The sequence below is a fragment of the Campylobacter sp. P0109 genome (assembly GCF_002138755.1).
Classification (GTDB): Bacteria; Campylobacterota; Campylobacteria; order Campylobacterales; family Campylobacteraceae; genus Campylobacter; species Campylobacter devanensis.
Genome location: NZ_MJKK01000001.1, coordinates 1 through 230,686, shown reverse-complemented (window position 1 = coordinate 230,686; position 230,686 = coordinate 1). Strand labels below are relative to the sequence as shown.

The following is a 230,686-nucleotide window of genomic DNA, read 5'->3' as shown; positions in this document are numbered from 1 at the left end:
ACTAAACCAAATGAAAACTTCACCGCACAAAAAGATGCTATTATAAGCGCATTAAATATGGCTAATTTAAATACTAGCGATATTGATTATATAAACCTTCATGGTACTGGCACTAACGCTAATGATAAGATGGAGGCAAATTTAATCAATGATATATTTCCTAATACTTCATGTAGCAGCACAAAGGGACTAATGGGGCATACGCTTGGTGCTGCTGGTGCATTAGAAGCTCTAATCTGTGCTAATATTATAAATCAAAGCCTACAAAACAATCAAAGCCAGCTACCACCACACTATTATGATGGAATATATGATAAAGAGTTGCCCAAAATTAATCTAACTAGGCTAAATACAAATTCAAAAATCAAAAACTGCCTATCAATCTCATTTGCCTTTGGCGGGGACAATAGTGCTATTATTTTAGGAGTATAAATGTATATTCAAGAGCTAATTCCTCATAGTGGAGCAATGGTATTAGTAGATGATATCGTAGAGAAAAAAGATGATTTTATCAGCGTTAAAACGCTTATTAAGTATGATAATCCATTTTTACAAAATGGCAAATTTCCTACATTTAACACTCTAGAAATTATGGCACAAAGCTTAGTTGTATATCGTGGCTTAAATGATAAAGGCTCAAATACTAGGCTTGGATTTTTGCTTGGGGCTAGGAGATTTGAGATTATAAAGCCAAATTTAAACATAGGTGATGAACTAATTACCAAAACTCATATTTCAGAGGATTTTGATGGGATGGGGGTCTATGAAAGTAGCGTATATGTAGATGACAAATTAGTAGCTAGTGCTAGCATTAGCGTATTTAACCCATCTCAAGAACAACTAGATCAAATTTTAAAGGCAAGTAATGAGTAAAACAGTATTAATAACAGGCTCAAGTCGTGGTATAGGCCTTGGTGTAGCAAGAAGATTAAAACAAAATGGATATGAGATTATTTTACATGGCAAAAGCCAAAGCGATGCACTAAAAAAGGCTCAAGATGAACTTAATGCAAAGGCTTTAATATTTGATGTAGCAAATACAGATGAGTGCAAAGCAGTACTTGAGGATTATACTAATACCAATCCAGCCTTATGGGGTATAGTTTTAAATGCTGGTATCACTTGCGATAATACTTTTGTAGCTCTTGAAGATGATGAATGGAAGAGAGTGATTGATGTAAATTTAAATAGCTTTTATAATGTTTTAAAGCCACTTTTAATGCCAATTATAAGACAAAAAGCTGGTAGAATCATAGTAATGAGTTCGGTCTCAGGTATAATTGGCAATAGAGGCCAAAGCAATTATAGTGCTTCAAAAGCTGGATTAATAGGTGCTTCAAAAGCCCTAGCTGTTGAATTAGCAAGCCGTAATATTACAGTTAATGTAGTAGCCCCAGGGCTTATTGATACTGAACTTACAAATGATAAAAATCTCCCTATTGAAGAGATTTTAAAAGCTATACCAGCTAGACGCAGTGGAAGCATAGATGAAGTTGGCGGGCTAGTAAATTTTTTATTAAGCAATGAGGCTAGTTATATTACAAGACAAGTTATTGGAGTTAATGGAGGTTTGTGTTGAGAGTATTTATAACAGGATATGGAATTGTAAGTGCCTTTGGTAAGAGCTGGGCTGAGTTTAGGTCTGCTTTATTAAAAAAACAAAATGCGGTTAAATATATGAAAGATTGGGAACAATATAAGGAGCTAACTACATATCTTGGTGCACCAATTTTAGACTATCATTATCCAAAAGATTGGAGCAGAAAGCAGCTAAGAAGCCTAGGTAGAGTCTCGCAATATAGTGTTGAAGCAGCTGGGCTGGCTTTACAAATGGCTGGACTTTATAAAGATGAGAGAATTCAAGATGGCAGAATGGGTGTAGCTAGTGGTTCTAGCACTGGAAGCACAGATGCAGTTATGCAACTTGCAAAGCTTTTATTTATGGGAGAGAGTGATTGTAATGCAAACTCATATATAAAATCAATGCCGCACACTACAGCGGCAAATATAGCTATATTTTATGGCTTAAAAGGTAGAATGATTCCTACATCATCAGCTTGTACTTCAGCTTCACACGCTATAGGCTACTCATATGAGGCTATTAAATATGGCCAAATTCCAATGATGCTAGCTGGTGGAGCTGAGGAGTTATGTCCTAGTGAATGCTATGTATTTAATTCTTTATATGCTACTAGCCAAAAAAATAGCACTCCAAATTTAACACCTAGCCCATTTGATGCAAATCGTGATGGTCTTGTTATAGGAGAAGGAGCTTGTATGCTTTTACTTGAATCTGAAGAGAGTATGCTATCAAGAGGCGCAACACCAATTGCTGAGATTGTAGGATTTGGCTCTACTTGTGATGGCGTACATATTACCAAACCAGAGGCCAAAACTATGCAAAGCGCTATGGAGTTAGCCTTAAAAGATGCTCAAATTTTACCTAGCGATATTGGCTACCTAAATGCTCACGCCACAGCAACTAAATGGGGCGATATAGTAGAATCTCACGCTACGCATAAGGTTTTTGGCGAACAAATTGCAATCAGCTCACTAAAAAGCTACATCGGTCATACTCTTGGAGCATGTGGAGCTATAGAGAGTATAGCTAGTATTGAGATGATGAATGAAGGCCTCTTTGCTCCTACAATAAATTTAAAAGATATCGATAAAGAGTGTGCCAAGCTTGATTATTTACAAGATTTTAGAGAGATTAAAACTAATTATGTGATGAATAATAACTTTGCCTTTGGCGGAGTAAATACATCATTAATCTTTAAAAAAGTTTAAAATATAGCTAGTAACATAAGTAAAAAATTAGGTAAATTTAGCTAGAATTGAAACATTTTTAATTTATTTCAAGGGGTTATTTATGAAAAAAATATTAGTTTCTATTAGCTGCATTAGCGCTCTTAGTCTAAGTGCAGTTGCTGCAGATGATATAATATATCTACCTATTAAACCAGCTATTGATGAGGCTATAAAACAAGGCTATATCGATAATAGTGTTAAGTTTAAATTTGGTAGCCAAAGCGGTGCAAAAGATCAAATTTTTATGAAACAACTAACTACAAATAAAAAAGCAAATAAAGTAGGTAAATCTGCTGAAGAATCTTGCACTAGGGCATTTCACTCAGCACTTATTCAATTTTTTCAGCGTGCCAAACAAGAAGGCGGCACTAAAGTTGTAAATCTTACTGGATGGTTTAAAAAGATTCCATATGATTCAAAAACTAATTTTCAATGCGGTGTCGGTACTTTAATGACTGGTGTAACTCTAAAAGGAGATATTGCCAAATAATGCAAATTGGGATTTTAAAAGCAGACGCTATAATATCTTCAAATTTTATACTACCTGATGAATTTAAAAGCTTAAATATATATCAAAAAGATTTTAAGCTTGATTTTTCAGCCTTAGAACAAAGAAGAATGGGTTATGCTTTAAAATCTGCATTAAGTATAGTAAATTCATTTGACCTTAGCCCACAAGAGCTAAAAACAATACCGATAATATTTAGCTCTTTTAGTGGTGAAAGCAAGCAGTGCGTAAATCTGCTTAAAACATTAAAAGATGATTTTGTATCTCCTACTGCATTTTCACTATCTGTATTAAATGCAACCCCAGCCCAAATGGCAATTCTTTACCAAAATCAAAATGAGATATCAAGCATAAGTGCTAAAAATAGTCTTGAATACGGTATTATTGATGCCTTTATAAAGCCCAATCAAAAGGTAATTTTAATCAATTACGAAGAGTTTTCTAGTGATTTATCTGATTTTTCATATTATGCCTTAGGCTTGCTTTTAGATAAAAATGCTGGACGAATTTGCTCACTTGAGTTTAATCAAAATCAACCAAAAAATTTGCAAATTTACACAAGTGCATTTAGCCTATTAAAAGCGTTAAATAATAATTTATGCTCTAATTGGAATATAGATTCTACTCTTAGATGGAGCTGGACTTTAAATGATAGTAATTAGAATTTTGCTTGTTGGATTTTTATTTTCTTGGTTTGGATTTATCTGTTTGATTGGAAATATTATTTTTTTACCATTAATTGCCATTAGGTTAAATAGGATTAAATTCTTTGAAAATATTGCTAGAGATTTAGTCTATTTAGCATGGAAATTTTTTATATTTTGTACAAAAATTTTAGGCTATTTAGATTATGAATTTAAAGACTATAGTCGCCTTGGAAAACCTAGCCAAATAATTATAACCAACCATCCATCTCTTTTAGATGTTGTCTTTATCCTCTCCAAGGTGCGTCGTATAAACTGCGTAGTAAAAAGCGACCTAGCTAAAAATATATTTCTAAGTCCTGCTATTAAAGCTGCTAACTATATCGTAAATAGCGAAGATGAAGAGCTTTTAAACAAAAGCTTAAGCGTACTAAAATCAGGCGATAGCTTGCTTATATTTCCTGAAGGTACACGCACAAAAGATAGTATAAGTTTTCATAAAGCACCATTTTATATAGCAATTCATGGAGCAAAAATACTCACACCAATATTTATTGATATGAATCCACGTTCACTCCAAAAAGGAGTTAAATGGTATAAAACACCAAAAAGTAAGATAAAATATAAAATCAAAATATCAGATGATTTGATACTTGATAAATTCTTAATCGATAAGCCAAATACAATTCGTGTCAAAACACTACATAAGCAAATGAATGAAATTTATCAAAAGGAGATTAAATGTTAGTTGATGAAATCAAACAATTAATTATAACATCGCTAAATTTGCCAGATTTAAAACTTAGCGATATAGATGAAAATGCGCCACTTTTTAATGATGGCTTAGGTCTTGATAGCGTCGATGCTTTAGAACTTAGCTTAGCTATTAAAAAACAATACAATATAGAACTAAACGCTAAGACAATGGATTTAAAATCCATATTTTATAGTGTAAAAAGCTTAAGTGAATTTATTGCACAACAAAAGGAAAACCAATGAATAAAATGAGCAAAGAAGAGATATTTGATATGCTTAGTAAGGCTTTAGTTGAATTATTTGAGATCCCTAAAGAAAAAATCAAACTTGAAGCAAAATTATATGAAGATCTAGAGATTGATAGCATTGATGCGATTGATATGATTGATCATATCAAGAAAAAAACAGGCTATAGAATGGAGGCTGCAGCCTTTAAAGAGGTTCGCACCTTAGGAGATATTGTAAATGTTGTCTTTGAGAGATTATCCCAAATTTCTTAAACTATTTAATATTATCTTAATTTGCATTGGGATTTGTTATCCCTTTGCGCTCTATTTTTTTCCAGAAAGTGAGATATTATTTGCCTCTATGGCTCTTGTTTGTTTATTGCGAATGTTAAGCGTACAAGAGAGTTATCAACAGGCTATTTGGGCAATATTAAGCGCTATTTTTTTGATATATTTTTTTGCAAATATACAAGAGCTTGCATACTTATATCCAATCTTTATAAATGCTTTACTTGGTACTATTTTTGCCATATCCTTAAAAGATGAGGCACTAATTACTAAAATAGCCAAAAAGCAAGCCAGTCTAAAAGGTAAAATATTAGACCAAAAAGCTATTAGCTATACTAGAAATTTAACCAAAATTTGGATTATATTTTTTATTTTAAACGCACTTATATCATTTATTTTGATATTTTTAGATGATAAAATATATTGGACTTTATATTGTGGTGTAGTTAGCTATATTTTAATTGGGATATTATTTGGTGCTGAGATTTTGTATAGAAATTTTATTTTACAGGTAGAGTAATGAGAGAGATTTTTAACCCAAATTCAACTTTTATATCTCAAAATAAGATAAAAAGCTTTGATGAATTTTTAGAAGATGTATCTAAATTTGCAACATATAATAAATTCGATGAGATTGATATATTTATATATGATGGATATCTATTTTTAGTAGCATTTTTTGGCTCTATTTTATCTGGTGGCAAGCCATATCTTTTGCCATATTATTATTCTAATAATTCTAGACCATTTATTGATGATGAGGTAGTTGGTGATATTTTAACTAGAAACATCGAGTCAAAAAGTTCTAAAATTAAACTAAATTTAAATTCAACCTTTTATATTCAAACCTCAGGTAGTAGCGGAGAGCGTAAAAATATAGAAAAATCAATTAATCAAATGGTCAAAGAGGGTGAGTTTTTACGCTCATTTTTTAATATCAGCAATACTCATACATTTCTCTCAAGTGTATCTCATCAGCATCTTTTTGGCCTTACTTTTAAGGTTTTTACAGCTTTAATTAGCGGCTGTAAAGTCTATACACAAAACTTAACATATCCAGAGATTTTAGCTCAAAATATTGACTTTTGTAGTGCTGATGATGAATTAATTTTAATTAGTTCTCCAGTACTTTTAGAATCGCTATCTAAGCAAAAAAATATGAGCCAATTTAATAAAATTAAAATGATATTTACAGCTGGGTCAAAACTCGATCTAGATATATTAAAAAGCCTACAAAGCAAATTAAGCGCTACTATAACTGAAATTTATGGCAGCAGTGAAACTGGTATAATAGCCTATGGTGATGGTGAAAATTTTAAAGCTTTTCCTAGTGTTAATATAAAATGCGATGATAAAAACCGTCTAATCATTCGCTCACCATGGCAAGATTTAGATAATGGATTTATATCTAATGATTGCGCAGAATTTAACAAAGATAGCTTTAAAATTATTGGTAGATATGATAGAATAATCAAACTTCATGACCGCAAAGTAAGCCTAGATGGTATAGAAAATCTCATCAAACAAAGCCCGATTATAAATACTGTAGTCATAGCACAAGATGATAGATACAAGCGTTTAGCAGCTATTTTAGTTTTAAGTGATGAGGGAAAAAAGCTATATAAAACTAAAGGTAAAAAAGCTATAGTAGATGAGATAAGCTCTATAGTTAAAAATAAATACGGCAATAAACTTAGATATTTTTATATACGCTCAAGCCTTCCTATAAATAATCAAGGCAAAATACCTAAAAGCGACTTTCTAGCCTCTATAAATGAGCAGATAAAGCCTAAATTTAACTTAATTTCAAAAGAGTCAGATTCGCTAAAAGCTAGTGCATACATAGATGAAGGGTGTTTTTATTTTAACGGTCACTTTTTAAATTTCCCCCTTGTTCCTGGATTTGTTCAATTAGGATTTGTATTTGATGTTATTAAAGAGCATTTACAAATCCATAACGAATCTATTACACAAATAGAGAGTATTAAATTTACGAATTTTCTACGCCCATGCGATATGGCGCATTTAGAGATTAAAATAACTTCAAATAAACTATATTTCACACTATTTGCTAATGATAAAGAGTGTGCAAATGGTAGGTTAAAGATCGCCCAATGAATATGAAATTTGCATTTTTAATCCCATATTACAATCATCCTGATACAATTGCTAGCTTATGCAATTATTTAAAGCGTTATAATATTGACATTATAATAGTAGATGATGGCTCAGACCAAAATGCTAAAAATGCTCTAAAAAACTTAAATGCTCAGATTTTAACACGGGCGCAAAATGGCGGTAAAGGTGCAGCTATTAAAAGCGGGCTAGCTCTAGCTAATGAACAAAATTACACCCATATATTTCAAATTGATGCTGATATGCAGCACGAACTAAGCAAGATTGATAAAATTTTAGATTTGTCAAAATCAAATCCAAACGCACTAATTTGTACAAATCCAATATATGGAGCAGATGCTCCAAAATCTAGACTATACGGCAGAAAAATAACTAGCTTTTGGGTATATATCAATACCTTAGGTGGCGATATAAAAGATACAATGTGTGGAATGAGGGTCTATCCATTAAAGCTAATATATCCACTGCTTATAAAATGTAAAAGCAATAGAATGGATTTTGATATAGATATCTTACTCTTAGCATATAAGGCTAGAATTTGCTTTAAATGGTGTGATGTATTGGTCAAATATAATGGAGGAATATCACATTTTAAAGCTCTTAGAGATAATTTGTTAATTAGCAAAATGCATGCTAAGCACTTTTTTAGCCTGCCTAAATTCGCATTCGATAAATATTTTAAAAAGGGTAAAAATGGCTAAAAACTGGTGGCAAAGAAAAGAAAAAGCTGGATATTTTTGGCTAAATTTAACTATTAATTTAGTAAATTTACTACCAAGATTTTTACTTAAAATATGTATATTTTTTGTAACTCTTATATACTTTTTAATCTCTAAAGATGAGAGAGTAAATTTAAGAGAGTTTTATGCTCAAATAGCAAAATTTGGCAATAAAAAACGTGATAATTTTATCAAAGAAAACTATAAAATCTATCGTAATTTTTATGAATTTGGTATTGCAATTTGTGATAAAATCGCCGTTTGGAAGGATAAAATCAAATATAGTGACCTTGATATAGCAAATATAGATACGCTAAATAGCGAACTAAGAAGTGGATTAAGAGGTTCAATTTTGCTTGTTAGTCACTATGGAAATATTGAAGTTGCTCGTGCTTTATCAAATTCATTCTCAAAACTAACAATTGTCATTTTAGCTTACAAAAGTAATTCTAGCAATTTTATGGAAATGATAAATAAAATTAGCAAAAATAAGCTAAAAATTTTATTTATTGATACGCTTGACTTTAGCACCATTATTGAACTAGAAAAGATAATAGAAAGTGGTGGACATATAGGAATTATGGGTGATAGAGTGGCTTTAGCAAATGATAAGAATATCAAGCTTGATTTTTTAGGAAAGAGTTGTTGTTTTCCTATGGGGGCATACTTGATAGCTGGAATTTTAAAGACTAGAATTAATCTATTATGGTGTGAGCGTATAGATAATAAATACAAAATTGAGCTAGAGACTATCAGCCGCACCGATGAAAATCCAGATGGAGTAGTAAATTTAGGTAAAGATAAAATATCAAACACAACAAAGCTAATGCAACTATATATAAATTCACTCCAAAAAAGAGTTATAAAAAATCCGCAATTATGGTTTAATTTTTACGATTATTGGAATCAAGATGTTAAAACGAAGATATGAATTTAAAGCTGAATTTTTTGATACTGATCCTATGGGGATAATGTGGCATGGAAACTATGTAAAATATCTAGAGATGGCTAGATGTAAGCTACTTGATGAGATTGGTTATAACTATATTAAAATGCAAGATAATGGCTTTACTCTACCTATTGTAAAAATGGATTTAAAATATATAAATCCTATATACTTTAATGAATACTTTATAGTTGAAATCTCAGTAATAGAGTGCGATATAACTTTAAAATTTAAATATACACTATTATCTAAAGATGAACTCACAATAGCTAAAGCAAACACAACTCAAGTAGCAGTAACGCTAAATAAAGAGACACTATATTCTATTCCAGATGATTTAAAATTTGCATTAAATCAATAAATTTATTAAAAATTAATATATATATAATTGCAGTTTTATTATAATTTTTAAGGAGTTTTGATGTTTAAGAATTTTCTTTTAGGATTAGGTTTATCAGCAATATAAGTAGATATGCTACGATTTTTGGTCAAGGTAGTTATGATCATTTTGATATCACTTCAGACCCAAATGAAGCTAAAATAATCATCACCGATTTAACTACAAATAAAGTAGTGATAGATACCAAAATCCCATTAGAGATAGACCTAAAAAAATATAATGGCTATTTTTCTGGTAAATCTTATAAAGTTTTAGTAAGCAAAGAGGGGTATAAAAATATTGAATTTACTATTGATAGTAGAGCAAATGGAATATACTTAGCTGGTAATTTAGTATTTGGTGGTCTTATAGGTTGGCTAGTTGTAGATCCGCTCACAGGTGCAATGTGGACACTAGATATATCTAAAAATCCAAATATAGAAAATAAAAGCAACAATGTATCTATCAAACTAATTAGCGATTTAACAGATGACCAAAAGCAAAATCTAAAACCGATCGCTCAATAAATCTAAATAAAGCATATCTAAATCAGATATGCTTTAATTTTTATATAAATTCAAATTTAAAAACTAAATCTCTCAATTAGATCGCTATGATACTTTTTAGCTACATCTGGATGAGATCTAATCATTCTTTTAAAATAATTTTCTGCAACATTTCTAAGTAGTGGATTTTTAGGGTCTGTATCTACTCCGGTACTCTCTTTTTTAAGGTGCTCTGGCAGTTCTAAAATCGGTATATCCTTATCAAGCTGCACACCTAAAAAATACGCTATAGAAAATCTCTCATTAGGGGTTAAATTTACTCTATGGATAGTAGCCTTTAAATACCCATTTGTCGCAAGTTCTAAAAACTCACCGATATTTACCACCACAGAGCCTTCCATTGGCGGCACATCAATCCACTCGCCATTTAATAACCCTTGTAATCCCGACTCTTTATCTTGTAAAACAAATGTTATTAAACCGCCATCTTTATGCAATCCAACACCTTGAGTGTTGCCATCAAATGCTGGCGGATAGCGTAATAATTTAGCATGAGCGTATGAGTTTTTTCCATAAAGTTTATCAAAAGAGTCTTGTGGCAACTCAAGAGCTATAGCAAATCCTTTTAGAAGTTTTAAAGTCGCTGTGCTTGTTTGTTCAAACCACTCATTAAAAACAGTTTTAAGCTCTGGAATCTCTTTAGGAAATAAATTTGGGCCTTGAATTCTCATCCAAATAGGCGAGTTTATATCCCAATTTAAAGCCTCTTTATCGCTACCAGCGTCTATTTGTTCTCTATAATCCTTGCTGCCAGCTGTGTATTCTCCACCCTCTTTTGAGTAGCCTCTAAATTGCGGCGATTTAAGCATCGAAATTTGCTCTTTTTGTTCTAAACTTAGAGCAAAAAACTCCTTGCTAAGCCTTTGAAGCTCTTTGCAAAGATCTAAATCGATACCATGATTTATCAAATAACAAGTCCCAAAAGTAGTAAATGCTCCCTTTAAATCTGCTATAAATTTTTCTTGATTACTATCTATCTCACTTAGGTCAAGTACTGGAATATTCATACTTTTCTCCTTAGTTTAAATTTAAAATTCTCATTTTATCATATCTTTTATAATAAAATAGAATATATTAACCAAATTTATGTAAAATTAATTCATAATTTATTAAGAAAAAATATAAAAAGGATAAAAAATGTTCAAATTCTTCACTAAAAAAGCGCTACTACCCCCCCCCATATCTTTAAACGATGAGCTTGAGCAACTACGAATACAAAACCAAGAACTTCTAAAAACCAATAAAGAACTAAAAGAACAGATAAAAGCACTCCAAGAAAACCAAAAATCTAACTACTATGAAGCATTTCATAATATTACAATGAGTATGGCAAATAGCTGTGTATCAAATTTAAATCTACTCCAAAGTGAATTTAGTGACTCTATTACACTGCTAAATGATACTCAAGAACTATCAACTAAAAATCAAAAAAATACTATAAAAATTCAAGATATGCTTCTAGATGAGTTAAGCCATATGGAGGATAGATTGCAAGATTTTCATGAGACAGTAGAGCAAGTACAAAAAGATTTTGTATCTATCTCTGGTGTAATTTCGCTAATCATTGATATATCTGATCAGACAAATTTACTAGCCTTAAATGCTGCTATAGAAGCAGCACGTGCTGGAGAACATGGTAGAGGCTTTGCCGTAGTAGCTGATGAGGTTAGAAACTTAGCTGAGAGAACTCAAAAGGCTACAAAAGAGATTGAGATGAATATGGCAATAGTTCAACAAAATTTTGCTAAAATGCAATCTGCTACTGATGAAGTAGTCGAGCATATGCGCTCTTTAGCTAGTCGTAATGAGACAATGAATGATGTTCATGAACTATCAAATACGATTAATTTCAACTCTCAAAAGGCACTTTCTACTATATTTATCAGCCTTGTTAAATTAGATCACCTATTATTTAAAGTTAAAGGTTATAAGGCGATTTTTGATGAAAACTTAAATGAAAAATTTGCCGATTACCATAGTTGTCGTCTTGGCAAATGGTATGAAACAGGACGCGGCAAAGAGCTATTTAGCAAATATCAACACTATGCTAAATTAGAACCAGTTCATAAAGATGTTCATGAAAATATCGCCAACGCACACAAAATAATGGTAGAACACGGCAAGACAAATGGGTGTTTAGATAAAATTTATAAACAACTAAATGCGGCTGAGAGTGCAAGCAAATCTGTTATAGATATTTTAAATACTCTATTAAATGAGAGAATTATGGAGTTAAAAGTTAAATTTAATAAAAAATAACTATATTAAAATAGTGTTGGCTCATCTATGCTTTGAGCCAATACAGCCTCTACATCTTCATAATTTTCAAAAACTAAAGCATATCTAAACTCATCAAGCTTTTTTATATCTTCTATATCATTATATACAAAATCAGCAATAAACGCTACACTACTACTAGCCCTAGCACAGATAATAATATCACTAAATTTCTGCCTTAAAAGCGTAGCCTCTAGCTTAAAAAGCTCTTCATCGCTTTCGCAAATTATCGCTCTATGACTTTGGCCAAATTCTTTAATCACAAAAAATTTATCAACAAAAATCGCCTTAAAATGGCTAAATTTATCAAAACTATGAACCTTAAATCCCACACCATACTCATCAAAAAACCTCATCACACAAACTAAATCTTTTATAAAAATATTAGGAAATTTAAGCTCACTATAGTAATTATTTTTAAATAAAATCGTAGTGTAAAAAAGCGATCCATTATCCATAAGCTCATAATGTAAATCACTTAGACTATCATCGCTTAAACTTGCATGAGAAAAGCTAAGCCTATCAATCATCGCCTCATCATAGCTTAAAACTACCATATCGTTTTCTGCCTCAAGTATCTGCATAAAAGCTTTACTAATATCACAGCTAAATAGACACATCGATCTAGGTAGATATAAACACTCTAAAATCGAGCTTTGTAACTTTGTAAGATGGATGAAATTTAACTCTTTTTGTGCTGAGAGAAATCTCATCAATCTTATCATCGCCATAACCACACTATCAACTTTAATTATTGCTATTTCATCATCTTTGCTATTTAAGCTCAAATCAGTGATAATAGCATAAGCTCCACTTTTGATAGCAAGCAATGCGTCATCTATAGTCGCATTTAGAGCAAAATAAGCCATACCAACTTTAACCAAATTTGGATCTAGACAAAATCCATTTATCATACTGATTTTTGGGCTATTTTTTAATTCACCATTTAATAGCGTGGTTAGGTTTTCTATTCTCATCTATCCTACAATTGCTCCATTTTTTACACTTGCGTGAGTGCCTAGAAGCGTTAGGCTCCCATCTTCAGCGCTAAGAATCATGCCTTCGCTTAAATGCTTAAATATCTTAGCTGGTTTTAAATTAGCTAAGACGCAAACTTGTTTGCCTATTAGGCTTTTTGGCTCATAATACTTAGCTATACCGCTGATAATCTGTCTTGGCTTCTCTTCTCCTAAATCAATTTTAAATTTAAGCAATTTATCACTACCTTCGATATTATCGCATTCTAAGATAGTTCCTACCTTTATAACACACTTTTTAAAATCATCAATTTTGATCTCTTCATCTTTCAATTTAATCTCATCAATCTTAGCCACCGGTGCTGGTGCCATCAACTCCTGCTCTATCTTGGTAAATAGAGGAGTTGTGGCGTTGGCTTTGAAGTTGATTAAATTTGAGTTTATTATAAGCTCATTATAGCTATTTGTATTAATTTTAAATTCCAAAGTATCAGCTATTTTTTGAGCAGTTTGCGGCATAGCTGGACTTAGTAAAATAGCAACTCTAGCCAAAAGATTTGCCACCAAGGCTACTAAGGCATTGGCTTCATCAAATTTATTATTCTTTACCAAATTCCAAGGCTCATATTTAGCGATAGTGGCATTTGCTATATTTAAAACCTTCCAAAGCTCCTCTAAATATCTATTTGGCGAGATCTCATCTAGGCTAATTAATGCTTGATTTATATGAATTTTAGCACTCTCAAGCTCATTAGAATAAAATTTATTTACATTTGTTGAGTCAATTATATTATCGCAATATTTAGAACTCATACCCACTATTCTACTTAGCAAATTCCCTAAATCATTGCTCAATTCGCTATTTATACGATCTATCAAGGCTCTTTGTGAAAAATCCCCATCTTGACCAAACGGCACCTCTCTTAATAGAAAATATCTAAACGCCTCTAATCCATAAGCATCGGCCACCTCTTTTGGATTTACCACATTGCCAAGGCTCTTACTCATCTTAACCCCATCTCTAGTCCACCATCCATGTGCTGCTACGCTTACAGGTAAAGGCAAGTCAAGACTCATCAAAAATGCCGGCCAATAGACCGCATGAAAACGCAAAATGTCCTTACCAACTATATGTAATGTGTTATTCCAATACTCCATTCTCTCTTCATCTCTGGTGTATCCTAAGGCTGAGAGATAATTAACTAGCGCATCTAGCCATACATACATCACATGTTTTGGCTCATTTAGCTCTTTTGGTAGTTTAATCCCCCACTCAAAGCTGGTTCTAGTGATAGATAGATCTTTTAGACCGCCTTTTACAAAGCTTATAACCTCATTTTTCTTGCCTTTTGGTAGGACGCATTTGTCATTTTCATACCATTTTAACAATCTATCTTGGTATTTTGATAGAGCAAAAAAGTAACTCTCCTCTTTTACCAACCTAGTCTTTTTACCACAATCAGGACAGCACTCATCATCTATTAGCTGATTAGCAGCAAAAAAGCTCTCACAACTCACGCAATAACTACCCTCATACTCGCCCTTATAGATATCTCCATTTTTAAGCATTTTAGTAAAGACATTTTGGCTAGTTACCTTGTGATACTCATCAGTTGTGCGTATGAAGTGATCATAGCTTATACCAAACTCATCCCATAAAGCTCTAAATTTAGCACTTATCTCATCTGCGTACTCTTTTGGGCTTTTGCCTCTAGCCTTAGCGGCCTCTTCTATCTTTTGGCCATGCTCATCAGTCCCTGTCAGAAAAAAGACATCATCGCCCCTTAAGCGATAAAATCTAGCCAAGGTATCGCAGATTATCGTAGTATAAGCGTGTCCGATATGTGGGACATCATTAACATAATATATTGGTGTGGTTATAAATTTTTTCATCATTTTCCTTTAAATTTGTTAAAAATCAAATTGGCCGCCACGGCCTTCATTCATCTTTTCATATGTGGATTTGACATAATTTTCCCTTATATCGCAATCAAAAATTCTATCACAATTCATACAACTACTTAGATTATTGGCCTTTTGACAATCTTTGAGCCTAGCTGTGGCAATATCAAATTGTAAAATTACAAACTCCTTAATCCTATCACAGCCAAAGACTCGTTGGCACTTTGAACAACTATCTCCAGATGAGTTTTGAGCGATACAATTTTTTAGCGCTATCTTTTTGGATTCTAGCTCATCAATAGCGCTAAATTCGGTAATTTCAGCCATTTTTAACCCTATCAATTTCAAATTTAGACCCAAAATAACAAGGCGTAGTTTGGTGAGTCTTTTCAATTTTGATATCTAATAAACTATCATTTACCCCATCAGTTGTGGCACCACCGGCCTTTTCATATATATAGGCAAATGGTAAAACCTCAAAAGCAACCCTAAGCTTGCCATTTGGTGCATCAGGTGTAGCTGGATAGCTAAATAGCCCACCGCCTTTTAGCAAAACTTGATGAAGATCGCTTACCATAGCGCCACTATATCTAAGCCTATAACCATCATCAAATAGCGATTTTATCATAGCTCTATGAGAGTCGCTCCAGCCCTTTTGTGTGCCACCTGTGGCATTTATCTTGCCTCTGTCTTTTAGCTCTAAATTTTTGATAAATTTAAACTCATTATCTCTATTTAACCTAAATAATCTCACGCTATCATCGCACACTACCATCTCAAGCCTTGGGCCATAAACTACATAAATCGCCCCTACTAAACTCCTAGAATCCAAAGAGCCTTTATAAATCCCAAATATCGATCCAACAGCGAAATTCACATCCACCAAGCTACTACCATCAAGTGGATCATAAGCTATGATATAATCTGCATTTGAGTTTATCTCTAAAATAGACTCTTTTTCTTCACTAATTATAGCCTTGATATTGCTAAGTTTTTTCAATCTATTTTCTATTATCTCATCACTTAATATATCGAGCTTTAATTGAGTATCACCTGTGGAATTTGAGCTTTGAGCATAGCTAAAATCACCATATTTTAGTAGTTCGCTAATCTCTATAGCGATATCTTCAACTGCTTTTATAATCTCTTTCATTTTACACCTTTTTTGCGTTTTTATCTATCCATTTTATAATTCCATCTATATCTTCAAGACCAAATTTATCCCCACAAGCATCAAACTCAACATTACTAGCAAAAGCATCACTAAATGGGATAAAATCATCTATAACCTCATCTCTAAATATAGTAATTCTAGGAAGTTTTAAGCTCTTTAAGCCCTCAATTATCAAATAATCAAACTCACCAAAATGAGCCGCTAAAATCTCTAGCTCACTATCAAAATTATCCAAATTTGGCTCAAATTTCTCATTTTTATCTCTGTGTGATTGTGAGTTTATCCTATCTTTACCACCAAATAGCCCACTTTGTAAAAAAATTGATGTTCTATTTGGGCTTACTACTGCGACATCTGCACCGATACTACTATATATATAGCTATCCTTGCCAGGATAATCAAATTTCGCCTTATCACCTGGATCGTGCTTTGTTATCACAACCTTAAATCCACGAGATATAAGCTCTTTTGCTACCTTAGATATGAGCGTTGTCTTGCCACTTCCACTAGCTCCGCTAAAAGCTACAGCCAATCTTTTAATGATATATCCTTTTTGAATTTCTCATAATTTTAGCCAAAAAAATCTTAAAAAATGAAATTATAAATTTATTTAAAATAGCGTATCAAATCGCTAAAAACCTCATAAAGCTTCGCTACTTCATCTATGCTTACTCTCTCATCAACAGCGTGAATTCTATCATTTACCACACCAAATTCCACCACAGGCACCCCAAAAGCCGCAAAATACCTAGCATCACTTGTCCCACCAGTCGTGCTAAGCTCAGGCGCAACACCACAAATTCTATTAATGCTATCTATCAAATTCGTAACAATCTTAGAATTTGCATCTGTTAAAAATGGCTTAGAGCTCTCCTTAAGAGTTAGCTCATAATCAAGCCCATTAAATATATGCTCACAATATTGCTTAACATCTTCATAGCTTGTTAGGTCTGAATTTCTGATATTAAACATTATTTTAAGCTCACTTGGCGTTACATTACAAACTTCCATACCGCCTCTAATATCAGTGATTACTATCTTTGAAGGGTCAAAATATCTACTTCCAGCATCCATATCATATCCAGCAAAATTAGCCAACACAGCACTTGCTTGATGGATTGGATTGATACATTTAGATGGATAAGCCGCATGACCTTGAATGCCCTTAACTTTGATAACACCATTGATAGAGCCACGGCGACCTATCTTTATCATATCACCAATTTTATTAGTAGATGTAGGCTCAGCCACAATAGCAAAATCAGGCAAAGAGTTATTATCTTGTAGATACTTTAACGCCTCTTTGGTTCCATAAATTCCATCACCCTCTTCATCGCTTGTCAAAATAATAGTTAAACTCCCATCAAATTCCCTAGCATCCTTACACGCTTGTAATATCGCTGCTACTCCACTTTTCATATCTTGGGCACCTCTAGCATAGATATATCCATCTTTTTGCTCTGGCTCAAATGGATCACTACTCCATCCATCTCCTGGTGGGACTACATCGATATGCCCAGCAAAGCATAAATTCACCCCATCACCAAATTTTTTACTAAGGATTAAATTCTTAACCCCATTAATATCCAAAAGCTTAGCATCAAACTCGCTCATAAGTAGCGTGATGTAATTCATAGCACCATCATCATCTGGCGTGATACTTCTAAATTTCAATAGCTCTTTTAAAAGCTCTATAACTTCCATTTTAACCCTTTAAAAATGTATTAAATATCAGCATAATAGCAAATCCCGCCATCAAAATCGCCGAGATATATGCAAATGCCATTTGAGTTTTTGCCCATATAAATTTGCGTGAGCGACTAACTATAAAAGACAAAAACACCACCTAACTCACTATACTAACAACCAACCCAGTAAATCCAATAATCACACTATCATCACCACACCGCTAACAGAGAGCCAAAAGCCAATTATATATGGATTTAAAATATTCATTAAAGCCCCCTTAATAAAACAGCTCCAAAATCCCCCAATTCTATCTATTATAATTTCACCACTTTACTACCAAATCCACCCTCGCTTGGCGCCCCATCTTTGAAGGCTTTGACGCTTGGATGGGATTTTAAAAACTCTTTTACGGCATACGCTAGCTTGCCTGTGCCGATACCATGCTTTATTAAAACCTCATCAAATCCCGCTATCAAGGCATCAGAGATAAATTTATCTAATTTTTCAATCGCCTCATCGCTCCTAAGCCCATGAAGATCTATCATCACGCTAGCAGAATTTGGGCGAGATAGGCTTATATTTACGCTTTTTTGGTTATTTAATGGGCTTTGATTAGTAGGCTTTAAAAGCGATATTGGCACTCTTAGATTAACCCCATTGCTATCTATAATCGCATCATTTTTACTAAGGCTTAAGACCACGCCTTTAATCTTATCATATTTAACTCTATCGCCTACTTTTAGCTCTATTGGCTCACTTAAAATCATAGGTTTTTGGATAGATTTTGCTATGGAATTTGCGTTATTTAGGCTTCTTTGTTTCTCTTTTGTATCTTTGAGATTTATCCCTCTTTTGGCCTCATTTATAGCTTTGTAAAATTCAGCTTCTAATGAGTTTAATCTCGCTCTTAGCGTCTCATCGGCTCTGATTTTAGCCTCTTTTAAATCCTTTAATAACTCATCTAATTTTAGCTCTTTTTCCTCTACGCTTTTAAGCTTTAATTTTAGCTCTAATTCTAAATTTAAAGCCTTAGATATCATCTCATTTAAATTCTCTTTATCATCGCCATAAGCGCTCTTAGCACTTGCTACAAGATTAGCTGGAATTCCATATCTACTAGCAGTCTCAAAGGCGTAAGATTTACCTATAATGCCTTTTAAGAACTCATATTTAGGGCGTGAGTTTTGTTCATCATATAGTGCGGCTATCAGCTCAACTTCGCTATTTTTAGCTAGTAGCATAGCAAGTCGTTTGTGGTGAGTGGTTATAACCATTTTGATATCGCTACTCATCATTGAAGTTAGCAATACGCTATATAGACTAGCTGCCTCTTCAAAGTCCGTTCCTAGCTCTATCTCATCTACACCGATTAAAATCTGCTTTTTGCCTAAAATTTTAGAAAATCCTAGCATTCTACCGGCAAAGGTGGATATATCATTTTTGGAATTTTGTGGATCTTCTATTATAGCCTCAAACTCCTTAAAGCTACCAATGCTAGATTTAGCACTATTTATGTTCATAGGAAGTAGATATTTAGCTAGTAATGTCGCACTCAATATACTCTTTAATAGCATACTTTTACCACCGGCATTTACCCCAGTGATTAAGAGAATTTTACCACGAAAATCCACGCTAATACGCTTTGGATTTTTAAGTGCTGGATGGGCAAATTCGCTCAAAATTATATCTTTGCTAGAATTAGCTAAAACAAAGTTATAATCCCTACTCTTAGCAAAGCTCACCCTAGCAATCAAGCTATCTATATAATCAAAAGCTGAATTTATAAATTTCAAAAATAGTAAATTTTTATGAAAAATTGAGCTAATTATCTTAGCATGCTCAAACAAAATCTCCTCTTTTTTATCCATTAGATCGCTCTGTTCGCTCTTTAATTTACTGACAATATCGGGCAAAACATAGAAGTATCCGCCACTACTTCTAGCTATCACTGTGCCTTTTAAAGCGTGATTAAATCCACCACGCACCAAAAGAGCTTCATTTGAGTTGATATAGTGAATTTGAGTATCGACTAGATATGGGCTTAAATGCTTGGTATAAATGAGCTTTTTTAAGCTCTCATCTATCTGCTTTTTTTTGTTTTTATAAGCTTCGTTTATAGATATTAAACGCTCATCAATGCTCTCTTTAAACTCCCCATTTTCATCAAAATACTCACAAATTTTATCAATACTAGATGGAATTTCAATCTTATCTAGATATCCACGCATTTTATCACCGAAATTTTGCGATTTTAGGTAGTTAAAATACTCTATAATCTTGCTAAATTCATATATCTCGCTGATATGTAAAACAGCTTGTTTAGATACTCTCATCAAGGCATCATCTAAATTTGCTATCTCTTTTGGGCTTTTTAAATTTAGAGATGAAATTTCTTCTATTTTTTCATAATTTGCCCTGCTATCCCCACTTATAAAAAGAGGTTTAGGCCTAGCCAAAAATTCATTATACGCACTCAAATACTCGCTTAAATCCAACTTCTCAAATAGCTCTTCCATAAAATCTCACAAAAAATAATTTAAACCTCAATTATACTAATTTTGGCTTAAATCTATCCATTTTATGGGAGTTTGAATTAAATTTAACTTATCAAATTTAAATCTAAATTTAATAAATTTAAAAATATATTAAATTACTTTATATTGACAAATAGCTATCTTATTGATATAATTCTCGTATTAAAAGATTAATATATCTTTTTACTATATTTTAATAAGGAGATAAAAATGGCAAATTGTGCTATAAATTCATGTACTAGACTAGATCCAATTGACAAAGCTGGTCTAGAGGCTCTAATCAAAGCTGGAAAAGAGAATCCAGATGTTATTAAGACACTTAAATGTCGCACAGTCGCAGAGGGCAAGTTTCGCCACGCAAACTACATAAGAAATCTACCTGCATACATAGTAGATGAGCCACCAACACTACTTGGAGAAGATACCGCACCAAATCCTAGCGAAGCGGTTTTAGCTGCTCTTGGAAGTTGTATAGCAGTAGGAATCCACGCAAACGCAATCGCTCAAAATATAGTTATTACTAAACTTGAAGTTGAGCTTGAGGGAGACCTTAATATAACTGCAGTTTGGGGAACTGGCGATCTAAGCCAAAAGCCACTTGGCTTTACAGATGTAAGAGTAAATGTGATATTAGAAAGCAACGCTGATAAGGCTAAACAAGACGCCCTAATAGCTCACGCTTTAAAATACTCACCGGTAGCAAATACTTTGCTTAGAAATGTAAATTTAGAAGTTAAATAAGGATAAAAAAATGGCACTACAAAAATTAGCAGAATTAGCACACTCTATAGATAAAGATGGAATTTACCCAAAAGAGTTATTAAAACAGATAGCTCAAAATGGTGATTTCGCTGTTTTAAAAACTAGAAGCGATATATACAAAGCTATAGAAAATATAGCGAAAATTTCAAATATTTGTGGAACTAGTGGATTTTGCATGTGGTGCCAATTTGCGATTATCTACTACTTGATAAATAGCGATAATCAAAAGCTAAAAAACGAGCTATTACCAAAACTATATAGTGGTGAAATTCTAGGTGGAACAGCACTATCAAATCCTATGAAGGCCTTTGCTGGGATTGAGAAAAATCATCTCAAAGCACAAAAAACCGATGGCGGATATATCATAAATGGCAATCTACCATGGGTATCAAATATCACTGAAGATAGCGTATTTGGCGCTATAGCCTTAGATGAAGATGATAAGCCTGTAATGGGCGTAATAAGAGTTGGCAAAAATGCTACTTTAAAATCAAATATCAAATACGCCGCACTTGAGGGCTCAGCTACTAAAAGCGTGGCTATAAAAGATTATTTTTTAGCTAGTAGCGATATCTTAGCCACTAATATCTATGAGTATCTAATCAAAATAACTCCTGGATTTATACTCTTACAAACAGGTATAGCAGCTGGAATCATAAAAGCAGCCTTAGATGAGATAGAAAAATCAAACAAAACTCACGCTGATATAAACTCATATCTAAATATAAATTTAGATGAGTTAAAAAGCGAATTTAACAATCTTTTAAATGAGATTAAGCTTATATCAGAAAATATCGAAAACATAGAGCCAATTATGGTTTTAAAAGCTAGGTTAAATGGCTCACTACTAACTCAAAAGGTCACGAGTGCTGCGGTGTTGTTTTGTGGTACTAAGGGGTATTTTGAGAAGTCTCATGTAGCAAGATTACAAAGAGAGGGCAATTTCGTCCTTATAGTAACTCCTAGCATAAAGCACCTTTTAAAAGAGATAGCTCAAGTAGAAGCTGGGCGTGGCTGCATAAAATCATGGCGAGAAAAATTATAAAAAGGATGAGATATGAATAGAAGATATGCACTTGGATTTTTAGCTGGTTTTTTAGCTCTTAGTGCGACTAAGAGTGTGGCAAATTCTAAATTTAAAAAAGGTATTAAGATAGGATATCTGCCGATTTGCGATCATTTGATTATAATCGCTAAAGATATCTTTAGTAGTGATGAGTTTGATATTGTTCCTATTAAATTTGCTAATTGGGCGGATTTGAGCGAGGCTCTAAGGGCTAAAGCAGTTGATGGGGCGTTTTTATTAGCTCCGCTTGGGCTTATGCTAAAAGGTAGTGGCGTAGATATCAAAGCCATTATGGCCGCACACAAAAACGGCTCATCTTTGGTGGTAAATAACAGCATTAAGACAATCAATGAATTAGAAGGCAAAAATATAGCAATTCCATCTAGATTTTCTAGCCACTACTATATCTTACACAAGCTTTTAAGCGAGCGTAATATAAAAGTAAATTTAGTAGATATGGCACCTACTGAGATGCCTTTTGCCTTGCTAACAAATAGAATTGATGGATATATCGTTGCTGAGCCTTTTGGACAATTAGCCGTAAAAAGAGGTGCTGTTAATCTAATTTTAAGCAAAGATGTAGTGCCAAATCATATATGCTGCTTACTAAACTACTCTAGCGAGTTAGCAAATTCCAAAATAGCAAATCAGCTAACTAAAGCATTTAAATTAGCAGCAAATTTTATAGAAAAAAACCATAGTGAAGCTGCTATTATAGGATCAAAAATTTTAGCTCAAGATGCAGATATTATAAATAAAATAATCGGTGAAAAAATCGTATCATATAGCGATTTAAAGATAAATAAAGAAGATCTAATAAACCTAAAAGAGTTTTTGATATCTCAAAATTTAGCAAATGATGGGTTGAGAAATTTAGATATAGATAGTTATTTAGTGGAGCAAGTATGAAATATATTTATCAAAGTATAGTTTTAGCTTTTGCTATATTAATATGGCATATATTTAGCTCTGAGCTAATTCCATCGCCTATGCAAGTTTTAAACGCATTTAGACTAATAATAGATAATAATAGCTTACAAATTGGAATTATAGATTCGCTATATAGATATGGTATTGGGCTTATTTTGGGCGTTATTTTTGGGGTTATAATTGGTTTTATATTTGGTTATAATCCCAAATTTGCTAGCGCCTTTGATCCGCTATTTAATATTTTGCGTCCTATCTCGCCAATTGCATGGGTGCCAATTATCTTAATAATATTTGGAATTGGAGATTTACCAACTATATTTATTATAGCATATTCAGTATTTTTCCCTATGGTATTATTATCTACAAAAGCCATAAAAGATCTACCTAGCCAACTAATAGTAGTAGCTAAAAATTTTGGTGCTTCTAAATTGCAAATTTTCACTGGAGTTATCATACCATCTAGTTTTTTATCTCTTATATCTAGCCTTAAATTAGCCGCAGCTCTTGCTTGGATAAATCTAGTCGTAGGAGAAATGTTAGGAGCTCAAACTGGACTTGGATATATGATTATCGATAGTAGAAATCAATTAAGAATAGATATATTAATAGCTACAATTATTACTATAGGTATCATTGGTATGATAATTAATACTATATTTGGATATATAGAAAAAGTAGTATCAAGGAGATATGGCTATGATAGAAATTAAAAATCTTAGAAAATCATTTGGCGATATTTGCGTTTTAGATGATATAAATTTAAAGATTAATAATGGCGAGTTTTGCGTACTTTTAGGCTCTAGCGGAAGCGGCAAAAGCACAATATTGAAAATTTTAAGCTCTCTTGAAAGCTTTGATAGTGGTGAGATTAAATTTGATAACGAGAGCTTTAAATCTCAAATTCCAAACTCCAAAGAGCGTCAGATAATAATGCAACACTACTGCTTAATGCCATGGCTTACTGCGCTTGATAATATCAAATTTGCTCTAAAGTGTTCTGGCTTAAAGAATAAAAAACTAATAGATGATATAGCCAAAAAATATCTAAGCCTAGTAGGATTAAAAGATAAGATGAATTTATATCCAAATAGCCTAAGTGGCGGTCAATGCCAAAGAGTTGCGATTGCTAGGGCTTTAGCTCTTGATCCAAAGGTGCTATTTTTAGATGAGCCTTTTAGTGCTTTAGATCCAGTTGTTAGAGTAAATTTACAAACCGAGCTTAAAGAATTAACTAAAAATAAGCAAGTGATATTTGTAACTCACGATATTGATGAGGCTATACTTTTAGGTGATAAAATTGTGATTTTACATGCTGGAAAGATAATTAAAGAGCTACAAAATCCTAAATTTACCCCAAATACTCCAAAATATTTTGAGCTAAAATCTGTAATATATAAGCTAATTAATGGCGAAATAGAAAATATAGAATATATGATTTAAGATAGCCAAATTTGGCTATCTTTATCTATCTTAGAAGTGTTGATACTTGTTGAGCTAGTAAAGTCATATTGTGAGCAGCAGCTAATGTTGTGCTATTGAGCTGTAAATTTGATCTATTTAGATCGCTTAAATTTTTTACTACATCGTTATTTTGTAGCTGTGATTCACTAGCTTTGGCTGAATTTGATGCTGTGATAGAAGAGTTAATACTGCTTAAAAGCCCTTGTTGAGTGCTACCGATATCAGCTCTCATAGCATTAACGCTATCCTTAAAAGCAGCTATGCTATCTTGAGAGCTAATATCAATTGAGCTAATATTTGGACTATTTAGCGATATTGTAGTTGCAGAACTACCAGTTTGAAAGCTCATAGTCGAACCAAATATATTTTGACCATTAAAGCTAGTTGAATTTAGCGTATCTTGCATAGATGTCTTAAGTGCTTGAGCCTCTTTTGCAATAGCAGCTCTTGAGTTACTATCCATAGCTAGACTATTTGAACGAATTGATAGTTCATTTAATCTATCAGCACTATTTGTTAAATTTTGTAATGCTCCATCAGCAATTTGTAAAACACCAATTGCGTCATTTGCATTGCTAACGCCTTGAGAGATGGCATTCGCATTGCTTAAAAGTGTATTAGCAATAACCATATTAGCACTATCACTACCGCTAATAGCACGATTTGCTGAGATATTATCCAGGGCTTTATTAGCACTATTTTGAGCATTGTTTAAATAGTAATTTTGCATACTATTTGAATAGTCATTTATCTTCATTTGATACTCCTTACTTTATTATCTTAAATTTTAACTAAATTTAGCTTAATTTTCACCTAATTTAGGGGTAAATTTAATAAGTTTAAGATATAATTTCGCCACAAAATTTAAAGGAAATTCATGGATAAAATCCCTGTGGCTTTGCTTATTGGTGCTAGTAGTGAAAGCTTAATTGCTATAGCTTATGCTAAAAAACTTGGACTAAGAGTTGTTGCCTTTGATATTAATCCTACAGCTCCAGGACTTAAAGAAGCTGATATATCATATAACGAGGATATCTCAAATCCAAATAAAATAATAGCAATTTTAGAGCGTGATGGATTAATACCAGCAGTGATTTTACCTGTACCAATTGGCAGATGTCTTAATACTATTGGTGCTTTAAATGACTATTATAATCTAAATGGTTTTAGTTATAAAATGGCAGATATTTGTACTGATAAGCTCAAATTTGCTACTGCTTTAGCAGATAATGGGGGATTAGGCTCTTTAAGAGATATAAAATTTGATATATTTGATCCAAATTCAAATCACAATAAGCTTAAATTTCCACTAATAATCAAGCCAAGATTTGGCAGTGGTAGCAAGGATACGATAGTTATATCTAACCTTGATGAGTTCAAAAATATCACTCAAAATATTAAATTTACTAAAATGGATTTTTTAATCGAAGAGTTTATAGATGGCTTAGAGTATGGGATTGACGCAGCTATTATCAATGGCGAATTTCATCATATTTTATTAAGACAAAAGCTATTAACCCCGCTCCCATATAGACAGGCTATCGGATATATTAGCATAGATGAAATTCCATCTATAAGTAGCTATATCCAAAAGGTTATAACCAAATTAAATATAGATAATTGCCTATTACACGCTGATGTAATAACCAAAGATAATAGAGCATTTATCATAGAGCTATCTACTCGCCCAAGTGGGCATTATCTAAGTAAATTTATAGAGATTACAACTGGGATAAATCCTACAAAAGAGTGGATAAATAAGAGCCTAAATCTACCATATAACTTCAAGCCAAAATTTAGAAAAAATACAATAATACGCTATTTTGATTTTGAAGGCGACTGGATAGCGGCCGATTTTGACTTGCTTAAAGATAGCTTAGGGATTGTAGATTATAGGTGCGAAATTAATTCAACACTACCAAAAGTTATAGATGGCTCTACCATAATGGATAGAGGCTATGCGATAATACAAACCAACTCAAAGGAGCAATCACTTATAAACACACAAAAATTAATATCAAATTTTAAAAGGAAAATAGATGGATGAGATAATAAAAGCTCAAGAGCGCTCATATAAATTATGGGAGCAACATATATCTAACTCAATGCTACTATACCCAAATGAGTATTTGACTCGTTATATCTATGCTAATAGAAGAGATTTTAATAGTATATTGGATTTTGGCTGCGGTGATGGACGGCACTTAGAGATGATAGCTAGGGCTGGACTAGAGCATATAATTGGCGTAGATTATAATCGCTCAGTGCTAGATCTAGCTCAACAAAGATGTCAAAAATATAATATCAAATGCGAGTTATATCAAAATAATCAAAACTCAAATTTAAAAGATCTAATCCAAAGAGATAATTTAGATTGCGTGGTTTGCTGGGGGATAACCCTTACTAATGCCTATTACGCCATAAGTGATATTTTTAAGCAATTTGCTAAAATATTAAAGTCAAATGGCAAGGTTATAGCCAATTGGAGAGCGCAAGATGACTCACTATATGGCGATGGCAAAGAGATAGCTAAAGATACATTTATAATTGAGCGTGATAGCCACAAAGGAATGCTATATTATATCCCAAATTTAGATGATATAAAAGAGATTTATAAGAGTGCGAATTTAGAGATTATAAGCATAGATAGCGAGAGATTTACTACTGATAATGGCAAGATTATAAACTCATGGCATATCATAGAAGCCAAAAAAATTTAAAATAAAATTTAAAAGTAATTTAATGAAAAATAGCGTAAATGATTATAAAGAGCATTTTGATTTTTGGGAGGATTTGATATTAAGCGGAGATAGAATTTATCCTAATGAGTTTGTTGTGCGATTTGCTTTTAAGAATAAATTTAAAAGCGTGCTTGATTTTGGCTGTGCTAATGGTAGGCATTTAGAGTGTTTTAGCAAGGCTGGTGCTACTAGATTAATAGGCATTGACCTAAATCAAAAGCCACTTGATCTAGCCAAAAGTAGATTAGAGCCGATCATAAATAGCCGTGGCGCCACACTAGAGCTATATAGTAACAAAAATAGAGATATTAATGAAATTTTAAAAGATATTAGAGTTGATGCGATACTTCTTTGGGAGATAGCATATTTATATACACCAAATATAGTTTTAAATCTTTTAAACTCACTCAAATCTCATCTAAATCCAAATGGCAAAATGCTTATAAATTTCATTAGCAAAGATGATAGCCTAAAAACTGGCGCAAAGCCTTTAGGCGAGAATATCTATGAGATTACAGAGCCAACTCATAGGGGGTTGATTTTTACATTTTATGATTTAGATATGATTACAGAGCTTATGAGAAAGGCTGGTTTAAAGATAATATCTATAGAAAAAAACCACTATTGGCTAGAAGGTGGGGCTATCAAGCATGACTATATCAATATTCAAGCCACGCATGATAGCTAAAAAATTTAAACCCTAAACTCCACAGAAAGCTTATGAGCCTCTAGTCCCTCAGCATCAGCTAGAGCCATACAAGCCTTACTAAGCTCATCAATTGCTCTTTTATTCATAGAGATTATAGAGCTTTTTTTGATGAAATTACTCACGCTTAAAGGTGAGAAAAATCTAGCGCTACCGCCTGTTGGTAGCGTGTGATTTGGCCCAGCTAGATAGTCCCCTATCGCTTCAGGAGTATAATGGCCTAAAAATATCGCCCCAGCGTGCTTGATGCGTGGTAGATACTCATACGCATTATCACACGCTATCTCTAAATGCTCCACAGCCAACTCATTCATCAATTCCACACACTCATCCATATCACGAGCGACGATTATAGCAGCTTTATTATCTATACTTGCTTTGGCTATCTCATATCTTTTTAAATTTGGCAATAATCTTTGAATTTCACTATTAACCTTAGTAGCAAACTCATCACTAAAAGTAATTAAAAAGCTACTAGCTATCTCATCGTGTTCAGCTTGGCTTAATAGATCGATAGCTATATGAGTAGGATTAGCACTCTCATCAGCTATCACACCTATTTCACTAGGGCCTGCTATCATATCTATATTTACATCACCATAAACCATCTTTTTAGCCGTTGCGACAAAGATATTACCAGGGCCAGTAATTACATCAACTTTTTTAATACTCTTAGTCCCATACGCCATAGCCGCTATAGCACTAGCGCCACCTACTTTATAGGCGTTTTTAATACCTAAAAGATGCATAGCGCCAAGTAATAAAGAATTAACCACACCACCAACAGCAGGAGTACAAACCACTATATCCTTCACCCCTGCTACTATAGCTGGGACTGCATTCATAATCAATGAGCTAGGATATGCGGCTTTGCCACCTGGGATATATAGCCCTGCTCTATCTACTGGCGTTACCTTTTGACCTAAGAGCGCACCGCTAGACTCAAAGTCTATCCATGACTTTTCTACCTGTTTTTCGTGGTAAGATTTTATCCTTTTATATGCTACTTCTAAGGCGTTTTTAAGCTCACTATCTAAAGCTTCATAAGCGCTTTTCATCTCATCAGTGCTTATAGCTAGATTATCTTCTACTTCCCACTTATCAAATTTAGCTATTTGGGCTTTTAACGCCTCATCGCCATGGGCTTTAATCTCATTTATAATACCATTTACAATTGGCATTACGCTTTGTATATCCATATTTGAGCGATTGACTAATGAGTTAAACTCATCTTTAAAATTTGCTTGATTGCTATATAAAATTTTCATAAATATCTCCTTGAATTTACAAAATTATACTCTATTTTAAACAACTTAATCTTAATCACCATTAATTTCAAAAATTAACTCAATTTTTAATTTTGTCTTTATAATATTTGATAAATTTAAATTTGGAAATTTAATCTCCATCAACTCATCAAAACTCTTAGCCCCATTTAATGCCAAATAACGCAAAATAATCCCTCGATAATGCTTAGCAAAGTGGCTGATAGCTCTACCATTTTTTAGGAATTTCATAGTTATATATGGGGATTTAATAGAGTAAAACTTATCATAATATCCAGCCCTAAGATCCAATATCTCATCACCACCTAATAACTCATCTAAAGCGGTATTAAGCCTAGTTTTATAATACTTTACACTATCTATATCGCCTATCATTTGACCTTGTTTAAGCTTATAAAATTTAACATAATCCCCAGCCCTTAACACCCCATAAAGATTAGAAAATATCAATAAATTCTCATCAATATATCTAGCTGATTTTTCATCTAAACTTGGATAATCCAAAGCATCATACGCCACGCCATCATACAAAAGCACAGCCTTGTGATAGAGATTTTGGGCTGATAAATTCGCTATTTTATCAATCTCTTTAGACTCTTTAATCCCAAAAATCTCGCTTAAAGCTCTCTCATCTTTGCTATTTAAAATTTCATAATATCTATTTAAAATTTCATCTCTATCACAATTTATAGCCATCAAAACCGATTTAAGCGGATTTGGCGTCGGTTTTTTGCTCTCACTTGGCGAAAATAGTATTTTCACAACTTAGCCTTTGAAATTCATCTTTTAAGCTCTTAAATTGCTCCATAAATGGAACTCCATGAACTCTAGTATATCCTATAGTTGTAATGAAATTTGTATCTCTTTGCCATCTTGGGACAAGATGATAGTGTATATGCTCAGCTATCCCAGCGCCAGCTGCTGCGCCTAAATTCATACCGATATTGACTCCATTAGCATTTAAAACTCTCTTTAACACATCTACACCGATTTGGACTATTTGACTCATCTCTAACCAAATTTGAGTATCTAAGCTCTCAATATTATCTATATGCTCATATGGAATTACCATAAATTCGCCCAAGGTATATGGATATCTATTCATCAAACCAAAGCAATTTTTAGCCCTAAATAGCATAAAATTCTCACTATCTCTATTCTCATTAGCAATCTTACAAAAGACACATTCACAATCCTTTGGCCTAGAAAAATACTCCGCTCTCCACGGCGCAAACTCATCTATCATTTAACACCCCTTATATCCATTACCGCTTGGTATATATCATCTTGACGCATAAAATGCTCACCTATCAAAAATCCCCTAATGCCATTTTGATTTAAGCTCAAAATCTGATTATATGAGTATAATCCACTCTCAGCCACCACCACTCTATCTGATGGTATGAGCTCTTTTAGCTTTAAGCTAAGCTCCATATCCATATCAAAGGTTTTTAAATTTCTATGATTTATCCCTATAAGTTTAGCATTAGTTTGTAAAGCTTTTTCTAAATCTTCTTCATCGTGAATTTCCATTAATACGGTTAAATTTAACTCATTAGCATAATTTGATAACTCTATTAAGCTCTTTGTATCTAAGGCCTTCGCAATCAACAAAATCATATCCGCACCATAAATTCTAGCTTGAGCAATCTGATATCTATCTATGATAAAATCCTTTCTAAGCAAAGGCAAATTTACAAATCTACGCACCAATCCCAAATACTCAATACTACCTAAAAAATAGTGTGGCTCACATAAAACGCTTATCGCCCACGCTCCAGCTCTTTCATACTCCAAAGCTATTTGCAGTGGATCAAAATCACCCCTTATAACTCCCTTACTAGGGCTTGCCTTTTTAACTTCAGCTATGATATTTATCCCATCTTTAAGGCTTTTAAGCGGATCAAGTGGGCTGCGTGAGTGGCTTAGGGCTTTTTGTAATATATTAAATGGTAGCTTCTGTTTTTGCTTCTCAAGATCAAATTTGGTTCTATCTATAATCTGATTTAATATCATTTTTTGCCTTTTATACACTTTGTAATCTTATTGTAATGAGATTTGAATTCATCTTGCTTCAAATACTCAGCGCCGATTTTTTCGATCCAATCAATAGCCATATCACACTTTTTAAGCTTATAATACCCCCAAGCTATTGAGTCTATTATATATGGCGACTTAGGATTTAGCTCATAAGCCTTTAATGCTAGTTCCAGACCTTTAGAGATGTTAATATTATGGTCGATTAATATATATCCATAATAATTATAATATACTGAATTATCTAGTTCATAAACAGACTCTTCAAAAAGCTTTATAATCTGTTCTATATTTTTAGTTTTGCTAAATTCATACTTATATATCGCCATTTTGGCTTTATAATCTTTGTTATCAGTTAACTCATAGAGTTGCTCTGCTAAGGCATAGGCCTCTTTATATTCTCCTAGCTGAGCATAAATTTGCGAAAGCAAATCATCGTTAAATTCATACTTTTTAAGCACTCTTTTGGCCTCTTTAAAATCCTCTTTATATAGCAAAATCTCAAGCGCATTAACAAGATACTGACTAGCTTCATTTTCTAAATATAACTTTTCATAAATTTTTACCATATTATCAAAATCGGCTAAATTTGAGTATAAATCTAGCAAGACATAGCAAGTTCTTTGACCACAACCATTTTGATTTATCCACTCATTTGCAATCTTAGTAGCCCCAACACTATCGCCTAAGAAATCGTTAAAAATGCTAACTATACGTATCATATTATCTTCGCTTTGGTCTATCTCATAGGCTTTTTTATATAGCTCCATAGCACGCTTTTTATCATCTTCAAAAGCATAGATATTAGCTAATAAAATATAATTTTGGCTACTTTTATCTTTTTTGATTAACTTTTTAGCAAGCTGCTTAGCCTCTTTGAGTTCATAAATTGACAAAGCATAACCGATTTTTAGCCTTAGCGTTTGAGCATCATCGCCCTTTAGCTCATCCATTAATTTATATAACGAATTTGATTTTGCACTTAAAGCTAGTTTAGCAGACTCTTTTAAAAAGACCTCATTTTGACTCTTTTGATATAATTGATAGAATAAATCACTAGCCTTAGCTACCTCGCCATCTTCTACCATCAAATAGGCGTTGATAATCTCTAAATCGCTATTATCTTCTACATCATAAATAGTGCTAAAATGTGGCTGACCTACTCCACAACCACACAAGAAAAAAGCTAAAGCTATAACTGCCTTACGCCAATACATTCCATCTCCAACTCTTTATAATTTTTTTTAAAATGCTCCCAAAATGGGAAGGTTCTACACTGCTTAGGTCTATACTCATATATAGAGCAATTGTTATTTTTCTCATCAAAGAATATACACGCCCAGCCATTTTGATATGGTTTTTCTTTAATACTATACTTATTATAAAATTTTTCTAAAAATATCTCTTTAATAAGCTCTGGCTTATAGCCTAAATACTCACCCAAAGCTCCAATCTCATCTTCATTAATCCATATATACCCACTCTCGCCAGTGCAGCATTTACCACCGCACTCATCGCATTTGCTAGAGTTAAACTCATAATTAAACCCATCTTGCCTTAACACTTATAAACCTTACTTATAGTATTTGCTTTTTTAAAAATCTCTTTTGTCTCTATGCTAAATTCATCCCCATCAAAAACCACCAAAGGTGGCAAAATCTCACACATAGATTTACTGCTTTTTTTAGTCTCAAATAGTGCTAGTTTAGCGTTTTGACCTCTTTTAGAATGGACAAATCTAAGCTTTGTTAAATTTAGTTTAAATTTAACCAATAATGCTAAAATCCATCCAATTTGCTTTGCATCATAGCAAAAATATAGCACACCTTTTGGTTTTAGATTTCTATTAGCCCCAGCTAAAAATTGCTCAAGACTTAAAGAGTCATTATATCTTGAGTTTGCTATATGTTTATTTTGGCTTTTTGTTACTCCAAAGTGATAAAATGGCGGATTAGAGATGATAAAATCAAATTTAATCTCACTTTTAAACTCGCTAAAATCTCCTGTGATAAACTCTGCAGTAATACCATTTACACTAGCATTATACTGGCTAATTTGTACATTTATAGGGTTTATATCTATACCTTTTAAGATTACGCTGCTATCACGAGCAACCAAAAGCCCTAAAATCCCACATCCGCATCCAACATCTAAAATATCACCCCTAAGCTTGCTAGCGCTGATAAAATCATATAAAAATAGAGTATCGCTATTATATCTATACCCATTTTCAAGCTGATAAAGCTCAAGCTGACTCATTATTATCTCTATTTATCTCTTGGGTTTTGATATTTTTTATTAACTCTTCATAATATTTTTTTTGATTTTCTATCTCTTTACTATGCTCTTTTTTATTCATTTCAATAGTATCTTTAGCTTTTTTTATAATAGTTGCAATTTGTGAGTTTAACTCACTATTTTTAATCTCTAAGTCTGTAATTTTTGAGTTTAATAGCTCATAATTTGCCAGCTTTTTAGTGTTATTCATATCGCTTTTTAGGCTTAAAATTTGCGATTTTAAGCGTTCTATCTCTTTATCCTTACTGGCTGTTTTTTTCTCTAGTTCATCTATTTTTTGTGCGCTTTTATTGGCGTCTCTTATATTAAATTCAATCTTTTTTCTTAAATCAATTATTGAATCTTTATACTCTTTTTCTTTATTTTTTAACTCTTTTTTATAATTAATCTCTTGATTTACTAGTTTTGCATTTAAGCTAGCAATTGTCATATTTTGATCTTTTAGACTCTTTTCATACTGCTCTTTTATCTTTTTATCGCTTGCAGTTTGAGTCGTTTTATAGCTATTTTGTAGATCTTTTTTGAGCTCTTTTAGCTCTTTTTCTTTATTATCATTTATATTTTTTATAGTTAAATTTAGTTTTTTTATCTCTGAGTTTTTACTATTTAATTCATTAAAATATTCACTCCTTTGCCTATCGATTTGCGCTTGGAGTTCGCTTACATTTTTGGCATTTTGGTTTTGAAGATCAATAAGTGCTAGAGTTTGAGAATGCATAAGTTGATTTATCTCCTCATTTTTGCTAGTTATCTCTTTTTTTAGCGTATTTATCTCCTTTTCTTTTGCACTTAAATTACTATTAGCCTCACTATTGGCTTTTAAATTTTGTGCCTTAAGTGCTGCTATTTCATCACTTAATTTTTGATTACTATTTTGAAGATTTTGATTTTCTAGCTTCTCTTTCATAGCGCTATTTTTTACCATCTCATCAGCTACGATTTTAGACTTTTGAAGTTTAGAGTTTAACTCATCAACATTACTTTCTAAATTTACAATTTTCTCTTCATATTTTTTGATACTCTCTATACTTTGAGCCTGTAATTCATTTATTCTTTTTGTTAATTCGTTGATATTTTCTTGGTGCTGAGCTTGCACAGATTGCAAGGCTTCATTATAGTTATTTTGAGCATTTTTATCAGCATTTATTAGAGCTATTTTTTGGCTTTCAACCTCTTTTGCTAGCTCTAAATTTTGCCGCATCAACTGAGTATTATCACTTAATAAAACCCTATTATCACGAATTGCAATCTCTAGGTTATGTTTGAGCAAATTTGGCTCATTTGGTATCTCTAGGACATCACTTTGGATATTATTACCACGCACCTCAAGCCACGAAAAATAATCCCCAAGTGCCTCATATTCAGATTTTAAGACATATCTATTTTGTTCGCTAGGGCTTAAATCATCAAAGCTAACTTGCTTATCATCTCCGCAGCCAACTAGCAATGCGCCAACTAGAAAATACCAAATTTTACTCACTATTACGCCTTATTTATTATATAATTAATAATTTTATGTGCATCATTTAGTGCTGATACAATGCTAGCTCCATTTTTACTAGCGATATCACCACCTACATATAGGCCTTTTACATTAGTTTGTAAATTTTCATCTACGATTGGCTTAGTATCGCTATCAAGCTCTATACCACATTTTTGTAAAAAATCAACCGGAGTTGAACCGCCAATTGCATATATAATTCTATCATATATAACTACACTTCCATCGCTATAGCTTACTGATACTTTACCATTATCATTTTCTATACCTGTAATATCTACACCTAATTTTAAAGTTAGCTTGCCATCTCTTGCGCTATCTTCTACAGCAGCTAGATTTATATCATTTAATCTAGTAAATGTAGATCTTCTGTAATTTAGCGTTACATCATTGCAACCGCTTAAATCTACAGCATATTCAGCTGCTGAGTTTCCGCCACCTACTACAATGATTTTTTCACCGCAATTACAATTATTTAAATTATAATTTACAACTTGGATTAATGAAGGTGGAATTTTATATTCTGGCTTATTTGGTTTACCCATTCTACCTATACCAACCATTACATTTTTAGCTTTAAATACGCCTTTTGCTGTAGTTACAATTAGCAGATCGCCATCTTTTTTTACACTTTCAACCTCAGCATTAAAAACTGCTTCAATATCGCCATCATCAAGCAATTTATCAAAATAATTTAATGTGCTTTCTTTTGTTCCATCAAAGAACTCTACGCAGCCTCTTGTCTCGCTCTCTAAACCTTTATAAACCTTATCTACACGCTTACCATCTTTGTAGAATTTGCGAATTGTTTGAGAGTGATTATCGCCTTTTTCTAAAAGAAGAACATTTTTAAATCCTGCTTTTTTAGCCTCAACTACTGAAGCAATACCAAAAGGACCGCCACCAATGACTACCACATCATATAAATTTTCCATATTTTTCTCCATTTATTATATTTTTAAAACATAAAATATTAAATATATCTAAATTCAACTTAAATTACTATTGATTTTTAAAAGTAAATTACTAGATAAATTCAAAATATATTTTAATTAAATAAATACAATACAATTTAAAGATTAAACATATAAATGGTATAATTTAGCAAAAAAGGAAAAAAATGTTAAAAAACCTCACCTTTCTTATCATTTCATTAATGTTGGCTGGTTGCTGGGGAAAAAGCTCACTTCACTCAGATGCTAATCTTAAAAACGAATTATTAGCCTATACGCAAAAACACAACTCTGCTGAAATATTACTAGTTGCTACCTACCTAAATCCAATATATCAAGGAGAATTTACTACTGATATGCAAGATTTTGATACCTTTATAGTATCAATCTATCCACAAAATTTAACTCCAAAATCTGTAACTATAAATTCAATTGATACTACACTAACTAAACTAGAAAAAGATGATAAACTCTCTACTTTAGTTTCGATGACCATACCTTGGAGTAATTATTATAAAGCCACTATTCCAACTCAAAAATCAAATATCCTAAGCGTAAATATCACTCTAGATAACAACACTACAGCTACGCTAAATTTCCAAAAAGTCGCCCGCTCACTCTACTGGCATACTAGATAAATTTACAAATTTAAAACTAAAAACCAAACAAAGGCAAGCCTAAAAGCTTACCTTTGGCCTAAATCCATCGCTTAACTCAGGGATTAAAACATTGTCAAAAAAGTGCGATATTTTAGTACTTTTACCAAGAGCAGCAAGATATATTATATAATTAGCCAAAACCTTTTTACCATAAATCCTACTCTCAGCATACGGCACTAAATCCATAGACAAAAATGGCTCATATCTGCTATATTCACCCTTACGCTCAAATAGATCCCCACGCAGTAGCATTCGCTTAGTAAAGCCGATTCCACCATTATAAGCATATGCTATAAATAGCGGATTATATAGATAATTTTCTAAATAATCTAAGTGGAAATTTGCAAATTTATAAGCAATTTGCGGCTTAAACATATCATCAATATCAAATTTATTCATTTCAAGTTTAGCAGCTATATCTTTAGCCAAAAACGGCATAAATTGCATCATCCCAAGAGCGTATGAAGTAGATATCGCACTAGGTACAAATCTACTCTCTTGTCTAGCAAGGGCTAAAATCAGTGCTTGCCGCCTGATATCTTTTGTACCAATGTATTCCATAAATGGCATCGGATAGAAGTGAATTTTATGATTATGCGCTCTTTCCATTATATAGCTATACTCTCCAAGGGTGCTTTGAGTATAAAATCTAGAAGCATATGAGATTAGCTCAGAGCTTGGCATTTTAGCTACTTTCTCTCTTGTGCGTTGCCATGTAAATGGGTCGGTATAATCATATTTTAATAACTCTTTTGTAGCTGGCCTTGGTACTGCTATTTTAATCTTTTCACCACTAGTAAATTCCCTAGCGTAAAGGCTATAGATATTGATATCAGCACTTTTAGCAATCTGTTCTAAAATATTCTCATCTTTAGTAATTAGATATATCCAAAAATTAGCATTATCTTTATTGCTAGCAAATTTGGATTTTGTAGCAGCTACTTTAAAAAACTCCACTGCCCTACTCTCATTATGCAATAAAATCGCATTTAACCCAAATATAAATGCCATATCGCTATTGAGTAGCTCAGCACTAACTCCTAATAAACTACTACGAAATTTGGCATTTTTTTTGTTAATTACGGAGTCTTGAACAATTGATTTAAATTGCCAATGATTTAGGCTATTTGTGATTAATTTTACACTTGGAATGTAGGTATTTAAAAACTCTTCTTTATTTTTAGCGGCTGCGTAGTGTCTAAAATATCCAACCGGATCACCAACTGCTATATAATAAGCTAGTGGGTCTGCTGTATTAAATCCTTGAATATAATTTACAAATTTAGAACCACTAGTTTTTAAGCGTGTTACTAAATCTGCCCTTTGGCTAGGCATTAAAGAGTTTATAAATCTAGCGCTTATAACCATATTTTGACATGTCCAATTAGCAGTATGAATATTGTTAAAATTATATTTAGAACAATCAGCTACTTTCTCTTTTATAGGGCCAATTTTTTTATCAAAAAGCGCTTTAATGCTACCTTGATAGCGAAAAATCTGCCCTTGTAATTTCTTTAGTTGAGCCTTGCTAGCTTTTTTTTCATTAGCAAATCTATATATATAATAATCCTTGACTAGTCCTTTTGGTGCTGTTTTTAAATTCTCATAGCTTGGCACACTAGCCCAAAGCGGTATAACCAAAAAAGTTAAAAATAGACTAAATTTGATAAGCCAACGCACGGATATATCCTAATACAAATCTACTTATAAACTCCAAAGCAAGAAGTATTATAATAGGCGCTATATCGATCCCACCAAAAACTGTTGGAATTCTAAGCTTTCTTATGAGATTATACGCTGGGGCGCTAAGGCGATAAAGTAACTGGACAATAGGATTAAATGGATCTGGTCTTACCCAGCTCACAAGCGCTGCAGCTATGATTATAAATGTATAAGCTCTTATTACTATTTCTAAAATATCAACCACTGATATTATAAAATGGGATAAAATCGTCATTTGGCTACAATCTCCTTAATATCAGATCTTATCAATGGATATAGATCTTTAAGCTCTGGGCCATGCTCAGCGCCCGTTAAAAGCAATCTAAGTGGCATAAATAGCGATTTACCTTTTAAATTTGTCTCATCAGATATCACAATTTTAAGTTCATCAAAGCTATGTGGAATTTGCATATTTAAGATAACTTTTCTTATCTCATCTGCTTCTTTTTGCCATTGTGGTGGGATAATTTTGGCTGAGTTAATAGCGTCAATTTTGGCTATTATTTCAGGGATTAAGCTACTTTCTTGAGTATAGAATCTAGCTAAATCTGGCGAGCTAAATCCAAGCTCAACTAGCCTATCATCACTAGCGAGTTTGATATGCTCTCTATTGATTTGAGCGAGCTTTTCTTCGCTAAATTTAGCTGGTGAGCGTGAAATATTGCTTATATCAAACCAACTAGCAGCCTCTTGAATAGTAAAGATTTCACACGGCGTTTTATTGCCTATTAATATTAGATAATTTGCTATCGCCTCAGGCATATAACCCTTATCCAAAAGATAACTAACAGAAGAGCTATTATCCCTTTTGCTCATCTTTTTACCATCCATATTTAGGATTATAGGCAAGTGAGCGTAGCTTATCTCTTGAGTATATCCTAGGGCTTCTCTAATCAAATTTTGCTTTGGAGTATTGCTTACATGATCTTCGCCCCTAATTATCATAGTTACACCCTCAAGCATATCATCAATCGCACAAGCGAAGTTATATGTAGGAGTTTTATCAGCTCTTAATAGCACAAAGCTATCGATATTTTCAGGCTCAAACACTATCTCGCCTTTAATCTTATCAACAAATTTTTGTGTTGTTTTAGGTGCTTTTAGCCTCAAAGCCGCTGGGCGTGGATTGTTTAAAATCTCTTCATCGCTTAAGTTTTCACAACTCCCATCATATCTATATGCTATGCCATTTCTAGCGGCTTCTTCTCTCTTTTTCTCTAGTGTCTCATCATCACAAAAACACAAAAAAGCTTTCTTATCTATTAAAAGCTTCGCCCCAAACTCTTGATGAAATTTAAGATTTTGGCTTTGATAATAAAGGGTATCCCATTTAATCCCAAATTTCTTTAAAATCTCCATTATCTCTTTATCTTTGCCCTCTATATTTCTCTCTTTATCAGTATCTTCTATACGAAGTATAAAGCCACTCTTATCTTGAAGTGAAGATATATAATTTAATATAGCAACTCTTAAATTCCCAATATGCATATCACCTGTTGGCGATGGCGCAAAACGATACATATCTTAATCCTTAAATTTAATTTTTTTATACTCTATAGGGTCGATTTTTCCACTATCTCTAAACCCTTTTAGTCTTAATAGACAGCTATCACACTCCCCACAAGCAGCGTCCCCGCTCTCATAGCAACTCCAAGTATTAGCTAGATTCACACCAAGCTCATAAGCCTTAGAGACTATTTGCGATTTTGATAACCCAATTAAAGGTGCTTTAAAGACAAACTCACATCCAGTACCTAAATTCACCGCTCTATTCATCGCTTTTAAAAACTCAAGCCGACAATCTGGATAGCCACTACTATCAGCCTCTACTAGTCCCATATATATAGCCTCGCAATTTCTCACCTGAGCCACACTCGCACCAATAGAGATAAAAATCCCATTTCTAAAGGCAACATAGGTATTTGGCAACTCCTTATCATTTAGTGAGTTTTTTGGAATTTCAATGCTTTTATCAGTGAGAGAATTCCCACCAACACTAGCTATAAAATCCGCATTAATCACAAATCTATCAATAATCCCTAAATCATCGCAAATTTTATCAAAGCACTCACGCTCTTTTAGCATTGTTCTTTGAGAGTAATCAAAATGTAACCCCACAATCTCATAGCCCTCACTCTTAGCGATGCTAGCTGCTACTGCGCTATCCATACCGCCACTTATAATACACAAAGCCCTACGCATTGATATTAGCCATAATTTTATCTACCAAAGCTATAACGCCATTTTGAATTTCTAGCATATTTTGCTCTGAATTTGCTTCAAATCTAGTTACTATCACAGGAGTTGTATTAGACGCTCTTACTAATCCCCAGCCATTTTCAAATTTAATTCTTACCCCATCAATATCGATAATATCAACTATCTTTGGTAGCCCATTATCAGCTCTATTTAACTCAATTTTTAACGCCTCTATAATCTTAAATTTACTCTCATCATCGGCTTTTATCTTCATCTCATCAGTTGAATATAGCTTAGGTAATTTATCTAACTCCCCGTCCAAATCAAATCCATTTGCTATTAGCTCAAGCACCCTTATCATCGCATATACCCCATCATCAAAACCAAAAAATCTCTCTTTGAAAAATATATGCCCACTCACTTCAGCCGCCATATCGATATTTAACTCTTTCATAGCTTTTTTGATATTGCTATGACCGGTTTTGCCCATGAAGCTTTTACCGATTTTATCTATCTCATCATACATATTTTGACTACATTTGACCTCGCCTAAAACTCTAGGATTTTTCATATTTTTAGCATACAAATAGGCTAAATCATCCCCTTTTATCGTGCGTTTTGGCGTTAAAACCGCTATCCTATCAGCATCCCCATCAAATCCAAACCCAATATCATAGCCATTTTTCAAAGCCTCTTTTAGCTCTTTTATATTCTTCTCTTCACTAGGATCTGGATGGTGATTTGGAAACTCTCCATCAGGCTCTGGATATAGCACATTAAACTCCAGCCCAAGCGCCTTAGCTATAGGCATTAGAGTTATACCCGCTACGCCATTTCCCGCATCGCAAATAATCTTTGTCTTTAGCCCTTTAAGATGCGAAAATTCCTTAGCATAAAAATCCACATATGAGCTTAAAATATCAAATTTAATAGCACTAAAATTATCTTTAACCACTCCACCACTAGCTATAAATTTATTAACGGCATCTTTTAAAGCTTGTAAATCATCACCAAAATAGCTATCTTTTTTAATCGTAATCTTAAATCCATTATACTCCTTTGGATTATGGCTACCAGTTATCATCACATTAGCATCAAATTTATCCGTAAAAACGCTAAAATACCCAACCGGCGTAGGCAACATCCCAATATCATAAATCTCAAGCCCAGCCGCATTAAATCCACTCACTAAATACCCAAATAAATCCATAGCCGAAACCCTAGCATCATATCCTACGCTTACACTCTTTACTCCACGGCTTTTCATCACATTGCCAAGGCATATTCCTATTGCTTTGACGCTTTGCTCATTTAAATCTTTTTGGTAAATTCCTCTTATATCATACTCTCTAAATATAGAATCAAACATATTTTAGCCTTAAATCAATAATAAGGCGAGAATTCTAGCCAAATTTTTATAATCATTAGTTTAAATTTTATAAATTTTAATACGCATTTAATAGCTATTTTGTCTTTTTTGGTTATAATCACACCTATGAAACAGATAATAGTAAATTCAATCACAAAAAATGTAAATTCCAACACACTTTCTCAGTTGCGAGCTGAGCTTGGCTTTGATGATAGCGTGATTACCATATATAAAGGCTTTGCTACTAATGATGATTTAGAGCTAAGCGATGGTGATAGCGTAGTTTTTATAAACAAAGGCGAGCTTCCGCCAAAAGAGTGCTTAAAAGAGATGATGAGAGCTAGAAATAGCCCTGAGGTAAATATCGCTCTTGATAGCGCTAAAGTCGGTATAGCTGGGCTTGGTGGCCTTGGTAGTAGCGTGGCTATAGCCTTAGCTAGAGTTGGGGTAAGCTCTTTAAAATTAGTCGATTTCGATACCGTAGATCCATCAAATTTAAATCGCCAACAATACTTCATAGATGACCTTGGCAAATACAAAACCCAAGCTCTAGCAGATATAATCGCCAAAATTAATCCATTTGTAAGCGTAGAGATAGAGACCATAAAACTAGATGAAAACAATATAAATTTAGTATTTCAAAACTATGATATAGTCGCTGAATGCTTTGATAATCCTAAAGCCAAAGCTATGCTTATAAACAATCTCAAAAACAAAATTATAGTCGCCGCAAGCGGCATGGCAGGATATGGTAGAAGCGATGATATCAAAACAATCCAAATGGCTAAAAACCTCTATATCTGCGGAGATTTAAAAAGTGCTGCTAGCATAGGAAATGGCCTTATGGCTCCAAGGGTCGGTATCTGTGCTATGAAACAAGCAAATCAAATTTTAGATATTTTAATAAAGCGAGTAAAAGATAATGGATAAACTAAATTTAGGCGGAAGGCTATTTGATTCTAGATTTATTATGGGAAGTGGCAAATTTGACCCCGAGCTAATCACCGCTTGTATAGAAGAAGCAAACGCTCAAATCATCACCCTAGCAATCCGCAGAGTAAATAAAGATAGCGATATAAGCATAACCAAATTTATCCCCCAAAATATCACCCTACTACCAAACACAAGTGGTGCTAGAGACGCTAGTGAAGCCCTTAGAATCGCCCGTTTAGGCAGAGAGCTTGGCTGTGGCGATATGATAAAAATAGAAGTAATTAGAGATAGCAAATTCCTACTACCTGATAACTATCAAACATTAAAAGCCGTTGAGCTTTTAGCTAGTGATGGCTTTATCCCACTTGCTTATATGATGCCAGACCTAGTCGCTGCTAGAGATATGGCAAATGCCGGCGCAGCAGCCATCATGCCCTTAGCCGCACCAATCGGATCAAATAAAGGCCTAAGCAATAAAGATATAATCCAAATTTTAATAGATGAAATAGACCTACCAATCATCGTAGATGCCGGTATCGGCCGCCCTAGCCAAGCGTGCGAGGCTATGGAGATGGGTTGCGCTGCTGTGATGGTAAATACCGCTATTGCCACAGCTGGTGATATAAGAGCCATGGCAAGAGCCTTTAAAAACGCCGTTATAGCCGGTAGAGACGCCTATCTAGCTAAATTTGGTAGAGTTATAAATACCGCTCAAGCTAGCTCGCCACTAACTGGATTTTTAGGACAATAGATGAAATTCATACAAAAAACAGACCCAATGGATTATCTACCATCGCAAGAGCAGATCAAAAGCGATATAATGCTAAGGGTTTTAAATGAACGCCAAAATGTGGATTTTGATAAATTCAGTGCCTTTGATGTCCAAAAAGCCTTAGATAAAGATAATCTAAATTTAACAGACCTACAAGCCCTTTTAAGCCCAGTAGCTGCTAATTTCCTTGAAGAGATGGTAGCCAAAGCCAAAGCCACCAAAGAGCGATATTTCGGTAAAAATATCTATCTTTTTACCCCGCAATACATAGCAAATCACTGCGATAATAACTGCGTTTATTGCGGATTTAAAGTGGGTAATGATATCAAAAGAGCGCAATTAGACGAAAATGATATCATCAAAGAACTAGAAAATATCGCTAAAACCGGATTAAAAGAGATACTCATCCTAACAGGCGAATCCCAAACCAAAACACCGCTAAATTATATCGCAAACGCTTGTAGATTAGCTAAAAAATATTTTGATATAGTTGGTGTTGAAATTTATCCATTAAATAGCGATGAATACGCTATTTTACACGATAACGGCGTGGATTTTGTAACCGTTTTTCAAGAGACTTATAACCCTATAAAATATGGCAAAATTCATCTATACGGCAACAAAAGAGTCTTTCCATATAGATTTAACGCTCAAGAAAGAGCATTAATAGGCGGTATGCGTGGCGTGGCATTTGCGGCACTTCTTGGGATCGATGACTGGCGCAAAGATGCTATGGCAACCGCTCTTCACGCATCCTTAATCCAAGCCAAATACCCTCACGCAGAAATTTCCATCTCCGTTCCACGCCTAAGACCGATTATCAATAACAATAAGATAAACCCACGAGATGTAACCGAACGAGCCTTATTACAAGTGATCGCTGCTTATAGACTGTTTTTACCATACGCCAATATAACGCTTAGTAGCCGTGAGAGTGCGTATTTTAGAGATCATGCCATAGCTCTTGGCGTCACTAAAGTCTCAGCCGGAGTAAGCGTAGCTATCGGCGAACACGGTGGCAAAGATGATGAAAGCAAGGGTGATGGACAATTTGAAATAAGCGATAATAGAGATGTCAATCAAATGAAAATCGCTATCAAAAATGCTGGTTTAACACCAGTAATGAGTGATTATATATACACAGGAGAATAAAATGAATAACGACCCAATTTTAGATGGTAGTCAATGCCCTTTTAGCGCAATGACAGCTAAAATTAAAGCAATTTTTAGAAAAATATTTAAACAAGGCTAAATATTTTAGCTTAAACTTTTAACCAATCATTACTAGCTAACCTACTAGTTAGTAATATTTTAAATAATATCAAGATTGATTTAAATTTTGATAATCTATTAAAATTTATTACAACTTATAAAATATCTTTTATTATAAACTTCTACCAAAACTTTGGAACACCATTTGCTTAGGGCTTTTATAACTTAATAATATTTCTATAAAAGGACTTATAATGGGTTTTAGAATCAACACAAATGTAGCAGCCTTAAATGCGCATGCTAACTCTGTAGTAAATGATAGAGCACTTACTGGCTCTCTTGGTCGCCTTAGCTCAGGGCTTAGAATTCAAACAGCAGCTGATGATGCTTCTGGTATGGCGATAGCTGATAGTCTTCGCTCTCAAGCTAACTCCCTAGGTCAAGCCATATCTAATGGTAATGATGCTGTAGGTATCATCCAAACTGCTGATAAAGCTATGGATGAACAGATTAAAATACTTGATACTATTAAAACCAAAGCTATCCAAGCAGCTCAAGATGGTCAAAATGCTGATTCTAGAAGAGCACTTCAAAATGATATTAGCAGACTTCTTGAAGAACTAGATATGATAGCTACTACTACAAGCTTTAATGGCCAACAACTACTAAATGGAAATTTTTCAAATAAAAACTTCCAAATAGGTGCTTATAGTAATGAAACTGCAAAAGTAAGCATAGGTGCTACAAACTCAAATACNCTAAAAAATGTGGTAGCTTCTAATATTTCTCAAATGGCAGATGCAGTTGTAAAACTTAGCGGAATCGATGGATATCCGGGTGGTTATGTATTTCAAACTATTAGCGCAAAAACATTACAAACAGATGGTTTAAAAGCTGTAGCTGAAATGATGAATGGCGTAAGCGATAAAACTGGTATAAGAGCTGAAGTTAATAATACGCAAATATTTGGCCAAGCAATTGTTGCTGGTACAATTAAAGATTTTATGATTAATGGTGTAAAAATCGGTAATATTACCGTAAAAGCTAATGATAGCGACAATGCTCTAATCGGTGCAATCAACGCTAAAAAAGATGAAACCGGAGTAGAAGCAAGCCTAGAAAATGGTAGACTAGTTTTAGCTGCTAAAGATGGTAGAGCTATTAGGCTTGGTTCAACATCTACTGGTGCTAATACTGTATTTGGTGCTAAAACGGGTGCTTCATTAGCTGGAGATGCGCATTCGGCTGGTACGGTTTATTTAGGTCAAATCACATTTATTCGCCAAGATGCTAGAGATATTAAAGTTGGTTTAGGTGGTATATCCTTAGTATCTGGTTTTACTGCTGGTGACGCTATGATAACCGCTGCTAATGCATCAACTGGTTATGCTCAAGCTTCAGTAAATTTAAAATATATGAACGCAGGAACAATTGTTTCAGATACGGCTAACGCAATGGGCTTTTTTAGAGGTGGCGAAGCATCTACTGGAACAGCTCAAGCTGGAGGAGTTAACACATATGCAGGTGCTCAAGCTATGATAGATGTAGCTGAAGCAGCTAGAAAAACTCTAGACAGGCTAAGAGCTGACCTAGGTTCAGTACAAAACCAATTAATAGCTACGCTAAATAACATCACAGTTACTCAAGTAAATGTAAAATCAGCTGAAAGCCAAATTCGTGATGTAGACTTTGCTAGTGAGAGTGCAAACTTCTCTAAATATAACATTCTAGCCCAAAGCGGAAGCTACGCTATGAGTCAGGCAAATGCTGTACAGCAAAATGTCTTAAAGCTGCTACAATAAGTTAGTTTTAGTACTACGCCTAAACACAAGGCGTAGTAATCTTTTATATAAATTTAATTAATCACACTACTAGGGATATTTGCAATCCTATCAGCTTTGTGCTATCTCATCAATCTCACAGACCATTCCAATTCACCTATGCTCGATACATATCCAGTATCAATACACTGCCATAGATACTCCATCTCTACCTAGAAGCCTTGGAGAGTGTAGAAGAATTTTTTACTATTGTATTCATTTTTGATAAATCTTACTATCTCTTCGCATAGTAGTTTGCTATATTTACATTTTTGCATCTAGATATCTCCCTTTTTCTATGTGATTAAACTCAGGTAAAACTTGCATAAATTCCGCCATTATCGCATCTTTATCAAATTTTCCATCTGCTATCATTGATTTTATATTTGCCTCAAATGTATTTAGACCTGCCCCATTTATCACCGGCTCATTCTCTATCACGCCAATACTAGCAAACCGCTCCATATCTAACTGCTCATTATCTGTGTAAAACTCCTCATAATCTTTCTCGCCAGTTGTATCGCTACTACCAAATAGGCACGCCCATTGTCCATTTTGCGCTAGTTGAGCAGCCTTTGCTCTAGCCTCATCTTCATTTTTGCATATATATGGCTCATAGCCTTTAGAATGTAGATAACGCACCGCTATATCACTGAATTTTATCAAATTTAGCTTCTCATCTAGCTTTGGAAAGAAAATCTCTCTATTTTCTCCAAATATCGCACTTAATAAACATAATTCGCCAGATTCCTTAGGTGTTATAAAATATCTACGAACATCATTTGGTGCTACAATTGGCTGGAGCTTTTTGATTCGTTGTTCAAATCCGTGTAATAAGCTTCCATCGCTAAAGGCGACATTTGCAAATCTAGCCATACTTACTGGTGTTAAATTTGATCTGTAAAATGCAAACATCTCCATAATTCGTTTACTAGCCCCCATCATATTAGCAGGATTGGCCGCTTTATCGCTACTAACAGTGAAATATCTTTTTGAGCGTTTCATCAATTCATCACTATTGAATATATTTGTTTGAATTAGTCGCATTAATGTATATGGATCCTTTTCGCTTCTTACATGCTTTAAAGCGCTTAAATTTAGCACATAATCATACTCTTTAGAATCCATAAAATCAGCAAATATCTGCGATCCAGCATCTATAGCATAGGTAGCAAACTCACCTTGTATATAACCATAACTACTTCTAATATCACGCACTAACTCTACTAAGTTATTTTCACTAATATCAACTACATCAAGACGCATTGGCTCTCTAGCAAATATCTCTTTTACTACCGCTGAGCCGATACTACCAGCGCCACCAACTACTAAAAATTTAGAACTAGAAATACGCTCATTTAATTCATCTTTAAGTCTAGCCATATCACTATCAAATAGCGACTCACTCCTACCTATAAGATTTAAAACATCAATCATTTTATACTCTTTTTTTGATTATATTTTACCAACTTATAGCTGAATTTAGTAAATTTAATACTCTTTTACCTCTGGTTTCCCAGAGGTAAAAAGGACTTGTAAAGTTTAATGAGTTTTAAAAGTGCGAGTTGATTAAATCACTCTACGAACGACCGCACACCGTGAGTAGAGTTAAGAGACTTTTATCATTGCATAGCAATGAAATGTATATTACTAAAACTAACTTATTGTAGTAGTTTTAAGACATTTTGCTGTACAGCATTTGCCTGACTCATAGCGTAGCTTCCGCTTTGGGCTAGAATGTTATATTTAGAGAAGTTTGCACTCTCACTAGCAAAGTCTACATCACGAATTTGGCTTTCGGCTGATTTTACATTTACTTGAGTAACTGTGATGTTATTTAGTGTAGCTATTAATTGGTTTTGTACTGAACCTAGGTCAGCTCTGATCCTATCTAGAGTTTTTCTAGCTGATTCAGCTACATCAACCATAGCCTGAGCACCACCATAAGTATTTACACCGCCATTTTGGTCTGTCAACTGACCAGCATTAGAGGCTCCGCCATCAAAATACCCCATTGCTTTAGCAATAGCTGCACTAATTGTTCCTGAGTTCATATATTTTAAATTTACGCTAGCAGCATTATATGTAGCCGAAGCAGATACTGCCTCACTAATAGGAGCTGCAGACATACCGCTAATAGCAGATAGACCACCTTGCAAGCCAATTTTAATATCTCTAGCATCTTGGCGGATAAATGTTATTTGGCCCAATAATAACGCACCACCAGATGTAGAATAAAGAGCGCTTGTACCAGCAGTATATCCACCCATAAAGCTTGCACCAGATAAAATATTTAATCTAATAGCCCTACCATCTTTACTAGCTAAAACTAGTTTTCCATTTTGCAAACTAGCCTCTACTCCGGTTTCATCTTTTTTAGCGTTGATTGCACCAATTAAAACATTATCGCTATCATTTGTTTTTGTAGTGATATTTCCAATAGTTATACCATTAATAATTAAGCCTTTAATAGAACCAGCTGATATGGTATTGCTAAAGATTTGAGTATTATTAACTTTTGCTCTTACGCCAGTTTTATCACTTACACCATTCATCATCTCAGCTATTGCTTTATAGCCTTCAGTTCTAAAAATCTTATAATCAAGTTTTTCAAATTCATAGCCATTAGGATATCCATCAATTCCGCTAAGTTTTACACTAGCACTCACATTGGAAATTGTACTAAATGATGAATATCTTGCATTATTTGTAGTCTCAAACCTAGTATGCCCAATAGTATTTGAGTTTGTAGCACCTATGCTTACTTTAGCTGTTTCATTGCTATAAGCACCAATTTGGAAGTTTTTGTTTGAAAAATTTCCATTTAGTAGTTGTTGGCCATTAAAGCTTGTAGTAGTAGCTATCATATCTAGTTCTTCAAGAAGTCTGCTAATATCATTTTGAAGTGCTCTTCTAGAATCAGCATTTTGACCATCTTGTGCTGCTTGAATAGCTTTGGTTTTAATGGTATCAAGTATTTTAATCTGTTCATCCATAGCTTTATCTGCAGTTTGAATGATACCTACAGCATCATTAGCGTTAGCAACGGCTTGACCTAGGGAGTTAGCTTGAGAGCGAAGACTATCAGCAATAGCCATACCAGAAGCATCATCAGCTGCTGTTTGAATTCTAAGGCCTGAGCTAAGGCGACCAAGAGAGCCAGTAAGTGCTCTATCATTTACTACAGAGTTAGCATGCGCATTTAAGGCTGCTACGTTTGTGTTAATTCTAAAACTCATCTTTAAGTCCTTTTCTTAAAAAATTAAAAGTTCGATGGGGTATAAGCAATGTGTGTTCCAAAATTTGAAATTTGTCAAAAATTTAAATTTTTATACCCAAATATATGAAAATCAAAATTGAATTTAGAGTAAATTTTAAATTATCTCATAAAATTTATATTAAAAATTTCTTAATTAAGTAAATTTTTATAGAGTTTTTGATATTATGCCAAATATTTTTTAAAAAAGGAGTATAAATGGATGCGATAAACACCCTATTTATAATGCTTTGTTCGCTATTGGTTTTGCTAATGACTCCATCACTAGCAATGTTTTATTCTGGACTAGTTCAAGCTAAAAATGCATTAAATACTATAATGAATTGTTTCATAGTCTTTGGATTAGTATCATTTACTTGGATATTTGTTGGCTTTTCATTAGCTTATGAGGGTGACTACCTTGGTATTATAGGTGATCTTTCGGCTGCTTTTTTAAATGGCGTTAATGGTGTAAATGCTAATGGAGTCCCGCAACTTCTAAATGTGATATACCAAATGATGTTTGCCCTAATAGCAAGTGCCGTTATCACAGGATCGCTTGTTGGGCGTGTAAAGCTTAGTGTTTTAGCGATATTTTTGATCTTTTGGAGTATTTTGGTCTATGCTATTTTGGCTCATATGATCTGGGATGAGCAAGGATTTTTACTAACTCGTGGTGGGCTAGATTTCGCTGGTGGCGGTGTCGTTCATATCAGTGCGGGGACAGCTGGGTTAATCGGCGTTTTGATGGTTGGTGCTAGAAAAGAGATAGCACATATCAGTGAGCAAGCTCACTCTATACCTTATGCCTTTTTAGGTGGTATTTTGCTATTTATAGGTTGGTTAGGATTTAACTCAGGTAGCGCTGGAAAGGTAGATGAAATCGCCGTAAATGCCTTTATAGTTACTATTATTTCAGCTTCTAGCGGATATATAGCTTGGATATGTATGGAAATTCTAAATAGACAAAAACCTAGTATATTAGGCTCTTTAAGTGGCTTAGTAGCTGGACTTGTAGGTATCACACCAGGTTGCGGATATGTAGGCATAGCAGCTAGTATAATAATCGGCGCTAGCACAGCTATTGTCTGTTTTTGGGGGTTGATAGTTATCAAATACAAACTCAAACTAGATGACTCATTAGACGCCTTTTCATTACATGGATTTGGCGGTATATGGGGCGCTTTGTGTGTGGGGCTATTTGCTACTAAAGAGATAAATCCTAGTATTGAATTTGAAGGATTATTTGTAAGCTTTAATCCGCATTTGCTTTTAGAGCAGATTATGGGGGTTGTGGTTTGCTTTGGGATTTCGGCTATTATTAGCTTTGTGATATTTAAGGTTATATCATATTTTACCCCGCTTCGTGTAGATAGTGAGCATGAGAGCCTGGGTCTAGATGCTAGCCTACACGGCGAGAGCGCTTATAAAAGATAAAGTTTAAACTATCTTCATACTATGAAATTCGCAGATTAATGGTATTTGAGCCCACTAAATCTGCGAAATTAAATTCCAAAATTCTTAAATCAAATTATATCGATTTTATAATACCAGTAAATTATCATTATTTGAGCTATTTTACAATTCTTGTTAATAATATATTAATTTATGCTATAATATTTGACAATAATCAAAAATTCAAAGGGCAAAATATGGATATTAGCAAAGAGGTAAATTTTATTTGGAATATAGCTGATAAGCTCCGTGGAGCCTACACCAGTGATAAATATAAAGATGTGATTATCCCAATGGTTATTTTACGCAGATTTGAGTGCGCCTTAGCTGATACCAAAAACAAAGTGCTAGAAAAGTATAATAGCGAAAAAAACTGCCCAGCACAAGTGCTAAAAAACTTAAGCGGATATAAATTTTATAACACAAGCAAATTTGATCTAAAAGAGCTTAGAAATGACCAAAACAACATAAAAGCAAATTTGAAAAATTATATAGATGGTTTTAGCGACAATATCAAAGAGATATTTGAAAATCTAGAATTCCAAAAACAGATAGACAAAATGAGTAAAGAAAACTGCCTTTTTAGCATCATCAAAGCTTTTAGCGAACTTGACTTAGATCCCAAAATCGTCCCAAATCACACAATGGGCTATATATTTGAAGAGCTAATCCGCAAATTTAGCGAAAATGCAGAAGCCGGAGATCACTATACAGGTCGTGATATCATCGCTTTAATGGTAGATATTTTGCTTTTTGGTGTCGATATACAAGGCGATAATAAAGTAATTTCAGTCCTAGATCAAGCTTGTGGAACAGGCGGAATGCTAAGCATAGCAAATGAAAAGCTAAAAGCGCAAAACAATAAAGCACAAATTTATCTATACGGCCAAGAGATCAACGGCGAGAGCTACGCTATCTGTAAAGCCGATATACTCATAAAAGGGCAAAATGAAAAAAATATTTTAAAAACAGATACTCTAAAAAACAATGAATTCCCAAATGAAAAATTTGATTTTATTATCGAAAATCCACCATTTGGCACTTCATGGGGTGGAGAAAAAGCAAAAGATGGTGTAGAAGACGCTGTAAAACTAGCCTATGAGAGCAAATCTCGCTTTTTGGCAGGACTACCAGCCAAAAGCGATGCGCAACTTCTCTTTTTACAATCAGCCCTAGAAAAGGTCAAAGATAATGGCAAAATCGCCATCATCCAAAATGGCTCTCCGCTATTTAGCGGCGATACCACCTCAGGCGAGAGTCAAATTCGCCGCTATCTACTAGAAAATGACTATATAGATAGCATTATCGCCTTGCCAACAGAACTTTTTTATAACACTGGAATCGCTACTTATATATGGATACTACGCAAATCCAAGCCAAATGAAAGAAAAGGCAAACTAGCACTAATCGACGCTAGTAGCTTCTATATAAAGCTTAGAAAATCAATGGGCAATAAAAGAAACGAGCTAAACGAGCAAAATATAGCACAAATTACCCAAATTTACAAAGATTTTAAAGAGAGTGAGCATTGTAAAATCTATAATAATAGCGAATTTATCTATAAAGAATACACCATAATGACCCCACTTCAAAAGAGCTATACCATCACAGATGAGAGCCTAGAAAGCTTGAAATCTGCCTTTTATAATGACACCAAAATAACAGAATTAGAAAACAAAGATGAACTAACCCAAAAAGAGCAAAAAGAGCTAAGCAAACAAAAAGAGGCCAAAGAGCTTGCTAGTGTGATAATAAGCAAATTAAATAACCATAAAGATGGTAAAAAATATCTAAACAAAGATGAATTTATCAGCTTTTTAAAGCAAATTTTAGATATCAAAGATACCAAAACACTAGACAAAATAGCCAAAATATTTAGCCGTGATGACGATGAAGCACAAATTCAAAGAGATAAAAAAGGCGAGATTATCTACGATAAAGATAACCGTGATAGCGAGATAATCAACATTAACGCTAACATCGATGAATACATGAAAAACGAAGTCTTGCCACATTTGCCACTAGCAAAAGCCTTTGATGAGGGCAAAATCGGTGCCGAAATTCCATTTACTCGCTATTTCTACAAATACCAAAGCCCTAAAAGCACTGATGAGATAAAACTAGAATTCAAAAACCTAGAAAAAGAAGCAATTGAGCTTGAAAGTGGTATTTTTGATGAGTGATAAAAGAAATAATATAAAAGAGTTTAGGGTACCATCTCTTGCGAGTATTCACCTAAGTCATGGTGATTTGATCCCTAAACTGAGTGAACTATATAGTATTTTTTCTTATAAGTTTATAAAAAGGATAAAAATTGTATTTAAAAACACAAACATATAAAAAACTATGTGAAAATATTGGCTTTGATGAAAGCTCAAATTTAGAAGGCTTTAACAAGTTAGAAAAATCAATTTTTTTATTACATAATGAATATTTACTAGGTAGTGCTAAAGAAGCTGGAATTTTCATAAAAAACCATGGAAATAGTAAAAATATTTTTGATTTGGTTATTGATATTTATAATAAACGCATTAAAGCTCATCACGCATTATTTTTGATTATTCATATTTTTGAAACAGCACTTCGCTCAAAAATGGCTTTTATTTTATCGCAAAATTACAGCTCAAACCCTAATTTAAAAGATGATTGGTTTATAAATTGCTCAAATTTATGGCTTATTAAAAAAGTAAATCATATAGTAAAAATAAATAAGTTAAATGAAGATTTTTTAAAAACAGCAAATAGTTTTGAAGTGCTTGATTTATTTACATTAGGCGATTTAGAAAATGTTATATATAATAACTGGGCAATTTTTCAGCCTATTTTCGCTGGTGAAAAACAATACAAAAATCAAATTTTACCAAGATTTGGCACAAAAGACCACCTTTTAAGTACATTTTCTCGCATTAGAAAAGAAAGAAATAATATATTTCACAACAGACCGCCAAAAGGAAAAGCAAAGTCAATTATGACAAATATAGAAATTTTGCTTTTAAGGCTTGATTTTAATCTTAAAGATGCTTTTAATGGAATATCAAATTTAGAATATGGGATAAAATTAAAATATGAATACTAATTTTAAAGACAGCGGGATTGCTTGGATAGGTCAAATTCCAAAACATTGGGAAGTAATACGCAATAAATATGTTTTTACGCATAAAAAAGAAATTGTAGGCAGTAAATTTAAAAATTTTGATATTTTATCACTTACAAAAAATGGTATTAAAATAATTGTAGAAAGTGATCAAAAAGGCAAAGTGCCTGATAGCTTTGAAACTTATCAAATTGTAAAAAAAGATGATATTGTAATGTGTCTTTTTGATCTTGATGTTTCAGCTGTTTTTTCTGGTATTTCAAAATATAGTGGAATTATTTCACCAGCTTATAAAATTTTTAATCCAAAAGAGAATTTAAATTTTAAATACGCAGGATATTTTTTTGATTTTGTTTTTGTCAATAGAAAATTTAAACAATATTCTAAAAATATTCGTTTTACGCTTGGAACCGATGAATTTATGAATTTAAAAATTCCTTTACCCCCACTCAATGAGCAAAAAGAAATAGCTGAATTTTTGGATAAAAAGTGCGAGATAATTGACAAAAGATTAAGCAATTTAGAGAGAAAAATTAAGAGCTTAAAAGAGTATAAAAAATCACTCATAAGCGAGTGTGTAACCAAAGGGCTAAATCCTAAAAATATAGAATTCAAAGATAGCGGGATCCCTTGGATAGGTCAAATCCCAAAACATTGGGAGATTTCAAAAATAAAGTATCACGGCACAGCTAGAAATGGTTTGACTTATTCGCCAAGTGATTTGACAGATGAAAGTGGAATTCTAGTTTTGCGTTCATCGAATGTCCAAAATAGCAAACTTGTATTTCATGATAATGTTTATGTATCTTGTAGCGTAAAAAATAATTTAATGGTTAAAAATAATGATATTTTAATTTGTTCTAGAAATGGTAGTAGAAATTTAATAGGCAAAAATGCACTTATTGATATAGATATTAAAGCTACTTTTGGTGCTTTTATGCTGATTTATCGTTCTAAAATCTCAAAATTTATGTTTTATGTTTTAAACTCAAATATTTTTTCATATCATTTAAGTAATTTTGTAACTTCTACAATAAATCAATTAACAAATTCAAATTTTGAAAATATAAAATTTCCCCTACCCCCACTCAATGAGCAAAAAGAAATAGCTGAATTTTTAGATAAAAAGTGCGAAAAAATAGATAGATTAAATGAGAATTACACCAAGCAGATTACCGCACTAAAAGAGTATAAAAAATCTCTAATCTACGAGTGTGTAACGGGCAAAAAAGAGATTTAAATTTGCTATAATTTCAAAAATCAAAAGGAGTTAGAATGAATAATGAAGTAGGTAATAAAAATGAAGAATTTGAAGGCTTTGAAGGCGAAGAAAGCTTAAATACACTAGCAGAGAATTTAAAAAAGGATTATAAAGAAACTTTGCGTATTAGCAAAGAAAGAATAAGTATTTTTGAGATTAATAGAAAACTTGATAACCCTAAGCGTGGACTAATAGAGCTAGACCCAAAGTTTCAAAGAGATGATGATAGATGGGATGACAAACAAAAATCAGAGCTGATAGAAAGTATTTTGATAGGAATTCCATTGCCTGTGTTTTATCTATTTCAGACAAGTAGCGGTATGAGACAAGTAGTAGATGGCAGACAAAGACTGCATGCTATTAGGCAATTTTACAAAGATGAATTAAAACTTTCAAAACTAACAATTTTAAGCGAATTAAATGGTAAAAAATTTAGCGAATTAGAACCATTGCTTCAAAATAGCTTTGAGGATTATCAACTAGAAATTTACGCCCTATTACCGCCCACAAATGAAGATATTAAATTTAATCTTTTTGATAGATTAAATCGTGGCGGAACACAGCTAAATCACCAAGAGATGAGAAATGCACTCTATCAAGGTGCTAGCACTAAGCTTATTAATGAATTAAGCCGTGATGAAAACTTCAAAAAAGCAACTAATCTTAAAGAAAATGCTATAAAGACAATGAAAGATAGATATTTGATATTAAGATTTATAGTATTTTATCTAATTAGGCAAGAAAAAATAGAAACCAAAATTGAAGGCAGCATTGATGAAATCCTTGCTAATGCGATGAAGGAGATAAATAATAAAGAAAAAGAGCTAAATTTAGATGATTTAAAAAATAAATTTAAAAAAGCCATGGAAAATATAGCAAAAAATGGCTCAGATGAGCTATTTAGGTTTGAAAATAAAAACAATAAAAAACGACCTTTAAATATGCTTCTATTTGAAAGTGTTGTTTATCTTTTTGTTTTAGCGCTTGAAAAAGGCGTGGCGGTAGATATCCAAAGGCTAGAAAAGTTTAAAAAAGATGAATTTGATAAGCCAGAGAGAATTACTTATGGTATTGATTCTGTAGATAATATAAAATTTAGATTTGACTCTATGGAAAGGTTGCTTAATGATTAAAGAATTAAAAATTTCAAATTTTAAAAGCATAAAAGAGCAAAGTTTTGAGTTTAAGCCTTTGGTGATTTTGACAGGGACTAACTCATCTGGCAAATCATCTATTTTACACGCTATATTGCTTACATTAGACAATAAAACCAGCCGTTCGCTTCAAGAATTGACAAGAAACTTTGATAAATTTAGCATTGTTAGAAATATCTTTATCAAAAAAGATAGCATTGATATAGAGCTAAATGGGGAAGTTTATAAAATAAATGAAGGCGATGAAAACAATAAAATTTATTGCTCAAAAGAGTTAAAATTTGAAGAAAATTTATTTTTTATTAGTGCAAATCGCACAGGAGCAGAAGATTTATCGAGTTATCATTATTACGAAAAGTTTGGCGTAAAAGGTGAATATGCTTTTGGATATTTCGATAAACATTGGCAAGAAAAAGCAGGGATTATCAGATTTAAAGATGATGAGAGCTTAAAAGGTCAGCTTTGGCGTTGGTGTAAAGAAATTTTTGAACTTGATTTTGATGTACAAACAAATAAAATAAATGAAAATTTTGTTGAGATAAAATATTATTTTAGAAATATTGATAAAGAGCTTTCACCTTTTAATGTAGGAACTGGAATTAGCTATGCTTTGAGAATTTTAATAATGGGGCTTAATTGTAAAAAGGGCGATATTTTTATCGTAGAAAATCCAGAGATTCACTTACACCCAAAAGCTATTTCAAATATGGCTAAATTTTTTATATTTTTGGCTAAAAATGGTGTTCAAGTTATCTTAGAAACCCATTCAGAACATATAATAAATAGCGCTTGCTATGAAGTGTGTAAGAAAAATTTTGATTCTAGTGATATAGTAATTTATTATAAAGCGAATCAAAATAGTGATTTTGAAAAGATAAATGTAGAAAATAGTGGTAAATTTGTAGATGATAATGGTAATTTAAGGAAGTATCCAAGTGGATTTTTTGATGCTAATTCTGCTGAATTATGGGAGCTTTTGTAATGCGTTTGAGCGATAAATTAGCATTAGAATATCTTAAATTTAGAAATCAATGCGAATTTGATTTGCGATGTATTGAAGCTCTTTTGTGTTATTTTAAAGGTGAGTTTATTTTTACAAAAGAACAGCTTAATAATGCTAGCAAAGAAATTGCTTCATTTGATATGAGTAGGTTTTTACCACTTCTTAATAAAATACCGAAATTCCGATTAATTCTCTGTGATGATAATGATCAATTTCCAAATGTGAATATTTTTAGGGATAGAATAGAAAATAATCTAAGCGCAACTTTTAAGGCAGGTGAGCAAAGAAATAAAGCTATAGAGCATTTTAAAGCACTGTTTAAAGATGCGAAATCTATTTTTATTTATGATAAATTTTTGACAAAACCGAATTTAAAACCAAATTTAACTAAACTTCAAAAAGAATGCTGTATATCTTGCGATATTTTTTTACCTGAAGACCAACAAAGAGAGCTTAAAATAGGCAAAGTAGATAAAACACATAAAAATTACACAAATAATCATGATAGATATATAATAGTAGAAGATAAATTGGAGATTATTTTAACAAGCGGAATTGATTATCTTTTTGATACAAGTAAAGATTTTACTTATATAATTAGGGAAATTTAAAGGACAAAAATGGCTAAAACTATATATGATGAAAAAAGACAATATCAAGCTGATATAATAAAAGAATTTGCTAAAAATGGAGTTGTAGAGCGAAGCGCAAAGTACTATGATAAAAATTTAGCAATGGATAAAGAGATACTGCTAGAGTTTTTAAAATCCACTCAAGAAAAGGAGCTTAACTCGCTTGGGCTAAAGGATGATGAGATAATCTCTAAAATCAATGACTATATAATCAAAAATGGAATTCTAGAGTGCTTAAAAAATGGCGTAATGATAAATAATACAAACTTAGAGCTAGTTTATAATAAAGAAAGCTCTGGTTTTAATGCTGATTTAGCCCAGAAATATGAAAAAAATAAAATCACAATAATGCAAGAAGTAAATGCCGATAATGAGAATAAAGAGCGTGTGGATTTAGTGGTTTTTGTCAATGGTGTGGCGTTTGCTTGTATGGAGCTTAAAAGCAATTATTCAGGGCAGGATTATAAAGATGCTATAAAGCAGTATAAAGAGGATAGAAACCCGCAAAATAGGCTATTTGATAATAGGCTTGGTGCGATTGTGTTTTTTGCTTTGGATCTGTATGAGTGCTATATGACTACAAAGCTAGAAAAATCCAAAACTAAATTTCTAGCCTTTAATAAAGGCAAAGGAAGTGGCAGTGAGACAGGGGCTGGAAATGATGAGGCAGTGGACAAAATAAGCAATGTATGGTATCTATGGGAAGAGGTATTGGTAAAAGATAATATAATTGATTTGATTAAAAATTTTATATTTGATGATAAGGGAGTTATGATTTTCCCACGCTATCACCAGATGGATCTAGTACATAAAGTAAAAAGCGATATTTTGAAAAATTCAGAGTATAAAAACTACTTAATCCAGCATAGCGCAGGATCTGGCAAGACTAAAAGCATAGCTTGGCTAGCATATATGCTAGCATCTTTGTATAAAGATGGCTCTGTAAGATATGAAAGCGTGATAATCGTAACTGATAGAATAGTAGTAGATAGACAACTGCAAAATGAGATAAACAAGATCGAGCATCAAGAAGGATTTATAAAAGCTCTTGGCGATGAAAATAGTTCAAAAGATCTAAAAGATGCTATAAAAAATAGTGTAAAAATCATAATTTCTACAATCCAAAAATTCTCTTATATCAAAGATGAATTAAAAAATTTTGACACCAAATGCGCCGTGATAATAGATGAAGCGCACTCTAGCACCAGCGGGTATAATATGGAGGCTTTGATAGATACTCTTAGTGCTGAATTTGGCGCAAAGAATAAACCAAAGAATATAAGCCTTTTTGGCTTTACAGCTACACCAAAGAAAAGTACTTTACAAATATTTGGTAGAGAGGTTACAAAAGGCCTTTTTGTACCTTTTCATCTATACTCTATGAAACAAGCGATAGAAGAAGGATATATACTAAATGTACTTGATAACTATACAACATATAACACTCTTTATAATATAGTATTAAAAAGCAGCGATAAAGAGGTGGAACAAAACCAAGCAAAACGCAAAATAAGAGATATAATCAAACATAATACCGATATCATAAAAAGCCGTGTAGCTGTGATAGCTGAGCATTTTGCTAATATCGGTAGCGATATGCTAAACAGCAAGGCTAAAGCTATGGTAGTGTGCGAGGATATAGAAAGCGTGATAAGATATTATCAAGCTTTTTGTGAGTATTGCGTGGGGAGATATGATTTTAAACCTTTAATAGCTTTTAGCGGTCAAAAAGAAGTTGGCGGAGTGGAGTATAGCGAAAGTGGGATAAATGGCATAAGCGAAGCATCTTTGCCTAGTGAATTTAATAAAGATGAGCGAAGGGTGCTTTTTGTCGCAAATAAATACCAAACAGGATTTGACCAAAATAAGCTTTGTATAATGTATGTTATCAAAGCCCTTAGCGGAATAACCGCCGTCCAAACACTATCAAGACTAAATAGAATTTGCCCAGAATTTCCGCATAAAACTACTTTTGTGCTTGATTTTGTAAATAAATTTGATGATATCATTAGTAGTTTTGCGCCCTATTATACGCAAACTATGCTAAAAGATGGCATTGATATGGCTGATTTACTTGATATCAACGCAAAAATAGATGGATATAATATCTTAATGCCACTTGAAGAAAAGATAGTAGCAGATGCTACTTCTAATATAGATGATAATACTCAAAAGATGATAAGGCCATATTTCACAAAAGCAATAACACAGATAAATAATTTAGATGATAAGCATAAAATAGAGTTTAAAGGGTTGCTTACAAACTACAAAAAGATCTTTTTACATTTGAAAATCATTTTTGGTGATATTTCTAGCGATAAGCTAAAAAATAGATATATTTTTATAGAAATTTTGCTCAAACAGCTTACAAATGAAAATAGAAGTAGCGAAAATATAGATATAGATATAGGCGTGATAAATGTTCAAGTACTAAAAAACCAAACACACACAAAAGAGAGTATAAAACCAGATCCAGTGATGGAGATAAGCCCCTTTGGCTCAATTACAATTGATTCTAGCAAGCTAGAAATGCTCTCAATAATTGTAAAAAAAATTAATGATAATCTTAGTCTAAATATGGAAGAAAACTCGCAAATTCAAGCTATTATAAATATCTCTGAGAAACTACTAAATAGCGCCAAGCTACAAAGCGGAGCAAAAAATAATAATAAAGATGATTTTACAAAACTTTATAATGATGAATTAAATGATATTTTAACAGATAATTATAATGATACGCAATTTGGTGCTTTATACGGCCAACTATTAAATAATCAAACCTATATAAATGAAATTTTCATACCATTTAGAGATAATATTTATGATATTTTAGAAAAAAGATAGGTGAAAATTTGGCATAAATAGCCGACTTTCATCGGCTCTTAGCCTTGCTTTGCGGTTATGAAATTTGGGTTAAATAGCATTAGAAAAGCTATTTGAATTTGATTTTAAGAGAGAAACGACCTTAAAATCAGCGTTTAAAGTATTTAAAGCATTATAAAAAGAGATTTTAAAAATTAAAGAAAATTTAAAAAAATTAAAAAGATATTAAAAATTTAAAAAAGAAATTTAAGTGGTGGGTTTACCAGGACTCGAACCTGGGACCATCCGGTTATGAGCCGGATGCTCTAACCAACTGAGCTATAAACCCACTTGAAATAAGAGTTGAAATTATACAGAATAATTCCTTAAATCTATATAAAACAACTCTAAAAATTAAAATTAAACTAGATAAATTTATCTTTAAAGCTGACTTTGTTTATCTCTCATTTTATTAAATTCATCATTAATAACAGATGAATTTGGCTCTTGCGACATTCTTTCTAACATATTGTTATAGCGATTTACCAGCCAGATTACAAGAGATGATAGCAAGAATGCAGGCAATAATTCATAAACTATACTTGAAAGACCAAATAATATCCATAAAAGTACCGTTACACCACCGGTTATAATTCCAGCAAGCGCAGATAAGGCACTCATATGACGTGAATATAGACTAAATAATAAAACAGGTCCGAAGCTCGCACCAAATCCAGCCCATGCATTACCCACAACTCCAAGTACTGTATCGCTGGAATTAAATCCAATAATTGTAGCAATCACAGCTACAATTATAACCGAAATTCGCCCCGTCAATACCTGAGTTCTATCGCTTACATCGTGTTTATAAAAAGCAAAGATAAAATCCCTAGTAACAGAACTAGCGCTAACTAAAAGCTGAGATGATATAGTACTCATAATGGCTGCTAAAACTGCTGAAATAATCACACCTACAATAAATGGGTGAAATAAAGTGTCACCAAGCTTTAAAAATACAGTCTCTGGATCAGATAAAGGATTGCCATTTTGCGAAAAATATACAAAACCAATAAGCCCACTAGCCATCGCACCAACTAAGCCAATAACCATCCATGAAATTCCAATGCGTCTAGCCGAGCTAAGCTCTTTAGCATCTCTAATAGCCATAAACCGCACAATAATATGCGGCTGACCAAAATAACCAAATCCCCAAGCCAAAAGCCCCAAAATACCTAAAAATGTCTGTCCGGCAAAGATATTTAAATGGTCATAATTTGCTGCGTGACTATACTCATTTAAAAGCGCAAAAAAGCTTGAGCCTTCTGGAATATCAATACTAAAATATGCTACTAATGGGATACAGACCAACACTAAAAACATTAAAATACCTTGGAATGCATCAGTTAGACACACAGCCTTAAATCCGCCAAAAAATGTATAAAATACCACTATAAATAGAGTTACTGCAGCACCAAGAACAAAATCTAAACCAAAAAAGCTCTCAAATGTCTTGCCTCCTGCGATGATACCACTACTTACATAAAGTGTGTAGAATACCAAAATAAAAATTCCTGAAATTATGCGTAAGACTTTTGTTTTATCCTTAAATCTATTTTCTAAATAATCAGGAATAGTAATGCTATCGCCAGAAATTTCAGTATATACCCTAAGCCTACTGGCTAAATACTTATAATTCGCCCACGCACCAATGCTAAGTCCTATAGCAATCCATGCATTACAAATTCCACTTAGATATAACGCTCCAGGCAATCCAAGAAGCATCCAACCACTCATATCGCTAGCACCAGCACTTAATGCGGTCATAAATGGCCCTAAAGAGCGATTATCTAGCAAGTACTCATTTAAATTTGACTTTTTATTATAAGCTAGGCGACCAATCACCAAAAGCACCGCAAAATATAACCCAATAGCTAAATAGGTAGTAAAATCCAAATTCTCTCCTTATTTACTGTTTTTTTTCTTTAAATATTTTTCATCTATATAACCCATATCTGCAAGCTTGTCAAAAATTCTAGCAAGTATCGGTCCAGCCGCACCTCCACCGCTTGCACCATGTTCTACTAATACAGTTACTATATATCTAGGATTCTCGTATGGAGCATATCCTGTCATCCATGCATGTGAGCGTTCATAATATTCCATATCAACCTCTTTTATGCGCACCTTATCTTCTTGACTAATTCCTACTACTTGAGCAGTACCTGATTTAGCCGCTATGGTAACCTTTGATGGGCTTAATACTCTAAATCCTGTACCACCTGGAATATTAGCTACTGCATGCATTCCTTCTCTTATATATTTTAGAGCTGATTTTTCTTTTTGGCTTAAAATATCTCTAGCATGCCACTCTTGAGGCACTCCATTTATACTACCAATAAAATGCGGTGTAACATCATGCCCCATTGCAAAAATTGCCGTATCTCTAGCTACTTGCATAGGAGTTGCTAAGAAGCTACCTTGACCTATACTAGTATTAATAGTATCACCTTGATACCATGGCTGATTTAATCTCATCTTTTTCCACTGAGCATCTGGAACAATTCCTATATACTCATTTGGCAAATCAACTCCAGTTTTAACTCCAAAGCCATAGCGTCTAAGAACTGGCGCCATAATATCAATTCCTACATTATATGCTCCACGATAAAAATATGTATCACAGCTATCACGCAAAGCCTCTACTATAGTCATCATCTCAGAGCCGTAATTTTTCCAATTTCTAAATTTTCTATCACCTAGCTCAAGATATGGATCACAAAGTATCCGTGATGTTGGCGCATATTTTCCACTCTCAAAAAATGCCATACCCATCGCCATCTTTACAACACTTCCAGGTGGATATAGTGCATTTATTAATTTATTAGTAAATGGATGATCCGGATTATTCATCATCTCATTCCAATCGCTTTGACTAATACCAGTTACAAATTGATTCAAATCATACTCTGGCAGGCTTGCTGCCGCTAAAATAGATCCATCAATTCCATCCATAACTACTACCGCACCAGCTGGACGATCAAAAGCTTGATATAAGTACTTTTGTAATTCCAAATCAATAGTTAAAGATATATCAGTACTGCTTGGCTTAATATAACCAATCTCTTCTACAACCTTATTTAGTGCAGTAACCTTGGTAGTTCTTTGACCTTCTACTCCTTGTAAAATTTCATTATAATAGCGCTCAATTCCACTACGACCTGTATAGTTCGTCAGTTTTGAAAGCGGATTTGCCTCTATATCTTTTAAATTTGCCCTACCAACATATCCAATAACATGGCTAGCTAACTCACCTAATGGATAATGACGGATAGAAACTGGATTTACCGAGGTATTTTCACGCAAATTTAGCCTAGCAAAATGTGGTAAAACTCTATCATAATCTAAAAAATTTACAACATTTACAAAATCTTGTGAATAAGGAGAGTCGTTTTTTATATACTCCCTTTTTAGCTTTGTAGCGTTTAAATCTGGAAACACTGAGATTATAAAGTTTATCTCATCATCTAATACTTTTAAATTTCGTCTTAAATGTGGCTTAATAGAGATCTCAAATCCTAATTTATTTACTGCTAAAGGCTGGCCATTTTTATCTAAAATTTGACCACGAACCGGAGCAATATCTTCAGTTTTTATTGCATTTTTTTCGGCAATCTGCTCATAATACTCATTTGATTTAATACTTAAATAATAGATACGAGTAAGCAAAATAATCCATACAAGAACGATAATTCCATATACAATAGTTAGCCTCATAGCACCCGCCCTCTAAATATTACAAGTGCTATTAGTGATTCTATCGCAGCATATAGCAAATACTCATAGCTTAGCTCAAGGCGAGGCTGATTAAGTATATAAAGTGCAATATTACTCATAACCAAAGTAAGAATATAGCCTGAAAATACATATATAGTTATTAATAGCTTTCTCCATTTGATATTTGTCTTTAGCCAATCATCAAGAAGATAGTAAAATAACAACCATGCTAAAAGCACCGAGCAAAACTCAAATCCATTTAATTGTTCAGCAAAAAATAAAAAGGCTACAGTTAGATACCATCTTTTATCTTTTACTCCAAGCGTTCGCTCAATCTCATCACTAAGTATTATTAAATAAGCAAAAAATATCCCTATAAGAGATGGTAAAAATAGCGATGTTAAACTAAATATCTCATAGCCTATAACAGATATACAAAAAAGGCTAAATCTTAGAGATTGTGAATTAGTGCTATTTCGTTGCATACTGGAAAGTGTTTGCATTTTATGCAATCGGCCCAAATTTTTTGCGCTGGAAGCTTCTCTTTAGAAATTTCTTCAAACCCTAAGTTTTTAAAAAATTCACTTCTATAAGTAAGAGTAAAAACTTGAGCAATCTCAAGCTCTCTAGCCTGAGCTAATAAGGCATTTACTAGTCCACTACCTACGCCTTTGCCTCTATAGGCTCCATCAACTATCAAGCTTCTAACCTCAGCTAAATTTGCTGCGTGAATATGAAGAGCGCTATATCCAATGAGCCTATCATCATCAAAAGCCAATGTATATGAGCGAATATTAGTAGCTATCTCATCATCACTTCTAGGCAAAATCACCCCATTTTCAATCTCAGGGCGAACCAAAATCTGCATACTAGCTATATCTTTTAATCTTGCTTTTTTATACTCTATCATTTTACACCAAATACTGCATTATATATCGCTTTTGTCGCTTTATCTATACCGGTTTTTTTACTACTTGAGACCAAAATCGCAGCTGGATCAATCTTTAAAATAGCTGACTTTTGACTCTGATTTAGTTTATCTGATTTTGTGTAAATATTTAATACATTCTGGTCAGGTCGGACAAATTCATTTAGATACAAACCAAGATTTTCATCTTTTTGCAGCCCCGCATGTCTAGAATCTATCAAATGGATAAAAGCCTTTATACTAATGCGTTCACGCAAATATTTATCTAGATTTTTTTGCCATGCATTATGCATACTTTTACTAACTTTAGCGTAACCAAACCCAGGTAAATCCACAAAAATCAATGGAACCTTATCCTCGCCATTATCGACTATAACCTCAAAATAGTTAATTAGCTGAGTTTTACCTGGTGTAGAGCTAGATTTAGCCAAGCCATGGTGATTAGTTAGTGCATTAATAATAGAGCTTTTACCAACATTACTACGCCCTAAAAACGCCACTTCGCTTATACCAAACTCAGGAGAATCATCAACTCCTTGAGCTGAGAGTAAAAACTTAGCACTTACGATTCTCATTTATCCTCTACCTGAAATATAAATTTAACTGGCTTTTTATCCTTGCTTTTGACACTATAAACACCTTTTAACTGATCTACTATAATTTCATCACCAAAAATTTTCTTATCGCTATCAACTTCATGCAAAAATGCACTACCTTTTAAGGTGTAAATTTGCCCTTTTGGCTCATAGGTTAGTAAATCGCCACTACCATTATACTTTTTACCATCTAGTAAGATACTAAATTTGGCATCACTTATTGCCTCATATTTTTGCGGTTTTCGATTTTTATCAAAGTAAATTTTAACACGATTTGCCGTTAATGTATCGCTTTTACCTTTTTTAATTAATACATTACCTACAAGTTCTCCAAGTCCTACTTTCTCATCAGCATAGAAGCTATCAGCACTTACTTCGACCTGATTTGCACTTACTACACCATAAAAGAATGCAACAACTATAAAAGATTTAACTATTTGTAAAACCAACCCTTAACTCCTTTTGCAACTATATGATTACTATCAAGTGCATATATCACGCTTTTTCCTACTATTTTATCGCTATTTTGCAATAATTCAAATGGGACACTGCTTAATAATGTTTTTTCCATCATTAGATACTGAATTTCACTAGAGTTGTAGCGCAAATTGGTATCTAAATTTAGATATCTCACATCGCCAAAAAATGTTATATTATTATCTTTATAAATAGCCTCATTTGAGGTGATGTTGTGTCTATCTTTTTGGATAAAGGTAACATTTGGCTGAATAAATTCATTATAATCATCATAGGCTATAACACTTTTAGATGTAAATTTAGCATATGTATTTGTAGCATTTATCTCATAGCTTATTACTCCATCTGCTTGCATATTTGCTACCTTTATACTGTTACTTTGCAGGCTAGTTTCATATGGGTTTTGTAACATTAACGCCACTACGCTCATACTAAAAAGAGCCACAACAAAATAAAAAATTTTTATAGCCAACGCCCAATCCACTCATCACGTAAATTTTCTCTATCAATGATAATTTCTATCATCTCTCTAACTGCACCATAACCGCCATTTTTACTTAATTTTATATCTGGAGTAAGCGCTTCAAAAGCATCATTTGGTGCAAAACTAATAGCTACATTTTTTAACAATTTCATATCATTTAAATCATCACCAATAGCAGCTGCATTTTCTAAGCTTAGTCCTTCTAATTCTAAAATCTCTTTAGCCTTAGCAAGTTTATCACTTACACCTTGAAAACAATACTTAACCTCTAGCTCTTTGGCTCTATCAGCTACGATTTGAGAGCTTTTACCTGTAATTATGGCCGAAATTTTACCCATACGATTCCACTGTTGTATGGCAAATCCATCTTTTACATCAAATCTTTTAAATTCATCAGATAAATTAGTCTTATAAAGACCACCATCACTCATACATCCATCAACATCTAAAAATATTATCTCTATCATAATACGCCTTTGGTGCTTGGAATTCCTATCTTATCATTTTTAGCCACAGCCCTACGAAATGCCACAGCAAAAGCCTTAAATGTAGCTTCTGCTATATGGTGAGAGTTTGTGCCTCTTTGCTTGATTATGTGCAAGGTAATGCTTGAATTCATTGCAAGTGCTCTAAAAAACTCCTCTACAAGCTCGCTATCAAAGTTTCCAATCTTTGGATTCATCTGCGATTCATAGACCAAAAAAGGTCTATTAGATAGATCCAAAGCACACTCCACAGCAGCTTCATCCATAACTACAACTGCATTGCCGTATCTCTCCACGCTACCAAGCGGATATAGAGCTTCCTTAATAGCTTGACCTAGTACGATACCGCAATCTTCTACGCTATGGTGATCATCTATATGTAAATCTCCTTTGCAATAAAGCTTAATATCCATTAAAGAGTGCTTTGCAAATGCAGTTAACATATGATCAAAAAATCCAATACCAGTATCTATATCGCTATTACCGCTTCCATAAATTTCAAGCTCTAAACTAATATCAGTCTCTTTTGTTTTTCTTTGTTTTTTTATCATTATATTTCCTAATCTCTAGCTATAAACGCACCTTTAAACTGACCACTAGATATGAAATCACGAGCTTCAGCTTCGCTTCTAAATCCTGTTAAAAATACCCTATAAATTGGCTCACCATTTAAACTATACTCACGAACTGTTGTTTTATAAATTCCGTTTGTATTATTATATTGAGTTTTATAGGTATTTGCTCCAGCAAGGCGTCTAAATGCACCAATTTGCACCATAAAATTACCGCCTGTATATGTGTGAGTTTTAGCCGTTTTATTAGCCGGTGTCTCAACCTGTCCGTAAAATCCTATAACTTCAAGCTTTACTGGAACTGTTCCATCAGCAATCATAGCAATTTCTAAAGCTGCGGCTTTAGATAAATCAATAACCCTACCAGCTACAAATGGTCCTCTGTCATTTATTCTTACTGTGGTTGTTTTGCCATTTTTTAAACTTGTAACTTTAACCATTGTATTCATTGGCAAGGTTTTATGAGCTGCAGTTAGAGCATGCATATTATATGTTTCGCCATTGCTTGTTTTTTTGCCATGAAAATTTGGTCCATACCAGCTAGCAATACCTGTAGCTGTATCACCTACTTCTACTACTGTTGGGTAATATGTTTTACCATTTATTGTATATGGTCTCATTGTAGATTCTTGATTGCTAGCACCACCATTTTGTATAGTTTCAAAATCTGAACCTGAGTAGTTTGAACCATATCCTGAGCCTAAATAGCCACCTGAATACCCCGAACCTGAGTAGTGTGGGATACTCTTTGTAGAACATCCGCTAAATAATGCACCTGCTAGCACTATGACTGATAATTTAGTGAGGTATGACAAGATTTTCTCCTATTGCTAATTTCATATTTGTTTTGCTATTTGCCTTTATAATTTCATCTACTTCTACGCCAAATTTACGCGAAATCATTCCAAGTGTATCACCCTTTTTAACCTGATACTCATAGATTGTTTTAGCATTTGCTGGGACGGCAAGTTTATAGTTTGATTTTATCTTACTTACATTATTATACTCTTTAATATCGCTTGCTTTAATATTTAACTTTTTAGCAATAATTTCAAAAGTATCACCTTTTTTAGTATTATAAATTTTACTCTTTGACCCCTCTTTATAATTAGCGGCAAACTCCTCTTTTTTAATTGTTGGGATATAAATATAATAAGTCTCCCTATTTGGCGGAGTAAAGCTGTATCTTAAATGAGTATTATATTTGCTAAGATTTTCTAAACTAAATCCGATAGATACAGCCACATCTCTTAAGCTAGTTCCACCTGGAATTTCAACTCTTTTAATACCTATATATGTAGCTGAATTTAGCATTGAACTATCTTTTGAGATTAGAAAATCACTATCATTTGCCACATATGCCATCATTATAATTTTACGTAGATAATCTCTGCTTTCTAACGAAAGGTACTTTTTCTTTGGGTTTAAAAGCACCATTATATCATCACTTCCAGCTAATTTTATAGCTTTGCTTAATTTTCCTTCTCCTGCATTGTAAGCTAAAATAGCTAGATACCACTTGCCAAACCTATCTTTTAATCTTTCTAAATAATCAATAGCAGCATGTGTAGCTTGCAATGGATCTCGTCTTTCATCTACATACTTATCAACTTCTAAATTATGCAGCTTTGCAGTACTAGGGATAAACTGCCAAATTCCAGCTGCTTTAGCTCCAGAGGTTGCTCTATTTGATAACTTAGATTCTACAATAGCTAAATATAATAAAAAATTTGGAGCATTTCGCTCTTTTAAGACATCTTTTATTATAGCAGCATGCTTATACTCTTTAGTTATTGTATTTATAAATTCTTTCTTTGTCATATCCATTCGAACATTTTTAAGTAGTAAAAAATGCTCATCGTTTATATATTTTGGGTCAATATCAAGCTCTTTTAATACCCTAATTTCTTTTTGAAAATTATCATCTGAAACCATAAACCCAAATGAGCAACTACAGCTTAAAAGTATAAATAAAACTATGGCAAATATTCTCATCTCTCTCCTTAAATTCCAAATAATCTATTTGCATTTTGCGTTGTAATACTCTCAACATCGCTCCTGCTAAGTCCTAAAATATCAGCCATTTTATCAGCTACATATGTCGTAAATGCTGGCTCATTTCTCTTACCCCTGTGAGGTTCAGGAGTAAGATATGGAGCGTCAGTTTCAAGCACAAGTCTATCAAGTGGAATCTTAGGTAAAATTTCAACTAATTTTTTTCCATTTTTAAAAGTTAAAACGCCACCTATTCCATAATAAAATTTACTGCTTAATTCAAGCAAGATAGGACTAGCATTAAAACAATGCAAAACTCCGCCAACTAGCCTACTTTCGTACTCTTTTAAAATTTTTAGACTATCCTCGTTTGCATCTCTAATATGCACAATAAGCGGCAAACCAATCTCCACGGCTAATTCGATTTGACTGATAAAAGCCTCTTTTTGTTTGGCTTTATAACTATCTATATCTGTTGTTGGTAGTCTAAAATAGTCTAGTCCACACTCGCCTATAGCTATACATTTTGACTCTTTAGCGAATTTACGCAAAATATCTATATCATGCCCATCGATTTCATATGGATGTACTCCAGCAGCAAAGTATATATTTTCATTTGAATTTGCTATTTCTAACGCTTTTGGCAGATCATTTATATCTGCTCCTGGAATTATAATCTTTTGCACTCCGCTATCAAATGCACTTTTTATTACGCTACTAATATCATCAAATCTAGCATCATCTAGATGACAATGTGTATCTATAATCATAAAATTTCTACCCTATTTTTACCATTTAATTTTGCTTTTGTTAAAGCTTTATATCCTATATTTATTGCTTGATCAATTTTGAGCGAATTATCAAAAAGACAAACTCCTACTGAAATAGTTGGGCGAATAGCTGAGGCGACTACTAAATTTGCAACCTTTGATCTAATTTGCGCCATAATTCTTACACTCTCATCAAAGCTAACTTTATCTAAAATCACACCAAATTCACCACCGCTAAGGCGTGCTACAATCATTCCCTTTAGCTCATTTCTAAGCATAGATGCCACATGCGCTATAACTCTATCGCATAGATCAAAGCCAAATTTAGCATTTATATCTCTTAATCCATCAATATCAATAATTGCGATGCTAAATTCTGCTTTTCGCTCTGCTAAATTTTTTACATAATTAAAAAAATAACGCCTATTAAATAACTTTGTTAATGGGTCATATTTTTTATATAGTTCGATATTAATCTCATCTTGCATAGCTTTTAGATTGCTATCTACTCTATATATAATCTCCTCTTTACTAAAAGGCACAGAGATAAAATCATTTGCACCATTTTTTAGAAATTTTGCCGCCACATCATTATCGCTAGCTGCTACTACGATTAAGCCTAGATGATTTTTATCCTTTGTTTGGCGAATTTGACGCATTAAGTCAAATCCATTGATAACTGGCATATTATAGGCTGTTAAAATTAGTTTAATATCTGGATTATCCTCTAAATAATTTAACGCCTCCTCGCCATGTGCTGCAGTAAAAACTTTATAAAGTTGCGAATTTAAAATCTCTTTTAGCTGATTTCTCACGCTCATAGACGGCTCGACTATCATAACCTTATAACTACGATTTCTACATAGTCTATTAATTGTTTCGAAGATATAATTAATCGCATCAAGATTATCTTTTACTACATAATCAACAATATTTTTTTGCATAAAGAGCTTTTTTAAATTCTCATCTACACTACCAGTTAAAATAATAGCTAAGATATTTTTAGATAGTACATAATCAACCACTTCACCATCTGGTGCATCAGGTAAATTAATATCAAGTAAAGCAATAAAAAAGTCATCATTTTCCTCAATAGCCTCAATCGCCTCTGCGTAACTATGTGTTACTACGATATCCATATCAACATGTGCGTTCATCTTTTTAGCTATTAGCTTAGCTAAGGCTTTATTATCCTCGACTATAAGGACTCTCTCACGCATGATAACCCCATCTTAATTTAATATTCAAAGCCTTGATTATACTCAAATTAGACTTTAACACTCATTAAAGCAATAACTTCTTAGCAAATTCAGTCGCCTCTTGCGTTATACTTTCACCACTTATCATACGCGATAACTCCATTACTCTTTCATCCATATTTAACTCTTTTGCAGTAGAGCCTTTTATATCTTTTTGTACTAAAAAGTGATGATGGGCTTTTGAGCTAAGTTGAGGCTGATGTGAAATAGCAAAAATTTGATATAAGCTTGATAGTTCTATCAATACATTTGCTATACTCATAGCCTCTTTGCCACTTAGATTAGCGTCTATTTCATCAAGAATTAACACTCCACCGCCAAGACCGCTAATCTTAGCTTCACTAGCGATAAAAGCTAATCTTAAACGATTTATCTCTCCACTACTTAGAGTTTTTAAATTTGAACTATTTAAATTTATATCTACTAAATCAGCACCATTTATATCTAAATTTTTACTATTTAAACATATATCAACCCTATCCATATATAGATCTTTTAAATAGCTATTTATCATAGTTTCTAACTCTTTTATAGCTTTAAAACGCTCTTTTGTTATAGCTTCTGAAGAGCTTTTAAGCTCATTTGATAATTTTGTAAATTTAGATACTAAATCAGATTTTTGAAACTCTATATTTTCATAATGAGCTAATTCACTCTTTCTTCTTTTTAATATCTCTAGACACTCTTCTATACTTCCATATCGTTTTATTAGAGCATTTAGACTCTCTATGCGATCTAAAATCTCCTCAATGTCCAATCCTTCAAACTCATCAAAATCCACGCTACTTCTAGCAATTTTAAGCTCATTTAAAGCATCGCTAAAAAATCCACCATCAATCTCGCTAATATGCAAAGCATCCATTACTGCCTTCTCATAGGCAAATATCGCTTCAGCTTTATTCCAAGCCTCTTCTATTTTATCTTTTTTACTAAGGCGTTTTTTGATCGAATTTAACTCTTCAAATTCGCCAACTTTTGGGCTTACTTGCTCTATCTTTTCTATCTCAAATTTAGCAAAATCTCTAAGCTCATCGATCTTTTTTTCCTCTTCATTGATCTTATCAAGCTCTTTTTTAATGCTCAAAAATTCACCAAATTTCTCTTTAAATTTGATTAAATTCTGATTATAATTTTTAGATTTTTTACTAGCTAAAATATCTAAAAGATTAAGCAATCTAGCATTTTCAAACTCGCTAATCTCTTTAGCGCTTAGATATTTTAAATGGCGACTAGCAACTAAATTTAAATTTTTTTTAGATATTGATTGATTGTTTATAAAATATCTTGTACTCTTATCTTTTAAGAGTTTAAAGCAGTTTATGCTCTCTTCTTCAATCCCAAACTCATCAAGCCCAAGCCTACACTCCACATCGGCTTCAATAAGCCTAGCATCACTATCTTTGTAGCCAAAAACGCTTAATATCGCCCCCATCAAAACGCTCTTTCCAGCACCACTCACACCAGTAAATACACTAAGCCCAGAGCCAAATTTAAGCTCTAATTCATTAAAACTTAAATAATCTTTAAGATAAATTCTCTCTATCACTGGTGCCCCCATCTTAATTTCTCTTTTAACACACCAAAGTAATCCCTTCCTTGATGTCTAAGTAGATTAACTCTAATATCACTAACGCTAATATCTACACTATCAAATTCAATCAAATCAAATCTATCTTGCCCATCTATTAGCACCACTACATCATCATTACTTCTAAACTCCAGCCTAAACTCCCTAGGCAAGACAAGCGGCCTTTGAGTAAGGCTATGAGAGCATATCGGCGTAACGCTATAAGCATCACACAAAGGATGGATAATAGGCCCTCCAGCACTCATATTATACGCAGTTGAACCCATCGCAGAGCTAATTATCACTCCATCACCAAAATATGAATTAAAATGCTTTGAATTTAAAAACGCATCAATATGCGAAGTGGTATCGATCTTTTTACGCATTAAAACAATATCATTAAAGGCTAATTTTGTAGTTATTTTGCCATTTTTATTGAAATTTGCCCTAAGCATATATGGGCGTTCAATATCATAAATTCCAGCCAAAAATTGATCTAAAAATCCACCAAATCCATCCAAGGTAGAATCAGTCAAAAATCCCAAATGCCCAGTATGAACCCCATATATATAAGCCTCGCTTTGTGCTGCTCTCCTACAAGTAGCTATAAAATTACCATCACCACCTAAAGAGATAATAACTCTAGCTCTTTTAGTTAGCTCATCAAACTCATATCCTTGCATGCCAAGACTACTAGCCACATGAGACTCAAATATCACATCAATTGAGCGACTTTTTATAATCTTTATAATCTTTAATAACGCATCTTTTTGCTCTATTGGATCTCTAGTTGTAATTGCTATAGTATTTAAATTTTTATGAATTTTAGACATAACTCTCCCCTAAAAGCCAAATTCTACACAAAAAAATATAATATAAAGTATCTCAAAATATAAATTATATCTACTTATCAAAGCGAGTGCTTCTGAGTTTTAGAGTTGAGATTTTCTTGCATTACTCCACTTTAAAGCTTGCTAGACTACAAAGTATCAGCTTTAACTCATTATAGAGAAAAACACAACAAACAAATCAAAAAGTAAAAATAAACTTACAACATTAAAACAGCATTAAAACTTTTAGGTATATTTCGAGCATATATTAAGCAAATTTAAAGGCATAAAAAGAGATAATTTTCTTTATTTTAATAAATATTTAGTGCAACTATCTAAATTAAGGTTTTATTATGCTATCAGATAACTTATCTAGATTCTTTTTTGAGAGATATGAACTTACAAATTCACAAAAATGATATCCAACAAAAGGTCTTTAAACTTCTTAAAATAGATGAAAACGAACAAAGAGAGAAATTTGGATTTTTACTTGATGCGCTGATATTTAAAAAAAGGAGAAAAATGGGTTTCGTTCCGCATTCTCAAAAATACAAATGTCTAAAATATGGCATGAGAAAAATACAGCTAGCGGGCTGCACTGACTTGCTTCGCAGCTGCCCAAAGTGCGGCTCAGTAATGCCGCCAATCAAAATGAGCTGGATAGATAAGGTGCTAAGATTTTAGAATTCCCTAGGGAATTCTAGAGAATTCTAGAATTTGTTACTTTAAAATAAAAATTAACTTAAATTTTACATTTAGTTAAAAAATTTATTGACTTTTATGGGGGGGGGTGATAGTAGAATATGGCGTTTTTTGTAAATAACATAAAAAATACTAATAAGGAGAAAAAAATGGCAAAAATTTGTCCAAAATGTAAAGCTAGCTGCAAAAATGCAACAGCTGTTTTTTGTGAGTATTGCGGTGGCGTATTAAATGACGCTGATTTTCAAAACAAAGACATTTTAGGCGAATACTCTAAAAAAATAAAGGTACTTGTAGATAGCTTTGAGGTAGATAGAAAAAAATATCATAGCCCTATACCAGAATTAAACGAAGTTTATGAAAAGGCAAATAAACTACATAGCTTTTTGCTAGCGTATAAAGAGAGCTTTGATAGCGAAAATAAGCAAATAGATAATTTTATCAAAAAAACAGCTAATTATCTAAAACAAGATTCTAACTTTGAAGTAGCGTTCGTAGGCACAGTAAAAGCTGGCAAATCTACTCTAATAAATGCTATGCTAAAACACGAATACGCCTCATCGTCAGTTACGCCAGAGACTAGTGTGCTTACAAAGTTTAAATATGGCGAAGTAAATAGTCTAAAAATCACTTTTTACAGTAAAGATGAGTGGGATGAGCTATGGCAAAGTGCGAACAAAAATAAGCAAAAATCAGGTGCTTTTTTAAATGAATTTGCTGAACTTGGGGCTGAGGGACAAATATCAAAATATGTAGGCAAAGAGCCTATAATTGAAGATCTCTCAAAAGAAAATCTTAAAAAATATACAGGTTCAACTGATGCTGTGCATTATTTTGTAAAAGAAGCAGAGGTTAGTTTTAGCGGGTTTCCATTTAAAAATCTAGTTTTTGTAGATACTCCAGGGCTAGATGATGCGGTGGATTTTCGCTCGAATGTAACAAGAGAGTATATAAGTAGAGCAAATGTAGTTTTGATGTGTATAAAAGTAGATCCTATACACAACTCAGAGCTAACTACTATTTATCAAGCATTTGATAACACTGGTGGTCGCCCAGAAAAAGTATTTTTGATAGGCACGCAGCTAGATATAAGAAACGAACCACTAAAAGCATGGGAGGAGCTAAAAAATGACTGGAAGAAAAATATAGTATCAAAAGAAGAAGTAGATACTACAAAATTCACACGCAAACAAGGTGAATCAAACATCATCGGTGTAGCTGCGTATGTATCGCTACTATGTGATATGAAAAAGCGTGGGGAAGAGTTGAGTAGACCGCAAATCAAAGTTTTAGAAAAGATTTGTTATGAGCTATTTGATACTCATGCTATAGATGAAAAATTTGATGAAATCTATAAATTTGCTAATGTAGATGGCGTGTATAAAAGCATAGAGAAATTTACAGCTACTGCAAAGCAAGAAATAATAAACGATGCTAAGTTGAAATTCCAAGGTCTTTTTACTGAAGTGAAAAAATATTTTCAGGATTTAAACAAAGATGCCAAAGATACTTATCAAAAGGGTCAAGGTAGCGTAGATGAGATAATAAGCAAAATAAAAGAAGAAGAAAAAGCCCTAGGAAAACTAGAACAAACAAGACAAGAGCTAAAAGCGAAAATAGATGAATTTCAAGGGCAAGTAAATAACGCTGTCAAAGAAATAAATGACGCTATTGACGGTGTTATAAACTCTATTAAGGAGTAGGCTATGGGATTTTGGGACTTTTGTGGTGCATTATTGGATATAGGCAAAACAGTTGTTGAAGGTGTTGTTGAAGTTGGTAAAACCATATATAATGAAGGTAAAAAATTACTTGGTTTTGGCGACGAAGTAGCCCAGAGCGTAAGCGAAAAAGGCTCATATAAAAAAGAGGAAGCCCATGTAGAAGAAACAGTAGATATCAATGATGAGCTAGGTAAGTTTAAAAAGAAAGCTTCTAAGCAAAGCAGAGAAATCGAAGGCGAAATAACTGAAATTTGTCAAAGTGCTTTTGACAATCTAGCTAGTGGGCTTTATGAGCTAAATCAAATGAAAATAGGTGGTAGACAATTATCTATAAATGCTGATCTTTTAAGGTCTGAGAGCAGAAGGCTTATAAGCGATATAAAAGGCAGTATAGAATCAGAAATCATGCCAAGCATAAGCATAGATAATGATGATTGCCTTGAAATCCTAGAAATGGATAAGGGTAAAAAGAAGAAAAACCTCATGAAAGCTTTCATAAATAAAAATCTTCTAAAAGCACTTACTAAGCTACAAACTAATCTAAAAAATGGTTTAGATAATGCTCATAGTAATATTTCTGAAACGCTTGATAATAAATTTGAGCAAATAGAAATAATGACTAAGCAAAAAATAGAAACTTTAGAAATTCTAAAATCAAATGATGATGTGCTAAAAAGACAAGAAACACAAGCGGGCATAGCACAACAAATCTGTGTTAGCAATATGATGCTAGAAAAACTAAAAACACTATAAAAGGAAAATAAAATGGCTTTTATAACAGCAGCTGCAGCAAAAACTTTGGCTCAGGTAATACCATTTGTAGTTGAAGGAATAGCGGCTTTGGCTACACTTTTTAAAAGTTCTAAAAAAGAAGAGCAAGCTATTGCAAACGAGAAGTCTTTTGACAAAAGCCAAGCAAATGTTGAAGATATAGAAAAGATAAACACGCTTTTAGGCACTCTAAAAAATGCTATCACAGCTGATGCAAATAGGCTAGAAGACCAATTAAGATTGCTTAACGGTGATTTTAATAATAAAATTGCCGACATGCTACACGATATGGATGTGAATTCTAGAAACTTTGAGCAAATAAACTTCAAAAATGAAAGAAGAATAAAAAATATTTTTGCTAGTGAAATCAGCTCAAAATTATCCCTTGGGAATTCTAGATGCTTAGAAATACTTCATATGAGTGCTGGAGAGTCAAAAGAAAATGCTATAACTGAATTTAAAAATAAAATTCTAACAAACGCACTTTCTACTATAAAAGACGAAGTATGCGAAAATCTACAAGGTGGTCTTGATATGATGAATAGTACTCTAAAAAATAAGCTAGAACTAGAAGATATGCGCATAAGCTCTAATGTCAAAAATCTAAAACTACTAGCAAATAGCACAGATATAGCACAAAAAGAAGAGGTAAACGCAAAATTACAAAGCTCAATTTGTGCTACTGATATAATGCTAGATAAGCTAGATGAGATTAAATAAATCAGAGGTAAGAAATGGGTTGGTTTTCAGAAGTGTCAACAAAAAAGTCAGTAGAAATGTCAGTAGCAGTAACAATAGCAATAGAATCATCAAGAAGGACTTTAAGGGCTGTAAGAACTTTCTTTGGTTATAGAATTCCTATTAAATTTGACTTAGCGAACAAACAATTTGATAACTATATAAGAATAAGCGATATAACTAACACTAAGCCAGGCAAAAAAATACACAAACGAAAGCCAGTAGTAAGCCAAAACGGCGTGTGGTTTTTTAGAAGCAGTGGGCATTTTAACTACTATACTGGGAGCTTTAATGAGGCATGCGATAAGCTCTCAGTATGCGTGCTAAAAGATGAAGTGCTAAGAGAAATAGCTTTTAGAGACTTGGATGTTTTTATAGAAAAAGACTTTGCAGAGGCTTATCTAAACAAAAGAACATCCGAGTGTCCTTTTAATATGCAAGATTTAGAAATTGCTTTGATAAAGGAATTTTTAAATTATTTAAAAACTGAGTATGAAAAAATAGTTTTTGAGCCAGTAGCAAGCGAGAAAATCATGCTAGAAAACGTAGAAAAAGAGATAGAGGGTAAAATTCAAAATATAAAAGAAATGATTAAAAAATTGCAAAATAGTGATTTTTTTTATAAAAGAGTAAGTAAAATTCTAGATTAAAGGTAAAAGATGTACTCATTTTTTGAAGTTTTAGAGTTGTATTTGAGTGGTGCTGATGTGCGTTTATCCAAAAATAATAGATATTCTAATGAATTCATGCAAAAAAGCAATGTGCTTTTTGATTGTATAAAGAAAAATAAAATGTTTAGAGAAGCAGCGCATACAATCATTAAAAATTTTAAAAACGAAATCGGATGGCAATTTTTTGATAGTGTCAAAAGCAATCTTTCAGACCCAAATCACAAAAAAATGTTTCGAGATATAGAGAAAATCTTAATAAAATACGCTTTAACATTAATAAAAAAAGAGCGTGCTAATTACTACTTTAATCAAACAGAAAAGAAACTATATAAAGAAAAAAATAAACTAGAAAAAATAGAAACACAAATGAAAAGAAAAATAAATCATATAGAAAAACTAAAATCAAATTTATGTGATAGTGATTTTTGCAGAAAAAAAATAGATAAAATTTTAGGCTAAGAATATGTGATTTTTTTAGTTTTAAACTTTTTGAGTTTTGTATGCTTGTGACATTATCTGTCGCAAAGCTTTATTGGAATTCTGTCAAAAAGGAGCAAAGATGTTAGCTGTTTTTGGTGGGATTTTGTTTATTGCTCTTGGGGTTTTAGAGCTTGGTTGGATCTTACTAGGTTTGCTATTTTATTTGGCTTTTTTGTTGCGCTCGGAGTTGCTAGTTTTGCACTTTTGATTAACTCACTAAATTCATACCCTTCTAATGATATACTTTGAGCCACATGAGACTCAAATATCACATCAATTGAGCGACTTTTTATAATCTTTATAATCTTTAATAACGCATTTTTTTGCTCTATTGGATCTCTAGTTGTAATTGCTATAGTATTTAAATTTTTATGAATTTTAGACATAACTCTCCCCCAAAATTCAAATTCTACACAAAAAAATATAATATAAAGTATAATAATAAAATGAAATTTAACTTTACCCGCTCACTAGTCAAAATTTCTAATAAAAGTTTTATAAAATTTAATGTATAATTGCCACTTTTTACAAACGAAAGGATTAATATGCGGAGTCATTACTGCACCGACTTAGACGCACAAGATATCGGTAAAAGCGTCAGTCTATGTGGTTGGGCAAATTCATACCGAGACCACGGCGGCGTTATATTTATAGATCTTCGTGATAGAAGTGGAATTATCCAGCTTGTATGCGATCCAGCAGACAGCAAATCAGCACACGAAATAGCATCAAAAGTTAGAGATGAATATGTCCTAAGAGCCAAAGGTAAGATAAGAGCTAGAGGTGAGGGACTAGTAAATCCAAAGCTAAAAACCGGCGAGATTGAAGTCATAATAGATGAGCTAATCATTGAAAATGAGAGCGCTCCACTACCTTTTGTAATCGGCGATAATAGCGTTGGTGAAGATATCAGGCTTAAATATCGCTTTTTAGATTTAAGAAATGAAGATAGCCTAAGCAAATTTCAACTTCGCTCAAAAGCTAGCATAGCGTGTAGAAATGCCCTTGATAGACTAGGATTTTTAGAGGTTGAAACCCCTATGCTAACTCGTGCTACACCTGAGGGCGCAAGGGATTATCTAGTGCCTAGCCGTGTTCATCCTGGCGAATTCTACGCCCTACCACAAAGCCCACAGCTCTTTAAACAGCTATTAATGTGTGCTGGATTTGATAAATATTTTCAAATCGCAAGGTGCTTTAGAGATGAAGATTTAAGAGCTGATCGCCAACCTGAATTCACTCAAATCGATGTTGAAATGAGCTTTTGTGATCAAGAAGATGTGATAAAAGTTGGCGAAGAGGTGTTAAAAGATATATTTGCAGCTTGCGGGCATAATATCCAAATTCCATTTAAAAGAATGAGTTATAAAGATGCTATGGAGCTTTATGGTAGTGATAAACCTGATCTTAGATTTGATCTAGCTATGGTCGATGTAATCGATATCTTCGCTAAATCAAATAATCAAATTTTTAGCACTCCAGCACAAGATCCAAAGAAAAATAGAGCCAAAGCTATAAAAGTCCCAAATGGAGATAATATATTTAGCAAACGCCAAATGCAAAGATTTGAAGAATTTGTCCGTAAATTTGGCGCTAAAGGCTTAGCATTTATCCAAATAAAAGATCCAAAAGATACAGCCGGACAAGATAACTGCGTAAATTTTGATGGACTTAGCCTAAAAGGGCCACTAGTTAAGTTTTTTGATCCAAGCGATCTAAAAGAGCTAGTTTCTAGAATAGAACTTAAAATCGGTGATGTCGTATTTTTCGGTATTGGAGAGAAAAAAACTGTGCTTGATTATATGGGGCGATTTAGAATTTTCTTAGCTAATGAGCTTGGTATAATAGATCAAAAATCATTAGAGTTTTTATGGGTTGTAGATTTCCCTATGTTTGAGCAAAATGATGATGGTAGCTACTCAGCTATGCACCATCCATTCACAATGCCTAATAACCCAGATGAGCCAAATTTAGAAGATATCACAAGTATCGCTTATGATGTTGTCTTAAATGGTGTTGAGCTTGGCGGTGGAAGCATTAGAATTCACAAAAATGATATCCAACAAAAGGTCTTTAAACTTCTTAAAATAGATGAAAACGAACAAAGAGAGAAATTTGGATTTTTACTTGATGCGCTTAGTTTTGGTGCGCCTCCGCATGGTGGATTTGCTATAGGCTTAGATAGGCTTATTATGCTAGTTACAAACTCATCAAGCATAAGAGATGTTATAGCATTCCCTAAAACTCAAAAAGCCTCATGTCTAATGACTCAAGCCCCAAGTAGCGTAGATACTCATCAGTTAAGAGATTTAGGATTAAGATTAAGAGAAAAGGAAAAATAATGAAAAAGCTATTTTTAATAATAGGCGCCCCAGGCAGCGGAAAGACTACAGACGCTAGCATAATAGCTAAAAACGACTCTAAATTTAGCCACTACTCAACAGGCGATCTATTAAGAGCTGAAGTAGCTAGTGGTAGCGATCTTGGTCGCTTGATAGATAGCTTCATCTCTAAAGGCAATCTAGTTCCATTAGATGTAGTTGTAAATACCATAGTTAGTGCTATCAAATCCAGCCCTACAGAGTATATTTTAATAGATGGCTATCCACGAAGTGTAGAGCAAATGTTAGAGCTTGATAAGGTCTTATCAAATACAAATGATGTTAAACTAAGCGGCGTTATAGAAGTAGATGTAAGCGAACAAGTCGCAAGAGAGAGAGTATTAGGCAGAGCTAGGGGCGCTGATGATAATGATGAAGTCTTTAATAATAGAATGAAAGTCTATCTAGCCCCACTTAAAGAGATTAGAGATTTTTATAGTAGCAAATCACTACTTCGCAATATCAATGGCGAACGAACCATCGAAGAGATCGTAAGCGATATGGCAAATTTATTAAATACTATGATAAAGGAGTAAATTATGGATATAAGCAAAATCAAAGCTGGCAGTAATCCAGATAAACTAAACGCAGTAATCGAGATCCCATATGGATCAAATATCAAATACGAAATAGACAAAGATAGCGGTGCTGTCGTAGTAGATCGCGTGCTATACTCAGCTATGTTTTATCCAGCTAATTATGGATTTATCCCATCAACTCTAGCTGATGATGGCGATCCAGCTGATGTTTTAGTCTTAAACGAATACCCACTTCAAGCCGGTAGCGTGATACCTTGTCGCTTAATAGGCGTTTTGGTAATGGAAGATGAGAGCGGTATGGATGAAAAGCTCTTAGCAGTCCCAGTAACCAAAATCGACCCTAGATATGATGGTATCAAAAGTATAGATGACCTACCAAAAGCCACACTTGATAAGATCAAAAATTTCTTTGAAACATATAAAATGCTTGAACCAAATAAATGGGTAAAAGTCAAAGGTTTTGAAGACGCTAAAAAAGCTCAAGATATCTTAGACAAAGCTATCAAAGCTTACAAATAACCTTAATGTGGCAAAATCTTGCCACATTAATTAAATTAAATTATCAACTAAAGGATTAAAATGATAATCTGCGAAGAGTCCTATCCAGAGATTTTAGATATTATCGCCTCCAAGCTCACAACTGCTGATATAGAGCTTTTATTAGTTGATAGCGATGCTATGCATCAAATAAATTTAAAAGAGCGCAAAATAGATAAAACAACAGATGTTTTAAGCTTTCCGCTCCACTATATCCCACACTTTCCAATCGGCTCAATAGTTATAAATACAGACCTAGCAATGACTAAAGCCAATGAACTAGGACACACAATAGATGAAGAGATAGCTCTACTTTTTACTCATGGATTACTTCATATTCTTGGATATGACCATGAAAACGATGATGGACAGATGAGAAGAAAAGAAATTGAAATCTTAAATGAGCTAAATTTACCAGATAGCCTAATAGTAAGAACATTAGATGAGTAGTAGGGACTAGCCCTACTATCTTTTAGAATCTACCATTTAGTGATAGATAGTATCTTCTACCTTCATCTACTCTATCATATGTATTTACATATGCATCTTTACCTTTGTTTTTATAAGTTTCAAATCCATCTGTAAAATCTTTATCAAATAGATTATATACTCCAGCATTTAGACTCCAATTTTTATTTATCTCATATGAAGCACCTAAAGAGGCTAAAAATACATTTTGATAATACTCTCTATTTATATTATCATTCCCCATATATCTATCTATCTGCCACTCACCTTTTATCCATGGAGTAATTTTTTTAGTTATTGAGTAGTCAGCTTTAGCTACTATATTATGTTTTAGGGTTCCCTCTTCTGGTTTGCCTATGCTATCTTTAGTAGCGCTATCTTTAATCTCAGTATCTAAATATGTATAGGATAAATTTAAATTCATATCACTAATAGGTCTAAGTCCGGCGCTAACTTCTACACCCATATACTGCACTTCACCATGATTTATAGCTTGAGAGCATGAGCTACCTCCAGTAGCACTTGCGTTACAATTTCCTATATTAGGTATAGCTTCGCCTTGATTGTATGATGTGCTTGAAATTTTATCTTTAAAATCAGTGATAAATCCAGTTACAGCCATATCAAATATATCATCACTATAGCCCATGCCTAGCTCATAGTTTATCGATGTCTCCTCTTTTAGATCTGGATTACCGTATGTTGGGGTTTTGCCTTGACCGCTATAGTTATACTCTCCAGCTATTAGCTTATTTGCTGTAGGAGCTTTAAAGCCTGTTGATACACCACCTTTAAATGTGAAGTTATCATTTAGATTATAGACTAGATACACTCTTGGAGAGATATTATTACCAAATGTCTCATGGTAGTTATATCTAGCACCTAGTGTTAATCTTAAATTTTCTAATATCGAATACTCATCTTCAGCAAATGCCGCTATAGCATACTGGCTAAATCTGCTTGGACTAGCTATCTTATCTTGCATTTTTTCTAGTTTATACTCAGCCCCAACGCTTAATATATTACTTTGACCAATTGGAATCACAGCCTTAGTATCAGCTATATAATCTTGAGCTAAGATATCTCTATTTTGTCCTTTATATGGATTTTGTGCTACAACTAATCTACTATCATTAGTTACGCGGTTATACTGAATACCTGAATTTATAGTAAATCCATCATACACACCCTCATGCGTTAGATAGGTTACTAACTTTTCTACATCCATAGTTGGTTCATAGCCGCCTTTTGCTCCTACTGTACCAAGCTGCCCCTCTCTATTATCATAGTGATTTCTAGCATAATCTATATCAAATGTAAATGTATTTGCATCATCATGCATATAGTTTAATCTTGTGCCTATATTATAGTTATTAGCCTTTGTTGGGCTTTCACCTTGACTTCTATCTAATTCTTTACCATGTTCATTTCTATATATTACATTTGATTGCTCTCTATAGCTTTGTGCATATCTAAATGTAGCGCCTAGTTTATTCTCTATTAATGGACCATCAGCATAGATATTAAATCCATATAAATTTCCCCACTGATTATCCTCATTTATTAAGGTATTTAATCCAAATGAAGCGCCCCACTCATCGCTAACCTTTTTAGTGATGATATTTACCACGCCACCTAATGCCTCTGAGCCATATAGGGTACTCATAGGACCTTTTATAACCTCTATTCTTTCAATACTAGAAAGTGGCGGCAAAAATGCGTTCATCACCTCACCAAATCCATTTGGTCCTATATCTCCACTAATACCTTGACGTCTTCCATCGACTAAGATTAGTACATATCCATTACCTAAACCGCGTATAGATATATTATTCGCACCAGTTTTGCCAGGTGCTGATATATCAACTCCTGGTATATCAGATATAGCCTCAGCTACATCTCTATATGGCTTTCTTTCTAAATCCTTTTTGGTAATGACATTCATTGTTGCTGGAGCTTCTTTAATCTCTTGAGAGAATCCCGAAGCCGTAACAACCACCTCATCTAATGCATATTTATCGCTGGCTAGAGCGCAATTTGATATATATGCGATTGCAGCTACAGAAAGTAAATATTTTTTATTCATAAATTCACCTTTAAAAAATTAATAGTGAAATTATATGATAATAATTATTAAAATAGATTTAAAAGCAAGCCAAATTTAACTAAATTTAAATATCAAATAAATCAAAATATTATCTAAGTTATTATTTAAAATTCGATTCAAAAGCCTAAAAATAGATACTTTTGATTATAATTTAATAGATGAATTTAATAATATATCAAGTTTAGCTAATGTATAATTACAAATTATCCGTCTAAATTTCAAATTATAAGGGGAGCTTATGAGTAAGCAAATCGAAGGGTTTCTTGGTATAAGCGAGGATCGCAAGAAGAGTAGAATTCCTGCAAAACTCGATCTTATTCAAAGTGGAACTGGGCTATTCCTAGGACTATTTATGTGGGCACATATGCTGTTTGTATCTACCATACTATTTGGTGAAGATGTCTATAACCAAGTTGTGCATATTTTAGAGCTTAGATTTATGTATGATAGCCCAAATATGAGCTATGTTACTAGCTTTTTGGCAGCCTGTGTGCTTGTAATCTTTTTTGTCCATGCTGCGCTTGGTATGAGAAAAATGCCTATCAATTTTAGACAATGGCAAATTTATCGTGCTCACGCCACTCGTATGAAACACGAAGATACAACACTTTGGTGGATTCAGGCTTGTACTGGGTTTATTATGTTTTTCCTTGGGTCAGCACACCTAATCATCATCATCACAAATTCAGATCAAATCGCCCTACTAGCTGATGGCACACTTGGTTCAGCTGAGCGTGTTTATAGCCATTTTATGTGGTTATTTTATCTAGTATTGCTTTTTGCTGTTGAACTTCACGGAAGTATCGGTCTATACAGACTATGCGTGAAATGGGGATGGTTTGAGGGCAAAGATGCCAAAGCAACTCGTAAAAATCTAAAAAAAGCTAAATGGATTTTAAGCGTATTCTTTATAGCTCTTGGACTATTAAGCCTTGGGGCATTTCTTAAAATCGCTATGAACTAGGAGTATAGTATGAATGTAAAATATTATGATGCATTAGTAATCGGCGGTGGTCTAGCTGGTTTAAGAGCTGCTGTAGCCGCTGCTGATAAGGGTCTTAGCACCGTAGTTTTAAGCCTATGTCCTGTCAAAAGAAGCCACTCTGCTGCCGCTCAAGGCGGTATGCAAGCAAGCCTTGGTAACTCAAAAATGAGTGAAGGCGATAATGAAGATGTGCATTTTGCTGATACTGTCAAAGGTAGCGACTGGGGATGCGATCAAGAAGTTGCTAGAATGTTTGTCCAAACCGCACCTAAAGCAATTCGTGAGCTTGCTAGTTGGGGCGTACCTTGGACTAGAATCACAAAAGGCAAAAGAAGTGCTATCATAAACGCACAAAAAACTACAATTGATGAAAAAGAGAGCGTACATGGTCTAATCCATAGCCGTGACTTTGGCGGTACTAAAAAATGGAGAACTTGCTTTACTGCTGATGCTACTGGCCATACAATGCTATTTGGTGTAGCAAATGAAGCTTTAAAACGCAATGTAGAAATTCATGACCGCAAAGAAGCTATCGCTCTAATCCATGAAAATAATCGCTGCTATGGTGCGATTGTTAGGGATTTAGTAACTGGTGAGATCACAGCTTATGTAGCCAAAGGCACCCTAATCGCAACTGGTGGTTATGGTAGAATTTACAAACACACTACAAATGCCGTAATCTGCGAAGGCACAGGCGCTGCTATCGCTCTTGAGACTGGTATTGCTAGACTTGGCAATATGGAAGCCGTCCAATTCCACCCAACTCCAATTGTCCCAAGCGGTATATTACTAACTGAAGGCTGCCGTGGTGATGGTGGGATATTAAGAGATGTTGATGGATACCGCTTTATGCCTGATTATGAACCAGAGAAAAAAGAGCTAGCTAGCCGTGATGTCGTTAGTCGCCGTATAATGGAGCATATCAGAAATGGTAAAGGGGTTAAAAGCCCTTATGGCGAGCATGTCTGGCTAGATATTAGCATTCTTGGTAGAGAACATATAGAAAAAAACTTGCGTGATGTCCAAGAAATTTGCCAAATTTTCAATGGTATAGATCCCGCTGATGAAGGTCCAAAAGGTTGGGCGCCTATTCTACCAATGCAACACTACTCAATGGGAGGAATTCGTGTCAAACCAACTGGTGAGAGCCAAACTTTAAAAGGGTTATTTAGTTGCGGTGAAGCAGCTTGTTGGGATATGCATGGATTTAACCGCCTTGGTGGAAATAGCGTTGCTGAAACCGTAGTAAGTGGTATGATTATCGGGGATTATTTCGCTGAGTATTGTGATAAAAATGAAGTAGATATCCAAACCAAAACAATAGAGAGCTTTATCAATAAAAGCAAAGAATATCTAAATGAACTCATCAACAAAGATGGCAAATACAATGTATTTGAGATCAAAAATAAGATGAAAGATATAATGTGGGAACATGTGGCTATCTTTAGAACTGGCGATGGTCTAGCCAAAGCTGTAAAAGAGCTAGAAGAGCTATACAAAGAGAGCACAAATGTCAAATTAGAAAATAAAGAGCTATATGGTAATCCTGAGCTTGAAGAGGCTTATCGTGTGCCTAAAATGCTTAAACTAGCTCTATGTGTGGCTTATGGCGCACTTCAAAGAACTGAAAGTCGTGGCGCACACTATAGAGAGGACTATCCAAAAAGAGATGACGCTAACTGGTGTAAGAGAACTTTGGCATACTGGAAAGAAGGCGATACACTCCCAACACTAGAATACGAAGAGCTAGATATTATGAAAATGGAGATGCCACCAGCATTCCGTGGATATGGCGCTAAAGGCAATATCATAGAAAATCCACTATCAGCTAAACGCCAAGAAGAGGTTGATGCTATTAGAGCTAAACTTGAAGCTGAAGGTAAAAATAGACATGAAATTCAAGATGCATTAATGCACTATGAACTTCAACCAAAATACAAAGCATTAAACGAAAGAGCAGGTATAGGCTATGAGTAGAAAAATAAAAATTAGAGCATTTAAATACAATCCTCAAAGTAAAGTTAGCAAACCGCACTTTGCTGAGTATGAACTAGAAGAAACCGATGGTATGACACTTTTCATCGCATTAAATCAAATTCGTGAAAAATTTGATCCGGGTCTTAGCTTTGACTTTGTCTGTCGTGCTGGGATCTGCGGAAGTTGCGGTATGGTCGTAAATGGTCGCCCGCAACTAGCTTGTAGAACTCTTACAAAAGATTATCCAAGTGGCGTTATCGAGCTTATGCCACTACCTGCATTTAAACTACTTAAAGACTTAAGCGTTGATACAGGTAACTGGATGAATAATATGAGTAAAAGAGTTGAAAGCTGGATTCACTCAAATCACACTACTGATATTAGCAAAATGGAAGAAAAAGTCGATCCAGACGCAGCTCAAGAGACCTTTGAGCTTGATCGTTGTATCGAGTGCGGTATCTGCGTAGCAAGTTGTGGAACGGCTCTTATGAGACCTGACTTTATCGGTGCTGTAGGTCTAAACCGTGTGGCTAGATTTAAAGTTGATCCACTAGATAATAGAAGCGATGAAGATTTCTATGAGCTAGTAGGTGATGATAATGGCGTCTTTGGTTGTATGAGCTTGCTTGGTTGTGAAGACAACTGCCCTAAACACTTGCCACTTCAAAGCAAAATCGCATATATGAGACGCAAATTAGCTACTGTAAAATAATCGAATTTAGCTTTCGCTCTCGTTGATAGCGTGGCTTTAAAACCCCAAATTTATTAGAATTTGGGGTTTTTTATTATTTTTTTATTCTCCATTTTTTATTCTTTGTTTTTTATTTTTATTCTTTTATTCATCAGCAAAATTCCAATTTCATCTACCTTTATAAAATCAAATTTTAATAACTTTATAATTTTAACAATATATTATTTTAGTTTAATACTATTTAAATTTTTATTTAATTATTATCCAAATTTAAGTTAATATTAATTAGGGGGGGGGTATAATTGAGCTTTAATTTTTATTTTCTTAAAAAGGATATAAAATGGAATTTAAAGATAATCACGCAGATGAGTTTTTAAAGGATCTTTGGGAAAGAATAAACGAATACAGCTTGCTAAATGCTAGCAAAAACGATATAGGTGATTATATAATTTATCTTTTAAACAAGCATTGCGTGTATGATAAAGAAGAGAGATTTTTTGATAAATTGCCACACGCAAAGATAGAAAAACTTCTAAAAATAAACTCAGCAAGAATAAAAAGTGCTGAGAATAATATAAAAATAAAATATAGAGATGATAGCGATATATTATTTAATGATTTTATGAATGATTTGAAAGAAGATAAAATAACGCTTAGAAAGGTAAGTGATGATAAAATAAAATTTACGATAGAGAATATAGCAAAAAGAAGTGCTATTGAGATAAAATTAAAAGAAATGAGCGGTGTTACACTTGATTATTCGTTAAACAGCGAAATTGTGGTTATTGAAATAAAAGATTTTATAAAAATTTTACCTAAAAATCTATTAGATAAAATAAAAGAATATGATGAAGATAAAATAGCACGAGCTTTTAAGAAATTAAATTTTGGTAATGGTTTTACTTTTGGAATGTTTTTTGAAAAAATGAAAGATGCAATAAACGAAATTACACAAAATTTAGCTAGTTAAAAGGTAAAAAATAAAAACATTTTTAACGATTTTAATTGTCTTAGCAGTGTTGGGTATAATATCTAGGTATTTTTTGAAAATAAAGATATAGATGAATATAACGACGCCTTGGACAACTATAACAAAGGACTTTATAAAAAATCTTTGCCAGTAGTACAAAGACTTTGCGTCTACTTGTAATCTTTTGGCTATTTACTATGAAAACGGACATGCAATAGTAAAAAATGAAACAAAAGCCTTTGAACTTTACAAAAAGCCTGCGATGGTGGAGATGCTGAGGGTTGCAGTATGCTTGGAGCTTTATATGAAAAAGGTTACGGGGTAAAACAGAATAATATTACGGCTAAAGAGCTTTATGGCAAAGCTTGTGATATGGGTTTACAAAAGGGTTGCGATTATTACGCAAGATTAAACCAATAAAGATATGTAAATGGGTATCGGTGCTATATTGACACTATTTAGTTTTGTGCTAGTTTATCTAGTGCAAAAGTTTAAAATAGGAGTTGCTAGGATTTATATCTATATTGGGTATTATTTTGTAATGAGCTTAGTTCTACCGTGGAGTGTTGCTAAAGAGTTAGGCGTAGAAAGTGAGTATATCATCAATCTAAGCCAAGGACAGGGATTTTCTATGCTGGTAATAGGATTGACTTTGGGGTTTAGCTTGGTTGCTAGTGGTATTTTAATGCTAATATTTAGGCTTTTTAAGCGTAATATGGAAATGAATTTTGGCAGTTTGTTTAGTTATGTTTTTTGGTATTTGAGTTCTATAATACATAATATTTTTGCATTTGTTATATGTATAATAATTTATGCGATTAGCCAAATGCGAAAAAATGAACCTAAATTTAAAACTTACTTAACTGAGTATGTACCAAATGTGGCATTTATTATATTAGTATTGAGCTTTTATGGTAATTTTGCAAATATAGTTAGATAAATTTAAATTATAAAAGATTGTCAAGGCGCTACAAATAATACCTTGACAATGACAAACACCTACGGCCAATTAAATTAACACAACACTACTTAAAATGCCCTTTGGTATGAGAAGTCTATAAGCTCATTTTTCCCTTCACTTGCAGCTGCGTATAGAGCGAAATTTGGATTGCGTAAAAGCTCCCTACCATAGGCTACTATATCGCAGTATCCGCCCTCTATCATCTGCTCGCCCTGCTCTTTTGTAGTGATTAATCCTACTCCAATAACTGGTATATTTACAATCTCTTTAATAGCTTTTGCATAACCTGCTTGATACATAGGCTTAAGTTCTGGAACTAGGCTTGGCTTAGATACCACGCCGCCGGCCGATACACTAATATAGCAAGCACCTAGCTCAGCGCATTTTTTGGCTATGATTTTGCTATCTTCTATGGTATTTCCACCCACTTCCCAATCATCAGCGCTAATGCGAACACCAAATGGGATAATAGGTGAAATCTCTTGAGCAATCAAGCTTAGAAGTCGCATTCTATTATCTATACTTCCGCCAAATTCATCATCTCGCTTATTGGTTAATGGGCTTAAAAACTCGCTAATCAAATACCCATGCGCTGCGTGTATCTCTACAATATCATAATTAGCGGCCTTGGCTCTTATAGCGGCATCTTTAAATTTAGTTACAATCTCATAAATTTCTTGAGTGTTTAGCGCCTTTGGGTGCTGGTATTCGGGGCTAAAGCATATACCGCTAGGGCTTAATATATTATCGCAAGTCCCCTTGGCTCCGGCGTGTCCTAGCTGGATGGCTGTAGTTTTGCAAGTATATTTTTTAATCTCATAATTTAGCTTAGTGTGTGCTTCTACTTGATTATCACTCCATAATCCTAAATCATTTTTAGATATACAACCCTCTGGTGATACCGCTGTGGCTTCAACTATGATAAATCCAACTCCACCAAGCGATCTAGCCGGATAGTGTAATCTATGAAAACATCGTGGCAATCCGCTATAATCCCTAGCCTTATAAACACACATTGGCGGCATAGCTATGCGGTTTGGAAGTGTAAAATTACCAACTTTAATAGATTCAAATAATATAGACATTAGTTCTCCTTTAAACATTTTTCTATCGGTATTATTATACCGTTTTGGTCTTTAGAGACAAAGCTACTGGTGCCAAATTCATAATTAAATTTCGCACTCGTAACATTATAATCTCCGCATTTTATAATCTCTTTTGAGTTAAATTTATACAAAAGCTCATTTATATCAATGCTTCTTTGATTATCCATCTCATTGTATAAAAACCCAATAAAAAATATAGCACTACAAAGCGCTAAAATAGATATCTTGGATTTTAAATTTAATTTATCATTAAACACAGCAAGAAAGATCAAAATAGCAAAGATAAAAACTAAAAAAAGCAAAATTCTCATCTCTCGCCTCTTAGCTGATAGCTGATATCTCCGGCACCAAAGCCGATCACAAGGCCACTAGCTAAGCTATGTTTAACGCCAAAATTATCAAAAAATTCAATACTATTGCCGTTGCGTTTAATGCTATCAGCAAATAAAGCACCCTTAAATTCGCTCTTTAAATCTATATTATTAGGCTCTTCACCAGCGGCATAAACAGGCAATACCACAAGCTCATCAACATCGCTAAAACACGCTTTAAATCCATCTAAATTTGCCATTAATCTTGAGTATCTATGTGGTTGGAATATCGCTGTAATGCTCTCAAGCCCAAGCAGCTTTGCATACTCTTTAGCACTTTTTAGAGTCGCTTTAATCTCAGTAGGATGATGACCATAATCATCGATTAAAGCAAATTTCTCATTAGCAACTAAGATATCAAATCGCTTTTTTATCCCTTTAAATTTCTTAAGATTTTCCCTAACTTCTTCAAGTCCCATCATAGAATTAGCCGCCAAAATAGCAAGACTCGCATCAATAGCAATATGCTCACCCATACCCCAAGCCTCAAATTTACCAAGTCCTTTAAGATGAAAACTTGTATATGGCTCATAATTTCTAAGAACCATTTGAAGATTGGTTATATCGCCCTTTTCTAATCTAATAGCGTCCATTTTAATAGTGCTTAAAAACTCATCTTCAGCATTAATAATACGAATCTTAGCTCTTTCTAAAAAGCCCTTATAAGCAGCATGAAATTTCTCAATATCATTATCATAATGCTCCATATGTTCAGGTTCAGCATTTGTAACAATAGCTAAAAATGGATTGGAATTTAAAAAGCTACTATCACTCTCATCAGCTTCAAATATCAAATTATCACTAGCTTCATACTTCATATTTGAGCCAAATTCTTTACTTATAGCACCAATTATAGCGCTACCTTCCATAAGGGCTGCGAGCATAGCTGAAGTTGTGCTTTTGCCGTGTGCTCCAGCTACAGCAAAGACTCTTTTGCCCTCTAAAATAAACGGCAAAGCCTCCTTCCTTGATAGGCACTCAATGCCACGCTTTCTAGCCTCTATAAGTTCTACATTATCACCTTTAATTGCAGCACTATATACGACAAAATCAGGATCTTCAATAGCAGTTTTGCAGTGTGGTACGGTGATTTTCATACCGCTAGCTCTAAGCTCTTTAGTAATAGCACTATCAGCAATATCAGAGCCACTGATTATAAAATCACGCTCTTTTAAAAATCTAGCAATCGCTGAAATTCCAATCCCGCCAATACCGATGAAATGAACTTTTTTCATATATTTAATCCTAATAACGCTTCAGCTTTTTGACGGAATTTCCATATTGAACGAGCTTGTGTAATTAGCTTTTTATCTATATCACACATTAGCATTCCTTCATTTGCATCTAGACTACTCTCGATCTCCCCATGTGGATTTATAAGCATAGTTTGCCCATAAAACTCACTCTCAACCTCGCCAAATTTAGTTTTGCCAAGACGATTTACACGAACGATATATATATTATTTGTAAGCGCTCTCATCTTTAAAAGTTCATTCCATCGCTCATTAGAATTTAGCGTACAAGCGCTTGGCAATAGCACGCAATCGACCTTTTTAGCTACAATCTCAGCCCAAATTCGATCAAAATGCGCCTCAAATCCAAAAACAACCCCAAATTTAATCTTATCAACACTAAAACTCATTATCCCAAAGCTCTCTTTTTTAGAGTAGAATTTCGCTTCATTCCAGTGCGGATAGTCTATTAAGATATTTTGCTCTTCATATTTTGTGCTTTGTGGACTGAATTTAGCTACGACTTTTTTACACTCTTTGCCTTTGATTTGTAAAAGTGGCGCTATTATCGTTAGATTATATCTATTTGCCATGGCTGAAAGACTAGTCTTTTTGTGTTCGCTTTGCTCTTTTATCATAGATTTTGGCATTTTAATAATCTCATTAAAAAACGAATTTATCACATACTCGCCAAGCACTACTACGCTAGCGCCACCTTTAGCTGCTAAATTTAAATAATGATCAATTCTTGAATCGCTCATAGCCAAAGTATACAACTGTAAAGCTGCTACCTTACTCACTCTCTTCTCCTATTTGAGTAATCTCTAGCTTAGCATTTTCTAGCATATCTCTAGCTTCATTTACTAGCTTTAATCCATCTTTATATAGTTTTATGCTATCACTAAGCGCTAAATTCTCATTATTTAAACTCTCTAAAAGCTTCTCAATTTTATCTATTTTATTTTCAAAACTCTCACTCATCTAATGCCTTTTTAATATGTTCTTCTATCTTATCTATCTCGACTAAAAATGCGTCATGCCCATAATCACTATCAACACATATATATCTTCCTCTATGCCCTTGACCTATCTTAACTAGCGCTTCATACATCTCAAGCATCAAATTTGGCGGAAACAAAATATCCCCACTAAATGAAATAAATGTTAGCCTAGCACGAGTAAGCATCAAAGCTTCATTAAGTGAGCCATAGTGCCTAGTACAATCAAAATTATTCATCATCTTAACAACATATAGATATGATAATGGATCAAATCTTTTAGGGAAGTTATTGCCATTATACTCCATATACCTATCTACTTCAAATCTACCTAAAAGCTCGTATAAACCATCAGTTTCTACATATTTTCTACCAAATTTTTTATCCATTGTAGTAGGACTTAAAAAGCTAATATGCCCAGCCATTCTACCAAGTGCCATGCCTGTTAAGCCATTTGCCTCTATATCATCTTTATTATAGTAGCCACCTTTGAAATTTGGATCATTTACTATCCCTTCAATAGCTATTTTATTAAATGCAATTGCCCAAGCTTTAGTAGCATATGTAGTAGCTAACATTATAACTCTTTTGGCGAAATTTGGAAACTCTATAGCAAAGCAAAGAGCTTGCATTCCACCAAGGCTACCACCTACTACTGCATATGCTTCTTTAATTCCGAGCCTATCAAATAGTCTCATTTGCGCCCTAACAACATCGCTAATTACAAGAACAGGGAATCGAAGTCTATACTCTTTTTTAGTGCTTGGCTCTATACTTAAAGGATTTGTAGAGCCAAATGAACTTCCTAAAATATTTACACAGATAACAAAATATTTAGTAGTATCAATAATCTTTCCATCACCTATTACACCATCCCACCAGCCAGCTTTTCTATCGCCTTCATAAATTCCAGCAGCATGAGCTGAACCAGTGAGTGCATGGCATACGACTATAGTATTGCTTTTATTCTCATTTAGTTTGCCATAGCACTCATAAGCTAAATCAAATTCGCTTAAAATTCGCCCGCTCTCTAAATGCAATGGCTCATCAAAATGCTCTACAGCTCTATATATTTCCACTAATTTACTCTATAATTTGGTGCTTCTTGAGTTATGATAACATCGTGAGCATGGCTCTCTTTTAACCCTGCGCTTGTGATCTCTACAAACTCAGCCTTATCTTGAAATGTTTTAATATCCTTGCTACCACAATATCCCATTGAACTTCTCAATCCACCTACTAGCTGATGAATCACATCACGGATTGTCCCAGCGTATGGCACACGGCCTTCGATCCCTTCGGGAACTAGCTTATCTTGAGCGGTGCCTTCTTGGAAATACCTATCACTGCTACCTCTTGTCATAGCACCTATACTTCCCATACCTCTATAACTTTTATATTGACGCCCTTGGAAGGTTACTAACTCACCTGGACTCTCATCACACCCAGCAAGTAAGCTACCTACCATAATGCAGCTAGCGCCGGCCGCTAAAGCCTTAGCAAAATCGCCACTATATTTAATACCGCCATCAGCTATAATAGGCACATTAAATTCCTTAGCCGCCTCAGCACAATCGCTAATAGCTGTAATTTGTGGCACTCCAACTCCTGCTACAATTCTAGTAGTACAAATCGAGCCTGGCCCAATACCTACTTTCACTCCATCAGCTCCGGCTTTGATTAGATCTATTACAGCTTTAGGATTTGCTACATTACCTACTACGATATCTACGCCGCTTATTTGAGATTTAATCTCTTTTAAGGTATCTATAATCCCTTTGCTATGGCCATGAGCAGAATCCATCACCAAAGCATCAACCCCAGCTTCGGCTAAAGCTTTAGCTCTATCTATTTGACCAACGCCAATTGCTGCAGCAACTCTAAGGCGACCAAATTTATCTTTATTAGCGTTTGGATACTCTTTGCGTTTTTTAAGATCTTTAATGGTTATTAAACCTTCTAATTTACCATTTTTATCTACTATAGGTAGCTTTTCAACTTTATTTGTAGAAAATATCTTTTGTGCATCATCTAAAGTACATCCCGATGGAGCAGTAATGAGTGGGGTTTTTGTCATCACTTCGCCTACTTTTTTACTATAATTATGCTCAAATCTCAAATCACGATTTGTTAAAATCCCTATTAATACACTATTTTCATCAATTACTGGCACACCTGAAATTCTATAATCACTCATTAACTCCAAAGCATCTTTGATACTAGCATCAGCGGTGATTGATATAGGATCCATTATTACGCCACTTTCGCTTTTTTTGACCTTTTTTACCTCTTTTACTTGTGATTCTAGATCCATATTTTTATGTATAACCCCAATTCCACCAAGTCTAGCCATCATAATAGCCGTTCTATGCTCTGTAACTGTATCCATCGCTGCTGATACTACAGGTATATTTAACTCAATATTTTTACTAAATTTAGATCTAATATCAACTTGTTTTGGTAAGATATCAGAGTATTGTGGAACTAATAAAACATCTTCAAATGTTAAGGCTCGTTTTATGATTTTCATACTATTTTCCTTTTATTATATTCTCTAAGCTTAAAGCTGCGTCTAAAACTGTCTGTTCTTGCCACGCACCACCAATTAATTGAGCTGAGATATTTAGTCCATTCTCATCATTTGCTACTGGCACAGTGATAGCTGGCAAACCTGCTAAATTCACCCCAATTGTATAAATATCACTCAAATACGCACTCAAAGGATCTTTTAATTCACCAAATTTATATGCCACAGATGGCGCAACTGGCATTAAAATTATATCTACTTCATTTAAAATCTCATCATATTCACGCTTGATAAATGCTCTTGCCTTTTGTGCTTTGATATAATAAGCATCATAGTAGCCGCTACTTAAAACAAATGTCCCAAGAAGCATTCTACGCTGAACTTCAGCTCCAAAGCCCTCACCCCTAGTATTCGCATACATCTGCCCTAAGCTATCAGCCTTGGCTCTATTGCCATATCTTACGCCATCATAACGACTCAAATTTGCACTAGCCTCAGCTGTAGCAATGATATAATATGCGGCAATATCATATTTAGAATTAGCTAACTCTTTATAGCAAATTTCATGACCGGCATTTTTTAACTTCTCTATGGTTAAATTTAATGCATCTTTAACTGGAGCGCTTGCTTCATTAACATAGTTTTTAATTACAGCTATTTTTAATTTTCTATTTGGATTTAAATTTGGAGCCACTGGAGTAAAATCTACATTTGCACTAGTGCTATCTAGTTTATCATGTCCAGCAATAACATCATATAATATTGCAGCATCTTCTACATTTTGCGTAATTGGCCCAATCTGATCTAAGCTACTAGAATAGGCACTAAGTCCATATCGACTGACCCTACCATATGTAGGTTTAAAGCCCACACAACCGCAAAACGCCGCTGGTTGGCGTATGCTACCACCCGTATCACTACCAAGAGCCGCTATAGCTATACCAGCTGCTACGGCCGCTGCGCTTCCGCCACTACTTCCGCCTGGAACTCTAGAGTGATCAAGCGGATTTAGCGTTCTACCATAATATGAACTCTCAGTAGTGCTTCCCATAGCAAACTCATCCATATTTGTTCTACCAAATGGAGCTAAACCAGCTAAGATTAGCTTCTCAATTACAGTTGCGTTATATGGTGCTTTGTAGCCTTGTAAAATTTTTGAACAGCTTGTAATTGCCCAATTTTTTACTTGAATATTATCTTTTATAGCAATTGGCACACCAGCAAAACTCTCATCAATTGGACTATTTGTCAATTGCTCAACATATGCACCTATCTCTTTAGTTTTTTCTATTTTATTAATCAGCTCTTTACGAAGTAGCTCTAGATCGCTAGAACTTAACTTCATAGCCTCTTTTAGACTTATCACTCTTTCTCCTTATATATATTAACCAAAATTATTCCTACAGCAGTAACGGCTAGTAAAACTGCAATTGTAACAACTATAGTTATAACCCCAACTGGTTCAGTTAGCACTCATCACCTCAGCACATCTAGGACATAGACACTCATCACTTTGAGCGCTAAATTTCCAGCATCTTGGGCATTTAAATTTAGCCGAACGAGCAACAACGAATCTATGATCATCTACTACAAACTCTGCTAAAATATCACTATCAACTCTAAATACTCCAAAATTACTTACCATATACCAATCAGCTACTTCATCTTTATCAAGAGCCAATATAGAATCACTGCTAGTTTGAATTTCTAATTCTAAAGTAGCTTTAATTAGCTTATCTTTTTTTAGATTGTCAATAATTTCATTAAATTTCTCTTTACTCTCTCTAAGCAATGTATCATCAATTGCACTATCAAATTTAATTGGTTCATAAACTAGATCAAAAACATCGCTTTTACCATCTTTGATTATACTAGGTGCATACTCCATAACCTCATCTACTGTATATGTAAGGGTTGGGGCAATAAGCGGTAAAAGCGCCTTAGTTATTAAAGCCATAGCAGTTTGCGAACTTGCTCTTTTAGTGCTATTTGCAGCATCGCAGTATAATCTATCCTTGCATATATCTAGATAAATACCACTTAAATCGCCGCTTAAGAAATTTAATAAAATATTAAATCCTTTTGAATACTCATAATTTTTAAAACAGCTACTAACTTCATTAAAGCACGCACTTGCCTTGCCTAAAATCCATCTATCTAGCAAGCCAAATTCATAATTAAATTCTTTTAAATCGCTAATATTGGCTAGTAAAAATCTTATAGTATTTCTAATCTTTCTATACTGTTCGGCTACTTGTTTTAAGATATCATTGCCTATTTTTAAATCACTTGAATAATCGCTTAAACTAACCCATAGACGCAAGATCTCAACACCAAATTCCTTAGCAACTGCATCTGGAGCTATTACATTGCCTTTGGATTTACTCATCTTTTCGCCATTTTTATCTACGGTAAATCCATGAGTTAATACGCTTTTATATGGTGCTTTTTCATTTACAGCACAGCTTAATAGTAGAGAACTTTGGAACCACCCACGATGCTGGTCGCTTCCTTCAAGATACATACTAGCACTATATTCACCAGCATCATAATCACTGCTATTTAACACAGCATTCCAAGTTGAGCCACTATCAAACCAAACATCTAAAATATCGCTAATTTTTTCTAATTCATCAGCCTTAAATTTAGACCCATTAGGCAATAGCTCTTCAATGCTCATACTCCACCACGCATCAGCACCCTTCTCATCAAAAATCTTAGCTATATGATCTAAAATTTCACTATCAAAAATAACTTCTTTAGTAGATTTAATTCTAAAAAATGCAATTGGCACACCCCAATCACGCTGACGACTAATACACCAATCTGGACGATTTTCTATCATTGATGATATTCTTTTAATCCCAGCTTCTGGATAAAATTTCACACTATTTAACGCCTCAAGAGCGGTCTGACGCAGAGTTTTGCCGCTTAATTTTGGCTCATCCATAGCAATAAACCACTGCTTTGTTGCTCTATAAATTACAGGTTTATGCGTTCTCCAGCAAAATGGATAGCTGTGAGTAAATTTACTTACTTTAACTACTGCATCGCCTAAAAGCTCTATAATTTTCTCATTAGCTTTAAATATATGCATACCTATAAACTCATCTACAACATCTACTGGCAATAAACCATTATGTTTTAGCGTCTCATCATATAGCCCAGCCTCATCAACTGGCATTATAACCTCTATACCATATCTAAGACTAGCAAAATAATCATCTTCTCCATGACCAGGTGCAGTATGAACTAATCCTGTACCGCCATCCATTAAAACATGCTCGCCAAGAATAAATTTAGACTCTCTGCCATTAAGTGGATTTATAGCGTGTAAATTTTCTAATTTTTGCGAATTAAACTCACTGATAATCTCTCCACTTGTAATGCCTTGAGCTACTAAAACCTCAAGTAAAGGCTTAGCAAAAATTAATTTCTCTTTTGTAATGCAGTAAATTTCATTTGGATTTAAACTAATTGCTTGATTAGCTACTAATGTCCATGGAGTAGTAGTCCATATTACTGCTTTAGCATCTTCAACTCCTATTGCTTTAGATGCTGATTTTGATAATTCAAAAGCTACATATAGACTATAATCTTCTTTATCAGCATACTCTACTTCAGCCTCAGCAAGCGCGCTTTTAGCAGCCCAGCTCCAAAATACAGGCTTACTTCTTTCTATTAAAAGACCCTTTTTAGCCACTTCGCATAGGGTTCTATATATATTTGCTTCAAATTTAAATTTCATCGTCATATATGGTTCTTCCCAATCCCCTATGACGCCAAGAGATTTAAACTCAGCTTTTTGAATCTCTATAAATTCACTAGCCCAGTCTCTACACTCACTTCTAATAGCTACGGTACTCATACTCTTTTTTTTATCACCAAGTTTCATCTCTACTTGTTGTTCAATTGGTAATCCATGACAATCCCATCCTGGAGTAAATCTAACACTCTCTCCAAAAAAGTAGTGAGTTTTAACTATTATATCTTTTAAAATTTTATTTAATGCGTGACCTATGTGAAGGTGACCATTTGCATATGGTGGGCCATCATGAATATTAAAACTCGCAGATGCATTTTGACGAGCTTTTTTCATCTTATCATAGACTCTATTTTTATCCCATTTTGCGTATCTTGCTGGTTCATTTTGTGGCAAATTGCCTCTCATTGCAAAATCAGTAACCGGCAACAAAAGAGTATCTTTATAATCCATATAACACCTTTAATAGTAAAAAATTTTTTGATTTTAGCAAAAAGTATATAAAACTTAAGTAAAAATTGCCAAATTTAATCTATATAAATTTTTATAATTCAAATTTAACCTATCAAATACTATTTTTAAGCAAACTTTTTGATTATTATGATATAATCACCGCTCAATTTTATATACCGCTCAGGAGGTCAAATATGGCTTTAGATACGGCTAAAAAAGCTCAAATAGTTGCAAAATTTGCTAGAAAAAGTGGAGACACAGGCTCTTCAGAAGTTCAAATTGCACTGCTAAGCACAAGAATAGCAGAACTAACAGAACACCTAAAAGTAAATAAAAAAGACTTTAGCTCAAGATTAGGTCTATTAAAACTAGTTGGTCGTCGCAAAAGACTATTAAAATACCTAAAAGCTACTAAATATGAAACTTATACTAAATTAATAGCTGAACTAGGTCTAAGAGATAAATAATTCATAAGCCCTTTTTAGGGCTTTTTACTTCTATACACTATAAAATCAATATCTATTAAGCAAAAAAATTGTAGAATACTAGCTTAAATTTAAATTTAGGAATTTTTATGCTAGGAATGGGAATCGGTGAAATATTAATAGTCGCCATTGTTGCTGTAATAGTCTTAGGTCCTGATAAACTACCAAGTGCGATGGTTAATATAGCAAAGTTTTTTAAAATATTTAAACAAACTATAAATGGAGCTAAAAGCACATTTGAACAAGAGATAAAAATAGCCGAATTAAAAGAGGATGCTAAAAAGTATAAAGATAGCTTAACTAGCGGCATAGATGGAGTAAGAAAAAAGCTAACATTTGAAGAGCTTGATGAGTTAAAAAGCAATGTAACTAATATAGCAGGTTCAACACAAAAATCACTAGCTGATATCCAAAATGAGATATCAAATTTAAATCCTATAAATAAATTAAATGCTGGTTTTGACTTTAATGATGAAGAAGATCAATCACAACAACCTAAAAATACAATAACTGATAATCCAGCAAATATAAGCAATCCTCCAAAACCAAATTTAAGCTCATTAAATAGCATAAATAGCAACCTAAATTCCAACCAAAAAGAGCTAAAAAATGAAATTCAAAACACAAAAGAGGCATAATGTTTGAAGATTTAAGACCGCATTTAATCGAGCTTAGAAAGCGTTTGTTAATTAGTGCATTATCGGTTATAGTATGTTTTATTATATGTTTTAATTTTTGGGCGCCTTTGCTTGATTTTATGACTGCGCCACTTAAGGCTGTATTGCCAGATAATAGCAACATCATATTTACTCAAGTAGCTGAACCATTTTTTACAGCGATGAAAGTAGCATTTTTTGCTGGACTTTTGCTTGCATTGCCTATAATCTTTTGGCAATTTTGGCTATTTGTAGCTCCAGGACTATATGAAAATGAGAAAAAATATGTAATTCCATTTGTGTTAAGCGCTACAATTATGTTTATTGTAGGGGCTGCGTTTTGTTACTATTTTGTAGTGCCTGTTGGCTTTGCTTTTCTTATAAATTTTGGTGGGACACTATTTCAAGCGCTCCCTAGCATTGGGGATTATGTAGGGTTTTTTACTAAGATTGTAGTAGCTTTTGGAATTAGCTTTGAGCTACCAGTTGTTACATTTTTTTTAGCTAAGATTGGTATGATTACTGATGAGAGTTTAAAGGGATTTTTTAGATATGCGATTGTTGGGATATTTATTTTTGCAGCGATTATGACTCCACCAGATGTGCTTAGTCAATTTATGCTAGCTATTCCATTAATTGGATTATATTCTTTATCAATTTTAATAGCTAAAATGGTAAATCCAGCACCAAAAGATGAAGAAGAAGAAATTGATGATGAAAAATAATATATTTGATCTAGATAGTTATGATTATGAGCTTCCCTCTAGTTTAATTGCATCATCTCCAGCTAATCCAAAAGAGAGTGCTAATCTATTAGTATATCAACGCTCTAATAATAAAATAACGCATACAAAATTTGGTAATTTGATGGAATTTTTACCAGATTGTGATATTATTTTTAATGATACTAAAGTTATCAAAGCTAGAATCTATGGCAAAAAATCAAGTGGCGGAGCTGTAGAGTTATTATTAAATCAACCTTTAGGCCAAGGTAAATTTAGCACTTTAATTAAAGGTCGAGTAAAAGCTGGGACAATTTTAGAATTTGATAATGGGCTAAGTTGTGAAGTTATAGAGCTTTTAGATGAGTATCGAATTGTTAAATTTAATCAAAATGGTAATGAAATTAAAACAGAAAATTTATACCAAATTCTAAATCAAATAGGACATATCCCACTCCCTCCATATATCAAAAGAGCTGATCAAAAAAGCGATGAGATATGGTATCAAAGTATATTTGCTAAAAATGATGGAGCAGTAGCTGCGCCAACTGCTAGTTTGCATTTTAGCCAACAAATGATACAAGATATAAAAAACAAACACAACATCTCATATATTACTCTACACGTAGGAGCTGGAACATTTAAAGGTGTTGAAGTTAGCGATATTAGAGAGCATAAAATGCATAGCGAGATCTATACTATAAGCGATGAGGCAATAAATACTATAAATAGCAATAAGCCTATTCTTGGCGTAGGAACGACAGTTACAAGATGTATTGAATACTTTTATAGAACTGGAGTAAAAGATGGACTATGTGATCTATTTTTACATCCAGCTAATCCACCACAAAGACAAAACTATCTATTAACTAATTTCCACTTACCAAAATCTACATTAATTATGTTAGTAGCAAGCTTTGTGGGCTTAGAAAATGTCAAACAAATTTACAAACAAGCTATAGAAAAAGAGTATAAATTTTACTCCTATGGTGATGCGATGTTGGTGATATGATGAGAATTTTATTTTTACTTTTAATGGCTGAATTTGCAATGGCAAATAGTGTAGATATTAAGGAATATGTCGCTTTTAGCGTACTATTTTTCTTTGTAATGCTACTAATCGTAATTAGCAGGAAACCAGTACAAAATAGAAATCAAAAACTAATCCGTACATCAGATAAAAGATTAGCTAAACTAAATTTAAGATTTTTCCATAATAGGCTTGAAAATGGTGATATTATCGAGCGCTTGGGGTTATTTTTTAGAGTACTTCATGATAAAGCTGCGCAAAACCAAAATATCATAATCTTTAACTACCCTCCAAGACAAGCTAGGTATTTTAGTGCAAATTTTAAAGCTATCACAAATGCAACTCATAATATTCTTTGCTTTGTAAATAAAAGCATAAAAAATAGCTCAATTTTATTTACTATAAAACCAACCAAAAATCCAGATGAATATCAAATTTCAATTAAAACTTCAGCTCAAATGAATACTAGTGAGATTATAAGCGCATTAGAATATAAAAATAGAAATATAAATTATAAATTTCTCTCTATCGCTTCAAGCTATGCTGAACAAATCGGTTCAAAGATTGAATTTAGCGTAAAATCCAATAGCTCAATCTTTTCATTTAACGCTACAATGCATCAGCTAAAAGAGCCACAAATCAGCGAACCAAATGAGCAAAAAAGTGCCTTAGTAGCCTATGAGAGTCAGACTGGATTTTTTGCTCTTGTGGCTGGACTTAGTATTTTTGGGATATATATCCAACCAGAATCAAGCTGGGAGAGTGTTAAAAACCATATAACAGATATGCTATATAAACCTGATTTTTTATTTATTCAAGCAAAAATTGTTAAAAAACTTCCATATAATGAGTTGAATTTAATCAAAGAGTGGCAAAAGATTAAGGGTTTTAAGATTATTATAATAAGTGATAATTCTCATTTTGATGATGTCGCAAGCAGCTTTGGTGATACAAAACTATACCAACCATATACTATAGATGAGTTAGCTAGCGTAATTTGCTAGCTATTCCATCTCTAGACGCATTAGATACATATCTTCACCGCTAATAACATCTAGCGAATTTGAACCACATTTTGGACAAAGAAACTCATTTTCTAAAAGCACACTTTGAGCACCGCACTCGTTACATTTAATCGTAATATCTTTTGGATGAATTATAAGCTTAGCATCTGAACAGATTGTATCTGCTTTAAAAGCATCAAAAGCACTTTGTAAATAGTGCGCTTCTACTCCGCTTAATCTTCCTATCTCAATCTCTACTTTATTTATCTTTGTAGCATTATGCTTCATAGCATTTGTCTCGCACAATTTAAATAGATCTTGGACTATAGCTAGTTCATGCATTGATTCTCCTTTTAGCAAATTCTAGGTAGCAACTCGCCCTTTGGTGGCTCCATAAATCTAGAAGCACCATAGCTATTTTGTATAATTACATTACCTTTATTACTATCTAAAATCTCGCCAATAGTATTTGCACTTGAGTCAAATTCTCTTAAAATCTCAAGCGCTTTAATCTCATCTTTAGGATCAATAGCTAAAACAAAAGTTCCCTCATTAGCAAGCTCATATGGCTCAAACCCAAGCATCTCGCAAATTCCTATAACCTCATCACTTACAGCGATATTTTCCTCATTGATTTTAATATCATATCCACAAGCTTTTGCCCACTCATTTAACACAGCTGAGAGTCCACCACGAGTCGCATCTCTCATAGCAAGAGGAGCGATATTAGCATTTAAAAGCGCTTCAACTACATTATTTAAAGGCTTACAATCGCTTTGCAAATCCAAATTTAGCTCATTTCTATTTGCTAAAATCACAGCACCATGCCTACCTACATCACCGCTTAAAAGGATTTTCGCACCACTTTTTAAATTCCCCACTCTAGACTCTTTGATAATCTCTCCAATACCTGAAGTATTGATAAAAATCTTATCACAACTCCCCTTACTAACCACCTTAGTATCACCGCAAACTATGCTAACTCCAGCCTCATCAGCCGTGCTTTTCATGCTATTTAAGATTTCTTTAAGCTCATCAATACCAAGCCCCTCTTCTATAATCAAAGCGCAACTAATATACCTAGGCTTTGCCCCTACCATTGCTAGGTCATTTATCGTCCCACAAACTGCGATTTTACCGATATCACCACCTGGAAATTTAGTAGGGCTTACTACGAAGCTATCGGTGCTAAATGCGAGTTTTCCACTTAAATTTAAAATCGCACTATCATTGCTTTGGGCTAAAATTTCATTATCAAAAATCCTAAAAATCAACCCATTTATGAGTTCATTCATCTCTTGCCCACCACCACCATGAGCTAATAATATCTTTTTCATCTATCCTCTTTTGCTATATTTATAATACGCCGCACAAGCACCCTCGCCACTTACCATACAGCTACCAATAGGATTTTGCGGATTACACACCTTGCCAAAGACTTTACAATCATACGGCTTAGCCTTACCACGCAAAATCTCACCGCAGATACAGGCCTTAGACTCCTTAGATTCGCCAACTTCTACATTAAAATATTTTTTAGCATCCAAGTAGCTAAACTCATCTCTTAGTCTTAATCCGCTATCTTTGATAACGCCTAGCCCTCTCCACTCAAAATCACACGGCTGAAAATATCTATCTATTAGCTCTTTGGCCTTTAAATTACCATCTTTGCTAACCACTCTAGCATACTCATTATATACCTTATGGGTGCCGTTTTCATGCTGATTGACTAAATTTAATATACTATCCATAAGATCCAAAGGCTCAAATCCGCTCACCGCAATAGGCGTTTTAAACTCATTTGCTAGCTCTTCATAAATTTTACTACCAGTAATCACACTCACATGCGATGGACCCAAAAACGCATCTATTTTCACATCTTTATCACTCATTATAGCCCTTACAGGTGCTGGGACTGTGACATGATTTATATGTATAAATAGATTTTGTAAATTCAACTCAACAGCTTGTTTTACCACCACTGCGCTCATAGGCGTGGTGGTCTCAAATCCAATAGCGAAAAATACAACCTTTTTATCTGGATTTTCTTTGGCTATTGTGATTGTATCAAGTGGCGAGTATAAAGCCCTAATATCAGCCCCATCAGCCCTAAGCATAGCCAAAGAGCCTTTACTCCCTGGCACCCTTAACATATCAGCTAAGGTACAAAATATCACCCCATCTATACTAGCAATCGCTATAGCCTCATCAATGCGACTTCTAGGCATTATGCACACAGGACAGCCTGGGCCGTGGATGAAATTGATATTCTCTCCTACTAATTGTGGTAAGCCAAATTTCATTATACTATGAGTATGACCGCCGCAAATCTCCATAATATTTAATGGCTTTTTGCTTCTTTGCTTGATTATCTGGCTTAAGGCTAAAATCTTGTCCTTATCCCTAAAACTATTTATCAAATCCATTAAAATCCTTCGTATGTTAAAAATGCTAACTTATAAAGAGCTGTTAAAATATCTTTATCAATCTTTTTAAGTTCTTCATAAACGCTATCTTTTTGTAGTTGCAAATGTAGGTTTTGCTTTAGTAGTTTTTCTATAGTTTTTGGCAGTTGTTCGCAAAGTTTTTTGAAAGCCAATTTATCACCTGTTATAATTTCGTAAAATTTATCAATAGAAATTCTGCGCAGTCTTTCATTGCTAGTTTGCCTTTTCCCATCAAGACTGATAACCCAAGGCTCATTTGCTGATTTTTTAGCTATTACTTCTACAAGAGCGCAAATATCTTTGGAATTTTTAGAATTTAAAAGATGATTTTGCATTTTCATAAATGTCTTTTGACTTGATGAGCTATTCATGGTATTGTGTTTATTTTTCAGCTCGACAAAATATGAGTTTTTTTCGCCTTTAAATACTATATCCCAGCCACTTTTTGGAACTTCGCAACCTTTAATATACTGAAAAATATTTTGATGAAAATATCCAATAGAGTTATTATTTGATTTATCTCTTTGTCTTTGTAGCTCCAAGGCTATAATTTCTTCATAACTTTTAACATAAATATGTTTATCAAAAAGCAATTTTATAGGGTCGATTATATTTGAGTTAAATTTGCTTAAATCAATACTTTTTAACACTTCTTGATACTCGTTTAAAGTCTGCAAAACATGTTTTTCAAAGTCTGTTTTTGATATAAAGTCTAAAATAAACTCTCGCCCCACTTCGTTTCTCCATTTAATGATTTAATTATCTCTTTACCAATTTCATAAGCCAAATTCACAGGCACAGCATTACCTATTTGCTTGTATTGTTCTGCCATAGAGCCACAAAACTTCCATTCATCTGGAAAGGATTGAATTCTAGCATTTTCTCTTACGCTAAATGGCCTAATCTCACTTGGGTGGCACCTATCAGTTTGCTTCATTTGCGGTGTTGTAAGCACAGTTAGGCTTGGCTCATCAAAGCTAAGTCGCCTTAAAATTCCAGTTCTACCACCAGCCATATTCCAGCAAGTTTTCATATAAGCTTTAGCAATATTTGGATCTATATCACGCCAATACCCACCAGCAGGCACGAGAGCAAAAACACTAGCTTTTTGCTCTGAGTATTTAGCGCACTGACTTTTTGGGACATTTTGTAAAATATCTCTCAAAACCAGCTTTTTATCGTGCTTTTTAGGAAAAGCAAAAAACACCTTATCTTGCAAATCTTTTCTAATTCCAACTACAATCAATCGCTCTCTTTTTTGCGCCACACCATAATCAAGCGCATTTAGCACTTTATATTCTATATTATAGCCTTGCTCGCAAAAAATATCACAAATTATTTTAAAAGTATTGCCTTTATCATGCGTTAAAAGTCCCTTGACATTTTCAAATAAAAACATCTTAGGTTGTAATTTTTTTAAAAACAAAGCATAATGATAAAATAGAGTCCCCCTAGTATCTTCAAGCCCAAGCCTCTTGCCTGCATAACTAAAGCTCTGACAAGGCGATCCACCAGATAATAGATCTAACTCTTTGATTTTTATATTAAATTTGCTCTTTAAATCACAAGATGAAATTTCAGCAATATCATCACAAATAACATTCCAATTGGGTCTATTTGCCAATAAAGTTTTAACAGATGATTTATCTATTTCTATCAAACCTATATGGGCAAAACCGGCTCTTTCTAATCCAAGAGCCATACCTCCGCCACCAGCAAATAACTCAATACTTTTAAACATCAATCTCTACTTCAACGCTGCTAAGCCCATATCGCCTTCATCGGCTGATATTTTGCCACTATTCATATCATCTGCGATCTGCTTATAAATCTCTAAGCTCTCTAAAGCGTATTTGGTATCTATCTTCTCCATCGCAAATCCCACATGTATCAGCACATAATCCCCCACCGATACAGGCTCAGCTATCAAATCCAAGCTCACCCCACGCTTAACACCGAGAGTTTCAACAATGGCAAAATTATTCTCATCTATTGATATCACTTTTGAAGGTATTGAAAGACACATTTTTATCCTTATTTTTACGCATTAAAAGCACTAATTCTAGCAAATATTTTTTTAATTTTCAATACGCTTTATTTGACAAAAACTACGCAAAAATAGTAAATTTGGAATTCCAAACTAGAATTCCTTAAATTTTAGAATTCCAAAATAAACAAAAACTTATATAATATTTTTAAAATTATGCTAGAATTGATCTCTCAAAACTTCATAACAAAGGCAAAAAAAATGGCCGGTGGTAGCTTAGATGATGCAAAGAAAAATAAAAATGATGAGTTTTATACTCAGCTTAGCGATATAGAAAACGAGCTTAAAAATTACAAAGAACATTTTAAAGATAAAGTGGTTTATTGTAACTGCGATGACCCAAGAGAAAGTAACTTTTTTAAATATTTTATAAGAAATTTTAATCGTTTAGGACTTAAAAAGCTAATTACTACTACTTATATAAACTCGCCAATTGCTAACACTGAGGACCTTTTTGGCGAAAGAAATGTAGTATATAAAGTCTCTATAAATAAGCTTGAAGATATAAATGACTATGATTTAATCACAAATGAGCTTATAAATAAAATTGTAAAAAAGCGTGCTAAAAAACTTTTTGGCGATAAAAAATATGAAGCTGGTGATTTTCGCTCTGCTGAATGCGTGGAGCTACTAAAACAAGCCGATATCGTAGTAACAAATCCGCCTTTTTCACTATTTAGAGAGTATGTAGCTCAGCTTATAGAGTATGATAAAAATTTTTTAATTATCGGTAGTTTAAATGCTATTTCTTATAAAGAAATTTTTCCACTTATAAAAGATAATAAATTGTGGTTGGGTCACGGATTTAAAGGTGGCAATGCTTATTTTAAAAGTGTTAATTTAAGAGAATTTGCTAGTGGTGTATATAATGAAAATACTGGCTTAGTAAAATTTAGAAATTGCGCTTGGTTTACAAACCTTGATATCAAAAAACGCCACGAATTTTTAGATTTATATAAAAAATACAATCCGCAAGAATTCCCAAAATACGATAATTACGATGCTATAAATGTAGATAAAACCGCTGATATTCCGTGTGATTACTACGAGCCTATGGGTGTGCCTATTACTTTTTTGGATAAATATAGCCCTGAGCAATTTGAAATTTTAGATGGCATAGGTAGATATAGTATGCTTACTGGACCAACAGATGAAACAAGAGGGACATATCTAACAGAAGTTAATGGTAAGCCAAAGTATGCTCGTATCATAATAAAAAGGATAAAAAATGAAAATTGAGTTAAAAGAATTTACAATTAGAGATATAGTAAATGGCTATGAAAATAGTGATGAAGAAGGCGTGGTAGCCTTTGGTGGCAGACTAGATATCCGCCCAAAGTATCAAAGGGAGTTTGTCTATAAAGACAAACAAAGAGATGATGTAATAAGGACTATTCGCAAAGGCTTTCCACTAAATGTAATGTACTGGGTAAAAAACGGCGATAATTACGAAGTGCTAGATGGTCAGCAAAGGACTATTAGCTTTTGTGAGTATGTGGTGGGGAATTTCAGCGTAGATGAAATGTATTTTCACAATCTCACAAACGACCAAAAAGAGCAAATTTTAGATTATAAATTATTTATTTATATTTGCGATGGGGCAGATAGCGAGAAATTAGAGTGGTTTAAAACCATAAATATAGCTGGTGAAAAGCTAAGCAATCAAGAGCTAAGAAATGCTGTTTATACTGGACCTTGGCTAAGCTCGGCAAAGCAAAAATTTAGCAAAACTGGCTGCGTGGCGTATAAAATAGGCGAAAAATATATGAGTGGCTCGCCTATAAGACAAGAATACCTAGAAACTGCTATAAGCTGGATAAATAATGGCAAAATAGAAGAATATATGAGCATACATCAGCAAGATGATAATGCTGATGAGCTGTGGCAGTATTTTAGAGCTGTGATAGAGTGGGTGGAGCTGAAATTTCCAAAATACCGCAAAGAGATGAAAGGTATAGCGTGGGGCGAACTATATAATAAATATAAAGATAAAAGCCTTGATGCTAAAAAGCTTGAAGCTGAGCTAGAAAAACTAATGATGGATGATGAAGTAACAAATAAAAAAGGCGTTTATCCTTATGTTTTAAGCCATGATGAAAGGCATTTAAATTTAAGAGCTTTTAGCGATAGCCAAAAACGCAAAACCTATGAAAAACAAAAAGGAATTTGTCCTATGTGTAAAGAACATTTTGAAATAGAACAAATGGAGGCTGACCATATAACGCCGTGGAGCCAAGGCGGTAAAACAAATGATGAAAACTGCCAAATGCTGTGTAAAGAGTGTAATAGGCGTAAAAGTGATAAATAAAAGATTTTTGGAATTCCAAACTAGAATTCCTTAAATTCTAGAATTCCTAAAAAATATAAAAAAGAAAACCCCCCGCACCCCCAAGAAAAAAAGATACTAGGGAATTCTAGAATTCCCTAGAAATTTACTTTTTTAGCAAGGCTTTTTGCTCCAGCGATAAACTCTATCCACGCTTAACACCGAGAGTTTCAACAATGGCAAAATTATTCTCATCTATTGATATTACTTTTGAAGGTATGCTAAGGCACATTATTTTAATTCCTTTTTCATTTTTAGATAATTTATCCACTTATCTATGCCAAGGCCTGTTTTGCTATCGACTTCTATTATATCAACTTTTGGATTTAGCTTTTTGGCCTCTTTTTTTACCTCATTGATATCAAAATCAAAATGCTCTAATAGCGAAGTTTTCGTTATCACCACTATATCAGCCGCCCTAAACATAACAGGATATTTAGCCACCTTATCGCTCCCTTCTGGCACACTGATTAAGACAGCATTAAGGTGAGCACCCACATCATAACTAGCTGGGCAAACTAAATTTCCAACATTTTCTATAAATACCAAATCAAGCTCTTTAAGCGGCAAGTGGTGTAAGCCATTATGCACCATAAAAGCATCTAAATGGCAAGTTTGGCCGGTGCTAATCTGATGAGCCTTGCCGCCTGCGTTTATAATGCGATTAGCATCCAAGTTAGTCTCTAAATCCCCCTCAACTACCCCAACTCTTAGGCCACTTGATTTTATAGTAGCTTCTAAAAGCGTGGTTTTCCCAGCTCCCGGACTACTCATCAAATTCACACACAATAGCCCATATTCGTCTAAATGCGTTCTATTGTGAGCAGCTTCGTGATCGTTATCTTTTAATATTTTCTCTACTACTTCAATAGTCTTTTTTTCATTTAACACCGGATGGTCATGATGACCGTGATGGTGATGATTATGATGATCATCGTGACTATGATGATGCGATCCACCCATACTGCAACCACAATCTTTACACATAATATCTCCTTAATTTTAAAACAATTAATAATCTTATATATTAAATCTTAGTATTATATCTAAGCAGATTTAAGCCAAAGTAAATCTGCCCCATAGCAATACCAGAATCATTCATAGGCTCATTAATTGGCAAATAATATTTAATATCATGGCGTCTAAACTCAGATATAGTTCTTTTTAACAAAGCTCTATTTTGCCATACTCCACCGCATAAAACAACTGGAAGGCTATGCATTTTAGCAATCTTTAGAGCTAAATTTGAAATTCCATTTATAAAAGCAGTAGCTGCTACTTTCATAGGATCATTTAAAGCGCCTATAAATGCATTTTTATAATTAATTATATCTCCATCTATTTTAAATTCATAGGCCGCATTTATATTTTCATCATATAAAGCCTCAAGCATCATAGGGGCTTGCGCATCATAGGTAATAACTGGCAAATTTAGCACAATTGCAGCAAATGCATCAAAAATTCTACCAAGCGAACTAGTATCTACTATATTTAATCTATTTTGTAAGATTTTATCTAGATTAGATCTTTGAATTTGAGGTACTATGGTATCTATTTTTGGTGAGTTTAGATTGTATTTTTTTGCTATTGCGTAAGCTAGATAGTAGATATTTTTTATCCCTTTATCTGCTCCAATAAGCTCAAAATTATCAAAATGCATAACTCTTTTAAACTCATTATCTTTGCATCTTAGCACTTCGCCACCCCATATAGTAGCGTCCTGGCCATATCCAGTTCCATCAAAGCTAAGAGCTAAAACTTCACAATCTAAGCCGTTTTCTAACATTACACTAAGAGCATGAGCATGATGATGATAGACCTTATAAATCTCTTTATCTTTAAAATTATTTACAAATCCAAAATGCGGATGAGCATCACCAATGACAAAATCAAACTCAAACCCATAAATACTCTTAAAACTCTCTAGCAGCTCATCAAATCTTTTAATCACTGCTAAAGAGCCCATATCGCCAATATATGGAGAGCTAAAGATAAGGCCATCTTTATAGATAGCAAATTGATTTTTCATCAAACTCCCAAGCGCTAAAAAACACCCTTTTGGCACATCTTTTAATCCTAAATTTAAAGGTATAATATTAGGCTTTAATCCACGAGAAGTTCGAAGATAAATTGGCTTTGAAAATAGCTCAAAACAGATGCTATCATCGCTTGGATTTACAATATCTCTATCATTATCAAGAGCATAATCACACACACTACCAAGTCTGCTAGCAAGCTCATCAAAGTTTGTTAAAATAGGCTCTTTGCTTGGGTTTGCGCTAGTGGCTATAATTGGAGAATTTAATCTATCTAATAGCATTATATGTAGTGGAGTTGGCGGTAAAAATATACCAACACTTCCTATGCCACTAGATATTGACTTAGGTAGATTATTTTTGGATTTTAATAAAACAATAGGTTTTAAATTCGAGTTTAAAATCTTAGCTTCACTATCATTAATATAAGCATAATCACAAGCCATATCAAGATCTTTACACATTATGGCTAAAGGTTTATGCGGACGCCTTTTACGCTCTTTTAGAGATGATACAGCCTCACTATTTAGAGCATCGCAAACAAGATGAAATCCACCAACTCCTTTAATAGCTATGATTTTACCATCTTTTAAATCATCTATACATCTTTTAAGAGCCTCTTGATCATTTGCAAGAATTTTGCCATTTAAACTCTTATAGCTTAACTTTGGACCGCAGTTTTTACATGCTACTGGTTGAGCATGATAACGGCGATTAGTTGGGTCTTTATACTCATCTTGGCACTGTTTGCACATATTAAATTTGCCCATTGTAGTATTTATTCTATCATATGGCAAGCTTTTAATTAAAGAAAATCTAGGGCCGCAGTTTGTACAGTTAATAAATGGATGATTATATCGTCTATTTGTAGGATCTTTTAATTCAGATTTACACTCATTACATATAGCAAAATCAGGTAAAATAGGTGCAAATTTATAACTTTCTTGCGAGCTAATTATATTAAAATCATCATATTTTTTATCGCTATTGCTAATAATAATATTATCTATTCTAGCTAGTGGAGGCAAATTTATTTTAAGCTTAGATATAAACTCATCAATATTTTTCCCATCGCCACAAAGCTCAATTTTCACACCGCTAGAATCATTTAATACAGTTCCATTTAGCTCAAGATTTTTAGCTAATGAATAGACAAAAGGGCGAAATCCAACACCTTGAACCAGCCCAAAAACTTCAATCTTAATTGATCTCAAGTGGATAGTGTCCGCTAAATTTACTTTTATAATTTGAATTACAAAACTTTAAAGCCAAATTTGCAATTACAGGATTAGCAAAGAGATTTCCGCTAAATATCATACCTTCGCACTCTAGCTCATCTTTTAAAATATCACCAAAATCACTTAAAAAAAATGCCAAACTCTCCAAACAGCCAAAGCTAATATTCTTCGCATCAGCCCCAGCTAGCCTAAAACTCATCGTGCTTCTAATAGCTCTTACCCAATCAAATTCGCTCTTGCTACTCATCTTATAATCAATTCTTACCCCTTTTAAACCGCTATAATCCCTAGCGTAGTTTAAAATTTGGCCATTGTATCCTAGAATTTGATCAATTATCATAAATAGCGAATAAAAATTATTAGGTAAATCTATAGTACCATTTGGTAGCTTGTACTCTTTTTGATAGTTTGCAAGCAACCTATCGCCACCATCGAATTCAGAAATTTTTTGCCAAATTTCTTCAAAGCTCTTTGGCAAATTAATTCTAAGCATATCAAATACATCTTCACCCTTATAAACTTTGATAAAATCGCTATATTTTTGACTTAAAAATACTCTAGCGATTGTAGAATTTGCTACACCTAACTCACTTACACAAAGACCAAAAAGAGCATAATTTTTATCATCAAATGAGTTTATAAACTCCATCTCTTTAGTTTTTATAAACTCTCCAGCTCTAATAATTAAAATTCTCTCGTCTAAGATTGATACTTTCATATCATTTTTTAAACTTTTAATAGATAAAAAATGTATCCCATTTTCACTTAGGGCTTGAGTAATCTTATAAACATTGATATCCCAAGCGCTTCTAACATCAAAATATAGCGGTGCATCTTTGTGATTACTGCGATATATCGCATTAGTACGCAAATTTATAACCGGCTTTTCAAAACTAGCAAGAGCGATTAGAGATTTTTCATCGCATACAAAAATTTTAGCTATATTTTTAAGATTTGTTGGTAGTATATAATCACAATCAAAACTACTAAATTTAGATATCTCATAACCATCATAATTTACAGTTTTACCAGCCATTATATCTTTTATAGCATTAGCTATAAATATATTATCACTTTTAAAGCCAAATTCATTTTCATCTGATTTTAAAGCATTTGGAGTAATATTTTTAAAACTAAAATCAAACTCGAATTTGCTATTTTTTGGTAATTCATCAGCTAAACTAACCTTGGACTCTTCAATAAAAACTGAGTGCGGAACTAAATTTATATACTCATCGCTAAATTTAGCTAGCTCGTTTTCATTGCCTTCTACATATAATTTTATAGATCTATTTTGAGCTGTAATGGAGTATTTTAAAGCACTTTTTTTAGCCCAAAAATCTAAAAAAAACGCTAAAACCGAACCATCATTTGCACAACTAAATTCAAAGCAAAGTATCAAAATTGCTCCTTTTTCCACTCATCAGCCATATCTTGCACACCTTTATCATCTATCCTTTCATAGCTAAAACCTAAATTCGAAAGCTCTTTTAAGATTATTTTTTCCATTAAATTCGTAGATTTTTTAATCTCATCGCTAAGCTCAAAACTCATTGGAACAATTCTTCTAGGTATTACACCTATTATTTTAGTTTGCGGTCTATCGCCTACTAAATCCATCATTTCAATAGTTTGAAGCATCTCTACTTCGTGTGCTGAACCAGACCAATTAATGCTCTTTGGCATATCTTCAAAATCAAAGAAATATACATCTCCTATCTGCCCACCATCAGCATCGATACAATCAACGACTATTAAATAATCGCTATCAGCCATTATCGGAGTTAAATGATTTGCTAAAGTACCGCCATCTACAAATTTTAAATTATGTTCTTTGGAGTTAAATTTAAAGTTATTCTCAATCATCTTAACAAAATGAACGCCGACTCCTTCATCGGCGAACATTACATTTCCTACTCCTAGGATTAAAACACGCATCTACTTCTCTTTTGGGAATTTGTAGCCGCTGATTATCGCATCCATAGCGCCATCTTTGCCTTTTATAGCGTTAAATACAGCCATATAGATATGAACTACCATAAAAATAAAGATAATCCACATAGCAATATGGTGAATTTGGCGTACATTAGCAAGTCCTCCCATCCAAGCCTCAATAACTTTCATAGGCGTATAAAGCAACCCGCCAAGTCCTTCATGATATACATTGACATATAAAATCAAGCCAGTCAAGCAGATCACAAAAAGCACAATATAAAAAAGTATATAAGAGGCAAATTGTAGTGGATTATAGGTTCCTTGAATATGAGGATGCTTGCCTAAGAATAGATAATATTTAATTTGGGCAATCCAAACTTTAATATCTAAAAAATTCTTTACACTCACTCTTTCAATATGGCTTTGTTTATCAAAGAAAAATAGATATATCTTAAAGATAAAACAACCTATTAGTATAAATCCAGCTATTTGATGAACAGCACGCCATTTAGCATTCATAAAATTTATAGGCTCACCTGTTATAGCAGGACTTACAAAGACATAAGCAAGATAAAATCCGCTCACACTCAAAACTACAATAGATATAGCTCTAATCCAGTGCGTAAGGCGTAATCCTATGCTAAATTCATAATCAGCGATATGTTTTTTACTATTTTTCATATCTGCTCCTTAGATTAAATTCGGATTAACTTTATAGCTACTTAATTCATTGCCTTTTGTATCCATCACATGGACAGCACACGCTATACAAGGATCATAAGAGTGAATTTTGCGTATTATCTCTAAAGGCTGTTTTAAATCAGCGATTTTAAGCCCAATCAAACAAGCCTCATAGCTACCCATTTGACCTTTAGCATCTTTTGGGCTAGCATTCCAAGTAGATGGAACGACAGCTTGCCAATTCTCAATCACTCCATTTTTAATCCTACACCAGTGGCTTAACATACCACGAGGCACATTACCTATAAATCTACCTTTATACTCTTTTTTGCTATCTATTTGATATTTAGCGCAAGTGCTATCATCGATTTTTAAATTCTCAATTAGATTATTTAGTGCTTTTAAAGCATTATCAGCAATGATTTTTGCCTCAATCATTCTGCATGCAGTTCTACCTAAAGTAGATAAAACAGCACTTACTGGCAAGCCAGTTTCAGCTAGGAATTTATCCACCACTGGCACTACATTTTTATTGCCTTTTACATAATTTACAACTATATTCGCTAGTGGGCCAACTTGCATAGGCAAACTATCATATCTTGGGGCTTTAATCCAGCTATATTTACCATCTAAATCAAAGACTTTAGAATCTTCCATTTCGCCCTTAGCATTTAGAGTTTTAGCATCTTTAAATCCTGTGTAATTTGGCGTAGTATCACCATCATAAGGGTGAAGTGGTGCATCATTTTTATACCATGAGCGAGTCGCTTCTTCGGTGATTTTGCTCTCATCTACTTCAAATACCTTAGATATATCACCATTTAAGATATAACCACCATCAAATAGATACTCATTAGCACCAATTTGGAAATCTTGATATGTTAATAAATTTGGAGTTCCTACATCATTTACCACACTTGGTTCATTAGCATAAGCCTTAGCCGCCATTACAAGATCTGGCCAATAAGCACGATTAATAAAGTCAGCCATCTCTTGGAATTTAACCATATACTCACCTAATCTTGCTGGGCTTTGAAGATCCATAACGCATGTTACGCCGCCTACAGTTAGACTTTGTGGATGAGGCTGTTTAGCACCAAATACAGCCATAGCTTGAGCTATTGTTCTTTGAAGTCTTAAGCACTCAAGATAGTGACTTAGAGCAATTAGGTTTTGCTCTGGAGTAAACTTATATGTAGAGTGACCCCAATAAGCATTAGCAAATGGCCCAAGATTGCCTTTTTCTACAAATTTTTTAACCTTATCTTGAACTAATTTTAACTGATCTGCGCCACATGCATATGGAGTATCGCAATATTTAAATGCTTCTTGGCTAGCTTTTAGTGGATCTGCACTTAATGCACTTACCACATCAACAAAATCAAGCGCATGAAGTTGATAAAAATGCACCGGATGATCATGTAAAAATAGAGCCGCATTCATAAGTGTTCTAGTTAGTTTTGCATTTAGCGGAGGGACTATTCCTAGAGCATCTTCTACAGCCTCTATACCTGCTCTATAGTGTGAAAATGTACAAACACCACAAATTCTTTGTGTCATAAATCCAGCATCTCTAGGATCTCTACCTTTTACAATTACCTCAATACCACGCCAAAGAGTTGAGCCACTATAAGCCTCTTTAACTACATTATTTTCATCTACGATTACTTCTACACGAAGATGGCCTTCAATTCTTGTAATAGGATCTACTACTATTCTTTGTTCGCTCATATTTTACTCCTTCTCTTTTGTTGCAGTAGCGATAAGTGCGTGAGCTGCGACAGCTACACCTGTGATTGCTAATACACCTATACCAATTTTATCACTTATTGCATCAGCACCAAGCCCATCAAATACAGTATGATATAATCTATCGCCTAGTGGCACCTCAAATGGCCCCATCTGATCCCAAAAATCTGGCTCAGAACAGCCGATACAGCCGTGACCTGCTTGGATTGGCCAGCTTGTGTGTTGGTTAAATCTCTCACGAGAGCAGTTATTAAATGTATATGGACCTTTACAACCTACTTTATATAGACAATATCCATTTTTTGCACCTTGATCACCAAATTCTTGTACAAATTCACCAGCATCAAATCTACCGCGTCTTTCGCATAGATCGTGAATTCTAAGACCATAAGCCCATTTTGGTCTATTATAGACATCAAGTGCTGGAAGTGTACCAAATAGTAAGAAATTTAAGACATTACCAACGATATTTTTCTCACTTGGCGGACAGCCTGGGACATTGATTACTGGTTTATTGGTGATTTTGTGAAGTGGTTTTGCGTTTGTAGGGTTTGGGGCTGCAGCTTGAATACCACCAAAGCTAGAGCAAGTCCCGATAGCAAAGATAGCAAGAGCATTATCACTAGCGTGGATAGCGTGTTCTCTACCTGTTGTTCCTTTTGGGCCTACTGTTAAATAAAAGGCGCTATCACCATCTGGAATTCCGCCTTCTACCATTAAGACATATTTACCTTTATACTTTTGTATAGCTTGTTCTAAATTCTCTTCAGCTTGCCAACCAGAAGCTGCCATAACTGTTTCATGATACTCTAAGCTAATATAATCAAAAATTAAACTATCAATGGTTGGAGCATCACTTCTTAAAAGACTCTCGCTACAGCCGGTACATTCAGCCATATGGAGCCAAATCACAGGCAATCTATCGCTAAGCTCAGCTGCTTGAGCTACCATAGGTGCAAAACTAGCCGGCAAGGCCATAAGAGCAGTCATCGCTCCAGCCCATTTCATAAAATCTCTACGAGTAAAGCCGTGTTCGTTTAAAACATCCATAATAGAGCTATTTGCTTTCATTTTTGGAAGTTTGGCTAACTCTGATAGCCTATTTTGTATGGTGGTTATATTATGATTATCTACCATAAATTTCCCCTTTAATTGAGATTAAATTTATCTTAAAAATAAATTCTTTACCTGTTATTTTACTATCATTTAACTTAATAAATTTGATAAATCAAAATTAAATTTTAATTTTAAAGTTAAATTAATACAAATGGGCTAAAATCGGCTATTTTGCTACAAATTTAGGACTAAATAGGCAGTTTTTATTGCAAATTTAAAAAACAAAAAGTTAATAATACAAACTTTATCCCAGTTAAATTAAAGTATTAAATTCACTATTTAAATTTTATATATTAATAAAATTAACAATACATATGCATAAGATTATTAACACTGTTATAATTATTAGGCTATTTTTCATCACATTTGTAAGACTGCATAAAACAAAAAATAAATCACTGTAAATATCTAAAGCCAAATATTATTAATTTCATACTTACTAAACATAGGTCATCAAAATTATTATTATAATTAGCACACATAAATCTAAAAAATAATATAAAAGAAAGTTATTTAAAAATTAAAGAGAGCATAACCCTCTTTAATTTGGATAAATTTAAGCATAAATATCTAGCTTGCCAAGCTTTAAAGCCTCATTTTGAATAAATTGTGTAGGATTAGTTATTCTTGCAGATGCTTCTATGTTTGGAGTTTGCATATTATCTGCTGTTTGACCAAACAATTTTGCCATCATATTTTGTTCGACATCGATTGACTTTTTTAGCACCATTGTGCTAGCTACTAAACTAGCCTCTGCACTTCCACTCATACCTGCTAACATTTTTAACTCCTTAAAATTTAGTCATAAGTATAATCGACTAAAATATAAATTTTATTATTTTTTGGTGATTTTATATAAAAAATTTCCGCTACTTTGGATTATTTGAACCATTACTATCAAGATAATTACCGTATATGCCATAATATCTGGGCGAAATCTTTGAAATCCATATCTCATAGCTACATCGCCAAGGCCGCCACCGCCTACAGCACCAGCCATGGCTGTAAAGCCAATTACTACTATTAATGTAAGAGTTATGGCATTTATAATGCTTGGTAAGGCCTCTATAAATATAACCTTAAATATTATCTGCGTTTTGGTGGCTCCATAGCTTAATGCTGCTTCTATAATGCTATTATCTACTTCATTCATCGCATTTTCGATTAATCTAGCGATAAATGGCGCCGAGCCGATAGTGAGCGGGACTATGGCTGCTGTCGTGCCAATACTGGTGCCAACTATAAATTTAGTTAATGGAAACAAGACAATTATAAGAATTATAAATGGAAAGCTTCTAAGTGTATTGACTGCGATATCTAGAGTATTATAAATAGCTCTATTTGGTTTTAAGCCGTTTTTAGAGGTTATAACTAAGATTATAGCCAGTCCAAGCCCTATAATAAAAGCTAAAAGCGTAGATACAAAAGCCATATATAAGGTATCAATCGTGGCTTCAAAAAGCAATTTTGATATCATTTACTCCCCCTTTATAATCTCATATAGAGCGCCTGAATTTTTGATGAATTCTTCTACTTTAAGCTCATATTTTGGTTCTACATTTATAACTAAACTACCAAGAACGCTACCACCTAGCTTTTCTAATTTTCCCCAAACTATGTTAAAATCAATATCAAGCTCTCTAGCCATATTGGTTATAATACTATGCATCGCTACATTTGGCGGGAAAAATATCTTAATATTTACGCCTGTATCTGGCAAAATCTCCTCTTCGCCTAGGAAGTTTTTCATATTTTTATTAGGATTTAAAAATAGCTCTACAATTGAGCCTGAATTTGTGATTATGCCTTGTTCGAGTAAAATAGCTCTATTGGCTATGCTTTTTACAACCTCCATTTCGTGAGTAACAATAACTATAGTAATACCTAAAGTTTGATTGATTTTAGCAAGCAAAGATAGAATTTGCTTTGTAGTATTTGGGTCTAGCGCACTTGTGGCTTCATCGCTTAATAATATTTTTGGGCTAAGTGCTAAAGCCCTAGCTATAGCAACTCTTTGCTTTTGGCCGCCACTTAGCTGACTTGGATAGCTTCTAGACTTATCTTTTAATCCTATTAGCTCCAAAAGCTCATCAACACGGATTTTTATAGCTTTTTCATCATAGCCCCACACACGCAGCGGCATAGCGATATTGTCAAAAACCGTTTTTCTACTCATTAAAGCAAAGTGTTGAAATATCATACCGATATCTTTTCTAAGCTCTCTAAGAGCGTTTTCATTTAATGAATTTATCTCACGCCCTAGCACCTTCAAGCTACCACTTTGATAACTCTCAAGCCCATTTATACAGCGCAAAAGTGTGCTTTTGCCAGCACCGCTATGACCGACGATAGCGAAGATTTCACCTTTATTTATCTCGCAACTAACATCATTTATGATGAGATTTTTGCCATAATATTTTTTTAAGTTTGAGATTTTTATCATATTTTAACCTATTTTTTGAAAAAAATCGAGATCCAACTCAATATAGCCATTGTTATTACATTCTACAGCTTTTGGTATTAATGGAAAATTTTTATTCATATTCGTTGATTTTTTTTCTTCGATTGCTTTTCCTGGATATAGATAAATGAATTGTTTATTTTCGAAATTTAAATTTACTGATTTTTGTAAATTATAAGCGCTACATAAATAATCGAATAGAAGTTGGCTACTTTTGCATTGTTCTAAAGCTTTATCAAGTGGATTTGTATCATTATTATATTTTGTATTGTCGGAGACGAATTTTAGCTCTACAAAATATACTTTATCATAACTAACTACTATAAAATCGCAAGAGGAAATAGCTTCTTTAAATAATCCAGTTTTAAATCCATCTTCTTGTTTTAAAACAAAAAAATTGCCATATTTTTTTATGGTTATATGTCTAATTGTACTATCTTTTTTTTCTTTAATTACATAAAAGCCGTTATTTTCACATTTTAATTCTTCGCTTAAGAAACTATAAAAATCTTGTAAATCTTTTCTCATAATTGACTCTTTAAGATTTGTTCGTAAATTTTATCTTGATTTCTATTTTGTTCCCTTATAATGTCGTTGAAAGTATCCATAAAAATGCCATCTTCTTGAGTTATTTTAACACTTTCAGTAGTTATTTCATCTTTAATTTTTATAGTTTGATAAGCTCTTACTTTATTAGCGTCTAATTGCATTTGTTTTGAATACTCTTCTAAATTTTTCAAATTTTCATCGCTAATATTTTTTAGGCAAATACATGAACTAAACTCACGCAAAATATAATCACTATGAGTGCTGATAAACACCTTTATGCCGATATTTACCAACATAACTAAAAGCCTAGCTAGTAGAATTTGATTTTTTGGATGCAGGTTTAATTCTGGTTCATCTATAATTAAAATATCATTTTTTTGTGCTTGAAATCTAATATATAAATCTAATAAAAATAAAGATTTAACAGAGCTAGAAGTTTGCTGGATATTTATAGTTTTGTGTTTTTGGAGTATTTTTTGTTTTGCACCAGTCGCAAATTGTAATCCATAATCATTTATTATATATTTTCCGCCAACTATCTGCCAAAGCAAATCTAAAATTTCATTATTTTTACTTTCAGCGATAAAGCTTTTTTGATTAGTAACATTTGATATATCATTTATAAGAGATATATTGTCAGTAATTGGCAAAGGATAGCGAGAAGTAGCTTTTTGTATATAGTTATTTATATTATCGATGATATCTCCTTGATTATTTTGGGTTAGACCTGCTAGGATGTTATTTCTGCTTATATTTAACTCACTATAAAACATAGCAATACCTGTGCGTTCTACACTAATAATATTTATTTGATGTCTATAAAATAATCTGCTTATTATAAGATAAACTAAAAATAAATGTATATTTTGAGATGATAAATCATCTCTATCAAAAAATTCAAATATTATATTTTCATCTGCTTTATAAACATTAAAGAAAGAATTTTGCTGTTTAAAAATCTTTTCGTAATTTAAAATTTCAAAACTTAATTCAAATTTAGCATCTTTGTAAATATCTGCATTACCTCCTAAAACTTTTACAAGTTTATTTTTGTATAGCTTATTCATTTCGTTTTTTAGATTTGCGTGAATTTGGATAAATTTTGTTTCTTCAATAGCGATAATATTTTTTTCTTTTTGTATAAAACTATCTTTATGCCTTAAAATAAGCTCATTAATATTTTCAGGCAATAATCTCCAAAAACCATAAAAAGCATAAACAGCATAGGTTTTACCACTATTATTTTCACCGCAAAGAATAGTTAAGTCGCCAATTTCTATCTCCGCTTGATTTAAAAGTCCTAGATTTTTAACCTTAAAATTCATTATTTATCCTTATATTTCTCCTAAATTTCTCAGCTCACTACACACTTTTTCAAATTTAGCTTTTGCTGTGGCTAGGCCTTCTTTATTGGTTTTAAGCACACTTTGTGGGGCGTTGGCTACGAATTTTTCATTATTTAGCATATTTTCAAGCTTAGCTATCTCTTTTTCAAGCTTTGATTTTTGTGAGTTTAGTCGTGCTATAATGGCCGTTGTATCCACGCCAGCAAGCGGTATAAAGCTCTCTAAATTCTCGCTCACATCTCTAGCGGAATTAGGGATAATATCTTTTGTTATCTCTACATTTTCACATTTAGCAAGTAGTTTGATAAAGTTTAGGTAGCTAGCGATATCAAGATTGCTATTTAACTTTATAAAGGCTTTTGAGATTTTGGCGTTGCCTTGGTCTATCGTTGCTTTAGCACGGCGAATGCTTATTATGGCTTCGATTATTAGCTCAAATTTAGATATGATAGCTTCATCTATTTTGCTAGCTTTTGGGTATTTAGAGATCATTATGGAGGTAGAATTTTCTAAATTTGTGCCACTTAATTCATGATATAGATACTCGCTGATAAAAGGCATAAATGGGCTTAGTAATTTCATACTCTCTTTGAAAATAGAGCCAAGCTCGCTAATTGCGCTCTTATCGGCTTTTGATAGCTCAATCCCCCAATCACAAAATTCATCCCATAGGAATTTATACACCCTATCTGCTGCGTCATTAAATCTATAGCTATCAAGTGCTTTTCTTGTTTCGTTTATAGCGATTTTAAAGCGATTTAGTATATATTTGCCAAGTTCTGTATGCACGGCATTTTCATCAAGATCGCTGAATTTATCTACATTCATACGCAAGAATTTAGTAGCGTTATATAATTTGTTGGTGAAATTTCGGCTTAAAACCATCTGCTCATCGCTCATTCTGACATCACGACCTTGAGCGCATAAGATAGTTAGCGTAAAACGAAGTATATCGGCTGAATACTCATCGATCATATCTAGTGGGTCTATTATATTTCCACTTGACTTGCTCATTTTTTTACCATCTTTGTCTTTGACAAGAGCGTGTAGATATATATCTTTAAAAGGTAGCTCTCCTAAGGCGTTGTTGCTTTGAAACATCATTCTAGCTACCCAGAAAAATAGTATATCAAATCCGGTAATTAGCATGGAATTTGGATAAAATTCGCTTAAATCACTCTCAAGCCACTTCTCATTTTTCAGCGCATTACCATTTCCCCAGCCAAGTGTGCTAAAAGGCCAAAGCCCACTAGAAAACCAAGTATCAAGCACATCAGGGTCTTGGGTGAATTTATCTCCACCACATTTTGGGCATTTGAGTGGTTTTTCATTCTCATCAGCCCACTCATGGCCACATTCGCAGTAAAATACCGGAATTCGATGCCCCCACCATAATTGACGGCTTATACACCAATCTTTTAACTCTCTCATCCAAGCATTAAAGCTATTTATCCAATGTGATGGGTAGAATTTTGCTCCGCCTTCATTTACACTTTTGATAGCTTCATCGGCGATTTCAGATTTTACAAACCATTGCTTGCTGATATAAGGCTCAACTACATTTTTACAGCGGTAGCAGTAGCCTACTTGATTTTCATAGTCTTCGATTTTTTCTACAAAGCCCTTGCTCTCTAGCTCGGCTACTACCATATCTCTAGCTTCAAGTCTTTCTAAGCCTTTGAATTTAGCACAATGTTCATTTAAAATTCCCTTTTCATCAAAAATTGTGATAAACTCTAAATTATGCCTATTTCCTACTTCATAGTCGTTTGTATCGTGCGCCGGAGTTACTTTGACTACGCCAGTACCAAAGCTCATATCTACATGATTATCGGCTATAATTTTGATTTTACGCTCAATTAGTGGTAAAATCAGCTCTTTGCCTATTAAATTTCTATATCTTTCATCATTTGGATTTACCATTACAGCAGTATCACCAAAGTATGTCTCAGGTCTAGTAGTAGCCACCACTACAAATTTAGATGGATCATCAGCTAAGAAATATTTAAGATAGTATAATTTGCCCTTATTTGCTTTATGCTCGACCTCTACATCGCTTAAAGCGCCATCGTGCGTACACCAATTTACCATATAATTTCCACGGATTATAAGCCCTTTATTATACAAGCTTACAAAGGCTTTTCTCACAGCATTTTTAAGCCCTTCATCCATAGTGAATCTCTCTCTACTCCAAGCAGGCGTTATCCCAAGGCGACGCATTTGATAGACGATTTGACCGCCACTTTTTTCTTTCCATTCCCAGGTTTTTTTAAGGAATTCTTCTCTACCGATTTGCTCTTTTGTAATCCCACTAGCTAGAAGTTGTTTTTCAACTACATTTTGAGTAGCTATCCCAGCGTGGTCAAGTCCTGGCTGCCAAAGGGTTTTATAGCCATCCATCCTTTTGTATCTTGTAATTATATCTTGTAAAGTAAAGGTAAGCGCATGCCCTATATGTAGGACTCCTGTGACATTTGGCGGTGGCATCATGATACAAAAAGTTTTATTATCTTCTTGAATATTTTTATTCCCATTAATCTCGAAATACCCACGCTCTTCGCAGATTTTATAAAATTTCTCTTCTATTGTTTTTGGATCATAAAATTCAGCCATTTTTTGCCTTTAGTGAAAGATAAAAATATGCGATTTTAGCTAAATTTATATAAATAAATAATAAAATTTATGAAGCTATAAGCCATTTTAATGGATAATAGCAACTTTGAAATTTTAAATTATGAAAGGATTAATATGGATTTTCGCATTGAAAAAGACACAATGGGTGAGATCAAGGTGCCTAATGACAAGTATTGGGGAGCTCAAACTGAGAGAAGTTTAGAAAATTTCAAAATTGGCAAAGGCACAATGCCAAGTGAGGTTATAGAGGGTTTTGCTTATCTTAAAAAGGCTTGCGCTATCGTAAATAACAAACTTGGCCGCTTAGATGATGCTAAAACAAAGGCTATTTCTCAAGCTTGCGATGAGGTACTAGCCGGTAAATTAGATGGCAATTTCCCGCTTGTAGTATGGCAAACAGGTAGCGGAACTCAATCAAATATGAATTTAAACGAAGTTATCGCTAACCGCTCTACTGAGATTTTGGGTGAGGATTTTAGAAGTAAAAAGCTAATTCATCCAAATGATGATGTAAATAAAGGTCAAAGCTCAAATGATACTTATCCTACAGCTATGAGAATTGCTTTTGTTTTAGAGCTTCAAAAACAGCTTTTCCCAGCTATTGATAAGCTTTTAGCTACACTTGAAGCAAAGAGCAAAGAGTTTGCTAATATCGTTAAAATCGGTAGAACTCACCTACAAGATGCCACACCTTTAACCTTAGGTCAAGAGTTTAGTGGATATGTTCACATGCTAAAAGCTAGTAAAGATCAAATTCTAGCTACTATTCCATTTTTAGAAGAGCTTGCTATTGGTGGAACAGCGGTGGGAACAGGGCTAAATAGCCATCCAGACTTTAGCCCTATGGTGAGTGAAGTTTTAAATGAGATAACTAAAACTGAGTTTAAATTTAAATCTCATCCAAATAAATTTCACGGCCTTACAAGCCACGATGCTGAAGTATTTTTAAGTGGTGCTTTAAATGGTCTTGGGGCAAATTTAATGAAAATCGCAAATGATATCAGATGGTTAGCAAGTGGCCCAAGATGCGGTATCGGCGAAATAAATATCCCTGAAAACGAGCCAGGAAGCTCTATTATGCCAGGTAAAGTCAATCCTACTCAATGTGAGGCTGTGACCATGGTAGCAGTCCAAGTAGCAGGCAATCATGTAAGCGTAGCAATGGGCGCATCTCAAGGTAATTTTGAGTTAAATGTATTTAAGCCTGTAATTGCTCACAATATTTTAGAGAGCATCAGATTGTTAAGCGATTCTATGGTTAGCTTTAATGACCATTGCGCTATTGGAATCACCGCAAATGAAGCGAAAATCGATAAACTTCTTCACGAAAGCCTTATGCTTGTAACTGCTCTAAATCCACATATCGGATATGAAAATGCTGCTAAAATAGCTAAAACAGCTCACAAAAATGGCACAACCTTAAAAGAAGAAGCTATAAATTTAGGCCTTTTGACAGCTGCTCAGTTTGATGAGTGGGTAAAACCTGAGGATATGACCGCTCCTAAGAAATAGAGGTGAATTTAATTTTGCAATGACATAAAATTAGTTATGAATTTACTACCATATATGTCATTGCAAGGAAGTTGCTTGCAACTTCCAAACAGATCTTTTAAATTTATTTTAATTCATAAAGCAGCAATCAATACAAAGTAATCCTAAGTAAAAATACCATCTATTAAAATTAACTCTAAAAGATTTAAAGAAGATGTAAAATCTATATTTAAATTTACTACAAGTTCCAACAATGATTAATTGGCCCATTTCCATGACCAATAACCAGACCGCTTTTGAGTGCGTTTGTTACATACTCTTTAGCATTTTTTACTGATTGATTAATACTTAACCCACTAGCGATATTACACGCAATAGCAGAAGATAGAGTGCAACCTGTACCATGAGTATTATTAGTATCTACTTTAGGAACACAAAATTGGCTAAATTCACCATTTTCATAGAGCAAATCAACTGCGGCATCTTCTCTTAAATGACCACCCTTTATTAATACGCTTTTGCAGCCATAATTACTAATTTTAATAGCTGCAGCTTTCATATCATCCATATTATTTATCTCCATACCGCTTAATGCACTTGCTTCAGGTAAATTTGGCGTTACTACACTTGCAAGATTAAAAAGCTCTTTAGTATAAACTTCTAGAGCACTCTCATCCATTAATCTTCCTCCAGTTGTTGCCACCATCACAGGGTCTAAAATTATATTTGTACAGTTATATTTTTTAAGCATTTTAGCAACTGAACGCATAATATCTGCATTTGAGAGCATTCCTAATTTTATTGCATCTGGAGTTATATCACTTAAAACTGAATCTATTTGTGCCTCTACAAACTCAGGCGAACAGTTTAAAACTCCACTAACTGCTGTAGTATTTTGTGCAGTTAGCGAGACTATTACTGCCATTGCGTAGTGCTTATGAGCTGTAATTGTTTTTATATCAGCTTGAATCCCTGCCCCACCTGATGGATCTGAACCTGCTATAGATAGTACTTTTTTCATATTTTTCCTTTATATTAACTGAAATTTATAATCAGTTTTGTATAATAGCAAGTCAAATTTAACATTTAAGGATAAAACAATGAAAAAACTACTAGCTTTAAGCCTTGTTGCTGCAAGCCTTGTTGGTTGTGCTTTTGCTCAAACACTAAAAGTTGGCGCCACTCCGGTTCCTCACGCTGAAATACTTGAATTTATAGCTCCAGAGTTAAAAAAATCAGGTATAAATTTAGAGATAAAAGTATTTAACGACTATGTAATCCCAAATATTGCAGTTGAAGATGGTGATTTAGATGCTAATTTTTTCCAGCATATACCATATTTAGACGAATTTAATAAAAATAAAGGCACTCACCTAGTTAAAACTATAGGCGTTCATTTAGAACCAATGGGTGTTTATAGTAAAAAAATTAAATCTTTAAGCGAGTTAAAAAATGGTGCAATAGTAAGCATTCCAAATGACCCTACAAATGAAAGCCGTGCGCTTGATGTGCTAGTATCTGCTAAATTAATAGAAGTTGATACAAATGTAAAGCTACGCACTCCTTTAGATATTACTAAAAACCCTAAAAATCTCAAATTTAAAGAGATAGAAGCAGCTACTTTGCCACGTACTTTAGATGATGTAGATATCGCCGTGATAAATACAAATTTCGCTATGAATGCAAACCTAAACCCTACAAAAGATGCTCTAGTAATCGAATCTAAAGATAGTCCATATGTAAATATTGTAGTTGTAAAAGATGGAAATCAAAATAAAGATAGTATAAAAGCTCTTAATAAAGCATTGCAAACTCAAGCTCTTAAGGATTTCATAACTGAAAAATATAAAGGCTCTATAGTTCCAGCTTTCTAATTTAAATTCATTTTTAAGCTAATTTTGGGGTTATTTTAGATATAATTAACCCCAAATTTTTATAAATTAAGGATATAAAATGTCAAAAAGATGTGCAATTACAGGCAAAGGCCCTATGGTTGGAAACAATGTAAGCCACGCTAACAACAGAACAAAAAGAAGATTTATGCCAAACCTTCGCACAGTGCGTGTAACATTAGAAGATGGAACAACTAGAAAAATAAGAGTTGCAGCTTCTACATTAAGAACAATGAAAAAACAATCAAAATAACCATTTAAAAAGAGGAATTTATGTCTTTGATTAAAAAGATTAAAAAGTTCCTCCACTGGACCGATGAGTCCAAACCCGAATATGATCTAAATACTGAACTTTATCAACAGTTAAAAGCCTTCCGACTTCCATTAATATTTGTCGTACTAATGATGTTATTTGGTACATTAGGATATATGATTACTAGCGGTTTTACACTAATAGATGCGATATATCAAGCCGGAATGACATTTACAACTGTTGGATTTACCGAAGTCTCACAAATCACTACCACTGGACGTCTTTTTACCATCGTTTTTATACTTATAGGATTTTGTTTGTTTACATTTTCTATGGGTCTTGTTATCGAGATTATTAAAAAAGGTGTCTTAACTAGGATTTTAAAGGAAAGAAGCATGATATATAAGATCGCAAGACTTAAAAATCACTTCGTAATCTGCTATCATAATCTCTATACTATCGAGCTTTCAAGGCAATTTAGAGAAAATCACATTCCATTTGTAGTTATTGATAGCAGAGAAGATTTAGCTCAAATAGCTGAAACATATAAATATCCATACTATATAATAGATGAACCCCATACCCAATCAGCTATCTTAAAATCACACCTCTCTAGCGCTAAAGGCCTAATCACTCTAAGCCCGCACATAGCCGATAATATCGCCCTTATTGCTACAGTTAGATTATACGAAAAAGAGCTTGGTAGGATTAAACCATATTTTATTATGACTAACTCAGATAATGATAATGACACCCAAAAGCTAATAAAACTAGGCGCAGACTCAGTAGTAAGCCCATCAAAGCTAGTCGCTCAAAGAATCTCAGCTATGAGCGTACGACCTGATATGGAAAACATCCTAGAGCAATTTTTATACAAAAAAGATTCTCCTATAGATATGGAGGAGATTAGAGTCCCAGAGGCTTCATGGATGAGATTTAAAAGAATAAAAGAGACTCATTTAAGAAAACTTACAAATGCTGATATCGTCGGTATCACAGACCAAAATGGTAAGTTCAATCCAATGCCAAATGGCGATACTTTAATTGGCACTAGCTCAAAGCTATTAGTAATTGGAACTGCTGAGAGCATCAGAGCAACAAAACGGCTAATTTTTAGCAAATACAAACCAGAGGAGCTAAAATATGTTTAACCTAATCAGTCTTAAAAACGGCCTTGAAAATGTAGATGGATTTTTCTTTGGTGGCGTTAGCACTGGGCTTAAACCAAATGGTGATAACGACCTTGGATTTATCAGAGCCGATAAGCCATTTATGCTTTCAGCTAAATTTACATCAAATAAATTTCAAGCTGCACCTATTGTCCATTTTAAACGTTATGAAAAAGGATTTAAATCAAATTTCTTACTACTAAATTCAAAAAATGCCAATGCAATGACAGGGCAAAGCGGCGTAGATGATATTGATGAACTTTTTAAGATTTTAAATCAAAAAACCCCGCTAATAAATCCAATTATGAGCTCTACTGGAGTGATTGGATATAGATTAAATCAAGAAAAAATCAGATCTGGATTTGATAAATTTGATCTTAATCAAAAAAGCAGTGATTTAGTAGCAAGGGCAATTATGACTACTGATAGCTTTAAAAAAGAGATAGCTTTTAGAGTTGAGCTTGAAAATAGCAAAAGCTTTAATATTGCAGCCATTTGCAAAGGTGCAGGCATGATAAATCCAGCATTTGCCACTATGCTTTGCTTTATTCTTACTGATGCAGCTATACCGCAAAGCGATATGGATGAACTGCTAAAAGAGACGACAAAATATAGCTTTGATGCTGTAAGCGTAGATGGAGATACTAGTACTAATGATACACTAATGCTACTTAGTTCAGGCAAAAGTGGCGTATATGATAAAGAAGCGTTTAAATTTGCCTTAGATAAAATCACATTAGAAATGGCTCTAAATTTAGTCAAAGATGGTGAAGGAAGCACCAAAGTTGTCGCCTTTGAAGTAAAAGGTGCTGCTAGCGATGATGAAGCTAGCAAAGCAGCTAAGGCACTCTCAAATTCGCTTTTAGTCAAAACAGCTATTTTTGGAGAGGATCCAAACTGGGGTAGGATAGCCTCCACAATCGGCGCTAGCGGCATAGAATGCGATAGCACTAAATTAGCTATATACTATGATGATGTACTAGTATATGATAAAGATCACCCTGAGCTAGATGAAGCAAGAGAGCAAAAAGCGCACACAGTAATGAAAAAGGATAGTTATCGTATCATTTGTGATTTAGGTATTGCAAATGGTAAATTTACTGCATATGGATGCGATCTAGGGCATACTTATGTTAAAATCAATGCCGATTATAGATCATAATTGGCTTGGTTTAAGTATCTTTTTTGTATAATGTCGAGATTTTAAATTTAAAAGGAGTATAAATGCTACACGAATATAGAGATTTAATCACAGAATTAAAAGGCAAAAATGCACATTTTGATGCTGTATTTAACAAACACAATGAACTAGACCAAAGAATTCTAGATGCAGAAGAAGGTCGTGAACATATGGATCAATTTGAGTTAGAAACTCTTAAAAAAGAGAAATTAAGACTAAAAGATGAAGCTTACCATATCTTAATGGAATATAAAAAATCTAAAGCAAATAGCTAAGTAAATTTGGGCTTTTTGCCCAAATTTACTTCGATTGACAATCATTAATAAAAAATATACTTTATCAATTTATTATAATAATAATTCTTTTTTATATTTTATCGAAATTTAAACGTTTTTGTTATACAATACACTATAACCCTAATAGCTCTATAATTAAATAGCTTGTGGCTTTAACAGGTTTAAAGAGTTAAAAAATTAAAAGGAAAAATATGTTTGGTTCAAAAAAAATCGCTCAATATGAAGAACAAATCGTCGCTCTAAAAAAAGAGCTAGAAGCAAAAAATGCTGAAAATAGCAAGCTTCGAGCTGAGTTACAAAAGCTTATGGCTTCTCAAACCAATCTAAAACAGTGCGAAATAATAACCGAAATAGCTCAAAATATGATTGAAGGCGTAAAAACAAATTCAAGAAATATCCAATCAGGTATAGAGAAAAATCTGGAGCTATCTCGTGCATCTATAGATAAAATTGATTTCAATCTAAATAACATTGCCGAATTAAGCCATTCTAGCAACAAATTGATAGATTCTCTAAATGAGATCACAAGCTCAAGCAACAAAACTCGCACAGCAGCTGAAAACCTACACAAAAGCGTTGATGAGATTACTAATGTAATAAATCTAATCAAAGATATCTCAGATCAAACAAACCTTCTAGCGCTAAATGCCGCTATTGAGGCGGCTCGTGCTGGTGAGCATGGTAGAGGATTTGCCGTTGTTGCTGATGAGGTTAGGAAACTAGCTGAAAGAACTCAAAAAGCAACTGCAGAAGTAGAGATGAATATCAATCTATTAAAACAAAATGCTAGCGATATGTTTGCTCAAAGTGAAGAAGTTGAGACTATCTCAATTGAATCAAATAAACATATTGAAGGCTTTATCGCTAAATTTGATCTATTAGTAAACAATACTAAAGATATAGAACATAACGCAAAACTTATCTCTTATGATATCTTTACAAGCCTTGTTAAGATCGATCATATGCTATTTAAAACAAATGGCTATAATCAAATTTACACTAAAAACTTCGAACAGATGCCAGACCATACAATGTGCCGTCTTGGTAAATGGTGTGAAGATAGTGGTAAAGCTATATTTGGTGATACTGCTGAGTTTAATCAAATTCTTGAACCGCATAGTATGGTGCATAAATATGTCAATTCTGCAATCGACCTTGCAAGTAAAGATTTCTTAAACAACTCTCCAGTAATCATTAAAGAATTTAAAACTTCTGAAGAATATTCTGTTAGATTGTTTGAAATATTTGATTCGATGGTGCTTGCTAAAGCAAAATCGATGCAATAAACCTGAGAGCTTTGGCTCTCACTCTACTCTTTTAATCAAAATCAAATTTAAAACTTGGTAAAATTACAAAAATTAAGGATCAAATTTGAGGCTAATTATTTTAGTTTCTTTGCTTTGCTTGATGCTAAATGGTTTTGAGGCTGCACAGAAGAATACTCCAGTCAATCTAGCATCAAAGCTATCAAAAGGCTCATTTGATATTCAAACTTGTAAGCTACTAACATCACATTATAAAGAGCTTCATGGTAATACCCAGATTTTAAATAGTATTGATTTAATCAATATAGAAGCGATTAAATTTGACCACTGGACAACTAGGGATTTTAGTATAAATATATTTCAAGCTGTAAATACTCATACAAAAAATTATAACTTTTATGGTATTTATACTGCATCACATGATTTAAATTTAGATATTTTTAAACTAACAAACTCCCTAAATACCACCTATGATGACTCGCTTGATATTCCAACAGCCTATATGCACTCTACAAACCTTAGTGCTAAGCTGCTTAAAAACACAAAAATCGGAGCTATGCTTTATCAAGATGAGACCAAGCAGTATAATACAAACTACTATATAAATACTAAAATTTATAAGAATTTATATCTAGATTTGTCATTTTATAATACTCAAAGTACAAATAGTTTTTATACTAAATTTACACTTAATTACTAAAGGCTTAAATATGAAAAATTTAATCATAATCCTGGGCGAGGATTTGCAGATAAATCGCCCATTTTTAGACTATTTTTTTACATCTTATAAAGAAAAATTTGGTGCTCTTGCTTCAGTTTATTACATTCAAAACAATGATAAGGAACTACCATTTTATATAGAAAATTTTACCAAAGAGTATGATAATATTACTATTTGTGCTAATGAAAATGGATTTAATACGCTTAGTAAGATTTTAGCTACACTTACAACTGATACGATTGAGCTTAAATTTGAAACACTTATGCCATCTCAAGTGATTAAATTTAGTAAAAATAGTTTTTTAATATCCCTAAATAACTCTCAAATAAATTTAATCAAAGCCGAACCAATCAAAGAGCTACCTGAGATTTTAACTCAAGATGACCAACAATCTAAAATCTTTCATATTATCGATATTGACAAAGAGAGCGCACAAATTTTACTTGAGCCACTCACTGCTAGCTATAATGTAAATATTACTCTAACTACAATAATTGATGGCCTAACCAAGGTCAAAGTTAGCACTAGTAGATATGGACATATCGATAGCTTCATTGATAGCGTTGCTAATTTATTTATTGGTAAAATAATTCCAGCTGATGATATTATCAAATTTACAGCTAAAAAGCTCATTCAAAATGATAAAAAGATAACCTTTGCAGAATCTTGTACCGCAGGAATGTGTGCTGCAGCACTTGGCAATATACCAGGCGTGAGCGTAGCCTTTAGTGGTTCGCTAGTAACATACTCTAATGAGATTAAAAATAGCTGGATAGGTGTTGATAAAGATATTTTAGATAGTTTTGGCGCTGTTAGCGCACAGTGTGCTGAGGCTATGGCTAGCGGAGCGCTAGGATTAGGAGTGGCTGATTATGCTATAGCTATTAGCGGAATAGCTGGCCCAGATGGCGGAAGCACGCAAAAGCCAGTAGGTACAGTATTTATAGCAGTTGCATCTGCAAATAATGTAGCCTCACTAAGACTGCTTTTAAGTGGCGATCGCAACTATATAAGAACACAAAGCGTTCTACACGCCTTTACTTTACTACTTCGCCAATATCCTGAACTTTGCAAATAGTGCTAAATGACGCTTTTGGCGATGAATTGAGCAAATTCATCGCTATCATTTGGAGCCTTTACAACCTTATAAAACTCAAATTTACTCTCATTAGCAATATGCTTATATTCTACTGCTAATTCAAAATCTGTCTCGGAATTATCAATACAAAAGCTAATTGGATATATTAATGCTTTTTTACTTGGTAAATTTGGAAGTACTTCGCTTAAATTTGGTCCTAGCCACTTTACTGGCCCAAGACGAGATTGATAGGCTAAACTTATGCTATTAAACTCTAATTTAGCAATACTTAATTTGGATTTTAAAATCTCTAAATGATCTTTTAGATGACGCTCATATAAATCGCCTTTATCAATTACTTTTTGCGGAAGAGAGTGAGCTGAAAATATCAAATCAATCTGCCTAGCATTAGTATCTCCAAGGCTTTTAATAATATCAGCAATAATAATATCATTAAATTTATCATTATTATAAAAATAATCTATAATACTTATTTTAGCGCCAATTTCGAGCTCATCTATAGCCTTTTTAGCAGAATCTAAGCTTGATGTAATTGTAGTAACTGAATGATGAGGATATAGTGGAAAAAGTATTATTTCATCAGCGTCTTTATATTTTGCAAGAGTATCAGACGCAAATGGCGGTGTATAGTTCATAGCATAATCAAAGATTAGATTATCAAAGCCAAATTTGGTATTTAGTTTAGCTACCAAAGAGCGTGTTATATCGCCTAAAGCGGACTTGCCTCCTAGTTGAATATAGTTTTGAGTGGCTGGCTTTAATCTCATCATTGTTATAATCCACGCTACAAAAGCTCTTAAATATCTATTTTTAATTCCTAAAATATATGGATCATTAAACATATTAGTTAAAAATACCCTAACTTGACTTAGATTATCGACTCCGCCCATATTTAGCAGTATAACGACTCTTTTCATTTTTTACCTCTTGGCTAAATTTGACTAATTGTATTTAAAAAAACTTAATATTTTCTACCACTCAATAGTATGATTATAGCGGATATTTTGACCATTTTGTATCCCCATCACCTCGCCAAAATCCCCCACGCCTACCCAAGAGCTATCCTTAAACAATCTCACCCAAACAAAATCACTCCCATAAAAATGAGTATTATTAATCTCAAATTCGCTCTTTTGCTCGCTATTAATCTCAATTTCCATCACGCCATCAATCACATCGCTAGAATTTAAAGTAGAATTAAATTTCACAATATCTTTTGAAATATTAAAATTTTTAAAGACAAAATAATCCCTTAACTCAGATACCCCGCTCATATTTTCATCTAAAACTGGACTATACTCACTACTATTTTTAGCTATATTTTGACACTCATTATCACAAAAAATAGCGAAATATATCTTAGCAATATATGGATAATTCACCGCTTGACTAAGCTTATCCCCATAAGCCTTAGCATAGTATAAATAGCTATAATCTTGCGATAAATTTGGCTTTTGAGTTAAATTCAAATCAATATCGCTTGATATAATTTTGTATGGATTTTGCGGTTTTTCTCGTGGCAAAGATACCTTCAACCAAGCTTTAGCAATACCATTTTTAAAGCTATTTTTGCTAACTATATAGCTATTTTCACTACTTTTATATATGTGATCATCATTTGGCTCACTTAAAGCGTGTAAAGATAGCCTACTAGAATTACCAAAACTCACATCATCGCCATAACATCCAGCGCTAAAAAGCTTAGCTACACTATTATCGCTTAGGCGAACCTGAAATTCCAAATTCGCACTAACACCCATAAAATCACTATATTGACTAAGGCTTAAATTCTCATCCATAACCCCAAATAATCCAAATTTGGAGCCAAAAATAGTATTTGTATGAACGATTTTATCATAGTCAAAATATGCGATATCCTTAGAAATTCCAGCATCGCAACCTATTAAACCAAGCTCATTTGGAACATTGGTAAAGCTATTTATCAAGCAACCTTGATGAATTTTATCGCTATTTTGCCTATCTATAAACTCAATCCTAGCCACACCAATATCAGGATAGACAAATCCATCTTTATCCGTGCTAATCACCCCTACTCCATCTCTAAACTCGATAGTCTCAGATGAGAGATTTGCCACGCAATTTTCCAAGGTATGGCCTATAAAATCACCGCTATAATGGCCATTATACCCAGTTACTACATTACCATTATAGTCCAAGGCTATAAGCTTAAAATCTCTATATTTCACTCCCCCTTTTGGATTTTGTGGGATATTTTCTAGCTTAAATTTAGCCACTCGGGCGTTAAATTTAGATGATTGAATCTGCTTTGAGTTGGCTTTTTGGTCTTTGAATTTGGCTATGAGATATAAATTTTTATAATCTATCGTTGGTAAATTTGGAATCATAAGTGGGATTTTACCACCGCTAAAAGTGCTAGATTGATAAATTTTATATCTGTTATTAAGCCAAATTTCAAAATCACTAATAACGCTAGTAGTCTGAAATTCCACTTCAAATTCTCGCCCGATAATCTGTGTATAAATTTCACCGAAACTCTCATAACTCTTTGAGTTTTGACTTGGGCTTAGCATATTTAGTACTATTTCAGACTCAAAATAATAATCACTTAGCCCCATATCAGCCACACCAAAGGTTATTAAGAGATTTTCTCCACTTTTTAATATAATATCTTGAGATTTATGGCCATCATTTTGATAAGTATTATTACAAATAAGATGGCTATTTTGGATAGAATTTGAGATTTTATAATCAAATTTCGCCATTGTAGCACTAGTGAAACTCACGCTAACTAAGGTATCAAATTGCGCCGTTATCGATATTACAACTTGCTTATTTGATTCGATTTTGCTAGTTTTGATTTTATAGTGCTCTTGTATATTTTGATTTACAATGCTCTTATCTCTAAGGCTTATCCCATCACGCTCTAAACTCACAACACTAGATATATCGCAATCTGCCACCAAAGAAACTACCAAAAATATAAGTAAAAATAGAGCTCTCATAACCATCCTAAAATCCAAAATTATATCCATAAAATACTAAATTTAGCTTATAATAATTAATTTTTAAGCTTTTCAATAATTATGAGAATTTAAGTAGCGTTATTTATAAATATTATTTAAAAATTTTTTAAGATTTATCTAAACTTAATAAAAATGGTGCGATCAGCGAGACTTGAACTCGCACACCGTAGCGGCACTACCCCCTCAAGATAGCGTGTCTACCATTCCACCATGATCGCAAAAGTGAGAATTTAAAAAGCCCCAAAACGGGGCTAAAAATTAACCTAAAAATGGGTTAGCATAAAGTGCGATAAGAGCGATAACAAGTGCGTAAATAACTTGTGCTTCGATCATCGCAAGAGCGATAAACATTGTAGTAAGTAGTTTGCCGCCAAGACCTGGGTTTCTAGCTGTACCTAAGATAGTAGCAGCAGCAGTATGACCCATACCGATAGCACCACCAAGAGCAGCCACACCAAGACCGATACCAGCAGCTACAACTGAAAATGCTTTAATCTGTTCGCCATCAGCACCAAATGCTAAGCCTGTTAAAGCCACAAGAAGAAAAAGAATCTTTTTCATAATAGTTCCTTAAAAAATATTGTTTGAATTAGTTCGGATAAATTCCCTACTTAGAATTCAAAACGCAAAATTATACATAATTTTCTTTTAATTTTTCATTAATTTTGCCACTTTTGCCACTCGCCACTCTCATCAATTTCATTGCCGATCATCTCATATCTATTATAATAATATTTCACAAAATTCGCTACTTCAGCATCATTTGGCAGGTAAATTTTTCCATCAAAATATGCGAATTTAGCTAAAAATTCACTAGCATTGATCTTTTTGGTATAGTAACTAGCTAGATCGATATAATTTTCCAAAGTTAAGCTTTTGAATTTTTCATAACTTTGCTTATTAAAGCTTAATCTTAATCTCTTTTTATCAAACCCAAGCACCCCAGCCCTAAATAGCAGCGTCAAATGTATCAAACCCTCACAATAATACGCCCTAGTCTCAACCACCTTTTGCCACGCTATTAACCCTACACTTCGCTTAATAAGCTCAGCAAAAACAGGCAAAATTAGCTCATTTTTTTCATGTAAAAAGAAATTAACTATCCCACCAGTTGTAGCCTTATACTCTTCTATAAATTTAAATTCCCCGCCAATATTCATCAAATTTTCGCTATCACTATCCATAAATAATATATGCCCAAACTCATGCCCAATTGTGGAAATTTCATAAACTTGCTTCCAAATTTTCTCATTATTAAACAAAATTTCACGACCATAATCTAAAAATTCTTTATCAAAAATCTCACTTGCTAACTTCATAAAAGGCTTAGCCTTAGAGCTTTGATAGACAAAATCCACAAAAGCAAAAATCTTCTTACCACACTCGCCACTTACTATCTCATCATTTGGAACCACTTGAGCCGAAAAAAGCCCATTAAATTCCGCCCCATAATAGAGCATAGGAATACTGATATAAAGCTGAGTTTTATCTATATTAGAATGGACTAAACTAGCCATATTTGAGTTTTTAGGCTCTATTTGAGAGTAAATTTGATCAAAGCTATCCTTTATCTGATTTTTCAATTCACCCTCATCAATCCCGCTTTGATCGCTCAATCTCACATCCCACTCTAAGGCCACAGCGTGAGTATAAGCATCTTCATAATACTCCAAAGGATGGCCGATCTGTATAGCCGAGCGGGTTTTCATCCAGGCTCTCTCAGCATCTTGCCATTTTGATATTACTCTATCATTTTCGCACTCACTAAAAGCAAGTTTCAAAGCCTTAAAATACTCTATATATGCCATATCTTGATCGCTTTTGGTTAGAGATTTTAGCGAATTTATAGAGTTTTGCAATTCACTCACCACCGCTGCGCACTCACTAGGAAATGCTAGGATATAAGGGGTCATTTTGTATCCATCTATATCTTTTATTACAGCGCCATAAACTCTATCGCATTTTAGACCATCACTAAGCTGATACAATCCATTATCATTGATAAATTTCATAGCTTGAGCGATATTATCAAATTTAGTTTCAAACTCATCATTTATCCCATCAATTATATGGCGTTGCCAGACTTTATGCATATTTGTAATCACGATCCCAACTCTATGCACACTCCATAAAAGCTCCATTTCAAATTCGCTCAAAAGCCCTTCTTGGCTCACAAGATTAAGCATTTTAGAAAATCTATCTATATAAAATTTGCTGACAAAATCATATAAATTCGCATTAACTTCTCTAATTTGGCCTTTATCTAAGCCCAATCTCTTTAACTCATTTTCTACACTTGTGGTTCTAAGCGAGACTATTCTATCTGTTATAGCTATTTTAGTTTGGCTATTATTTGCTAAATTTGCTATCTTTAATCCTTGTAAAATTATAGGATTATCCATATCTTTATACAATTGATTTAACTCATTTTTAAAGGATTTTGATATCTCATTTAATCTTTTGTAACTCATATTTGACCTTATATTGTATTTAAAAAAGCAAATTATATCTATTTTAAAAAAACAAAATATCTACAAAGTATAAATCCGCTAATAGTATATATCGCACCAGCTAGACATTGAGCTAGATAGACATCTATACCATATACCCTATAACTCATATATAAAAATAGCAAATTTAAACAATACGCAAATCTAATAGATATGGCAAATTTAATCGCTTTAAGTGGCGAATTTTTGGTTTTGAAAGTAAATTTGCTATTTAAAATGTATGATAAGCAAACCCCAATCACATAACCCAAAAAATTTGCCATCTCAGCAACAAAACCAAAATATGTTAAGACAAGGACGTTCCCAAGTCCAACAAAAGTATTTACCACTCCAACTAAACCATAAATGATAATATCTCTCATTTTATAGATATACTTTGTATATTATGATGATTGGCTACTGCTTGATTTATCCAGTGGTTTGAATCCTCTTGCAAATTGCCAAAATCTATAAATTTTTTCGATTTATAAATTAATTTTTTAGGTATTACAATATCGCTTTTATCAGCTATTTTTTGAGCGATAATCTATTGATTTATCGCCTTTTGGCTATAATTACAAAATTTGGCTATAATTACAAAAACTTAAAAAGGGGAGAAAATGAGTGGAGTTTATACAGAGCTTTTAACAGCATTAGAGAGTGTTGGTGAATTAAGTGGTAAGAGCCATGAAGAAATAGAAAAAAAATTTGATGAAATTGCCAAAATTCTACTAACAAAAACAAAAATAGTAAAAGGCACAAGAGAATACTATATTACGGATATAGAATTCTACCTTTATTGTGATGGACACGAGGATATTATTACTTATCCACGAAGTTGTAAGGCAGGCGATTGGTTTTTTCACGATAGTGGTGTAGATATCAGTTTTGGTAGTAATTCAAGCTTTAAAGACGGTAAGGCAAAAATTCCTGATAATAATAGTTTTTTTGGTGGAATTTTATTGCGTGGCATCAGCTTAATAGAAAATAAAGATTCTAGCAATAAAGGTGTAAATGGCACTGACTTAAAAGATAGACCTAGTAATGTATTTTACGAGCTTTTTAGAAATTTTTGTGCTTTTAGTGGAGTAGTAGAATTCCCAAAACTTGTAAAGTGTGAATTGGAAAGAGACAGTATAGAATTCGAAAAACATAAAAGAAAAAATCTTTTAAGCTCATACGATACTGATACTAAAATAGAAGCTATCATAAATGACACCGAGCTTTTTTCGGAGTTAGTAGAGAAAAAAGTAAAGGATATATTGTCTTATAGATACGAAAATATAAGCAATAAGGAAGATTTTTTTAAATATTTTAAAAAATATTTTGACAGTTGTTACCGCTACATGGTAAAATAATCTAAATAGCTTGCTTTAGAATTCTGGAATTCCCTTTAAGAATTCTAGAATTTTCCCCTAAGAAATTCCTAAGAAATTTTTTAGTTTTACTACATTTTTGCGCTGTTATAATCTCCTAAAAAATTTAGGAGCAACAAATGCATACCACAACACACACTTCACACTCTACTTTTGCCCCAGCCTCAAAGGCTAAGCTAAAAGCTCTTGTAAATGACCTTAGCATAGCTCTTGGCAACATTGATACTAGCAATATTACCGATATGAGCTATCTTTTTGAGGGCTCAGAGCGCAAAGATTTTACTGGTATTTCTAGCTGGGATACTAGCAAGGTAGTAAATATGAGCTCTATGTTTGTGCTTTGCGAGAGCTTTAACGAGGACATAGGATGCTGGGATGTGAGCAAAGCAACCGATATGAGCGGAATGTTTGCTGGCTGTAAGAGCTTTAATCAAAGCCTTAATTCTTGGGACACTAGTAGCCTTAGAAATGCTAGCGGCATGTTTAGTGGCTGTAAGAGCTTTAATCAGCTCTTAGATGCGTGGGATACAAGCAAAGTCGCTGATATGAGTCTTATGTTTAGTTTTGCTACAAGCTTTAATCAGCCACTTGGTAGCTGGGATATAAGTAGCGTAAATGACTTTATGGGTATGTTTAAAGGTGCTAGTAGCTTTAATGGCGATATTAGCTCTTGGCATATAAGCAAAAGTGCTAGCATAGAAAATATGCTTGAAAATTACGCTATAAAAGAAAAGCATAGACCAAAAATAGAGAATTACTACAAACCAGCAAATCAAAAAGAGCTAGTAAATCTAGTTAGCATGCACAGAAAAGATAGCTTTGGCAAGGCTTTGCCACCACTTTATCTTTGGGAGATTGATACTAGCTTGGTTACTAGTATGAGAGAGCTTTTTTGGGGTGGGGAGCGTAAGGATTTTAGCGGTATTGAGGACTGGGATACTAGCAAGGTAACTGACATGTGCGGAATGTTTTTTAACTGCAAGGAGTTTAATGCTGATATTTCACGCTGGGATACAAGCAATGTAAAAAATATGCTGTTTTTGTTCAATGGAGCGCATAGTTTTAATGCTGATATTGGCGCTTGGAATGTAAGAAATGTAGAAAACATTACTATGTTGTTTTTTAACGCTAGAAGCTTTGATAGGGATTTATCTAACTGGGAGCTTGATAGCTTGATATATAAGCTAGATGCTTTTAGGGGTTGTCCTATAAGAAAAGAGCATTTGCCAAAGGCTCTAAGATGAGAGATTTTGATACAAACTTTGTGTATATCTCAAAGCTCTTGCGAAGTGATTTTAAGCCCTTTTGCGATGAGCTAACTGGGCTTTTTGGCAAGCTTGGCATTGCGTGGGATTTTTTAGATGGCACGAGAGATATTTGGGTGCGTGATTTCATGCCAGTTCAGCTGAGCAAAGATAGCTTTTGGGGCTACAAATATAGTCCTGATTATCTGCTGGGCAAAGAGCAGTATATCAGCGACCAAGCCAAAATCGCTAAGAGTATAAATCTAGAATTCCGCCCTAGCGATATAGTCTTTGATGGTGGAAATATCGTGCTTGCTGGTGAGTATGCGCTGATTTGTGATAAGATTTTTAGCGAAAATCATGTAAGCAAAAATGATAAGGACTTTGTGGTGCGCTTAGAAAAAGAGCTTGGCAAAAAGCTGATTTTCTTGCCTTGGAGAGCGCATCCTAGCGATAAAAATGGCGATATTTACGGACATAGTGATGGTTTTGTCAAATACTGCGCAGAGAATAAAATTCTAATGTCTAGTCACGCTGATAGCTACCCTAGCGAAGCGCAAGATATAAAGCTAATTCTAGAATTCCATGGATTTAGCGTGGAGCAGATGAGCTTTGCTAAGCCTTGCTATGAATACGACTGGGCGTATATAAACTTCTTACAAGTGGGGGCAAATATTATTATGCCCAGCTTTGATAATGCTAATGATGAAATAGCAAAGGAATTTATAACTAGGGCTTTTGCTGGAATGAGAATATCTAGCATAAACTGCCAAAAAATAGCTAGTTTGGGTGGTGCTTTGCACTGTATAGCGTGGAATATACATAAAGGATAGCTAGTTAAAAATTGGTAAGTAGTGGAATTAACAAAATTTCGTTTCATTTGTGCTATAACGCCGAATACCAAAATATTTTAAATGCAAAAAATGTATCGGCAGAAAGGATAATACAATGAAACTTCCACATACTACTTAGAATTCTCTAAGAAATTCTTAAACTTTTTTAATTATGGTGGCAATAGCTAGTGATGCTTGCTAGTTAAGCTTGGTTGAATTATAGCTAGATTGATGCTAACTCATCTTTTATGCTCTAATTCTACACTATATTAAACGCAAAAAATGTATCGGCAAAAAGGATCAAAATAGTAGCCTTAGCACTGCTATTTTGAAGTCCAGCTAAAATAGCAGCCTCTTTGCCAAAATTTCTTGAAAAATTTAAAATTTTAATTCTATTATCTTTTAAAGCTAAATTTCTTAAAATTTTTAAAGTATTATCGGTGCTACCATCATTGATAAATATAAATTCGCAACTAATTTGTTTGGAATTTTGCTTATTAATAATAGCAATTTGATTTAAAATTTGAAGTAAAAATCATCTAAATTTAAACTCTCATTGTAGCAAGGCACTACAAAAGATAGATCTAGTAATACCCCCCCCCAAGCAATTATTTTTCACTATTTTCTCCTAAATTTCAAATTCTCATTTAATCTAAATTTAAAAATCAAAAAGCTCTGATAAAAAGCTCTCTCTTTTCTTTTTGCGATATCCATTGTGATAGCCATCGTCATAATATCTCTTATCATCATATCTTCTATCATCTTTGCGTGGTTCATACTCTCTTTTGCTACCAAAATACTCATTTTGTCTTGAATTTGATGCTGATCTTTCTATAATCTTATCTAACTCTCCACGATCTAGCCAAACACCACGACAACTTGGACAGTAATCTATCTCAACTCCGCTTCTTTCACTCATTACCAAATCTACATCTTTACACACTGGACATCTCATATTGCACCTCTTTTTAATTAAATTTGACAAAATTCTAACCAAAAAAAATTAATACTAAATTTCAAAAAGTTACACAAACTAAAAAAAATCTAAGTTATTAAAAAAAATTATAAAATAAAAGTATAGAAAAAGAAAAAATTTGATAAACTTAGCGTATTTTGTATTTAGGTGGAATATGGTAGAAAAATTTTCAAAAATTGGATTTATTCTAGCAATGGCTGGATGTGCTGTAGGTCTAGGCAATGCATGGAAATTTCCTACAATGGTCGGCAATAACGGCGGTTCAGCCTTTATCTTATTATATATTATACTTACTCTTGGAGTAGCTGTAGTGGTCTTTTTAGCAGAGCTTGCAATTGGTAGGCTTGGCGGAACTGACATTGTAAATTCACTCAAAAATCTAGCACCAAAAAATAAACGCGCTTGGGGATTTGCTGGATTTTTTATGCTTACAGCAATTTTAATAGCCTCATTTTATATGATTGTTATTGGTTGGATTTTAAAATATATATTCCTATCATTTGGCACCCTGCCAAGCACGGCACAAGAAGCTGGAGCTATGTTTGGCGGTCTTGTTGAAGGGGATTTTTCAAGTGTATTTATCTGTTTTAGTATAGTCTTTTTAACTGTGTTTTATGTAGTTTCTAAAGGGATTAAAAGTGGAATTGAAAGACTAAATATATGGATGATGCCATCGCTTTTTATCTTGCTTATAGGGCTTTTAGTATATGCCATTTTGGCTAGTGGTAACTTTACTCAAGCTTTAAGCTTTATATTTATCCCTGATTTTAGCAAACTTTTAAATGCTGAGCTAATATTACAAGCCCTAGGCTTGGCATTTTTCTCTATGTCAATGGGTGTTGGGAATGTAGCTACTTATGCTGCTAGTTTATCAGATGATACAAATTTGGTTAAATCTACACTATCAATTGTCTTTATCAATGTATTAATAGGCATTATGATGGGACTTGTGGTATTCTCATTTATACCTATAATTGATAATCAACCCGTTAGTGATGGGCCTGGGCTTATATTTGTATCACTTACATCTTTATTTGCTCAAATGGGAGCAGCTGGAAATATTCTTGCAATTGCATTTTTTACTTCACTGCTTTTTGCGGGGATTACCTCAGCTGTTTCAATGATAGAACCTTTTACTTTATATTTGATAAATAAATTTAAATTAAGTAGAAATAAAGCTATATTTATAATTGGAATATTTGTATATATTTTAGGTATATTTTGTATTTTATCACACTATGAGGTTACAAGTAGCTATTTTAGCATTCCAGCATTAGCTATAAGCAATGAAAAGCCAATAGCGTTTTTTGATATATTAGACTTGCTAACTTCAAATATCTTAATGCCACTTGGTGCTTTGACATTTAGCATTTTTGCTGGATATATTATTAAAAAGGAAGGATTATTCACTATATTTTCAAGTTTTATGTCTAGGAGATGGTTTGAAATTTGGTATTTTACACTCCGCTATGTTGCCCCGCTCGCAATTTTGTCTACTGGGGCTTATAAAATTATAAGTAAAATTTAATAAAAGGAAAAATATGGCAAAGAAATTTATAGATATAATGGATACCACTTTTAGAGATGGTTTCCAGTCTGTATTTGGTGCAAGAGTATTAATGAATGATTTTTTACCTGCTGTAAGTGCAGCTAAAGAAGCTGGAATTAATCACTTTGAATTTGGCGGTGGGGCAAGATTTCAAAGCTTATACTTCTACTTAAACGAAGATGCATTTACAATGATGGATAAATTCAGAGAAGCTGCTGGTAAAGATGCAAACTTACAAACTCTATCTCGTGGCGTAAATACTGTAACTTTAGATACTGGTAGTAGAGAATTAATAGATATGCACGCAAAGTTATTTGCAAAACATGGAACTACAACAATTCGCAACTTTGATGCCCTAAATGATGTTAAAAATTTAGAATATAGCGCCCAAAGAATCAAACATCACGGATTAAAACATGAAGTAGTAGTAACTATGATGGATTTACCTCCAAACTGCGTTGGCGCTCACGATGCTGAATTTTATGAAAAATGTTTAAGAGAAATTCTAGATAGTGGAATTGAATTTGATAGCGTTTGTTTTAAAGATGCAAGCGGTACAAGTAGCCCAGAAAAAGTCTATCAAACAATCAAAATGGCAAGACGCTTACTAGGTGATAATGTGCATCTAAGACTACATACTCACGAAACAGCTGGTGTTAGCATAGCTTGTTATTTAGCGGCTCTTGAGGCTGGTGCAGACGGTATAGATCTAGCTGCTAGTCCAGTAAGTGGTGGAACTAGTCAGCCAGATATTCTTACAATGCTTCACGCTGTAAAAGGTAAAGATTATGATCTAGGTGGATTAGAAGTTGATAAAATTTTAAAATATGAAGATGTATTGCACGATTGCTTAAAAGACTATTTTATGCCACCTGAAGCTACTCAAGTAAGCCCATTAATTCCATTTTCACCAATGCCAGGTGGTGCATTAACAGCTAATACACAAATGATGAGAGATAATAATATCTTAGATAAATTCCCAGCCGTTATCAAAGCTATGAGAGAAGTAGTAGAAAAAGGTGGATATGGAACAAGTGTAACCCCTGTTAGTCAATTCTACTTCCAACAAGCATTTAATAATGTAATGTTTGGCCCATGGAAAAAGATAGCTGAAGGCTATGGTAAAATGGTTTTAGGCTACTTTGGCAAAACTCCTGTAACTCCAAGTGCTGATATTGTAGAACTTGCTGCTAAACAGCTAAATTTAGAGCCTACTACTGCACCAGCTATAGATATTGCAGACCAAGATGAGACAAAATCAATCGCCTATACTAAAGCTATATTAGAAAAAGAAGGTATTGAAGCAACAGAAGAAAATATCTTTATTGCAGCAGCTTGTAAAGAAAAAGGTATCGCATATCTAAAAGGCGAAGGCAAAGTAATGGTACGCAAAAATAGCGATATTATAAAACCAGCTACAAAATCTGGTTCAAATCAATTTAGTGTTACAGTAAATGGCCATAATTATAATGTTGAAGTTGCAGATGGATTTGATAATTTTACTTTAAAATCTATTACTCCTGCTAAAGAATCTAATCAACCAAAAGATGAGCCAAAAGCAGTAAGCTCTACTGGAGCATCAAATGAAATTACAGCTACAATGTCAGCTGGAGTATTTAAAATCCTAGTAAATATTGGCGATAGCGTAAAAGCAGGTCAAACAGTTGTAATTTTAGAAGCAATGAAAATGGAAATTCCAATTGAGGCTGGATGCGATGGAGAGGTTGAGGAAATTCTAATTTCACAAGGCCAAACCGTAGAAGATGGCCAGCTATTAGTCAAGCTAAAATAATCCAAAAGTCGCCAAAATTTGGCGACTTTTACTAAATTATAAAATTTATTATTAAAATTTACAAATCTTTTACAAAATCAAACCAAAGATTAAGCTAAAAAATACTAAAATTGAACATCAAATTTAATTCTATAAAAAGGTAAAAATATGATAAAGGATTTAGATAAGCTAGGCTTAAGTGATATCAAAGAGATTTATCATAATCTAAGCTATGATGAGCTTTTTGCTCATGAGAAAGCAAACAATGAAGGTTATGTCACGGATAATGGAACCTTTAGTGTGGATACTGGAATTTTCACAGGTCGCAGTCCTAAAGATAAGTATTTTGTAAATCAAGATCCAAGTAATAAATATCTAGCATGGGGTAAAGTTAATCAACCTATGACAAAAGAGACATTTGATAAACTCCTTGCTAAAGCAAAATCCCAACTAAGTGGTAAAAATATCTATATCCAAGATGCATATTGTGGCTCTAGCCTAGCAAGTCGCAAAAGCGTAAGATTTGTAACTGAAGTTGCGTGGCAGGCGCACTTTGTCAAAAATATGTTTATCCGCCCAAGCGAGTCTGAACTTGCTAATTTCACTCCTGATTTTGTGGTATATAACGCTTGCAAATGCGTAAATGATGAGTATAAAAAAGATGGATTAAACTCAGAAGTATTCGTAATATTTAATATAGAAGATAATATCGCAGTTATCGGCGGTACATGGTATGGTGGCGAGATGAAAAAAGGAATATTTTCTATGATGAACTACTGGCTACCACTAGAAAACAAACTCTCCATGCACTGCTCGGCAAATGTCGGCAAAGATGGCGATACTGCTCTATTTTTTGGATTAAGCGGAACAGGTAAAACAACTCTATCAACTGACCCAAATAGAGCCCTAATCGGTGATGATGAGCATGGCTGGGATGATGAAGGGGTATTTAACTTTGAAGGTGGATGCTATGCAAAATGTATCAACCTAGATCCTAAAAGCGAACCTGAAATTTACGCCGCTATCAAACGCAATGCACTATTAGAAAATGTATGTATAGATGAAAATGGTATAGTAGATTATAGTGATGACTCAAAAACAGAAAATACTCGTGTAAGCTATCCAATAGAACACATTCCAAATCACGAACCAAGCCTAAAAGCTGGACACCCAAGAAATATTATATTCCTTACAGCTGATGCATTTGGCATACTTCCTCCAGTATCAAAACTTACAAAAGAACAAGCAATGTATTATTTCTTAAGTGGTTACACAGCAAAAGTTGCTGGCACCGAGCGTGGAATTACTGAACCTCAAGCAACATTTTCAGCATGCTTTGGAGAACCATTTATGCCTCTTCATCCAACCGTTTATGCAAGACTATTGGGCGAAAAAATAGACAAACATCAAGTAAATGTCTATCTAGTAAATACCGGCTGGAGCGGTGGTGCGTATGGCGTAGGCAAAAGAATGAGTATCAAAGCTACCCGCGCTTGTATCAACGCTATTTTGGATGGCAGCATACAAAAATGCGAATTTGAAAACTTTGAAAAATTTAATCTAGCTATACCAAAATCACTTGATGGCGTTGAAACTAATCTGCTAAATCCTATCAACACATGGGCTGATAAAAATGAATATATCGCTGCAAGGGATAATCTAGCTAATATGTTTATTAGTAACTTTAAACGTTATGAGGATGTAGCTGAAGGCGTACAATTTGCTAAGGCTGGCCCTATAAACTAACCTACTCCGCCCTATTTTGGGCGGATTCTTCTACTATTTTTATTATTTTATTAAGGATTCTTTTCATGCAAAAAATGTGGCAAGGTAGATTTAGCGAGGCTAGTAGTGAGCTATTAGAAGCTTTTAACGCATCGATTGAATTTGATAAAGAGCTATATGCTCAAGATATTGCTGGTTCAAAAGCTCACGCAAAGATGCTAGGTAAATGCAAAATCATTGAAGATGAGGCTGTAAATAAAATCTTAGAAGGATTAGATCAAGTAAAATCTGAGATAGAAAATGGAGAATTTAAATTCAACATAGCCGATGAAGATATACATATGGCAGTTGAAAAAAGACTTAGCCAAATTATTGGAGCTGAATTTGGCGGTAAATTACATACTGCAAGAAGTAGAAACGATCAAGTAGCTCTTGATTTTAGACTCTTTGTTTTAGAAGCAAATTTAGATCTAGCTAAACTACTTTTAAATCTTATTAAAACTATAAATAGTATCGCTAAAGAACACAAATCTACCCTAATGCCAGGCTTTACGCATCTCCAACACGCTCAACCCGTTAGTCTAGCATATCATTTACTAGCCTATGCGTTTATGTTTAGTAGGGATTATGATAGGCTTATTAGTAGCCACAAACGTAACAATCTAAGCCCACTTGGATCATGTGCAATGGCTGGAACACCACACCCAATTGACCGTGAGATGGTTGCTAATGAATTAGGCTTTAATGGTATTACGCCAAATGCGATGGATAGTGTAAGTGATAGAGATTTTGCATTAGAGTTATTATTTAATCTTAGCGTAGTATTTACTCACACCTCTAGATTGTGCGAAGAATTAATCTTATGGAGTAGCAGTGAGTTTGGATATATTACAATTAGCGATAAATTTAGCACTGGATCAAGCATAATGCCACAGAAAAAAAACCCAGATGTGGCTGAGTTAATTAGAGGTAAGACTGGTAGAATTTATGGTAATTTAATATCTTTACTAACTACTATGAAATCTCTACCACTAGCTTATAATAAAGATATGCAAGAGGATAAAGAGTGTGTATTTGATAGCGTAAAAAATGCCAAGAACTCACTAATTATACTAAATGCGATGATAGAAGAAATTAAATTTAATAAAGAAAATATGTTAAAAGCAACTAAAATTGGACACCTAAGCGCTACTGATTTAGCTGATTATTTGGTCAAGAAAAAGTTTATTCCATTCCGTCAAGCACACTTTATAACTGGTAAATGTGTTGCCTTAGCTGAAAGTCTTGGCAAAGATTTAAGCGAGTTAAGTCTAAATGAGTTACAAAGTGTAGAGCCTAATATTAGTACCGATGTTTTAGAACTTTTAACGCTAGAAAGTTCTAAAGAGGCTAGAAAAAGCCTTGGAGGAACAAGTGATTATAGTGTAGATATCCAGCTTGAGCTAATTGATAAATTTATAAAATCACAAGAATTATAACAACTTTGCTACGCCCTATTTTGCTACAAAATATCTTTTTATCAAATTTTATCATCATGGGCGTAGTATAATAATCTTTTAATTTGCAATATTATGACGTTAAATTATAATTTCAACTAAAGCTTTTTATTAAAAATTTAATAATTTAAAATATAAACTTAAACCAAAAAAAAATAAATATGGTAAAAAATTAGTTAAATTTTATATAATTTTAATTAATTTTTTCACAAAAATACTAAAAATTTGATATAATAAAGTTATTTTACTTTAAGGAGAGTTAATGAAAGCGTTAGCTATAATTGCAATTAGTGCAAGTATGATGTGGGCAGCCATAAATATTAATACAGCTAGTAAAAATGAGCTAATGGAGCTTCCAGGTATTGGCGAAAGCAAGGCCGAAGCAATTATATCATACAGACAAAAAAGCAAATTTAATAGTATTGATGAGATTAAAAATGTCTCTGGAATAGGTGATAAAATTTACGAAAATATCAAAATAGATCTAATTACAAGTGGTGCAACTGATACAACAAATCTAAAAAGTCTAAACAAAGAAAATAAAAAACCAACTAAAAAAGACAACAACAAAGTCAACAAAGATAATAATTTAACAAAAAAATAGTTAAATTTAACATAGTTGTAGTGATTTTGACTACTTTTGTATCCAAATTTTAGCTAAAATAAAAAAATTAACAAATTTTAGCTAAAATTTGCTTTTATGCCTTGACAAATAGAAATATTTTTTGTATAATTCAACTTCATTTTTTAAGTGTCTTGTTAGCTCAGCCGGTAGAGCATCTCCCTTTTAAGGAGGTGGCCGTTGGTTCGAATCCAACACAGGACACCACTTTGGTCGCTTAGCTCAGTTGGTAGAGCGCCACCCTTACAAGGTGGATGTCATAAGTTCGAGTCTTATAGCGACCACCATTTATTCTTAAATTTAGGTGCGGCGGTAGTTCAGCTGGTTAGAATATCGGCCTGTCACGCCGGAGGTCGCGGGTTCGAGCCCCGTCCGCCGCGCCATTCGTGTCTTGTTAGCTCAGCCGGTAGAGCATCTCCCTTTTAAGGAGGTGGCCGTTGGTTCGAATCCAACACAGGACACCACTTTTTATTAGACCCTTTCGTCTAGTCGGCCCAGGACATTGCATTCTCTGTGCAAAAACGCCAGTTCAAATCTTGCAAGGGTCGCCATTGCAAGGTCGCTTAGCTCAGTTGGTAGAGCGCCACCCTTACAAGGTGGATGTCATAAGTTCGAGTCTTATAGCGACCACCATTTATTCTTAAATTTAGGTGCGGCGGTAGTTCAGCTGGTTAGAATATCGGCCTGTCACGCCGGAGGTCGCGGGTTCGAGCCCCGTCCGCCGCGCCATCTTTTTCATTCAAAATTTAAAATGTCTTGGTTATTTTAATAAGTTATTTGTTATATAAATTTTAAATGATAATCTTTTTACTCTAACCTATCAAATTAATCATTACTACAAAAATATTATTGATTTAACAATTATAGTGATCTTTAATAAATATTAATTTACAAAATTTAAGCTCTATTTATTTAATTAGTATTTTATAGTATTAAATTTGCAATTACTGTTGATTTAAAAAGTAAATTAATATAAATTGCCATACTTATTACAGTTGCTAATAATACTTATATAAAGCCTATTTTTAACAACTAAATTTGTTATAATGTACAATATTTTAAAATCTATTATATGAAATTTATAAAAATCATTTTAATTTTCTGCATAAATGTCTAAAAATTGCATTCTCAAATTCCAATTTTATAAATGCTTAATACGCTTTTAGATATAATCTATCCCAATAATTTTCAAGGAAACTCATGAAGGAAGTGATACTAGTAGGCCGTCCAAATGTCGGCAAAAGCTCGCTTTTTAATCGTCTAGCAAAGCAAAGAATTGCCATAACTAGCGATGTTAGCGGCACTACCAGAGATACAAATAAAACTCAAATTCAAATCGATGATAAAAGCTGTATACTCATAGATAGCGGTGGAATAGATGATAGTAATGAGCTTTTTATCAATGTCAAAAACAATACTCTAAATGCTGCAAAATGTGCTGATATAATAATATTTATGGTAGATGGAAAGATGCTACCAGATGATGCAGATAAAAAATTATTTTATAGTTTATTAAAGCTAAATAAGCCAATAGCGCTAGTAATAAATAAAGTAGATAGCAAAAAAGATGAAGAGCGTAGTTGGGAATTTAATGAATTTGGTGCTAGTGTAGTATTTAATATCTCTGTAAGCCACGCTAGTGGAGTTGATGAGCTGTGCGAGTGGATTTACAAGCAGCTACCACAAGCAAATTTAAAATCCGATACTGATGATTTTGATGAGTTTTTAGAAGATTTTAATGAACAAGGTGAACTAGACCTTGATAATAAAGCCATAGATTATGAAAATAAAAACATCAAAGTCGGTATCGTAGGTCGTGTAAATGTAGGCAAATCAAGCCTATTAAACGCACTTGTCAAAGATGATCGCTCAGTAGTTAGTAGTATTGCTGGCACAACAATTGATCCAGTAAATGAGAGCTTTGTGTATAATGATAGAGTTTTTGAGTTTGTCGATACTGCTGGCGTTAGAAAGCGTGGCAAGATAGAAGGTATAGAAAAATACGCTCTAAATCGCACTCAAAAGATTTTAGAAGTAGCAGATATAGCGCTATTAGTTTTAGATGCTAGTGAGCCATTTACTGAGCTTGATGAGAGAATAGCTGGATTAGTTGGCAAATTTGAGCTTGGCGTAATCATTGTACTAAATAAATGGGATAAGGATCATGATGAGTTTGATAAGGTAGCCTTTGAGATTAGAGATAGATTTAAATTCCTAGCCTACGCTCCAATTATAAGCGTTTCAGCCCTTGGTGGCAAAAGAATCCACAAGCTCTACCCTTTAATCCAAGAGATATATCAAAACTACACACAAAGGATTAAAACCTCTGAACTAAACGCATTAATAGAAGAGGCTGTGCGAACTCACCCGATTCCTAGAGATCATGGTAAGATTGTCAAGATTTTTTATGCGGCTCAATTTGGGTTTGCGCCTCCTAAAATTGCATTGGTAATGAATAAACCAAGATCTTTACACTTTAGTTATAAGCGATACTTGTTAAATAAGCTTAGAGAGAGATTTAATCTAAATGGGACTCCAGTAGTTCTAATACCAAAAAATAAGGGTAAAAGTGAGACAGACATATAAAAATATAATATTAATAGGATTTATGGGTGTTGGCAAAGGTAGCGTAGCTAGAGTTTTAGCACGCAAAATGGGAGTTTTTGCTATTGATGGAGATGATTTAATAGAGAGCTTTGCTAATAAAAAAATTAAAAAAATTTTTGAAGAAGATGGTGAGGCTGAGTTTAGAAAGATAGAGAAAAATTTAGCTAAATTTCTAGAAAAATCGGTAAATGGAGTAGTAATTTCTACTGGTGGTGGATTTTATAAGGTTAAAAATTTAAATAAAATAGGCACGGTAATCTACCTAAAATCAAGTTTTGATAAGATAATGGAGCGTATTTTAAATGCTCCAAATGCAGATAAAAAACTAGCCAAAAGACCACTTCTAAGCGACTTAAATAGAGCCAAAGCCTTGCATAAAGAGCGCGATGAAGCATATGCTAAAAAAGCTGATCTTATCATAAATGTAGAGGATAAAACTCCACAGCAAGTAGCTGCTAAAATCGTTAAACTACTAAATCGCAAACATCTAAAAGGATAAAATTTGAGAATTCTAACAGGACTTCAGCCCTCTGGCAAACTTCATCTAGGCAACTACTTTGCTAGCATTAAACCTATGATTGAAAAACAAAATAATAGCGATGATGAGATGTTTATATTTGTAGCTAATTACCACGCAATGACATCTCTAAGCGATGCAAAAAGCCTAAAAGCCAATACATTAGAAGCTGCGGCTGCCTTTTTATCTTTAGGGATAGATCCGCAGCGTTCTACATTTTGGGTGCAAAGTGATATCAAAGATGTATTAGAGCTTTACTGGATACTATCTCAGCTTACTCCAATGGGATTGGTAGAGAGAGCACACGCATATAAAGATAAGGTTGCCAAAGGATTAGAGGCTCATCACGGGCTGTTTAGTTATCCAGTGTTAATGGCTGCTGATATATTATTATTTAATGCTCAAAAAGTTCCAGTAGGTAAAGATCAAATTCAGCATGTAGAGATAGCTAGAGATTTAGCGCTTAAATTCAATAACGCTTATGGGGAAATTTTTACTCTACCTGAAGCACAAGTTGCTCAAAATGTAGCTACCGTACCAGGTACAGATGGAGCTAAAATGAGTAAAAGCTATAAAAATACAATTGATATATTCAGCGATGCTAAAACACTAAAAAAACAGTGTAGCTCAATTGTAACTGATAGTACTCCTTTAGAAGAGCCAAAAGATTGGCAAAACTGCAATATTTACGCAATTGCCAAACTATTTTTAAATGAACAAGAACAAGCAAATTTACAAGATAGATATAGTAAAGGCGGTGAAGGTTATGGCCATTTTAAAATGTATTTAAATGAGCTTACATGGAACTATTTTGCCCCTGCTAGAGAGAAATTTCAATACTATATGAATAATCAAAATGAGATTATAGATATACTACATCACGGTGCTAAAAAGGCCAAAAAAACATCTAATGAGATTATGGCAAAAGTTAGAGATGCTGTGGGAATTTACTAAGGAAAAAATATGATAAATTTAAGATTAATCGAGACAAATTATGATGAATTAAATGCCAAATTAAAAGCCAAAAAAGTAGATGATGGGGTGCTAGCTAAACTTTTAGAAGCTTACAATAACCTTAAATCCAAAAGGCTTGAGCTAGAAAATATCCAAGCCATACAAAATGCAAAAAGCAAGGAATTAGGCATAAAAGCTAAAAATAAAGAGGATATAAGCGAGTTAAAATCAGAGCTAGATGCTAACAAAAAAGAGCTTCAATCACTCTTAGGTATAGTAGGTGAGCTAGAATTAAATTTAGAAAAAATAGCCAAAAGTGTGCCAAATATCATTGATGATGATGTCCCATTAGGTAAGGATGAAGATGATAATGTCTGTATATTGAGCGTTTTGAGTCCTAGGGAATTTGACTTTAAGCCAAAAGAGCATCATGAGCTAGGCGAAGCGCTTGGTTGGCTAGATTTTGCTACTGGGGCTAAGATATCAGGGAGTAGATTTACAATTCTTAGGGGTGATGGGGCTAGGTTATCAAGGGCTCTTGTGAATTTCATGATTGATTTTAATATGAGCCGTGGATTTGAGCTTGTTAATGTGCCGTTTTTGGTAAGTTCTAATACCCTTTATGGCACAGGCCAACTACCTAAATTTGCCGATGATTTATATAAGGTAGATGGAGAGGATCTATATCTTATCCCTACTAGTGAGGTACCAGTAACTAATATCTATAATGATGAGATTATCCCTGCTGAAAAATTGCCTATTAAGATGACTTGCTACTCATCTTGCTTTAGGCAAGAGGCCGGAAGTGCAGGTCGTGATACTAGGGGAATGATAAGACAGCATCAATTTGAAAAAGTAGAGCTAGTAGCAATCACCAAAGCTGATCAAAGCGAAGCTATGCTAGATGAGATGGTAAGCTGTGCTAGTGATATGCTAAGCGCTCTTGGTTTGCCACACCGCCATATGATGTTGTGTAGTGGGGATTTGGGTTTTAGTGCGGCTAAGACAATTGATTTAGAAGTTTGGCTACCAGGTCAGGGTAAATATAGAGAGATTAGCTCTATTTCAAATACTCGTGATTTTCAAGCTAGACGAGCCAAAATCAGATATAAAGATGATAAGAAAAATATCTTAGCACATACGCTAAATGGCTCTAGCTTAGCAGTTGGTAGGACGCTAATTGCTATAATGGAGAATTATCAAAATAGCGATGGTAGCATAACAATTCCAGAAGTGCTCAAAAAATATTTCTAATAGGAATTTAAATGGCAGATGAGTTAAAAGAACAACAAGAAGTAGTAATCCAAGAAAAAGACCCAAATGAAGATATAATTCCAATAGAGTCTTCTGATGAGAGAGTCAAGGAGCAAAAGCAAGAGACAAAGGAGGAGACACCTCAAGAGTCTGAGGGGGCTAAATCTAAATTTAAACTAACCAAAAAGCTTTTAATGCTAATTGGCGCTAGCATTTTAATTTTTATTTTACTCATTACTGCTTTAATTGTGGCATTTTCTGGCTCAGATGAACCAGAATCACAAGTTATAGAGTTAGAAGAGCCAAAACTTATCACACCGCCAACCATAACTCAAAAATTCCAAAGCTCAAAAATAGATAGTATGTTAATTAAAGCTAACAAACTCTACGAGAGCGGGAACAAAGCCGAAGCTCTAAAAATATATGAAAATATTGCTGTTTATAACGAATCTCTATCAAACTACAACTTAGGCGTATCAAAGATGAATCAAGGGCTATTTAAAGATGCGATTAATTCATTTAAAGATGCTATTGCTAATAATGAAAATATAGCCGTAAGTGCTATAAATTTAGCCGTTTGCGCACTAGAAATTAATGATGAAAGGCTTTTTGAATACTATATTGATTTAGCTAATGCCTTTATAAATAGAGATAGTGATGTCAATTTATATGAGTTTTATAATGCCCTTGTAAACTACTATAGAGGCTACTATATAGAAGCTTTACATGCTTTAGATTTATCAAATTCAAAATACTATACCAGCCAAAAAGAGTATCTTAGATCAAAAATCCTAAGCTACCTTCACGAAGATCAAGAGGCTATTCAAGCTATTAAAGCAGTTGAAGATTATGATATTAGCCTGCCTCTTGGACTTCTTCATGCACGACTTGGAGAGTATAAAGAGGCTAAAAAGTATCTAAATAAAGCGCTAGTTGATGAAAAAAATGCTCCATCAACATATCTAGCCATATCGCTAATTGATTTAAAAACAGGAGAATTTGGCTCAGCAGCTAAAACTTTAAAAATGTTAAATGATTTTAACTCCACTTTTGTACGTGATACATATCCTATTAAGACAGTTTTAAATCCAGAGCTTTTTGATATAAATTTAGCCCAAAATAACTATGATTTAACTAAATTTTTTGACCAAAATAGCCTTTATCAAATTCTATTTTATTTCACTCCATACAAGGCCTTTAATCCTAAGCAAACAATCGAATATATAAGAAAAGGTGGCCTGAGCCTATTTGTTGATGAAAGTAGTATAGCTGATGAGTATCTAGAGACTAGTGGTATAGTATCTAAAGCTAATGTAATGCTATCTCAAGCAATTTTTAAAGCGCTAAATAATAAACTAAGAGAAGCTAATAGCGACTTTTTAGAGATTACAAAACTATATCCAAACCACTCAATTGTTCAGTTTAACCTAGCTCTTACATTTGCTCAGTTAGGTGATTTTGCCCAAGCATATAAGCACTTTGTAACTAGCTATCACCTAGATCCATCTAACTACATAGCTGGCGCATACGCTATAATGGCTGCTAAAATGATAGGCAGAGATGCTAAGCGCCTTACAAAAGAAGTAATGGATACAATGGATACAGATACAAATCTAGACCAAGATAATATCTATAAAGCAATGATTCAGCTAACCCAAGGAAATCAAGGCGCACTAAATGATTGGCTAGATAAAAACTATAATGAAAGCGTGTTAAATATCGTATTTAACATTATATGTGCCTATATTACAGATAGAAATGATATCGTAATCTTAGCTACTGATAAGCTAAACCAAAAGCTACCAAACGATGTACTAACTAACATAATCTACTCAGTTACTCGTTTTGATGTAAAAAATATCAAAAACTACGCTAAAGATATCCAGGTTAAATTCCTAACAACCAAACTAGATAAAGGTACTCTCTATGGCGGTGCAACCATTATCAAAACTGAATATATTAAACTTTTACAAATCGCAGGATTGCTAAATATAGAGCGTGAAAGTATTATTAAAGACTTAAAAATCTCATCTGATAATACTAAGGATATTTTACACACATTAGCATATTTAAGTCTATTTACAGGACACTATGAAGAGGCCTATACTATCTATAATGAGCTAGTAAATACTGAAAAAGAAGAGGATGCAAACACGCTATTTTTAGCCAGCGTTGCAAGTATTGGGGCAAATCATCCTGATAGTGCCATCGCTTATCTTGAACTTGCTAAACTTACTAACCCAACCTATAGCGAGGCTAGGCTAGCACTTGGATTTTTATATCAAGAAGTTGGAAATATTGACGCAGCCATCACACAGTATAGTGGATTAGGTGATAGCAAATATCAAAGCCAATTTTTCACCTTTAGGCTAGAGTAGTTATCTAATCTGGCCTTGACCTCTAATAATATATTTGTAAGTCGTTAGTTCATCTACGCCTACAGGACCACGAGCATGCATTTTACAAGTGCTAATACCAACCTCTGCGCCAAAGCCAAACTCTCCCCCATCGCTAAATCTAGTTGAGGCATTTGCATAGACGCACGCACTATCAACACGACTTAAAAATTCCTCACAAGCAGCATAATCATCGCTTATAATCGCTTCACTATGTCCGCTACTATATTCATCAATATGATCTAGCGCCTCATACAAACTACCTACAATTTTTAAATTCAGCTCAAAATCTAAATACTCATTATAATAGCTTTTGTCTGTAGCTTCAAAGCAATTTATTATATTAACACTCTTTTGACAGCCGTGAATTTTTACACTAAATTTATCAAGTCTAGCTTTTAATAGTGGCAAGAAATCAGCAGCAATACTCTCATCAACTAGCACACACTCAGCAGCATTGCAAACACCTGGACGAGAGCATTTGGCATTTACGCAGATATCTAATGCTTTTTGAATATTTGCAGCCTTATGAACATAGATATGACAGACTCCCTTATCATGCTTTAATACAGGTATAGAGGAGTTAGCACTTACAAATTTTACCAGCCCCTCCCCTCCTCTAGGAACTACTAAATCTATATATCTATCCATTCTAATAAACTCTAGTACCTCATCTCTGCTAATATCAAAATACTCTATACAGCCACCATACTCACCTAGGCTATTTTTGATTATACTTGCAAGGGCTAAATTTGAGTTTATAGCCTCTTTGCCACCCTTTAATGCACAGCCATTAGCACTTTTAATAGCAAGAGCAGCTACTTCGGCTGTGACATTTGGTCTAGATTCGTATATCATAGCAATCACGCCAAGTGGAACGCTAATCTTTTCTATCTTTAATCCGCTTTTAGCACTCCAGCCATCGTGAATTTTACCAATTGGATCTTTTAACATTGCTATATCTCTAATCCCATCTGCAAGAGACTTTATACGCACTTCATCTAGTTTTAATCTATCTTGCAAAGCTGGACTTAAATCCTTAGCATTTTGTAAATCTATTGCGTTAGCCTCTATAATTTTAGCTATATTATTCTCTATTGCATCAGCTATTTTTTGTATTAAATTTGCTCTTTGGTTTTGATTTAAAATTTGTAATTTTTTAGTAGCTTTTTTTAACTCTTTTAGTCTATTTTCCATATTTTACTCGCTTAATTTTTAGCTATTATATTAGCAAGTTTTTATTAAATTTACCCTTTTATGCGTTCTAAAAATTTTTGTAAATTACCGCTTTGACCTATGCGATATAAAGCAAAATCATATTTAATTGGATCATTTGGATCAAATAGAGTTAAATTATCAGTAATCTGCTTAGCTGCTTTATAATCATAGCTTTTGCGGCTACATAGACCAATTGCTTGAGCTACTTTGTGAGTGTGTGTATCAAGCGGTAAGATTAAATTTGATTTACTAATATTTTTAAATAATCCAAGATCAATATCACTATCTCTTACCATCCATCTAAGCCACATATTATAGCGTTTATATGGGCTTTTAGGTTCAGTTTTAAACTCTTTACCAAAGAAAAACTCATACCCACTTGAGCGGTACTCATTAAGCTTATAAATTTCATTAATAAGCATATTTATACCATAAATAATAGCACTATCTTGAGAACCTTTTTGTATTATATTTTCTAAATCTAACTCCCTTTTAGCTCTTGCCATCGTTACAAAAATTTGCGCCACATCTAAGCTATTTTGAAATCTATAGATATATTTTTTCTCCAAAGTAATATCTAAAATATCCTTATCGCTTAAACTTAAAATATTAAAATCCAATCCACTTAAAAACTTCACAATTGCCCTAGCATTACCATAAGCAAAAAGCGCACAAATAAGCGTTATTACTGGATCGGTTTTAAATTTAGTAGCGATTTGAAGTGGATCAGCAGCACTATAAAGGCCATTTGTAGTATTTGCCCTAGAGAGTTCATCATCTAGGGCGAGTTTTAGTCTATTCATTATTGTTTTGTAGATAGGAGCGTATTTAACATCTGATCGACTGTAGTTATAATCTTTGCTGCTGCGCCATAGCTACTTTGAAAACGAATTAAATTTGATAACTCTTCATCAATATTTACCCCGCTAATGCTTTGATGCTCAGCATATACACTAGCATATAGAGATTGATTAGTTGAGTTTAGTGCTATTACTGATTCAGTTCTACCAGCGATATCTGATGTTAAGTAACGATAATATCCGCTGATTGTTTCATTTTTTATACTGCCATCTTTATTGATAAAATCTACTTGTTTAGTTTGTAGCAATACCATCTCATTTGCCATAGTATTATCGCCATCTATTGGAGCTTTGCTACCTTGTATTTTAGAACTATCAGCTCTTAGACTTTGTTCAACTTGCATATTTGATGCTTTAGTTCCTTCAAAGAACTGACTCATACCAAAAACACCAGCAAAATTTGTCCCATTATCTTCAATTGAGATTGTATATTCGCCCTCAGCACCTTTTGGAATAAAGCCTAGTTTTCCCATTCCTATTTTTGGATCAAATGTATAAATCGCCTCAAAATAATCATCTAAATCATCATTTGTATTATTATTGCCATTACCATCGACATTTGAATTAAACTGCGAAACGATTGATGTTCCTTGTGTTGTATCATTCATAGTAGTTGATGCATCGATATTTATAGATTTTCTAGCGACCTCTTTGCCTGAAGCATTATAGACAACTACATCAAAGCTCCCACTTTGTATATATGAGCTATAGTTTTGTAGCGTCATATCCTTATCCATATTTTTTAAATCTATACTATGCATCTTATCTTGAGCTGATAACGCATAGATATTATTAGTATGAACAATCATAGTTTGAGCAAATGTATCAAGGTTATTTCTAAAATCAGTAATAGTTCCATCCATAAATTCACCATGCTCATCTACATTTCTACCACGCAAATCAAGCATAGCACCTAGTTTGCCATTAGTGATTTTATTACTCATTTCTACTCTAGTTTCATCATTTAACTCATAGTATATAGTAGCAAATCCATCTTTAGAAGCCTGCGTATCTAGCTTTAATGGGTGAAAATTTACCCCTTCAACAAGCGTTATACCATCAATTGCTAGAGTATAATCTTTGCCTTGGTCAGTCATTGCACCACCATATCTACTATCAGACATAATATCATTTTTAAATGTTGAGATATTAACTAAATTTGCCATTGTAGATTCTAGCTGGTCTCTTTTATCTCTTAGATCATTAGCATTAACTGAGCCACTTTTACCCTCAACTGATTGAATTTGCCTATTTATATCTGCTATTTGCTGACCTAAGCGATTTATCTCCTCTACTGCTATTACGATATCATCATTTATACTTTTATGTATAGTCTGTAGCTGAAGCGCAGTATCATTTACTCTATGAGTTAGCGTATTTGTAATATTTAGCAAATTTTCTTTTTGACTAGATTCATATGAGTGAGAAGCAAAATTATTCCACGCTTGATAGTAGTTTTGGATATCATTTAGTAACCCTGTATCTTGCAAATCTGGAAATCTTTGAGTAATCTCTTTTAAAATATCCTCTTTATAAGATGTACACTCTTTATTTGATGATGCAGTTTTTAGTTTAGTAAAGGTAAATTCATCATGAATCCTTACAATCGTATCAACTCTAGTTCCAAGCCCAATATCGCCAGGAGTTGCATGAAGCGGATTAGCAGCTGATTGAACCACCCTTTGGCGAGTATAGTAATCACTATTTACATTGGTGATATTTTGCCCTGTTACTTGAATTTGAATTTGAGCTGCATTTAGACCGCTCACGCCTGTGTATAAAGAATCAAAAATTCCCATATCAAATCCTTAATTTTAGTAGTTTTTCAGCATCTGCTAGGCTAGATTTTGTCCCATCTCCATATGAGCTTGGATTTTGTGCGCCTAGCATCGTCTTTAGTAGTGAGTCATAGAATTCTTTGACCACAACTACTGATTTAGCATACTCTTTATTAAATTTTTGGAGAGTTTCTAATGAGTCTCTTAATTGAGCTAATCTATCTTTTATCTCATCAGATAATATACTAGCTAAATCTGTGCCAGCATTAGCTTGAGCTAGTTTGACTAATTCATTATCAAGCTGAGATTTAGTTTTTTCAAATTTTCGGACTAATTCGGTTTTTTTCTTGCTGTGGTCATCTACATGTGAGTGGTCAGCTTTTTGAATATTTTCTATATCTTGCTTAGTGATTGCTATTAATTCACCAAGCTCCGATATAGCCTCGTCTAGATAGTGTTTTACCATATTTTGCTCCTTTGATTACTCAAAGAAGCAGTTAAATTTAGACCAAAGAATCTGCGATTTTTTTAGAAAGGGCGTCTATATCTACTTTATACTCGCCTTTTTGTATCATCGCAGTTAGCTCTTTTATCTTAGAGTTACCACTACTTTGAGTTTGTGTTAATTGTTCGTTTTTTTTCTCTTCGTTTTTTGGTGTTACAATGCTATTATAGATAGCACCTGCTTTTATAGAACCTATCATTGTAAATCCTTTTTAGCTAATTATTTTATTTAAGCTAAATCGGAAAAATTCAACTTTTATTTAGGCTCTCTCTTTTAAAAAATTATATAACAACTCAGAAAATCCAAATCCACCACTTAGCGCCTTACTCATTGCATCATTATACATAGAGTTATAAATCTTATCGCCTGGATCTTCTGGAAATAGCGGATTTTCATTTTTTAATGCAATATCTAAAACCTCCTTAACCAAAAATGCCTCAAAAGCATCAGTTTGCTCTCTAAGCGCTACATCATCAACAGGTTTTGTATTGCCTATATTTTGCGTACTTGCAGCATTATACGCACTAAGTGCTGCGCTAGTATCTACTCTCATCATATCACCTCCACGCCAGCTTGGATCGCTCCAGCTCGTTTTAAATTCTCAATAATTGCTATAATCTCTTTTGGTGTTGCACCTAGCTTATTTAAAGCCCTTGTGATATTAGCTACTGTGACATTTCCTTGATTCATTTTAATTGTGTTTGTATTAGTATTAATCGCTACATTACCGATATCTACATCACCAGCAGCAGGTGCAGCCGGATCAAATCCGCTTCCATCAATCTGAATTGTAATAGCGCCATGGGAGATTATAACAGGCTCAACCTTGATATTTATGCCGCTTATTACCGTACCTGTACGCTCATCGATTATAATCTTATCTTCAGCCTTATAGTTCATATCAGTCTCTAGCACACTAGCTAAAAACTCCACCATACTAATACCAGATGGCTTAGTTAAAGTAATGGTTCTAGGATCAAGCGCCATTGCCGAACCAGCACCAAATTTAGATATGATAGTATTTTGCATATCTATTGCAGTTTGAAAGCTTGAATTTTTTAGACTTAAATTTGCATTTGGTTTATTATAGATATCATATACTACCTCTTTTTCAACCAAAGCACCATCCATTATAGTTGCAACCGTTGGATGATTTCCGCCTTTTGCAGTTGAACCACCAAGCGTTAAAGCGCCTTGAGCTAGAGCGTAAATATCACCATCAACACCCTTAAGTGCTGTAAGCAAAAGCGTTCCGCCAATTAAATTTTTAGCATCACCAATGGAACTAACTGTAACATCTAGATTATCACCTTGACGAGCAAAAGGAGGAAGCTTTGCTGTAACCATAACAGCAGCTGTATTTTTAGATTTGATATCATTTGGATCGACTTTGACATTGACCGTTTGAAGCATATTTGATAGCGATTGAATGGTAAATTCGCTACTACTACCATCGCCTGTGCCATTTAAACCAACAACCAATCCATAACCGATTAGTTGGTTATCACGAACACCTACAACACTAGCTAACTCTTTAATCATAGCAGCCTGTGCGCTAAGTGCCATAAATAATGCTAGAAGCAATATTTTAATCGCTTTCATACAAGTCCTTTACTTTATTTGTAAATTCAAATAATTTCTTGTATGTAAAGCAATTTTTATTCCAAATTTAATAAGGTTGATTATCTTATATAAAATTTATTTTAATGTTCTTTTAGCGTGGCAACAAAGTCGCCACTAAAGAACCCGAGCAACATAAAGGCACAGCGATACTAACTATCGCTGGCTTTGTTGCGAGAATAAAGGCTTTAGCCCCACCAAAAGCCCCACTGGCGTGGGGTAACATTTTTTAATGTTCTTTTAGCGTGGCAACAAAGTCGCCACTAAAGAACCAAACACTAAAGCCCCACTGGCGTGGGGTACCCCTGTTATGTAAAAGTTCAAAGTATTACTTAGGATTTACAGTATCTTTATACATCGCTTTACCGCCAGCAATCTCTTTGATTACTATTGAGCGTTCTGCGTTGCCTTTTTTATCTATATTGATTATACCTGATACGCCTTCAAAGTTTTTGCTATTTTTGATCTCTTTATTTACGCACTCTCTATCAGCCCCATCAGCACATCTATTCATCGCATCTATCATTAAATAGTATGAGTCAGCACCAAGTGCTGTAAATCCAGGGACATTATTATCTCCATTTTCTTTTGCATATGCTTCTACAAAGGCTTTTGATTTAGCTGTTGGTGGGTTTGAGCTATCAAATGCATCTGTATATAGATATCCATTTGATGCATCACTAGCAAGCTCGATAAATGTGTCATTTGATACACCATCACCACTAGCAAATTGCGATTTTACCCCTATTTGTCTAGCTTGGCGTACTAGCAGTGCAGCTTCTGGATGATAAAATGGCATATACACTAGATCAGGATTTAAGCTATTTATCTGTGATACTATCGCTTTAAAATCCTTATCGCCGCTACTGATTTTTAGCTCTTTTAGTAGCTTGCCACCTTGTTTTTCAAACTCTTTTTTAAAGGCTCTTGCTAGACCGATTGAATATGATGTAGATTGATCTACTACTAACACAGCTGTTTTCATATTTTGACTTACTGCCCATGAAGCAAAGCTAGTCCCTTGGAATGAATCCATAAATGTAACTCTAGCACCGTATTTAGCACGATCTAGTAGCTTATCAGCTGTGGCAGCTGGAGCTATCATAGGCACCTTTTTTTCATCTGCGATTTGTAATACTTGTTGAGTGTTACCAGTAACCATTGCACCGATTAGACCGCTTACTTTATCTTCGCTTACTAATCTTGTAGTAGCTGTAGCTGTCTCTACTTTATCGCCTTTATTATCTACTAATACTAGAGTGATAGTATCTCCATTTTTTAGTGTTGGTTCTAGCTTGTTAGCTAATTTAATACCAGCCCATGCTGTTTGACCATATGCTGCTACAGCACCAGTAATAGGTAAAACTACACCGATTTTAATCTCTTTAGCAGCAGCTGAGCTAATAGCCACCGCAGCAGCCAAAGCAATTAATGAAAGCTTTTTCATTTGTATCCTTTATATATTTTACTACAAAATTTCGATTGATAAAGCAAGATTTTATCTAAATTTGACTTTAATAAATTTGAATTTATGATTAGGTTTATCCGTATCTTCAAAAGATGCTAGTTTTGCATTTTGACTATCAAATCTATATCTTGCATAACACGATACATCTATATTTTTAATAGCTTCTTCAAGTGATGTAGCGTTTGCTACGCTTGTTAAAGCACCTGCAGCTACGATTGCAGCTAAGCTTAGTTTAACTAATTTTATTACCTTTGTATTGATTTACTCTAAATAACTACCTTGAGTAGTTGGGGTAGTTTTGATATCATCATTTTCATCCTCATCTACGGCAAAGGCATTATCACCTTTTAAATATGCTATTATATGGCCTAAATCTTTTAGACTCATCCTAATTGCAATAGGTCTCATTATATACTTTAATCTACCGCCATACTGAGCATCACCTCTATATCCAGCCATTGAGTCAGCTATATCATCTCCGCTCATATCGCTTAATCTTTCTGAAACTGACATAGCCCTTTTAGTGCCTTTTTCGCCGTGGCAGGATTTGCAGTTTTTCTCATATAGCTCTTTACCTTTATCGCTGTTATAATTAGCATTTTTATTTATACCGATATTTATAAATCTATCATCTTCATCATCATCAAATTTAGATGATTGCTTATTGCTATTTTCATATACTTTTACGCTTAGATTATTATCTTTGGCGTGTTTTTCTACTAGGGCTTTTAACTCCTTGCCAAACTCTCCATCAGCTTCTATTATATAGCTATCATTTGCAGCTATTAGATTTGAGGCTATTAGTAATGGTATCGCCCATTTTGTTATTTTCATTTTTTTCCTTTTGTTTTAATATGCTATTATCAATTTACTATTACTACAATTATAAGACATTGCAAAATTTTAATTAGCAACTATAAGGTATGATTTTATCTAAATTTGACTTTAAGAAATTTGAATTTGTGATTGAACTTAATGGATAAAAAGTATAAAAAAGGGAGTCTAGCTATCTAGGCTCCCCAAGAGATTTAAACCCTAATTATATTAGAAGTTATATCTAGCTTCAAATCTTAGGTGTTTAGCATCATCTTCTTTGTTGTCTCTATCAATGTATGAGTACCAAGTTTTGAAGTTAAGTTTTTTGCTGTATTTATAATCTACTCTAGCTACTGCTTCGTATGCATCTACATAATTACCTCTTTCCTCAGCTCTAGAACCTACATAGTCAGCACCTACTCTTACTTTATCAGCAAATGTATAGCCAGCTGTTACGAAGTAGATACTTTGATCAGCAGAGAACAAAGTATAATCTAGTAGGTCTTCACCAGCTGTGATAAAGCTTCCTTGGTCTTCGAATGAAATTAGAGAAGCGCCATCGCCTTGAGTATTGATATTTACATACCCTACGCTACCATCGAAGCCAAATGCTTTAGCACCTAGCTCAACAGCTAAGAATGTAGCATCATCTAGGTTATTATCACTAAAATTAGTAAATGTGTAATTTCCATTGTTGTCTTTTTCTACTGTTCTATAGTTATGAGCCCATACACTTGAACCAGCAGCTTGAGCTTGTAGGCTTAGATCTACACCACCTAGATTAGCTCCTACTGTTACATCTAATGCATATAGTTGAGCTACACTATCAAGAGCTGCATACCATACTTGGAAGCTTACTGGATCATATGAGCCGATAGCAGCTACACCATATAGGTTTCTATCATATACATATTCTCCGTCTGCAACTACGCCAGTAACCTGATTCACGGCTGCTTTTTTACCAAAAATTGCAGCTTTTGTACCCATATCACCATCATTGCCTTGTAGGTTATCAAATGCTATAGCAGCTAGAGTCAGACCGCTGATATCGCTATTAAGAACTTTGATACCAGTACCTATCATATCATCAGTGAAGAATGTACCTAGAACTTGGCGACCAGCTTGGACAGTTGTGTTACCTGCTGTATATCCTAGGTAGAATTGGCGAACATTGAATGTTTGACCATATTCACCAAAGCCATTATCATTAACGCCTACATTGGTTTGAGCTTTAGCTCTCTCACCAGACACATCAACGCTATCATATCTAAATCCGATAACACCAAAGAAGTTATCATCTAGTGCAGCTTTGAAATCTATATCAGATGTAAATCTGTGAGCGTTTGCAGTATTTTGTCCTGCAACAGTTGTAGTTTTTTTGCTATCAAATCTATATCTTGCATAGCCTGATACATCTACATTTTTAATAGCTTCTTCAAGTGATGCAGCACTCGCTACGCTTGTTAAAGCACCTGCAGCTACAATAGCAGCTAAGCTTAGTTTAACTAATTTCATTTTATCTCCTTATTAAAATATTGGATTGAGAATTGTAATGATTTTTTACTTAATGTTTACTGAATTTTTGCCAAATTATTACCGACTATTTACCAAATTTTACTCTTTTATAGCGATTTAAGCAGTAAGTAGGCTAATTATAAAATATAGGTGTTAGCATATCCCCATAACGCAATTATACTATATACAATCTACTAATTTTTAAACTTTTCTACTAATTGCCTTTTTAAAAATCGCTCCATAAGGGCTAAATTTATCTATCTTATCGCAGGTTTGTTCTAAACTCTCATCATCTTTTAAAGAATTTAAAATCAACTCCATAATCATAACTGCATCTTTTGGATCGATATGAGTGGGGCATTTTTTAGCGTGAGTGTAGTGAGTGTGTATTTTAGTAACAAGATCGCTATTTTTAATCTCAACAATTGCAGTCTCAAGAGGAAGCTTTAAAAACATTCGTTTTTCTTTAGGATTTACCGATAGATAAAACATATCAAGGCCATAAATTTTCTTATCATATGAATCAAAAAAATATATAGATTTATTAAGATTGTCACGAAAAGTAACAATCATCAACTCTAGAATTTGAATTTTCTGCTCTTTTGTATAGAAATTTCCAATATTTGCAAAGCAAAACTCCAACAAAGACTTAATACTATACCACTCAGCCGCCCCAAAACTATATGCACGCATCTTTAGGCCACGCTTTTTGCGATATTGTGCAGCTTCATCGCTATCAAAATCTTTATAAACGCTACTAGTTACAAAATCTCTATATGCTGGATTTGGAAATGTAGGGTGTAAAATCAACGAACCTTCATTTTCATTTTCATAAATATACTTTAGTAAATTCTCATAACCATCATCAATAAGGCGTAAATCTCCATCATCAAGCCCATCAATATAGCGATAAAATTCGCTCTCATCGCACTCCCAAATATCTTTACTATAACGAAAATGGCTGCAAATAAGCGACTTTACCTCATCGCTTGGGGATTTTTTATCGCTATTTTCTATCCATGAGAGTAAAGTTCGGCGATCTTTCCCTAAAATTGTTGCAAATTTACTCATTGATAGCTTAGATTTTTCAAATATTATTATAAATCTCTCCATCGCATTTAGCATTTTAACCTCCATATTTATTAAATGTTACTAATCGTAACATACTAAAAAATTTAATCAAATTTTACGCAAATTTTATCTCAAAATTCTTGCTAAATTATGCAACATTTTAACTAAATTTTGTATAAATTTTGTGCAATTTTCAAATTTTATGAGCATAAATTTACAAATTGTAACAAAATTTAACATTTTAATTTATTTGTTAAACCCTTATAATTGCACTAACAAAACAAGAAAGGATTACTATGAGTTCTAGCCCTTATCAAGAGTCTTATGATCTCTCCATTAATGAGCCAGAAAATTTCTGGGCATTAGCTGCTCAAAAAGTTCATTGGTATAATGAATGGGATAAAGTTTTAGATGATAGTGGGGATCACTATAAATGGTTTGTTGGCGGGTGTATGAATACATGCTATAACGCCCTAGATTTGCATATACACAATAACAGAGGGGATCAACTCGCTTTGATATATGACTCCCCTGTTACTGATACTAAGAAGAAATATACATATAGACAACTTCGAGATAGAGTCGCCAAAGTCGCTGGAATCTTGACAAATAAAGGCGTTGTCAAAGGCGATAGAGTTGTGATATATATGCCGATGATGGCTGAAGCTGTAATTGCGATGCTAGCGTGTGCTAGGATAGGCGCTATCCATAGCGTGGTATTTGGTGGGTTTGCTGCTCATGAGCTTGCTACTAGAATCGAAGATGCTAAGCCTAGAGTTGTGATAAGTGCTAGTTGCGGTATCGAAGTAAGCAACATAATACCATATAAACCAATCTTAGATGAAGCCATCAAGCAATCATCGCATAAGCCTACAACTTGTCTGATTTGGCAAAGACCACAATATAGAGCAAATATGCTCCCATGGCGTGATATCGATTGGGAGAGCGAAGAAGAGAAAACCAAAGGCGTGGATTGTGTGCCAGTGTTAGCTACTGATCCGCTATATATTTTATACACTTCAGGCACCACAGGCTCACCAAAAGGAGTTATAAGATCAAATGGCGGTCATAGCGTAGCTATGAAGTGGTCAATGGATAATATCTATAATGCCAAACCTGGCGATGTATTCTTCGCTGCTAGTGATGTGGGTTGGGTTGTTGGCCACTCATATATAGTTTATGGGCCACTTATGAATGGTTGTACCACTATAGTATATGAGGGCAAACCAGTTCGCACGCCTAATCCGGCTGCGTTTTGGCGAATTGTAGATGAGTATAAGGTAAATGTATTGTTCTCAGCGCCTACTGCATTTCGTGCTATTAGGCGAGAAGATTCTAAGGGCGAACTTATTAAAAAATATAATTTAGATAGCCTTAAAGCAATCTTCGTAGCCGGTGAGAGATGTGATAGTGATACGCTAAAGTGGATAATGAAAGTTACCAAAAAGATAGTAGTAGATAACTGGTGGCAAACCGAAACCGGCTGGGCTATTGTCGCTAATCCATTAGGATTAGAAGAGATGCCTATAAAGCCAGGTAGCCCTACAAAACCAATGCCGGGATTTAATCTAAAAGTCCTTGATGAAAATGGCAAAGAGTTAGGAGCTGGTAAAAAAGGAGCCTTATGCCTTAAATTACCACTTCCGCCGGCTTGTTTAATGGGAATTTGGGAAAATGATGAGAGATATAGAAAAGGATATTTAGATCACTTCAAAGGCTACTATCTCACAGGCGATACAGGCTATATAGATAAAGATGGTTATGTATATGTATTAGGTAGGATGGATGGAATTATCAATGTAGCAGGTCATAGGCTATCTACTGGCGAGATGGAGGAGATCATATCTAAGCATCCTGATATCGCAGAGTGCGCCGTAATTGGTGTAAATGATGATTTAAAGGGTGAAGTTCCTATGGGATTTATAGTCTTAAAACAAGGAATCGAAAGAGATCATAGAGGGATCGTAGATGGAGCCATAGCTCTAATCCGCCAAGAGATCGGTGCGGTTGCTAGTTTTAAATTAGCTTGCGTGGTTAATGCCTTGCCAAAAACTAGAAGCGGTAAGATTTTGCGCAAAAGCTTAAAAGAGTTAGCAGATGGCGTTGAATGCAAAATTCCAGCAACAATAGAAGATCCTAGCGTCTTAGATCATTGTAAAGAGGTGATTGCGACATTAGGTTACCCAATAATAAAGGAGAAAAAATGAGTATAAAAAGTCCAGGAAAAAGCTTTAGAGAAGCTGTAAATTCAAATAACCCACTTGCGGTATTAGGTGTTATAAACGCATATAGCGCCCTTCAAGCTACAAAGCTTGGAGCAAAAGCTATATATCTATCAGGTAGTGGCGTAGCTAGTGCTAGCTATGGTCTGCCTGATCTTGGGATTGTAGGCCTTGAAGATGTCTTAATCGATGTAAGACGCATAACTTCAAGAGTAGATACTCCGCTTTTGGTGGATGTTGATACTGGATTTGGTGGTGCTTTTAATATAGCTAGAACAATAAAAGAGCTTATAAAAGCCGAAGCGGCCGCTTGCCATATAGAAGATCAAGTAGCTCAAAAGCGTTGTGGGCACAGACCAAATAAAGAGCTTGTAAGCATATCTGAAATGACAGATAGATTAAAAGCTGCCCTAGATGCTAGAACTGATGAGAATTTCGTAATCATGGCTAGAACAGACGCACACGCTATGGAGGGTCAGCAAAAAGCTCTAGAGAGAGCCTTAGCATATGAAGCTACTGGGGCTGATATGATATTTGCTGAGGCTGTCCATACCTTAGAAGAGTATAAAGAGTATACAAAGGCTCTTAAAGTGCCTGTTTTAGCTAATATAACTGAATTTGGCAAAACTCCATATTTTACCCAAAGTGAGCTAGCAAGTGTAGGTATAAAACTGGTGTTATATCCACTTTCAGCTAATAGAGCGATGAATAAAGCCGCCGTTGAAGTCTTTAATAGCATTATCAAAAACGGCCATCAAAAAGATGTCTTAGATATCATGCAAACTCGTGAAGAGCTATATCAAATGTTAGATTATTATGAATTTGAAAATAAATTAGACCAACTATTTGCAAAGGATAAAAAATGAGTATCAGCGAAGCATCAAAAAAACAAGGCGGATTAGCTGGAGTTATAGCCGGTGAGAGTGCGATATGTACTTGCGGAACTGGCAATGGGTTGAATTATTATGGTTATGCTATTGAGGATTTAGCAGAACATTGTGAATTTGAAGAGGTTGCATATTTATTACAATATGCTAAACTTCCAAACGCAAATGAGTTAAAAGATTATAAAAGCAAAATTATAGCATCTCGCCCTCTTAGCGTTGAGCTTAAAGCTATGCTAAAGCTCATACCAAAAGGCGTTCATCCGATGAATGTATGCCAAAGTGCTGTTGCTTTGCTTGGAACTTTAGAGGCTGAAAAAGATGATTTTAGCGATCAAGATGATAAGATTATCCGCCTTCTTGGTGTCCTTCCTAGCGTTATTTGCTTTTGGCATAACTATATAAATGGCGGTAAAGAGATAGATTTTGAGAGTAAAGAAGATAGCATAGCTGGGTATTTCTTGGAAAAATTACACCAAAAAACGCCACCGGCTGAATTTGTAAAAGCTATGCATTGCTCACTAATTTTATATGCTGAGCATGAATTTAACGCATCTACATTTACGGCTAGGATTTGTGCCTCTACAAAAAGCGATATTTTTTCGGCCGTTGCTGGTGCTATAGGCGCTCTTCGTGGGCCACTTCATGGTGGGGCTAATGAGGCGGCATTTGGGCTAATTTCTAGCTTTGATAATGTAGAAGATGCTATAAATGGAGTAAATCAAAAACTAGCTAATAAAGAGCTATTAATGGGATTTGGGCATAGGGTTTATGGAGTTGGCGGTGATCCTAGAAACGCCGTTATCAAAAAATGGTCAAAAGCCCTAAGCAATAATCACAAGCTATTTGCTATTAGTGAAGCCATTGAGGGTGTAATGAAAGAAAAACGCCCTAGTTTGCCGCCAAATGCGGATTTTTATAGTGCGTCAGCATATCACTTTATGGGGATACCAACTGAGTATTTCACCCCTATATTTATAATGAGTAGAGTAAGTGGCTGGTGCGCTCACATAAAAGAACAAAGAGCTAATAACAAGCTCATTCGCCCAAGTAGCAACTACATAGGACCTGAGCCAATGAAATTTATACAAATACACCAAAGATAAGGAGAGAAAATGAGTAATATGGGAATATTAGAGGCTAAACGCCCTGAATTTGATGAGTTGCTAAGTAAAATCGCAAAATATGCTGATAGCTTTGAGATTACTAGCGAGTTAGCGTATGAAACGGCTAAATATACTATGATTGATGCCTTAGGATGCGGGATTTTGGCCCTTAAATATCCAGCTTGCGCTAAACTGCTTGGGCCAAGTGTTGAAGGGGCGGAATTTCGCCCATTAGGTAGCAAAGTTCCAGGCACTTCATATCAACTTGAGCCGATTCGTGCGGCCTTTAATGTAGGAGCTATGGTAAGATGGCTCGACTATAATGATACTTGGCTAGCGGCTGAATGGGGACATCCAAGCGATAATCTAGGTGCTATTTGGGCGGTGGCTGATTATGTAAGTCGCAAAAATTTATCTCAAGGCAAAGCCCCATTAAAGGTCAAAAGCGTCTTAGAAGCTATGATAAAAGCACACGAAATTCAAGGTATCTTAGCACTTGAAAACTGCTTTAATAAAGTTGGACTAGATCATGTTTTATTAGTTCGTATCGCCTCTACTGCGGTTGCGGCTAAGCTTTTAGGATGTAACTATGATGAAATTCGCAATGCAGTATCAAATGCCTTCATAGATGGTGGAGCCTTAAGAACATATCGCCACGCACCAAATACAGGTAGTCGCAAGAGCTGGGCTGCTGGCGATGCATCTAGTCGTGGGGTGGATCTAGCATTAAAAGCCAAAACAGGTGAAATGGGCTATCCATCAGCTTTGAGTGCGAAATTCTGGGGATTTGAAGATGTCAAAATGAGAGGCCAAAAGCTAGTAATTCCACAAGAATTTGGCTCGTATGTAATGGAAAATGTGCTATTTAAAATTAGCTTCCCAGCTGAATTCCACGCTCAAACAGCAGTTGAGTGTGCTATGGCACTTCATAATGAGGTCAAAGATCGCCTAGATGAGATAGAAAAAATAGTAATCACCACTCAAGAATCAGGCCATAGAATCATAAATAAAACCGGCGAATTAGCTAATCCTGCCGATCGTGACCATTGTATCCAATATATGGTGGCTGTGCCTTTGATATTTGGCAGATTAGTGGCTGATGATTATGAAGATAGCGTAGCCAAAGATCCACGCATCGATGCCCTAAGAGATAAAATGGTAGTAGAAGTAGATCCAAGATACACAAAAGAGTATCTAGATAGCGATAAAAGAAGTATCGCAAACGCAGTTGAAATCTACTACAAAGATGGCACAAAATCCAAAAAAGTAGAAGTAGAATACCCTATCGGACACAAAAGAAGAAGAGATGAGGGAATTCCACTATTAAAAGCTAAATTTAAAGCCAATCTAGCTACAAAATTTAGCCCAAAAACTTGCCAAATAATAGAAGATTTAGTAAATAATCAAAAGCTTTTAGAGAGCTATAATTTCAATGAATTTAGCGATCTATTTTGGCTAGGATAATCTAAAAGCCTAGGATTGCTCCTAGGCTAAATTTAAGCCAAATTCGCAAAATCCACTCTATAATCTTATTTATATTTTATTTTATTAATTTCAAATTTATTTAATCAATTTTTGGGTATAATTCTTAATTTTATTTTGCCTATACAAAGGATATTTTGATGAGTGCAGCCAAAGAGATGTTTGCGCAAATTGAAGAGCTATTTCGTGAAAATGCAAAAAGCTATGTAACATTTGAGCAGTTAGTAAGACTATTTGACAAAGCCCCAACCGCAGGACTGATCAAAAAGATAGAATCCCTAGCTGAATTACACAAAATTCAGCTTATAAGCGCTGTAGAAGCTGCTAAGCAAAAGACCATTCAAGAAGCAAAAAAATCCGCTATAACCGACCCGCAAAAAGCTAGCGAAGCTAATTTAGAGGATGAATTTGACCTAAGTAGCGAGAGCGATCTACTTGAGTGGAGTCGCTCAGATAGCCCTGTTCGTATGTATCTGCGTGAGATGGGACAGATCCCACTTCTTAGCAAAGAAGAGGAAATTGAAATTAGTAAAAAAATCGAACTAGGCGAAGATATTATCATTGATGCATTTTGCTCTGTTCCATATCTAATTGATTTTATCTTAGACTATAAAGAGCCATTAATCAATAGAGAGCGCCGAGTTAAAGAGCTATTTAGAAGCTTTGATGAGGAAGAAGCCGATGAAGAAAATGACGATGATATCGAAGAGGATTACATAGAAGATGATGAGTCAAATGAGACACAAAAACAGCCTAAAAAGCTTGATAAAAGAGCTGAAAAGGTAATAGAGAGCTTTAAAGCACTTGAAAAAGCTAAAAAAGATTGGCTAAAAATCGCTTCAAAACAAAATATCTCTATAGAAAATGAAGTTGATCTAAGTGCAAAACTAAATTTAACATTCAAAAAAAAGGTCTTAAAAGATAAATTAATGGATTTAGGTCCAACTAGCAAATTAATCAATGAGATTGTAAAATCTATTGAAACTGCTTTAAAAAGCGATACTGACTTTGATAAAGAGCTTAAAAGGCTTGAGTATAGACTTCCGATGTTTAGCGCTGAATTAAGAAAAAATCACCAACAAATCTTAAAAGATATCACTAAACTAAGCAAAGAAGATATAATAACTAGAGTCCCAGAAGCTACAATGGTATCTACATATATGGAGATCAAAAAGCTATTTCAAACCAAAGAAGCGAGCAAAACCGGCTTTAACCTAGATCCAAAAGATTTAAAAAATATCTTAAATCAGATCAAAAAAGGCAAAAATATCAGCGATGACGCTAAAGCCAAAATGGCAAAATCAAATTTACGCCTAGTTGTCAGCATAGCCAAAAAATATACTAATCGTGGGTTGCCGTTTTTAGACCTTATCCAAGAGGGCAATATAGGCCTTATGAAAGCTGTGGATAAATTCGAGTATAAAAAGGGATTTAAATTCTCCACATACGCCACATGGTGGATAAGACAAGCTATTAGCAGAGCTATCGCTGATCAAGCTAGAACTATTAGAATTCCAATCCATATGATTGAAACTATTAACCGAATTAATAAGATAAATAGAAAATATGTCCAAGAAGAAGGCAAAGAACCAGATGTTTCAATTATTGCTAAAGAGGTTGGCCTAAGTGTAGATAAGGTTAAGCAAGTTATCAAAATCACCAAAGAGCCAATAAGCCTAGAAGCTCCAATAGGTAGCGAAGATGATGGTAAATATGGTGACTTTGTAGAGGATAGAAGCGCATTAAGCCCGATGGAAGCAATATTAAAAGCTGATTTAAAAGAGCAAATTGATGAAGTTTTAGACCAGTTAAATGATAGAGAAAAAGCTGTAATTAGAATGAGATTTGGTCTATTAGATGATGAGAGCGATAGAACTCTTGAAGAGATTGGCAAGGAATTAAATGTAACTAGAGAGCGTGTCAGACAGATTGAAAGCTCAGCAATCAAAAAGCTAAAACACCCAAAAGTTGGTCGCAAACTAAAAAACTATATTGAGGGGTAAATTTGCAAGGGTTATGTGCTTTGAAATTTAAATCACTATGCCAAAAAATTAAATTTAAAGGCTCTACCCCCCCCTATTTTCTAAATTTTAAGGGGAAAATATGCTAAACTCAGCTCACAAAATACTAAGCCAAAGCGCTAAGGCCATGCCGCAAAAACTAGCATTTATCACCCCTAGTAACTCTATAACTTATATTAGCCTAGATGAGAAAAGTAGCGCCCTAGCTACACAAATTTTAAATTTAAATATCAATAAATCACCAATTTTAATAATTCTACCAAAGGGAATTGAGGCTATTATTAGCTTTTTTGGAGTGTTAAAAAGTGGTAATTTTTATACTATAATAGATGAAAATATGCCACTTAAGAGAATTGATAAAATAATTCGCACACTCTGCCCTGCTTTGCTTATTACTAGCAAGGATTTAGCGCTAAATTTGGATTTATTAACCATTTTTATTGATGACTTACCAGGTTTTAAACCTGATCAAACCATTCTAAATAGTGTTAAAATTATTGATACAGATTTAGCCTATACGCTATTTACTAGCGGAAGCACTGGCGAGCCAAAGGGCGTTAGTATCAGCCATAAAAGCCTAATAGATTTTACCATTGCTTGTGTGAATGATTTAGCAATCGATGATAGTCATGTAATCGCCAATCAAGCGCCATTTTATTTTGATTTAAGCGTTTTTGATATCTATGTTAATACATTTGTTGGTGCTACTACTCATATTTTACCAAGCTCTATTTTTGCTTTTCCGCTTAAAGTAGTTGAGTATCTAATCACAAATAGTGTTACTACCATTCTTTGGCTACCAAGTGTGTTAATATATTTTGCTAATTCTAATGCCCTAAATGGAGCAAATTTATCCCTTAAAATGATAATATCTTGCGGCGAGATGATGCCTACAAAACAGCTAAATTACTGGATAAAATCCATTAAAAATGCTAAATTTTATAATATATATGGCCCTACTGAAACAACTCTAGCAAGCTCATACTATATGGTTAATAGAGAGCTTAGAGATGATGAAATTTTACCAATCGGCAAGGCTTTTAGTAATACTGAACTTTTAGTCTTTGATGAAGATATGAAACTTATTACTAAACCAAATATAAAAGGTGAGCTATACATTAGAGGTTCAGGGCTAAGCTATGGCTACTATAACGACCCAGTTAAGACAGCTAAGGCTTTTATCCAAAATCCTTTACAAAGTAGCTACGCTGAGCCAATCTATAAAACTGGCGATATCGTAGCATATGATGAACATGGTGATTTGATATATTATGGTAGAAAAGATTCGCAAATTAAACTTAACGGCTTTAGAATTGAACTTGGCGAGATTGAGACAGTGCTTGGAACACATCCTGATATTTATAGAGTTGCGTGCATTTTTAAAGATTATCAAATCATTGCATTTTATGAGAGTGCTAATGTGATTACAAATTTAAAAGAATTTTTAAAATCAAAACTCCAAGAGTATATGATTCCACGCAAATTTATCTATAAAAATAAATTCAAACTAAATCAAAATGGAAAAATTGATAAGGAAGCGCTAAAAAATGAGTGAAGCTAAAATTTTATTAAATGAGATTGGTAGAGATGATATTAATGATGATAGCTCAAATTTATTAGATTGTGGGCTAATTGATAGCATTGATATCATATCCTTAGTTGCTGCTATGGCGACACGATATGGGAAGGATTTAGATGCAAAGTTTTTAAGTGCAGAGAATTTCCAAAGTATCGCTGCATTAGATAAGATGATAAAAGAGGCATATGGAGTATAAAATGGATTATGAAAAAGAGTATATTTACGCCCCAAAGTGCTATGAGAGTTGTGCTGGGTATTGCTGTGCTGGATTTACTAATCCAAATTTTAAGCTAATTCGCTCAAATTTCATCGCTTTACCACTTTTTGACATAGAGTATCAAGAGTATCTAAAAGCAGGTGCTATAAATGGCATGGAAGTAGCCAAAAAGAGTGAAAAATTTAAATTAAAAGGCGGACAAACAATAATCCTACACTGGCTTCACTGCGATAAAAAGGGGCTTTGTAATCCTCACGCCAATCGTCCATTAGTTTGCAAGTTATACCCGATCTTACCTAAAGTTAGCCCAAATGGTGAGATTTTAGGATTTTTTAATGGTACGATTTTTGATCTATTCTTTAGTGATAAATCTCATCCTTGTACTCTTATAAGAGAAAATAGACAAGAAACTCAAGATATGATAAAAGCCAATTTAAAAGATCTTTTAAAAGATCCAAATTATATATTTATATTTATGGTAGCAAATATCGCAGTAGAGCATTTGCAAAACTATATAAAAGCTAAATTTGGCACATATATCATTGATGATATAGCGCCTAATAAGTTAGCTGAGTTTTGGAATGAAGTAGAGATGGCAATGGTGCTTAGACGTGCGTGGAATACGCATGAATTTGCCTTTGATATAGAAAAAACATATAAAAGCGTAGCCCAAATTTGGGGTGAGTTTTTACCAATTGAACCATGAATTTAGATGAAAAACTAAAAAAATCTGAGCGCCTAGAGAGTCGTCCGACTTACTATATAACTGAGTATATTTGGCGAGTTTTGATAATCCAAAGATTTATCTTGCCTTCACTCTTGCATACAGCTATTACGCCAAATTTAATTACAATCTTTGGTATGGCTTGTACTTTGCTAAGCTTTGCTTTGCTTTATAATGGATATAATGTTCTTAGTGGAATTTTTTATATTATTTATAGCTTAGCTGATCATACAGATGGAATGCTTGCTAGGCTTAGGGGACAAAGTAGCACTTTGGGTCATTATATGGACTATGCTAGTGATTATATAGCGTGGTTTGGTTTAATAGTTTTGGCTGGATATTTATATGATATTAATGCTTTTTTAGTGAGTTTTATATGTGTTATTTTACTTTTTCATCAGCAATTTTGTAAGCATTTTATCCATCCTCGTCTAAAAAAGCTTAAAAATATCCACCGATTTGGGTTAAAAAAGTGGCTTTTAGAGCGTGGGTTTTTACTTGGGATTGATGCGAGTTTATTAGCGTGGATTTTAGCCTTTGGGATATTTAGTGGTGAGTTTGAAATTTGCTTTTATATCCTTGGGATGATATATATTTCAGATATCATTTATAGACTTTTTGAGTTAAATTTGAATTTCAAAATACAAAAAAAATTAGGGGGGGGGGTAGATGGGCTTTAAAGACAAAACCTATATCATAACTGGTGCCACATCAGGTATAGGTAGATGTATAGCTCGTACTCTAGCTAAAAAGGGCGCTAGACTCTTATTGCTTGGTAGGGATATTAAAAGATTAAATTCGCTCAAAAATGAACTAAGCTTAACAAGTCAAACCAGTCATAGTGTAGCAGTCTTTGACTCTAATAATTTAGATAGTATTGAGAGCGCCGTGGCTGAATTTGCTAGCAAATTTAAACTAAATGGCTTTATTCATAGTGCTGGAGCTCTCAATCCAATGCTACTGCGTGATCTAAATTTAGCCAAAATGCATGAGTTAATAAATATAAATCTATTAACATTTTTTGCGCTTGCAAAATCTGCACTAAAGCATGGTAGATAAGCCAAGAGCGACACTAGTATAGTAGCTATTAGCTCTATGGCTGCATTTGGTGCTGAGCCTGGTCTAAGCGTATATAGTGCTAGTAAGGCTGCACTAAATTCAGCCGTACGAAGTCTAGCTAAAGAGTATTCTAAAAAAGGAGTTCGCATAAATGCTGTAGCACCATTATTTGTCAATACACCGATGTATGAGAGCTTTACTAGTGAATTTATATTTCAAGAAACTCAAAATGAACGATTAAAAGAGATAATGCCACTTGGATTGATTGAACCTAAAGAGGTGGCTGATTCGGTTTTGTTTTTGCTTAGTTCTAAAGCTAGTAGAATTACTGGAGAGTGTCTTAAAATCAGCTCAGGGGGGGGGGATTTAGGCTTTGGTAATTCTAAATTCGAGTGTTAAAATGGAAAGCAATATATGAAGATTGCATACTACCTACCAAATGAGCGTGTAGATAATGAATATTTTGCAACCTTAGCTAATAGCGATGAGTGGAGCTGCGAACAAATTTATAAAAAATCTGGTATCTTAAGCCGCCAAAAATCTGCTGATGATGAGCTAACTAGCGACCTAGCTGCTAAAGCTGCGTTAAATCTAGCCAAAAAATATGATATAGAACTTACTAGCGTTGATACCTTGCTGCTTTGTACTCAATCGCCCCAGTTTCTACAACCAGCAACTGTCTATCTGCTTCATCATAAGCTAAATTTACCTAAAACAACAAACGCTATGGAGATAAATATAGCGTGTAGTGGCTACATTCATGGTCTATTAGTGGCTAAATCATTAATACTATCTAATAGCGCTAAAAAAGTACTACTATGTACAGCTGATATGTGTTTTAAAATGTTTGAGCATAGCGATATGGCTCAAAGGATACTCTTTGGTGATGGAGCTAGTGCTACGATAATTGATGAGAGTAACGCTCATAAAATTGCTCAGGTGATTAGCGGTACAGATGGGAGTGGATTTTTTAGTATGTATAAACACCATGGAGGTTATGCTAGTCCATTTAATGGGCAAGATCCAAAAGATATAGCCCTAACTATGAATGGCCCTGAGGTTTTTTTATTCACTATTAGAGAGGTACCAAATTTAGTTAGGCAAACTCTAAAAGCAAATAATTTAAACAGTGATGATATTGACTTTTTTGTCTTTCATCAAGCAAATTTATTAATTTTAGAAGCCATTACTAAATCGCTTAAACTTGAGCGCTCAAAGGTAATTTTTGATATAGAAAATATAGGTAACACATCATCATCAAGTGTGCCAATTGCCCTAAAAAGAGCCATAGAAAATGGCACTATAAAACCAGGTTTTAAGGTATTAATAGCTGGTTTTGGCATTGGGCTTGCATGGAGTGCTACAGTAATAGAGATCTAAAAGGATAAAAATGGATACAAAAATAGCAAAATTTAAAGATGTAATAGAATGTGATGAGACTCTAACACCGCAAACCCCGCTAGACTCCATAGCCGAGTGGGACTCAATGGGCAAGATTAGTACAATTGTAATGTTGGCTGATGATTATGGTTATACACTTACATACGATGAGTTAAAAGAGCTTAAAATCGTTGGTGATATATTGGATTTGATGAATGAGTGAATTTAATAGATATGGTGTCAAAATCGAAAAATTAGAGCTAAAAGATATAGAGATTTTGCGTAATTGGAGAAATGACCCCAAAATAGCCAAAGTTATGCTAAGCCAAAATGGCACACACATAACCAAAGAAGAGCAATTAAAATGGTTTAACTCTATCCAAAATCAGCCAAATTCGCTATATTACATGGCTTTTGTGGGTGGCGTAGTTATTGGGTATTTTTGTTTTCAGCAAATTGATTGGCAAGCCCGCACTGCTATACCAGGCGAAATCATCTCCATACCACAGTACCTAGACGAAGCTAGAATCACGCTTGGGGCATACTGTGCTATTTATGATATGGGCTTTGAAAATTTAGGTCTTAAAAAGCTAAAAGCATATTGCAAACTAGAAAACAAACGAGCCATCCGTATGGCAAGATTGCTAAATTTCCAAACCACTCACACAGATAATCAATGCATATATTTTGAGCTTGACAAAGATGATTACTACCAAATGCGAGATAGCCTGATAGCTAAACTTGGCTTATCATGATTGGGAATGGCGTGGGATTAATATTATAATTTTTACGCTTTTAAATACCATTTAATCACAATTAAAAGCAAATTTAGAAGTAGCTAAATGCTATATATTTTGATTAAAAATCTTATGATATTTATCCATATATCCAAAAATCTAAAAAGACGAAGTTTTGTATAAAGCCATAGGGGGGATTGCATCCCCACTTTCGTGGGGCAAGGCTAATGAGCCTTGACAACAATTATACAAAGTAGTATAATTATCGTAAATACAAAATGCAACATAACTGTTCTCCTTTCTATGGAGACAGAATTTGCCATAGGGGAGCCAACCCTATGGCATATCCCCATAACAAAATTATAGCATTACAATCTTCTAATTTATCTTAAATTTAGCGTTGTCTGTGCTTATCTCTTTTCCTATTAGAGCTATCAGATATAATCAAAGTTTCGATTTGATTTAAAATATCTTGTGCGTATCCATCTGTGATATTAATCTTATACTTGCTTATTAGCTTATGATTTAATATCTCATCTTTTAGTAGCAAATTTAACTCATCTTCTCCAGAGTAAATAATCTTTTCTCTTATACTAAAAAGAGTATTTTCTTTAAAATAATGCGGATATTCTTTTAATAAATATCCTAAATCAAAAAAATCTCTAATCTTATCTCTACCGCTAAACGCAGTTGCTTTCATCTCTATAAGATCTTCTATACAATATACATTTACATTATCAAATTTATTATATTTTAATCTATTTGAATTTAATAGTGATTTATTTCTACTGCTAATTTCAATTTTTAAAGGATATTTGCCTAGATGCGAAACAGAGCCATAATCAATCATAAATCTAAAAACCATATCAGTATCTTTTTTGATGCTAATGTTCCACTTATTAAAGTCTTTACATTGTTTTAGCCTATTAATACAATTCATATTGCTAGTCAAACAATCAAAATCCAAATCCTCAGAATATCTATTTAAGCCATAATACAAGCTTAAAGCAGTTCCGCTTTTTAGAATAAATTCACCTCCAAAATATGGAAGTATATTTTTAATGAAATCTATTCTTTCTTGTTGATACTCTTCTAGCATTATTGTTCTTTGTCAGCAAAATAAAGCTTTGTAAGCTCATATTTCATAAAATAATCGACTTCTTTATCAAAATTTATAGATTTTAAATAACCAAAAAGCTCTTTTTCATCTTCGTCATCCAAGTAGTCTCTAACGCAGTTTTTCAAGCCAGTGAATTCTTTCATATAGACCAAATCAGCAATAGCTCTTGCGAAACTAGCTACATATTCATCTCTATTAAGCATAGGTATGAAGTGTTTTTTTATACCTTTATTTCCTAGAATTTCATTATATTTATATTTTTTTATATCATCTTTATTGCTTAAAAAGCAAAGTGGATGCCAATCTGCCACCAAGCCTTTTTCATTTGGAATATTCAAAGCTTCCCAACCAGATATATACTCTTTCATTTTAATTTCTTACTAAAATATATCTTCCGCAAATAAGCTTTCGCTTCGCCATTAGGGCGTAAGTTTTTAGTGTTGTGATTTTCGTTTTTTGCTTTGTTTATATGCTTTATAGCTAACAAACGCAAATAATACGATAGTTATGGCTAAAATAAGATTTTGACCAGCCATTGCTACTCCTTTTTTTCTAATTTTATACAAATCCACATAATCCCAACACTTAATGTTGTGATTAAAAAAGATTGTATCGTAAAAACGCCATTTAGTAAGGCGAAACTTCCATTAACAAATAAGCCTAAGCCTATGTTTTTAATTAGCTCATTCATTTTTGTATTTTAGCATAAATCCATCGCACACATTATATATGGCTAACTTTTCTCCATTCAAGCCATCATAAAATTTGGTATGCTTTACTTTGCAATTTGTAAAATCAATCATTCTAAAATATACCTTTTCCAAGTTTAATTAAACTAATACAAATAGAAGTTATCCAAAGAGACAAAACAAAAAACCCCAAAAATTTTGCGTATCCATAAATATAATCAACAAGGTCGTCTCCAAGCCATTTCTTTACTTTACTAGTAATGCCAATCTTATGAAATATCCAAAGCGGAAGAAGAAAAAATAGTGGAACGATAAGTGTAGGTATTATCAATATATAACCTATAATGTTTTTATGGACAACTCCATATTCGACAAGAATTGTTAATAGTATAAAAATCGCAAATGGAGCAATCATCCAAAATATTTTAGGTTTAAAGCCACTTTTCCAAAATTCTTTTCTAGTCTCTCTTTCAAATTCGCTACGCTGATGCCCAAGTTTAAATATCTCCGCAAGTTCTCTCTGTCTATCGTGCATATTTCCCATTCCAATACTCCTTTAATTTATTAACATAATTATAACTAAAATGATAGCAAAACAGACTAAAAATCAGAATAAAATTATTAAATTAATGATTTTATTAATCTAATAATCATTGATTAATGAACATTTTTTAAATTTGATAAAACCTTAAAAACAAATAACCAAGAAAATATATTAACAACCCCTATAAACGCACAAAACACCCCCCCCCTAAAATCAAAAAAGAGAGAAAAACAATATAATCTATCACGAAAAAATCAAAAGCTCTTAAAACTAAATTTTGTGATAAATAAAGATATTGATATATATAAATTGAATTTTTAGAAGAAAAAAAGCTTAAACAAAATTCTTATGAAAAATAAGAGTTGTAATACATTAAAGATAATATATTTTTATATATGAATTAAAAAACAAAAGATTAAAGTCATATTTATGAATTTCAATACTTTGCTAAATCTGTTATCTAAAGACAAGATATAAATTATAAATATAGCCATAAATAGCGACAAGAGTATAAAATACAACTATATAATATGTAATTTCTACAATCTTATTTTTCATTTTAAGAAATTTACCATAATTATAATCAGTATTTTTTATAGTTTCAGAACTCTCATATTCCAAAACAAAAAATGTATTATATATATAATAAATAGCAAGAGGAGAGACCAAAATACCCAAAATACTAAAAATAAGAAAAAATAAGAAAAAAGCTGCCATATCCCAATCCTCCTTTAATTTATTAGAATAATTATAACCAAAAAATCCTTAGCTTGGAAATTAAAATTCCCAAGCTTTGAGATTAGAATTATAAAATTCTAGATTTTAAGGGCTTACATCATACCGCCCATTCCACCCATACCGCCCATATCAGGCATTGCTGGCATAGCTGGTTTATCCTCTTTGATTTCGCTTACTGTAGCTTCTGTCGTAAGTAGCAAGCTAGCTACGCTAACAGCATTTTGAAGTGCTATGCGCTCTACTTTAACAGGGTCTATAATACCAGCTTCAAACATATCTACATACTCTCCGCTAGCAGCGTTAAATCCGTAATTTGCCTTATCAGCACTGCTTACTGCGTGAGCTACCACACCAGCATCAAATCCAGCATTTTCAGCTATTTGGCGAAGTGGAGCAAATAAAGCACGCTTGACGATATCAGCACCGATTAACTCATCGCCTTTTAAATTCAAATCTACTTTATTTCCAGCCTTAATCAAAGCAGCACCGCCGCCTATCACGATGCCCTCCTCTACTGCTGCTTTAGTAGCGTTTAGAGCATCATCTACTCTATCTTTTTTCTCTTTCATTTCAGTTTCAGTAGCGGCTCCGACTTTGATAACTGCTACACCACCACTTAATTTAGCCAATCTTTCTTGAAGTTTTTCTTTGTCATAGTCGCTTGTAGTTTCAGCTATTTGAGCTTTGATTTGGCTGATTCTAGCATCTATCGCCTCTTTTGAGCCAGCGCCATTTACGATTGTAGTGTTATCTTTGTCGATTACTACTCTATCAGCTTGACCTAGATCATTTATACTAGCACTCTCCAAAGTTCTACCTAGCTCTTCGCTAATTACTTCGCCACCGGTTAAAATAGCGATATCTTCTAGCATAGCTTTTCTTCTATCACCAAAGCCAGGGGCTTTAACTGCTGAGATATTTAGCACGCCACGAAGTTTATTGACAACTAAAGTTGCTAAAGCTTCGCCCTCTATATCTTCGGCGATAATTAGTAGAGGTTTGCCTGTTTTTTGGATTTGTTCTAAAACTGGTAAAAGATCTTTTAAATTTGATATTTTTTTATCAAATAATAGTATAAATGGGCTGCTTAGCTCAACTTGCATTTTCTCTGCATTTGTGATGAAATATGGGCTTAGATAGCCTCTATCAAACTGCATACCCTCAACTACATTTAACTCATCATTGATTGATTTAGCCTCTTCAACTGTGATAACTCCATCTTTACCTACTTTTTCCATAGCTTCAGCTATTAGATCACCAACGCTTGTGTCGCTATTAGCTGAGATTGTAGCTACTTGGGCGATCTCTTTTTTGCCTTCTACTTTTTTAGATGCGTTTTTAAGCTCGTTTATCACCGCAGTAGCGAATTTATCCATACCTCTTTTTACTTCGATTGGATTTGCTCCAGCTGTGATATTTCTTAAACCTTCTTTAAATATAGCGTGAGCCAAAACAGTAGCTGTAGTAGTGCCATCGCCGGCTTCATCATTGGTTTTGCTAGCTACTTCTCTTACTAGGCCTGCGCCCATATTTTCTATAGTATCAGCTAGTTCAATCTCTTTAGCCACGCTAACGCCATCTTTTGTTATTGTTGGCGCACCAAAACTTTTTTGTAAAAGCACATTGCGACCTCTTGGACCCATTGTCACTTTAACCGCATCGCTTAATTTTTTAACACCATTATATAATCTATTTCTAGCATCATCTGCAAATATAATCTCTTTTGCCATTTTCTATCCTTTTTATTATTTTATGATACCTAAGATATCATCTGTATTTAATACTAAATATTTTTTGTTATCAAGCGTAATTTCGCTACCGCTATATTTCGCAAATACAACTCTATCGCCTTCGCTAATGCCTTCTACTTCTTTGCTGACAGCGATAACTTTGCCTTCGCTTGGTTTTTCTTTGGACGCATTATCTGGGATGATAATACCTGAAGCTGTAGTTTTAAGCTCCTCCTCTCTTTCTATAAGCACACGCTTACCTAATGGTAAAAAATTCATTTTGATCCTTTCATGTAATCTGATTTAAAAATTAGCACTCTATATATTTGAGTGATGAAAATATATCATAATTTTATATATATGTCAATAAATTTTGAGCAAATTTAAATAGAATTTATCAAAAACATTTAGTCTAAGCCACTAAAGTTTAAATTAATTTCGCATAAAAATAGATTTGTGATTTTGATTTTATTAAATTAAATTTTAGTATAATAAACAAAAAATTTATAAGGAATTTAAATGAGAGTTGTATATTGGATTTTAGGTATTTTGGTGGTGGTTTTAGCTACTATTTATACCCTGCTTTTTAGCAGTGTTGGAAATAGCATTATAAAGCCATATATAGAAAAAATCGCTTCTGAAAAAAGTGGAATGGATATTAGACTTGACGAATTTAAGCTTGGTATTAGCAATCTTGATATAACTGCTAGTGTCAATAACGCCTTAAAAGCTAGAGTTTATGGGAATTATAGCCTATTTAGTCAAGCACTTGACCTTAATTATACCACAGCTACAAGCGATTTGAGCAACCTTGGAATAGCTATAAAAGATGATATCAACCTAAAAGGTAAGGTCATTGGTAAACTTAGCAACTTCATCGCCGATGGTAGCGGCAAGATTGTTGGGTCAAATTTACGTTTCGCAGCTAGAATCAAGGACTTTGCTCCACTTGAGATAAAGCTAGATGCTAAATCATTAAATTTAGCTCAAATCACAGCTATTGCTCTAGGCAAACCATACATAACAGGCAATATGAATATCCAAGCTGATATCACTAGCAAGGACACACTATATAGTGGAACAGCTAGCCTAAATATACCAAAAGCTATAACAAATAATGAGTTAATTGCAACTGATTATGGAATTAATTTACCAAATAATTTTACTATAAAGGCTGATTCAAATCTAAATCTAGAAGGTCGCACAGCTAAAGCTAAAAGTATAATTACCACACCAATTGCCGTTGCAGCAGCTCTAAATTCTATATACAATATAGATGAAAATGTATTAAATAGTGATCTGAATTTAAATATCCCAAACTTAGCCAAGCTAGAACCAATAATTGGCCAAAAACTAAGCGGAGAAATTACAGCCAAAGCCAATACAAAAATATCTAATGGAAATTTAGAGTTTTTAGATGCTGATATAAGCGGATTAGGTGGGGTTATAACTGCTAAAATGGTAGATAATAAAATAAACGCTGATATCAAAAAAATAAAACTAAACGAGCTTTTAAAGCTAGTTTCAATGCCGGCAATTTTAAATGGCAATATTAATGGGGCTGCTTTAATTACCGCACTAAATGATCCAAATAAAAGAGCTGGAAATGTAAGTATAAATATAAATGGTGGAATAATTAATGCTAATGAATTAAATAAAATGATAGGTGCAAGCCTACCTAAAAATGTAAGCTTTAATTCAGATATTCAAGCCGCACTAAAAGGTGATAATGCAGAACTTAAAGCAAATTTAATATCTGAGATTTTAAACCTAAACAATCTAGATGCTAGCTACAATCTAGCCCAAAATACTGCCAAAGCAAATGCCCAAGCACTAGTACCAGATTTAGCTAAGTTTGGCAATATCTCAGGCGCAAAACTATCTGGCCAAATCGCTCTAAATGCCGATATAGATACCAATTTAAATAATCAAAAATCACCACTAAAAAGCGCCAATATAGATATTAAAGCAATGGATGGCATAATCACAGCAAATCTTGATAATGGAAAACTAAAGGCTAAAATTCAAAATATCCTAGTTCAAAATATATTCTTGATGATTGGACAAAAACCACTTTTAAATGGTGAACTAAATGGTGAACTAAATTTAGATAGCATTGATATAGCAAATCTAAATGGAAAAGGCGATATAAAACTTGAAAATGGTGTATTAAATGCAGCTAATTTAAAAGAACTAACTAATAAAGAATTTCCACAAAATATAACACTAAACGCACATATCAAACCAACATTTACCAACTCAACCGTGCATTTTGCCTCCATAATTAATTCAAATTTAGCTACAATAAATAAATTTGATGGAAGCTATGATATTAATAAAAATAGCCTAGAAGCACTATATAGCGCAGATATACCAAGCCTTGCAAAACTTGAGTTTTTAACTGGAATGAAGTTAAATGGCGCACTAAATCCAAGCGGAAAAATATCAATCAATGAGAGTGTAAACGCCACATTAAATAGCGATTTTATAGGCTCAAAACTAAAAATTGATATCAAAGATAATAAAGCAAATTTAAATCTATCAACATTTGAGATTGCAAAATTGCTTGAATTTTTAGATTTTATGCCATTTTACGAGGGTCAAGCTACGCTAAATGCTAACTATAATCTAGATAGCGCCAAAGGAGATTTTAATGCCGATATAGCCAAAGGTCAATTAGCAAGAAGTGGGTTAACTACGCTAATAAGCACAGCAATTCAAAAAGATATCACAAAAGAAGTATTTAAAGATGGCTATTTAAAAGGAACAATTGATCTAAATTTAATAAATTTTATAACTCAGCTTAACTCGCAAAAGGCAAATATCAGTATAGCTAATGGTAGTTTAGATACTGCTACAAAAGCTATCAATATTCCAATAACAGCCAATATAGAAAAAACAGATATCGATATAAAGATAACTGGCACAAGCGATGAACCAAAATATTCTATCAGCTCAAACTATATCAAAGAGAAAATAAATGAAGAAATTAGCAAAGGGATAGATAAACTTTTTGACAACGATAAGGAAAAAAGTCAAGGCGCTAAAGAGCTGATAAATGGCTTGCAAAATCTATTTAATTAAAATCATTAATTTGAGACTTAAATACAAGTCTCAAATTAATACTAAATTTTAAATCAAATCCTTTCTAGCTTGCCCAATAGCATTAAGCAAATAATCCACATCATCTAAACTATGAGACCAATGCAAACTCACACGCAACCAGCCTGGCTTAAAGCTTAAAGGTTCATCATCTTTTAATCCCAATAAATCATGACCATATGGCCCAGCACATGAACATCCAGCACGACTTTGAATTCCAAATTTTTTACTTAAAACCTGAGCTAAATCAAAAGGTGAAATACCTTTAATATTAAAAGCAAAAATAGCTAGCCTTTCTAAATTTTTAGGCACATAATCTATCACACCTTTTATATTAGAAAGCCCTAGCTCAAATTTATCCATAAGCAAAGTCTTTTGCTCATTTATAAACTCTAAACCAACCCTATTTCTAAGCTCAAATGCTAAATATGCTCTAACTAACTGAGTGATCGCTGGGGTTCCAGCATCTTCAATTTTCTCTATATCTTCTAGATAATGAATACTTTTTTTACTGACATAGCCCACTGTTCCACCAGCTGAAAATGTCGGTAAATTTGAGCTAAATAGCGACTTTCTAATTGCTAAAATACCACAACTCCCAACACCACCAAGCAGCTTATGTGGCGAGATAAATATCGCATCGCAAAGCGAGCTATCTACATTTTCATAAGCAATAAGACTTGAGGCATCTACAGCAATTATAGCGCCATATCGCTTAGCAGCTGCATTTAGCATAACCAAATTTGTCTTTATACCAGTTACATTTGAAGCAGCACTTATGCTAATTATGATTTTTCTATTAGCATTGATTTTTAAAATTTTATCAAGCTCACCCCAGTGAAGCCCGCCATCTCTAGCCAATGGAATACGAACTACCTCACACATCCCAGTTCTATAACTAATCTCATTACTATGATGTTCATAAGGTCCTACAATTACAAGTGGCAAAGATTTTTTAATAGTATCAAAATCAATATTTAAAGCCATTTTAGTTGCTGGTGGGATATAAATTCCCATTATCTCTTGAAATTTTTTAATCGCAGCACTACTACCTTGCCCGCATGGTAAAAGCAAAAAATCACTTTGTAATTTTAGTAATCTTTTTATTCCAGTACGTGCATTTTCATAGTAGTTTGTAGTAATATTAGAACATTCGCTGCACTCGCTATGTGTATTAGCATAGGTTTGAAGCATTCGCCTAATTTCATCTTCAATTGGTATATACCCAAGCCCACTAGCTGTCCAGTCAAAATAATAAATCCCATCTTTTAATATGATATTTTGGCGAATTTTATCGATATTCAATGGCTTTTTCCTAGATTTTTTATCTTATTATACTAAATTTTTACCAAATATAAATTTATACTACATTTTTAGCTTTAAAATCTGCTAGTCGTTTTTTAGCTCGTTGAGTTATTAACTCGTCCATATCATAGTATTCAAATGTAGCTCCATGCTGCATTGTTCCATCTAAAATATCACCAGCTTGACGGTTTTTTAAATCAATTTTAGCTACAACAAATCCATCAAGCGTCTGAGCAAATTCATTTAATCTACTTGGAATACTTGCGAGCTTAGTATATAAATAACACCAACCTCGCCCACCATTTCTACCAACCCTACCACGCAGCTGATGAAGTGAAGCAAGTCCTAGCTTTTCAGGACCTACAATTACGATAGTTGAAAGCCGTGGAAGAGAGATCCCAACCTCAACAATAGTCGTAGCTAATAAAATATTTCCATCATTTGCAAACTGTTCTAAGATATCATCTTTTTGCTTATCTTTACCATGTGTTACATAGACTTTTTGAAATTTATTTAACCAAAATGGCGCAGCTACACTTAGACTTTGATAATTGCTTACCTCGCTCTCTTCTACTAGCGGATAAACAATGATCGTCTGTTTATTTTGTGAAATTTGCTCTTTGATATGTTCTAAAAGTGCGCCAAATCCACTATTTTGAATAATATGTGTGCTAATTTGCTTAGCAAATGGAATCTCTTTTAAAAAGCTAAAGCTTACTAATTCAGACTCAATGAGTGAAAGCGTTCTAGGAATTGGTGTGGCGCTAAACTGTAAAAAATGCGCCCTTAAGCTCTCATCGCGCGTTAATTCATCTATTTTTTGTCTTTGAATAGAACCAAATCTATGCTGCTCATCAATCATTATAAGAGTACTTTTTGGAAGCTCTTGATATAGTAAAGCATGAGTACCAATGATCAAATCTGCGTCATTTAAATTTACATTTTTTGCCCCTTTTTGTAGATATTTTACTCTCACAAAATCAGGCAAAAGCCTCATAGCCTCGCTATAAAGCTGTGTAGCTAAAATAGTTGTAGGTGCCATCAAAATCGAGCGGTTTGGATAATTAAGTAGTGCTGCGCCCAAGATTACCAAAGTCTTACCGCTTCCTACATCACCCATTACTACACGCTTTGCTGCTATACTTTTAGCTAAATCTTCCTTAATATCTTCTAATGCTTTTATCTGATCGCTTGTAGGAATAAAAGGCAATGAGCTAAGCCAATGCGTGATATCATAGGGCTTAATAGCAGTGGCCTTAAAAAGTACCTTTTTAGCACTAAGCTTTTTTAGATAATTATAAATTTCAATAAATTTAAGTGTATCTAGCTGTTTATTATTTAAATTCATAACCGAATTTAAAGCCTCATCGCTAAGTTCATGTAAGGCTAAAATTTGCCTAGCCTCATCATCATTTAATCCTTGAGATTTTAAGGATTCTAAATTTATATATTTTTTGATTAAATTTTGAATTTGGTTGTCTTTTAATGCTCTTTTATAATGTGGAATAATCTGGCCAACTTTTGTAATAATTTTAGGATTACTAAACTGCCAAAGCCCATTATATAATACGGATTTACCATGGATATAGAGTCTTTTGCCACGCTTAAAAGAGGCGTAATGCCATGGCCTAGCATTAAATATCACAATAGAAACATCACACTCCCATGAGATACAATAGGCCAAAATACTAAGCATCGTAGGACGAGTTATAGATGATTTAATCTCAATTTCTACACTATTTTCACCGATACTTGGCTCATTTTTAACACGCAAATCATCAAAGCTTTTAGGCAAAATCAAAGCTAGATCAAGTAAACTTGCGATACCTAGCTCTTTTAACTCCTTGTACTCCACTATTTTGGCTCGCTATATAGACAACTATACAAGCACGCAATACTAAGCCAATTAAGCTCTTCAAGGCTAGCTATAAACTCATTTAGCTCCTTTTGCTTTAGTGATTTAATACGCTCTAAATTTAGATCAAATTCGCCCAAATCATAGCCTTGATAATACTCTTTTTGAGCTATTGCAAGACGCTTAAACATCGTCTCTTTTCTAAGTGGCTCACTACCAAGCAAGAAATTTCTAGCTGCATTTAACTCTTTTTGAGTTACACCCTTTTTGACAAATTTGGCAATCTGACTTTTTATTAGATGTATAGCTTTATCTTTATTCTCATTTTTAGTCTGCAAATATCCACTCATTGAATTATAGCTAAGATTTAAATTAGCCGAACAATATACGCTATATGCTAGTCCTCGCTTTACACGAATCTCCTCCATAAGCCTAGATCCAAATCCACTACTACCTAGAATAAACATTGCTACACTCAGCTTATATCTATCTTCTAAAGCAAATTTAAGCGGTGAGCCAAAATATATATAAGCCTGCTGGCTTGGTCTAGAAATTATCTCTTCTCTTTGTTCAATGCTAACTTCTACAGGACTTAACTCTCTAACCTCTCCAACTTTTAATACATCAGCTAATCTATCAAATTTAACTCTCTCAAGCGCTATATCACCGCCTAAAACTATAAACATATTTTCTAAATTTAAACTATTTTCTATAAACTCTTTAATATCGCCAAGCTCAATTTGAGCGATACTTTCAGGTGTGCCGATACTAGGCGCAGCTAAGCGTGAGTTTGGATATAAAATTGCTTTTAATGCATTGCTTGCTTGATAATCAAAATCACTGTTATTTGAAGCAATTATGCCAAGTGTCTGGGTTTTTAGTTTTTTTAGGATATTTTTATCATAATTTGGCTGAGCTAGTAATTCTAACAGCATATCAAAACCATATTCAAAATGTTCACTTAAACACTCTAAGCTAATTTCAAAAGTCTCATATCCAGCGCTAGCACTAAGTAAAATCGCACGCATATCAAGCGCCCTATTAAACTCATTACTACCTAGTCGTTTACTACCTTCACTTAGCAATTCAGCAGCCATTGTAGCTATGCCATGTTTTTTTTCATTGCAACTTCCAGCCGCCTTAAAGACAAGCTTAATTCCAACAAGTGGCAATTCGCTACTATGTTCATAGATTAGAGCAATATCACTATTAGCAATTTTTAAATTTAATCTTTCCACTATTTTACCTCGTTTAGATAGTATTTTATTTGCTCTTTTCTTAAAATTCTTATATAATTTGTACTACCAATTTTGCCAGCTGGATAGCCTGCTGTAAGCGTATAGGTGGCTTCATCGCTTATTAAATTTGCATCTTTTAATCCTTTTATGGTATTGGCTAAAAGCAGATTTAACTGATTTTGTGGCACAACTAAACTTGGAGTTACACCCCAAACAATAGTCAAACTTCTAGCCACGCTCTCATCATGAGTTACAGCAATTATTGGCATAGTTGGACGATTACGAGCCATCTTAATAGCGCTTGAACCACTACTAGTAATTGAAATAATAGCATTTGCGCCTATTCTTTGAGCCAAATGCGAACTAGCACTTGCTACCATATCAGTTTCATCAGCAAATTTAAACTCATCAAATTTGCCATATGGATATATAAGCTCACTTTGGACTATTGTTGCACTCATAGCTTTTACTACTGCGGCTGGATTTATTCCTACAGCGCTCTCCTCGCTTAGCATAACAGCATCAGTCCCATCTAATACAGCGTTTGCTACATCGCTTATTTCAGCTCTTGTTGCACTTTGACTCTTTGCCATTGAGAGCATCATTTGTGTAGCAGTAATTACTGGGCGGTTTGCGGCATTAGCCTTTTTAATAATTAGCTTTTGAATGGTTGGAACTTTATAGTATGGCACCTCAATACCAAGATCTCCACGAGCAACCATAATTCCATCACTAGCTTCTATTATGCTATCAATATTTTCTACTGCATCGAATTTCTCTATTTTAGCAAATACCTTAGCACTTGAGCCAAACTCTTTTAATATAGCTTTAGCATTTATAATATCATTTGCATTTTGCACAAAACTTATAGCAACAAAATCTACTCCATTTTGTGCTCCAAATAACATATCAGCTCTATCTTTTTGAGTAATAACATCGATATTTAGTTTAGTATTTGGGAAATTTACCCCTTTATTTGAGCTTAGTATGCCATCATTTTCTATTACAGTTTCAATCATATCTGGCAGACATTTTACTACCTTAGCCTTTATCATTCCATCATATAAATATATATATTCACCCTCTTTTAACAAGGATAAAATTTGAGGCTGATTTATGCTAAGTTCATAAATTTCTCCATTTTTGCGGCCAATTATACTCTCTTTTAATACATTTAATCTATCACCTGCTTTTAACTCAAATGGTTCATTTAATGTACCAATTCTAATTTTTGGTCCGCAGATATCTTGAAGTATTCCAACCCTGATTCCTAAGGCATTTGAAGCCTCTTTTATCTTAGTAATTGTAGATTGATGATATTCATGTGTTCCATGTGAGAAGTTTAGTCTAAATACATTTACTCCCTCTATAATTAAAGATTTAATAACCTCAATAGAATCACTAGATGGGCCAATTGTTGCTACGATTTTTGTTTTTTTCATATTTACTCCTAAGTTTTGGTAATTATACCAAATTTAAGGATAAATGATGAGAATTTTGGCAGAATTTAGGCGGATTTCTCCGCCTGATATTAGTCAAATAGCTCTTCGTTTAGCTTAGCTTCGTTGAAGTTCCTACCTAGATATTCACAAACTTCACGAACATCCCTTAATGCATTGCCAAGACAGCTAGTAGCCCCTGGACTTGGTGTCATATTAAAAATTATACCAGTTTTTGGATTAATACTTGCCTCACCTAGCATTAGCTTTTTCTCAGTTTTATTTAAAACTTGTGGGCGAACGCCGCCAAAACCTTTAGCATAATAGATATCATTTGTAGTTAGGCTTGGGACGATTTTTCTAGCATCTTTTACAAATAGTTTTTTATTAAGATATGGTACTTCAAATAAGAAATTACGTAAGACATAGTTACGAATTTCACTATCTTTAAATAGATCAAACAAGATACCGGCAATAGCTGTGTCAAAATTTAAAGTCTTACAAAAGTCAAGGAAGCTACCCCAATTCTCATGATATCTCTCAAGTTTAGGCAATGCAAGTGCTGTTGGTCCAAATCTTGTACAACCATCAGCTAAGATATCAGGGTCACCATGAAGTGCAGCAAATGGAAGTTTTGGATTTTGTACCATATAAACTTTACCATTTAGAAGTTTTTGCTTAGTTAAATAAAAGCTACCAGCTACTGGCAAGCAACCAAAGTCTAGACCGTAGCCCATTTTATGTGCTAAATATAATGAATGAGCACCTGCATTTACTACAACAAAATCAGCACTAATTGATAAGCCATTTGCGGTTTGGATATAGTATTTATCACCATTGCGGTAAATTTCATCTACTCTTGAATTTAAATATACATCGCATTCGCTTTTATCTTTTTTAGCATTTTCTATAAATGTAGTTGTAAATGCACCATAATCAACTGTAGTATATTCTCCACTTTTTACACCCATACCAACTACATTTTCAGCTCTATGAGTACCATCACTATTTAAAATAATTTTTGGCTCAATTTTAGCTAATTCAGCCTTATCATAAAACTCTAAATATGGATAAAGCTCTTTAAATTCCTCATATCTATTTTTAATATAATCTACCTCGACATCGCCTACGCCAATTGCCATTTTTTGACCATCAAACATATATTTACCTTGATAGCCGTGCTGCAAACCGTATTTTACTACCATTCTAGCAGTTTTGCTTACCTTTTGAGCTTTTTCAAATGTATAGTTTGTCTCTATATCACCACAATGTACAGTCTGAGAATTAGCTGTTCCTTTTGAATTTAACGTAGCAAGACCGCCGTACTTTTCTACCAATGCAATATTTTTAACATCTGTATATCTTGCTAATTCATATAGTAGCGCACCACCACTGATACCACCACCGACTATCACCACCTCGTAGTGTTTTTCTTTCATCCTTAACTCCTAAGACAATTTTTGAATTCTGTAGTATATATTAATAAAACTTAAAGATAACAAAATAAAAATAGTAAATTACAATATTTATAAATTTATCAGTTTATATGTTACAAATTTACTCTAATAAATATTAAATTTTTCTTTTATTGTCTCTTGATCAAATCCGCTAGCAATACAAAGCATTAAAAGCACCCTAGCCTTTTGTGCATTAAGCGAATCACTAAGGATAAAATTTAACTTATTAAAATCTAACTCATCTCCACTAATTATGCCACTATTTGTACGGCTTGAGATTACTACTATCGCTCCTTTAGAATTTGCAAATTTCAGCGCATGGAGCATATTTGGACTTAGGTTGCCATTGCCAAGAGCTGCGCAGATTATACCCTTTGCACCTAAATTTAAAGCGCTATAGACAGCCTCACCGCTAGCCCCTGCGTAATCATAGACTATCTCTACGCATGGCAAATTTTGTAAGCTTGATAGATCTTCACAAAATTTAGCACTAAACTCGCTTTGCATCGTATGGCGTCTAAGACTTTTGGTATAAAATACCGCCTTGCCATAATGTACAATTCCGCATTTACCACAATTTGGTGAAGCAAAGGCATTTAATGCTGTTGTATTTGTCTTTATAATCTCACGAGCTAGGTGAATCTCATCATTTATCACCACCAGCACACCCATATTAGCACTATTTTTACAAGCTGCGACACTTATAGCATTATATAAATTTATCGCTCCATCGCTACTTAAGGAGTTTGCACTTCGCATAGCTGCAGTTATTACTACTGGTTTTTGGCTTTTTATGGTTAAAGTTAAAAAATACCCGCTCTCTTCAAGCGTATCAGTTCCATGAGTTATAACTAACGCATCTATTTTATCATTAGCCAATAACTCATTTGCCCTATGTGAGAGTTTAAGCCAAATTTTTTCATTCATATCTTGAGAACCGATATTACAAATCTGCTCTGCACTAATATCGGCTATACTTTTTAACTCATTAAATTCGCTTAAAATCTCATTAATACCAAATTTGGCACTCTCATATACTGAATTTATCGGCCCAGTACTAGCACCAGCGATTGTTCCACCAGTAGCTAAGATTGCTATCTTTTTCACTGCGTATCTATCTCATCGTAGCTTTGAGTATATGGTAAGGTTTTTGAAGTTTTTGCCCCAAGCTTTTTGAGCATTTCAAATTTACTTATTAAATTTCCACGCCCTTGATAAAGCGTAATTTTACCATCTTCAATAACCTTACTCATAGCAATTATTTGATTTTCTAATCTCTCATAATTTTTAATAAATACATCAAATTTATCATATATTTTTCCAGCTTCAGCAAAGATTTTCATTGCATTTTCATCACTTTTTAAATTGCGCCAACATATATAGACGGTTTTTAGCGCCATAAGAAGTGTAAGTGGAGTAGTTATAAATACACCTTTTTCATAGGCATATTCATATAAGCTACTATCAGCACCAAGTCCTACAAACAGCATATTATCATTAGGAATAAACATAAATACATACTCATAATTTTTACTATCTAAAAATGTGTAATTTTTAGAACTTAAATTATCAATATGATTTTTTATATCCTTTGCTAATGCTTTAGCATAAGCCTCCTTGGTGCTATCATCTGTAGCATTATGGTATTCATTATAATTAACCAATGAGCATTTAGCGTCTATTATCGCATGCTTACTTTCATCAAATTTCACTACCACATCTAGATATTTTTGATTTCCATTTTCATCTTTGCAAGCTACTTGCCTATCATAGTTTTGACCCAAAATTAACCCACTACTTTGCAATACACTATCAAGCTGAATTTCTCCCCAGTTACCAAGTAGTTTTTTATTACTCTTTAATGCATCGGCTAAATTTTGCGCTTGCGTCATCACCCCTTTTGTTTCACTTTTTAAATTTTCAAAATTTACTTTGAAGGCGCTATTTATCTCTATATTTGACTTTTGATATTTACTTATCTCATCTTTTAAAGGAGTGATTAAACTCTCTAAAATCTTAGCTGAACTCTCAGTCATCTCTTTGCTACTTAAATTTAGCAAATTCTCGCTCATCTGTTTAGTTTTTAGATCAAAATACTCCCTAGTTTTATTATCTAACTCATCTTGACGAGCCTTTAGTTGAGCATTTGTCTCATTTGCATTTTCTAATTTTGTTGTTAATTCTGCAATCTTTTGTATATTTTGTATATTTTTCTCTTGAAGCTCTTTATTTTCATCTTTTGCGCTATTTAACTCTTGCTCTTTTATATTTAAATTTGCATTTAAATCATTCAATCTTTGACCTAAAGCACTTAATTGACCGCTCTTTTTAAATAGCATAAATCCTAACCAAAAGCTTGCGCTAGCAATTACTGCAATCACTCCACTTAAAATCTCAATCATCGCATTCTCCATATAAGAAAAAACCTAAGCCTTTTCTTATTAAATTTAGATTTTTTTAAGGAATTCGCATTTTAGAACTACTGTCCCAACGCCATTTATTTTGCACTCTACCTCACCATCCTTGCTAGTTAGCTTGATATTTTTAATTGTTGTGCCACGTTTAATAGTACTGCTTGCGCCTTTGACTTTTAAATCTTTAATAACTGTAACGCTATCGCCTGCGTTTAACTCTGTACCATTTGAATCTTTTGCCATATTCTCTCCCTTAGTTGAATTAAGAACAAATTATAGCTAGTTAATGCTTAAATTTCGCAACCTAAAAATGATAAATTTGGATATAAAATTTATCTTAAATTTAATAAATTTAGTAAATTTATGATACAATCTAGCCATTTTTTTAAATAGGATAGAATCTATGGATATTAGAAAAGAGTATTTAGAGTTTTTTAAAAGCAAAGGACACGAAGTAGTTGCTTCTTCAGCCTTGGTTCCTGATGATGCAACCTTGCTTTTTACAAACGCTGGAATGGTTCCATTTAAGAGTATATTTACTGGGGATGTACCACGCCCTAATCCGCCAATTCGTACTAGTTGTCAAACATGCATTAGAGCTGGAGGCAAACACAACGATTTAGATAATGTAGGCTATACAGCCAGACATCATACATTTTTTGAAATGTTAGGAAATTTTAGCTTTGGTGAATATTTTAAAACTGAAGCAATTGCCTATGCTTGGGAGTTTGTAACTGAAATTTTAAAACTACCAAAAGATAGATTATATGTAACTGTACATGAAAACGATGATGAGGCTTATGAAATTTGGCAAAAACATATAGAGAAAGAGAGAATTTATAAATTTGGTGATAAGGATAACTTCTGGGCAATGGGAGATACGGGACCTTGTGGGCCATGTAGCGAAATATTTTATGATCAAGGCGCTGAACACTTTAATAGTGATGAAGATTATATGGGTGGCGATGGTGATAGATTTTTAGAAATTTGGAATCTTGTATTTATGCAGTTTGAAAGAAGTAGCGATGGAACTATGACGCCACTACCAAAACCTAGCATCGATACTGGAATGGGGCTTGAGAGAGTTACAGCTATTAAAGAGGGCAAATTTAGCAACTATGATAGTTCACTATTTATGCCACTTATCAACGAAGTAGCCAAAATTGCAAATGTAGCTTATGAATATGAAAGTGGTGCAAGCTTTAGAGTTATTAGCGATCATATCAGATCGGTTGTATTTTTGCTAGCTCAAGGCGTAAATTTTGATAAAGAAGGTCGTGGATATGTCTTAAGAAGAATTCTAAGACGAGCCCTAAGGCATGGATATCTTCTTGGCATAAAAGAGCCATTTATGTATAGACTTGTAGATAAAGTAGTAGAATTAATGGGTGGTCACTATGAATATCTAAACGAGAAAAAAGAGTATGTAAAAGAGCTAATCAAGCTTGAAGAAGAGAGATTTTTAGCTACTATTGCTGCTGGATTAGATATATTTAATGAAGAACTTGCTAAAACTAAAGATATTTTTAGTGGCGAAGTAGCGTTTAAGCTTTATGATACTTATGGTTTTCCGCTAGATCTAACTGCAGATATGTTAAGAGAAAAAGGCTTAAGTGTAGATGCTGCCAAATTTGATACTTTAATGAGTGAACAAAAAGCAAGAGCAAAAGCTAGCTGGAAAGGGAGTGGCGATGCGGCTAAGGAGAGTGGGGATTTTAAAGAACTACTTGAAAAATTTGGCAAAAATGAATTTATCGGATATGACAGCTTAAGCTCAACTAGCCGTGTTCTAGCTCTGCTTGATAACGAATTTAAAATCACCAATAAATTAAACACTGGCGAGAGCGGATATATAATGCTTGATAAAACTCCATTTTATGCTCAAAGCGGTGGACAATGTGGAGATAGTGGTAAAATAAATGATAACAAAGTTTTAGATACTAAAAAATATTTTGAACTAAATTTAAGCCAAATTCAAGTAAGTTCTACTATTAGCGTAGGTGATGAAGTAGAGTGCAAAGTAAGCCCAAATAGATTAGAAATCCGCCGTCACCACTCAGCCACACACCTACTTCACGCAGCACTTAGAAGTGTTTTAGGCTCACATATATCTCAAGCTGGAAGTAGCGTAGAGGCTGATAAATTAAGATTTGACTTTAGTCATCCAAAACCTGTAAGTAGTGATGAGTTAGCCCAAATTGAAAAATTTGTAAATGACCAAATCCAAGCAGGCGCTAAAGCAAAAGTAGAAATAATGGATATAAACTCAGCTAAAAATAGTGGAGCTATAGCACTCTTTGGTGAAAAATATAGCGATGAAGTGCGTGTTTTAACTTTGGGCTGTTCTAAGGAGCTATGTGGTGGCACTCATGTTGAAAATATCAATGAAATAGGTAGTTTTTTTATTACCAAAGAGAGCGGTGTAAGTGCTGGAGTTAGGCGTATTGAGGCGGTTTGTTCTCGTGCTGCACTAAACTACGCAAATGAGCTAAGAAACGAGCTTGAAGAGATTAAAGCTAGTTTAAAAGGCGCTAGTCCAATTGCTGCTATTGCTAAGTTAAAAGATGAGATAAAATCTCTTCAAAATGAGATAAAAAATGCCACTTCATCAGTAGAGCTAAGCTCTAAGCTTATAAATGGCATTAATGTAGTTGTTGATGAATTTAATGGTGATATCAAGGCAAAAATTGATGAAATAAAAAATAAATTTGATAGTGTTGTAATATTTTTAGCTAGTGCCAAAGATGGCAAGGTAATGCTAGCAGCTGGATCTAAAAATTGCAATATAAAAGCTGGAGAATTAGTAAAAGCAATTGCCCCAATTGTAGGTGGAGGTGGAGGTGGAAGAGATGACTTTGCCACTGCTGGAGGCAAAGATATAAACAAAATATCAAATGCCTTAGAAGAAGCTAACAAATTAATTAAGAGTAAACTTTGAACGCTTTAAATAGTTCATTTGCTAGACTTGACCAGATTGCGCCATTTATGCATATTAGTGTTGCAGCGCTTTTTATTGCTTTACAAATTACGGTAGTAGTTTGCGGTCATTACTGCTTTAAGGATATTGAGCAAAATCCACATCGCTATAAGCTAATTTTAAAGGAATTTAATAAATTTCTTTTTAGCGCCTTAGCGATAGTGGCATTTTTAGGCTTTGGCGGAATGTTTATGTCTTATGGAGAGCGATTTCCAATTGGCGATCCAATGGTCGAAGCAATTGTTAAAACTAAGCTAGCAATTTTAGCATTTATTGGGGCAAATTTAGCGTATATTTGGTATAAATTTCGTCAAGCCAAAGAGGCGTTTTTAAAAGATGATATGCTTATGAGTCATGAAAATTTAGTTTTGATAATATATTATTTTACCCCTTTAAATATCGTTTTATCATTTATTAATATCTATCTTGGTGTTACTTTTAGAGGATTTTTATGATAGTTTTAGCATCTAGCTCAGCCAGTAGAGCGATGATTTTGCGTGAATATGGTGTTGAGTTTATTCAAGTTAGCCTAGATTATAATGAAGAATTTGACACAAATTTACCACCAGCAAAATATGCTATGAGTATCGTAAATAACAAAGCCAAGCAATTTTTTGATAAATTTAAAAACCGGTATGAGCGTGTTCTATTTGCTGATAGTAGCGTAGCAGCTTGCGGAAAAATTCTTGGTAAGGCAACAGATGAAGCACACGCTAGATATATGCTAGAGTTGCAAAGCGGAAATTTGACTAGCGTCTATACTGCTATGAAGTTTATTAGCCCAAATATCTCTATTGATATGCTAAGTATTGCAAGCTATAAATTTGCTAAATTTAATTCATCTCATTTAGATGAATACATAGCTAGCGGATTATGGAAAGATAAAGCTGGAGCGATGATGATAGAAGGATTTAATAAAATATATATAGAACAAGAAAGCGGCAACAAACCCACAGCCATGGGGCTAGATATTATAAATTTAAAGGCATTTTTATGAAATATATTTTCAACCTAATTATAATTTTAGCATTAGCTAGCGTGGCTGGAATTATATATTTTTACTCTCAAATTAAGATTGATATATCTAAAATTGTAGATTACAATCCAAAATTAACTACTCATATTTATGATAAAAATGGTGATTTAGTAGCCTATATTTTTGATGAAGAAAATAGACAATACGCTAAATTTAGCGAAATTTCGCCACGCATTATAGAAGCACTCATTGCTATAGAAGATACAGCATTTTTTGAACATGGCGGGATAAATTATGAAGCGATTTTTAGAGCAGCAATTAAAGATATTCAAGCAATGTCTTTAGTTGAAGGAGCCTCAACCCTAACTCAACAACTAGTCAAAAATATGCTCTTAACACGTGAGAAAAAATTTACTCGTAAACTAAAAGAGCTAATAATCTCTTACGAAGTTGAGTACACTCTAACTAAAGAACAGATAATTGAGCGATATTTAAACCAGGTATATTTTGGTCACGGATATTATGGGATTAAGACTGCTGCGCTTGGATATTTTAAAAAAAATCTTGATGAACTAAGCTTAAAAGAGATATCTATGCTAGTGGGCCTACCAAAAGCACCTAGCAGCTATGATCCTACAAGACATTTAGATCTATCTCTCTCAAGAGCAAATAATGTACTGCTAAGAATGCACAATATCGGCTGGATAACCACCAAAGAATATCAAGACGCTATAAAAGAGACGCCAAAAATCTATGATCAAACCCTAACCCAAAACAAAGCTCCATATCTAGTAGATGAGACTATAAAGCAATTAGCCCCTCTATATCCTGATATACGATATGGTGGATATAAAATCACTTTAAATGCTGATTTGAAAGTACAAGAGATAGCACAAAATGCACTTAAATTTGGCTATAACGAAATCCTAAAACGCAATAAAGACGCAAATACCACAGTATTAAATGGCGCAATGATCGTCACCAATCCTACTAATGGAGATATACTAGCTTTAGTAGGCGGTGTAGATTATGCCAAAAGCAACTTTAACCGTGCTACACAAAGCTCTCGCCAGCCTGGTTCTAGTTTTAAACCATTTATATATCAAATTGCTTTAAACCAAGGATTATCCCCACAAAGCAAAATAGCTGATATATCTAGAATTTATGAAGGGGTAAATAAAAATAATAAAGAAGATCAAGACTGGAAGCCTAAAAACTTTAGTGGCAATTTTAAAGGCTTAATCACTTTAAATGATGCATTAAAACAATCGCGTAATCTTGCTACAATAAATCTTTTAAATTCTATTGGCCTTGATGTAGTTCAAAGAGATTTAGAGGATTTTGGTTTTAAAGATATTCCTAATAATCTATCAATTGCACTTGGAAGCTTTGGAGTTAGTCTTATGGATTATAGCGAACAATACTCGATATTCCCAGGACTTGGTACTAGACATGAGACCAGACTAATTAATTTTGTAGAGAACAAAAATGGTGAGATATTTAAATTTGAGCCAAAAAGCAGCGAGATTATTAAACCAGAACAAGCATATCTAATGATTAAAATGCTTCAAGATGTTGTAAATAATGGAACTGGTCGCTCAGCAAAAGTTGATGGAATTGAACTAGCAGGAAAAACCGGAACTACAAATGAGAGCGTAGATGCATGGTTTTGCGGTTTTGGCCCTGAGATTCAAGTATTAATATGGTATGGAAATGACAATAACACTCCGATGCGCTATGTAGAGGGTGGCTCTAGAACAGCCGCACCAGTATTTAAGCAGTTTATGCAAGACTTTATCGCTGAATATCCACAAACTAAACGCAAATTTGATATGCCTCCTGGTGTGTATCGTAGAGTTTATAACGGAGTAGATGCACTATATACAACTACTTCTCCGCTACCAAAAGAACAAAATAATATCCTAGAAAAACAAGATAAAGAAGGGATAATTTTTTAGTTTTTTAGAGTATAAATTTGATAACTTCAAATTTATACTCTAATTATTTATAGCATAAATAATTAAAGCTAATTTTTATAAAAATTTAAATGATAGTAGTATATTAAGGCAAATTTAAAAATTACTTTTTACTATTTGCTACTTTAAATACTCTTGTATGACTATCTGATTTTGATAAACTTAGTCTTATTATAGAATTTTCTAATGCCTTTAACGAATGAGGTATAAATGCAGGCAATGTAATCATATCAAATTCATTCATAACTAAAATCTTGCCACTCATTTCAAATTCAATACCACCACGAAGCACTTGAACTATAATTGCATTTGGAGCCATATGTTCTTTCATAACCGCATCTTTAGCCATAGTTATGCGAATTTCCTTGCTAAATTCACTCTCACAAAGCATAGCAGTCTTAACACCATCAAAAATATTAAAATTAAAAATAATTTTTTCCACAGTAAGTCCAAAATAATGATTAAAAATCGAGATAAAGAAGAAGCCCCAAAAAAAGGGGCGAAATTGCAATAGAAATTACTTTTTAAGCTCTTTAATTCTAGCAGCTTTACCACGTCTATCACGTAGATAGAATAGTTTAGAACGTCTTACACGACCTCTACGTAGTACTGTAATACTCTCTAAGCTATCGCTATAAATAGGGAAAATTCTCTCTACACCAACGCTATTAGCACCGATTTTGCGAATGATGAAAGTCTCACCAGTACCACTACCACGGCGAGCTATACAAACACCTTCAAAGTTTTGAATTCTGCTTTTGTCGCCTTCTTTGATGTGGATAGCAATTCTCAAAGTATCACCAGCACGAAAGTCAGGCACAGACTTAGTCGCGATTTGAGCATTTTCAAATGCTTCAACATATTTATTTCTCATCTTTTTTCCTTAAAGTTTGGCGATTTAAGAGTTTGATACAAATCAGGGCGAAAAAACCGAGTTTTGCAAAGCGCCATATGATTTTTTAAAGCGTTGATTATACTATGATTACCCTTTAAAAAAGCTGAAGGCACAGGTGAACCATTAAAAATATTTGGCTTTGTAAAGCTTGGAGCCTCTAAAATTCCATCTTCAAAACTCTCAATATCTAATGAATTTGCATTACCTAAAACCCCGGCAATATTGCGGCTAATAGCATCACAAAGACTCATAGCGGCAATCTCACCACCAGTTAAAATAAAATCCCCTATGCAAAAAACCTCATTTACTCTACTCTCGATAACACGTTCATCTATACCCTCGTATCTACCACAAATAAAACTAATATTTTCTAGCTTCGCAAGTCTCTTAGCGTCATTTTGATTAAATTTTTTACCGGCTGGAGTGAGATAAATTACATGCGTCTGCCCTATACTATCAATCGCATCACAAAGTGGTTGCGCACTCATCAAAAGCCCAGCCCCACCACCAACCATATACTCATCAACTTTTTTATGTTTATTTTGAGTAAAATCTCGTGGGTTTATACAATTGATCTCTATTAGTCCACTTGTCTGAGCTCTGCCAAGTATAGAATCGCTAAAATATGGCGTAACTAAATTTGGAAATAAGGTTATAAAGTTAAATTTCATAAACTAAGAATTAAGCAATATATCCATAGAGTTTTTTACATCTACTCTTTTGCTGTTAATATCAATCTTAATAATAAAATTATCTTGATATGGTATATAAAACTGCTTTGCAAGTCCTTTGTTAATAAGTTCTGTGCTAGTCTTAATATCAAATAAAAATCCAGCCCCAACTTCTAAAATATCGTCAATTTTACCAAGCAAAATCTCGCCCTCATAAACCATAGAATCTATGATATCAAAATAAAAATACTCATCTTTTTTAAGCTTACAACTCTTTTTAGTATCTTCTACAGTACGGTATAAAACTCGATTTACAAGCTCTTTTGCTGCTTCAATACTCTCAAATCCATCAAATATTACAAGCGAATTAGAAGGTTCATAGCTCTTAATGGATAAAAGATTACCAAACTTATCATAAAATTTAGCGCCTTTTTTATACTGCTCTATGAAATCACTACGGTTATGAAGCTTTAAAGCTCCCTTTAATCCTACGGTTTTACCAAGTATGCAAACCTCTACTAAATCACTCTTCAATAGCTTTTACCGTAATTCTATATGAAGTTGGATCTTTGGCTTTATAGCCTATAACTACGGTTTTGATAGCATTTATCATTTTGCCATCTTTACCGATTAATTTTCCAGTATCGACCCTACTAGCATAGATAATAATCTCATCGAAGTTCTCACCTAAATTTATCCGCTCTGTGCGGATAATATCAGGTGAATCACTTATAAGTTTAGCATACTCTTTTAAAAAATCTTCAACCATTATTTTGTAATTTGAGCGACTCTATCGCTTAGTTTAGCGCCAACACTTTTCCAATATGCAAGTCTCTGGGCATCAAATTTAATTACTTCTGGCTCTACCATTGGATTGTAATAACCAATACTTTCAATCCAACCACTATCACGTCTTTTTCTACTATCAGTTACTACGATACGATAAAATGGTCTTTTTTTACGTCCCATTCTTGTTAATCTAACTACTGTTGCCATCTTTTTCTCCTAAAATATTTTTTATAAGGCTTAGTTATAGCTAAATTCATAGCCATAAATAAACCCTAACTTATTTAGGGCGGTTAGCGTTTGCCAACATATTTGCAAAGCCTTTCATACTATCTTTATTAGAGAATTTTTTAGCCAACTTTGCAGCACTACTAAACTGCTTTAAAAATCTATTTACAGTCATTTGGTCAAGTCCAGCACCAGCAGCAATTCTACGCTTTCTAGCATTATTTAATAGATCTGGATTCTCTCTTTCTTTTGGAGTCATTGAGCTTATCATCGCTTTTATATGTTTAATCTGCTCTGAATTATCTAAATCAATATCTTTTAACTGATTTGCCATAGAACTCATACCAGGAATCATTCCTAAGATTCCTTTCATGCTTCCAAGCTTTTTAACACTCTCAAGCTGAGCTATAAAATCATTAAAATTAAACTCACCTTTTTTAATCTTTTTATTGAGCTTTTTGGCCTCTTTTTCATCTATGATTGTAGAAGCTTTCTCAGCTAAAGTCGCCAAATCGCCCTCGCCTAAAATTCTGCCAACAATTCTATCAGGGATAAAACTCTCGAGATCGGCCACTTTTTCACCCACACCGACAAATCTCAGCGGAATTCCTACTTGATGTGCTATACCTATAGCTACACCGCCTTTTGTATCGGCATCAAATTTACTTAAAATAACCCCAGTAATGCCAAGAGCCTCATTAAAACTAGTAGCAGTGCGTACGCCATCTTGCCCACTCATCGCATCCGCAACATAAAAAATTTCATCTGGATTTAATACAGATTTTACCTCTTTTAATTCACTCATTAATGCTTCATCTATTGCCAAGCGACCAGCAGTATCAACTAAAAGTACATCATAAAGACCATCTTTTGCTTTTTTTAATGCTTCCTTAGCTACATTTACTGGATTATTTTCACCATCGATACTAAAAAGCTCGATCTCATTTGCGCTACAAAGCTGTCTAAGCTGTTCTACTGCTGCTAAACGCTGCAAGTCGGCTGCAGCTACTAAAACACGTTTTTTACGTGCTTTTAGGTAGCTTGCTAATTTTATAGTTGTTGTGGTTTTACCACCACCTTGTAAGCCGGCCATTAACACAACTGTTGGAGGGTTTGAAGCAAACACAAATCCGCTACCTTTATTACCATCATTTGGAGCGGTTAAAATATTTGTTAAATTAGTTTTTATACTATCTAAAAACTGCTTTTGGCCTATAGTGCCCTTTTTCATATCAGCTTCTACAAGACTTACAAGTTCTTTTGTCACCTTGTGATAAACGTCAGCCTTTAACAGCGACTTTTTCAGCGTCTCAAGCGCATTTTTTAATGCCTTTTCATCATCGACAAATTTAAGTTTATTTACAGCTGATTTTAGCGATTCGCCAATAAGTTCAAACACTATATACCTTTTAATTTGATTAAAATTGCTAATTATACACTAAATTTCTTTAACTTTCTTTAATTGCTTAACTATACTTATACCTTTATAACAGATATTTTATGTAATACATAGATGCAAACTACTACTAAAACAAATATGTAAAGCATAAAATTGGCTATAAAATATTAAATTAATTTTTTAAAAGCACTTCATTATAGACTACTTTATAAACTTAGCGGTTCTTTAACAGTTACCGCCAAGCAAAAAATAATTAATAATTATATCTCTTGCTAAGTTTAAAACCTAGATAGACATTTAATAAAACATACTTTCAAAATAACAATTATTTTACATAGACTTTATATTCAGAATATCCTCTAATATCCATCTGATCATATGGGATAAACTCTAATGAAGCACCATTAATACAATATCTAAGCCCTCCTTTATCAATTGGCCCATCATCAAATACATGACCTAAATGGCTGCCGCTCTGTCTTGATGTGACCTCTATTCGTTCCATTCCATGACTTAAATCCCTATGATAACTAGCCGCATCAGTTGTAATTGGCTTTGTAAAGCTAGGCCACCCACATCCAGCATCATATTTATCGCTAGAGCTAAAAAGCGGTTTTTTACTTACAATATCTACATATATACCACGCTCATCAAATTTATCATACTGACTACTATATGGTCGCTCAGTGGCCTTTTCTTGTGTTACTTTAAATGCTAAATCACTTAACTTTTCTTTTAATTCAGATAGGCTTGGAATTGTAAATTTGCTTTCATCATATAGTGGTTTGCTAGCCAAATTTAAATCAATATGGCAATAACCATTTGGATTTTTATCTAAATATTTTTGGTGATATTCTTCTGCTTTTATATAATTCTTAAGTGGCTCTATCTCAACTGCAATTGGTTTAGTAAATTTAGCCTGTTTGCGACTGATAAAATTCTCTATAACACTCTTTAGCTTATCATCACTATAATATATACCAGTGCGATACTGTCTGCCTATATCATTGCCTTGTTTATTGATAGAAAATGGATCAATAATACGAAAATAATGCTCTAAAATTTCATTAATATCAACCCTATTAGCATCAAATTTAAGCCTAACAACTTCTGCGTGATCTGTACGAGCAATCTGATTATAGCTAGTTTGGACACTTATGCCATTAGCATAACCTACTTCGCTATATACCACTCCATTAATAAGATCAAAATATCCCTGAGTCCCCCAAAAGCACCCACCACCTAGATATATCTCTGTTAAATTTTCCATACTATTGCCTTTTGGATTAGCCATTAAAGCAGTAATGGCAAGAATTATTGTAGTTATGTATTTTATCATTATACAACCTTGAAGTCTAAATTTAGACAATTTTAGCAAAACCAAAAAAATAAAATCTAAATATATTATTAAGGTTTAAATTTAATCAAAAGTCCATTTAAAGGGGCAAAACTCTCAAAAGAGCTTTGCTATATGTAACCCTATAAACGAAACCAAATAAGCAACAAATGTAGTAAAAATGAATAGATAAGCTATATATTTATATCCGCCAGCCTCTTTGCCAAAGACAATTGTAGCAGCCAAACAAGGATTATATAACATCACAAATAGCACATACGCCACAGCCACCTCAATCGGTATAGCTTCTTGAATTTTTTGTATTAATCCATCGTTATTTTCATCTACTTCGCCACCTAACGAATACAATACACCCATTGTAGATATCGCAACCTCCTTAGCTGCTAAACCACTAACAATAGAAACACTCAATCTCCAATCAAACTCCAACGGAGCAAAAAATGGCTCAATAAATTTGCCCACCTTTCCTAAATAGCTATTTTCTATTAAGATATTTTCTAATTCATTAGATAATCTCTCTTTGTCTTCATCAGTTGCGGCTATCTCTATTTTTTGTTCATAAATCTCTTTAGTAGAGTCTTGAAACGGAAAACTACTAGCAAACCATATAAGCACAGCTGCAGCTAGAATGAAGGTACCGGCCTTTTTGATATACATTTTAGCTTTGTTATAGACCATAAACCAAATGAGCTTCCAATTTGGCATTCTATATTTTGGCATCTCAACAACAAAAGGCTCATCAGGGCCTTTAAATGCCGTCATACGCAAAACCTTAGCCGCTATAAGCCCTAAAATAGCACCAAAAATATATATACCAAATAGCCAATTTCCAGCTTGAGCTTTTGGGGCAAAAGCACCTATAAATAGCACATACACAGGCAACCTAGCACCACAACTCATAAAATTAATTATGAAAAGAGTAAGCAAGCGGTCTTTTTCGTTTTTGAGAGTTCTTGTAGCCATAAATGCCGGGACAGAACACCCAAATCCAGTCACCAATGGGATAAAGCTTTTACCATGCAAGCCAAATTTATGAAAAAATCCATCTAACAAAAATGAAACCCTAGACATATATCCAGTAGTCTCCAAAAGTGCAATTCCAAAAAATAGTATCATAATATTTGGCAAAAATAGTATCACAGACCCAACCCCACCTATGATACCATCAGCCAATAGCGATGCCAAAAGCTCACTACTCACACTCTCTTTAACCATATCACCCAACGCCACATATCCAGCCTCAATATAGTCCATAGGCACCGCACCAAGAGTAAATGTAAGCTGAAATATCAACCACATAAAAAACAAAAATATCGGAATCCCAATATATTTGTTTATCAAAATTTTATCAATCATCCTAGTATAATTAATCTCTTTAGGCTTATGATATTTCACGCTCTCAGCGATCGCACCATTGACAAAATTACTACACTCTTGCATAAATATCTCACTTACAGATTGAGTTTTGTAGTGGATATATAGATTATTGTGAGCTGTCTGGATCACCTTTGATAGCTCTATCCAAATGGGCTTATCATGTAAATACTTATAAATTTGATTATCTTGCTTTAACAAAGCTATCGCTATATCTTTATTGCTTAATTTTAACTCTTTTATATTTGTATCATTTTTAGATTCTAAAAATTGCGAAATATCATCTATCTCTTTTTCAATCGCATCACTATAAATTCGCTTATTTGGGATATATGGTGATTTGTAAATTTCTATTATCCGTTCTATCAACTCATTTAAATTTGATTTTAAACTAGCAGATACTGATACGCAAGGCACTCCAAGGAGATTTTCAAATTTCTTAGCATCTATATTTATCCCCTCTTTTGATGCTTCATCGCTCATATTGAGAGCTAAAATCATCTTTTTATTTCTCTCCATAATTTGGGTAGTCAAGATCAAATTGCGCTCTAAATTTGTAGAATCTACCACATTTATGATGATATCATAATCATTTTTATTGATAAAATCTTTAGTTATCCTCTCTTCAAGCGAGTAATCATTAATAGAGTAAGTTCCAGGAAGATCTATAATCTTAATATCATAATCTTTATACTTAAAATTTGCTTCAGATTTTTCAACTGTCACACCGGGGAAATTCCCAACCTTCAAATGCGATCCACTAAGTGAATTTATAAGTAGAGTTTTACCTACATTTGGTTGACCTACAAGTGCGATTTTAATAATCTTTTTCATCTAAATTCTCTCCACCTCAATACTCTTTGCCTCATCATATCTTAGCATCAAGCACATTCTATTACACTCAATCAAGATAGTCGAACTCCCCAATGAACTCTCTATCTTTTTAATAATTTTGAATTTAGATAGCCCTAAACTAAAAAACCTCTCAAGCAATCTCTCAGTTACATTAAAATTTAAAATTTTAGCCATTTGACCATTTTCTAAAAGATCCAAAGTCATTAAAATCTCCAATAATGAAATTTATTATCAATTATAGTGAAATATACATTAAAGTTTTATTAAAAATAGTGGTTGTGTTGCAGAATTAAATTTTTGAATTACTAATACATATGCACAACTACAAGATAGCTTAATACTAATATAAATAAGATTTTAAACTAAAAATATTTAACAATATTTATTAAATAAAATTAATCTATTATTGTCTAGAACAGCTTAAATTTTATTCCTATAATAATTGTATTTGTTGTGTTATCTGGCGTATAATAGAATATTTTGTAATACTACAATTTAGGTATTATAAATAAAATATAATTAAAAGAAAAATTTATTTAATTTTTACAAAAGGATAATTTTACTAATTAAGCTTAAAAGGTTAAATTTGGTTTCTAACAGCTATGATTTTTTAAAATCTAAGAAAAAAACTTGGATAAAAGTAAATAAAGAGTATTAATCCTATTTAATTACAAAATGGTCTCCCCAATAGGATTTGAACCTATGGCCTCAGAATTAGGAATTCTGCGCTCTATCCTGCTGAGCTATGAGGAGCAAACTCCGCCGAAGCGGAGAAAATCAAAATGTATTAACCATTTCTCTTTTTGATAATTTCATCAGATACATTTTTAGGAACTTCTTCATAGTGATCAAATTCCATTGAGTATGAGGCACGACCTTGAGTTTGACTTCTTAAATCTGTAGAGTAGCCAAACATCTCAGCAAGTGGACAGAATGCAGTAACGATTTTATTACCACCTCTTTCATCCATTGAGCTAATTTGACCACGGCGTCTATTTAAGTCACCAATTACATCACCCATATACTCTTCTGGAGTCTCTACTTCGACTTTCATCATAGGTTCTAGAATTACAGCACCGGCCTTTCTAGCACCTTCTTTAAAGCCCATAGAAGCAGCAAGTTTAAACGCCATTTCAGAAGAGTCAACTTCATGGTAGCTACCATCAAATAGCGTAACCTTAACATCCTCAACAGGATATCCTGCTAATACACCGCTTTGAAGTGCTTCATTACAACCTTTTTCAACAGCTGGGATATACTCTTTTGGCACAACCCCGCCTTTAATATCATTAACAAATTCAAATCCGCTACCTGGTTCAAGTGGCTCAAGGCGTAAAAATACATGACCATATTGACCACGACCACCTGATTGTTTAGCGTATTTATACTCTTGTTCAACTGTCTTTTTGATAGTTTCGCGATAAGCAACTTGAGGTTGACCAACTTCAGCTTCAACCTTAAATTCTCTTAACATCCTATCAACAATAATTTCAAGGTGTAATTCACCCATACCAGCGATGATTGTTTGGCCGCTTTCTTCATCAGTGCTAACTCTAAAGCTTGGATCTTCTTGAGCTAATTTGCCTAGAGCTATACCCATTTTTTCTTGGTCTGCTTTTGTTTTTGGCTCTACTGCAACGCTAATAACTGGCTCTGGAAAATCCATTCTCTCAAGGATAACTTTATCTTTTTCACTAGCTAAAGTATCACCTGTTAAAGTATCTTTAAGACCAACTACAGCACCAATTTCACCAGCGTAAAGAACTTTAATCTCTTCACGTTTATTTGAATGCATTTTTAGTAAGCGGCCGATTCTTTCTTTTTTATCTTTTGTTGAGTTGTAAGCATAGCTACCGCTCTCTAGTTGGCCTCTATAAACCCTTACGAATGTAAGTTGTCCAACAAATGGGTCAGTCATAATCTTAAATGCAAGACCAGCAAATTCGCCATCATCTGTGCTATCTACAACTACTTCAGTACCATCTTCAAGCTCACCTCTAATAGCTTCAACTTCATCTGGAGCTGGTAAGTAATCAACAACTGCATCTAGAAGTGGTTGAACACCTTTATTTTTAAATGAAGTACCACAAACCATAGGAATCATGCTCATAGATAGACAACCAGCTTTGATACCTTTTTTAATCTCTTCAATAGTTAGCTCTTCGCCACCAAAGAATTTTTCCATTAGAGCATCATCAGTCTCAGCTACAGCTTCAATCATTTTATTGCGATACTCTTCAGCTTTTTCTACAAGATCAGCTGGAATATCTTTAACTACAAAATCAGTTGGTTTTGTATCATCTTCCCAAACAAGTGCTTTCATAGTAATTAGATCTACAACACCCTTAAACTCATCTTCAGCGCCAATTGGAATTTGGATAGGCACTGGATTTGCTTTTAAGCGGTTTTTGATCTGCTCTTCAACATTATAGAAGTTAGCACCGATTCTATCCATTTTATTTACATAAACCATTCTTGGAACACGGTATTTATTAGCTTGTCTCCATACTGTTTCACTTTGAGGTTGGACGCCACCAACAGCACAAAATACAGCTACAGCACCATCTAAAACACGCATAGATCTTTCAACCTCAATAGTAAAATCAACGTGTCCTGGAGTGTCTATAAGGTTGATTTGATGGTTTTTCCAAAAACAAGTAGTCGCAGCAGAGGTAATAGTAATACCGCGCTCTTTTTCTTGTTCCATCCAGTCCATAGTAGCAGCACCATCATGAACCTCGCCAATCTTATGGCTCATACCTGTAAAAAATAGAATTCTCTCACTAGTCGTAGTTTTACCAGCATCGATATGCGCAGCGATACCGATATTTCTAACCATATTTAATGGAGTTTTTCTTGACATAGATACTCCTTATTACCAACGATAGTGAGCAAATGCTTTATTAGCTTCTGCCATTTTATAGGTATCTTCTTTTTTCTTAAATGAAGCACCTTTTGAATTTGATGCATCTAGCAACTCAGCGGCTAATTTTTCTATCATTGTTCTCTCACTTCTTTTGCGAGCAAAACTGATAATCCAACGGATTGCTAGGGCTTGTTGGCGAGCTGGACGGACTTCTACTGGCACTTGATATGTAGCACCACCTACACGGCGAGATTTAACCTCCATAATAGGTTTTACATTATCGATAGCACTGTTAAATACTTCGATACCTTTTAACTCTCCACCTTTAGAATCAATAGCTTTTAAAGCGCCATACATAATCTGCGTAGCTACACTTTTTTTGCCATCATACATAAGTGAATTAATAAATTTAGTTATAACTTTATTGCCATAAATTGGATCAGGCATTACTTCCCTAACAGGGGCTTTTCTTCTTCTCATAACTTTCCTTCAAATTTAAATTTTACTCAAACTAAGCCATATCTAAGGGCTAGTCTGCGTCCTAAAAGATTACTTTTTAGCTTCTTTTGGGCGTTTAGCACCATATTTAGATCTAGATACAGTTCTTTTAGCCACGCCAGCTGTATCAAGTGCACCACGGACAATATGATATTTAACACCTGGTAAGTCTTTTACCCTACCGCCACGCACTAGCACGATGCTGTGCTCTTGTAGATTGTGACCTTCACCGCCTATATAGCTGATAACTTCAAATCCACTTGTTAGCCTTACTTTGGCAACTTTTCTCAAAGCTGAGTTTGGTTTTTTAGGAGTTGTTGTATAAACTCTGGTGCAAACTCCTCTTCTTTGAGGACACTCTTTTAACGCTGGTGATTTAGATTTTACAATCACTTTTTTGCGTTCTTTTCTGACCAATTGATTAATGGTTGGCACAATTTTTCCTTTCAACTAAATTTATTAAAAAGTCGCTATTTTACTCAAATTTTACTTAATTTAAGATGAAATTTGGTATAGATCTGCTTTTTTATACCAAATCCCGTATTTCGCTATTATCTATAAATGGAGCAAATGCTAAAATTTTCTTCTCGCCATTAATTTTTATATACAAATCGTCTTTTCCTAATAAATTTTGAGCGCCAACTTCATCCATAATAACCTTAGATTGAGGCGATGATATCGTTTTTAGAGCGATTCTAGTTGGAATATTAGCTCTTAAATTTTGGCTTAATATCTCAGAATTTGGAGTTTGAGTTGCTAGTATTAAAAAATTCCGCTAGCCCTGCCTTTTTGTGCGATTCTAATTATTAAATCTTCTATATTTTTATTGCTAGCAAATAGATCTGCCACCTCATCAATAACTACGACAACATTTGACAACGGCTCTTTTAGTTGATTATTTTTTGCTACTTTATTACTATCTAATATCTTATATCTTCTCTCCATTTCATCTACGAGCTTTTTCATTAAATCATATACTTCATCGCTATTTTTAATAACTTTTTTACCGCAAATAACGCTTATATTGACTTTATTTTCATAAATTCCAAATTCCGCCCCATTTTTTGGGTCTATTAGTATAAATTCTACATTTGAATTTAATTTTGCAATTGATATAATCAAATTTCTCATCAATACCGACTTACCGCTTCCTGTAGTTCCAGCAATAAAAATATGCGGACACTGCTCCAAATCAAAAAATATCGGATCATTTTTCATATCTCTACCGCAATATGCCCCAATCTCAAATTTTTGATTATATTTCATCAAATCAGCCTTAAAGGACTCTCCATTTAATATTTGCCAATCTTTTTGTAATTTTGGCAAATATATATAAAATGTCATCGCTTCGCCAATCACTTCATCAAATAACGCTGGCCCAGCAAGGCCAAATCGCATTTGAAAAGAGTCGATATCTTTTGAGAGCTTTTTATAATCATCAGTATTTTTTAGCCGAATTTTATAGGCTATATGGCGAATAGAATCTTCTTTATCAATAATCTCAATATAGATGCTATTTTCCTTGCAATATTTTAAAATATCCTCTTCATCAACTCGGTCATCAGACTTGGCTGAAATATCGTAGTTAGTAGCGCTATTTAGATTAAATTCATCTATTAGGTACTGATAAAAATTATCTGTAGTTTTGTAGGTATTATAAATTTCTAATAATCCCCTATGAATATATTTATGTAAAGCCATATCAAAATTTGAATCATCTGAAAAATCAATATTTTCATCCTTATGTCTAAAAGCAAACATAGCCCTTAACATAGTCTCATAATTTTTATTTCCCTTACCTAAAATCTGTTCATAATTATACTCCTTTTCATTTCTTGCATCACCATCATATGTAATAGTATTGCTCCAGATATTATGATCGAGCAGATAGTAAGACAATCTAAAGCTTTTATTAATCGCTAAACGTAAAATATAATACTTTGGTAAATTTGGTATTTTTAAACCATTTTTTATCACAGTATTGATAAAATTCTCTTCGCCTGTTTTTGTAAAAAATTTACTCGCCATCACTATCTCCTATTATATTTTCAATACTGCTTTTTACTATCCTTGCACTTTTTCTACTTGTATCATTTTCTATTTTATAAAATTGTGCTATTTTGTCTTTGGCAATCTCATATTCATTAGCGCCAAATTCGCTATCTGTAGGCAATACTATAACCTGATTTGAAGCATTAAAATAATAATTTTGGATAATACTTTTTCTATTTAAATTATCGATTCTTGCTAATGGAGTATCAATAATAAGTGGCAAATTTCTATCGCTTAGTTCTGATAAAGCCCAAAATATGCTAATTGCTGCTATTTGTTTTTGGCCGGCACTTTGATTTGCTACTGGAATAATTTCATTTTTAATATCTTTTAGATATATATTAAAATCTTTAATTTCAACGCTAGCAACATTATCATCTGGAAGAAGTTTTTGATAATTCTCATAAACTTTATCTTTTAAACAACTTGCCACTCTCTCAATTCTCTTATCTTTATATTGTAAAATAATTCTCTCTAATTCTTGTGCCATCTTAAATTGATCGCTAATTCTATGGTCTTGGCCGATTTTTTCATCTAGATATTTAATTTTCATCTCAAGATTATTTTGCAATACTTGTTTTTCTCTTAGCTCATTTTTATTATCTTCAATCTCTTTAGTTTTTTTAGAGAGTTCGGCTTGGAGTTTCTCTATCTCATCTGCAACCTTATCAATTATTTTTTTAGCTTCATTATCTACTAAATATTGATTAAGCAACTCATTATACTCTTTGAATTTTTGCTCGGAATTTTTATGTTTTACAATCGCATTGCTTAGCAAATTTAACTCTGAATTTAGGCCATTATAAAGAGTTTTTAGTATATTTAAATTTCTAATTTCTCTATAAGTTTTATTTTCATCGCTATTTTGTGTAAATTTCTTAAATGCCTCATTTAGCTTAAGCGCCAAAGATGAAGTATCTCTGTCAATTTGATACTCTTTAAATAGATATTCAGCACTAAAAGCACAAAGCTCCTTTAACATTTCTGGATCTAAATTTGAGCCAATCTGTGAATTTTCCAAATCAGAAAAAAAATCAGAAAAAAAATCATCTAATTTTAAAAATAAAATCTCTCCACCGTAATTTTTAATAGAATCTTTAAAGCTATTAATATTCTCTTCTTCTGTGTTTTTTAAATTCAAATATCTCTCTTGTTCTCTTCCGCTACTTATGATATGATTATCTCTAACATCATTCTTGTTTCGTAGTTCATTTTCTATCCACTCTTTATCTGTACTCAAATTTTTAATTTGATCGTCTAAATATTTGATATGCTCATTGCACGCCAATCGAGCGTCTCTGCTGGCGAAAAGTTCAGCTTGTTCGTTTGAGTATTCTTTAAGTCCATTTTGCAACTGTTCTTTAGTGGTTTTAATCTGCTTAATTAACTTATCTAAAATCGTGATATTTAGCATATCTTGTATCTTTTCTTTTAGCTCTCTTTCCATATCTTCAGCTAACTCACCAATCATTTCACCATTAAATATAAAAAACTCAATAAACTTAGTAGGAAAAATAGATTCTAACTTATCAGTAGCCTCACAATCTTCAAATTCATTGCCATCAAATTTAACTATTAATCTCTCCTCTAAATTTGGAAATCTTTTCCAATACCTTTTGATAGTTATCTCTTTATTATCTTTTTGCAATACCAATTCTACATAGAATTCATTTTTACCCTCTTCTACCGCCGTTTTATTTAACACTCCACCCCATTTAGTCTCCAAATTATCTACAGATGTACCAAGTAGTAATTGTTTACTATGAAATTTACCTCTTCCTTTTTCTATACCATTTAAAATAGGTGCTGGAACTTTACTAGAATCATTTAATAATCCTGAACCTAAAAATAACAACTTTAAGCTTGAGATAAAGCTGGTTTTACCAAAACCATTTCTACCATAGATTAAATATAACGGCTTTAAATCATTCTTTTGAAATTCGATAGTTTGTTCTCCATAATATGCAAACATATTGCAAATTGTAATCTTTTTATAAAAAATCATCTATTTTCCTTTAGCTTTTCTGTTGCATTATCTAAATGTTTTTTGATAATATTTAATAAATCATTATCTCTAGCACCCATATTTTGCAAACTAGTAGCCTCTTTAATTATTGATTTTGTCATATTGGCCAAATTTGTATCTATAGCATCTATTAAATCCTCATCTGGCAACTTGCTATCTTCTAAATCAATATCTACGTTCTGCATCCTACCATACTCCTTTGCGATTTTAATTAATGAATTTTGTGAATCAAACTCTTTATTCCACTCTTTTGCTATTAACAATAATTGCTCATCGCTAATTAATTCACTTCCACCTTGTGCTTTAAACTCCATTTCGGTTTTTAAAAGTAAATTTAATATCTTTTTTCTAGCCATACTTGTAAATGGTCCTCTTTGATATCTACCATCTCTTTTAAAATCACTTCTTAAATTATGATTATCTCTTGCATCTTTGATAAAATTTCTAAAGTCATTAAGTCCTTGCATAGCTATCTGTCCGTTTTTTATAAAACCTTGCATAGATTTATCTTTATTTACCAAAGTACATATCCAGCATCCAAAACGACTACCGCCGCAACTATTTTGATTTTTATCGATTATAAATTGACACTCATCCCCGCTAGCTTGCATATAAAGCTCAAATAATCTATTATGACTTTTATTCCAAGGAGCTGGATTATTTATAGCTAGATAATTCCAAACCATATCAGTATCCCACTCTACTATAGGCGAAAATATCAAAACATTTGGATAATCATCATGTTTGCTTAAGCCATCTTCGCTTAGATTTCGCTTTTCAATACTTCTTTTTCGATTTATACTTTCGCTTTTTCGCACACCCAAAGTCATTATTGCACTACCATGTTTATCAGTAATTTGCCTTACTATATCTTTCATTGGCTTGATTTTTAGGCGTTCAGTACACCATCTAAAAGTTCTAGTTGGACTTGGATAACCCTTGCCAATAAGATTAATCCAAAACTCATCACTAGCTTTAGGCTTAGCAATAATTATTTCAAATGGCAAATTTCGATTCTTAGCATCTTTATTAATTATTTCTACGATTTCATATAGATACTCCTTTATATTCTTCAACCATTGTATCAGATAATATTGCATATGTGGGATTTAATCTATCTTTTGGTAATTTTATCATCATCTCATATATGAGTTGTAAAACACACGTAGAATCCTTGCCGCCACTAAATGTTATAATCCATGCTCTTTTATAACGAGAATAAATATCTAAAATTTTATCTCTAGTTTGATTTAAATGTACGATAAATTTATCACTACTACTAACAAATGAAACCCCGCTATCTTTAGCATTTAATAAATTTCCATCGTAATATTTTACATTTGATAAATTTATCTCATTAGCTAATTTTTTAGCATTATTAGAGCTGGTGCAACATAAAATATATTCATTATAATGATTATTGGATATAAAATTTAGAATTTGACTTTTAGTAGTTAGATTAATTGAATTTGCAATATGAGAAGCTAAATATGTTTGTCTTGGTCTAATATCTATAATAATAGAGTTATTGCCATCGCATAATAACTTTGAAGTAGCCCTGCTACCCCCCCCCACTACTGTTAGACCGGTAGTTGAATTTAATAGATTATTTTTTTCCCATATTAATCCAAATTTATTTATATTAGGACTGGTAATTATATAACAAACAAACTTATAAGAAAATTTAGATTTAAAATATTTAGATATATTTAACTCAAACAGTAAAAACAAACTGTTTGAGTTAATTTTAGGTTAATTTAATTAATTATTATATTTAATTTTAACCTTTTTATCTTGATAAAGTCCGGTACCAACTGGAATCATACGACCTAAAATTACATTTTCTTTTAGATCTTCAAGATAATCAAATTTAGCTGCTATACTAGCTTCTGTTAGAACTTTTGTAGTCTCTTGGAATGATGCAGCAGAGATGACGCTATCACTATAATCCATATACTTTTCATCTTTTAAAAAATAATAAATTAGCCGATTAAAAATTTAAATTGACACAATTTTCCTTGTCGGCTAAATTTATCAAAATATCTTATTTCTCAAATTTTACCTAATTTAAGATAAAATTTAATATCAAATTTCTATATCCATAATAAGCCAACTATTTAGATAAGATTTTATCCATTAATATAATTTTGCATCCAAAAAATTCTAAAATATACTGTTTTTTATCTATATTTTTTACAGAGTAAAATTTTATAATGTTGATAAAATTAAATTTTATCCTTATATTAGTGATATTTTTTTCAAAAATTTGTTGCCATTGTTTATCATCTAAAGATGCAACCAATGCTTGTTCATAAAGCTGTGTTTTATAAGATATAGTAAGCATATAATCTTGTCTTTTAGCCGTATTATTATCATGCCAACGATATGAAAACAAAATTTCATCAATGTATTTATATTTACCAACTTTAGATAGTTGCAAATGCAGCCACCAATCTTCAAGTGGAGCTTCTGGTGTAAATTTTCCTATCTGATCTAAAGCACTTTTTCTTATCAAATAACCATTTGGGATATAATTTTTTTTTACAAATGTTTCATATATTCCAAATCTAGATGAACTAAAATTTACATCTGCATTTGCATTCTGCAAATATTCTCCAAATGTTTTATACTCAGCCATCGACAAATTTATAGAATTTCGATGCTTATCCCATCCTATTTTTTTTGATGATGAATCTATAAACTCATTATCTCCAACAACCAAAACATAATCTAAATTATTTTGTAAAAATTGAACTTCTTTTTCTATGGCTTGAGCTTTTGCCTTATCATCGGACGCAATAAGATAAACAAATTCGCCATTAACCAGCGAAATAAGCTTGTTTAATGTTTTACAAGTTCCTTCATTCTCTTTTGTTTCAAAATAAACTCTTGCGAAGCGTTTTTGGCAAATTTTTTTCATTTCTTGAATTTTTTGCCAAGTTGAATCTTTAGAGCCATCATCAATTACAATTAATTCTATATTTTGATAAGTTTGTCCAATTATAGAGTTGATCGTTTCTTGAACATATTTTTCGTGATTATATGCTGGGATAATAACAGATACTAGATTATTTTCCACGGCTTACCTTTAAATAATAATTTTATTTTATATAAAAAATATTCTAACCTATTTGTATTGGTTAGAAATTTATTAGTAATTCTAATTTTATTAAATATAGCTAATAATTTTTCTTGATTAACAACATAAGGAAAATCAATATTATAGGCATTATAATCATACTTTATACACTTTACATTTTGATTCAAATCAATTTCTATGCGATTTTTTACATCGATTTCAGGTTCGCAAAACAAGTACAATAAATTTATTTTATCCCCAAATTTTTCTTTTAAGATATCATATCCTTCTAATATAGCATCTTGTGCGATCTCGCTTTTATTGTTTGGTGTTTGAATATAAACAACAAGAATATTTTGACTATTCCGAATTTGTTCTAGCAATCTATTTATTCTTTTGTTATATTTTTCTCTTACTTCTATGTATGCTTCATCAAAAGGTATATTATTTTTAAAATCATGATTAAAAGTTATATTGTTTAATTTATTGCAATATGCATTACAAGATATGCTTCTTGCCTCATGAGCAAATTCTAAATCTTCTTTATTTATAAAATCTTTCATATTGTTTGCAAGCATTTTTATCCTATCTAAAAGAGTAGAACCATATAACCAATCAAACGGGTAAGAATAAAAACGAAGGCGACTTTCTCTAAGAACTTCCGCACAATAACGAGCTTCTCCTATACTAAAAATTAAATCATACTTTTTTTCATAATTGCTTATTATCTCATATTTATATTTTTTATTTTTTTATAGTTTTTTAGGTTTAGAAACAGAAAATTTATCAAAAATTTTATCCCATCCATTTTTTTCGTATTTTCGCCCCGCAACATCATTGTCAGGAGGAAAGAAATCTACAAAATCAACCAAGTATTCTTCAGCACAATTCTTGAATTTTTTTTAAGTTTTCTTTTTCTGCTACAATTAATAGTTTAAAATTTTTGAATGTATAGTATTGTTAATATCTTTGGATTTAATTTTATATATATAAAGTTTTGATTTTTCCGATTGTGCGATTTTTAAAAATTTTTCTTTTAAATAGCTTATCCGCGATATAAAATCTTTTTTGTCAGCTTCAAGTTCTTTATTTGTGGCTGTGTTATCAATATATTTCTGCATAGCAACTTTTCCGTGAAACCTTATATGAGAATTTGGACATTCCCATAAAGGATTAGGCTTTTGTAAAAAATCAAAACCTATGCAATTAAAATTCTTAAGTGCACATATTAAATCATCAATTGTATATGAATATGTCCAATTTAAAAGACTTGATTCTTCAAAATTATAATATTTTAAAAACTTATATGCAACCTCACGATTATACCCAAGAGAAACTATGTAATCATAATGCTTTTTTTATACAAAAATTTTTTAAAACTCATTTACAACCTCCACAACTTTTTTTACTTCATCATCACTCATCACTGGTGAAATTGGCAAGCTAATTATCTCATTGTGTATTTGCTCAGTTATTGGGAAACTTAGATGATTTAACTCTTTATAACACTCTTGCTTGTGTGGCGGGATCGGATAGTGGATTATGGTTTGAATTCCATTATCATTTAGATAGCTTTGGAATTTCGCTCTATCTTTAACCCTCACGACAAACACATGCCAAACATGCGAAT

220 protein-coding genes, 10 tRNA genes and 8 pseudogenes (1 of these 238 cut by a window edge) are annotated in these 230,686 nt (G+C 33.5%); 108 read left to right on the top strand and 130 right to left on the bottom strand.

Annotation, left to right across the window (positions count from 1 at the left end; translation table 11 throughout):
- The 15 genes from CIGNP109_RS01190 to CIGNP109_RS01120 form a co-directional block, all read left to right on the top strand.
- Positions 1-432: the 3' end of a beta-ketoacyl synthase N-terminal-like domain-containing protein gene (locus CIGNP109_RS01190; protein WP_236847534.1), read on the top strand. The gene continues 717 nt to the left of window position 1, outside the view; the window shows 432 of its 1,149 coding nt (coding positions 718-1,149); its start codon lies off the left edge, out of view; its stop codon occupies positions 430-432.
- A complete protein-coding gene (locus CIGNP109_RS01185) occupies positions 433-873 on the top strand; it encodes an ApeP family dehydratase (RefSeq protein ID WP_086224278.1) in 441 nt (146 codons plus the stop codon). It begins immediately after the preceding gene.
- A complete protein-coding gene (gene fabG, locus CIGNP109_RS01180) occupies positions 866-1,579 on the top strand; it encodes a 3-oxoacyl-ACP reductase FabG (protein WP_086224277.1) in 714 nt (237 codons plus the stop codon). The genes CIGNP109_RS01185 and fabG overlap by 8 nt, the downstream gene beginning before the upstream one ends.
- Entirely contained in the window at positions 1,573-2,790 is a 1,218-nt protein-coding gene (locus CIGNP109_RS01175) for a beta-ketoacyl-ACP synthase (RefSeq protein WP_336526408.1), read from the top strand. The genes fabG and CIGNP109_RS01175 overlap by 7 nt, the downstream gene beginning before the upstream one ends.
- Positions 2,791-2,872: 82 nt before the next feature.
- Entirely contained in the window at positions 2,873-3,301 is a 429-nt protein-coding gene (locus tag CIGNP109_RS01170; RefSeq protein ID WP_086224275.1) for a hypothetical protein, read from the top strand.
- Entirely contained in the window at positions 3,301-3,981 is a 681-nt protein-coding gene (locus CIGNP109_RS01165; RefSeq protein WP_180379996.1) for a beta-ketoacyl synthase chain length factor, read from the top strand. Before CIGNP109_RS01170 ends, CIGNP109_RS01165 begins: the two co-directional genes overlap by 1 nt.
- Positions 3,968-4,711, top strand: coding sequence for a lysophospholipid acyltransferase family protein (locus CIGNP109_RS01160; protein ID WP_086227888.1), 744 nt, complete (start codon positions 3,968-3,970; stop codon positions 4,709-4,711). Before CIGNP109_RS01165 ends, CIGNP109_RS01160 begins: the two co-directional genes overlap by 14 nt.
- The gene (locus CIGNP109_RS01155) at positions 4,705-4,962 is read left to right on the top strand and encodes a phosphopantetheine-binding protein (protein ID WP_086224269.1); all 258 of its coding nucleotides are present in this window, start codon (positions 4,705-4,707) and stop codon (positions 4,960-4,962) included. Before CIGNP109_RS01160 ends, CIGNP109_RS01155 begins: the two co-directional genes overlap by 7 nt.
- Complete coding sequence (locus CIGNP109_RS01150; RefSeq protein ID WP_336526382.1) at positions 4,959-5,219, top strand: acyl carrier protein; 261 nt, start codon at positions 4,959-4,961, stop codon at positions 5,217-5,219. Before CIGNP109_RS01155 ends, CIGNP109_RS01150 begins: the two co-directional genes overlap by 4 nt.
- 172 nt (positions 5,220-5,391) lie before the next feature.
- The gene (locus CIGNP109_RS08355; protein WP_141081040.1) at positions 5,392-5,754 is read left to right on the top strand and encodes a hypothetical protein; all 363 of its coding nucleotides are present in this window, start codon (positions 5,392-5,394) and stop codon (positions 5,752-5,754) included.
- Positions 5,754-7,352, top strand: coding sequence for an AMP-binding protein (locus CIGNP109_RS01140; protein ID WP_086227886.1), 1,599 nt, complete (start codon positions 5,754-5,756; stop codon positions 7,350-7,352). Before CIGNP109_RS08355 ends, CIGNP109_RS01140 begins: the two co-directional genes overlap by 1 nt.
- Complete coding sequence (locus CIGNP109_RS01135; RefSeq protein ID WP_086227885.1) at positions 7,349-8,071, top strand: glycosyltransferase family 2 protein; 723 nt, start codon at positions 7,349-7,351, stop codon at positions 8,069-8,071. Before CIGNP109_RS01140 ends, CIGNP109_RS01135 begins: the two co-directional genes overlap by 4 nt.
- Positions 8,064-9,020 carry a hypothetical protein gene (locus tag CIGNP109_RS01130; RefSeq protein WP_086227884.1) on the top strand — a complete coding sequence of 319 codons (957 nt, stop codon included), beginning with the start codon at positions 8,064-8,066 and terminating at the stop codon, positions 9,018-9,020. Before CIGNP109_RS01135 ends, CIGNP109_RS01130 begins: the two co-directional genes overlap by 8 nt.
- On the top strand, positions 9,001-9,396 hold the full coding sequence (locus tag CIGNP109_RS01125) for an acyl-CoA thioesterase (protein WP_086224259.1): 396 nt from the start codon (positions 9,001-9,003) through the stop codon (positions 9,394-9,396). The genes CIGNP109_RS01130 and CIGNP109_RS01125 overlap by 20 nt, the downstream gene beginning before the upstream one ends.
- Positions 9,397-9,608: 212 nt before the next feature.
- Positions 9,609-9,941: a hypothetical protein gene (locus CIGNP109_RS01120; protein WP_086227883.1), complete on the top strand. Its 333-nt coding sequence runs from the start codon at positions 9,609-9,611 to the stop codon at positions 9,939-9,941.
- A gap of 56 nt (positions 9,942-9,997) precedes the next feature.
- Here CIGNP109_RS01120 and CIGNP109_RS01115 read toward each other — a convergent pair whose 3' ends face one another.
- Entirely contained in the window at positions 9,998-10,987 is a 990-nt protein-coding gene (locus CIGNP109_RS01115; RefSeq protein ID WP_086227882.1) for an isopenicillin N synthase family dioxygenase, read from the bottom strand.
- Between the two features lie 130 nt (positions 10,988-11,117).
- On the opposite strand from CIGNP109_RS01115, the pseudogene CIGNP109_RS08805 reads away from it, so the two are divergent.
- Both CIGNP109_RS08805 and CIGNP109_RS08585 read left to right on the top strand, forming a co-directional pair.
- A pseudogene (locus tag CIGNP109_RS08805) lies at positions 11,118-11,756 on the top strand (methyl-accepting chemotaxis protein); the annotation flags it as partial.
- Positions 11,730-12,239, top strand: a complete 510-nt coding sequence (locus CIGNP109_RS08585; RefSeq protein WP_442861887.1) for a CZB domain-containing protein — start codon at positions 11,730-11,732, stop codon at positions 12,237-12,239. The pseudogene CIGNP109_RS08805 and the gene CIGNP109_RS08585, both read left to right, overlap by 27 nt.
- Before the next feature lie 5 nt (positions 12,240-12,244).
- Here CIGNP109_RS08585 and CIGNP109_RS01105 read toward each other — a convergent pair whose 3' ends face one another.
- The 8 genes from CIGNP109_RS01105 to CIGNP109_RS01075 all read right to left on the bottom strand — a co-directional run bounded on the left by CIGNP109_RS01105 (position 12,245) and on the right by CIGNP109_RS01075 (position 20,515).
- The gene (locus CIGNP109_RS01105) at positions 12,245-13,234 is read right to left on the bottom strand and encodes a hypothetical protein (RefSeq protein WP_086227880.1); all 990 of its coding nucleotides are present in this window, start codon (positions 13,232-13,234) and stop codon (positions 12,245-12,247) included.
- The gene (gene metG, locus CIGNP109_RS01100) at positions 13,235-15,127 is read right to left on the bottom strand and encodes a methionine--tRNA ligase (protein WP_086227879.1); all 1,893 of its coding nucleotides are present in this window, start codon (positions 15,125-15,127) and stop codon (positions 13,235-13,237) included.
- A gap of 18 nt (positions 15,128-15,145) precedes the next feature.
- On the bottom strand, positions 15,146-15,463 hold the full coding sequence (locus CIGNP109_RS08580) for a hypothetical protein (protein WP_236842633.1): 318 nt from the start codon (positions 15,461-15,463) through the stop codon (positions 15,146-15,148).
- Positions 15,456-16,289: a class 1 fructose-bisphosphatase gene (locus CIGNP109_RS01090; protein WP_086227878.1), complete on the bottom strand. Its 834-nt coding sequence runs from the start codon at positions 16,287-16,289 to the stop codon at positions 15,456-15,458. The genes CIGNP109_RS08580 and CIGNP109_RS01090 overlap by 8 nt, the downstream gene beginning before the upstream one ends.
- Before the next feature lies 1 nt (position 16,290).
- Complete coding sequence (locus tag CIGNP109_RS01085) at positions 16,291-16,851, bottom strand: molybdopterin-guanine dinucleotide biosynthesis protein B (protein WP_086227877.1); 561 nt, start codon at positions 16,849-16,851, stop codon at positions 16,291-16,293.
- 65 nt (positions 16,852-16,916) lie between these two features.
- Positions 16,917-18,014 carry a succinyl-diaminopimelate desuccinylase gene (dapE, locus tag CIGNP109_RS01080; protein ID WP_086227876.1) on the bottom strand — a complete coding sequence of 366 codons (1,098 nt, stop codon included), beginning with the start codon at positions 18,012-18,014 and terminating at the stop codon, positions 16,917-16,919.
- Between the two features lies 1 nt (position 18,015).
- Positions 18,016-18,147 (bottom strand): hypothetical protein, encoded by a 132-nt coding sequence (locus CIGNP109_RS08745; protein WP_272887901.1) that lies wholly within the window; start codon positions 18,145-18,147, stop codon positions 18,016-18,018.
- A gap of 166 nt (positions 18,148-18,313) precedes the next feature.
- Positions 18,314-20,515, bottom strand: a complete 2,202-nt coding sequence (locus CIGNP109_RS01075; protein WP_086227875.1) for an endonuclease MutS2 — start codon at positions 20,513-20,515, stop codon at positions 18,314-18,316.
- A 228-nt stretch (positions 20,516-20,743) separates the two neighbouring features.
- Here CIGNP109_RS01075 and CIGNP109_RS01070 point away from each other — a divergent pair, with 228 nt between their 5' ends.
- The 5 genes from CIGNP109_RS01070 to CIGNP109_RS01050 are packed head-to-tail and all read left to right on the top strand — an operon-like array spanning position 20,744 to position 24,731.
- Positions 20,744-21,274: an OsmC family protein gene (locus CIGNP109_RS01070; RefSeq protein WP_086227874.1), complete on the top strand. Its 531-nt coding sequence runs from the start codon at positions 20,744-20,746 to the stop codon at positions 21,272-21,274.
- A 10-nt stretch (positions 21,275-21,284) separates the two neighbouring features.
- Entirely contained in the window at positions 21,285-22,340 is a 1,056-nt protein-coding gene (locus tag CIGNP109_RS01065; protein ID WP_086227873.1) for an acyl-CoA dehydrogenase family protein, read from the top strand.
- Positions 22,341-22,352: 12 nt separating this feature from the next.
- Positions 22,353-23,270 (top strand): ABC transporter substrate-binding protein, encoded by a 918-nt coding sequence (locus CIGNP109_RS01060; RefSeq protein WP_086227872.1) that lies wholly within the window; start codon positions 22,353-22,355, stop codon positions 23,268-23,270.
- A complete protein-coding gene (locus CIGNP109_RS01055) occupies positions 23,267-24,001 on the top strand; it encodes an ABC transporter permease (protein ID WP_086227871.1) in 735 nt (244 codons plus the stop codon). Before CIGNP109_RS01060 ends, CIGNP109_RS01055 begins: the two co-directional genes overlap by 4 nt.
- Positions 23,988-24,731 carry an ABC transporter ATP-binding protein gene (locus CIGNP109_RS01050; protein ID WP_086227870.1) on the top strand — a complete coding sequence of 248 codons (744 nt, stop codon included), beginning with the start codon at positions 23,988-23,990 and terminating at the stop codon, positions 24,729-24,731. Before CIGNP109_RS01055 ends, CIGNP109_RS01050 begins: the two co-directional genes overlap by 14 nt.
- Positions 24,732-24,756: 25 nt before the next feature.
- On the opposite strand, the gene CIGNP109_RS01045 is transcribed toward CIGNP109_RS01050, so the two are convergent.
- Entirely contained in the window at positions 24,757-25,509 is a 753-nt protein-coding gene (locus CIGNP109_RS01045) for a flagellin (protein ID WP_086227869.1), read from the bottom strand.
- A 120-nt stretch (positions 25,510-25,629) separates the two neighbouring features.
- Here CIGNP109_RS01045 and CIGNP109_RS01040 point away from each other — a divergent pair, with 120 nt between their 5' ends.
- Genes CIGNP109_RS01040 through CIGNP109_RS01030 form a run of 3 tightly spaced genes read left to right on the top strand, consistent with a single transcriptional unit; the run spans position 25,630 to position 28,181 of the window.
- Positions 25,630-26,799 (top strand): ATP-grasp domain-containing protein, encoded by a 1,170-nt coding sequence (locus CIGNP109_RS01040; protein ID WP_180379995.1) that lies wholly within the window; start codon positions 25,630-25,632, stop codon positions 26,797-26,799.
- Positions 26,792-27,472: a class I SAM-dependent methyltransferase gene (locus tag CIGNP109_RS01035; RefSeq protein ID WP_086227868.1), complete on the top strand. Its 681-nt coding sequence runs from the start codon at positions 26,792-26,794 to the stop codon at positions 27,470-27,472. The genes CIGNP109_RS01040 and CIGNP109_RS01035 overlap by 8 nt, the downstream gene beginning before the upstream one ends.
- A 22-nt stretch (positions 27,473-27,494) precedes the next feature.
- Entirely contained in the window at positions 27,495-28,181 is a 687-nt protein-coding gene (locus tag CIGNP109_RS01030; protein ID WP_086227867.1) for a class I SAM-dependent methyltransferase, read from the top strand.
- 5 nt (positions 28,182-28,186) lie between these two features.
- Here CIGNP109_RS01030 and hisD read toward each other — a convergent pair whose 3' ends face one another.
- From hisD to CIGNP109_RS00985, 9 genes are read right to left on the bottom strand one after another with little or no spacing between them, the layout of a single operon-like run.
- Complete coding sequence (hisD, locus tag CIGNP109_RS01025) at positions 28,187-29,467, bottom strand: histidinol dehydrogenase (RefSeq protein ID WP_086227866.1); 1,281 nt, start codon at positions 29,465-29,467, stop codon at positions 28,187-28,189.
- A 51-nt stretch (positions 29,468-29,518) separates the two neighbouring features.
- On the bottom strand, positions 29,519-30,247 hold the full coding sequence (locus CIGNP109_RS01020; protein WP_086227865.1) for a YaaA family protein: 729 nt from the start codon (positions 30,245-30,247) through the stop codon (positions 29,519-29,521).
- The gene (locus CIGNP109_RS01015; RefSeq protein WP_086227176.1) at positions 30,222-30,731 is read right to left on the bottom strand and encodes an HIT family protein; all 510 of its coding nucleotides are present in this window, start codon (positions 30,729-30,731) and stop codon (positions 30,222-30,224) included. The genes CIGNP109_RS01020 and CIGNP109_RS01015 overlap by 26 nt, the downstream gene beginning before the upstream one ends.
- Positions 30,728-31,501, bottom strand: coding sequence for an indole-3-glycerol phosphate synthase TrpC (gene trpC, locus CIGNP109_RS01010; protein WP_086227864.1), 774 nt, complete (start codon positions 31,499-31,501; stop codon positions 30,728-30,730). Before trpC ends, CIGNP109_RS01015 begins: the two co-directional genes overlap by 4 nt.
- A complete protein-coding gene (locus CIGNP109_RS01005; protein WP_141081039.1) occupies positions 31,498-32,739 on the bottom strand; it encodes a tetratricopeptide repeat protein in 1,242 nt (413 codons plus the stop codon). Before CIGNP109_RS01005 ends, trpC begins: the two co-directional genes overlap by 4 nt.
- Complete coding sequence (locus CIGNP109_RS01000; RefSeq protein WP_086227862.1) at positions 32,715-33,086, bottom strand: YkgJ family cysteine cluster protein; 372 nt, start codon at positions 33,084-33,086, stop codon at positions 32,715-32,717. Before CIGNP109_RS01000 ends, CIGNP109_RS01005 begins: the two co-directional genes overlap by 25 nt.
- Positions 33,080-33,781 (bottom strand): tRNA1(Val) (adenine(37)-N6)-methyltransferase, encoded by a 702-nt coding sequence (locus CIGNP109_RS00995; protein WP_086227861.1) that lies wholly within the window; start codon positions 33,779-33,781, stop codon positions 33,080-33,082. The genes CIGNP109_RS01000 and CIGNP109_RS00995 overlap by 7 nt, the downstream gene beginning before the upstream one ends.
- Positions 33,768-35,300 (bottom strand): hypothetical protein, encoded by a 1,533-nt coding sequence (locus tag CIGNP109_RS00990; RefSeq protein WP_086227860.1) that lies wholly within the window; start codon positions 35,298-35,300, stop codon positions 33,768-33,770. Before CIGNP109_RS00990 ends, CIGNP109_RS00995 begins: the two co-directional genes overlap by 14 nt.
- 2 nt (positions 35,301-35,302) lie before the next feature.
- Positions 35,303-36,256: an NAD(P)-binding domain-containing protein gene (locus CIGNP109_RS00985; RefSeq protein ID WP_086224218.1), complete on the bottom strand. Its 954-nt coding sequence runs from the start codon at positions 36,254-36,256 to the stop codon at positions 35,303-35,305.
- Positions 36,257-36,441: 185 nt separating this feature from the next.
- On the opposite strand from CIGNP109_RS00985, the gene CIGNP109_RS00980 reads away from it, so the two are divergent.
- On the top strand, positions 36,442-36,912 hold the full coding sequence (locus tag CIGNP109_RS00980; protein WP_086227181.1) for a hypothetical protein: 471 nt from the start codon (positions 36,442-36,444) through the stop codon (positions 36,910-36,912).
- 39 nt (positions 36,913-36,951) lie between these two features.
- On the opposite strand, the gene CIGNP109_RS00975 is transcribed toward CIGNP109_RS00980, so the two are convergent.
- Genes CIGNP109_RS00975 through CIGNP109_RS00955 form a run of 5 tightly spaced genes read right to left on the bottom strand, consistent with a single transcriptional unit; the run spans position 36,952 to position 42,223 of the window.
- Positions 36,952-38,613: a lytic transglycosylase domain-containing protein gene (locus CIGNP109_RS00975; protein ID WP_086227859.1), complete on the bottom strand. Its 1,662-nt coding sequence runs from the start codon at positions 38,611-38,613 to the stop codon at positions 36,952-36,954.
- On the bottom strand, positions 38,591-38,890 hold the full coding sequence (locus CIGNP109_RS00970; RefSeq protein ID WP_086224214.1) for a YggT family protein: 300 nt from the start codon (positions 38,888-38,890) through the stop codon (positions 38,591-38,593). The genes CIGNP109_RS00975 and CIGNP109_RS00970 overlap by 23 nt, the downstream gene beginning before the upstream one ends.
- On the bottom strand, positions 38,887-40,176 hold the full coding sequence (gene gltX / locus CIGNP109_RS00965) for a glutamate--tRNA ligase (protein WP_086227858.1): 1,290 nt from the start codon (positions 40,174-40,176) through the stop codon (positions 38,887-38,889). Before gltX ends, CIGNP109_RS00970 begins: the two co-directional genes overlap by 4 nt.
- 3 nt (positions 40,177-40,179) lie before the next feature.
- A complete protein-coding gene (gene queC / locus CIGNP109_RS00960) occupies positions 40,180-40,857 on the bottom strand; it encodes a 7-cyano-7-deazaguanine synthase QueC (RefSeq protein WP_086227857.1) in 678 nt (225 codons plus the stop codon).
- Complete coding sequence (locus CIGNP109_RS00955; protein ID WP_086227856.1) at positions 40,850-42,223, bottom strand: phosphomannomutase/phosphoglucomutase; 1,374 nt, start codon at positions 42,221-42,223, stop codon at positions 40,850-40,852. The genes queC and CIGNP109_RS00955 overlap by 8 nt, the downstream gene beginning before the upstream one ends.
- Positions 42,224-42,349: 126 nt before the next feature.
- On the opposite strand from CIGNP109_RS00955, the gene thiF reads away from it, so the two are divergent.
- The 4 genes from thiF to CIGNP109_RS00935 all read left to right on the top strand — a co-directional run bounded on the left by thiF (position 42,350) and on the right by CIGNP109_RS00935 (position 46,942).
- A complete protein-coding gene (gene thiF / locus CIGNP109_RS00950; RefSeq protein ID WP_086224661.1) occupies positions 42,350-43,153 on the top strand; it encodes a sulfur carrier protein ThiS adenylyltransferase ThiF in 804 nt (267 codons plus the stop codon).
- A complete protein-coding gene (locus tag CIGNP109_RS00945; RefSeq protein ID WP_086227855.1) occupies positions 43,146-43,907 on the top strand; it encodes a thiazole synthase in 762 nt (253 codons plus the stop codon). The genes thiF and CIGNP109_RS00945 overlap by 8 nt, the downstream gene beginning before the upstream one ends.
- Positions 43,908-45,080, top strand: a complete 1,173-nt coding sequence (gene thiH / locus CIGNP109_RS00940) for a 2-iminoacetate synthase ThiH (protein WP_086227188.1) — start codon at positions 43,908-43,910, stop codon at positions 45,078-45,080.
- 314 nt (positions 45,081-45,394) lie between these two features.
- Complete coding sequence (locus CIGNP109_RS00935) at positions 45,395-46,942, top strand: flagellin B (protein WP_086227854.1); 1,548 nt, start codon at positions 45,395-45,397, stop codon at positions 46,940-46,942.
- Between the two features lie 282 nt (positions 46,943-47,224).
- Here the strand turns inward: CIGNP109_RS00935 and CIGNP109_RS00930 are convergent, their stop codons facing one another.
- Entirely contained in the window at positions 47,225-48,397 is a 1,173-nt protein-coding gene (locus CIGNP109_RS00930; RefSeq protein WP_086227853.1) for a UDP-N-acetylglucosamine 4,6-dehydratase, read from the bottom strand.
- A gap of 224 nt (positions 48,398-48,621) precedes the next feature.
- The gene (locus tag CIGNP109_RS00925) at positions 48,622-50,199 is read right to left on the bottom strand and encodes a flagellin B (RefSeq protein WP_086227852.1); all 1,578 of its coding nucleotides are present in this window, start codon (positions 50,197-50,199) and stop codon (positions 48,622-48,624) included.
- Between the two features lie 236 nt (positions 50,200-50,435).
- Here CIGNP109_RS00925 and CIGNP109_RS00920 point away from each other — a divergent pair, with 236 nt between their 5' ends.
- From CIGNP109_RS00920 to CIGNP109_RS00885, 8 genes are all read left to right on the top strand, one after another.
- On the top strand, positions 50,436-51,653 hold the full coding sequence (locus tag CIGNP109_RS00920) for an ammonium transporter (protein ID WP_086227851.1): 1,218 nt from the start codon (positions 50,436-50,438) through the stop codon (positions 51,651-51,653).
- 215 nt (positions 51,654-51,868) lie between these two features.
- A complete protein-coding gene (locus CIGNP109_RS00915; RefSeq protein ID WP_086227850.1) occupies positions 51,869-53,854 on the top strand; it encodes a type I restriction-modification system subunit M in 1,986 nt (661 codons plus the stop codon).
- Between the two features lie 131 nt (positions 53,855-53,985).
- Complete coding sequence (locus tag CIGNP109_RS00910) at positions 53,986-54,747, top strand: hypothetical protein (protein ID WP_086227849.1); 762 nt, start codon at positions 53,986-53,988, stop codon at positions 54,745-54,747.
- Entirely contained in the window at positions 54,737-56,005 is a 1,269-nt protein-coding gene (locus tag CIGNP109_RS00905; RefSeq protein WP_086227848.1) for a restriction endonuclease subunit S, read from the top strand. Before CIGNP109_RS00910 ends, CIGNP109_RS00905 begins: the two co-directional genes overlap by 11 nt.
- Positions 56,006-56,040: 35 nt before the next feature.
- Positions 56,041-57,159, top strand: a complete 1,119-nt coding sequence (locus CIGNP109_RS00900) for a DUF262 domain-containing protein (protein WP_086227847.1) — start codon at positions 56,041-56,043, stop codon at positions 57,157-57,159.
- Entirely contained in the window at positions 57,152-58,162 is a 1,011-nt protein-coding gene (locus tag CIGNP109_RS00895) for an AAA family ATPase (RefSeq protein ID WP_086227846.1), read from the top strand. The genes CIGNP109_RS00900 and CIGNP109_RS00895 overlap by 8 nt, the downstream gene beginning before the upstream one ends.
- Positions 58,162-58,794 carry a hypothetical protein gene (locus tag CIGNP109_RS00890; RefSeq protein WP_141081038.1) on the top strand — a complete coding sequence of 211 codons (633 nt, stop codon included), beginning with the start codon at positions 58,162-58,164 and terminating at the stop codon, positions 58,792-58,794. The genes CIGNP109_RS00895 and CIGNP109_RS00890 overlap by 1 nt, the downstream gene beginning before the upstream one ends.
- A 9-nt stretch (positions 58,795-58,803) precedes the next feature.
- Positions 58,804-61,659 carry a DEAD/DEAH box helicase family protein gene (locus CIGNP109_RS00885; protein WP_086227844.1) on the top strand — a complete coding sequence of 952 codons (2,856 nt, stop codon included), beginning with the start codon at positions 58,804-58,806 and terminating at the stop codon, positions 61,657-61,659.
- A gap of 230 nt (positions 61,660-61,889) precedes the next feature.
- Here the strand turns inward: CIGNP109_RS00885 and CIGNP109_RS00880 are convergent.
- The 16 genes from CIGNP109_RS00880 to CIGNP109_RS00805 all read right to left on the bottom strand — a co-directional run bounded on the left by CIGNP109_RS00880 (position 61,890) and on the right by CIGNP109_RS00805 (position 75,357).
- Positions 61,890-61,966 (bottom strand) — tRNA-Ile (locus CIGNP109_RS00880).
- Between the two features lie 92 nt (positions 61,967-62,058).
- Positions 62,059-63,570 carry a sodium/proline symporter PutP gene (gene putP, locus CIGNP109_RS00875; RefSeq protein ID WP_086226438.1) on the bottom strand — a complete coding sequence of 504 codons (1,512 nt, stop codon included), beginning with the start codon at positions 63,568-63,570 and terminating at the stop codon, positions 62,059-62,061.
- 9 nt (positions 63,571-63,579) lie between these two features.
- Complete coding sequence (mrdA, locus tag CIGNP109_RS00870) at positions 63,580-65,391, bottom strand: penicillin-binding protein 2 (RefSeq protein WP_086227843.1); 1,812 nt, start codon at positions 65,389-65,391, stop codon at positions 63,580-63,582.
- On the bottom strand, positions 65,388-65,894 hold the full coding sequence (locus tag CIGNP109_RS00865) for a hypothetical protein (RefSeq protein ID WP_086227842.1): 507 nt from the start codon (positions 65,892-65,894) through the stop codon (positions 65,388-65,390). The genes mrdA and CIGNP109_RS00865 overlap by 4 nt, the downstream gene beginning before the upstream one ends.
- Positions 65,843-66,301, bottom strand: a complete 459-nt coding sequence (locus tag CIGNP109_RS00860) for an N-acetyltransferase (protein WP_086224192.1) — start codon at positions 66,299-66,301, stop codon at positions 65,843-65,845. The genes CIGNP109_RS00865 and CIGNP109_RS00860 overlap by 52 nt, the downstream gene beginning before the upstream one ends.
- Complete coding sequence (yihA, locus tag CIGNP109_RS00855; protein WP_086227841.1) at positions 66,298-66,894, bottom strand: ribosome biogenesis GTP-binding protein YihA/YsxC; 597 nt, start codon at positions 66,892-66,894, stop codon at positions 66,298-66,300. Before yihA ends, CIGNP109_RS00860 begins: the two co-directional genes overlap by 4 nt.
- Positions 66,891-67,364: an LptA/OstA family protein gene (locus CIGNP109_RS00850; protein WP_236844743.1), complete on the bottom strand. Its 474-nt coding sequence runs from the start codon at positions 67,362-67,364 to the stop codon at positions 66,891-66,893. Before CIGNP109_RS00850 ends, yihA begins: the two co-directional genes overlap by 4 nt.
- On the bottom strand, positions 67,349-67,864 hold the full coding sequence (locus CIGNP109_RS00845; RefSeq protein WP_086224189.1) for a hypothetical protein: 516 nt from the start codon (positions 67,862-67,864) through the stop codon (positions 67,349-67,351). The genes CIGNP109_RS00850 and CIGNP109_RS00845 overlap by 16 nt, the downstream gene beginning before the upstream one ends.
- The gene (locus CIGNP109_RS00840; RefSeq protein WP_086227840.1) at positions 67,855-68,343 is read right to left on the bottom strand and encodes a KdsC family phosphatase; all 489 of its coding nucleotides are present in this window, start codon (positions 68,341-68,343) and stop codon (positions 67,855-67,857) included. The genes CIGNP109_RS00845 and CIGNP109_RS00840 overlap by 10 nt, the downstream gene beginning before the upstream one ends.
- Positions 68,340-68,912 (bottom strand): imidazoleglycerol-phosphate dehydratase HisB, encoded by a 573-nt coding sequence (gene hisB / locus CIGNP109_RS00835; RefSeq protein ID WP_086224186.1) that lies wholly within the window; start codon positions 68,910-68,912, stop codon positions 68,340-68,342. Before hisB ends, CIGNP109_RS00840 begins: the two co-directional genes overlap by 4 nt.
- 8 nt (positions 68,913-68,920) lie before the next feature.
- Positions 68,921-69,748, bottom strand: coding sequence for a septal ring lytic transglycosylase RlpA family protein (locus CIGNP109_RS00830; RefSeq protein WP_439097829.1), 828 nt, complete (start codon positions 69,746-69,748; stop codon positions 68,921-68,923).
- The gene (locus CIGNP109_RS00825) at positions 69,732-70,928 is read right to left on the bottom strand and encodes a lytic transglycosylase domain-containing protein (RefSeq protein WP_086227839.1); all 1,197 of its coding nucleotides are present in this window, start codon (positions 70,926-70,928) and stop codon (positions 69,732-69,734) included. Before CIGNP109_RS00825 ends, CIGNP109_RS00830 begins: the two co-directional genes overlap by 17 nt.
- A gap of 8 nt (positions 70,929-70,936) precedes the next feature.
- A complete protein-coding gene (locus CIGNP109_RS00820) occupies positions 70,937-71,698 on the bottom strand; it encodes a TatD family hydrolase (RefSeq protein ID WP_086227838.1) in 762 nt (253 codons plus the stop codon).
- Positions 71,695-72,918, bottom strand: a complete 1,224-nt coding sequence (locus CIGNP109_RS00815; RefSeq protein WP_086227837.1) for a GGDEF domain-containing response regulator — start codon at positions 72,916-72,918, stop codon at positions 71,695-71,697. Before CIGNP109_RS00815 ends, CIGNP109_RS00820 begins: the two co-directional genes overlap by 4 nt.
- A gap of 64 nt (positions 72,919-72,982) precedes the next feature.
- Positions 72,983-74,503 carry an AAA family ATPase gene (locus tag CIGNP109_RS00810; protein ID WP_086227836.1) on the bottom strand — a complete coding sequence of 507 codons (1,521 nt, stop codon included), beginning with the start codon at positions 74,501-74,503 and terminating at the stop codon, positions 72,983-72,985.
- Positions 74,500-75,357: an NAD(+) kinase gene (locus CIGNP109_RS00805; RefSeq protein ID WP_086224178.1), complete on the bottom strand. Its 858-nt coding sequence runs from the start codon at positions 75,355-75,357 to the stop codon at positions 74,500-74,502. Before CIGNP109_RS00805 ends, CIGNP109_RS00810 begins: the two co-directional genes overlap by 4 nt.
- A gap of 393 nt (positions 75,358-75,750) precedes the next feature.
- Between CIGNP109_RS00805 and CIGNP109_RS08830 the strand changes: the two are divergent.
- From CIGNP109_RS08830 to CIGNP109_RS00775, 6 genes and pseudogenes are all read left to right on the top strand, one after another.
- A pseudogene (locus CIGNP109_RS08830) lies at positions 75,751-75,861 on the top strand (hypothetical protein); the annotation flags it as partial.
- Between the two features lie 344 nt (positions 75,862-76,205).
- Entirely contained in the window at positions 76,206-77,759 is a 1,554-nt protein-coding gene (locus CIGNP109_RS00795) for a dynamin family protein (protein WP_180379994.1), read from the top strand.
- Between the two features lie 3 nt (positions 77,760-77,762).
- Positions 77,763-78,533 carry a hypothetical protein gene (locus tag CIGNP109_RS00790; RefSeq protein WP_086227833.1) on the top strand — a complete coding sequence of 257 codons (771 nt, stop codon included), beginning with the start codon at positions 77,763-77,765 and terminating at the stop codon, positions 78,531-78,533.
- A gap of 12 nt (positions 78,534-78,545) precedes the next feature.
- Positions 78,546-79,271 (top strand): hypothetical protein, encoded by a 726-nt coding sequence (locus CIGNP109_RS00785; RefSeq protein WP_086227832.1) that lies wholly within the window; start codon positions 78,546-78,548, stop codon positions 79,269-79,271.
- Positions 79,272-79,285: 14 nt separating this feature from the next.
- Positions 79,286-79,939 (top strand): hypothetical protein, encoded by a 654-nt coding sequence (locus tag CIGNP109_RS00780; RefSeq protein WP_086227831.1) that lies wholly within the window; start codon positions 79,286-79,288, stop codon positions 79,937-79,939.
- Positions 79,940-79,948: 9 nt separating this feature from the next.
- Complete coding sequence (locus CIGNP109_RS00775; RefSeq protein WP_086226451.1) at positions 79,949-80,419, top strand: hypothetical protein; 471 nt, start codon at positions 79,949-79,951, stop codon at positions 80,417-80,419.
- Positions 80,420-80,547: 128 nt separating this feature from the next.
- On the opposite strand, the gene CIGNP109_RS00770 is transcribed toward CIGNP109_RS00775, so the two are convergent.
- Positions 80,548-80,826, bottom strand: coding sequence for a hypothetical protein (locus CIGNP109_RS00770; protein ID WP_086227830.1), 279 nt, complete (start codon positions 80,824-80,826; stop codon positions 80,548-80,550).
- Between the two features lie 159 nt (positions 80,827-80,985).
- On the opposite strand from CIGNP109_RS00770, the gene aspS reads away from it, so the two are divergent.
- From aspS to ybeY, 4 genes are read left to right on the top strand one after another with little or no spacing between them, the layout of a single operon-like run.
- Positions 80,986-82,782: an aspartate--tRNA ligase gene (gene aspS, locus CIGNP109_RS00765; protein ID WP_086227829.1), complete on the top strand. Its 1,797-nt coding sequence runs from the start codon at positions 80,986-80,988 to the stop codon at positions 82,780-82,782.
- Positions 82,782-83,357: an adenylate kinase gene (locus CIGNP109_RS00760; protein WP_086224167.1), complete on the top strand. Its 576-nt coding sequence runs from the start codon at positions 82,782-82,784 to the stop codon at positions 83,355-83,357. The genes aspS and CIGNP109_RS00760 overlap by 1 nt, the downstream gene beginning before the upstream one ends.
- Before the next feature lie 3 nt (positions 83,358-83,360).
- Positions 83,361-83,879, top strand: coding sequence for an inorganic diphosphatase (gene ppa / locus CIGNP109_RS00755; RefSeq protein WP_086227828.1), 519 nt, complete (start codon positions 83,361-83,363; stop codon positions 83,877-83,879).
- Positions 83,880-83,939: 60 nt separating this feature from the next.
- Positions 83,940-84,347 carry an rRNA maturation RNase YbeY gene (ybeY, locus tag CIGNP109_RS00750; RefSeq protein WP_086227827.1) on the top strand — a complete coding sequence of 136 codons (408 nt, stop codon included), beginning with the start codon at positions 83,940-83,942 and terminating at the stop codon, positions 84,345-84,347.
- Positions 84,348-84,369: 22 nt separating this feature from the next.
- On the opposite strand, the gene CIGNP109_RS00745 is transcribed toward ybeY, so the two are convergent.
- Positions 84,370-86,451 carry a TonB-dependent receptor domain-containing protein gene (locus CIGNP109_RS00745; RefSeq protein WP_086227826.1) on the bottom strand — a complete coding sequence of 694 codons (2,082 nt, stop codon included), beginning with the start codon at positions 86,449-86,451 and terminating at the stop codon, positions 84,370-84,372.
- A gap of 259 nt (positions 86,452-86,710) precedes the next feature.
- Here CIGNP109_RS00745 and CIGNP109_RS00740 point away from each other — a divergent pair.
- The 6 genes and pseudogenes from CIGNP109_RS00740 to CIGNP109_RS00715 form a co-directional block, all read left to right on the top strand.
- Positions 86,711-87,424: pseudogene (locus CIGNP109_RS00740) on the top strand (fumarate reductase cytochrome b subunit); the annotation flags it as partial.
- A gap of 21 nt (positions 87,425-87,445) precedes the next feature.
- Positions 87,446-89,434, top strand: coding sequence for a fumarate reductase flavoprotein subunit (locus CIGNP109_RS00735; protein WP_086227825.1), 1,989 nt, complete (start codon positions 87,446-87,448; stop codon positions 89,432-89,434).
- Positions 89,427-90,146, top strand: a complete 720-nt coding sequence (locus CIGNP109_RS00730) for a fumarate reductase iron-sulfur subunit (protein WP_086224159.1) — start codon at positions 89,427-89,429, stop codon at positions 90,144-90,146. Before CIGNP109_RS00735 ends, CIGNP109_RS00730 begins: the two co-directional genes overlap by 8 nt.
- Before the next feature lie 319 nt (positions 90,147-90,465).
- Positions 90,466-91,095 (top strand): hypothetical protein, encoded by a 630-nt coding sequence (locus tag CIGNP109_RS00725; protein ID WP_086227824.1) that lies wholly within the window; start codon positions 90,466-90,468, stop codon positions 91,093-91,095.
- Positions 91,096-91,380: 285 nt separating this feature from the next.
- Positions 91,381-91,515 (top strand): annotated as a pseudogene (locus CIGNP109_RS00720) (Sel1 repeat protein); the annotation flags it as partial.
- Between the two features lie 10 nt (positions 91,516-91,525).
- Positions 91,526-92,035: a hypothetical protein gene (locus CIGNP109_RS00715; protein WP_086227822.1), complete on the top strand. Its 510-nt coding sequence runs from the start codon at positions 91,526-91,528 to the stop codon at positions 92,033-92,035.
- A gap of 89 nt (positions 92,036-92,124) precedes the next feature.
- Here the strand turns inward: CIGNP109_RS00715 and CIGNP109_RS00710 are convergent, their stop codons facing one another.
- From CIGNP109_RS00710 to ileS, 9 genes are all read right to left on the bottom strand, one after another.
- Entirely contained in the window at positions 92,125-93,141 is a 1,017-nt protein-coding gene (locus CIGNP109_RS00710; RefSeq protein WP_086227821.1) for an oxidoreductase, read from the bottom strand.
- On the bottom strand, positions 93,141-93,473 hold the full coding sequence (locus CIGNP109_RS00705; RefSeq protein ID WP_086227820.1) for a hypothetical protein: 333 nt from the start codon (positions 93,471-93,473) through the stop codon (positions 93,141-93,143). The genes CIGNP109_RS00710 and CIGNP109_RS00705 overlap by 1 nt, the downstream gene beginning before the upstream one ends.
- Complete coding sequence (gene murC / locus CIGNP109_RS00700; protein WP_086227819.1) at positions 93,470-94,768, bottom strand: UDP-N-acetylmuramate--L-alanine ligase; 1,299 nt, start codon at positions 94,766-94,768, stop codon at positions 93,470-93,472. Before murC ends, CIGNP109_RS00705 begins: the two co-directional genes overlap by 4 nt.
- Entirely contained in the window at positions 94,765-95,565 is an 801-nt protein-coding gene (locus tag CIGNP109_RS00695) for a carbon-nitrogen hydrolase family protein (RefSeq protein WP_086227818.1), read from the bottom strand. The genes murC and CIGNP109_RS00695 overlap by 4 nt, the downstream gene beginning before the upstream one ends.
- Entirely contained in the window at positions 95,558-95,746 is a 189-nt protein-coding gene (gene xseB, locus CIGNP109_RS00690; RefSeq protein ID WP_086224145.1) for an exodeoxyribonuclease VII small subunit, read from the bottom strand. The genes CIGNP109_RS00695 and xseB overlap by 8 nt, the downstream gene beginning before the upstream one ends.
- Positions 95,739-96,842, bottom strand: coding sequence for a homoserine O-acetyltransferase MetX (gene metX, locus CIGNP109_RS00685; RefSeq protein WP_086227817.1), 1,104 nt, complete (start codon positions 96,840-96,842; stop codon positions 95,739-95,741). Before metX ends, xseB begins: the two co-directional genes overlap by 8 nt.
- Complete coding sequence (gene guaB, locus CIGNP109_RS00680; RefSeq protein WP_086227816.1) at positions 96,842-98,293, bottom strand: IMP dehydrogenase; 1,452 nt, start codon at positions 98,291-98,293, stop codon at positions 96,842-96,844. Before guaB ends, metX begins: the two co-directional genes overlap by 1 nt.
- A gap of 1 nt (position 98,294) precedes the next feature.
- Entirely contained in the window at positions 98,295-99,656 is a 1,362-nt protein-coding gene (gene gatA / locus CIGNP109_RS00675; RefSeq protein WP_086227815.1) for an Asp-tRNA(Asn)/Glu-tRNA(Gln) amidotransferase subunit GatA, read from the bottom strand.
- 96 nt (positions 99,657-99,752) lie between these two features.
- The gene (gene ileS, locus CIGNP109_RS00670) at positions 99,753-102,506 is read right to left on the bottom strand and encodes an isoleucine--tRNA ligase (protein ID WP_086227814.1); all 2,754 of its coding nucleotides are present in this window, start codon (positions 102,504-102,506) and stop codon (positions 99,753-99,755) included.
- A 194-nt stretch (positions 102,507-102,700) separates the two neighbouring features.
- On the opposite strand from ileS, the gene rpsO reads away from it, so the two are divergent.
- The 5 genes from rpsO (at position 102,701) to CIGNP109_RS00645 (ending at position 106,403) form a co-directional block, all read left to right on the top strand.
- Positions 102,701-102,973: a 30S ribosomal protein S15 gene (gene rpsO, locus CIGNP109_RS00665; protein ID WP_086224655.1), complete on the top strand. Its 273-nt coding sequence runs from the start codon at positions 102,701-102,703 to the stop codon at positions 102,971-102,973.
- 107 nt (positions 102,974-103,080) lie between these two features.
- A complete protein-coding gene (tatB, locus tag CIGNP109_RS00660; protein WP_086224137.1) occupies positions 103,081-103,629 on the top strand; it encodes a Sec-independent protein translocase protein TatB in 549 nt (182 codons plus the stop codon).
- Positions 103,629-104,372 carry a twin-arginine translocase subunit TatC gene (tatC, locus tag CIGNP109_RS00655; protein WP_086227813.1) on the top strand — a complete coding sequence of 248 codons (744 nt, stop codon included), beginning with the start codon at positions 103,629-103,631 and terminating at the stop codon, positions 104,370-104,372. Before tatB ends, tatC begins: the two co-directional genes overlap by 1 nt.
- Entirely contained in the window at positions 104,362-105,381 is a 1,020-nt protein-coding gene (queA, locus tag CIGNP109_RS00650; protein ID WP_439097821.1) for a tRNA preQ1(34) S-adenosylmethionine ribosyltransferase-isomerase QueA, read from the top strand. Before tatC ends, queA begins: the two co-directional genes overlap by 11 nt.
- Complete coding sequence (locus CIGNP109_RS00645; RefSeq protein ID WP_086226474.1) at positions 105,381-106,403, top strand: hypothetical protein; 1,023 nt, start codon at positions 105,381-105,383, stop codon at positions 106,401-106,403. Before queA ends, CIGNP109_RS00645 begins: the two co-directional genes overlap by 1 nt.
- Here the strand turns inward: CIGNP109_RS00645 and hypA are convergent, their stop codons facing one another.
- Genes hypA through CIGNP109_RS00615 form a run of 6 tightly spaced genes read right to left on the bottom strand, consistent with a single transcriptional unit; the run spans position 106,404 to position 110,876 of the window.
- Positions 106,404-106,745: a hydrogenase maturation nickel metallochaperone HypA gene (gene hypA / locus CIGNP109_RS00640; RefSeq protein ID WP_086224132.1), complete on the bottom strand. Its 342-nt coding sequence runs from the start codon at positions 106,743-106,745 to the stop codon at positions 106,404-106,406.
- An 11-nt stretch (positions 106,746-106,756) separates the two neighbouring features.
- Positions 106,757-107,740, bottom strand: a complete 984-nt coding sequence (hypE, locus tag CIGNP109_RS00635) for a hydrogenase expression/formation protein HypE (protein WP_086227811.1) — start codon at positions 107,738-107,740, stop codon at positions 106,757-106,759.
- Positions 107,741-108,829 carry a hydrogenase formation protein HypD gene (hypD, locus tag CIGNP109_RS00630; RefSeq protein WP_086227810.1) on the bottom strand — a complete coding sequence of 363 codons (1,089 nt, stop codon included), beginning with the start codon at positions 108,827-108,829 and terminating at the stop codon, positions 107,741-107,743.
- Positions 108,829-109,584: an Eco47II family restriction endonuclease gene (locus CIGNP109_RS00625; RefSeq protein WP_086227809.1), complete on the bottom strand. Its 756-nt coding sequence runs from the start codon at positions 109,582-109,584 to the stop codon at positions 108,829-108,831. The genes hypD and CIGNP109_RS00625 overlap by 1 nt, the downstream gene beginning before the upstream one ends.
- Positions 109,563-110,591, bottom strand: coding sequence for a DNA cytosine methyltransferase (locus CIGNP109_RS00620; protein ID WP_086227808.1), 1,029 nt, complete (start codon positions 110,589-110,591; stop codon positions 109,563-109,565). The genes CIGNP109_RS00625 and CIGNP109_RS00620 overlap by 22 nt, the downstream gene beginning before the upstream one ends.
- Before the next feature lie 6 nt (positions 110,592-110,597).
- Entirely contained in the window at positions 110,598-110,876 is a 279-nt protein-coding gene (locus CIGNP109_RS00615) for a HypC/HybG/HupF family hydrogenase formation chaperone (protein ID WP_086227807.1), read from the bottom strand.
- A gap of 222 nt (positions 110,877-111,098) precedes the next feature.
- On the opposite strand from CIGNP109_RS00615, the gene CIGNP109_RS00610 reads away from it, so the two are divergent.
- Both CIGNP109_RS00610 and CIGNP109_RS00605 read left to right on the top strand, forming a co-directional pair.
- Positions 111,099-112,136 carry an adenine-specific methyltransferase EcoRI family protein gene (locus CIGNP109_RS00610; RefSeq protein WP_086226480.1) on the top strand — a complete coding sequence of 346 codons (1,038 nt, stop codon included), beginning with the start codon at positions 111,099-111,101 and terminating at the stop codon, positions 112,134-112,136.
- Complete coding sequence (locus tag CIGNP109_RS00605; protein ID WP_086227806.1) at positions 112,126-113,205, top strand: HNH endonuclease family protein; 1,080 nt, start codon at positions 112,126-112,128, stop codon at positions 113,203-113,205. Before CIGNP109_RS00610 ends, CIGNP109_RS00605 begins: the two co-directional genes overlap by 11 nt.
- Before the next feature lie 169 nt (positions 113,206-113,374).
- Here the strand turns inward: CIGNP109_RS00605 and CIGNP109_RS08575 are convergent.
- The 14 genes and pseudogenes from CIGNP109_RS08575 to CIGNP109_RS00535 form a co-directional block, all read right to left on the bottom strand.
- Positions 113,375-113,455: pseudogene (locus tag CIGNP109_RS08575) on the bottom strand (HypC/HybG/HupF family hydrogenase formation chaperone); the annotation flags it as partial.
- Positions 113,455-114,210: a hydrogenase nickel incorporation protein HypB gene (hypB, locus tag CIGNP109_RS00595; protein WP_086227805.1), complete on the bottom strand. Its 756-nt coding sequence runs from the start codon at positions 114,208-114,210 to the stop codon at positions 113,455-113,457. The gene hypB and the pseudogene CIGNP109_RS08575, both read right to left, overlap by 1 nt.
- A 40-nt stretch (positions 114,211-114,250) precedes the next feature.
- Positions 114,251-116,473 (bottom strand): carbamoyltransferase HypF, encoded by a 2,223-nt coding sequence (gene hypF / locus CIGNP109_RS00590; RefSeq protein WP_086227804.1) that lies wholly within the window; start codon positions 116,471-116,473, stop codon positions 114,251-114,253.
- Entirely contained in the window at positions 116,460-117,899 is a 1,440-nt protein-coding gene (locus tag CIGNP109_RS00585) for a hypothetical protein (protein WP_086227803.1), read from the bottom strand. The genes hypF and CIGNP109_RS00585 overlap by 14 nt, the downstream gene beginning before the upstream one ends.
- Positions 117,896-118,435 carry a HyaD/HybD family hydrogenase maturation endopeptidase gene (locus CIGNP109_RS00580; protein WP_086227802.1) on the bottom strand — a complete coding sequence of 180 codons (540 nt, stop codon included), beginning with the start codon at positions 118,433-118,435 and terminating at the stop codon, positions 117,896-117,898. Before CIGNP109_RS00580 ends, CIGNP109_RS00585 begins: the two co-directional genes overlap by 4 nt.
- Positions 118,436-119,113, bottom strand: a complete 678-nt coding sequence (gene cybH, locus CIGNP109_RS00575; RefSeq protein WP_086227801.1) for a Ni/Fe-hydrogenase, b-type cytochrome subunit — start codon at positions 119,111-119,113, stop codon at positions 118,436-118,438.
- A 9-nt stretch (positions 119,114-119,122) separates the two neighbouring features.
- Entirely contained in the window at positions 119,123-120,844 is a 1,722-nt protein-coding gene (locus CIGNP109_RS00570; RefSeq protein ID WP_086227800.1) for a nickel-dependent hydrogenase large subunit, read from the bottom strand.
- Between the two features lie 3 nt (positions 120,845-120,847).
- Positions 120,848-121,999 carry a hydrogenase small subunit gene (locus CIGNP109_RS00565; RefSeq protein ID WP_086227799.1) on the bottom strand — a complete coding sequence of 384 codons (1,152 nt, stop codon included), beginning with the start codon at positions 121,997-121,999 and terminating at the stop codon, positions 120,848-120,850.
- 535 nt (positions 122,000-122,534) lie between these two features.
- Positions 122,535-122,759, bottom strand: coding sequence for a hypothetical protein (locus CIGNP109_RS00560; RefSeq protein ID WP_086227798.1), 225 nt, complete (start codon positions 122,757-122,759; stop codon positions 122,535-122,537).
- Positions 122,760-122,813: 54 nt separating this feature from the next.
- Entirely contained in the window at positions 122,814-123,455 is a 642-nt protein-coding gene (locus CIGNP109_RS00555; RefSeq protein ID WP_086227797.1) for a methionine ABC transporter permease, read from the bottom strand.
- Positions 123,456-124,421 (bottom strand): methionine ABC transporter ATP-binding protein, encoded by a 966-nt coding sequence (locus tag CIGNP109_RS00550; protein ID WP_086227796.1) that lies wholly within the window; start codon positions 124,419-124,421, stop codon positions 123,456-123,458.
- A gap of 3 nt (positions 124,422-124,424) precedes the next feature.
- Positions 124,425-124,967 (bottom strand): hypothetical protein, encoded by a 543-nt coding sequence (locus CIGNP109_RS00545; RefSeq protein WP_086227795.1) that lies wholly within the window; start codon positions 124,965-124,967, stop codon positions 124,425-124,427.
- Complete coding sequence (locus tag CIGNP109_RS00540; protein WP_086227794.1) at positions 124,964-126,313, bottom strand: AAA family ATPase; 1,350 nt, start codon at positions 126,311-126,313, stop codon at positions 124,964-124,966. Before CIGNP109_RS00540 ends, CIGNP109_RS00545 begins: the two co-directional genes overlap by 4 nt.
- A gap of 9 nt (positions 126,314-126,322) precedes the next feature.
- Positions 126,323-128,947: a valine--tRNA ligase gene (locus CIGNP109_RS00535; protein ID WP_086227793.1), complete on the bottom strand. Its 2,625-nt coding sequence runs from the start codon at positions 128,945-128,947 to the stop codon at positions 126,323-126,325.
- A gap of 135 nt (positions 128,948-129,082) precedes the next feature.
- Between CIGNP109_RS00535 and fumC the strand changes: the two genes are divergently transcribed.
- Complete coding sequence (gene fumC / locus CIGNP109_RS00530) at positions 129,083-130,480, top strand: class II fumarate hydratase (RefSeq protein ID WP_086227792.1); 1,398 nt, start codon at positions 129,083-129,085, stop codon at positions 130,478-130,480.
- A gap of 217 nt (positions 130,481-130,697) precedes the next feature.
- On the opposite strand, the gene thiD is transcribed toward fumC, so the two are convergent.
- On the bottom strand, positions 130,698-131,480 hold the full coding sequence (gene thiD / locus CIGNP109_RS00525; RefSeq protein WP_086227791.1) for a bifunctional hydroxymethylpyrimidine kinase/phosphomethylpyrimidine kinase: 783 nt from the start codon (positions 131,478-131,480) through the stop codon (positions 130,698-130,700).
- 79 nt (positions 131,481-131,559) lie between these two features.
- On the opposite strand from thiD, the gene CIGNP109_RS00520 reads away from it, so the two are divergent.
- The 8 genes from CIGNP109_RS00520 to CIGNP109_RS00485 all read left to right on the top strand — a co-directional run bounded on the left by CIGNP109_RS00520 (position 131,560) and on the right by CIGNP109_RS00485 (position 138,313).
- The gene (locus CIGNP109_RS00520) at positions 131,560-132,333 is read left to right on the top strand and encodes a MetQ/NlpA family ABC transporter substrate-binding protein (RefSeq protein ID WP_086227790.1); all 774 of its coding nucleotides are present in this window, start codon (positions 131,560-131,562) and stop codon (positions 132,331-132,333) included.
- 79 nt (positions 132,334-132,412) lie between these two features.
- Positions 132,413-132,604, top strand: coding sequence for a 50S ribosomal protein L28 (gene rpmB / locus CIGNP109_RS00515; protein WP_086224106.1), 192 nt, complete (start codon positions 132,413-132,415; stop codon positions 132,602-132,604).
- Positions 132,605-132,624: 20 nt separating this feature from the next.
- On the top strand, positions 132,625-133,755 hold the full coding sequence (locus tag CIGNP109_RS00510) for a potassium channel family protein (protein ID WP_086226492.1): 1,131 nt from the start codon (positions 132,625-132,627) through the stop codon (positions 133,753-133,755).
- On the top strand, positions 133,748-134,935 hold the full coding sequence (argJ, locus tag CIGNP109_RS00505; RefSeq protein WP_086227789.1) for a bifunctional glutamate N-acetyltransferase/amino-acid acetyltransferase ArgJ: 1,188 nt from the start codon (positions 133,748-133,750) through the stop codon (positions 134,933-134,935). The genes CIGNP109_RS00510 and argJ overlap by 8 nt, the downstream gene beginning before the upstream one ends.
- A gap of 62 nt (positions 134,936-134,997) precedes the next feature.
- Positions 134,998-135,228, top strand: a complete 231-nt coding sequence (locus tag CIGNP109_RS00500) for a YdcH family protein (RefSeq protein ID WP_086224103.1) — start codon at positions 134,998-135,000, stop codon at positions 135,226-135,228.
- Between the two features lie 212 nt (positions 135,229-135,440).
- Positions 135,441-136,535 carry a methyl-accepting chemotaxis protein gene (locus tag CIGNP109_RS08740; protein ID WP_086227788.1) on the top strand — a complete coding sequence of 365 codons (1,095 nt, stop codon included), beginning with the start codon at positions 135,441-135,443 and terminating at the stop codon, positions 136,533-136,535.
- Between the two features lie 85 nt (positions 136,536-136,620).
- On the top strand, positions 136,621-137,214 hold the full coding sequence (locus tag CIGNP109_RS00490; protein WP_086227787.1) for a hypothetical protein: 594 nt from the start codon (positions 136,621-136,623) through the stop codon (positions 137,212-137,214).
- A 10-nt stretch (positions 137,215-137,224) separates the two neighbouring features.
- Positions 137,225-138,313 (top strand): CinA family protein, encoded by a 1,089-nt coding sequence (locus CIGNP109_RS00485; RefSeq protein WP_086227786.1) that lies wholly within the window; start codon positions 137,225-137,227, stop codon positions 138,311-138,313.
- A 2-nt stretch (positions 138,314-138,315) separates the two neighbouring features.
- Here CIGNP109_RS00485 and hemH read toward each other — a convergent pair whose 3' ends face one another.
- The 6 genes from hemH to CIGNP109_RS00455 form a co-directional block, all read right to left on the bottom strand.
- Positions 138,316-139,251 carry a ferrochelatase gene (gene hemH / locus CIGNP109_RS00480; protein ID WP_086227785.1) on the bottom strand — a complete coding sequence of 312 codons (936 nt, stop codon included), beginning with the start codon at positions 139,249-139,251 and terminating at the stop codon, positions 138,316-138,318.
- A gap of 54 nt (positions 139,252-139,305) precedes the next feature.
- A complete protein-coding gene (locus CIGNP109_RS00475; RefSeq protein WP_086227784.1) occupies positions 139,306-141,318 on the bottom strand; it encodes a hypothetical protein in 2,013 nt (670 codons plus the stop codon).
- A 154-nt stretch (positions 141,319-141,472) separates the two neighbouring features.
- A tRNA-Leu gene (locus CIGNP109_RS00470) sits at positions 141,473-141,557 on the bottom strand.
- Between the two features lie 40 nt (positions 141,558-141,597).
- Positions 141,598-141,900 carry a F0F1 ATP synthase subunit C gene (locus tag CIGNP109_RS00465; RefSeq protein ID WP_086224097.1) on the bottom strand — a complete coding sequence of 101 codons (303 nt, stop codon included), beginning with the start codon at positions 141,898-141,900 and terminating at the stop codon, positions 141,598-141,600.
- 98 nt (positions 141,901-141,998) lie between these two features.
- Positions 141,999-143,810 carry an invasion protein CiaB gene (gene ciaB, locus CIGNP109_RS00460; protein WP_086227783.1) on the bottom strand — a complete coding sequence of 604 codons (1,812 nt, stop codon included), beginning with the start codon at positions 143,808-143,810 and terminating at the stop codon, positions 141,999-142,001.
- A gap of 38 nt (positions 143,811-143,848) precedes the next feature.
- On the bottom strand, positions 143,849-144,211 hold the full coding sequence (locus tag CIGNP109_RS00455; RefSeq protein ID WP_086227782.1) for a GtrA family protein: 363 nt from the start codon (positions 144,209-144,211) through the stop codon (positions 143,849-143,851).
- A gap of 237 nt (positions 144,212-144,448) precedes the next feature.
- Between CIGNP109_RS00455 and CIGNP109_RS00450 the strand changes: the two genes are divergently transcribed.
- From CIGNP109_RS00450 to CIGNP109_RS00440, 3 genes are all read left to right on the top strand, one after another.
- Positions 144,449-145,186 carry a hypothetical protein gene (locus tag CIGNP109_RS00450; protein WP_086227781.1) on the top strand — a complete coding sequence of 246 codons (738 nt, stop codon included), beginning with the start codon at positions 144,449-144,451 and terminating at the stop codon, positions 145,184-145,186.
- 137 nt (positions 145,187-145,323) lie between these two features.
- The gene (locus CIGNP109_RS00445; RefSeq protein ID WP_086227780.1) at positions 145,324-146,448 is read left to right on the top strand and encodes a BspA family leucine-rich repeat surface protein; all 1,125 of its coding nucleotides are present in this window, start codon (positions 145,324-145,326) and stop codon (positions 146,446-146,448) included.
- Positions 146,445-147,281: an agmatine deiminase family protein gene (locus CIGNP109_RS00440; protein ID WP_086227779.1), complete on the top strand. Its 837-nt coding sequence runs from the start codon at positions 146,445-146,447 to the stop codon at positions 147,279-147,281. Before CIGNP109_RS00445 ends, CIGNP109_RS00440 begins: the two co-directional genes overlap by 4 nt.
- 259 nt (positions 147,282-147,540) lie before the next feature.
- Here CIGNP109_RS00440 and CIGNP109_RS08825 read toward each other — a convergent pair whose 3' ends face one another.
- Positions 147,541-147,783, bottom strand: coding sequence for a glycosyltransferase (locus CIGNP109_RS08825; protein ID WP_442861886.1), 243 nt, complete (start codon positions 147,781-147,783; stop codon positions 147,541-147,543).
- Positions 147,784-147,939: 156 nt separating this feature from the next.
- On the bottom strand, positions 147,940-148,236 hold the full coding sequence (locus CIGNP109_RS00430; protein ID WP_086227778.1) for a TFIIB-type zinc ribbon-containing protein: 297 nt from the start codon (positions 148,234-148,236) through the stop codon (positions 147,940-147,942).
- A gap of 175 nt (positions 148,237-148,411) precedes the next feature.
- Here CIGNP109_RS00430 and CIGNP109_RS00425 point away from each other — a divergent pair, with 175 nt between their 5' ends.
- From CIGNP109_RS00425 to CIGNP109_RS00345, 17 genes are all read left to right on the top strand, one after another.
- A complete protein-coding gene (locus CIGNP109_RS00425; protein ID WP_086227777.1) occupies positions 148,412-149,785 on the top strand; it encodes a sodium-dependent transporter in 1,374 nt (457 codons plus the stop codon).
- A 13-nt stretch (positions 149,786-149,798) separates the two neighbouring features.
- Positions 149,799-151,598 carry a biotin/lipoyl-containing protein gene (locus CIGNP109_RS00420; RefSeq protein ID WP_086227776.1) on the top strand — a complete coding sequence of 600 codons (1,800 nt, stop codon included), beginning with the start codon at positions 149,799-149,801 and terminating at the stop codon, positions 151,596-151,598.
- A gap of 150 nt (positions 151,599-151,748) precedes the next feature.
- Positions 151,749-153,323 carry a phosphoenolpyruvate carboxykinase (ATP) gene (pckA, locus tag CIGNP109_RS00415; RefSeq protein WP_086228100.1) on the top strand — a complete coding sequence of 525 codons (1,575 nt, stop codon included), beginning with the start codon at positions 151,749-151,751 and terminating at the stop codon, positions 153,321-153,323.
- A 65-nt stretch (positions 153,324-153,388) separates the two neighbouring features.
- Positions 153,389-154,780, top strand: a complete 1,392-nt coding sequence (gene argH / locus CIGNP109_RS00410; RefSeq protein ID WP_086227775.1) for an argininosuccinate lyase — start codon at positions 153,389-153,391, stop codon at positions 154,778-154,780.
- Positions 154,781-155,060: 280 nt separating this feature from the next.
- Positions 155,061-155,402: a helix-hairpin-helix domain-containing protein gene (locus CIGNP109_RS00405; RefSeq protein WP_179187519.1), complete on the top strand. Its 342-nt coding sequence runs from the start codon at positions 155,061-155,063 to the stop codon at positions 155,400-155,402.
- Positions 155,403-155,551: 149 nt separating this feature from the next.
- Positions 155,552-155,627, top strand: a tRNA-Lys gene (locus tag CIGNP109_RS00400).
- 4 nt (positions 155,628-155,631) lie between these two features.
- A tRNA-Val gene (locus CIGNP109_RS00395) sits at positions 155,632-155,707 on the top strand.
- Between the two features lie 19 nt (positions 155,708-155,726).
- A tRNA-Asp gene (locus tag CIGNP109_RS00390) sits at positions 155,727-155,803 on the top strand.
- 5 nt (positions 155,804-155,808) lie between these two features.
- Positions 155,809-155,884 (top strand) — tRNA-Lys (locus tag CIGNP109_RS00385).
- A gap of 10 nt (positions 155,885-155,894) precedes the next feature.
- Positions 155,895-155,971: transfer RNA gene (locus CIGNP109_RS00380), tRNA-Glu, on the top strand.
- A gap of 6 nt (positions 155,972-155,977) precedes the next feature.
- A tRNA-Val gene (locus CIGNP109_RS00375) sits at positions 155,978-156,053 on the top strand.
- A 19-nt stretch (positions 156,054-156,072) separates the two neighbouring features.
- Positions 156,073-156,149 (top strand) — tRNA-Asp (locus CIGNP109_RS00370).
- A 471-nt stretch (positions 156,150-156,620) separates the two neighbouring features.
- Complete coding sequence (der, locus tag CIGNP109_RS00365; RefSeq protein ID WP_086227774.1) at positions 156,621-158,006, top strand: ribosome biogenesis GTPase Der; 1,386 nt, start codon at positions 156,621-156,623, stop codon at positions 158,004-158,006.
- Entirely contained in the window at positions 157,990-158,526 is a 537-nt protein-coding gene (locus tag CIGNP109_RS00360; RefSeq protein ID WP_086251366.1) for a shikimate kinase, read from the top strand. Before der ends, CIGNP109_RS00360 begins: the two co-directional genes overlap by 17 nt.
- A gap of 3 nt (positions 158,527-158,529) precedes the next feature.
- Positions 158,530-159,498 carry a tryptophan--tRNA ligase gene (trpS, locus tag CIGNP109_RS00355; protein ID WP_086227773.1) on the top strand — a complete coding sequence of 323 codons (969 nt, stop codon included), beginning with the start codon at positions 158,530-158,532 and terminating at the stop codon, positions 159,496-159,498.
- A gap of 9 nt (positions 159,499-159,507) precedes the next feature.
- Positions 159,508-160,752 (top strand): serine--tRNA ligase, encoded by a 1,245-nt coding sequence (serS, locus tag CIGNP109_RS00350; RefSeq protein ID WP_086226510.1) that lies wholly within the window; start codon positions 159,508-159,510, stop codon positions 160,750-160,752.
- 11 nt (positions 160,753-160,763) lie between these two features.
- Positions 160,764-163,130 carry a tetratricopeptide repeat protein gene (locus CIGNP109_RS00345; protein ID WP_086227772.1) on the top strand — a complete coding sequence of 789 codons (2,367 nt, stop codon included), beginning with the start codon at positions 160,764-160,766 and terminating at the stop codon, positions 163,128-163,130.
- On the opposite strand, the gene CIGNP109_RS00340 is transcribed toward CIGNP109_RS00345, so the two are convergent.
- The 12 genes from CIGNP109_RS00340 to CIGNP109_RS00285 all read right to left on the bottom strand — a co-directional run bounded on the left by CIGNP109_RS00340 (position 163,131) and on the right by CIGNP109_RS00285 (position 174,053).
- Positions 163,131-164,345 (bottom strand): glutamate-5-semialdehyde dehydrogenase, encoded by a 1,215-nt coding sequence (locus CIGNP109_RS00340; protein ID WP_086226512.1) that lies wholly within the window; start codon positions 164,343-164,345, stop codon positions 163,131-163,133.
- Positions 164,346-164,395: 50 nt separating this feature from the next.
- Entirely contained in the window at positions 164,396-165,169 is a 774-nt protein-coding gene (locus CIGNP109_RS00335; protein WP_086227771.1) for a TIGR02757 family protein, read from the bottom strand.
- Complete coding sequence (flgK, locus tag CIGNP109_RS00330) at positions 165,169-167,025, bottom strand: flagellar hook-associated protein FlgK (RefSeq protein WP_086227770.1); 1,857 nt, start codon at positions 167,023-167,025, stop codon at positions 165,169-165,171. The genes CIGNP109_RS00335 and flgK overlap by 1 nt, the downstream gene beginning before the upstream one ends.
- Position 167,026: 1 nt before the next feature.
- A complete protein-coding gene (gene flgN, locus CIGNP109_RS00325) occupies positions 167,027-167,470 on the bottom strand; it encodes a flagellar export chaperone FlgN (RefSeq protein WP_086224077.1) in 444 nt (147 codons plus the stop codon).
- Positions 167,471-167,507: 37 nt separating this feature from the next.
- Positions 167,508-167,708: a flagellar biosynthesis anti-sigma factor FlgM gene (locus CIGNP109_RS00320; protein ID WP_086224076.1), complete on the bottom strand. Its 201-nt coding sequence runs from the start codon at positions 167,706-167,708 to the stop codon at positions 167,508-167,510.
- Positions 167,709-167,768: 60 nt separating this feature from the next.
- Positions 167,769-168,062 (bottom strand): rod-binding protein, encoded by a 294-nt coding sequence (locus tag CIGNP109_RS00315; protein WP_179186957.1) that lies wholly within the window; start codon positions 168,060-168,062, stop codon positions 167,769-167,771.
- The gene (locus tag CIGNP109_RS00310; RefSeq protein ID WP_086224074.1) at positions 168,062-169,111 is read right to left on the bottom strand and encodes a flagellar basal body P-ring protein FlgI; all 1,050 of its coding nucleotides are present in this window, start codon (positions 169,109-169,111) and stop codon (positions 168,062-168,064) included. Before CIGNP109_RS00310 ends, CIGNP109_RS00315 begins: the two co-directional genes overlap by 1 nt.
- Before the next feature lie 346 nt (positions 169,112-169,457).
- On the bottom strand, positions 169,458-170,576 hold the full coding sequence (locus CIGNP109_RS00305; RefSeq protein ID WP_086224073.1) for an ABC transporter substrate-binding protein: 1,119 nt from the start codon (positions 170,574-170,576) through the stop codon (positions 169,458-169,460).
- 51 nt (positions 170,577-170,627) lie between these two features.
- A complete protein-coding gene (locus tag CIGNP109_RS08350) occupies positions 170,628-170,813 on the bottom strand; it encodes a major outer membrane protein (protein WP_442861885.1) in 186 nt (61 codons plus the stop codon).
- Between the two features lie 45 nt (positions 170,814-170,858).
- Positions 170,859-171,431, bottom strand: coding sequence for a c-type cytochrome (locus CIGNP109_RS00295; RefSeq protein ID WP_086224072.1), 573 nt, complete (start codon positions 171,429-171,431; stop codon positions 170,859-170,861).
- Positions 171,432-171,641: 210 nt separating this feature from the next.
- Positions 171,642-172,928, bottom strand: a complete 1,287-nt coding sequence (locus CIGNP109_RS00290; RefSeq protein WP_086227769.1) for a major outer membrane protein — start codon at positions 172,926-172,928, stop codon at positions 171,642-171,644.
- Between the two features lie 201 nt (positions 172,929-173,129).
- Positions 173,130-174,053: a hypothetical protein gene (locus tag CIGNP109_RS00285; protein WP_086224070.1), complete on the bottom strand. Its 924-nt coding sequence runs from the start codon at positions 174,051-174,053 to the stop codon at positions 173,130-173,132.
- A gap of 242 nt (positions 174,054-174,295) precedes the next feature.
- Here CIGNP109_RS00285 and CIGNP109_RS00280 point away from each other — a divergent pair.
- The 13 genes and pseudogenes from CIGNP109_RS00280 to CIGNP109_RS00215 all read left to right on the top strand — a co-directional run.
- A pseudogene (locus CIGNP109_RS00280) lies at positions 174,296-176,202 on the top strand (propionyl-CoA synthetase); the annotation flags it as partial.
- Positions 176,203-177,087 (top strand): methylisocitrate lyase, encoded by an 885-nt coding sequence (prpB, locus tag CIGNP109_RS00275; RefSeq protein WP_086227768.1) that lies wholly within the window; start codon positions 176,203-176,205, stop codon positions 177,085-177,087.
- Entirely contained in the window at positions 177,084-178,211 is a 1,128-nt protein-coding gene (locus tag CIGNP109_RS00270) for a citrate/2-methylcitrate synthase (RefSeq protein ID WP_086227767.1), read from the top strand. Before prpB ends, CIGNP109_RS00270 begins: the two co-directional genes overlap by 4 nt.
- 9 nt (positions 178,212-178,220) lie before the next feature.
- Positions 178,221-179,675: a 2-methylcitrate dehydratase gene (gene prpD / locus CIGNP109_RS00265; RefSeq protein WP_086227766.1), complete on the top strand. Its 1,455-nt coding sequence runs from the start codon at positions 178,221-178,223 to the stop codon at positions 179,673-179,675.
- A gap of 158 nt (positions 179,676-179,833) precedes the next feature.
- Entirely contained in the window at positions 179,834-181,696 is a 1,863-nt protein-coding gene (rpoD, locus tag CIGNP109_RS00260) for an RNA polymerase sigma factor RpoD (protein ID WP_086224065.1), read from the top strand.
- 100 nt (positions 181,697-181,796) lie between these two features.
- Positions 181,797-183,269 carry an amino acid adenylation domain-containing protein gene (locus CIGNP109_RS00255; RefSeq protein ID WP_086227765.1) on the top strand — a complete coding sequence of 491 codons (1,473 nt, stop codon included), beginning with the start codon at positions 181,797-181,799 and terminating at the stop codon, positions 183,267-183,269.
- Positions 183,262-183,489, top strand: a complete 228-nt coding sequence (locus CIGNP109_RS00250) for a phosphopantetheine-binding protein (protein WP_086227764.1) — start codon at positions 183,262-183,264, stop codon at positions 183,487-183,489. The genes CIGNP109_RS00255 and CIGNP109_RS00250 overlap by 8 nt, the downstream gene beginning before the upstream one ends.
- On the top strand, positions 183,479-184,216 hold the full coding sequence (locus tag CIGNP109_RS00245) for a hypothetical protein (RefSeq protein ID WP_086227763.1): 738 nt from the start codon (positions 183,479-183,481) through the stop codon (positions 184,214-184,216). Before CIGNP109_RS00250 ends, CIGNP109_RS00245 begins: the two co-directional genes overlap by 11 nt.
- On the top strand, positions 184,213-184,914 hold the full coding sequence (locus tag CIGNP109_RS00240) for a CDP-alcohol phosphatidyltransferase family protein (protein WP_086227762.1): 702 nt from the start codon (positions 184,213-184,215) through the stop codon (positions 184,912-184,914). Before CIGNP109_RS00245 ends, CIGNP109_RS00240 begins: the two co-directional genes overlap by 4 nt.
- Positions 184,904-185,692, top strand: a pseudogene (locus CIGNP109_RS08560) (SDR family NAD(P)-dependent oxidoreductase). The gene CIGNP109_RS00240 and the pseudogene CIGNP109_RS08560 overlap by 11 nt, the downstream one beginning before the upstream one ends.
- 15 nt (positions 185,693-185,707) lie before the next feature.
- Positions 185,708-186,673 (top strand): ketoacyl-ACP synthase III, encoded by a 966-nt coding sequence (locus CIGNP109_RS00225; RefSeq protein WP_086227759.1) that lies wholly within the window; start codon positions 185,708-185,710, stop codon positions 186,671-186,673.
- 10 nt (positions 186,674-186,683) lie between these two features.
- A complete protein-coding gene (locus CIGNP109_RS00220) occupies positions 186,684-186,896 on the top strand; it encodes a hypothetical protein (protein ID WP_086227758.1) in 213 nt (70 codons plus the stop codon).
- Positions 186,889-187,428, top strand: a complete 540-nt coding sequence (locus tag CIGNP109_RS00215) for a GNAT family N-acetyltransferase (protein ID WP_086227757.1) — start codon at positions 186,889-186,891, stop codon at positions 187,426-187,428. Before CIGNP109_RS00220 ends, CIGNP109_RS00215 begins: the two co-directional genes overlap by 8 nt.
- Before the next feature lie 376 nt (positions 187,429-187,804).
- Here CIGNP109_RS00215 and CIGNP109_RS00210 read toward each other — a convergent pair whose 3' ends face one another.
- The 5 genes from CIGNP109_RS00210 to groES all read right to left on the bottom strand — a co-directional run bounded on the left by CIGNP109_RS00210 (position 187,805) and on the right by groES (position 192,510).
- The gene (locus tag CIGNP109_RS00210) at positions 187,805-188,509 is read right to left on the bottom strand and encodes a nucleotidyl transferase AbiEii/AbiGii toxin family protein (RefSeq protein ID WP_086227756.1); all 705 of its coding nucleotides are present in this window, start codon (positions 188,507-188,509) and stop codon (positions 187,805-187,807) included.
- Complete coding sequence (locus CIGNP109_RS00205; RefSeq protein WP_086227755.1) at positions 188,509-188,898, bottom strand: hypothetical protein; 390 nt, start codon at positions 188,896-188,898, stop codon at positions 188,509-188,511. The genes CIGNP109_RS00210 and CIGNP109_RS00205 overlap by 1 nt, the downstream gene beginning before the upstream one ends.
- 436 nt (positions 188,899-189,334) lie before the next feature.
- Positions 189,335-189,763: a hypothetical protein gene (locus tag CIGNP109_RS00200; protein ID WP_086227754.1), complete on the bottom strand. Its 429-nt coding sequence runs from the start codon at positions 189,761-189,763 to the stop codon at positions 189,335-189,337.
- 830 nt (positions 189,764-190,593) lie between these two features.
- Positions 190,594-192,231, bottom strand: a complete 1,638-nt coding sequence (gene groL / locus CIGNP109_RS00190) for a chaperonin GroEL (RefSeq protein ID WP_086226528.1) — start codon at positions 192,229-192,231, stop codon at positions 190,594-190,596.
- A gap of 15 nt (positions 192,232-192,246) precedes the next feature.
- Positions 192,247-192,510, bottom strand: coding sequence for a co-chaperone GroES (groES, locus tag CIGNP109_RS00185; protein ID WP_086227752.1), 264 nt, complete (start codon positions 192,508-192,510; stop codon positions 192,247-192,249).
- Between the two features lie 240 nt (positions 192,511-192,750).
- Between groES and CIGNP109_RS00180 the strand changes: the two genes are divergently transcribed.
- Entirely contained in the window at positions 192,751-195,315 is a 2,565-nt protein-coding gene (locus CIGNP109_RS00180) for a hypothetical protein (RefSeq protein ID WP_086227751.1), read from the top strand.
- A gap of 48 nt (positions 195,316-195,363) precedes the next feature.
- On the opposite strand, the gene CIGNP109_RS00175 is transcribed toward CIGNP109_RS00180, so the two are convergent.
- The 8 genes from CIGNP109_RS00175 to CIGNP109_RS00140 all read right to left on the bottom strand — a co-directional run bounded on the left by CIGNP109_RS00175 (position 195,364) and on the right by CIGNP109_RS00140 (position 205,284).
- Entirely contained in the window at positions 195,364-196,638 is a 1,275-nt protein-coding gene (locus CIGNP109_RS00175) for an aminotransferase class V-fold PLP-dependent enzyme (RefSeq protein WP_086227750.1), read from the bottom strand.
- Between the two features lie 55 nt (positions 196,639-196,693).
- On the bottom strand, positions 196,694-198,493 hold the full coding sequence (gene recG, locus CIGNP109_RS00170) for an ATP-dependent DNA helicase RecG (protein ID WP_236847533.1): 1,800 nt from the start codon (positions 198,491-198,493) through the stop codon (positions 196,694-196,696).
- A complete protein-coding gene (locus CIGNP109_RS00165; protein WP_086227748.1) occupies positions 198,493-199,731 on the bottom strand; it encodes a M16 family metallopeptidase in 1,239 nt (412 codons plus the stop codon). The genes recG and CIGNP109_RS00165 overlap by 1 nt, the downstream gene beginning before the upstream one ends.
- On the bottom strand, positions 199,731-201,173 hold the full coding sequence (gene pyk, locus CIGNP109_RS00160) for a pyruvate kinase (protein WP_086227747.1): 1,443 nt from the start codon (positions 201,171-201,173) through the stop codon (positions 199,731-199,733). Before pyk ends, CIGNP109_RS00165 begins: the two co-directional genes overlap by 1 nt.
- A gap of 89 nt (positions 201,174-201,262) precedes the next feature.
- Positions 201,263-202,609 (bottom strand): FAD-dependent oxidoreductase, encoded by a 1,347-nt coding sequence (locus CIGNP109_RS00155; protein WP_086226534.1) that lies wholly within the window; start codon positions 202,607-202,609, stop codon positions 201,263-201,265.
- A gap of 123 nt (positions 202,610-202,732) precedes the next feature.
- Positions 202,733-203,734, bottom strand: coding sequence for an asparaginase (locus CIGNP109_RS00150; protein WP_086227746.1), 1,002 nt, complete (start codon positions 203,732-203,734; stop codon positions 202,733-202,735).
- Complete coding sequence (rmuC, locus tag CIGNP109_RS00145) at positions 203,731-205,029, bottom strand: DNA recombination protein RmuC (protein WP_180379993.1); 1,299 nt, start codon at positions 205,027-205,029, stop codon at positions 203,731-203,733. The genes CIGNP109_RS00150 and rmuC overlap by 4 nt, the downstream gene beginning before the upstream one ends.
- Positions 205,030-205,074: 45 nt before the next feature.
- On the bottom strand, positions 205,075-205,284 hold the full coding sequence (locus CIGNP109_RS00140; RefSeq protein ID WP_086224045.1) for an alkylphosphonate utilization protein: 210 nt from the start codon (positions 205,282-205,284) through the stop codon (positions 205,075-205,077).
- Positions 205,285-205,444: 160 nt separating this feature from the next.
- On the opposite strand from CIGNP109_RS00140, the gene alaS reads away from it, so the two are divergent.
- The 4 genes from alaS to CIGNP109_RS00120 are packed head-to-tail and all read left to right on the top strand — an operon-like array spanning position 205,445 to position 210,952.
- Positions 205,445-207,979: an alanine--tRNA ligase gene (gene alaS / locus CIGNP109_RS00135; RefSeq protein WP_086227744.1), complete on the top strand. Its 2,535-nt coding sequence runs from the start codon at positions 205,445-205,447 to the stop codon at positions 207,977-207,979.
- Entirely contained in the window at positions 207,976-208,473 is a 498-nt protein-coding gene (locus CIGNP109_RS00130; RefSeq protein ID WP_086224043.1) for a hypothetical protein, read from the top strand. The genes alaS and CIGNP109_RS00130 overlap by 4 nt, the downstream gene beginning before the upstream one ends.
- Complete coding sequence (gene maf / locus CIGNP109_RS00125; protein ID WP_086227743.1) at positions 208,470-209,015, top strand: septum formation inhibitor Maf; 546 nt, start codon at positions 208,470-208,472, stop codon at positions 209,013-209,015. The genes CIGNP109_RS00130 and maf overlap by 4 nt, the downstream gene beginning before the upstream one ends.
- Entirely contained in the window at positions 209,012-210,952 is a 1,941-nt protein-coding gene (locus CIGNP109_RS00120) for a transglycosylase domain-containing protein (RefSeq protein ID WP_086227742.1), read from the top strand. Before maf ends, CIGNP109_RS00120 begins: the two co-directional genes overlap by 4 nt.
- A 121-nt stretch (positions 210,953-211,073) precedes the next feature.
- Here CIGNP109_RS00120 and CIGNP109_RS00115 read toward each other — a convergent pair whose 3' ends face one another.
- The 23 genes and pseudogenes from CIGNP109_RS00115 to CIGNP109_RS00005 all read right to left on the bottom strand — a co-directional run.
- Positions 211,074-211,361: a cupin domain-containing protein gene (locus tag CIGNP109_RS00115; RefSeq protein ID WP_179186968.1), complete on the bottom strand. Its 288-nt coding sequence runs from the start codon at positions 211,359-211,361 to the stop codon at positions 211,074-211,076.
- 126 nt (positions 211,362-211,487) lie between these two features.
- Positions 211,488-211,844: a 50S ribosomal protein L19 gene (rplS, locus tag CIGNP109_RS00110; protein ID WP_086227740.1), complete on the bottom strand. Its 357-nt coding sequence runs from the start codon at positions 211,842-211,844 to the stop codon at positions 211,488-211,490.
- Positions 211,841-212,536, bottom strand: coding sequence for a tRNA (guanosine(37)-N1)-methyltransferase TrmD (gene trmD / locus CIGNP109_RS00105; protein WP_086227739.1), 696 nt, complete (start codon positions 212,534-212,536; stop codon positions 211,841-211,843). Before trmD ends, rplS begins: the two co-directional genes overlap by 4 nt.
- Positions 212,537-212,539: 3 nt before the next feature.
- Positions 212,540-213,070 (bottom strand): ribosome maturation factor RimM, encoded by a 531-nt coding sequence (gene rimM / locus CIGNP109_RS00100; RefSeq protein WP_086224037.1) that lies wholly within the window; start codon positions 213,068-213,070, stop codon positions 212,540-212,542.
- On the bottom strand, positions 213,060-213,305 hold the full coding sequence (locus tag CIGNP109_RS00095; RefSeq protein ID WP_086226545.1) for a KH domain-containing protein: 246 nt from the start codon (positions 213,303-213,305) through the stop codon (positions 213,060-213,062). Before CIGNP109_RS00095 ends, rimM begins: the two co-directional genes overlap by 11 nt.
- Positions 213,305-213,532 (bottom strand): 30S ribosomal protein S16, encoded by a 228-nt coding sequence (gene rpsP / locus CIGNP109_RS00090; RefSeq protein ID WP_063998335.1) that lies wholly within the window; start codon positions 213,530-213,532, stop codon positions 213,305-213,307. The genes CIGNP109_RS00095 and rpsP overlap by 1 nt, the downstream gene beginning before the upstream one ends.
- 70 nt (positions 213,533-213,602) lie before the next feature.
- Positions 213,603-214,949, bottom strand: coding sequence for a signal recognition particle protein (ffh, locus tag CIGNP109_RS00085; RefSeq protein WP_086224035.1), 1,347 nt, complete (start codon positions 214,947-214,949; stop codon positions 213,603-213,605).
- A gap of 325 nt (positions 214,950-215,274) precedes the next feature.
- Entirely contained in the window at positions 215,275-216,288 is a 1,014-nt protein-coding gene (msrB, locus tag CIGNP109_RS00080; protein WP_086227738.1) for a peptide-methionine (R)-S-oxide reductase MsrB, read from the bottom strand.
- A gap of 114 nt (positions 216,289-216,402) precedes the next feature.
- Positions 216,403-218,514: a ferrous iron transport protein B gene (feoB, locus tag CIGNP109_RS00075; RefSeq protein ID WP_086227737.1), complete on the bottom strand. Its 2,112-nt coding sequence runs from the start codon at positions 218,512-218,514 to the stop codon at positions 216,403-216,405.
- The gene (locus tag CIGNP109_RS00070; RefSeq protein ID WP_086227736.1) at positions 218,515-218,739 is read right to left on the bottom strand and encodes a FeoA family protein; all 225 of its coding nucleotides are present in this window, start codon (positions 218,737-218,739) and stop codon (positions 218,515-218,517) included.
- Between the two features lie 472 nt (positions 218,740-219,211).
- A tRNA-Arg gene (locus CIGNP109_RS00065) sits at positions 219,212-219,288 on the bottom strand.
- A 34-nt stretch (positions 219,289-219,322) separates the two neighbouring features.
- On the bottom strand, positions 219,323-221,398 hold the full coding sequence (fusA, locus tag CIGNP109_RS00060; protein ID WP_086224031.1) for an elongation factor G: 2,076 nt from the start codon (positions 221,396-221,398) through the stop codon (positions 219,323-219,325).
- Between the two features lie 12 nt (positions 221,399-221,410).
- Positions 221,411-221,881 (bottom strand): 30S ribosomal protein S7, encoded by a 471-nt coding sequence (gene rpsG, locus CIGNP109_RS00055; protein WP_086224030.1) that lies wholly within the window; start codon positions 221,879-221,881, stop codon positions 221,411-221,413.
- Between the two features lie 69 nt (positions 221,882-221,950).
- Positions 221,951-222,334 (bottom strand): 30S ribosomal protein S12, encoded by a 384-nt coding sequence (gene rpsL, locus CIGNP109_RS00050; RefSeq protein WP_063998572.1) that lies wholly within the window; start codon positions 222,332-222,334, stop codon positions 221,951-221,953.
- 91 nt (positions 222,335-222,425) lie between these two features.
- The gene (locus CIGNP109_RS08735; RefSeq protein ID WP_272887900.1) at positions 222,426-222,551 is read right to left on the bottom strand and encodes a hypothetical protein; all 126 of its coding nucleotides are present in this window, start codon (positions 222,549-222,551) and stop codon (positions 222,426-222,428) included.
- A gap of 110 nt (positions 222,552-222,661) precedes the next feature.
- Positions 222,662-223,927 carry an FtsK/SpoIIIE domain-containing protein gene (locus CIGNP109_RS00045; RefSeq protein WP_086227735.1) on the bottom strand — a complete coding sequence of 422 codons (1,266 nt, stop codon included), beginning with the start codon at positions 223,925-223,927 and terminating at the stop codon, positions 222,662-222,664.
- A complete protein-coding gene (locus CIGNP109_RS00040; protein ID WP_086227734.1) occupies positions 223,917-225,956 on the bottom strand; it encodes an AAA family ATPase in 2,040 nt (679 codons plus the stop codon). Before CIGNP109_RS00040 ends, CIGNP109_RS00045 begins: the two co-directional genes overlap by 11 nt.
- Positions 225,953-227,053 (bottom strand): phosphoadenosine phosphosulfate reductase domain-containing protein, encoded by a 1,101-nt coding sequence (locus CIGNP109_RS00035; RefSeq protein ID WP_180379992.1) that lies wholly within the window; start codon positions 227,051-227,053, stop codon positions 225,953-225,955. Before CIGNP109_RS00035 ends, CIGNP109_RS00040 begins: the two co-directional genes overlap by 4 nt.
- Positions 227,025-227,552, bottom strand: a complete 528-nt coding sequence (locus CIGNP109_RS00030) for a rhodanese-like domain-containing protein (RefSeq protein WP_180379991.1) — start codon at positions 227,550-227,552, stop codon at positions 227,025-227,027. Before CIGNP109_RS00030 ends, CIGNP109_RS00035 begins: the two co-directional genes overlap by 29 nt.
- Before the next feature lie 186 nt (positions 227,553-227,738).
- Positions 227,739-227,921, bottom strand: a pseudogene (locus CIGNP109_RS00025) (hypothetical protein); the annotation flags it as partial.
- 169 nt (positions 227,922-228,090) lie between these two features.
- Positions 228,091-229,056, bottom strand: a complete 966-nt coding sequence (locus CIGNP109_RS00020; protein ID WP_086227731.1) for a glycosyltransferase family 2 protein — start codon at positions 229,054-229,056, stop codon at positions 228,091-228,093.
- Positions 229,041-229,742: a DUF1796 family putative cysteine peptidase gene (locus tag CIGNP109_RS00015; protein WP_236847536.1), complete on the bottom strand. Its 702-nt coding sequence runs from the start codon at positions 229,740-229,742 to the stop codon at positions 229,041-229,043. Before CIGNP109_RS00015 ends, CIGNP109_RS00020 begins: the two co-directional genes overlap by 16 nt.
- A 687-nt stretch (positions 229,743-230,429) precedes the next feature.
- Positions 230,430-230,686: DegT/DnrJ/EryC1/StrS family aminotransferase (locus CIGNP109_RS00005; RefSeq protein WP_180379990.1), on the bottom strand; the 257-nt coding region annotated here is incomplete at its 5' end.

Excerpts from the sequence above, each read along its gene's own strand:
- CIGNP109_RS01185 (WP_086224278.1), top strand. The coding sequence starts at position 433 with ATGTATATTCAAGAGCTAATTCCTCATAGTGGAGCAATGGTATTAGTA.
- fabG (WP_086224277.1), top strand. The coding sequence starts at position 866 with ATGAGTAAAACAGTATTAATAACAGGCTCAAGTCGTGGTATAGGCCTT.
- CIGNP109_RS01170 (WP_086224275.1), top strand. The coding sequence starts at position 2,873 with ATGAAAAAAATATTAGTTTCTATTAGCTGCATTAGCGCTCTTAGTCTA.
- CIGNP109_RS01165 (WP_180379996.1), top strand. The coding sequence starts at position 3,301 with ATGCAAATTGGGATTTTAAAAGCAGACGCTATAATATCTTCAAATTTT.
- CIGNP109_RS01160 (WP_086227888.1), top strand. The coding sequence starts at position 3,968 with ATGATAGTAATTAGAATTTTGCTTGTTGGATTTTTATTTTCTTGGTTT.
- CIGNP109_RS01155 (WP_086224269.1), top strand. The coding sequence starts at position 4,705 with ATGTTAGTTGATGAAATCAAACAATTAATTATAACATCGCTAAATTTG.
- CIGNP109_RS01150 (WP_336526382.1), top strand. The coding sequence starts at position 4,959 with ATGAATAAAATGAGCAAAGAAGAGATATTTGATATGCTTAGTAAGGCT.
- CIGNP109_RS01140 (WP_086227886.1), top strand. The coding sequence starts at position 5,754 with ATGAGAGAGATTTTTAACCCAAATTCAACTTTTATATCTCAAAATAAG.
- CIGNP109_RS01135 (WP_086227885.1), top strand. The coding sequence starts at position 7,349 with ATGAATATGAAATTTGCATTTTTAATCCCATATTACAATCATCCTGAT.
- CIGNP109_RS01130 (WP_086227884.1), top strand. The coding sequence starts at position 8,064 with ATGGCTAAAAACTGGTGGCAAAGAAAAGAAAAAGCTGGATATTTTTGG.
- CIGNP109_RS01125 (WP_086224259.1), top strand. The coding sequence starts at position 9,001 with ATGTTAAAACGAAGATATGAATTTAAAGCTGAATTTTTTGATACTGAT.
- CIGNP109_RS01115 (WP_086227882.1), bottom strand. The coding sequence starts at position 10,987 with ATGAATATTCCAGTACTTGACCTAAGTGAGATAGATAGTAATCAAGAA.
- CIGNP109_RS08585 (WP_442861887.1), top strand. The coding sequence starts at position 11,730 with ATGCAATCTGCTACTGATGAAGTAGTCGAGCATATGCGCTCTTTAGCT.
- CIGNP109_RS01105 (WP_086227880.1), bottom strand. The coding sequence starts at position 13,234 with ATGAGAATAGAAAACCTAACCACGCTATTAAATGGTGAATTAAAAAAT.
- metG (WP_086227879.1), bottom strand. The coding sequence starts at position 15,127 with ATGAAAAAATTTATAACCACACCAATATATTATGTTAATGATGTCCCA.
- CIGNP109_RS08580 (WP_236842633.1), bottom strand. The coding sequence starts at position 15,463 with ATGGCTGAAATTACCGAATTTAGCGCTATTGATGAGCTAGAATCCAAA.
- CIGNP109_RS01090 (WP_086227878.1), bottom strand. The coding sequence starts at position 16,289 with ATGAAAGAGATTATAAAAGCAGTTGAAGATATCGCTATAGAGATTAGC.
- dapE (WP_086227876.1), bottom strand. The coding sequence starts at position 18,014 with ATGGAAGTTATAGAGCTTTTAAAAGAGCTATTGAAATTTAGAAGTATC.
- CIGNP109_RS01075 (WP_086227875.1), bottom strand. The coding sequence starts at position 20,515 with ATGGAAGAGCTATTTGAGAAGTTGGATTTAAGCGAGTATTTGAGTGCG.
- CIGNP109_RS01070 (WP_086227874.1), top strand. The coding sequence starts at position 20,744 with ATGGCAAATTGTGCTATAAATTCATGTACTAGACTAGATCCAATTGAC.
- CIGNP109_RS01065 (WP_086227873.1), top strand. The coding sequence starts at position 21,285 with ATGGCACTACAAAAATTAGCAGAATTAGCACACTCTATAGATAAAGAT.
- CIGNP109_RS01060 (WP_086227872.1), top strand. The coding sequence starts at position 22,353 with ATGAATAGAAGATATGCACTTGGATTTTTAGCTGGTTTTTTAGCTCTT.
- CIGNP109_RS01055 (WP_086227871.1), top strand. The coding sequence starts at position 23,267 with ATGAAATATATTTATCAAAGTATAGTTTTAGCTTTTGCTATATTAATA.
- CIGNP109_RS01050 (WP_086227870.1), top strand. The coding sequence starts at position 23,988 with ATGATAGAAATTAAAAATCTTAGAAAATCATTTGGCGATATTTGCGTT.
- CIGNP109_RS01045 (WP_086227869.1), bottom strand. The coding sequence starts at position 25,509 with ATGAAGATAAATGACTATTCAAATAGTATGCAAAATTACTATTTAAAC.
- CIGNP109_RS01040 (WP_180379995.1), top strand. The coding sequence starts at position 25,630 with ATGGATAAAATCCCTGTGGCTTTGCTTATTGGTGCTAGTAGTGAAAGC.
- CIGNP109_RS01035 (WP_086227868.1), top strand. The coding sequence starts at position 26,792 with ATGGATGAGATAATAAAAGCTCAAGAGCGCTCATATAAATTATGGGAG.
- CIGNP109_RS01030 (WP_086227867.1), top strand. The coding sequence starts at position 27,495 with ATGAAAAATAGCGTAAATGATTATAAAGAGCATTTTGATTTTTGGGAG.
- hisD (WP_086227866.1), bottom strand. The coding sequence starts at position 29,467 with ATGAAAATTTTATATAGCAATCAAGCAAATTTTAAAGATGAGTTTAAC.
- CIGNP109_RS01015 (WP_086227176.1), bottom strand. The coding sequence starts at position 30,731 with ATGATAGATGAGTTTGCGCCGTGGAGAGCGGAGTATTTTTCTAGGCCA.
- trpC (WP_086227864.1), bottom strand. The coding sequence starts at position 31,501 with ATGATATTAAATCAGATTATAGATAGAACCAAATTTGATCTTGAGAAG.
- CIGNP109_RS01005 (WP_141081039.1), bottom strand. The coding sequence starts at position 32,739 with ATGTATTGGCGTAAGGCAGTTATAGCTTTAGCTTTTTTCTTGTGTGGT.
- CIGNP109_RS00995 (WP_086227861.1), bottom strand. The coding sequence starts at position 33,781 with ATGAGTCAGCTTGAGCTTTATCAGCTTGAAAATGGGTATAGATATAAT.
- CIGNP109_RS00985 (WP_086224218.1), bottom strand. The coding sequence starts at position 36,256 with ATGGAAAATTTATATGATGTGGTAGTCATTGGTGGCGGTCCTTTTGGT.
- CIGNP109_RS00980 (WP_086227181.1), top strand. The coding sequence starts at position 36,442 with ATGTTAAAAAACCTCACCTTTCTTATCATTTCATTAATGTTGGCTGGT.
- CIGNP109_RS00970 (WP_086224214.1), bottom strand. The coding sequence starts at position 38,890 with ATGACGATTTTATCCCATTTTATAATATCAGTGGTTGATATTTTAGAA.
- gltX (WP_086227858.1), bottom strand. The coding sequence starts at position 40,176 with ATGTATCGTTTTGCGCCATCGCCAACAGGTGATATGCATATTGGGAAT.
- queC (WP_086227857.1), bottom strand. The coding sequence starts at position 40,857 with ATGCGTAGGGCTTTGTGTATTATAAGTGGCGGTATGGATAGCGCAGTA.
- CIGNP109_RS00955 (WP_086227856.1), bottom strand. The coding sequence starts at position 42,223 with ATGTTTGATTCTATATTTAGAGAGTATGATATAAGAGGAATTTACCAA.
- thiF (WP_086224661.1), top strand. The coding sequence starts at position 42,350 with ATGAAACAGATAATAGTAAATTCAATCACAAAAAATGTAAATTCCAAC.
- CIGNP109_RS00945 (WP_086227855.1), top strand. The coding sequence starts at position 43,146 with ATGGATAAACTAAATTTAGGCGGAAGGCTATTTGATTCTAGATTTATT.
- thiH (WP_086227188.1), top strand. The coding sequence starts at position 43,908 with ATGAAATTCATACAAAAAACAGACCCAATGGATTATCTACCATCGCAA.
- CIGNP109_RS00930 (WP_086227853.1), bottom strand. The coding sequence starts at position 48,397 with ATGATTGATGTTTTAAATCTTATAGGTAGGAGTGAGTCGCTATTTGAT.
- CIGNP109_RS00925 (WP_086227852.1), bottom strand. The coding sequence starts at position 50,199 with ATGAGTTTTAGAATTAACACAAACGTAGCAGCCTTAAATGCGCATGCT.
- CIGNP109_RS00920 (WP_086227851.1), top strand. The coding sequence starts at position 50,436 with ATGGATGCGATAAACACCCTATTTATAATGCTTTGTTCGCTATTGGTT.
- CIGNP109_RS00915 (WP_086227850.1), top strand. The coding sequence starts at position 51,869 with ATGGATATTAGCAAAGAGGTAAATTTTATTTGGAATATAGCTGATAAG.
- CIGNP109_RS00905 (WP_086227848.1), top strand. The coding sequence starts at position 54,737 with ATGAATACTAATTTTAAAGACAGCGGGATTGCTTGGATAGGTCAAATT.
- CIGNP109_RS00900 (WP_086227847.1), top strand. The coding sequence starts at position 56,041 with ATGAATAATGAAGTAGGTAATAAAAATGAAGAATTTGAAGGCTTTGAA.
- CIGNP109_RS00895 (WP_086227846.1), top strand. The coding sequence starts at position 57,152 with ATGATTAAAGAATTAAAAATTTCAAATTTTAAAAGCATAAAAGAGCAA.
- CIGNP109_RS00890 (WP_141081038.1), top strand. The coding sequence starts at position 58,162 with ATGCGTTTGAGCGATAAATTAGCATTAGAATATCTTAAATTTAGAAAT.
- CIGNP109_RS00885 (WP_086227844.1), top strand. The coding sequence starts at position 58,804 with ATGGCTAAAACTATATATGATGAAAAAAGACAATATCAAGCTGATATA.
- mrdA (WP_086227843.1), bottom strand. The coding sequence starts at position 65,391 with ATGAGGCTAACTATTGTATATGGAATTATCGTTCTTGTATGGATTATT.
- CIGNP109_RS00865 (WP_086227842.1), bottom strand. The coding sequence starts at position 65,894 with ATGCAAACACTTTCCAGTATGCAACGAAATAGCACTAATTCACAATCT.
- CIGNP109_RS00860 (WP_086224192.1), bottom strand. The coding sequence starts at position 66,301 with ATGATAGAGTATAAAAAAGCAAGATTAAAAGATATAGCTAGTATGCAG.
- yihA (WP_086227841.1), bottom strand. The coding sequence starts at position 66,894 with ATGAGAATCGTAAGTGCTAAGTTTTTACTCTCAGCTCAAGGAGTTGAT.
- CIGNP109_RS00840 (WP_086227840.1), bottom strand. The coding sequence starts at position 68,343 with ATGATAGAGATAATATTTTTAGATGTTGATGGATGTATGAGTGATGGT.
- hisB (WP_086224186.1), bottom strand. The coding sequence starts at position 68,912 with ATGATAAAAAAACAAAGAAAAACAAAAGAGACTGATATTAGTTTAGAG.
- CIGNP109_RS00825 (WP_086227839.1), bottom strand. The coding sequence starts at position 70,928 with ATGAGAATATTTGCCATAGTTTTATTTATACTTTTAAGCTGTAGTTGC.
- CIGNP109_RS00820 (WP_086227838.1), bottom strand. The coding sequence starts at position 71,698 with ATGATTATAGATACACATTGTCATCTAGATGATGCTAGATTTGATGAT.
- CIGNP109_RS00815 (WP_086227837.1), bottom strand. The coding sequence starts at position 72,918 with ATGCGTGAGAGAGTCCTTATAGTCGAGGATAATAAAGCCTTAGCTAAG.
- CIGNP109_RS00805 (WP_086224178.1), bottom strand. The coding sequence starts at position 75,357 with ATGTCTAAAATTCATAAAAATTTAAATACTATAGCAATTACAACTAGA.
- CIGNP109_RS00795 (WP_180379994.1), top strand. The coding sequence starts at position 76,206 with ATGGCAAAAATTTGTCCAAAATGTAAAGCTAGCTGCAAAAATGCAACA.
- CIGNP109_RS00790 (WP_086227833.1), top strand. The coding sequence starts at position 77,763 with ATGGGATTTTGGGACTTTTGTGGTGCATTATTGGATATAGGCAAAACA.
- CIGNP109_RS00785 (WP_086227832.1), top strand. The coding sequence starts at position 78,546 with ATGGCTTTTATAACAGCAGCTGCAGCAAAAACTTTGGCTCAGGTAATA.
- CIGNP109_RS00780 (WP_086227831.1), top strand. The coding sequence starts at position 79,286 with ATGGGTTGGTTTTCAGAAGTGTCAACAAAAAAGTCAGTAGAAATGTCA.
- CIGNP109_RS00775 (WP_086226451.1), top strand. The coding sequence starts at position 79,949 with ATGTACTCATTTTTTGAAGTTTTAGAGTTGTATTTGAGTGGTGCTGAT.
- CIGNP109_RS00770 (WP_086227830.1), bottom strand. The coding sequence starts at position 80,826 with ATGTCTAAAATTCATAAAAATTTAAATACTATAGCAATTACAACTAGA.
- aspS (WP_086227829.1), top strand. The coding sequence starts at position 80,986 with ATGCGGAGTCATTACTGCACCGACTTAGACGCACAAGATATCGGTAAA.
- CIGNP109_RS00760 (WP_086224167.1), top strand. The coding sequence starts at position 82,782 with ATGAAAAAGCTATTTTTAATAATAGGCGCCCCAGGCAGCGGAAAGACT.
- ppa (WP_086227828.1), top strand. The coding sequence starts at position 83,361 with ATGGATATAAGCAAAATCAAAGCTGGCAGTAATCCAGATAAACTAAAC.
- ybeY (WP_086227827.1), top strand. The coding sequence starts at position 83,940 with ATGATAATCTGCGAAGAGTCCTATCCAGAGATTTTAGATATTATCGCC.
- CIGNP109_RS00745 (WP_086227826.1), bottom strand. The coding sequence starts at position 86,451 with ATGAATAAAAAATATTTACTTTCTGTAGCTGCAATCGCATATATATCA.
- CIGNP109_RS00735 (WP_086227825.1), top strand. The coding sequence starts at position 87,446 with ATGAATGTAAAATATTATGATGCATTAGTAATCGGCGGTGGTCTAGCT.
- CIGNP109_RS00730 (WP_086224159.1), top strand. The coding sequence starts at position 89,427 with ATGAGTAGAAAAATAAAAATTAGAGCATTTAAATACAATCCTCAAAGT.
- CIGNP109_RS00725 (WP_086227824.1), top strand. The coding sequence starts at position 90,466 with ATGGAATTTAAAGATAATCACGCAGATGAGTTTTTAAAGGATCTTTGG.
- CIGNP109_RS00715 (WP_086227822.1), top strand. The coding sequence starts at position 91,526 with ATGGGTATCGGTGCTATATTGACACTATTTAGTTTTGTGCTAGTTTAT.
- CIGNP109_RS00710 (WP_086227821.1), bottom strand. The coding sequence starts at position 93,141 with ATGTCTATATTATTTGAATCTATTAAAGTTGGTAATTTTACACTTCCA.
- CIGNP109_RS00705 (WP_086227820.1), bottom strand. The coding sequence starts at position 93,473 with ATGAGAATTTTGCTTTTTTTAGTTTTTATCTTTGCTATTTTGATCTTT.
- murC (WP_086227819.1), bottom strand. The coding sequence starts at position 94,768 with ATGAAAAAAGTTCATTTCATCGGTATTGGCGGGATTGGAATTTCAGCG.
- xseB (WP_086224145.1), bottom strand. The coding sequence starts at position 95,746 with ATGAGTGAGAGTTTTGAAAATAAAATAGATAAAATTGAGAAGCTTTTA.
- guaB (WP_086227816.1), bottom strand. The coding sequence starts at position 98,293 with ATGAAAATCATAAAACGAGCCTTAACATTTGAAGATGTTTTATTAGTT.
- ileS (WP_086227814.1), bottom strand. The coding sequence starts at position 102,506 with ATGGATTATAAAGATACTCTTTTGTTGCCGGTTACTGATTTTGCAATG.
- rpsO (WP_086224655.1), top strand. The coding sequence starts at position 102,701 with ATGGCTTTAGATACGGCTAAAAAAGCTCAAATAGTTGCAAAATTTGCT.
- tatB (WP_086224137.1), top strand. The coding sequence starts at position 103,081 with ATGCTAGGAATGGGAATCGGTGAAATATTAATAGTCGCCATTGTTGCT.
- tatC (WP_086227813.1), top strand. The coding sequence starts at position 103,629 with ATGTTTGAAGATTTAAGACCGCATTTAATCGAGCTTAGAAAGCGTTTG.
- queA (WP_439097821.1), top strand. The coding sequence starts at position 104,362 with ATGAAAAATAATATATTTGATCTAGATAGTTATGATTATGAGCTTCCC.
- CIGNP109_RS00645 (WP_086226474.1), top strand. The coding sequence starts at position 105,381 with ATGAGAATTTTATTTTTACTTTTAATGGCTGAATTTGCAATGGCAAAT.
- hypA (WP_086224132.1), bottom strand. The coding sequence starts at position 106,745 with ATGCATGAACTAGCTATAGTCCAAGATCTATTTAAATTGTGCGAGACA.
- hypE (WP_086227811.1), bottom strand. The coding sequence starts at position 107,740 with ATGAAAAAGATATTATTAGCTCATGGTGGTGGTGGGCAAGAGATGAAT.
- hypD (WP_086227810.1), bottom strand. The coding sequence starts at position 108,829 with ATGGATTTGATAAATAGTTTTAGGGATAAGGACAAGATTTTAGCCTTA.
- CIGNP109_RS00620 (WP_086227808.1), bottom strand. The coding sequence starts at position 110,591 with ATGTTTAAAAGTATTGAGTTATTTGCTGGTGGCGGAGGTATGGCTCTT.
- CIGNP109_RS00615 (WP_086227807.1), bottom strand. The coding sequence starts at position 110,876 with ATGTGTCTTTCAATACCTTCAAAAGTGATATCAATAGATGAGAATAAT.
- CIGNP109_RS00610 (WP_086226480.1), top strand. The coding sequence starts at position 111,099 with ATGGCCGGTGGTAGCTTAGATGATGCAAAGAAAAATAAAAATGATGAG.
- CIGNP109_RS00605 (WP_086227806.1), top strand. The coding sequence starts at position 112,126 with ATGAAAATTGAGTTAAAAGAATTTACAATTAGAGATATAGTAAATGGC.
- hypB (WP_086227805.1), bottom strand. The coding sequence starts at position 114,210 with ATGTGTAAAGATTGTGGTTGCAGTATGGGTGGATCGCATCATCATAGT.
- CIGNP109_RS00580 (WP_086227802.1), bottom strand. The coding sequence starts at position 118,435 with ATGCGTGTTTTAATCCTAGGAGTAGGAAATGTAATGTTCGCCGATGAA.
- cybH (WP_086227801.1), bottom strand. The coding sequence starts at position 119,113 with ATGAAAAATAGTAAAAAACATATCGCTGATTATGAATTTAGCATAGGA.
- CIGNP109_RS00570 (WP_086227800.1), bottom strand. The coding sequence starts at position 120,844 with ATGAGCGAACAAAGAATAGTAGTAGATCCTATTACAAGAATTGAAGGC.
- CIGNP109_RS00565 (WP_086227799.1), bottom strand. The coding sequence starts at position 121,999 with ATGGTAGATAATCATAATATAACCACCATACAAAATAGGCTATCAGAG.
- CIGNP109_RS00560 (WP_086227798.1), bottom strand. The coding sequence starts at position 122,759 with ATGTTAGCAGGTATGAGTGGAAGTGCAGAGGCTAGTTTAGTAGCTAGC.
- CIGNP109_RS00555 (WP_086227797.1), bottom strand. The coding sequence starts at position 123,455 with ATGATATCAAAATTGCTTTTTGAAGCCACGATTGATACCTTATATATG.
- CIGNP109_RS00550 (WP_086227796.1), bottom strand. The coding sequence starts at position 124,421 with ATGATAAAAATCTCAAACTTAAAAAAATATTATGGCAAAAATCTCATC.
- CIGNP109_RS00545 (WP_086227795.1), bottom strand. The coding sequence starts at position 124,967 with ATGAGAAAAGATTTACAAGATTTTTATAGTTTCTTAAGCGAAGAATTA.
- CIGNP109_RS00540 (WP_086227794.1), bottom strand. The coding sequence starts at position 126,313 with ATGAATTTTAAGGTTAAAAATCTAGGACTTTTAAATCAAGCGGAGATA.
- CIGNP109_RS00535 (WP_086227793.1), bottom strand. The coding sequence starts at position 128,947 with ATGGCTGAATTTTATGATCCAAAAACAATAGAAGAGAAATTTTATAAA.
- fumC (WP_086227792.1), top strand. The coding sequence starts at position 129,083 with ATGGATTTTCGCATTGAAAAAGACACAATGGGTGAGATCAAGGTGCCT.
- thiD (WP_086227791.1), bottom strand. The coding sequence starts at position 131,480 with ATGAAAAAAGTACTATCTATAGCAGGTTCAGATCCATCAGGTGGGGCA.
- CIGNP109_RS00520 (WP_086227790.1), top strand. The coding sequence starts at position 131,560 with ATGAAAAAACTACTAGCTTTAAGCCTTGTTGCTGCAAGCCTTGTTGGT.
- rpmB (WP_086224106.1), top strand. The coding sequence starts at position 132,413 with ATGTCAAAAAGATGTGCAATTACAGGCAAAGGCCCTATGGTTGGAAAC.
- CIGNP109_RS00510 (WP_086226492.1), top strand. The coding sequence starts at position 132,625 with ATGTCTTTGATTAAAAAGATTAAAAAGTTCCTCCACTGGACCGATGAG.
- argJ (WP_086227789.1), top strand. The coding sequence starts at position 133,748 with ATGTTTAACCTAATCAGTCTTAAAAACGGCCTTGAAAATGTAGATGGA.
- CIGNP109_RS00500 (WP_086224103.1), top strand. The coding sequence starts at position 134,998 with ATGCTACACGAATATAGAGATTTAATCACAGAATTAAAAGGCAAAAAT.
- CIGNP109_RS08740 (WP_086227788.1), top strand. The coding sequence starts at position 135,441 with ATGTTTGGTTCAAAAAAAATCGCTCAATATGAAGAACAAATCGTCGCT.
- CIGNP109_RS00485 (WP_086227786.1), top strand. The coding sequence starts at position 137,225 with ATGAAAAATTTAATCATAATCCTGGGCGAGGATTTGCAGATAAATCGC.
- hemH (WP_086227785.1), bottom strand. The coding sequence starts at position 139,251 with ATGAAAAGAGTCGTTATACTGCTAAATATGGGCGGAGTCGATAATCTA.
- CIGNP109_RS00475 (WP_086227784.1), bottom strand. The coding sequence starts at position 141,318 with ATGAGAGCTCTATTTTTACTTATATTTTTGGTAGTTTCTTTGGTGGCA.
- CIGNP109_RS00465 (WP_086224097.1), bottom strand. The coding sequence starts at position 141,900 with ATGAAAAAGATTCTTTTTCTTCTTGTGGCTTTAACAGGCTTAGCATTT.
- ciaB (WP_086227783.1), bottom strand. The coding sequence starts at position 143,810 with ATGAGTTACAAAAGATTAAATGAGATATCAAAATCCTTTAAAAATGAG.
- CIGNP109_RS00455 (WP_086227782.1), bottom strand. The coding sequence starts at position 144,211 with ATGAGAGATATTATCATTTATGGTTTAGTTGGAGTGGTAAATACTTTT.
- CIGNP109_RS00450 (WP_086227781.1), top strand. The coding sequence starts at position 144,449 with ATGAGTGGAGTTTATACAGAGCTTTTAACAGCATTAGAGAGTGTTGGT.
- CIGNP109_RS00445 (WP_086227780.1), top strand. The coding sequence starts at position 145,324 with ATGCATACCACAACACACACTTCACACTCTACTTTTGCCCCAGCCTCA.
- CIGNP109_RS00440 (WP_086227779.1), top strand. The coding sequence starts at position 146,445 with ATGAGAGATTTTGATACAAACTTTGTGTATATCTCAAAGCTCTTGCGA.
- CIGNP109_RS00430 (WP_086227778.1), bottom strand. The coding sequence starts at position 148,236 with ATGAGATGTCCAGTGTGTAAAGATGTAGATTTGGTAATGAGTGAAAGA.
- CIGNP109_RS00425 (WP_086227777.1), top strand. The coding sequence starts at position 148,412 with ATGGTAGAAAAATTTTCAAAAATTGGATTTATTCTAGCAATGGCTGGA.
- CIGNP109_RS00420 (WP_086227776.1), top strand. The coding sequence starts at position 149,799 with ATGGCAAAGAAATTTATAGATATAATGGATACCACTTTTAGAGATGGT.
- argH (WP_086227775.1), top strand. The coding sequence starts at position 153,389 with ATGCAAAAAATGTGGCAAGGTAGATTTAGCGAGGCTAGTAGTGAGCTA.
- CIGNP109_RS00405 (WP_179187519.1), top strand. The coding sequence starts at position 155,061 with ATGAAAGCGTTAGCTATAATTGCAATTAGTGCAAGTATGATGTGGGCA.
- der (WP_086227774.1), top strand. The coding sequence starts at position 156,621 with ATGAAGGAAGTGATACTAGTAGGCCGTCCAAATGTCGGCAAAAGCTCG.
- serS (WP_086226510.1), top strand. The coding sequence starts at position 159,508 with ATGATAAATTTAAGATTAATCGAGACAAATTATGATGAATTAAATGCC.
- CIGNP109_RS00345 (WP_086227772.1), top strand. The coding sequence starts at position 160,764 with ATGGCAGATGAGTTAAAAGAACAACAAGAAGTAGTAATCCAAGAAAAA.
- CIGNP109_RS00340 (WP_086226512.1), bottom strand. The coding sequence starts at position 164,345 with ATGGAAAATAGACTAAAAGAGTTAAAAAAAGCTACTAAAAAATTACAA.
- CIGNP109_RS00335 (WP_086227771.1), bottom strand. The coding sequence starts at position 165,169 with ATGAATAGACTAAAACTCGCCCTAGATGATGAACTCTCTAGGGCAAAT.
- flgK (WP_086227770.1), bottom strand. The coding sequence starts at position 167,025 with ATGGGAATTTTTGATTCTTTATACACAGGCGTGAGCGGTCTAAATGCA.
- flgN (WP_086224077.1), bottom strand. The coding sequence starts at position 167,470 with ATGGTAAAACACTATCTAGACGAGGCTATATCGGAGCTTGGTGAATTA.
- CIGNP109_RS00320 (WP_086224076.1), bottom strand. The coding sequence starts at position 167,708 with ATGATAGGTTCTATAAAAGCAGGTGCTATCTATAATAGCATTGTAACA.
- CIGNP109_RS00315 (WP_179186957.1), bottom strand. The coding sequence starts at position 168,062 with ATGAGAGTAGATACTAGCGCAGCACTTAGTGCGTATAATGCTGCAAGT.
- CIGNP109_RS00310 (WP_086224074.1), bottom strand. The coding sequence starts at position 169,111 with ATGAAAGCGATTAAAATATTGCTTCTAGCATTATTTATGGCACTTAGC.
- CIGNP109_RS00305 (WP_086224073.1), bottom strand. The coding sequence starts at position 170,576 with ATGAAAAAGCTTTCATTAATTGCTTTGGCTGCTGCGGTGGCTATTAGC.
- CIGNP109_RS00295 (WP_086224072.1), bottom strand. The coding sequence starts at position 171,431 with ATGAAAATAACAAAATGGGCGATACCATTACTAATAGCCTCAAATCTA.
- CIGNP109_RS00290 (WP_086227769.1), bottom strand. The coding sequence starts at position 172,928 with ATGAAATTAGTTAAACTAAGCTTAGCTGCTATTGTAGCTGCAGGTGCT.
- CIGNP109_RS00285 (WP_086224070.1), bottom strand. The coding sequence starts at position 174,053 with ATGCTAAATGCGATGGAGAGATTTATAATAATATTTGAAAAATCTAAG.
- prpB (WP_086227768.1), top strand. The coding sequence starts at position 176,203 with ATGAGTATAAAAAGTCCAGGAAAAAGCTTTAGAGAAGCTGTAAATTCA.
- CIGNP109_RS00270 (WP_086227767.1), top strand. The coding sequence starts at position 177,084 with ATGAGTATCAGCGAAGCATCAAAAAAACAAGGCGGATTAGCTGGAGTT.
- prpD (WP_086227766.1), top strand. The coding sequence starts at position 178,221 with ATGAGTAATATGGGAATATTAGAGGCTAAACGCCCTGAATTTGATGAG.
- rpoD (WP_086224065.1), top strand. The coding sequence starts at position 179,834 with ATGAGTGCAGCCAAAGAGATGTTTGCGCAAATTGAAGAGCTATTTCGT.
- CIGNP109_RS00255 (WP_086227765.1), top strand. The coding sequence starts at position 181,797 with ATGCTAAACTCAGCTCACAAAATACTAAGCCAAAGCGCTAAGGCCATG.
- CIGNP109_RS00250 (WP_086227764.1), top strand. The coding sequence starts at position 183,262 with ATGAGTGAAGCTAAAATTTTATTAAATGAGATTGGTAGAGATGATATT.
- CIGNP109_RS00245 (WP_086227763.1), top strand. The coding sequence starts at position 183,479 with ATGGAGTATAAAATGGATTATGAAAAAGAGTATATTTACGCCCCAAAG.
- CIGNP109_RS00240 (WP_086227762.1), top strand. The coding sequence starts at position 184,213 with ATGAATTTAGATGAAAAACTAAAAAAATCTGAGCGCCTAGAGAGTCGT.
- CIGNP109_RS00225 (WP_086227759.1), top strand. The coding sequence starts at position 185,708 with ATGAAGATTGCATACTACCTACCAAATGAGCGTGTAGATAATGAATAT.
- CIGNP109_RS00220 (WP_086227758.1), top strand. The coding sequence starts at position 186,684 with ATGGATACAAAAATAGCAAAATTTAAAGATGTAATAGAATGTGATGAG.
- CIGNP109_RS00215 (WP_086227757.1), top strand. The coding sequence starts at position 186,889 with ATGAGTGAATTTAATAGATATGGTGTCAAAATCGAAAAATTAGAGCTA.
- CIGNP109_RS00210 (WP_086227756.1), bottom strand. The coding sequence starts at position 188,509 with ATGCTAGAAGAGTATCAACAAGAAAGAATAGATTTCATTAAAAATATA.
- CIGNP109_RS00205 (WP_086227755.1), bottom strand. The coding sequence starts at position 188,898 with ATGAAAGAGTATATATCTGGTTGGGAAGCTTTGAATATTCCAAATGAA.
- CIGNP109_RS00200 (WP_086227754.1), bottom strand. The coding sequence starts at position 189,763 with ATGGGAAATATGCACGATAGACAGAGAGAACTTGCGGAGATATTTAAA.
- groL (WP_086226528.1), bottom strand. The coding sequence starts at position 192,231 with ATGGCAAAAGAGATTATATTTGCAGATGATGCTAGAAATAGATTATAT.
- groES (WP_086227752.1), bottom strand. The coding sequence starts at position 192,510 with ATGAATTTTTTACCATTAGGTAAGCGTGTGCTTATAGAAAGAGAGGAG.
- CIGNP109_RS00180 (WP_086227751.1), top strand. The coding sequence starts at position 192,751 with ATGAGAGTTGTATATTGGATTTTAGGTATTTTGGTGGTGGTTTTAGCT.
- pyk (WP_086227747.1), bottom strand. The coding sequence starts at position 201,173 with ATGAAAAAAACAAAAATCGTAGCAACAATTGGCCCATCTAGTGATTCT.
- CIGNP109_RS00155 (WP_086226534.1), bottom strand. The coding sequence starts at position 202,609 with ATGAAAGAAAAACACTACGAGGTGGTGATAGTCGGTGGTGGTATCAGT.
- rmuC (WP_180379993.1), bottom strand. The coding sequence starts at position 205,029 with ATGATTGAGATTTTAAGTGGAGTGATTGCAGTAATTGCTAGCGCAAGC.
- CIGNP109_RS00140 (WP_086224045.1), bottom strand. The coding sequence starts at position 205,284 with ATGGCAAAAGATTCAAATGGTACAGAGTTAAACGCAGGCGATAGCGTT.
- alaS (WP_086227744.1), top strand. The coding sequence starts at position 205,445 with ATGGATATTAGAAAAGAGTATTTAGAGTTTTTTAAAAGCAAAGGACAC.
- maf (WP_086227743.1), top strand. The coding sequence starts at position 208,470 with ATGATAGTTTTAGCATCTAGCTCAGCCAGTAGAGCGATGATTTTGCGT.
- CIGNP109_RS00120 (WP_086227742.1), top strand. The coding sequence starts at position 209,012 with ATGAAATATATTTTCAACCTAATTATAATTTTAGCATTAGCTAGCGTG.
- CIGNP109_RS00115 (WP_179186968.1), bottom strand. The coding sequence starts at position 211,361 with ATGCTTTGTGAGAGTGAATTTAGCAAGGAAATTCGCATAACTATGGCT.
- rplS (WP_086227740.1), bottom strand. The coding sequence starts at position 211,844 with ATGAGAAATAAATATGTTGAAGCATTTGAAAATGCTCAAATCGCGACT.
- trmD (WP_086227739.1), bottom strand. The coding sequence starts at position 212,536 with ATGAAATTTAACTTTATAACCTTATTTCCAAATTTAGTTACGCCATAT.
- CIGNP109_RS00095 (WP_086226545.1), bottom strand. The coding sequence starts at position 213,305 with ATGGTTGAAGATTTTTTAAAAGAGTATGCTAAACTTATAAGTGATTCA.
- rpsP (WP_063998335.1), bottom strand. The coding sequence starts at position 213,532 with ATGGCAACAGTAGTTAGATTAACAAGAATGGGACGTAAAAAAAGACCA.
- msrB (WP_086227738.1), bottom strand. The coding sequence starts at position 216,288 with ATGATAAAATACATAACTACAATAATTCTTGCCATTACTGCTTTAATG.
- feoB (WP_086227737.1), bottom strand. The coding sequence starts at position 218,514 with ATGAAAAAGATTATTAAAATCGCACTTGTAGGTCAACCAAATGTAGGT.
- CIGNP109_RS00070 (WP_086227736.1), bottom strand. The coding sequence starts at position 218,739 with ATGACTTTGGATCTTTTAGAAAATGGTCAAATGGCTAAAATTTTAAAT.
- fusA (WP_086224031.1), bottom strand. The coding sequence starts at position 221,398 with ATGTCAAGAAAAACTCCATTAAATATGGTTAGAAATATCGGTATCGCT.
- rpsG (WP_086224030.1), bottom strand. The coding sequence starts at position 221,881 with ATGAGAAGAAGAAAAGCCCCTGTTAGGGAAGTAATGCCTGATCCAATT.
- CIGNP109_RS08735 (WP_272887900.1), bottom strand. The coding sequence starts at position 222,551 with ATGGATGAAGTTGGCGCTCAAAATTTATTAGGAAAAGACGATTTGTAT.
- CIGNP109_RS00045 (WP_086227735.1), bottom strand. The coding sequence starts at position 223,927 with ATGGCGAGTAAATTTTTTACAAAAACAGGCGAAGAGAATTTTATCAAT.
- CIGNP109_RS00040 (WP_086227734.1), bottom strand. The coding sequence starts at position 225,956 with ATGATTTTTTATAAAAAGATTACAATTTGCAATATGTTTGCATATTAT.